At 71.0% G+C, this 229,745-nt stretch carries 202 protein-coding genes, 1 tRNA gene, 1 other RNA gene and 1 pseudogene (1 of these 205 running past the window's edge); 113 read left to right on the top strand and 92 right to left on the bottom strand.

Translation table 11 applies throughout. From position 1 onward, the window contains the following. Positions 1-38 precede the first annotated feature (38 nt). Positions 39-1,265 carry an MFS transporter gene (locus DFJ67_RS05735; RefSeq protein ID WP_239097582.1) on the top strand — a complete coding sequence of 409 codons (1,227 nt, stop codon included), beginning with the start codon at positions 39-41 and terminating at the stop codon, positions 1,263-1,265. Positions 1,266-1,282: 17 nt separating this feature from the next. After that, a complete protein-coding gene (locus DFJ67_RS05730; RefSeq protein ID WP_116066932.1) occupies positions 1,283-1,900 on the top strand; it encodes an RraA family protein in 618 nt (205 codons plus the stop codon). Between the two features lie 6 nt (positions 1,901-1,906). Here the strand turns inward: DFJ67_RS05730 and DFJ67_RS05725 are convergent, their stop codons facing one another. The 7 genes from DFJ67_RS05725 to DFJ67_RS05695 form a co-directional block, all read right to left on the bottom strand. Further along, entirely contained in the window at positions 1,907-2,470 is a 564-nt protein-coding gene (locus DFJ67_RS05725; RefSeq protein WP_147315426.1) for a DUF1444 domain-containing protein, read from the bottom strand. Positions 2,471-2,723: 253 nt separating this feature from the next. Beyond that, on the bottom strand, positions 2,724-3,803 hold the full coding sequence (locus DFJ67_RS05720; RefSeq protein WP_116066930.1) for a hypothetical protein: 1,080 nt from the start codon (positions 3,801-3,803) through the stop codon (positions 2,724-2,726). Then, positions 3,800-4,324 (bottom strand): sigma-70 family RNA polymerase sigma factor, encoded by a 525-nt coding sequence (locus DFJ67_RS05715; RefSeq protein ID WP_116066929.1) that lies wholly within the window; start codon positions 4,322-4,324, stop codon positions 3,800-3,802. Before DFJ67_RS05715 ends, DFJ67_RS05720 begins: the two co-directional genes overlap by 4 nt. A gap of 68 nt (positions 4,325-4,392) precedes the next feature. Further along, entirely contained in the window at positions 4,393-5,766 is a 1,374-nt protein-coding gene (locus DFJ67_RS05710) for a hypothetical protein (protein WP_116066928.1), read from the bottom strand. Continuing rightward, complete coding sequence (locus DFJ67_RS05705; protein WP_203784358.1) at positions 5,763-6,572, bottom strand: alpha/beta fold hydrolase; 810 nt, start codon at positions 6,570-6,572, stop codon at positions 5,763-5,765. The genes DFJ67_RS05710 and DFJ67_RS05705 overlap by 4 nt, the downstream gene beginning before the upstream one ends. A gap of 32 nt (positions 6,573-6,604) precedes the next feature. After that, complete coding sequence (locus DFJ67_RS05700; protein ID WP_116066926.1) at positions 6,605-7,522, bottom strand: glycosyltransferase family 2 protein; 918 nt, start codon at positions 7,520-7,522, stop codon at positions 6,605-6,607. Further along, positions 7,519-8,466, bottom strand: a complete 948-nt coding sequence (locus DFJ67_RS05695) for a sulfotransferase (RefSeq protein WP_116066925.1) — start codon at positions 8,464-8,466, stop codon at positions 7,519-7,521. Before DFJ67_RS05695 ends, DFJ67_RS05700 begins: the two co-directional genes overlap by 4 nt. 104 nt (positions 8,467-8,570) lie before the next feature. Here DFJ67_RS05695 and DFJ67_RS05690 point away from each other — a divergent pair, with 104 nt between their 5' ends. Continuing rightward, positions 8,571-9,287 (top strand): WecB/TagA/CpsF family glycosyltransferase, encoded by a 717-nt coding sequence (locus DFJ67_RS05690; RefSeq protein ID WP_116066924.1) that lies wholly within the window; start codon positions 8,571-8,573, stop codon positions 9,285-9,287. A 94-nt stretch (positions 9,288-9,381) separates the two neighbouring features. Here the strand turns inward: DFJ67_RS05690 and DFJ67_RS05685 are convergent, their stop codons facing one another. Together DFJ67_RS05685 and DFJ67_RS05680 are read right to left on the bottom strand one after the other, a co-directional pair. Further along, the gene (locus DFJ67_RS05685; protein ID WP_116066923.1) at positions 9,382-10,422 is read right to left on the bottom strand and encodes a TolB family protein; all 1,041 of its coding nucleotides are present in this window, start codon (positions 10,420-10,422) and stop codon (positions 9,382-9,384) included. Between the two features lie 16 nt (positions 10,423-10,438). Further along, positions 10,439-11,209 carry a hypothetical protein gene (locus DFJ67_RS05680; protein WP_147315425.1) on the bottom strand — a complete coding sequence of 257 codons (771 nt, stop codon included), beginning with the start codon at positions 11,207-11,209 and terminating at the stop codon, positions 10,439-10,441. Between the two features lie 94 nt (positions 11,210-11,303). Between DFJ67_RS05680 and DFJ67_RS05675 the strand changes: the two genes are divergently transcribed. Both DFJ67_RS05675 and DFJ67_RS05670 read left to right on the top strand, forming a co-directional pair. Continuing rightward, positions 11,304-11,867 (top strand): RNA polymerase sigma factor, encoded by a 564-nt coding sequence (locus DFJ67_RS05675; protein WP_116066921.1) that lies wholly within the window; start codon positions 11,304-11,306, stop codon positions 11,865-11,867. Next, complete coding sequence (locus DFJ67_RS05670; protein ID WP_116066920.1) at positions 11,857-12,492, top strand: hypothetical protein; 636 nt, start codon at positions 11,857-11,859, stop codon at positions 12,490-12,492. Before DFJ67_RS05675 ends, DFJ67_RS05670 begins: the two co-directional genes overlap by 11 nt. Positions 12,493-12,500: 8 nt before the next feature. Here the strand turns inward: DFJ67_RS05670 and DFJ67_RS05665 are convergent, their stop codons facing one another. After that, a complete protein-coding gene (locus DFJ67_RS05665) occupies positions 12,501-12,959 on the bottom strand; it encodes a hypothetical protein (protein WP_116066919.1) in 459 nt (152 codons plus the stop codon). 45 nt (positions 12,960-13,004) lie between these two features. On the opposite strand from DFJ67_RS05665, the gene DFJ67_RS05660 reads away from it, so the two are divergent. Next, complete coding sequence (locus tag DFJ67_RS05660; protein WP_116066918.1) at positions 13,005-13,940, top strand: helix-turn-helix transcriptional regulator; 936 nt, start codon at positions 13,005-13,007, stop codon at positions 13,938-13,940. On the opposite strand, the gene DFJ67_RS05655 is transcribed toward DFJ67_RS05660, so the two are convergent. The 6 genes from DFJ67_RS05655 to DFJ67_RS05630 all read right to left on the bottom strand — a co-directional run bounded on the left by DFJ67_RS05655 (position 13,920) and on the right by DFJ67_RS05630 (position 21,883). Beyond that, positions 13,920-14,894, bottom strand: coding sequence for a glycosyl hydrolase (locus tag DFJ67_RS05655; RefSeq protein WP_239097583.1), 975 nt, complete (start codon positions 14,892-14,894; stop codon positions 13,920-13,922). The two genes, DFJ67_RS05660 and DFJ67_RS05655, sit on opposite strands and share 21 nt — an antisense overlap. 70 nt (positions 14,895-14,964) lie before the next feature. After that, positions 14,965-16,539: a lipopolysaccharide biosynthesis protein gene (locus tag DFJ67_RS05650; protein WP_116075686.1), complete on the bottom strand. Its 1,575-nt coding sequence runs from the start codon at positions 16,537-16,539 to the stop codon at positions 14,965-14,967. Next, positions 16,536-17,408 carry a sulfotransferase domain-containing protein gene (locus tag DFJ67_RS05645; RefSeq protein WP_116066917.1) on the bottom strand — a complete coding sequence of 291 codons (873 nt, stop codon included), beginning with the start codon at positions 17,406-17,408 and terminating at the stop codon, positions 16,536-16,538. Before DFJ67_RS05645 ends, DFJ67_RS05650 begins: the two co-directional genes overlap by 4 nt. Next, entirely contained in the window at positions 17,405-18,664 is a 1,260-nt protein-coding gene (locus DFJ67_RS05640) for a phosphotransferase (RefSeq protein ID WP_116066916.1), read from the bottom strand. Before DFJ67_RS05640 ends, DFJ67_RS05645 begins: the two co-directional genes overlap by 4 nt. Then, positions 18,661-20,064 carry an O-antigen ligase family protein gene (locus tag DFJ67_RS05635; protein ID WP_116066915.1) on the bottom strand — a complete coding sequence of 468 codons (1,404 nt, stop codon included), beginning with the start codon at positions 20,062-20,064 and terminating at the stop codon, positions 18,661-18,663. Before DFJ67_RS05635 ends, DFJ67_RS05640 begins: the two co-directional genes overlap by 4 nt. Continuing rightward, entirely contained in the window at positions 20,042-21,883 is a 1,842-nt protein-coding gene (locus tag DFJ67_RS05630) for a GNVR domain-containing protein (protein ID WP_203784359.1), read from the bottom strand. Before DFJ67_RS05630 ends, DFJ67_RS05635 begins: the two co-directional genes overlap by 23 nt. 187 nt (positions 21,884-22,070) lie before the next feature. Between DFJ67_RS05630 and DFJ67_RS43670 the strand changes: the two genes are divergently transcribed. Continuing rightward, a complete protein-coding gene (locus tag DFJ67_RS43670; protein WP_244940426.1) occupies positions 22,071-24,251 on the top strand; it encodes a CBM96 family carbohydrate-binding protein in 2,181 nt (726 codons plus the stop codon). A gap of 46 nt (positions 24,252-24,297) precedes the next feature. On the opposite strand, the gene DFJ67_RS05615 is transcribed toward DFJ67_RS43670, so the two are convergent. Both DFJ67_RS05615 and DFJ67_RS05610 read right to left on the bottom strand, forming a co-directional pair. Further along, positions 24,298-24,762: an SRPBCC family protein gene (locus tag DFJ67_RS05615; RefSeq protein ID WP_116066914.1), complete on the bottom strand. Its 465-nt coding sequence runs from the start codon at positions 24,760-24,762 to the stop codon at positions 24,298-24,300. Position 24,763: 1 nt separating this feature from the next. Next, a complete protein-coding gene (locus DFJ67_RS05610) occupies positions 24,764-25,105 on the bottom strand; it encodes an ArsR/SmtB family transcription factor (protein WP_239097628.1) in 342 nt (113 codons plus the stop codon). A gap of 30 nt (positions 25,106-25,135) precedes the next feature. On the opposite strand from DFJ67_RS05610, the gene DFJ67_RS05605 reads away from it, so the two are divergent. Next, entirely contained in the window at positions 25,136-25,648 is a 513-nt protein-coding gene (locus DFJ67_RS05605) for a hypothetical protein (RefSeq protein ID WP_116066912.1), read from the top strand. A gap of 6 nt (positions 25,649-25,654) precedes the next feature. On the opposite strand, the gene DFJ67_RS05600 is transcribed toward DFJ67_RS05605, so the two are convergent. Next, positions 25,655-26,680, bottom strand: a complete 1,026-nt coding sequence (locus DFJ67_RS05600; RefSeq protein WP_116066911.1) for a S66 family peptidase — start codon at positions 26,678-26,680, stop codon at positions 25,655-25,657. A 143-nt stretch (positions 26,681-26,823) separates the two neighbouring features. On the opposite strand from DFJ67_RS05600, the gene ppc reads away from it, so the two are divergent. Beyond that, entirely contained in the window at positions 26,824-29,616 is a 2,793-nt protein-coding gene (gene ppc, locus DFJ67_RS05595) for a phosphoenolpyruvate carboxylase (protein WP_116066910.1), read from the top strand. Positions 29,617-29,653: 37 nt separating this feature from the next. Further along, positions 29,654-30,391: a hypothetical protein gene (locus DFJ67_RS05590; protein WP_147315424.1), complete on the top strand. Its 738-nt coding sequence runs from the start codon at positions 29,654-29,656 to the stop codon at positions 30,389-30,391. A gap of 3 nt (positions 30,392-30,394) precedes the next feature. Here the strand turns inward: DFJ67_RS05590 and DFJ67_RS05585 are convergent, their stop codons facing one another. From DFJ67_RS05585 to DFJ67_RS05570, 4 genes are read right to left on the bottom strand one after another with little or no spacing between them, the layout of a single operon-like run. After that, the gene (locus DFJ67_RS05585) at positions 30,395-31,105 is read right to left on the bottom strand and encodes an ABC transporter permease subunit (protein WP_116066908.1); all 711 of its coding nucleotides are present in this window, start codon (positions 31,103-31,105) and stop codon (positions 30,395-30,397) included. Next, a complete protein-coding gene (locus DFJ67_RS05580) occupies positions 31,105-32,058 on the bottom strand; it encodes an ABC transporter ATP-binding protein (protein ID WP_239097629.1) in 954 nt (317 codons plus the stop codon). Before DFJ67_RS05580 ends, DFJ67_RS05585 begins: the two co-directional genes overlap by 1 nt. Continuing rightward, positions 32,010-32,879, bottom strand: a complete 870-nt coding sequence (locus DFJ67_RS05575) for an ABC transporter permease (RefSeq protein WP_116066907.1) — start codon at positions 32,877-32,879, stop codon at positions 32,010-32,012. The genes DFJ67_RS05580 and DFJ67_RS05575 overlap by 49 nt, the downstream gene beginning before the upstream one ends. Then, positions 32,872-33,786: an ABC transporter ATP-binding protein gene (locus DFJ67_RS05570; protein WP_116066906.1), complete on the bottom strand. Its 915-nt coding sequence runs from the start codon at positions 33,784-33,786 to the stop codon at positions 32,872-32,874. The genes DFJ67_RS05575 and DFJ67_RS05570 overlap by 8 nt, the downstream gene beginning before the upstream one ends. Positions 33,787-33,952: 166 nt before the next feature. Between DFJ67_RS05570 and cysC the strand changes: the two genes are divergently transcribed. Both cysC and DFJ67_RS05560 read left to right on the top strand, forming a co-directional pair. Then, the gene (gene cysC, locus DFJ67_RS05565) at positions 33,953-35,455 is read left to right on the top strand and encodes an adenylyl-sulfate kinase (RefSeq protein WP_116066905.1); all 1,503 of its coding nucleotides are present in this window, start codon (positions 33,953-33,955) and stop codon (positions 35,453-35,455) included. Positions 35,456-35,591: 136 nt separating this feature from the next. Next, complete coding sequence (locus DFJ67_RS05560; protein WP_239097630.1) at positions 35,592-35,909, top strand: hypothetical protein; 318 nt, start codon at positions 35,592-35,594, stop codon at positions 35,907-35,909. On the opposite strand, the gene DFJ67_RS05555 is transcribed toward DFJ67_RS05560, so the two are convergent. After that, a complete protein-coding gene (locus tag DFJ67_RS05555) occupies positions 35,906-36,652 on the bottom strand; it encodes a DUF6082 family protein (protein WP_147315423.1) in 747 nt (248 codons plus the stop codon). The two genes, DFJ67_RS05560 and DFJ67_RS05555, sit on opposite strands and share 4 nt — an antisense overlap. Positions 36,653-37,086: 434 nt before the next feature. On the opposite strand from DFJ67_RS05555, the gene mfd reads away from it, so the two are divergent. From mfd to DFJ67_RS05540, 3 genes are read left to right on the top strand one after another with little or no spacing between them, the layout of a single operon-like run. After that, a complete protein-coding gene (mfd, locus tag DFJ67_RS05550) occupies positions 37,087-40,665 on the top strand; it encodes a transcription-repair coupling factor (protein WP_116066902.1) in 3,579 nt (1,192 codons plus the stop codon). Between the two features lie 45 nt (positions 40,666-40,710). Continuing rightward, a complete protein-coding gene (locus tag DFJ67_RS05545; protein ID WP_147315422.1) occupies positions 40,711-41,442 on the top strand; it encodes a hypothetical protein in 732 nt (243 codons plus the stop codon). A 4-nt stretch (positions 41,443-41,446) separates the two neighbouring features. Next, a complete protein-coding gene (locus DFJ67_RS05540) occupies positions 41,447-42,391 on the top strand; it encodes a nucleoside triphosphate pyrophosphohydrolase (RefSeq protein WP_116066900.1) in 945 nt (314 codons plus the stop codon). A gap of 815 nt (positions 42,392-43,206) precedes the next feature. On the opposite strand, the gene DFJ67_RS05535 is transcribed toward DFJ67_RS05540, so the two are convergent. Further along, positions 43,207-44,199 (bottom strand): EamA family transporter, encoded by a 993-nt coding sequence (locus DFJ67_RS05535; RefSeq protein WP_116066899.1) that lies wholly within the window; start codon positions 44,197-44,199, stop codon positions 43,207-43,209. Positions 44,200-44,266: 67 nt separating this feature from the next. On the opposite strand from DFJ67_RS05535, the gene pdxR reads away from it, so the two are divergent. The 3 genes from pdxR to DFJ67_RS05520 are packed head-to-tail and all read left to right on the top strand — an operon-like array spanning position 44,267 to position 47,765. Next, entirely contained in the window at positions 44,267-45,718 is a 1,452-nt protein-coding gene (pdxR, locus tag DFJ67_RS05530; RefSeq protein ID WP_116066898.1) for a MocR-like pyridoxine biosynthesis transcription factor PdxR, read from the top strand. 23 nt (positions 45,719-45,741) lie between these two features. Beyond that, positions 45,742-47,364, top strand: coding sequence for a DUF885 domain-containing protein (locus tag DFJ67_RS05525; RefSeq protein ID WP_116066897.1), 1,623 nt, complete (start codon positions 45,742-45,744; stop codon positions 47,362-47,364). Beyond that, on the top strand, positions 47,364-47,765 hold the full coding sequence (locus tag DFJ67_RS05520) for an ASCH domain-containing protein (protein ID WP_203784400.1): 402 nt from the start codon (positions 47,364-47,366) through the stop codon (positions 47,763-47,765). Before DFJ67_RS05525 ends, DFJ67_RS05520 begins: the two co-directional genes overlap by 1 nt. Here DFJ67_RS05520 and nudC read toward each other — a convergent pair. Beyond that, positions 47,762-48,562: an NAD(+) diphosphatase gene (nudC, locus tag DFJ67_RS05515; protein WP_239097600.1), complete on the bottom strand. Its 801-nt coding sequence runs from the start codon at positions 48,560-48,562 to the stop codon at positions 47,762-47,764. The two genes, DFJ67_RS05520 and nudC, sit on opposite strands and share 4 nt — an antisense overlap. Before the next feature lie 89 nt (positions 48,563-48,651). Here nudC and eno point away from each other — a divergent pair, with 89 nt between their 5' ends. From eno to DFJ67_RS05490, 5 genes are all read left to right on the top strand, one after another. Beyond that, a complete protein-coding gene (gene eno / locus DFJ67_RS05510) occupies positions 48,652-49,938 on the top strand; it encodes a phosphopyruvate hydratase (RefSeq protein WP_116066895.1) in 1,287 nt (428 codons plus the stop codon). A gap of 69 nt (positions 49,939-50,007) precedes the next feature. Next, positions 50,008-50,607 carry an FtsB family cell division protein gene (locus DFJ67_RS05505; RefSeq protein WP_116066894.1) on the top strand — a complete coding sequence of 200 codons (600 nt, stop codon included), beginning with the start codon at positions 50,008-50,010 and terminating at the stop codon, positions 50,605-50,607. Continuing rightward, entirely contained in the window at positions 50,604-51,119 is a 516-nt protein-coding gene (locus DFJ67_RS05500; protein WP_116066893.1) for a DUF501 domain-containing protein, read from the top strand. The genes DFJ67_RS05505 and DFJ67_RS05500 overlap by 4 nt, the downstream gene beginning before the upstream one ends. 3 nt (positions 51,120-51,122) lie before the next feature. Continuing rightward, on the top strand, positions 51,123-51,626 hold the full coding sequence (locus DFJ67_RS05495; protein ID WP_116066892.1) for an amino-acid N-acetyltransferase: 504 nt from the start codon (positions 51,123-51,125) through the stop codon (positions 51,624-51,626). Positions 51,627-51,636: 10 nt separating this feature from the next. Then, positions 51,637-52,554 (top strand): Ppx/GppA phosphatase family protein, encoded by a 918-nt coding sequence (locus DFJ67_RS05490; RefSeq protein ID WP_239097601.1) that lies wholly within the window; start codon positions 51,637-51,639, stop codon positions 52,552-52,554. A 46-nt stretch (positions 52,555-52,600) separates the two neighbouring features. Here DFJ67_RS05490 and DFJ67_RS05485 read toward each other — a convergent pair whose 3' ends face one another. The 10 genes from DFJ67_RS05485 to DFJ67_RS05440 all read right to left on the bottom strand — a co-directional run bounded on the left by DFJ67_RS05485 (position 52,601) and on the right by DFJ67_RS05440 (position 61,317). Continuing rightward, complete coding sequence (locus DFJ67_RS05485) at positions 52,601-53,974, bottom strand: NAD(P)/FAD-dependent oxidoreductase (protein ID WP_116066890.1); 1,374 nt, start codon at positions 53,972-53,974, stop codon at positions 52,601-52,603. 87 nt (positions 53,975-54,061) lie between these two features. Further along, positions 54,062-54,628 (bottom strand): hypothetical protein, encoded by a 567-nt coding sequence (locus DFJ67_RS05480; RefSeq protein WP_116066889.1) that lies wholly within the window; start codon positions 54,626-54,628, stop codon positions 54,062-54,064. Then, entirely contained in the window at positions 54,625-55,980 is a 1,356-nt protein-coding gene (locus DFJ67_RS05475) for a DUF58 domain-containing protein (RefSeq protein WP_116066888.1), read from the bottom strand. The genes DFJ67_RS05480 and DFJ67_RS05475 overlap by 4 nt, the downstream gene beginning before the upstream one ends. Continuing rightward, positions 55,977-57,023, bottom strand: coding sequence for an AAA family ATPase (locus DFJ67_RS05470; protein WP_116066887.1), 1,047 nt, complete (start codon positions 57,021-57,023; stop codon positions 55,977-55,979). The genes DFJ67_RS05475 and DFJ67_RS05470 overlap by 4 nt, the downstream gene beginning before the upstream one ends. Then, on the bottom strand, positions 57,020-57,652 hold the full coding sequence (locus DFJ67_RS05465) for a hypothetical protein (protein ID WP_116066886.1): 633 nt from the start codon (positions 57,650-57,652) through the stop codon (positions 57,020-57,022). The genes DFJ67_RS05470 and DFJ67_RS05465 overlap by 4 nt, the downstream gene beginning before the upstream one ends. Next, entirely contained in the window at positions 57,649-58,356 is a 708-nt protein-coding gene (locus DFJ67_RS05460; protein ID WP_116066885.1) for a DUF4129 domain-containing protein, read from the bottom strand. The genes DFJ67_RS05465 and DFJ67_RS05460 overlap by 4 nt, the downstream gene beginning before the upstream one ends. A gap of 2 nt (positions 58,357-58,358) precedes the next feature. Further along, positions 58,359-59,099 (bottom strand): uracil-DNA glycosylase, encoded by a 741-nt coding sequence (locus tag DFJ67_RS05455; RefSeq protein ID WP_203784398.1) that lies wholly within the window; start codon positions 59,097-59,099, stop codon positions 58,359-58,361. A 9-nt stretch (positions 59,100-59,108) separates the two neighbouring features. Then, complete coding sequence (locus tag DFJ67_RS05450) at positions 59,109-59,807, bottom strand: dienelactone hydrolase family protein (RefSeq protein WP_116066884.1); 699 nt, start codon at positions 59,805-59,807, stop codon at positions 59,109-59,111. A 176-nt stretch (positions 59,808-59,983) separates the two neighbouring features. Next, positions 59,984-60,988 carry an HAAS signaling domain-containing protein gene (locus DFJ67_RS05445; protein ID WP_116066883.1) on the bottom strand — a complete coding sequence of 335 codons (1,005 nt, stop codon included), beginning with the start codon at positions 60,986-60,988 and terminating at the stop codon, positions 59,984-59,986. Further along, the gene (locus DFJ67_RS05440) at positions 60,985-61,317 is read right to left on the bottom strand and encodes a PadR family transcriptional regulator (protein WP_116066882.1); all 333 of its coding nucleotides are present in this window, start codon (positions 61,315-61,317) and stop codon (positions 60,985-60,987) included. The genes DFJ67_RS05445 and DFJ67_RS05440 overlap by 4 nt, the downstream gene beginning before the upstream one ends. Before the next feature lie 89 nt (positions 61,318-61,406). Here DFJ67_RS05440 and DFJ67_RS05435 point away from each other — a divergent pair, with 89 nt between their 5' ends. After that, a complete protein-coding gene (locus tag DFJ67_RS05435; protein ID WP_116066881.1) occupies positions 61,407-62,240 on the top strand; it encodes an alpha/beta fold hydrolase in 834 nt (277 codons plus the stop codon). Here DFJ67_RS05435 and DFJ67_RS05430 read toward each other — a convergent pair. The 3 genes from DFJ67_RS05430 to DFJ67_RS05420 all read right to left on the bottom strand — a co-directional run bounded on the left by DFJ67_RS05430 (position 62,237) and on the right by DFJ67_RS05420 (position 64,235). After that, positions 62,237-62,557: a hypothetical protein gene (locus DFJ67_RS05430; RefSeq protein WP_116066880.1), complete on the bottom strand. Its 321-nt coding sequence runs from the start codon at positions 62,555-62,557 to the stop codon at positions 62,237-62,239. The two genes, DFJ67_RS05435 and DFJ67_RS05430, sit on opposite strands and share 4 nt — an antisense overlap. 9 nt (positions 62,558-62,566) lie before the next feature. Then, on the bottom strand, positions 62,567-63,328 hold the full coding sequence (locus DFJ67_RS05425; protein ID WP_116066879.1) for a Bax inhibitor-1/YccA family protein: 762 nt from the start codon (positions 63,326-63,328) through the stop codon (positions 62,567-62,569). A gap of 106 nt (positions 63,329-63,434) precedes the next feature. After that, on the bottom strand, positions 63,435-64,235 hold the full coding sequence (locus tag DFJ67_RS05420; protein ID WP_116066878.1) for a Bax inhibitor-1/YccA family protein: 801 nt from the start codon (positions 64,233-64,235) through the stop codon (positions 63,435-63,437). Positions 64,236-64,339: 104 nt separating this feature from the next. Between DFJ67_RS05420 and DFJ67_RS05415 the strand changes: the two genes are divergently transcribed. The 3 genes from DFJ67_RS05415 (at position 64,340) to DFJ67_RS05405 (ending at position 67,296) form a co-directional block, all read left to right on the top strand. Further along, positions 64,340-65,284, top strand: a complete 945-nt coding sequence (locus tag DFJ67_RS05415) for an RNA polymerase sigma factor (protein WP_116066877.1) — start codon at positions 64,340-64,342, stop codon at positions 65,282-65,284. 61 nt (positions 65,285-65,345) lie between these two features. After that, complete coding sequence (locus DFJ67_RS05410; RefSeq protein WP_239097605.1) at positions 65,346-66,167, top strand: GNAT family N-acetyltransferase; 822 nt, start codon at positions 65,346-65,348, stop codon at positions 66,165-66,167. Next, positions 66,160-67,296: an acyl-CoA dehydrogenase family protein gene (locus DFJ67_RS05405; protein ID WP_170215748.1), complete on the top strand. Its 1,137-nt coding sequence runs from the start codon at positions 66,160-66,162 to the stop codon at positions 67,294-67,296. Before DFJ67_RS05410 ends, DFJ67_RS05405 begins: the two co-directional genes overlap by 8 nt. 2 nt (positions 67,297-67,298) lie before the next feature. Here the strand turns inward: DFJ67_RS05405 and DFJ67_RS05400 are convergent. Beyond that, positions 67,299-67,379 (bottom strand) — tRNA-Leu (locus DFJ67_RS05400). 84 nt (positions 67,380-67,463) lie between these two features. Between DFJ67_RS05400 and DFJ67_RS05395 the strand changes: the two genes are divergently transcribed. The 3 genes from DFJ67_RS05395 (at position 67,464) to DFJ67_RS43665 (ending at position 70,933) form a co-directional block, all read left to right on the top strand. After that, a complete protein-coding gene (locus tag DFJ67_RS05395) occupies positions 67,464-69,302 on the top strand; it encodes a hypothetical protein (protein ID WP_116066875.1) in 1,839 nt (612 codons plus the stop codon). Between the two features lies 1 nt (position 69,303). Continuing rightward, entirely contained in the window at positions 69,304-70,182 is an 879-nt protein-coding gene (locus DFJ67_RS05390) for an ABC transporter substrate-binding protein (protein WP_116066874.1), read from the top strand. Positions 70,183-70,774: 592 nt separating this feature from the next. Then, positions 70,775-70,933 carry a hypothetical protein gene (locus tag DFJ67_RS43665; RefSeq protein ID WP_239097603.1) on the top strand — a complete coding sequence of 53 codons (159 nt, stop codon included), beginning with the start codon at positions 70,775-70,777 and terminating at the stop codon, positions 70,931-70,933. Between the two features lie 1,008 nt (positions 70,934-71,941). Here the strand turns inward: DFJ67_RS43665 and DFJ67_RS05385 are convergent. From DFJ67_RS05385 to DFJ67_RS05375, 3 genes are all read right to left on the bottom strand, one after another. Continuing rightward, complete coding sequence (locus DFJ67_RS05385) at positions 71,942-73,204, bottom strand: acetyl-CoA C-acetyltransferase (protein ID WP_116066873.1); 1,263 nt, start codon at positions 73,202-73,204, stop codon at positions 71,942-71,944. A 63-nt stretch (positions 73,205-73,267) separates the two neighbouring features. Continuing rightward, positions 73,268-74,062: an SGNH/GDSL hydrolase family protein gene (locus DFJ67_RS05380; protein ID WP_116066872.1), complete on the bottom strand. Its 795-nt coding sequence runs from the start codon at positions 74,060-74,062 to the stop codon at positions 73,268-73,270. Beyond that, complete coding sequence (locus DFJ67_RS05375; protein WP_116066871.1) at positions 74,059-75,162, bottom strand: SGNH/GDSL hydrolase family protein; 1,104 nt, start codon at positions 75,160-75,162, stop codon at positions 74,059-74,061. Before DFJ67_RS05375 ends, DFJ67_RS05380 begins: the two co-directional genes overlap by 4 nt. Before the next feature lie 157 nt (positions 75,163-75,319). On the opposite strand from DFJ67_RS05375, the gene DFJ67_RS05370 reads away from it, so the two are divergent. The 3 genes from DFJ67_RS05370 (at position 75,320) to DFJ67_RS05360 (ending at position 78,887) form a co-directional block, all read left to right on the top strand. Further along, complete coding sequence (locus DFJ67_RS05370) at positions 75,320-75,676, top strand: YkvA family protein (protein ID WP_116066870.1); 357 nt, start codon at positions 75,320-75,322, stop codon at positions 75,674-75,676. Positions 75,677-75,741: 65 nt separating this feature from the next. Beyond that, the gene (locus tag DFJ67_RS05365) at positions 75,742-77,112 is read left to right on the top strand and encodes a cystathionine beta-synthase (RefSeq protein ID WP_116066869.1); all 1,371 of its coding nucleotides are present in this window, start codon (positions 75,742-75,744) and stop codon (positions 77,110-77,112) included. A gap of 92 nt (positions 77,113-77,204) precedes the next feature. After that, positions 77,205-78,887 (top strand): choice-of-anchor A family protein, encoded by a 1,683-nt coding sequence (locus DFJ67_RS05360; protein WP_116066868.1) that lies wholly within the window; start codon positions 77,205-77,207, stop codon positions 78,885-78,887. A 134-nt stretch (positions 78,888-79,021) separates the two neighbouring features. Here the strand turns inward: DFJ67_RS05360 and DFJ67_RS05355 are convergent, their stop codons facing one another. Both DFJ67_RS05355 and DFJ67_RS05350 read right to left on the bottom strand, forming a co-directional pair. Further along, positions 79,022-79,978 (bottom strand): S1C family serine protease, encoded by a 957-nt coding sequence (locus tag DFJ67_RS05355; protein ID WP_116075660.1) that lies wholly within the window; start codon positions 79,976-79,978, stop codon positions 79,022-79,024. Between the two features lie 54 nt (positions 79,979-80,032). After that, the gene (locus tag DFJ67_RS05350; protein ID WP_239097592.1) at positions 80,033-81,784 is read right to left on the bottom strand and encodes an aminotransferase class V-fold PLP-dependent enzyme; all 1,752 of its coding nucleotides are present in this window, start codon (positions 81,782-81,784) and stop codon (positions 80,033-80,035) included. Positions 81,785-81,970: 186 nt separating this feature from the next. On the opposite strand from DFJ67_RS05350, the gene DFJ67_RS05345 reads away from it, so the two are divergent. Next, positions 81,971-82,270 (top strand): hypothetical protein, encoded by a 300-nt coding sequence (locus tag DFJ67_RS05345; protein ID WP_116066866.1) that lies wholly within the window; start codon positions 81,971-81,973, stop codon positions 82,268-82,270. A gap of 190 nt (positions 82,271-82,460) precedes the next feature. Here the strand turns inward: DFJ67_RS05345 and DFJ67_RS05340 are convergent, their stop codons facing one another. After that, entirely contained in the window at positions 82,461-82,985 is a 525-nt protein-coding gene (locus DFJ67_RS05340; RefSeq protein WP_116066865.1) for a GNAT family N-acetyltransferase, read from the bottom strand. Between the two features lie 470 nt (positions 82,986-83,455). Here DFJ67_RS05340 and DFJ67_RS05335 point away from each other — a divergent pair, with 470 nt between their 5' ends. The 3 genes from DFJ67_RS05335 (at position 83,456) to msrA (ending at position 87,309) form a co-directional block, all read left to right on the top strand. Continuing rightward, on the top strand, positions 83,456-85,132 hold the full coding sequence (locus DFJ67_RS05335; protein WP_116066864.1) for a substrate-binding domain-containing protein: 1,677 nt from the start codon (positions 83,456-83,458) through the stop codon (positions 85,130-85,132). A gap of 141 nt (positions 85,133-85,273) precedes the next feature. After that, complete coding sequence (locus DFJ67_RS05330) at positions 85,274-86,518, top strand: glycoside hydrolase family 16 protein (RefSeq protein WP_203784379.1); 1,245 nt, start codon at positions 85,274-85,276, stop codon at positions 86,516-86,518. A gap of 131 nt (positions 86,519-86,649) precedes the next feature. After that, the gene (gene msrA, locus DFJ67_RS05325; RefSeq protein ID WP_116066863.1) at positions 86,650-87,309 is read left to right on the top strand and encodes a peptide-methionine (S)-S-oxide reductase MsrA; all 660 of its coding nucleotides are present in this window, start codon (positions 86,650-86,652) and stop codon (positions 87,307-87,309) included. 66 nt (positions 87,310-87,375) lie between these two features. Here the strand turns inward: msrA and DFJ67_RS05320 are convergent, their stop codons facing one another. Beyond that, positions 87,376-87,732 (bottom strand): nuclear transport factor 2 family protein, encoded by a 357-nt coding sequence (locus DFJ67_RS05320; RefSeq protein WP_116066862.1) that lies wholly within the window; start codon positions 87,730-87,732, stop codon positions 87,376-87,378. A gap of 217 nt (positions 87,733-87,949) precedes the next feature. On the opposite strand from DFJ67_RS05320, the gene DFJ67_RS05315 reads away from it, so the two are divergent. Beyond that, complete coding sequence (locus DFJ67_RS05315) at positions 87,950-88,705, top strand: DUF899 family protein (RefSeq protein WP_116066861.1); 756 nt, start codon at positions 87,950-87,952, stop codon at positions 88,703-88,705. Here DFJ67_RS05315 and DFJ67_RS05310 read toward each other — a convergent pair whose 3' ends face one another. The 3 genes from DFJ67_RS05310 to DFJ67_RS05300 are packed head-to-tail and all read right to left on the bottom strand — an operon-like array spanning position 88,706 to position 90,440. After that, entirely contained in the window at positions 88,706-89,161 is a 456-nt protein-coding gene (locus DFJ67_RS05310) for a hypothetical protein (protein ID WP_116066860.1), read from the bottom strand. A gap of 5 nt (positions 89,162-89,166) precedes the next feature. Beyond that, on the bottom strand, positions 89,167-90,018 hold the full coding sequence (locus tag DFJ67_RS05305; RefSeq protein WP_116066859.1) for an NAD-dependent epimerase/dehydratase family protein: 852 nt from the start codon (positions 90,016-90,018) through the stop codon (positions 89,167-89,169). An 11-nt stretch (positions 90,019-90,029) separates the two neighbouring features. Then, complete coding sequence (locus DFJ67_RS05300; RefSeq protein ID WP_116066858.1) at positions 90,030-90,440, bottom strand: HIT family protein; 411 nt, start codon at positions 90,438-90,440, stop codon at positions 90,030-90,032. 23 nt (positions 90,441-90,463) lie between these two features. On the opposite strand from DFJ67_RS05300, the gene DFJ67_RS05295 reads away from it, so the two are divergent. From DFJ67_RS05295 to ilvA, 4 genes are all read left to right on the top strand, one after another. Further along, positions 90,464-91,606: a cystathionine gamma-synthase gene (locus DFJ67_RS05295; RefSeq protein ID WP_116066857.1), complete on the top strand. Its 1,143-nt coding sequence runs from the start codon at positions 90,464-90,466 to the stop codon at positions 91,604-91,606. Positions 91,607-91,652: 46 nt separating this feature from the next. Beyond that, positions 91,653-93,053, top strand: coding sequence for an amidase (locus DFJ67_RS05290; RefSeq protein WP_116066856.1), 1,401 nt, complete (start codon positions 91,653-91,655; stop codon positions 93,051-93,053). Positions 93,054-93,147: 94 nt separating this feature from the next. Further along, positions 93,148-93,882 (top strand): DUF4328 domain-containing protein, encoded by a 735-nt coding sequence (locus DFJ67_RS05285; RefSeq protein ID WP_116066855.1) that lies wholly within the window; start codon positions 93,148-93,150, stop codon positions 93,880-93,882. A 58-nt stretch (positions 93,883-93,940) separates the two neighbouring features. Continuing rightward, positions 93,941-95,152 (top strand): threonine ammonia-lyase, encoded by a 1,212-nt coding sequence (ilvA, locus tag DFJ67_RS05280; protein WP_116066854.1) that lies wholly within the window; start codon positions 93,941-93,943, stop codon positions 95,150-95,152. Here ilvA and greA read toward each other — a convergent pair. Next, positions 95,149-95,649: a transcription elongation factor GreA gene (greA, locus tag DFJ67_RS05275; protein WP_116066853.1), complete on the bottom strand. Its 501-nt coding sequence runs from the start codon at positions 95,647-95,649 to the stop codon at positions 95,149-95,151. The two genes, ilvA and greA, sit on opposite strands and share 4 nt — an antisense overlap. A gap of 87 nt (positions 95,650-95,736) precedes the next feature. Next, on the bottom strand, positions 95,737-96,171 hold the full coding sequence (locus DFJ67_RS05270) for a DUF4307 domain-containing protein (RefSeq protein ID WP_116075653.1): 435 nt from the start codon (positions 96,169-96,171) through the stop codon (positions 95,737-95,739). 122 nt (positions 96,172-96,293) lie between these two features. On the opposite strand from DFJ67_RS05270, the gene mca reads away from it, so the two are divergent. From mca to DFJ67_RS05255, 3 genes are all read left to right on the top strand, one after another. After that, entirely contained in the window at positions 96,294-97,175 is an 882-nt protein-coding gene (gene mca / locus DFJ67_RS05265) for a mycothiol conjugate amidase Mca (protein WP_116066852.1), read from the top strand. A gap of 47 nt (positions 97,176-97,222) precedes the next feature. Further along, positions 97,223-97,471, top strand: a complete 249-nt coding sequence (locus DFJ67_RS05260) for a hypothetical protein (protein WP_116066851.1) — start codon at positions 97,223-97,225, stop codon at positions 97,469-97,471. A gap of 269 nt (positions 97,472-97,740) precedes the next feature. Then, positions 97,741-100,257 (top strand): putative bifunctional diguanylate cyclase/phosphodiesterase, encoded by a 2,517-nt coding sequence (locus tag DFJ67_RS05255; RefSeq protein ID WP_409362992.1) that lies wholly within the window; start codon positions 97,741-97,743, stop codon positions 100,255-100,257. Positions 100,258-101,892: 1,635 nt separating this feature from the next. Here DFJ67_RS05255 and DFJ67_RS05250 read toward each other — a convergent pair. After that, complete coding sequence (locus tag DFJ67_RS05250) at positions 101,893-102,459, bottom strand: TetR/AcrR family transcriptional regulator (RefSeq protein WP_116066850.1); 567 nt, start codon at positions 102,457-102,459, stop codon at positions 101,893-101,895. Positions 102,460-102,551: 92 nt separating this feature from the next. Here DFJ67_RS05250 and DFJ67_RS05245 point away from each other — a divergent pair, with 92 nt between their 5' ends. Genes DFJ67_RS05245 through DFJ67_RS05220 form a run of 6 tightly spaced genes read left to right on the top strand, consistent with a single transcriptional unit; the run spans position 102,552 to position 108,559 of the window. Further along, a complete protein-coding gene (locus DFJ67_RS05245) occupies positions 102,552-103,409 on the top strand; it encodes an oxidoreductase (RefSeq protein WP_116066849.1) in 858 nt (285 codons plus the stop codon). 41 nt (positions 103,410-103,450) lie between these two features. Further along, positions 103,451-104,431: a phosphotransferase family protein gene (locus tag DFJ67_RS05240; RefSeq protein WP_116075646.1), complete on the top strand. Its 981-nt coding sequence runs from the start codon at positions 103,451-103,453 to the stop codon at positions 104,429-104,431. 12 nt (positions 104,432-104,443) lie between these two features. Then, on the top strand, positions 104,444-106,441 hold the full coding sequence (locus DFJ67_RS05235; protein WP_116066848.1) for a thioredoxin domain-containing protein: 1,998 nt from the start codon (positions 104,444-104,446) through the stop codon (positions 106,439-106,441). A 23-nt stretch (positions 106,442-106,464) separates the two neighbouring features. Continuing rightward, positions 106,465-107,616: a 5-(carboxyamino)imidazole ribonucleotide synthase gene (locus DFJ67_RS05230; protein WP_116066847.1), complete on the top strand. Its 1,152-nt coding sequence runs from the start codon at positions 106,465-106,467 to the stop codon at positions 107,614-107,616. Further along, positions 107,613-108,113 carry a 5-(carboxyamino)imidazole ribonucleotide mutase gene (gene purE, locus DFJ67_RS05225; RefSeq protein WP_203784382.1) on the top strand — a complete coding sequence of 167 codons (501 nt, stop codon included), beginning with the start codon at positions 107,613-107,615 and terminating at the stop codon, positions 108,111-108,113. Before DFJ67_RS05230 ends, purE begins: the two co-directional genes overlap by 4 nt. Next, positions 108,110-108,559, top strand: a complete 450-nt coding sequence (locus tag DFJ67_RS05220; RefSeq protein ID WP_116066846.1) for a GNAT family N-acetyltransferase — start codon at positions 108,110-108,112, stop codon at positions 108,557-108,559. The genes purE and DFJ67_RS05220 overlap by 4 nt, the downstream gene beginning before the upstream one ends. 50 nt (positions 108,560-108,609) lie before the next feature. Here DFJ67_RS05220 and DFJ67_RS05215 read toward each other — a convergent pair whose 3' ends face one another. After that, entirely contained in the window at positions 108,610-114,183 is a 5,574-nt protein-coding gene (locus tag DFJ67_RS05215) for an SCO7613 C-terminal domain-containing membrane protein (RefSeq protein WP_147315420.1), read from the bottom strand. A gap of 180 nt (positions 114,184-114,363) precedes the next feature. Then, positions 114,364-115,791, bottom strand: coding sequence for a UDP-glucose dehydrogenase family protein (locus DFJ67_RS05210; protein ID WP_116066844.1), 1,428 nt, complete (start codon positions 115,789-115,791; stop codon positions 114,364-114,366). A gap of 276 nt (positions 115,792-116,067) precedes the next feature. On the opposite strand from DFJ67_RS05210, the gene DFJ67_RS05205 reads away from it, so the two are divergent. Continuing rightward, on the top strand, positions 116,068-117,234 hold the full coding sequence (locus DFJ67_RS05205; protein WP_116066843.1) for an acyl-CoA dehydrogenase family protein: 1,167 nt from the start codon (positions 116,068-116,070) through the stop codon (positions 117,232-117,234). 27 nt (positions 117,235-117,261) lie between these two features. On the opposite strand, the gene DFJ67_RS05200 is transcribed toward DFJ67_RS05205, so the two are convergent. Both DFJ67_RS05200 and DFJ67_RS05195 read right to left on the bottom strand, forming a co-directional pair. After that, the gene (locus tag DFJ67_RS05200; protein WP_116066842.1) at positions 117,262-118,689 is read right to left on the bottom strand and encodes a hypothetical protein; all 1,428 of its coding nucleotides are present in this window, start codon (positions 118,687-118,689) and stop codon (positions 117,262-117,264) included. 62 nt (positions 118,690-118,751) lie between these two features. Then, positions 118,752-119,402, bottom strand: coding sequence for a hypothetical protein (locus tag DFJ67_RS05195; protein WP_116066841.1), 651 nt, complete (start codon positions 119,400-119,402; stop codon positions 118,752-118,754). A gap of 88 nt (positions 119,403-119,490) precedes the next feature. Between DFJ67_RS05195 and DFJ67_RS05190 the strand changes: the two genes are divergently transcribed. Then, complete coding sequence (locus DFJ67_RS05190) at positions 119,491-121,446, top strand: acetoacetate--CoA ligase (protein WP_116066840.1); 1,956 nt, start codon at positions 119,491-119,493, stop codon at positions 121,444-121,446. Here the strand turns inward: DFJ67_RS05190 and DFJ67_RS05185 are convergent. After that, positions 121,439-122,128 (bottom strand): TIGR03089 family protein, encoded by a 690-nt coding sequence (locus DFJ67_RS05185; protein ID WP_116066839.1) that lies wholly within the window; start codon positions 122,126-122,128, stop codon positions 121,439-121,441. The two genes, DFJ67_RS05190 and DFJ67_RS05185, sit on opposite strands and share 8 nt — an antisense overlap. A 136-nt stretch (positions 122,129-122,264) precedes the next feature. Between DFJ67_RS05185 and DFJ67_RS05180 the strand changes: the two genes are divergently transcribed. The 3 genes from DFJ67_RS05180 to DFJ67_RS05170 are packed head-to-tail and all read left to right on the top strand — an operon-like array spanning position 122,265 to position 125,611. Further along, entirely contained in the window at positions 122,265-123,407 is a 1,143-nt protein-coding gene (locus DFJ67_RS05180) for a glycosyltransferase family 4 protein (RefSeq protein WP_116066838.1), read from the top strand. A gap of 35 nt (positions 123,408-123,442) precedes the next feature. Then, positions 123,443-124,546: a mannose-1-phosphate guanylyltransferase gene (locus tag DFJ67_RS05175; RefSeq protein ID WP_116075639.1), complete on the top strand. Its 1,104-nt coding sequence runs from the start codon at positions 123,443-123,445 to the stop codon at positions 124,544-124,546. A 27-nt stretch (positions 124,547-124,573) separates the two neighbouring features. Further along, the gene (locus DFJ67_RS05170) at positions 124,574-125,611 is read left to right on the top strand and encodes a hypothetical protein (protein ID WP_116066837.1); all 1,038 of its coding nucleotides are present in this window, start codon (positions 124,574-124,576) and stop codon (positions 125,609-125,611) included. On the opposite strand, the gene DFJ67_RS05165 is transcribed toward DFJ67_RS05170, so the two are convergent. After that, positions 125,612-126,595: an ArsR/SmtB family transcription factor gene (locus DFJ67_RS05165; protein ID WP_116066836.1), complete on the bottom strand. Its 984-nt coding sequence runs from the start codon at positions 126,593-126,595 to the stop codon at positions 125,612-125,614. It lies immediately after the preceding gene. A 996-nt stretch (positions 126,596-127,591) separates the two neighbouring features. After that, on the bottom strand, positions 127,592-128,707 hold the full coding sequence (locus tag DFJ67_RS05160) for a hypothetical protein (RefSeq protein WP_116066835.1): 1,116 nt from the start codon (positions 128,705-128,707) through the stop codon (positions 127,592-127,594). Positions 128,708-128,797: 90 nt separating this feature from the next. Here DFJ67_RS05160 and cofD point away from each other — a divergent pair. The 3 genes and pseudogenes from cofD (at position 128,798) to DFJ67_RS05145 (ending at position 133,678) form a co-directional block, all read left to right on the top strand. Next, positions 128,798-129,743: pseudogene (gene cofD / locus DFJ67_RS05155) on the top strand (2-phospho-L-lactate transferase). Between the two features lie 56 nt (positions 129,744-129,799). Continuing rightward, complete coding sequence (locus DFJ67_RS05150; protein ID WP_116066834.1) at positions 129,800-130,999, top strand: coenzyme F420-0:L-glutamate ligase; 1,200 nt, start codon at positions 129,800-129,802, stop codon at positions 130,997-130,999. 147 nt (positions 131,000-131,146) lie between these two features. Beyond that, complete coding sequence (locus DFJ67_RS05145) at positions 131,147-133,678, top strand: bifunctional FO biosynthesis protein CofGH (RefSeq protein ID WP_116075637.1); 2,532 nt, start codon at positions 131,147-131,149, stop codon at positions 133,676-133,678. A gap of 136 nt (positions 133,679-133,814) precedes the next feature. Here the strand turns inward: DFJ67_RS05145 and DFJ67_RS05140 are convergent, their stop codons facing one another. Beyond that, positions 133,815-134,318 carry an NUDIX hydrolase gene (locus DFJ67_RS05140; RefSeq protein WP_116066833.1) on the bottom strand — a complete coding sequence of 168 codons (504 nt, stop codon included), beginning with the start codon at positions 134,316-134,318 and terminating at the stop codon, positions 133,815-133,817. Positions 134,319-134,777: 459 nt separating this feature from the next. On the opposite strand from DFJ67_RS05140, the gene DFJ67_RS05135 reads away from it, so the two are divergent. Then, positions 134,778-135,038, top strand: coding sequence for a WhiB family transcriptional regulator (locus DFJ67_RS05135; protein WP_116066832.1), 261 nt, complete (start codon positions 134,778-134,780; stop codon positions 135,036-135,038). Between the two features lie 121 nt (positions 135,039-135,159). Here DFJ67_RS05135 and DFJ67_RS05130 read toward each other — a convergent pair whose 3' ends face one another. Then, positions 135,160-135,603, bottom strand: coding sequence for a metallopeptidase family protein (locus tag DFJ67_RS05130; protein WP_116066831.1), 444 nt, complete (start codon positions 135,601-135,603; stop codon positions 135,160-135,162). A 100-nt stretch (positions 135,604-135,703) separates the two neighbouring features. Between DFJ67_RS05130 and DFJ67_RS05125 the strand changes: the two genes are divergently transcribed. Then, positions 135,704-136,066, top strand: coding sequence for a DUF3499 domain-containing protein (locus DFJ67_RS05125; protein WP_116066830.1), 363 nt, complete (start codon positions 135,704-135,706; stop codon positions 136,064-136,066). Between the two features lie 1,798 nt (positions 136,067-137,864). On the opposite strand, the gene DFJ67_RS05120 is transcribed toward DFJ67_RS05125, so the two are convergent. From DFJ67_RS05120 to DFJ67_RS05110, 3 genes are all read right to left on the bottom strand, one after another. Then, positions 137,865-139,199: an NAD(P)/FAD-dependent oxidoreductase gene (locus DFJ67_RS05120; protein ID WP_116075634.1), complete on the bottom strand. Its 1,335-nt coding sequence runs from the start codon at positions 139,197-139,199 to the stop codon at positions 137,865-137,867. 11 nt (positions 139,200-139,210) lie between these two features. Beyond that, entirely contained in the window at positions 139,211-140,557 is a 1,347-nt protein-coding gene (locus tag DFJ67_RS05115; RefSeq protein ID WP_116075632.1) for an aspartate aminotransferase family protein, read from the bottom strand. A gap of 130 nt (positions 140,558-140,687) precedes the next feature. Next, positions 140,688-141,212 (bottom strand): Lrp/AsnC family transcriptional regulator, encoded by a 525-nt coding sequence (locus DFJ67_RS05110; RefSeq protein WP_116066829.1) that lies wholly within the window; start codon positions 141,210-141,212, stop codon positions 140,688-140,690. Between the two features lie 171 nt (positions 141,213-141,383). Between DFJ67_RS05110 and DFJ67_RS05105 the strand changes: the two genes are divergently transcribed. From DFJ67_RS05105 to DFJ67_RS05075, 7 genes are all read left to right on the top strand, one after another. Further along, positions 141,384-142,616, top strand: coding sequence for a polyamine ABC transporter substrate-binding protein (locus tag DFJ67_RS05105; RefSeq protein ID WP_116066828.1), 1,233 nt, complete (start codon positions 141,384-141,386; stop codon positions 142,614-142,616). A gap of 1 nt (position 142,617) precedes the next feature. Continuing rightward, positions 142,618-143,781: an ABC transporter ATP-binding protein gene (locus DFJ67_RS05100; RefSeq protein ID WP_116066827.1), complete on the top strand. Its 1,164-nt coding sequence runs from the start codon at positions 142,618-142,620 to the stop codon at positions 143,779-143,781. A gap of 73 nt (positions 143,782-143,854) precedes the next feature. Next, a complete protein-coding gene (locus DFJ67_RS05095; protein WP_239097215.1) occupies positions 143,855-144,769 on the top strand; it encodes an ABC transporter permease in 915 nt (304 codons plus the stop codon). A gap of 57 nt (positions 144,770-144,826) precedes the next feature. Continuing rightward, positions 144,827-145,630 (top strand): ABC transporter permease, encoded by an 804-nt coding sequence (locus DFJ67_RS05090; RefSeq protein WP_116066826.1) that lies wholly within the window; start codon positions 144,827-144,829, stop codon positions 145,628-145,630. Beyond that, the gene (locus DFJ67_RS05085) at positions 145,627-147,021 is read left to right on the top strand and encodes an NAD(P)/FAD-dependent oxidoreductase (RefSeq protein WP_116066825.1); all 1,395 of its coding nucleotides are present in this window, start codon (positions 145,627-145,629) and stop codon (positions 147,019-147,021) included. The genes DFJ67_RS05090 and DFJ67_RS05085 overlap by 4 nt, the downstream gene beginning before the upstream one ends. Then, complete coding sequence (locus tag DFJ67_RS05080) at positions 147,021-148,214, top strand: saccharopine dehydrogenase family protein (RefSeq protein WP_116066824.1); 1,194 nt, start codon at positions 147,021-147,023, stop codon at positions 148,212-148,214. Before DFJ67_RS05085 ends, DFJ67_RS05080 begins: the two co-directional genes overlap by 1 nt. Before the next feature lie 492 nt (positions 148,215-148,706). Then, positions 148,707-149,282 carry an ATP-binding transcription factor AbmR gene (locus tag DFJ67_RS05075; RefSeq protein ID WP_116066823.1) on the top strand — a complete coding sequence of 192 codons (576 nt, stop codon included), beginning with the start codon at positions 148,707-148,709 and terminating at the stop codon, positions 149,280-149,282. A 688-nt stretch (positions 149,283-149,970) separates the two neighbouring features. Here DFJ67_RS05075 and DFJ67_RS05070 read toward each other — a convergent pair. Next, positions 149,971-151,410, bottom strand: a complete 1,440-nt coding sequence (locus DFJ67_RS05070; protein ID WP_116066822.1) for an aldehyde dehydrogenase family protein — start codon at positions 151,408-151,410, stop codon at positions 149,971-149,973. Positions 151,411-151,563: 153 nt separating this feature from the next. Between DFJ67_RS05070 and DFJ67_RS05065 the strand changes: the two genes are divergently transcribed. Both DFJ67_RS05065 and gabT read left to right on the top strand, forming a co-directional pair. Next, the gene (locus DFJ67_RS05065) at positions 151,564-153,000 is read left to right on the top strand and encodes a gamma-aminobutyraldehyde dehydrogenase (protein ID WP_116066821.1); all 1,437 of its coding nucleotides are present in this window, start codon (positions 151,564-151,566) and stop codon (positions 152,998-153,000) included. Then, positions 152,997-154,274 (top strand): 4-aminobutyrate--2-oxoglutarate transaminase, encoded by a 1,278-nt coding sequence (gene gabT, locus DFJ67_RS05060; RefSeq protein WP_116066820.1) that lies wholly within the window; start codon positions 152,997-152,999, stop codon positions 154,272-154,274. Before DFJ67_RS05065 ends, gabT begins: the two co-directional genes overlap by 4 nt. A 99-nt stretch (positions 154,275-154,373) precedes the next feature. Here the strand turns inward: gabT and DFJ67_RS05055 are convergent, their stop codons facing one another. From DFJ67_RS05055 to DFJ67_RS05045, 3 genes are read right to left on the bottom strand one after another with little or no spacing between them, the layout of a single operon-like run. After that, the gene (locus DFJ67_RS05055) at positions 154,374-155,147 is read right to left on the bottom strand and encodes a bestrophin-like domain (protein ID WP_116066819.1); all 774 of its coding nucleotides are present in this window, start codon (positions 155,145-155,147) and stop codon (positions 154,374-154,376) included. Then, positions 155,144-156,646: a DUF6923 family protein gene (locus DFJ67_RS05050; protein WP_170215746.1), complete on the bottom strand. Its 1,503-nt coding sequence runs from the start codon at positions 156,644-156,646 to the stop codon at positions 155,144-155,146. Before DFJ67_RS05050 ends, DFJ67_RS05055 begins: the two co-directional genes overlap by 4 nt. A gap of 8 nt (positions 156,647-156,654) precedes the next feature. After that, the gene (locus DFJ67_RS05045) at positions 156,655-157,746 is read right to left on the bottom strand and encodes a polyprenyl synthetase family protein (RefSeq protein ID WP_116066817.1); all 1,092 of its coding nucleotides are present in this window, start codon (positions 157,744-157,746) and stop codon (positions 156,655-156,657) included. Between the two features lie 277 nt (positions 157,747-158,023). On the opposite strand from DFJ67_RS05045, the gene DFJ67_RS05040 reads away from it, so the two are divergent. The 11 genes from DFJ67_RS05040 (at position 158,024) to ahcY (ending at position 170,718) form a co-directional block, all read left to right on the top strand. Continuing rightward, positions 158,024-158,416 (top strand): YbaB/EbfC family nucleoid-associated protein, encoded by a 393-nt coding sequence (locus DFJ67_RS05040; protein WP_116066816.1) that lies wholly within the window; start codon positions 158,024-158,026, stop codon positions 158,414-158,416. Continuing rightward, positions 158,409-158,708 carry a hypothetical protein gene (locus DFJ67_RS05035; protein WP_116066815.1) on the top strand — a complete coding sequence of 100 codons (300 nt, stop codon included), beginning with the start codon at positions 158,409-158,411 and terminating at the stop codon, positions 158,706-158,708. Before DFJ67_RS05040 ends, DFJ67_RS05035 begins: the two co-directional genes overlap by 8 nt. Beyond that, positions 158,705-161,830 carry a WXG100-like domain-containing protein gene (locus DFJ67_RS42215; protein ID WP_147315419.1) on the top strand — a complete coding sequence of 1,042 codons (3,126 nt, stop codon included), beginning with the start codon at positions 158,705-158,707 and terminating at the stop codon, positions 161,828-161,830. The genes DFJ67_RS05035 and DFJ67_RS42215 overlap by 4 nt, the downstream gene beginning before the upstream one ends. Next, positions 161,830-162,132 (top strand): hypothetical protein, encoded by a 303-nt coding sequence (locus tag DFJ67_RS05015; protein ID WP_116066811.1) that lies wholly within the window; start codon positions 161,830-161,832, stop codon positions 162,130-162,132. Before DFJ67_RS42215 ends, DFJ67_RS05015 begins: the two co-directional genes overlap by 1 nt. Positions 162,133-162,303: 171 nt before the next feature. After that, positions 162,304-163,227, top strand: coding sequence for a hypothetical protein (locus tag DFJ67_RS05010; RefSeq protein ID WP_116066810.1), 924 nt, complete (start codon positions 162,304-162,306; stop codon positions 163,225-163,227). Between the two features lie 121 nt (positions 163,228-163,348). Beyond that, positions 163,349-164,731: a phosphomannomutase/phosphoglucomutase gene (locus tag DFJ67_RS05005; protein WP_116066809.1), complete on the top strand. Its 1,383-nt coding sequence runs from the start codon at positions 163,349-163,351 to the stop codon at positions 164,729-164,731. Positions 164,732-164,778: 47 nt separating this feature from the next. Then, positions 164,779-164,979 (top strand): Trm112 family protein, encoded by a 201-nt coding sequence (locus DFJ67_RS05000; protein WP_116066808.1) that lies wholly within the window; start codon positions 164,779-164,781, stop codon positions 164,977-164,979. Then, positions 164,979-166,193: an SIS domain-containing protein gene (locus tag DFJ67_RS04995; RefSeq protein WP_116066807.1), complete on the top strand. Its 1,215-nt coding sequence runs from the start codon at positions 164,979-164,981 to the stop codon at positions 166,191-166,193. Before DFJ67_RS05000 ends, DFJ67_RS04995 begins: the two co-directional genes overlap by 1 nt. A gap of 10 nt (positions 166,194-166,203) precedes the next feature. Continuing rightward, on the top strand, positions 166,204-167,178 hold the full coding sequence (locus DFJ67_RS04990) for a cation diffusion facilitator family transporter (RefSeq protein ID WP_116066806.1): 975 nt from the start codon (positions 166,204-166,206) through the stop codon (positions 167,176-167,178). A 308-nt stretch (positions 167,179-167,486) separates the two neighbouring features. Further along, positions 167,487-168,773 (top strand): mannose-6-phosphate isomerase, class I, encoded by a 1,287-nt coding sequence (gene manA, locus DFJ67_RS04985; RefSeq protein ID WP_116066805.1) that lies wholly within the window; start codon positions 167,487-167,489, stop codon positions 168,771-168,773. 451 nt (positions 168,774-169,224) lie between these two features. Next, positions 169,225-170,718 carry an adenosylhomocysteinase gene (gene ahcY, locus DFJ67_RS04980; RefSeq protein WP_116066804.1) on the top strand — a complete coding sequence of 498 codons (1,494 nt, stop codon included), beginning with the start codon at positions 169,225-169,227 and terminating at the stop codon, positions 170,716-170,718. A gap of 475 nt (positions 170,719-171,193) precedes the next feature. Here ahcY and DFJ67_RS42540 read toward each other — a convergent pair whose 3' ends face one another. Then, positions 171,194-171,352, bottom strand: a complete 159-nt coding sequence (locus DFJ67_RS42540; protein WP_170215745.1) for a hypothetical protein — start codon at positions 171,350-171,352, stop codon at positions 171,194-171,196. A 110-nt stretch (positions 171,353-171,462) separates the two neighbouring features. Between DFJ67_RS42540 and efeU the strand changes: the two genes are divergently transcribed. The 3 genes from efeU to efeB are packed head-to-tail and all read left to right on the top strand — an operon-like array spanning position 171,463 to position 174,763. Next, the gene (gene efeU / locus DFJ67_RS04975; RefSeq protein WP_116075625.1) at positions 171,463-172,335 is read left to right on the top strand and encodes an iron uptake transporter permease EfeU; all 873 of its coding nucleotides are present in this window, start codon (positions 171,463-171,465) and stop codon (positions 172,333-172,335) included. 14 nt (positions 172,336-172,349) lie between these two features. Beyond that, positions 172,350-173,486 carry an iron uptake system protein EfeO gene (gene efeO / locus DFJ67_RS04970; RefSeq protein ID WP_116066803.1) on the top strand — a complete coding sequence of 379 codons (1,137 nt, stop codon included), beginning with the start codon at positions 172,350-172,352 and terminating at the stop codon, positions 173,484-173,486. Between the two features lie 8 nt (positions 173,487-173,494). After that, the gene (gene efeB / locus DFJ67_RS04965) at positions 173,495-174,763 is read left to right on the top strand and encodes an iron uptake transporter deferrochelatase/peroxidase subunit (RefSeq protein ID WP_116066802.1); all 1,269 of its coding nucleotides are present in this window, start codon (positions 173,495-173,497) and stop codon (positions 174,761-174,763) included. Here the strand turns inward: efeB and DFJ67_RS04960 are convergent. Continuing rightward, on the bottom strand, positions 174,760-175,428 hold the full coding sequence (locus DFJ67_RS04960; RefSeq protein ID WP_116066801.1) for a hypothetical protein: 669 nt from the start codon (positions 175,426-175,428) through the stop codon (positions 174,760-174,762). The two genes, efeB and DFJ67_RS04960, sit on opposite strands and share 4 nt — an antisense overlap. A gap of 191 nt (positions 175,429-175,619) precedes the next feature. Between DFJ67_RS04960 and DFJ67_RS04955 the strand changes: the two genes are divergently transcribed. Then, positions 175,620-176,837 carry an RCC1 domain-containing protein gene (locus tag DFJ67_RS04955; RefSeq protein ID WP_170215744.1) on the top strand — a complete coding sequence of 406 codons (1,218 nt, stop codon included), beginning with the start codon at positions 175,620-175,622 and terminating at the stop codon, positions 176,835-176,837. Positions 176,838-176,854: 17 nt separating this feature from the next. Here DFJ67_RS04955 and DFJ67_RS04950 read toward each other — a convergent pair whose 3' ends face one another. Continuing rightward, complete coding sequence (locus tag DFJ67_RS04950; protein WP_116066799.1) at positions 176,855-177,976, bottom strand: stage II sporulation protein M; 1,122 nt, start codon at positions 177,974-177,976, stop codon at positions 176,855-176,857. A gap of 24 nt (positions 177,977-178,000) precedes the next feature. On the opposite strand from DFJ67_RS04950, the gene DFJ67_RS04945 reads away from it, so the two are divergent. Then, positions 178,001-178,978 (top strand): RDD family protein, encoded by a 978-nt coding sequence (locus tag DFJ67_RS04945; protein ID WP_116075621.1) that lies wholly within the window; start codon positions 178,001-178,003, stop codon positions 178,976-178,978. Here DFJ67_RS04945 and DFJ67_RS04940 read toward each other — a convergent pair. Genes DFJ67_RS04940 through DFJ67_RS04920 form a run of 5 tightly spaced genes read right to left on the bottom strand, consistent with a single transcriptional unit; the run spans position 178,950 to position 183,976 of the window. Next, on the bottom strand, positions 178,950-180,254 hold the full coding sequence (locus DFJ67_RS04940; RefSeq protein WP_116066798.1) for a DUF58 domain-containing protein: 1,305 nt from the start codon (positions 180,252-180,254) through the stop codon (positions 178,950-178,952). The two genes, DFJ67_RS04945 and DFJ67_RS04940, sit on opposite strands and share 29 nt — an antisense overlap. Positions 180,255-180,256: 2 nt before the next feature. Then, a complete protein-coding gene (locus tag DFJ67_RS04935; protein WP_116066797.1) occupies positions 180,257-181,234 on the bottom strand; it encodes an AAA family ATPase in 978 nt (325 codons plus the stop codon). Then, entirely contained in the window at positions 181,231-182,586 is a 1,356-nt protein-coding gene (locus DFJ67_RS04930) for a DUF4350 domain-containing protein (RefSeq protein ID WP_116066796.1), read from the bottom strand. The genes DFJ67_RS04935 and DFJ67_RS04930 overlap by 4 nt, the downstream gene beginning before the upstream one ends. Beyond that, positions 182,583-183,188, bottom strand: a complete 606-nt coding sequence (locus DFJ67_RS04925; protein ID WP_170215743.1) for a DUF4129 domain-containing protein — start codon at positions 183,186-183,188, stop codon at positions 182,583-182,585. Before DFJ67_RS04925 ends, DFJ67_RS04930 begins: the two co-directional genes overlap by 4 nt. After that, on the bottom strand, positions 183,185-183,976 hold the full coding sequence (locus DFJ67_RS04920; protein WP_239097214.1) for a hypothetical protein: 792 nt from the start codon (positions 183,974-183,976) through the stop codon (positions 183,185-183,187). The genes DFJ67_RS04925 and DFJ67_RS04920 overlap by 4 nt, the downstream gene beginning before the upstream one ends. A gap of 241 nt (positions 183,977-184,217) precedes the next feature. Here DFJ67_RS04920 and mtrA point away from each other — a divergent pair, with 241 nt between their 5' ends. The 5 genes from mtrA to hpf all read left to right on the top strand — a co-directional run bounded on the left by mtrA (position 184,218) and on the right by hpf (position 190,012). Beyond that, positions 184,218-184,907: an MtrAB system response regulator MtrA gene (mtrA, locus tag DFJ67_RS04915; protein WP_116066793.1), complete on the top strand. Its 690-nt coding sequence runs from the start codon at positions 184,218-184,220 to the stop codon at positions 184,905-184,907. A gap of 105 nt (positions 184,908-185,012) precedes the next feature. Then, positions 185,013-186,617, top strand: coding sequence for an MtrAB system histidine kinase MtrB (gene mtrB, locus DFJ67_RS04910; protein WP_239097217.1), 1,605 nt, complete (start codon positions 185,013-185,015; stop codon positions 186,615-186,617). Further along, positions 186,614-188,407 (top strand): LpqB family beta-propeller domain-containing protein, encoded by a 1,794-nt coding sequence (locus tag DFJ67_RS04905; RefSeq protein WP_116066791.1) that lies wholly within the window; start codon positions 186,614-186,616, stop codon positions 188,405-188,407. Before mtrB ends, DFJ67_RS04905 begins: the two co-directional genes overlap by 4 nt. A 2-nt stretch (positions 188,408-188,409) precedes the next feature. Then, entirely contained in the window at positions 188,410-189,114 is a 705-nt protein-coding gene (locus DFJ67_RS04900) for a ComF family protein (RefSeq protein ID WP_409362922.1), read from the top strand. 253 nt (positions 189,115-189,367) lie between these two features. Next, the gene (hpf, locus tag DFJ67_RS04895) at positions 189,368-190,012 is read left to right on the top strand and encodes a ribosome hibernation-promoting factor, HPF/YfiA family (protein WP_116066789.1); all 645 of its coding nucleotides are present in this window, start codon (positions 189,368-189,370) and stop codon (positions 190,010-190,012) included. Here hpf and DFJ67_RS04890 read toward each other — a convergent pair. The 4 genes from DFJ67_RS04890 to DFJ67_RS04875 form a co-directional block, all read right to left on the bottom strand. Further along, positions 190,001-191,401: a glutathionylspermidine synthase family protein gene (locus DFJ67_RS04890; RefSeq protein WP_239097213.1), complete on the bottom strand. Its 1,401-nt coding sequence runs from the start codon at positions 191,399-191,401 to the stop codon at positions 190,001-190,003. The genes hpf and DFJ67_RS04890 overlap by 12 nt on opposite strands. Before the next feature lie 22 nt (positions 191,402-191,423). Further along, positions 191,424-191,825 (bottom strand): hypothetical protein, encoded by a 402-nt coding sequence (locus tag DFJ67_RS04885; RefSeq protein WP_116066787.1) that lies wholly within the window; start codon positions 191,823-191,825, stop codon positions 191,424-191,426. A 69-nt stretch (positions 191,826-191,894) separates the two neighbouring features. Then, a complete protein-coding gene (locus tag DFJ67_RS04880; RefSeq protein WP_116066786.1) occupies positions 191,895-193,013 on the bottom strand; it encodes a GNAT family N-acetyltransferase in 1,119 nt (372 codons plus the stop codon). After that, positions 193,010-194,182, bottom strand: coding sequence for a GNAT family N-acetyltransferase (locus tag DFJ67_RS04875; protein WP_116066785.1), 1,173 nt, complete (start codon positions 194,180-194,182; stop codon positions 193,010-193,012). The genes DFJ67_RS04880 and DFJ67_RS04875 overlap by 4 nt, the downstream gene beginning before the upstream one ends. Before the next feature lie 162 nt (positions 194,183-194,344). Between DFJ67_RS04875 and secA the strand changes: the two genes are divergently transcribed. Beyond that, on the top strand, positions 194,345-197,251 hold the full coding sequence (gene secA / locus DFJ67_RS04870; RefSeq protein WP_116066784.1) for a preprotein translocase subunit SecA: 2,907 nt from the start codon (positions 194,345-194,347) through the stop codon (positions 197,249-197,251). A gap of 1,586 nt (positions 197,252-198,837) precedes the next feature. Here the strand turns inward: secA and DFJ67_RS04865 are convergent. From DFJ67_RS04865 to DFJ67_RS04855, 3 genes are all read right to left on the bottom strand, one after another. Next, positions 198,838-199,545 (bottom strand): Rv3235 family protein, encoded by a 708-nt coding sequence (locus tag DFJ67_RS04865; RefSeq protein WP_239097212.1) that lies wholly within the window; start codon positions 199,543-199,545, stop codon positions 198,838-198,840. A gap of 162 nt (positions 199,546-199,707) precedes the next feature. Continuing rightward, entirely contained in the window at positions 199,708-199,926 is a 219-nt protein-coding gene (locus DFJ67_RS04860; protein ID WP_116066783.1) for a helix-turn-helix transcriptional regulator, read from the bottom strand. A 61-nt stretch (positions 199,927-199,987) separates the two neighbouring features. Then, positions 199,988-200,476 (bottom strand): Lrp/AsnC family transcriptional regulator, encoded by a 489-nt coding sequence (locus DFJ67_RS04855; protein ID WP_116066782.1) that lies wholly within the window; start codon positions 200,474-200,476, stop codon positions 199,988-199,990. A 94-nt stretch (positions 200,477-200,570) separates the two neighbouring features. On the opposite strand from DFJ67_RS04855, the gene DFJ67_RS04850 reads away from it, so the two are divergent. Both DFJ67_RS04850 and DFJ67_RS04845 read left to right on the top strand, forming a co-directional pair. Continuing rightward, positions 200,571-200,993: a rhodanese-like domain-containing protein gene (locus DFJ67_RS04850; RefSeq protein WP_116066781.1), complete on the top strand. Its 423-nt coding sequence runs from the start codon at positions 200,571-200,573 to the stop codon at positions 200,991-200,993. A gap of 52 nt (positions 200,994-201,045) precedes the next feature. After that, positions 201,046-201,498, top strand: a complete 453-nt coding sequence (locus DFJ67_RS04845; protein ID WP_409362923.1) for a DUF6912 family protein — start codon at positions 201,046-201,048, stop codon at positions 201,496-201,498. Here the strand turns inward: DFJ67_RS04845 and DFJ67_RS04840 are convergent. Continuing rightward, positions 201,481-202,569, bottom strand: a complete 1,089-nt coding sequence (locus DFJ67_RS04840) for a hypothetical protein (RefSeq protein WP_116066779.1) — start codon at positions 202,567-202,569, stop codon at positions 201,481-201,483. The two genes, DFJ67_RS04845 and DFJ67_RS04840, sit on opposite strands and share 18 nt — an antisense overlap. Before the next feature lie 308 nt (positions 202,570-202,877). Here DFJ67_RS04840 and pruA point away from each other — a divergent pair, with 308 nt between their 5' ends. Then, complete coding sequence (pruA, locus tag DFJ67_RS04835) at positions 202,878-204,506, top strand: L-glutamate gamma-semialdehyde dehydrogenase (protein WP_116066778.1); 1,629 nt, start codon at positions 202,878-202,880, stop codon at positions 204,504-204,506. Here the strand turns inward: pruA and DFJ67_RS04830 are convergent. Continuing rightward, complete coding sequence (locus tag DFJ67_RS04830) at positions 204,503-206,932, bottom strand: helicase-associated domain-containing protein (RefSeq protein WP_116066777.1); 2,430 nt, start codon at positions 206,930-206,932, stop codon at positions 204,503-204,505. The two genes, pruA and DFJ67_RS04830, sit on opposite strands and share 4 nt — an antisense overlap. 62 nt (positions 206,933-206,994) lie before the next feature. Between DFJ67_RS04830 and DFJ67_RS04825 the strand changes: the two genes are divergently transcribed. The 9 genes from DFJ67_RS04825 (at position 206,995) to ssrA (ending at position 215,288) form a co-directional block, all read left to right on the top strand. Further along, positions 206,995-207,795: a tryptophan 2,3-dioxygenase gene (locus DFJ67_RS04825; protein WP_116066776.1), complete on the top strand. Its 801-nt coding sequence runs from the start codon at positions 206,995-206,997 to the stop codon at positions 207,793-207,795. A gap of 83 nt (positions 207,796-207,878) precedes the next feature. Continuing rightward, entirely contained in the window at positions 207,879-209,192 is a 1,314-nt protein-coding gene (locus DFJ67_RS04820; protein WP_116066775.1) for a serine/threonine-protein kinase, read from the top strand. Between the two features lie 144 nt (positions 209,193-209,336). Next, positions 209,337-209,852: a PadR family transcriptional regulator gene (locus DFJ67_RS04815; RefSeq protein ID WP_116066774.1), complete on the top strand. Its 516-nt coding sequence runs from the start codon at positions 209,337-209,339 to the stop codon at positions 209,850-209,852. Positions 209,853-209,928: 76 nt separating this feature from the next. After that, positions 209,929-211,050: a peptide chain release factor 2 gene (gene prfB, locus DFJ67_RS04810; protein ID WP_116066773.1), complete on the top strand. Its 1,122-nt coding sequence runs from the start codon at positions 209,929-209,931 to the stop codon at positions 211,048-211,050. Positions 211,051-211,184: 134 nt separating this feature from the next. Then, positions 211,185-211,865, top strand: coding sequence for a cell division ATP-binding protein FtsE (gene ftsE / locus DFJ67_RS04805; protein WP_116066772.1), 681 nt, complete (start codon positions 211,185-211,187; stop codon positions 211,863-211,865). A gap of 79 nt (positions 211,866-211,944) precedes the next feature. Next, complete coding sequence (gene ftsX / locus DFJ67_RS04800; protein WP_116066771.1) at positions 211,945-212,820, top strand: permease-like cell division protein FtsX; 876 nt, start codon at positions 211,945-211,947, stop codon at positions 212,818-212,820. Between the two features lie 182 nt (positions 212,821-213,002). After that, complete coding sequence (locus tag DFJ67_RS04795; RefSeq protein WP_239097211.1) at positions 213,003-214,223, top strand: M23 family metallopeptidase; 1,221 nt, start codon at positions 213,003-213,005, stop codon at positions 214,221-214,223. Between the two features lie 122 nt (positions 214,224-214,345). Beyond that, complete coding sequence (smpB, locus tag DFJ67_RS04790; protein ID WP_116066769.1) at positions 214,346-214,822, top strand: SsrA-binding protein SmpB; 477 nt, start codon at positions 214,346-214,348, stop codon at positions 214,820-214,822. A gap of 88 nt (positions 214,823-214,910) precedes the next feature. Next, positions 214,911-215,288: a transfer-messenger RNA gene (gene ssrA, locus DFJ67_RS04785) on the top strand. Positions 215,289-215,394: 106 nt separating this feature from the next. Here the strand turns inward: ssrA and DFJ67_RS04780 are convergent. After that, complete coding sequence (locus tag DFJ67_RS04780) at positions 215,395-216,459, bottom strand: lytic polysaccharide monooxygenase (protein ID WP_116066768.1); 1,065 nt, start codon at positions 216,457-216,459, stop codon at positions 215,395-215,397. Positions 216,460-216,690: 231 nt separating this feature from the next. Between DFJ67_RS04780 and DFJ67_RS04775 the strand changes: the two genes are divergently transcribed. From DFJ67_RS04775 to DFJ67_RS04765, 3 genes are all read left to right on the top strand, one after another. Continuing rightward, positions 216,691-217,776 (top strand): YibE/F family protein, encoded by a 1,086-nt coding sequence (locus tag DFJ67_RS04775; protein WP_239097210.1) that lies wholly within the window; start codon positions 216,691-216,693, stop codon positions 217,774-217,776. A 95-nt stretch (positions 217,777-217,871) separates the two neighbouring features. Beyond that, positions 217,872-219,104, top strand: a complete 1,233-nt coding sequence (locus DFJ67_RS04770) for a molybdopterin-dependent oxidoreductase (RefSeq protein ID WP_308442529.1) — start codon at positions 217,872-217,874, stop codon at positions 219,102-219,104. Beyond that, positions 219,097-219,546: a hypothetical protein gene (locus DFJ67_RS04765; protein ID WP_116066766.1), complete on the top strand. Its 450-nt coding sequence runs from the start codon at positions 219,097-219,099 to the stop codon at positions 219,544-219,546. Before DFJ67_RS04770 ends, DFJ67_RS04765 begins: the two co-directional genes overlap by 8 nt. On the opposite strand, the gene DFJ67_RS04760 is transcribed toward DFJ67_RS04765, so the two are convergent. Further along, positions 219,503-220,117: a TetR/AcrR family transcriptional regulator gene (locus tag DFJ67_RS04760; protein ID WP_116066765.1), complete on the bottom strand. Its 615-nt coding sequence runs from the start codon at positions 220,115-220,117 to the stop codon at positions 219,503-219,505. The two genes, DFJ67_RS04765 and DFJ67_RS04760, sit on opposite strands and share 44 nt — an antisense overlap. A gap of 62 nt (positions 220,118-220,179) precedes the next feature. Here DFJ67_RS04760 and DFJ67_RS04755 point away from each other — a divergent pair, with 62 nt between their 5' ends. Next, positions 220,180-220,638, top strand: coding sequence for a nitroreductase/quinone reductase family protein (locus DFJ67_RS04755; protein ID WP_116066764.1), 459 nt, complete (start codon positions 220,180-220,182; stop codon positions 220,636-220,638). On the opposite strand, the gene DFJ67_RS04750 is transcribed toward DFJ67_RS04755, so the two are convergent. From DFJ67_RS04750 to DFJ67_RS04735, 4 genes are all read right to left on the bottom strand, one after another. Next, positions 220,619-223,114, bottom strand: coding sequence for a hypothetical protein (locus DFJ67_RS04750; RefSeq protein WP_116066763.1), 2,496 nt, complete (start codon positions 223,112-223,114; stop codon positions 220,619-220,621). The two genes, DFJ67_RS04755 and DFJ67_RS04750, sit on opposite strands and share 20 nt — an antisense overlap. Positions 223,115-223,207: 93 nt before the next feature. Next, complete coding sequence (locus DFJ67_RS04745; protein WP_116066762.1) at positions 223,208-223,645, bottom strand: MarR family winged helix-turn-helix transcriptional regulator; 438 nt, start codon at positions 223,643-223,645, stop codon at positions 223,208-223,210. After that, positions 223,642-224,172 carry a maleylpyruvate isomerase family mycothiol-dependent enzyme gene (locus DFJ67_RS04740; protein ID WP_116066761.1) on the bottom strand — a complete coding sequence of 177 codons (531 nt, stop codon included), beginning with the start codon at positions 224,170-224,172 and terminating at the stop codon, positions 223,642-223,644. Before DFJ67_RS04740 ends, DFJ67_RS04745 begins: the two co-directional genes overlap by 4 nt. 65 nt (positions 224,173-224,237) lie before the next feature. Continuing rightward, positions 224,238-224,711 (bottom strand): carboxymuconolactone decarboxylase family protein, encoded by a 474-nt coding sequence (locus DFJ67_RS04735; protein WP_116066760.1) that lies wholly within the window; start codon positions 224,709-224,711, stop codon positions 224,238-224,240. 187 nt (positions 224,712-224,898) lie between these two features. Here DFJ67_RS04735 and DFJ67_RS04730 point away from each other — a divergent pair, with 187 nt between their 5' ends. From DFJ67_RS04730 to dhaK, 5 genes are all read left to right on the top strand, one after another. Beyond that, a complete protein-coding gene (locus DFJ67_RS04730; protein ID WP_116066759.1) occupies positions 224,899-226,647 on the top strand; it encodes a GAF domain-containing protein in 1,749 nt (582 codons plus the stop codon). 71 nt (positions 226,648-226,718) lie between these two features. After that, on the top strand, positions 226,719-227,579 hold the full coding sequence (locus DFJ67_RS04725; RefSeq protein ID WP_116066758.1) for a class II fructose-bisphosphate aldolase: 861 nt from the start codon (positions 226,719-226,721) through the stop codon (positions 227,577-227,579). Next, the gene (locus DFJ67_RS04720) at positions 227,576-228,358 is read left to right on the top strand and encodes an HAD-IA family hydrolase (RefSeq protein ID WP_116066757.1); all 783 of its coding nucleotides are present in this window, start codon (positions 227,576-227,578) and stop codon (positions 228,356-228,358) included. Before DFJ67_RS04725 ends, DFJ67_RS04720 begins: the two co-directional genes overlap by 4 nt. Further along, positions 228,355-228,996 carry a dihydroxyacetone kinase subunit DhaL gene (dhaL, locus tag DFJ67_RS04715; RefSeq protein ID WP_116066756.1) on the top strand — a complete coding sequence of 214 codons (642 nt, stop codon included), beginning with the start codon at positions 228,355-228,357 and terminating at the stop codon, positions 228,994-228,996. The genes DFJ67_RS04720 and dhaL overlap by 4 nt, the downstream gene beginning before the upstream one ends. 12 nt (positions 228,997-229,008) lie before the next feature. Continuing rightward, a protein-coding gene (gene dhaK, locus DFJ67_RS04710; RefSeq protein WP_116066755.1) for a dihydroxyacetone kinase subunit DhaK crosses the window boundary here: on the top strand, positions 229,009-229,745 show its 5' portion. 259 nt of this gene lie beyond the right edge of the window; only the first 737 of its 996 coding nucleotides appear in the window; its start codon is at positions 229,009-229,011; the stop codon falls past the right edge of the window.

Raw genomic sequence — 229,745 nt, 5'->3', positions numbered from 1 at the left:
GGTTGCAAACCGTACGTACGTATTGTTAGATCAGGGGCGTGATCCTTCCTGCCCCGGGCACGCCGCGCGTGCTGATGTTCGCGACCCTGGTGAACACCCTGGGCAACGGCGCCTACCTGGCGACCAGCGCGCTCTTCCTCACCCGCTCGGTCGGCCTGACCCCGGGCCAGGTCGCGGCCGGCCTCAGCCTCGCGGCGCTCGCCGGGATCGTGCTGACCACGCCGATGGGCGCGGTCGCCGACCGGCGCGGCCCGAAGCAGGTGCAGATCGTGGCGCTGCTGGTGCTGGCGGCCTGCTTCGCCGGGTTGACCCAGGTGCACCACCTCTGGTCGTACGCCGTGGTCGCGTCCGTCATCGCGGTCGCCAACGCGACGGTGAAGGCCTCGACCGGCGCGATGATCGCGGGCGCGGTGCCGCCGGCGGAGCGGGTACGCACCCGGGCGTTCATCCGTTCGACCAACAACGCTGGCCTGGGGCTCGGCACCGCGCTGGGCGCCGTGCCTCTGCTGCTCGACAGCCGCGCCGGCTACCTGGCCGTGCTGCTCGCCAACACGGCGACGTTCCTGGTCGCGGCCGCCGTGGTGGGCCGGGCCGACGCGGTCGATCGGGTGGCGCGCCCGGCCGGCGTCTCCCGGCTGGCCGTCCTCCGAGACCGCCCGTTCGTGGCTTTCGTGCTGGTCGACGGCCTGGTCGCGTCGCTCTACAACGCGTTGCTGAGCCTGGCGCTGCCGCTGTTCCTGCTGGCCTACACGCACGCGCCGGCCTATCTCGTCTCGGCGGCCCTGCTGGTCAACACCATCGGCTGCGTCACCCTTCAGGTGTGGATCTCGCGTGGCACGCACACGGCCGTCGACGCCGTCCCGGTCAGCCGGCGCGGCGCCCTGCTGGTCGGCGCGTCCTGCGTCCTCTTCGGACTGACGGCCGGCCGCTCGGCCCGCCTGGTCGGCGCGCTGGTGCTGGCGGCCGCGGTGGTGCACGTGATCGGCGAGCTGTGGCTGTCGGCCGGGACGTTCGCGGTGGTCTTCGACCTGGCCCCGGACTGGGCCCAGGGCCAGTATCAGGGCGCGCTCCAGACCGGCCGGCAGCTCGGCGACATGGTGGCTCCGCCGCTGCTCACGGCCCTGGTAATAGGCTTGGGCGAGCCCGGCTGGCTGGCCCTGGCATCGATCTTCGCTGGCGCCGGGCTGGTCTATCCGTCGATCGTCCGCTGGGCGTTGCGCCGCCGCCCGGCACTTGTTGAAACGCCCCCGCTGGTAGCCGCTTGAACATCGGAGGATCCGCGTTGACCGACTTCGCCGCCATCCCGACGACCACGCTCGCTGACCTGCTGAGCCGCGAACAGGTGCTCGACATCGGCATCCGGCCACTATGGACGTCGATGCCGCAGCTCGCCGGGCCGGCGTTCACGGTGCGCTGCCCGGCGGGCGACAACTTGATGCTGCACGCCGCGATCTATCGGGCGGCGCCCGGCTCGGTCGTCGTGGTCGAGGCGGGCGACGTCGACTACGCGGTGGCGGGCGGCAACGTCTGCGCCGTGGCCCAGCGGCGCGGCATCGCGGGCTTCGTCATCGACGGCGTGATCCGCGACGTGGCCGAGGTTCGTGAGATGGGCTTTCCGGTCTTCGCCCGCGGCGTGATCCCGATCCCGGGCACGAAGGCGGCGGTGGCTCCGCTGAACACCGCCGTCCGGTGCGGCGGCGCCCTCGTTCACCCTGGCGACACGGTGGTCGCGGATGAGGAAGGCGTCGTGGTCGTGCCGCAAGCCCGACGAGAGCAGATCCTCCGCGACGCCAAAGCGAGGCTGGCCAAGGAGGCGGCCGAGTCACTCGACGACTGGGAGCGGTCGCACCACGCCCGCATCGAGGCCATCCTCCTTGACGGCGGCTTCATCGAGGCATAGACCTCGCTACGCCTCGTCTAGCTGCCATGCTCCGTCGACCCGGCGGTAGAAATCGCGGGTGAGCAGGTGATCCCCGCCGGGCCAGATCCGGTCGACGAGCTCGCCGAGTTGTTTGCGGCCCTCGTCGCTGCTGGCAGGGCAGAAGGCGAGGATGTCGCGGGCCGGCGCGACGGCGAGGATCTCGGGCTCGCCGAAGCGCTCTTCGAACGACGTCCACAGCTCGTCGAAGAGCATGAAGCTCACCTCGAGATTGCCGTCGAATATGACGGGCGTGATCGCGTGGAACTTCGGCGTCCGGAGCTCCTGCTGGGCGACCAGGGCCGCGAGGTTCGCGATTGCCCGCTGGTGGAGCTGGTCGACGGTCCGTCCCGCTTCGGCGGCGTCGGCCTCGGTGACAAACCGGAAGCGACTTTCCTCGTCCAGCACATACGTAGTGAGCAATGACCCCACGAACGGGCGGGTGACCGGCGTAGCGGATGGTTCGGCGATGCCTGAACCGTCGGAGACGTCAAGCGTCGCCTTCAGGTAAGGCAGAACCGAGTCGAGGCCACGTTTACGTTTGCGCCACACATGATCATGATGCCTTCACCGGAACGGCGCTCCTCACCGGGTGGGACCTACGATGAGTGCGTGCTGCTGGCCCAGGTCAACGTCGCGGGGTGCATGGCGGCGGTCGAGTGGTTCCTGCCAACGCCGCAGCCGAGTACCGCACTCTGGTCGCCGAGGGCGTTCTCGCTCCCGCGTCGATTCGAGCCCGATGGGTCACCTACTCGCCGGCGCTGATGCGGGGCCGGGGCCGGTGGTCCGGCCCCGGCCAAAGCGGTCAGGGCTGCACCGGGAACCAGCTCTCCGGGCGGTCGATCGTTGCGAACTCGAGGCCGTCGGCGATCGCGCGGAGTTCGGCGGTCGGGAGGGTGCCCGAGCTGTCGTGCACCTGCGCGTAGTAGTGGTCGTTGATTCGGACATCGCAGATGTGTTGGCCGGCCGGGCAGGGTGGCGTGACCGGGTGTGCGTGGGGCCCTTCCGTCTGCACCGGGGCGACCCGCACCACCAGCGATCCCTCCAGATCGACCGGCTCGGCGAGGGAGTCGAAGCGGGCGCCGCCGCGTACCCAGTGGGCCGTCGACAGGTCGTCGTCGCCGGTTACCAGGGCGCTTCCCGCGCTCGCCAGCGTCCAGCCGGCCGGGACATAGCGGGCCCGGAACGCCGTCGTCGCCGGCCGGGGCGACGCCGCCGGGGCGAACGCCTCGGCCAGTTGGCGCAGCGCGTCGGCCGGGACGCCCCGGGCGCCGACATCCTCCGATTCGAGCGTCGCCCAGGACCCGGTGGCGTATTGCCAGGCCACCGCGGGCAGCGGGAGCACCTCGGTCCTCGTTGACCGGCGGTTGCTGCCCGGCTCGCCGACGATGAAGCGGCGGTCGAGCGTGGTCGCGTAGCCGGGCCGGCCACCGACCACGATCGCCGTGCCGTCGTCGTAGCGGTCCGGGCGGAAGACGCCCGGCGCGTAGACGGTCAGGGTTCCCGCGTCCAACGTGGTGCGCGAGCCGCCGCCGAGGTCGACGTTGGCCCGCTTGATGACCGAGCGCTGATAGCCGGGCGTGATCTGGGCCGGGTCGGCCACCCGGAAGTCGCCGACCTGGTAGCCGGCGAACGTCACGGTGAAGCCGGTCGGGGCGACAATGGGGGGCGCGGCAGGCGGGGCCGGTGGGCTTCCCGCAAGCGACGAGGTCGCGATGGTCAGAGCGGTCACGGCCGCGCCGATGCCGAGGGCGGCGCCGGCGAGTTTGCCCGACCGTGATCGGCGGAGCCGCTTGCGGCCCGCCCGCACGATGTCGTCGACGGTGACCGCCGACGGCGGTGCGTCGGTCCTGGCTTCTTCGAGAAGCTGGCGAATGTTGTTCATTGCTCTCCCTGAGCGGACGCCGTGAGGCGTAGGTCCGATTCGTCGCCGAGGGCGGCGCGCAGCGCGGCCAAACCGCGCGCGGTCTGGCTCTTGACCGTGCCCTGACTGCGACCGAGCGCCTCGGCCGTCTCCTCGACGCTGAGCTGTTCGTAGAAACGCAGCACCAGCACCGCGCGCTGCCCCGGCGGGACCTGCGCGAGTGCGGCCCGCACGTGCAGTTGGTCGTCGATGGCGCCGAGCCGGTCTGGCTCCGGTCGCTCCGGCATGAAGTCGCTGGCGGATCGCTCCCGCCGTCGCCACGGCCGGCGGGTCTCGTCGATGGCGGCGAGCACGACCATGCGCCGGGCGTAGGGGTAGGGCGCCGCGACCCGCTTCCAGCGCACGTAGAGCTTGCTCAGTGCCGCGGCGACGGCGTCGTCGGCCATCGCCCAGCTTCCGCAGGTCAGATAGGCGAGACCGCGCAACGTGTCGCGGGCGTTGGTGACGAACTCACGAAACTCCTCCTCATCAAGTGGCTGCACGCCGCTCTGCTCCTTCCGTCGGGAGCAAGACGGTCGCTACGGCCGACGAGGTTGCACGGCCCGACGCGTCAATCGGCGACGAGCCGCCAGGAGGTGCCGTCGGGGGAGTCGCGGAGTTCGACGCCGGCCGCCGCCAGCCGGTCGCGCACCGTGTCGGATGTCGGGTAGTCGCGGTTGAGCCGGGCTCGCCCGCGCAGCTCGACCAGAGCGTCGACGAATGGCCCGACCGTTTCCGCCGGATCGGTCGCGCCGCGTCGGGCCAACTCGCCCAGCCGGACCACCATGCCGCGCAGGATTGACCGCGGGTAGTCGGCACCGTCGTTGGTTTCCGTGTCGCCGGACCAGTCGACGATGGCCTGTTCCATCTCGAGCAGCGCCGCGACGCACGCGTCCACGTCGCGCGCCGCCAGCGCGGTCGCGAACCGGGCGTCGAGGTCGTCGGCCACCCCCCGCAACGACGGCTGGGACACCGGCGGCGCGCCGGCCACCCAGCCCGGCCGGCCGGACTCCGCCAGGCCAGCGCCGGAACCCGCAGGCAGGCCCGCGCCCGTCGGCACGCCCGCGGCCGGACCCATCGCCGGACCCGCGCCCGTCGACCGGCCCGCGCCCGTCGCCCGGCCCGCGCCCGTCGCCCGGCCCGCGCCCGTCGCCAGGCCCGCGGCCGGCCCCGCCGCGAGATCAGCGAAGGACAACACGCTCCCGGCCGGGAACGCCGTGCTTACGCCGGCCCGGCGCAGCGTCAACAACCCGTTGCCGGACACCGTCGCCGTCTTGGCGTCGAGGTCGAAGACCACGGCGGTGTGCTCGTCGACCCCGATGATCAGGCGGTCCGGCGGGAGCTCGGCCTCCAACAGCGACAGCCGCGCCTCGCCCAGATAGCAGAATCGCGTGTCGTGATTGCCGCCCTCGGCATTGTCGTAGTGCGGGATGAGCACCGCCGGAAAGCCCAGCGCCGCCTCGAGCAGGTTGAGGCCCTGCGCCCAATGTGGCTCGATGCCGGCCTTGTAGATCTCGTAGACCGGCACCGTGTGGCTGCCCAGCGTCAACGCCGCCGCGCTGGCGAACAGGACCACCCCGTCGCGGCTCAGTTTGTCGGCCAGCAGATCAGGGATCGCCGTCTCCCGCCACGCGCGCAGCGTGTAGGTCGGGCTGCCCGGCCCCGCGAAGACCCAACCGGCACCACGCAGCGCGGCCAGGCAGCGTTCCCGCGCGACCGGGTCAGCCGGCGCCTGCCGCCACGAGACCACGTCGACCGCGCGGCCGACGCTCTGGTCGAAATAGCGCACCGCCCGCGCCGAGATGTCGTCGGCGTTGGACTGGAAGCCGTAGGGCGTGTCGAGCAGCACCGCCGGGCCGGTCACCCGTTCGAACACCGCCCGGTGTGGCTTGACCATCGTCGGCGCCGTCTCGCCCGAGCCCATCACCACCAGCAGCCGGGTCATGGCACACCCACCAGCGAGAGCAGGTCGGCGGCCACCGCGGCGGGCGACTGCGCGTGCAGGTCGTGGTCGCCGCCCGGGTATTCGTGGACGGTCGCCGACGGCATGTCGGCCGCGGCGGCCCGAGCACGCGCAACCGACCGCCCGGCCGGCATCAGCAACACCGGCATGGTCAACGCGGAGAAGAAGCGCCCCGGCGGATGGTCATACATGCTCCGCACGATCTCCATATGCCGGTCGACCGGCAACCGCCGAGACAACCGCCCGTCGGCGTCAACCCGCAGGTTGGCCAGCGTCGCCTCGACGGCGGCGGAAGACCAGTCGGGATGCCCGGCCCGCAGCCGCGCCAGCAGGTCGTCGGCGCGCATCCCGTCGAGATCGGGCGGTCGCAGCGCCGCCTCGCACGCCGACCACGAGCCGAACTGGGCCGGCAGGTCGATCCAGCCGCCGTCGACCAGGGCCAGCGCTCGCACCAGCGACGGATGCCGGGCGGCCAACTCCACCACCACGTTGCCGCCCCACGACTGACCCGCGACCACCACAGGAGGCAGGCCCAGCGACGAGATCACCTCGGCCAGGTCAGCGGCGGCGGCCGCCGTGGAGAACCCCGACGAGGGCAGGTCGGACTCGCCGTGGCCACGCAGGTCGACCGCATAGCTCGGGTGACCCGCCGCCGAAAGGAAACCAGCCACGAGATCCCACAGCCGGGCGTTGGACGCCAGGCCGTGCACGAGCAGAAACGCGGGCGCCGACGAACCCGCCGTGTGCCGCACGTTGAGCGCCACGCCGTCGGCGACAGTCACCTTCACGCCGACGAATGTAACGACACCCCCCGACAAAATCAGATGCCGCGGCCGTGCCGATGCAGCGTCGACAACACGTTCTCCACCTTTACCGCGCCGGTCAGGGCGGCCACCGCGATCGCCGTGCGGGGTTCGCGCCAGTTGGCCCGCACCGCCTGCCGGGTCCACTTCCACGCCGCGGCCCGGTTGCCGGTCGCCGCCTCCCAGCACGCGAGCTGCCCATACACCCGGGCGGCACCGGGCGGGCAGCCACGGATCTCCGGATGCCGCTCCATCATCCAGCGCAGCGACGAGATCTTCGTCTGGTACTCGTACGCGTAAAGCGAACTTCGCCCCCAGAGCACCTGCACCAGCGGCTCGTCGACGTGCACGATCGGATGCCGGCGCGCGGCCCGCAACAGCAGGTCCCAGTCTTCGTTCTGCGAACCGGGCGCGTCCTCGGCGACTAGCCCGATCCGGTCCGACTCGACCAGTGCGGTCCGCGACATCAGAAACGTCGACGAGTGCAGCATCGCCATCCGCGACCGCGCCAACTCGGCCACCCCGACCGACGCCATCCCGGCCAGCCGCGGTGTCACCCGGCCCTGGAACGACACCGCGATCGCGCAGGTCGCGAACTCGGCCGACGAGGCCATCAGCGCCGGCACCTGGACGCGCAGCTTGTCGGGCGCCCACTCGTCGTCGTCATCGCAGAACGCGACCAGGTCGGTGTCCAGGGCGAGGATTCCGCTGTTGCGGGTGCCGGCCAACCCGGGGGTGCGCCAATTCGAAATGACCATCACGGGTACGCCGTCCGTGGTCGCCAGGAGCAGGTCCGGCTCTGACTGGTCGAACGCCACCACCACCCGCAACTGACCGGGATAGTCCTGCCGGCGTACGGCCGCCAGCGCGGCGCGGAGCAACTCCGGCCGGTTCCGGGTCGGGATCACCACGCCGACCGACGGCCACTCGTTCATCGGGTACCCCCGCGGGCGACCATGACCGGATATCCGTAGGCGCGCAGCAGCGGCGCGCAGACCGCACCGACCAGGCGGCGGTCGGTGGCCGGCAGGCCGCGCAGCCAGCCGTCGTCGCGGCGCAGTGGTATCCGCCCGACCGAGAAGCGCATCGGGTTGCCGGCCGCGCTGTGCCCGACGGTCAGGTCGGCGTGCGACTCGGTGAGGAAGTCCAGATCGGACGCTCCCAGGCTGAGCCCGGCGAAGCCGGCGAGCGCGCCCAGCCCGGCCCGCGGGTCGGCGACGAACTGCTCGTAGCGCACCCGCAGCAGCGGCACGCCCCGGCGCGCGAGCAGACCGAACGCGGCGTTGTGCGCGTTCCACAGCAGCGCCGAGCGGCCAGGGGAGTAGCGGGTCATCTCGCTCTCGCCGTCGGTCTCCGGCCGGGCGACCACCTTGGTCCAACTGTGCGCGACGCCGCGCGGGTCGCGCACCACGTGCGCCACCCGCAGGTCGAGGTCGGGGGCCCAGCGCAGGCAGTGCGCCAGCGCGCTGTGCTTCGACGAGTCCACGAGCACGGAGGCGCCGGTCACCTCGGCCGCCGCACGGTAGACGGCCGCGTAGTAACCGGCGTACTCCTGGACCTGCTCGCGGTAGTCGTCGGGGAGCCGGGGTGAGGCGAGCCGCGGGATGTGCCGGGTCCGTTCGACCGCGGCCTGCAGCGCGAGCACCCGGTAGACGTCGACGTTGTCCCAACCGCCGAAGGCGAGCTGACCGACCCGCTCCCAGAACGCGCACGCCGAGAACCGGGTGCCGCAGCCGCAGCGTTCGTCGGAGCGGATGTCGCGTTGCCAGAGGTGCACGACCTCCCCGAGCGCGCAGACCCCGGGCAGCTCACCGAGCAGCCGTTCGACCAGCGTGGTGCCGCTGCGGCCCAGCCCGCCGACGAAGAGTAGCCGTGCCACTTTTACCCACCTTCGCTCGTTTCACACACATAACGAGCGGGAGAGCCGAAGTGTCGCTTCATTACGGATTTGCCCGAGTTCACCTGGATGGCTCGCGGGTCCACATGATCACCGAGCGCCGGGTGGTCACGGTCGTGCGGCAGGCGCTGGCGCGTGGGCACGGCGGCCGGATCCTCACGCCCAACGTCGACATCGTGCGCCAAGCCAGAGTAAACCCCGAGGTCCGCGCGTTCCTGGACGACGCGACGCTGGTCGTCGCCGACGGGATGCCGCTGGTCTGGGCCAGCCGGCTGGCCAACAATCCGTTGCCCGAGCGGGTCACCGGTTCGAGTCTGATCTGGTCGCTCTCCTCCGGGCTGGCCGCCGACGCCCGCTCGGTCTTCGTGCTCGGCGGCGACTCGCCGGAACTCGCCGAGCAGGCCGCAGACCGGCTCACCACCCGCTTTCCCGGCCTGGCGATCGCCGGCCACCTGTCGCCGCCGTTCGGCTTCGACCAGGACCCCGACGCGGTCGACGCCGCCGTCGACACGGTCGTCAAGGCCGCGCCGGACCTGGTCTTCGTCGGCCTCGGCTTCCCGCGCCAGGAGCGGCTGATCGACCGGCTGCGCGCCGACCTGCCGGACTCCTGGTTCCTCGGCTGCGGGATGGCCGTCAACTTCGTCGCCGGCCGCCAGCACCGGGCGCCCGTGTGGATGCAGCGCGCCGGGCTGGAATGGGCACACCGGCTCAAGACCGAACCGAGAAGGCTCGCCCGCCGCTACCTCCGCCACGACGCTCCTTATGCGTTGCGCCTCCTCGCGGCAACAGCTGCCCGCCGTTAGGGCGTGTCTCGTGGATCAAGGCGGCACTCCGCCGGGCCCAGACGACGACCGACCGCACCTCGCCGGAGCACCACCTTGATCCACGAGACACGCCCTAGCCCCAGTCCGGGGCGCTTTCCCATCGGGAGGTGCGGGTTATCTGTTGAACGTGGGTGCCGTCGAGGTCGGCCGTGAAGATGTCCGGCTCTTGGGCCACGCCGGTCTGTGCGTAGACGATCTTTGTGCCGTCGGGCGAGAAGGAGCTGGAAAGGAGCATCGTGTCGGGGCTGACGGTGGTCAGTTGGCGCAGGCGGCGTCCGTCCGGATGGACAAGGTAGAGCTGGGAGTTGAGGAACCCTCCGTCCACGTTGGACCGGAACAGGATTCGGCGCCCGTCGGGCGACCAGTCAGGATGGTCACCCGCTCGCAGCGACCAGGGAGTGACGCGCCGCGGGTGGGTGCCGTCGCTGCCGATGACGAAGACAGCGATTCCACCGGGTGGTTCGGTCAGTGGCGAGTTCATCCTTTGGAAGGCGATCTGCCGGCCGTCGGGCGAGACGACTGCCTCGGTGCTTTCGGTGGCGAACGGCCGGGAGCGCAAGACCACCCGCGTGTTCCTGCCCGTGAGATCGCGGATCACGAGGTCCGAGTGCTCGATCCAGCCCTCTCCGTTGGGGAACTCGCGTATCGTGCCGCTGGCGCGAGTGAAGACGACGCGGCGGCCGTCAGGCATGAACGCGACTTCCGACTCGTCGGCGCACATGGTTTCGAGGTCCGGCGGCGTCGCATGGCAGGGCGGGCTGAGCCTGTGCAACCTTGTTCCGTCGGGCCGGACGGTGTAGATCGCGCACACCGTGTCGGGCACGCAGCGTCTGAAAGCGATCAGGGATCCGTCCGGAGCCCAGTCGGGCTGGTCGTCGACGGTGCCGGGTGCGGGCCAGGTGACCTGGCGCACGGATGTGCCATCGGGCCGGATCGTGAAGATCGCCCCGGTCGACCTGTCCGCATCGAGGTATCCCTTGAAAGCGATCCGGCCGTTGACTCCGGGCGTCGTAGCTGTCGCGGGTGTGGCCACGCCCGCCACGAACGCAAGGCCGAGTGCCGCGATCGCGGCCACCGCGCGGGAAGGTCGCCACAGTTGATCGGTCATCGTCATCGGAGATCCTCCCTTTTCACGGCGCGAAGCGAAGCGACTCGACGACTGGGGCGGCGATTTTCAGGTAATCGTCGAACGCCACGCCGCCGGGGATGTCGAGCACAAGGATCAACAGGTTCTTTCCGTCGGGGCGGTCCAGGACGTACGCCCGTTGCGACAAACCCTTCACCGCGATCGTGCGGGTCAGGTGGAACTGCGCCGGGTCACCGCTGATCGTCAGGGGGAGCACCGGCTCGTCGGCGAACGGGCACGACCGCTTCCAGGTGTCGGCGAGCGTGAGGTCCACCGTGAATCCGCTCCATCCACCGATCGAAGTCGAGCGCGGCGTCGTGGACTTCAGCCCAGGCAGCCCGGCAAGCCATCGGGTGATCTCTTGGGCGGTTCGGCCGACGGCGGGCTCGGCCGCCTCCGCGCAGTCTTGCGCCGCCGGCGCGACATCGGCCATGAGGTTGATGCCGTTGGAGCCGTAGAAGTTCTCGTCCGGGTCGACCGTCCGGGACAGCAGGAAGTTGCCCGGCAGGTCCAGCCCATTGATCCAGCCATCCGGCACCGTGTAGGTGATCGCTGGGCGGAAGGTCGTCGTGGTGTAGGTCCCGGCAGCGAGGTCGCCACGGCACGTGCCGCCCTGAGGAGCACAGCCAGCGGCGGGAGAGGCGGATTCCGCCGCTTGTGGCGGCGGCTGCGCGGTGGGAATCGGAGCGCCCTGTCCCGAATCACAGGCCGCGAGCAGAATGATGGCGGCAGTGCAGAAAGCGGCCATTGACGCGGGCCGCGATGTCGTCCTCATACCGGGAGACAGCCACCGCCGACCGAGAAGGTTACGCCTCGGCGGTAACCCGGCATGGGCCCTCGGCCTGTATCTAGGCAGGGGGTGATCGGGCATGGCCGAATACGTTGCCGTCGGCGCCGTCCTTCCTGGCCGGCTGAGCCGTCGGGAGGGGGTGTCGGTGACGGCCGACCGCCAGCCGGACTACGCGGCGTTCTACGTCGCGCAGTTCCGGCCGGTCGTCCGGACGGCCTACTTGATCCTCTACGACCGTGAGCAGGCCGAAGACGTCACCCAGGACGCTTTCGTCCAGCTCTACCTGCACTGGTCCAAAGTCTCCCGATACGACGCACCCCACGCATGGGTACGCCGGATCGCCATCCGCATGGCGGTCCGGGCAGCCGAGCGGGAACGGCGGCGGCAGGTCCTGTCCCGGCTCGTCATCGAACCGTTGGCAGCCGGCCCCGAGCCGATCGATCTCGACCTGCTCCGCGCCACCGCCGCACTGCCGCCGCAGCAGCGCGCTGCGATCGTCCTCTACTACTACGAAGACCGACCGACCGCCGAGGTCGCGGCCCTGCTCGACTGCTCGATCTCCGCGGCGAAGGTGCTGCTCCACCGGGCTCGTCGCACACTTGCAGCGGTACTCGGGGACGAAGAGGTGGACGATGTCCGGTGATCCGGGCCTGGAGGGCCGGCTGCGCTCCGCACTGACCCGCGCCGCCGACGCCGTCGATCCTCCTGTCGCGGAACTGCTGCCGCGGGCGACCGCACGCGGGCGGCGGCGCCGCCGACTCCAGCGGGCCGCGTTGCTGACCGCGGTGCTGGCGGCACTCGCCTCGGTCGGCGTCCTCGTGCTGCCGGCTGGGCGGCAGACCCCGGCGACCCTGTCGTCGGACGCACTGACCGGCAGTTGGGAGACCCGGTCTCTGCCGGCAACTGATTGGGCGGCCAGCTATCGGCGGGCCGGGGGAAGCGACGCTGCCGCGCGGGCGTTCCTCGGCCCACCCATGGGCGGACCAGCACAGGAACACCGGATCATCCTCCGCATCACCACCACCCAATGGGCTTCGTTCGTCCGCGCGGACAGCGCTGCGCCCGAGCCGGGCTTCCAGGGGACCTACACGATCGAAGAATCGACGGTACGGGTACGCGAAGCGAGCCACCAGTGCGATGTGGTCTTCGACATCGCCGCCTCGACCACCACGCTGCGGATACATGTCGTCGATGACGACTGCGGCGAGTCCGACCTGCTCGCCCAGCGGACCATCTACGAAACCGCTGACTTCCACCGGTCCACGTGACACATGCGCTAGCCGGCCCGGCGGGTCATCTCCATCACCCAGTTGGTCTCCCAGGTCTGCTCGCCGTCCGTCGAGAACGCCTGCTCCCACCGGGCCCGGTCAGCACCCTCCCGGGTCCAGGTGAAGCGGCAGCGGACCGGCAGGTCACCGTCGACGTCGTCGCCGTAGAACAGGCCGACGCCGTCGGTCCAGCGGCCGACCACCGGTGGGGTGAGCTGCCCGTCCCGGCTGCTGATCCACCAGATCGACCACTCCTCCTTGGCCGGGTCGAACGCACGCACCGTCGCGCCGGCGGTGCCCAGCGTCGGAAAGGTGATCTCGTCGAAGCTGCCGTTCCCGCCGAAGAACGAGTGCGCCACCGTCACGCCCGGAAACTCGTCCCACTTATCGCTGCCGGTGTGCCGCTCCAGGAGCCGACGGTTGACGACATCCCAGGTACCGCCGACGAGAAATTCGAAGTCATTCATGATCGAGACGGTAGACCCCGACCACTGACACGTAGTGTCAGTGAAGTGCGCGCCAGTCGACTCGTCTCCCTCCTCCTTCTTCTGCAGAACCGTGGCCGGCTGACCGCCGGCCAGCTCGCCGCCGAGCTCGAGGTCTCCACCCGCACCGTCTACCGCGACGTCGACGCGCTGCACGCCGCCGGCATCCCGCTCTACGGCGAGGCGGGCCACGCCGGCGGCTATCAGCTCCTCGACGGCTATCGCACCCGGCTGACCGGCCTGACCGGGCCCGAAGCCGAAGCGCTCGCCCTGCACGGCCTGCCCGGCCCGGCCGCGGAGCTCGGCCTGACCGCGCTGGTCGAGGCGACCAGGCTCAAGCTCGAAGCGTCGCTGCCGGCGGCGCTCCGCGAACGCGCCCAGTCGGCCGCCCAACGGTTCCACCTCGACGCCTCCAACTGGTATGCCGACGGCGACCAGTCGCCACACCTGGCCGCCGTCGCCGCGGCGGTCTGGGAGCAGCGCCGGGTCACCATCCACTATCGAGGGTGGGAACGCGAGGTCGAGCGCACCGTAGAGCCCTACGGCCTCGTGCTCAAGGGCGGCCGGTGGTATGTCATCGCGGTCCGCGCCGGCGGCACGCGCCCGGCCACCTACCGGGTCAACCAGATCATGGCGCTGGCCGAGACGGGCGAGACGTTCCGCAGACCGGAAAGCTTCGATCTCGCGAAACACTGGCAGGGCCAGGTGACCGAGTTCCGGGCCCGGCTGGTGACCGGCGAGGCGACGATCCGGCTCTCGCCCGCAGGCCGCGAGCGCTGGCGGGTCGAAAAGGCCACGCCGGGCGACGACGGCTGGGTCACCGCCATCATCCCGATCGAGTCGATCGACCACGCGTGCGGCGAGCTGCTCCGCCTCGGCGCGGAGGTCGAGGTGCTCGACCCACCGGAACTGCGTGACCGGCTGGCCGACACCGCCAAGAAGCTAGCCGCGCTTTACGCCTGACAACTCGTCGTCGAGATCCCGGAACGCGTCGAACGCGGGCTTGTCGTCAGAGATCTTGAATTGCATCGCCGTCGTCCGGTCGTCGGGATCCGAGTCGAAATAGGCGACCGCCCGGATCTGCGGGTTGGCCTTGATCACGCCGGCCGCGTCGCGGATCCAGGCCGCGCGCTGCTCCGACGACCACGCCTTGGACACCCCGAACTCGCCAACGATGATGGGCTTCGGTCGCTCGGCGGCCCATTTCAGGAACGTACCCATGAGCTGGTCGAGCAGCACATACTCGCTGGTCGCGTAGACGTCGACGCAGGTCCAGTCGACCTGGTCGTCGCCCGGGTAGAAATCGGGCGCCTCGCCCCGGTCGAACCCCTCCTCGGTCGGGCACCAGACCCACGAGGCGTTGGTCGCGCCCTCCTCCTTGAAGATCTTCCGGGTGTATTTCCACGCCGCGATGTAGTCCTCCGGGGACCACATCGTCGGCCGCAGGTTGGGCCGGTCCATCTCCCAGCGGAACCGCATCATCACCGGCTTCTTCGCCTTGGCCACCTTGCGCGCCTGTTCCCGGATCAGGTCGTCGTGCACACCGTCCAACATCGACCGCGTGTCGCCGGAGGCCCAGCTGATCATCACGATGCTGCCGCGCTTCACGTACTCCTTGTCGGTGTCGGTCCAGAATTTCTCGTCGAAGGTCCGGTAGGTGTTGATCACGTCGAACCGGCGGTCGAGCTTCTTCTCGACCTCGCTGACCGCGTCCCGCCGCCCCTCCTGCCCCCACACGTCGGGCTTGACCCACGCGCCGACCCAGACCCGGTCCGCCGGCGCCTTCACCGGCCCGCTCTGGAACGGTCCGGTGTTCGTCGCGACGCCGGCCGGCCGGCGGCCGAGATCGGCCGCCGGCGCCGGCTCGGGGGTGGTCGCGGTGCAGGCAGCCAGCACGGCCACCAGAGCGACAGACACAACGGCAGCAGGGATACGCACGACCACGTTCTCCTCTTTCGTCGGACGGACCGTAACCCGGCGCGGCCGGTCACCGGCGCCGCGGGCGTAACGCCTTCAACGCGTCCAACGCGAGTGGCCCGCGCAGGAGGCGCACTCCGGCCAGATACGTGGCGACCGCGACACCGAGCGCGGTCACGGTGGCGGCACCGCCGCCCCCCAGCAGGGAGCCGACCAGCCACGGCGCGAGGCCGAAGCTGAGCAGCGTGACCCCGGCGGCCGACAGCCAACCGGCGCCGAACGGATGCAGCCGCAGCCCCAGGCCGACCTGGGCGAGCGGCAGCACGTTGTTGGCCACCACGGCCGCGGCCAGGCCGATCGCGGCGCCCAGCGCGCCGATGCGCGGGATCAGCGTGAGGTCGAGGGCGATCGTCAGGCCGAGCGCGACCAGCACGTTGCCGAGGTTCCAGGCGGTGCGGCCGGCCATCGACAGCACGATGTCGACCATCCCGCAGCCGGTGGCGACCAGCATCGCGCCGGCCAGCACCAGCACGATCGGCGCGGCGTCGCGGTAGGCGGAGCCGAAGATGCTCAGGTAGGCCGGCGCGTAGGTCATCACCAGCAGGTAGAGCGGCCAGGTCAGCAGCACCAGCCAGCCGGTCGCGGTCTGGTAGAGCGCGTTGGCGGCGGTGCGGTCCTTGACGGCGAGCGCCTCGGCCAGCCGCGGCTGCACGGCCTGCGAGATGCCCTGGTTGGCGAACTGCCCCAACACCACGAACCGGCCGGCGACCGCGTAGAGCCCGGCGGCGCCGAGCCCGGCAAGCGCGGCCACCAGCAGCACGTCGACCCGCTGCAACGCGAGTTGGGCAACCGACGCGACCGAGCGCGGGCCGGTGAACCGCCAGAACGCCCGCCGCATGCTGGCCCGGTGCGAGCGCTTCACCCGGGTCGGCACGATGTCGGCCATGGTCTGGGTGTGTGCCCGGTGCAGCGCGTAGCCGGCGAAAACGGCCGTCGGCACGTAGGGCAGCGCCCAGGCGAGCGCGAACAGGCTCGGCCCGGCCGAACCGCTGACCGCGACCGCCGCGACGCCGACCGTCTGTAGCCCCGGCCGGACCAGCTTGTCGAGCAGCACGGTCGGCCGGATCAGCCGGTAGCCGCGGGTCGCCGCGAGCAGCGTGTCGGACAGCACCGCCAGCGGCACGAACGCGGCCAGCAGCCGGATCTGGGTGACCAACTCGGCGCGTACGGCGGGCGACGCGTCGCCGGCGGTCAACCGCGCCAGTGCCGGCGCGTCGACGAACAGCAGCACGCCGACACCGAGAGCCGCGCAGACCACCGGCGCGAACGCGGTGCGCAGGCAGGCACCGAGTAGGAAACCGTGGCCGCGCGCGCGCAACCGGGCCGGCCAGTAGACCAGCCCGGTCTGCGTGCCCAACTTCGCCAGCGTCGAGGTGAGCACGAACGCGGCCGTGGCGGCGAAGAACGCGCCCGCGTGCTCCGGGCCGAGCCGGTGCGCGACCAGCCAGGTGACCGCGAGCCCGGCCAACCCGGCCACGCCCGCGCCGACGATCCCCGCGGCACCACCCCGCGCGACGTTGCCGATCGCCTTCTTCGTCGCGGCGGCGGCATCGTCCTTGGCAAGGTCCGCGAGGTTCGTGGTCATCGGCGCCAGACCGGGTCGCGCCCGAGCCACTCGGTGAGGCGGTCGTCGTGCGCCGCGAAGTGTGCGGTCAGGTCGCGCCGGGTCTGCTCGTCCATCGCGGACTCGCGCGGCCGGGCGTTGTGCCGTTCGAAGGGCGGGTAGCCGAGGTCGGGCAGGCCGAGGAACTCGAGCACCTCGTCGTATACCTCTTCCGGCGTGGTGAAGAACCGCTCGCTCTCCACGACCAGGATCCGGTCCCGGCCGATCCGGCCGGCCATCGCCGACAGGTAGGTCGCGTACTCGCCGCGGGCCCGGTAGGCGTGGTGCTGGTGTCCGAAGCTGTAGTAGGTCGGGTCGTCGGCGAGCCGTTCCTCCTGGCCGTGCAGCCGGCCCGGCTCGAGCGCGAGTGCGCGGGCGAACGACGGTTCCGACTCGAAACCACGGGCCAACTCGTGCGCGTGCTGCGAGTAGGCCCGTTCGACCGGGTCGCGGACCAGCGTGACCAGCTTGACGTCGGGCAGGTCGCGGGCGATCCGGGCGACCGCGTGCGGGTGATACATGTAGTAGGGGCTCGACTCGAACGTCTGCGCCGGCACCCCGAACTGCTCGACCACCTTGGCCGCGGTGCGTTGCAGCGGGAAGTGCCCGCGATACCAGGCCATGCCGTGGTGGTAGGAAGTGTCGAAATAGTGCACCCCCTTGTGCAGCACGGCCTTGAGCACGGCCGGGTGCGCGGCCAGGGCGCGGTAGAGCGAGGTGGTGCCGCACCGCTGGCCGCCGCAGATCAGGAACGACGGCAGCATCCGGGCCGGCGCGGTGATCCGGCCGTAGGAGCGCGATCCGAAGTGGACGACCCGTTTGACCGGGCTGGGAACATGCGACGACTTCACCGGAAGGCCTCCACGCGACGGACGAGTACGGGCAGCAGCCAGGTGCCGAGCACGCCGAGCCGGGCACCGGCCTCGGCCTGCCGGTCGGCGAGATACCGGGCGGCCAGGTCGATCAGGTAGAGCAGGGCCGTCAGTTCGGCCGCGGCGCGCGGCACCTCGAACGGGGCGAGCAGCAGCGGCGCCCGGGTGACCATGCGTTCCACCGCGGCTGCCGCGTCGGGGTCGGTCTGGATCCGGCGCTGCAACTCGTAGTGCAGCGCGTCGAAGCCGAGCGGGACGCCGAGGGTGAACCGTTCCCAGTCCCAGACCAGCAGCGAGTTCGCCAGCGACGCCATGTTCCACGGCGCCCAGTCGCCGTGCCAGGCCCCGTAACGCAGGTCGGTGTCGCCGGCCCGCGCGGCCAGGTCGCGGGCGGCGTTGGCCAGCGCGGCACCGTCCGGCCGGTCGGTCACCGTCGACAGCCGCTCCCGCAACTCGGTCCAGTAGGGGCTGGTCGACAGCCAGCCCTTCGAGGTGCCGCAACACAGGGCGACCGCGCGCATCGCCGCGCCCAGCCGCTCGGCGGCCAGCGGCGCCCGGGGTTGCCAGACCGGCAGCGCGCTCTGCACCAGCACCTGGTTGCCCCGCCACTCGCCGCTGTGCAGCACGCGGGGAATGGTGACGTCGTCGACAACGGCGTGCGCGAGCGCGTTGAGCGCCGAGGTCTCGGCCCGCACCAGCCGGCGGGTCAGCGGCCCCGTGCCCAGCTTGCCGAACCCGACCGTGCGGCCGTCGCGGGCGATGAGCTGGAGCACCGGCTTGCGGTTGGCCCGCGCCGGTCCGATGTGGATGCTCAGCGCCACCTCGGCACCGAGCACCCGCCGCAGATAGCCGTCGATGGTCTCGGCGGCCGGGCCATACACCCGGACCCGGTCGCGCAGCAGCAGCCCGCTCGCCCCGCTGCGCAGCGCGGTGACCACCGCGTCGCGCTTGAGCCGGGCGAGCCGGCCCTGCGGCTCGGCATACCGGCGCACGGCGGCGGCCGCGATCCGCCGCGACCGCGCCGGCACCAGCAGCCGCGGCCGGCGCAGGTCGGGCACCACCAGATAGTCCGCCACCGGTGCCCCGACGACCCGGCCGTCGGTGTCGTCACCGGGCGCCCCGTCGGTGAAACAGGGGGGTGGATACAGCAGGTCGAGCACCTCGCGCAGGTAGGCCGCGCGTAGCTGGGCGTCCCGCACCCGCAGGTGTGCCGGCGCCGTGGCAACGGGACTCAATGTGTCACTCCACTTCGCGTGATGGTGGATTCCGCGGCATTGGCCGCGTTGCGCCAGAGCAACGCGTAGCCGAGAAACATGAACGCCAGCGGCGTGACCAGCGTGTTGTACCAGAACATCGACACGAACGAGCCGATCAGCGCGCAGCCGCCGGCGATGCCGATCGCGCTGCGGTCGCGCCGGAACCGCCACAGCCCGTAGCCGAAGAAGCCCAGGTAGGCCAGCGTGCCCAGGGCGCCGTGCGCGAAGATCAACTGCCAGAACTGGCCGTTGCCGCCGATCGTGAAGTTGCCGCACCGTTCGCAGTCGTGGCTCTCGCCGACGGTGATCGAGTTGCGGCCGCCGATCGTGGTCCGGGTCGAGCCGAAGCCGATCAGCGGCGACTCGACCCACCCGGTCACCGCCCGCTCGACCAGGTAGGACCGCACGCCGTTGGACTTGCCGTTGTCGAGCCGGGCCGCCACCACGTCGCCAAGCGGCGTCACGACCAGCGCCGCGCCGATCGCTGCTAGGGCCGCGACCAGCACGCCGATCACCCAGACCCGGCCGGCGAACGCCAGCCGGACGGCGGCGTAGAGCGCCGCGACGCCGAGGCCGATCCACAGGCCCCGGTTCAGCGAGATGACCACGGGGATGACCGAGACGGCCAGGCACAGGACCGCCAGCACCCGGGCTCGGCGGCTGGCCGCGGCGCCGAACAGCGCCGCGCAGAACCAGACCATCAGCAGCAGGAAGTTGTTGCCCCAGGTGTTGGTGTAGCCCCAGGGCGCTGCCGGGCGGGGCCGGTCGTCGCCGAGGATGTCGTGGATCTGGGCCGCGTACGGGTGCACCAGGCTCCGGATGAAGCCCTTGTCCCGGACGTGCTCGGGCAGCAGCAACTCGATCGGCGAGGTGAACTCGAACGTGCCCGCGAACACGCCGAGCAGCCCGCCGGCCACGGTGATCGCGAAGAGCCAGCCGAGCTGCCGGACCAGCCGGGCCTTGGGCAGCTCCCGCTCGGTCAGGTTGCCGGCGTAGAGCAGCAGCACGGTCAGCGCGGCATACTCGCCGAGCCGGAACAGCACCCCCGGGATCCGGGCCAGGCCACGCTCGGGCACCGTGCCGACGGGGTCGGCGCCGAGCACGGCCACCCCGACGACCAGCACCACCAGGAAGACAAGCCAAAACGCGAAACCCGGTGGCAGGCGTACGCTGCGCCCCGCGTATTGGGCCTTGACGAGGAACCAGGCCATCGGCACCGCGGCCAGCGGGAAGATCAGCACCCCCAGGCCGAGCGCCCACCACACCGGATACAGCACCAGCAGCCCGGCGAGCGGCCAGGCCGGCAGCCAGATGTCAGGGCGCGACGGTCGCCACGACTTCGCGTGGCGGCCGCGTTCACGAAGCGGTGTGCTGACCATTGTTGGCGGCGCGATCCATGTCGCGCAGCGTCTCGGAGTCGAGCCGGCGCAGCACCGCGGTGTCGGGGTCGGTTTCCGACTTGGCGCGGGCGGGGCGGCGGTTGCTCGGCTGCCTGTTGCGCAGCCCGCCCGGCAGGGTGACGCCGGCAACGGTCAGGTCGCCGGAGTTCTCGTCGGCGGTCGCCGGCGGCCGGGACCGCGGCACCTCGCGCAACACGTCGCCGGAGGCGTCGAGGTCGCGCAGGTCGTCGAAGTCCGGGGTGTCCTCGTCGTGGCTGAACTCGGTGTCGTTGTCGGACTGGCTCTCGGCGCTCGGTGCCAGCCGCGGGATCACCACCGTGCCGAGCAGCGGGGTGCCGACCCGGGTGAGCTGGGCGACCGCGTCGACCACCTCCGGGCGGCGGGTGCGGCGCAACTCGACGGTGAGGATCGCGGCGTCGGCCATCCGGGCCAGGCTCTGCGCGTCGGCGCTGCTGGCGGTCGACGGCGCCTCGATCACGACATACCAGTCGCGGCGGCGGAGCTGGGCCAGCACCTGACGCAGCGCCTGCGACTGGAGCAGCCCGCCGGCGCTGGCCGTGCCGCCGGTGGTGATCACCCGCAGCGAGGGCACCCGGGGCGCCCGCTGCACCGCGGCGCGCAGCCCGACCTTGCCGGTCAGCACGTCACCGAGGCCGGGAGTGGCGCCGACGCCGAACAGTCGGGCCAGCGGCGCGGCGTCGACCAGGCTGTCCGGCAGGTGGGCGCCGACCAGCACCACCTCGCTGCCGCTGCGCGCCATGGCCGCGGCCAGGTTGGCGGCGACCAGGGTGGACGCGACGCCCCGGCTCGCACCGGCGACGACCACCACCCGGTCCTCGGCGCGCAGGCTGGCCAGCACCTCGTTGCGCAGGCGGTTGAAGGTCCGGCCGCCTGTCGCGTACGGCTGGAAGATCTCGTCAAGCTGTGGCCCGGTGGCTTCGGTGAGCTCCGCGAGCACCGGCACCCGGGCGACCCGCTCGACGTCGGCGGCGCCGCGCACTCGGCGGTCGAGGCGCTCCCGGACCACCGCGACAGACAGGCCGAGCAGCAGCCCGAGCATCGCGCCGGTGGCCAGGTTGAGCTTGCGATTCGGCTTGCTCGGCTCGCTCGGCAGTTGCGCGTCGCTAATGATCTTGCCGGCGCTGACCGTCTCGGTGGTCAGGTCGTTGAGCTTGCCGCTGATCGAGTTGAGCTGGCTCTGGTTGGTGCTGCGCTGGCTCTCCAGGCTGGGCCGCGAGGCGGCGTCCTGGGTCAGCGCGGCCAGCTTGGTGTTGATGTTGGCCAGGTTCGCGTTGAGCTGTTTCACCTTGTTGGTCAGCGCGGAGATCTGGGCGTCGATCCCGGCCTGCGCGCTGGCCTCGCGGTTGCGCAGGTAGGCCTCGGCGAACGCGTGCGAGCCGGCCTGGGCCCGGGCGGGGTCGGCGGCCTTGTAGGCGATCTCCAGCACCGCGGTGTTCGGCGGCACGGTGACCGAGACGCCCTTGGCCAGGATGTCGGGTGCGTCGCCGGAGCGGAGCAGGTCGGCGGCGCCGACCGCGATCTGGGTCGAGCCGACGAGTTGCGCCTCGGTGTCGAGGTTGATGTCGCCCTTGGTCCGGCCGCCCGCCACGTTCGTGTCCTGGCCGGCCGGTTGCACGAGCACCGAGGTGACCGACTCGTAGGTCTTCGCCATCACCTGGTTGGCGCCGAATCCGCCGCCGACGCCGAGCACGCACCCCAGCACCACCAGCCACCACTGCCGGCGGAGCAGGCCGAGGTAGTCGGAAAGATCGGGCGCGGTAGGGCCGGTGGTTTCCACGGGGGGTTCAACGGGCGGGCCGGGTCTCGCGTAACTCGCCCGTGGGGGGACGAAATGGTACATACGACTGACGAGACCGTTACCCAGAAAAACGGCTAATGCTCCTAACTACCCGATTTTGGATAAAGTCGGTCATGAGCACCATCAGCCACGCCGGTAGACAGGCGTCACGATGGAGGGAAACCTGATGGCCAGACCACTCGGAGTCCGCACCGCGGTAGCAGCCGGTCTCACCGGCTTCGCCGTCCTGCTGGGTGTCGTCGGTGGCGCCCTCGGGTCCAATCCCGACCTCCAACTGGCGGTCAGCGCGGATGGCTACGCCACCACGACCGGCGACGGCTTCTCGGGCAACCGGATCGAACTCGTCGCCGGCGGCCTCGACGGCGGTGCGGCGATCACCTATTTGAAGTTCGACGTGAACAGCAGGCGGGCGGCCCGCACGCCGACCAGTGCGTCGGTGACCTTGACCCGCCGGGCCGGCGCGCTGCCACCGCTGCTCGAGCTCAGCAAGGTGCCCGGCACCTCGTGGCGGGAAGACAAACTCGACCGGCGGACGGCGCCGCGGCTGGGCTCGGTGATCGCTTCGGCGCGCCCCGGGCGGTCCGACAAGTCGGTCCGGTTCGACGTCTCAAAAGCGATCAAGGGGCGCGGGACGTACGCGTTCGCGGTGACCGCGCCCGGCGGCGGCCTGGCCGACTTCTTCGACGCTGACGGGGTACGGCCGGCGCAGGGCAAGATCGAGCCGACGCTGAAGGTGTCGTGGCAGGACGCGGTGCGGCCCTACGTCGGGAACGTGCCCGGGCTGCCGCAGATCGGCAACGACCGGCCGAGCCGGCCCCGGCCGCCGAAGCTGCCCAACCTGCCTGATCTTCCGGGTCGCCCGAACCTCCCGAACCTGCCGAACCTCCCTGACCTGCCGGATCTTCCGGGTGGGCCGGACCTGCCGGGTCTGCCTGGGCTACCGGGTGTTCCGGGCCTGCCGGGGTTGCCGAGTGTTCCGGATCTGCCTGACCTGCCCGATCTTCCGGGTGGGCCGGGCCTGCCGGACCTCCCGGACCTGCCGGATCTTCCCGATCTGCCGGACCTCCCGACGCCGACGACCACGCCGACCGACGACCCGACGCCGACCGCGAGCCCGACTCCATCCGCTACTCCGACGGCCAACCCGACGTCGACTCCGACGGCGGGACCGACTTCGACGCCGACGGCGGGACCGACTTCGACGCCGACGGCGGGACCGACTTCGACGCCGACGGCGGGACCGACTTCGACGCCGACGGCGGGACCGACTTCGACGCCGACGGCGGGACCGACTTCGACGCCGACGGCGGGACCGACTTCGGGGCCGACCCCGACCACCGGGCCGACGTCGCCGACGCCGACCACCAGCCCGACCCAGCCGCCCGGTGACGGGCGCTGCACGCTGGGCGCGAAGCTCGTACCCACGTGTGGGGTGCTCTGGGGTGTTGCTCCTGGCGCGCACACCGACCAGTCACGCGACCAGGCGCTGGCGCAGTTCGAGTCGGACACGGGCCGAACCCAGGCGATCTACCACGCCTATCACCGCGGCACGGAGATCTTCCCGACCGCGCAGGAGATGAGCATCGCCCGCGACCCGGCGAAGCCCCGCCTGCTGTTCCTCAACTGGAAACCGACGGGCGCGAGCTGGGCCCAGATCGCCCGCGGTGACGAGGCCACCGACAACTACCTGGACCGGCTGGCCGAGCACATCCGGGACACGTTCACCGAGCCGTTCTTCTTCACCGTGCACCACGAGCCGGAAAACGACGTGAAGCCGGCGAGCGGCTCCGGCTACACGGCCACGGACTTCCGCAACATGTACCGCTACGTGATCAACCGCCTCCGCGCCGAGGGCGTGTCCAACCTGGTCTCGGTGATGGTGCACATGGCCTACATCCCGTGGCTCACCCAGTCGTGGTGGGAGCAGCTCTACCCCGGCGACGACGTGGTCGACTGGCTGGGCTGGGACGTCTACGCACACAGCGACCCGGGCCAATACGGTTACGGCGACTTCGCTGAGCTGATGAACCGCAAATCCAGCAGCGCCCCGGCGTGGCAGGGCTTCTACAACTACGCGGCGGCGAAACACCCGGACAAGCCGTTCATGCTGGGCGAGTGGGGCGTCTGGTATTCGTCTCGCGACCCGGGCCACATGGCCGACTTCTTCGACTCGGTGGCCAAGCAGATCTCGATGTTCCCGCGCCTGAAGGCGATGGTCTACTTCGACACCCCGTCGGACCAGTCGGGCAAGGACTCCCGCGTCACCCGGACATCGTCCGGCCTGGCCGCCTACCGCCGCCTGGGCCTGGACCCGACCTTCCAGGTGGACCTGACGTCAAGGGGATGAGGGCGTGGCGGCCTCCATCGGGAGGCCGCCACGGTTCTCGCTCAGCTCAGTTCAGCTTGGCCAGGTAGCTGGCCAGGGCGTCGTAGGACTGCCCGGCGCCCTCGGACATGCCGGAGGCGATCATCCCGTCGCGCTGTTCCTTGGTGTCGAAGCGGGTGACGCTGGTGACGGTCGTCTTGCCGCTCTCTTCGGTCAGCTCCAGCGTCTCCACGCAGATCTGCCCGGGCATCCCTTCGAACTCGAAGGTCTGCACGATCCGCTCCGGCTCCTCGATCTCGCGGTATTCACCCCGGAACGCCCACTCGCCGTCGGGCGCGTGCTCGACGAACCGGTAACCGCCGCCCGGGCGGAAGTCCATCTCGCAGTCGAGCGGGTTGCCCCGGCCCCACCAGTGCTTGACGTGCTCACAGCTCGAGTGCGCCGCGAAGACCAACGCCCGGGGCGCGTCGAACACGCGAACCATCTTGATCTCCAGGTCGGACGGGGTGGTCACGGTCAGGTTCTCGGCCATCTCAGTTCTCCTTCTGGATTCGTTTCAGGTATTCGCCCAGCTCGTCGTAGCGCTCCTCCCAGAAGCGCCGGTATTCCGTCACCCACACGGCAACCTCACGCAACGGCGCCGCGTCGAGCCGGCAGGGCCGCCACTGCGCGTCGCGGCCGCGGGTGATCAGGCCGGCTCGCTCCAGCACCTTCAGATGCTTGGAGATCGCCTGAAGGCTGATCGGGAACGGCTCGGCGATCTGGTTCACGGTCGCCTCGCCCTCCGCCAGCCGAGCCAGGATCGCCCGCCGCGTCGGATCGGCGAGCGCACTGAAAACCTCACTCAACCGATCCACCACGGCCGCCTTCCTCAACCTGCCAGTTAATTAACCGCTAGGTTGAATATGCTCCTCACGGCCGCGCGTGTCAAGGTGTGCGCGACCGAGGAGGTGTTCGCGCTGTTGGAGCGGTTGAATCTGGCCGAGACGATGATTCGCGCCGGCGCCAGGCACGACCCCTCGGTCAACGATCGGCGACTCCTCGCAAAGGAGTCCCAGCGGCTGTCGCCGCGGGCGGCTTCCCGCCGCGTCGCGAGGCTCGCCTATCCGTCGATGTTCCTGCTCGTGCCGGCATCCGTGCTTGCCGGAATCGTGGTGTCGTGGACCGTGACCCACCTCGGCGGACCCAACTGGCTTCAAGCGATCTTGGGGTACGGGATCGCGTTCGTGCCGCCGGCCGTGTTCTTGTCGCTGAACGCGTTCCTCTGGACTCTGCGCCTCCGACGGCACAACGCGGTGAAACTCATCCTGCTGGGCAACGCGAGCCGCAGCCTGTGGTCGGCGACCATCGTTGGCTACTGCATCGCGGTTGGCGCCACCGCGCTCGCCTACGCGAGATGGCCTGACGCCTTCATCTGACGGCGCTCAGTAACGCACCGAGATGCGGCGGGCCTGCGCGTCGACGCGGGCCTCGCCGCCGTAGGGGAGGACCTGCTGCGGGTCGGTGTGGCCGATGTCGAGGTCGAGCACGAGCACCGCGTCCGGGGCGTATTCGGCCGCCGCGCGCAGGACCGCCGCCCGCTGGTCGTCGGCGTACGCCTGCTTGGCCGCCGGCGACAGGGGGTTGGTGCGCTCCCAGCACTTGGGGCGGCCCATCAGGATGGCCGGGACATCCGCCAGCCAGCCGCGTTCGCCGAGGTTGCGGAGCATGTAATAGACCTCGGTCGCCGGCGGCATGTCTTCGGAGGTCTCGGCGAAGAAGATCGCACCGGGTGGCGGCGCGGCGACCTTGTCGGCGGCCAGCAGCCAGGTCAGCACCTCGATGTTGCCGCCCCACAGCGGGCCGGTCACCGCGGCCACGGCGCCGTGCCACGTCCACCCGGAAGACGGAAACATCCGCTCCGAGGCCGACGGGTAGTCGGGCGTGAGCCAGTCGACCGGCTCGTCGGTGTAGTCGGCTGACGGCGTCAGCTCGAACCAGTCCGACCCGAACAGCGCGGCGTTCAGCGACTCGCGGGTCAGCGGGTGGAGGTCGCCGGCCCGGCCGAGTTGGACCATGACCGAGCCGCCGTGATAGCCGACGATGCCGAGGCCGTAGAGGTAGTTGAGCAGGGTGGTGTTGTCGGAGTAGCCGAAGAACGGCTTCGGGTTGGCGCTCAGCACCGCCGGGTCGAGGTGGCGCAGGATCCGGAGCTGGTCGTCGCCGCCAATGGAGGACAGCACCGCGTCGATCGTCGGGTCGGCGAAGGCCGCCATGACGTCGCGGGCTCGGTCGGCCGGTGGGGCATTCATGATGCGAGTCGTCGGGTATTCGACCGGCTCCAGCTTGAACTCCTCGCGGAGGCGGCGCAGGCCCAGCTCGTAGGGCGCGGGGTGGATGGCTGGCAGGCCGGCGGACGGGGAGATCACCGCGACGCGCGATCCAGGCCGCGGCTTGGTTGGGTAGCGCATGGTGCCAAGCTAGCCACCGCCGCAAACGGGATTAACAGCACATTTCACAGGGGCTGGTCCACCCGCGTGCCCAGCCGGCGCAGGTAGCATCATCATGCACGGGACAGCGCTGTCCGCCCTGCACCGCCGTAAGGAGCGCACCCGTGTCCGACCCCACCGGTCCGACCAACCCAGACGACCCCGACGCCGCACTGCGGGCCGATATCCGCCGGCTCGGCACGCTGCTCGGGCACACGCTGGCCCGCCAGGAAGGCCGGCCGCTGCTCGACCTCGTCGAGGAGATCCGGGCCCTGGTCCGCAGCGACGCCGAGGCGGCCGCCACCCGCCTCTCGGCCATGGACGTCACCACCGGCACCAAGCTGGCCCGCGCCTTCTCGACTTATTTCCACCTGGCCAACATCACCGAGCAGGTGCACCGCGCCCGGGAGTTGCGGCGGCTGCGGGCGACCACCGGTGGCTGGCTCGACCAGGCCGCCAAGCGGATCGCCGAGCGCGGGGTGCCGGCCGAGGAGATCGCCGCCGCCGGCCGCCGGCTCGCGGTGCGGCCCGTCTTCACCGCCCACCCGACCGAGGCCGCCCGCCGGTCGATCCTGTCGAAGCTGCGTGCCGTCGCCGACGAGCTCGACGCCGAAGCCGCCGAGAGCGTGCTCTACGGCGCGCCGCCGCACGCCGACGACCGTCGCCTCGCCGAGCTGCTCGACCTGCTCTGGCAGACCGACGAGCTGCGCCTCGACCGGCCCGACCCGACCGACGAGGCCCGCAACGCGATCTACTACCTGCGCGACCTCTACGCCGACGCCGCGCCGCAGGTGCTCGACGACCTCGCCGACACGCTGCGCGGGCTGGGCATCGAGACCTCACCGACGTCGCGCCCGCTGACCTTCGGCACCTGGATCGGCGGCGACCGCGACGGCAACCCGTTCGTCACCCCGAGGGTGACCCGCGACGTGCTGTTGATCCAATACGAGCACGGCATCCAGGCCACGGAGCAGGCGCTCGACGACCTCATAAACGAGGTCTCGGTGTCCCGCCGGCTGCGCGGTGTCTCCCTCGACCTGTCCGCCAGCCTGGCCCGCGACCTCGACAACCTGCCCGAGGTCGCCGAGCGGTTCCGCCGGGTCAACGCCGAGGAGCCCTACCGGCTCAAGGCCCGCTGTGTGAAGGCCAAGCTGGCCAACACCCGGCTGCGGCTCGCCCGGGGCACCGCGCACGTGGCGGGTCGCGACTACCGCGGCTCGGCCGAGCTGCTCGCCGACCTCGAGCTGATGCGGGCCTCGCTGGCCCGCAACGCCGGCCAGCTCACGGCCGTCGGCAAGCTGGCCAGTGCGATCCGCACGATGTCGGCGTTCGGCCTGCACCTGGCGACGATGGACATCCGCGAGCACGCCGAGGCACACCACGCGGTGCTGGCCCAGCTCTACGGCCACGTCGGCGAGGTCTCCGACTATCGCAACCTGCCCCGCGACGAGCGCACCAAGCTCCTGGCCACCGAGCTGGCCGGGCGCCGCCCGCTGGCCGGGGTGGGCACCGCCCTGACCGACGCGGCGCGCAAGACGTTCGACGTGTTCACCGCGATCCGCGAGGCGCAGGACCGGTTCGGCCCGGAGGTCATCGAGTCCTACATCATCTCGATGACGCTCGGCGTCGACGACGTGCTGGCCGCGGCCGTGCTGGCCCGCGAGGCCGGCCTGGTCGACGTGCACGGCAACCGCGCCGACGTCGGCTTCGTGCCGCTGCTGGAGACGCCGGCTGAGCTCACCGCCGGCGGCGAGATCCTCGACGAGCTGCTGTCGCTGCCGGCCTACCGCGCGCTGGTGCGGGCCCGCGGTGACGTGCAGGAGGTCATGCTCGGCTACTCCGACTCCAACAAGGAAGCCGGCATCACGACGAGCCAGTGGTCGATCCACCGGGCCCAGCGCGCGCTGCGCGATGTCGCCGCCCGCCACGGCGTACGCCTGACGCTGTTCCATGGTCGTGGCGGCACCGTCGGTCGCGGTGGCGGCCCGACCCACGAGGCGATCCTGGCCCAGCCCTACGGCACGCTCGACGGGTCGATCAAGGTCACCGAGCAGGGCGAGGTCATCTCCGACAAATACACGCTGCCCGCGCTGGCCCGGGAAAACCTCGAGCTGACCGTGGCGGCCGTGCTCCAGGCGACGCTGCTGCACACCGAGCCGCGCCAGCCGCTGGAGATGCTCTCCAAGTGGGACGACGCGATGGACGTCGTGTCCGGTGCGGCCTTCTCCGCGTACCGTGGCCTGGTCGAAGATCCTGATCTGCCCGATTATTTCTGGGCGTCGACGCCGACCGAGCTGCTCGGCGCGCTCAACATCGGCTCCCGTCCGGCCAAGCGCCCCAACGCCAACGCCGGTCTCGGCGGGCTGCGGGCTATCCCGTGGGTGTTCGGCTGGACCCAGTCGCGGCAGATCGTGCCCGGCTGGTTCGGCGTCGGCTCGGGCCTGCAAGCGGCCCGCGCGGCCGGCCTCGCGCCGGTGCTCGAGGAGATGCACGGCGACTGGCACTTCTTCCGCACGTTCCTGTCCAACGTGGAGATGATGCTGACCAAGACCGACCTGTCGATCTCGCGCCGTTATGTGGAGACGCTGGTGCCGGGCCCGCTGCAGCGGATCTTCGAGATCATCGAGCAGGAGTACGAGCTGACGAAGCGCGAAGTCCTCGCGATCACCGGCTCGCCCGCGCTGCTGGAGAACAACGCCGTGCTCCAGCGCACGCTGGCCGTGCGCGACAGCTACCTGGAGCCGCTGCACCACCTCCAGGTCGCGCTGTTGCGGCAATACCGCGACTCGGGTGCGGCCGGTCGCACAGTGGCGACGGCGCCGGGCGGGCGGCGCGCTCCCGGTGACGGAGCGGCGCTCGAGCGGGCGCTGCTGACCACCGTCAACGGCATCGCGGCGGGAATGCGCAACACCGGCTGATTGCCCGGGGTCGCCCCCGCCTGCCACCATCAACGCCATGGCGGGGGTCGATGCGTTGCCCGGGGCCGGAGCCCGGTCCCGGGTGTTCCCGGTGCTGCGGCTGGTGCTGCTCGGGCTCTGGGTGGCCTGGGCGCTCACGGCTTGGTGGACGGCACCGCGGACCGCCACCATCGACCAGGCCCGCGCTGACGCGGCGGCGGGCCGGGTCGTGGCCTTCGAGTTTGCCTCGTCGTTCGACGACGCGGACACCGTCTCTATCTGGTTCACGCCGGTCGAGGTCACCTCGACCAGCCAGATGGCCGACAGCGTGCTCGTCTGGCGTACCGGCTTCGGCCGCGTGCACTACACGCAGGTGACCTCGATCGACCCCTCGGGAACCGGCGGGTGGACCGAGTTCGAAATGCTGCTGCCGTCGTTCCCGGCGAATGCCGAGGGCACTTCGATTCCACCGCTCGCGCCGGTGCTGGCCACGATCATCGCCCTGATCAGCCTGCTGATCCTGGTCTGGGGACCGGCGCCGGGGCTCGGCACCCGGTGGTTCTGGTTTTGGCTGGGCGGGATCCCGTTCGGGCTCGGGGTGCTGCTGTGGTTGCGCGCCGAACGCCCGTGGGCCGAACCCGAGCCGCCGGCCCCCGACAGGAAGACCGGCCAGCCCAAGCGTTACGACGGGCTGACCGGTCTGTTGCTCATGATCCTCTGCGGGATCGTGCTCTCGCTCCTGGTCGCGCTGCTGCGCGCTTTTCCGGAATGGCTGGTGCCGAGCGCGCTGCCGTAACGATCAGCTGGTTTCGCCGGTCACCGAGAACGACGAGAGCCGCCGGATCGCCAGCGCCGTGAACAGGACGGTCACCACGATGCTCATCACCACCGCGACCGGGAACGAGACGTTGGGGTGGAGCAGGTCGGAGCTCGCGGCCTTGTCGGAGATGGTCAGCACATACTGCTGCACCGACAGCACCCGGGTGCCGCTGACCAGGTTGGACAGCAGCCCCTCCCAGACGATCACGTAGACCAGGCCGAGCAGCACCGGCCGGCGGGAGATCAGGCTCAGCGCGACGAAGATCGCCGAGTAGAGCACCGCACCCGCGAACGCGCCGACCACCAGGCCCAGGCCCAGCCGCGGACCGTCGGCCAGCGCGCCGACGATGTAGAACGGCACGGCCGCGGTGGCACCGGTGACCGCGATCGAGACCAGCAGCTTCGGCAGGACGATCCGCCAGCGCGCGATCGGCTTCGACAGGATGTGGGTGATGGTGCCGTCGTCGATCTCAGCGCCGAGCACGCCGGTGCCGACGATCAACGAGACGATCGGCAGCAGGGTGGTGAAGCCGAGCGCGACGATCACCGGCTGGGCCCAGTCCGACGGGCTGATGCCGGAGAGCCGCGGGATGAGCGCGATGCCGACCATCAGCAGCGGCAGCGGCAGGAGCAGCAGGAACCGCCGGCGGCCGAGCAGGCCGCGGGTGGTGATCCAGGCGACCGTGGACATCAGGCCTCCACCAGGTAAGAGAAGACGCTTTCCAGCGACTCGTCGGAGGGCAGCAACCGGCGGACCCGGATGCCTTCCTTGAGTGCGATCCGGGGCAGCGCCCGGGTGAAGCTGCCGTAGTCGCCGGCGCGCACGGTCAGCCCTTCGCGGCCCAGGTCGACGCCGTTGACCGAGGGCTGGTGCATCAGCGCGACCGCGAGCCGCCGGTCGTCGGTCGACTGCACGGCGAACACGTGCGGCCGGTTGGTCATCAGCCGGCGGATCGTGCGGAAGTCACCGGACGCCGCGAGCCGGCCGGAGACCATCACCTGGACGGTCCCGGAGAGCTGCTCGACCTCTTCGAGGATGTGCGAGCTGAACAGGATCGTCCGGCCGGCGGCGCCGAGCCGGTGCAGCAGGTCCATCATGTGCATCCGCTGCCGCGGGTCCATGCCGTTGAACGGCTCGTCGAGCAGCAGCACGTCGGGCTCGTGCACGAGCGCCGCGGCGACCCGGGTGCGCTGCCGCATGCCCTTGGAGTAGGTGCCGATCCGGCGGTCCTTGAACTCGCCCATCTCGACCAGGTCGAGGGCCCGGGCGGTCGCGGCGGCCGGGTCGGGCAGGCCGTGCAGCTTCGCGCTGACCAGCACGAACTCGTAGGCCGTGAGGTAGGCGTGCACCGACTCGCGCTCGCTGACCAGGCCGAGCTTGCGGTAGACGGCCGGGTTGCGCCAGGCAGGCTCCCCGTCGACGGTCAGCGTGCCGCGCGACGCCGGCAGGAACCCGGCCATCATGTGCAGCAGCGTGGTCTTGCCCGCGCCGTTGGGCCCGAGCAGCCCGGTCACGCCGGGGCCGAGCGTCATGGTGACGTCGTTGACGGCCACCACGTTGCCGTACCAGCGGGAAACCCCGTCAATCTCGACAGTCACGACTTCGACACCTTCCGGTAGCGGCCGATCAACAGCGTCACGCACAGCGCGACCAGGAGGACGGTGACCAGCGCGTAGAGCGGGCCGAACGGGCCGATGCCCAATTCTTCCGAGGAACTGGTCGGCTCGAAGAGCCAGTCACCGACGCCGCCGACCAGGCTGACCGGGTTGACGATCTGGGCCAGCTGGTGTGCCCGCTCCGACGGCAGGGTGGCGAGCACCGCCACGATCGGCGCGGTGACGATGAACGTGCCGACGATCGCGGCGGCCGCCACCGCCCGCCGCTTCAGCAGCGAGGCGACCAGCACGGCCATGCTGCCGAAGACGAGCCCGTAGAGCGCCGTGTAGATCAACGCGAGGCCGACGTCGCCCAGCTCGTTCATCACGTTGCTGAAGCCCTTCACCGAGAACGCCGCGCCGATGAAGATCAGCAGCTGGCCACCGCCGAAGACCAGCATCACGCCGCTGACCAGCGCGGCCAGCTTCGCGAGCGCGTAGTCGCCGGGCCGCAACGGCCGGGAGAAGTAGAGCGGCAGCACCCCGCTGTGCAGGTCGCGGGAGACCAGCTCGGGCGCGGCGATCGCCACGAACAGGATCATCAGCAGGCCGAGCACCTGCGGATAATCGGCGTACTTGATGACGACCTCGCCGGTCTGGGCCCGGATGGCCATGACGACGATCGCCACGATCGCGGCCACGCCGACCACGAACCACGGGAAGATCTTGGCCTTGAAGCTGCGGCCCAGCCCGAACACGGTGCGCAGGCTCTGCGTGTAGAGCGCCAGCACCACGTCGCGGCGGCCGAGCCGCGCACCGGCGTACCGCTGATATCCAATGTCGTGAATGACACCCGCGGGGCTAGACATGCGCGGCCTCCCGGTCGGCGAAGAGCTCAGCCACCCGGTGGCGGCGCTGGTCGAGACGATGCAGCGGCAGGTCGAGATCGGCCACCGCGGTCAGGATCCGGTCATAGGTCTGATCATCTTCCAGGGGTACGAGCAGCGCGTGCCCGTCCTTGGTCACCGGCAGCCGCATCTCCAGCAGCCGCCGCTCCAACTCGTCGCCGCCCTCGCTGACCTCGACCACGAGCACGTCGGTCGAGGTGGTCATCGCGGACACGTTGTCGGAACGCAGCAGCTTGCCGCCGTCGATCGCGATCAGGTGGTCGCAGATCCGCTCGACCTCGCCGAGCAGGTGCGAGCAGACCACGACCGAGATGCCGAACTCGGTGCCGATCCGCTGGACCAGGGCGAGCATCGCGTCGCGGCCGGCCGGATCGAGACCGTTGGTCGGCTCGTCGAGAAGCAACAGATCTGGATCGTGTACGAGCGCCTGCGCCAGCTTGACCCGCTGCTTCATGCCGGTCGAGTAACCGCCGACCTGCCGGTAGCGCTCCTCGTAGAGGCCCACGTGGCGGAGCGCCTCGGACGCGCGCTCCCGGGCACTGGTCTTCGGCAGCCCGCTGATGCGACCGAGGTGCGTCACCAGCTCGGCGGCGCTGAGATCGGGTGGGAGGCTGTCGTGCTCGGGCATGTAGCCGACCCGGGCCCGGACGCCCATCGGGTCGACGGTCGGATCCAGCCCCAGCACCTGGACCCGCCCCGAAGTGGGTGGCAGCAGCCCGAGCAGGATCTTGATCAGCGTCGACTTGCCCGCGCCGTTGGCGCCGACCAGCCCGATGATCCCCGGCTCGACGCTGACCGTAAGGTCGGACAGCGCGGTTACCCGGCCGCCGTACGTCTTGGTGAGCGACTCGGTCGCGATGAGTGTCACGGGGCACAGCGTATGACCCAGCGTCACCGTCGTGGATCCGGCGCACCCCGGATCTAGCCATTAAGGGTCGCGTTGCGTGGGTCCCGCTCGACCCTGACGGTCGCGGACTGAGACACTTGGGCGCGAATAGACCGAGGGGGTTGGTTTGAGCGAGCGCGGGTGGCTGATGCCCGACGAGTTGCTGCGCGACGCGCCGGCATACAGCCCGCGTGCGGGCGAGCTCGCCGACCTGGAGCTGCTGCTCACCGGCGCCTACGCGCCACTGACCGGTTTCCTCGGCCGCGCCGACCTGACCGCGCTCCAGAGGCGCGGCCGGCTCGCCGACGGGACGCCGTGGCCGCTGCCGGTGACCCTGGAGGTCCCCGAGCCGCTGGCCCTGGGTCTCGATCTCGACGACCCGGCGCTGCGATCGATCGTGCTCACCGACCAGGAGGGCGCCCCGATCGCCGCGGTCGAGGTCAACGACACCTGGCCGAGCCGCGACGGCCGCTACGGCGTCGGCGGCACGGTCCGGCAGATCGGCGACGGCCGGCACGGCCCGTTCCAGCGGCTGCGCCGCACTCCCGCCGAGGTCCGCGAGCTGCTGCCACCGGGCCGGGTGCTCGGCGTGGTCGCCGACCGCCCGCTGCACCGCCCGCAACTGGCGCAGATCGCACACGCGGCGCGTACCCTCGCCGCTCATCTCCTGGTGTTGATCCCGGTCGGCGAGGCCGGCCCCGGCGGCCTGTCACCCGAGGTGCTGGTCCGCACGGTGTTCGCGGCGCGCGACCGGATGCCCCCGGCGACGCTGGTCGCGGTGCCCCTGGTCCGGCGCGGCGACGAGATCCGCGACGCGCTGCTGCGCGCCAAGGTGGCGGCCGCTTACGGGGTGACGCATCTGCTGTCCACCGGCGAGATGCTCTCCGGGGGTGGACCGCGGGTGCTGGTGCCGCGGGAGTTGGCCTACGACAACCGTGACGGTCAGTGGCGGTGGCGCGACGACATCCCGCCACGGAACCGCCGGCTGGCGCTGCGCACCGACGAGATCGACGATCTCCTTGATCGGGGCTTCCCGCTGCCGGAGTGGCACACACCGCCGGCGGTGGCGAAGGAGTTGGCCCGAGCACGGCCACCCCGCCGCCAGCGCGGCCTGGTGGTGTTCCTGACGGGGTTGTCCGGTTCGGGGAAGTCGACGGTCGCGCGCGGGGTGGCTGATCATCTCCGCGAGACCGGCGATCGCACGGTGACGCTGCTCGATGGTGACGTGGTGCGGCGGGAGCTGTCCGCGGGGCTGGGCTTCAGCAAGGAAGATCGCGACCTCAATATCCGCCGGATTGGCTGGGTCGCCGCCGAGGTGGCTCGGCATCGGGGGATGGCGATCTGCTGCCCGATCGCGCCTTACGCCGCTGCGCGGCGCACCGCGCGCGAGATGGCGACGCTGGCGGGGGCGGGGTTCGTGCTGGTCCACGTCGCTACGCCGCTCGAGGTGTGCGAGCGGCGTGATCGCAAGGGGTTGTATGCGAAGGCTCGGGCCGGCCTGATCAAGGGCATGACCGGGATCGACGACCCGTATGAGGCGCCGCTCGACGCGGAGCTGACGCTCGACACGAGCGAGCTGAGCGTCGACGAGGCAGTGGGCGCGGTTCTGCACCACCTGACCGAGACGGGCTGGGTCGAACCCAAGCGCTGAGGGTCGCCCATCGGTCCATCGGCTGACCCGATTAGAGGGTCTTGCCGCCCCTCCCGAACATGGTTACCATCGTCAACTATTCGCGGGACACGCAGCGATCTGCGATGCGCGGAGCGCGGGTCGTGAGATCATCGGCTTGTCCGAAATGGTCGTTATGGGGCAGATGGGGCGTGAGGTTCGTGGCGGGGGAACTGCGGGTGGACCGTTGAAGATCCTCCGTCGGCACGGTTCGGCGCCGCGCGAACGCTGCAACACCAACGTGACGTGTCCCGACATCTTTGAGCTGACCGACGGTCGCTTCGCGGTCGTGGGCCTCGATGCGACGGTCGAACTCGACGGCCAACTTGCCGAGGTTCAGGCCGGGCGCGCTGCGGAGGAGCGCATCGTCGTTCTGCCGCGCGAGGTCATGTTGGCCGCTCTGCGGGACGTGAAACAGCTCAACGCCGGCGACTAGGCCGCTTCGGCGACCTCTGCGGTCCCGTTCCAGGCGGGCGTGGCCGGGTCGGGACGATGCGTCCGCAGCAGGTGCTCATACTCCGAGCAGACCTCGTCGGCCACCGCTGTCATGCGGTGTTCGAAAGAGTCTGTCACCAAGATCCGCTGCCGGAACTCCTTGGTTGTGGTCCAGTATTCCCTGATGATCGGGCTCGAAAAAAGGTAACGCAGCATGCTTTGAAGCTCGGCTTCGGTGTAGTCACTGATCTTCAGCTGAAGCCAGCTGTGCTGAATTATCAAGTTCGCATACTGATACTGCCGGTGTCGCGCTGGAGAGCCAACCACCTGCGGCCAGACCTGGGCAAGTTCGGGATCGGCGATCGACAATTGCACGAGATCGAAATGTAGGTGGCGCAGGTCTGCCTCGGCGCTTCGGTGTAGTTCGGCCTTGGTCTGGATCAATGAATCGCGCTGGAGGGCGAGTTCAGCCCGTTGTGACCGTAGTTCAGTGAATTGCATCCAGAAGGTCACGACCACGGCCGCGAGCGCCAGCCCAGAGAAGATGGCATTGAGAACTCCGAACGTCTCACCGACATTCGCCCGGACCGCCCACGTCTCATCAGGGGCCGTGCCGGCGATCATCCCGGAGGCGGCGAGGCCGGCAAGAAGCGCGACGGAGACACCGGCGAGGAGAAGAATGGTCCACGACAGTAGTCGCCGTGCCCGACTGAACGCCCTTTCGCCGATCATTGGTTCGCTCATGGTCGCCGCCTGACAGGGTAGGTGAGCGCGATCAGAACGAACCCTTACGGCTTCCTCAGGATCGCCATACCTAGATGTTGGCATTGCAACGCGAGCAGCGCTAGAGCATGAACACCCGCGCCCGTGAGTGAATGACCAATTGACGGGTCGCCAAAAGGTGTGAAGCAGGTCGCTGTCCCGCTATCTGCCATCTGGCACAACGCAATTGCGGAACCTGCCGTGGGCGCGCTCCGAACAATCTATACCGGGAATTGCCGTATGGCTATTCGCGATATCGCGCCGGTCCAACCCGGTCGGCGCCGTCGTCGGCCCCGCGGCCGGCGACATAACGCGCAGGCGGGTTGTCGTACGCCCGGCGTAGTCTGGAATCCGCACGTCGCACCCCCCCGTCCTTGCCGGCGGGGGGCCGTCCTGCGTGCCCGAAAGGATCATCCATGCTTCAAGGTCTGCTTGCCGCGGCCCTGGGTGACGCGGGGTTGGCCCGTGCGCGCGACCTCGCCCGCGCAGGTTTCCCCGACGCTGACGGGCTCGATCTCACCGCGCCCGCCGCCCTGCGTCCCTTCGTCGTTGCCGCCGTCGCTGCCGAGAGTGACGGTGCCGGGCGGCCGGTGCTTGCCGTCACCGCCACCAGCCGTGAAGCCGACGATCTCACCGCGGCGCTGGCCAGCCTGCTGCCCGAAGATCAAATCGTCAGCTACCCCGCCTGGGAGACGCTGCCCCACGAGCGGCTTTCGCCACGTTCCGACACCGTCGGGCGGCGGCTTGCCGTCCTTCGGCGGCTGGCCCACCCCGGTGACCACCCTGTCCGGGTCGTTGTCGCCCCCGTGCGGAGCATGCTTCAGCCGCAGCTCAAGCGGCTTGGCGACCTCGAGCCCGTCGAGTTGCGGGCCGGGGAAGACGCCGATCTCGACGAGGTCGCGCACCGGCTCAACGACATGGCCTACGCCCGCGTCGACCTGGTCACCAAGCGCGGCGAGTTCGCCGTACGCGGCGGGATTCTCGATGTCTTCCCACCCACCGACGAGCATCCGTCGCGGGTCGAGTTCTGGGGCGACCAGGTCGAGGAGATCCGCACCTTCGCCGTCGCCGACCAGCGGACCATCGACAAGGTCGACACGATGTTCGCGCCGCCGTGTCGCGAACTGTTGCTCACCGACGACGTCAGGGCCAAGGCCAGGGCGCTCAGCGAGACGCATCCCGAGCTGTTGGAGATCCTCGACAAGCTGGCCGAGGGCATCCCGGTCGAGGGGATGGAGTCGCTGGCTCCGGCGTTGGTCGGCGCCGACAAGCTCGAGTTGCTGGTGCACTGCATGCCCGCGGGCACCCACGTGCTGCTCTGCGACCCCGAGCGCATCCGCACCCGGGCGCACGACCTCGTGCGCACCAGTGAGGAGTTCCTTCAGGCTTCTTGGGCCGCGGCCGCGGTCGGTGGGCAGGCGCCGATCGACCTCGGTGCCGCCGCCTTCAAGACCCTGGGCGAGGTTCGGCACGCCGCGCAGGAGTTGCGCCAGCCCTGGTGGTCGGTGTCGCCGTTCGGGCTGGTCGAGAGCGCCGTCGAGGCCGAGCCGCAGCCCTGGGAAGACCCGGTCGACGCGGTCACCGTCACTCCCGACACGGGTGACGCGATCGCGCTCAGCGCCCAGCCGACCACGCTCTACCACGGCGAGACGGCCCGGGTGATCAAAGACGTCGAGCAGTGGCGCAGCGACGGCTGGGCGGTCGCCCTGGTCTTCGAGGGGCACGGGCCCGCGCAGCGGGCGGTCGAGGTGCTGCGTGACGCCGGCCTCGGCGCGGTGCTCACCGAGCGCATCGACACGCCACCGGCAAGAGGCGACGTGCTGGTCACCTGCGGCGGGCTCAACCACGGGTTCGTCGACGAGGCGTCCAAGCTGGTCGTGCTGACCGGCAACGACGTGACCGGCGGGCGCGGCGCGACCACCCGTGACATGCGCAAGATGCCCAGCCGGCGGCGCAACACGATCGACCCGCTCGAGTTGCGCAACGGCGACTTCGTCGTGCACGAGCAGCACGGCATCGGCAAATACGTCGAGCTGGTGCAGCGGGTGGTCAACGGCGCGAGCCGGGAATACCTGGTCATCGAATACGCCGCCTCCAAGCGCGGCCAGCCCGGCGACCGGCTCTACGTGCCGACCGACCAGCTCGACCAGTTGTCCCGCTACGTCGGTGGCGAGACGCCGGCCCTGCACAAGATGGGCGGTTCCGAGTGGCAGAAGGCCAAGACCCGCGCGCGCAAGGCCGTCCGCGAGATCGCCGCCCAATTGATCCAGTTGTACGCCGCCCGCAAGGCGTCCAAGGGCCACTCCTTCGGCCCTGACACGCCCTGGCAGCGCGAGCTCGAAGACGCGTTCCCGTGGACCGAGACGCCCGACCAGCTCTCGGCGATCGACGAGGTCAAGCACGACATGGAACAGGCGATCCCGATGGACCGGCTGATCTGTGGCGACGTGGGCTACGGCAAGACCGAGATCGCCGTCCGCGCCGCGTTCAAGGCCGTGCAAGACGGCAAGCAGGTCGCGGTGCTGGTGCCGACCACGCTGCTCGCGCAGCAGCACTACAACACGTTCTCCGAGCGGATGAACCAGTTCCCGGTGGAGATCCGGCAGCTGTCCCGGTTCCAGACGCCGAAGGAGGCCGAGCAGACGCTCGACATGGCCGCCGCCGGCACGGCCGACATCGTGATCGGCACGCACCGGCTGCTCCAGTCGGCGACCCGGTTCAAGAACCTCGGCATGATCGTGGTCGACGAGGAGCAGCGCTTCGGTGTCGAGCACAAGGAGCGGCTCAAGTCGCTGCGCACCTCGGTCGATGTGCTGACGATGTCGGCGACGCCGATTCCTCGTACCCTCGAAATGGCCATCACCGGAATCCGCGAGATGTCGACGATCGCGACCCCGCCCGAAGAGCGGCATCCGGTGTTGACCTTCGTCGGCGCGCAAGACGACCGGCAGGTCGCCGCGACCATCCACCGCGAGCTGCTTCGCGACGGCCAGGTCTTCTACCTGCACAACCGGGTCGAGTCGATCGACCGGGCGGCGCGCCGGCTGCGTGAGCTGGTGCCCGAGGCACGGATCGCGGTCGCACACGGCCAGATGGGCGAAGACGCCCTCGAGAAGGTCATGGTCGGCTTCTGGGAGAAGGAATACGACGTTCTGGTCTGCACCACGATCGTCGAGTCCGGCATCGACATCCCCAACGCCAACACGCTGATCGTCGAGCGGGCCGACCTGCTCGGGCTGGCACAGCTCCACCAGATCCGTGGCCGGGTGGGCCGGGGCCGGGAGCGGGCCTACGCCTACTTCCTCTACCCGCCCGACAAGCCGCTGACCGAGCACGCGCACGAGCGGCTGGCGACCATCGCCCAGCACACCGAGCTCGGCGCCGGCATGTATGTCGCGATGAAGGACCTGGAGATCCGCGGCGCCGGCAACCTGCTCGGCGGCGAGCAGTCCGGCCACATCGAGGGGGTCGGTTTCGACCTCTACGTGCGGATGGTCGGCGAGGCCGTGTCGGCGTTCAAGGGCGAGAAGCCCGAGGAGGAGTTCGACTTCAAGATCGACCTCCCGATCGACGCCAACCTGCCACACGACTACATCGCGGTCGAGCGGCTGCGCCTGGAGATGTACCGCAAGCTGGCCGAGGCCCGCTCCACCGAGAAGCTCGACGAGATCGTCGCCGAGCTGACCGACCGCTACGGCGAGCCGCCGGAGCCGGTCCGCAACCTGGTGGCGATCGCCCGGTTCCGGCTGGTGATGCGCTCCCACGGGATCACCGACGTCTCGGTGCAGGGCAAACACCTGCGGTTCTCGCCGATGCCGCTGCCCGATTCCAAGCAGTTGCGGCTCAAGCGCTACCACCCGGACGCGGTCTACAAGTCGGCGACCGACCAGGTCAGCGTGCCCCGGCCGACCACCCGCCGGGTCGGCGGCGATCCACTGCGCGACCAGGCCCTGCTGGAGTGGTGCGAGCAGTTGGTGAAGGACATCCTCGGGTAAGGGGTCGTGGGAGGCGGCGCGCGCGGGCGTGAGAGAGTGTCGACCATGCTTCGTGCCCGCCGTCTCGCGTCGATTGTCGTCGTCGCCGCCCTCGGTCTCGGCGGCCTGGCCGCCTGCCGGTCCGAGCCCACGGTCGCCGCCTACCTGGGCGACCGGAAGGTGACCGACGCCCAGGTCACGCAGATCTTCGACGGCGCCAAGACCACCGCGACGCCGGCCGCCGACCCGGCCTCCCCGCCCGCGAGCGGGGCCCCGGTCCCGGGCCCGGCCGTGAGCCGTCAGCAGGTCGTCGACCTAGAGGTCAGCCTCGACCTCGGCCGCCAGGTCGCCAAGGAACAGGGCGTGCAGCAGATCAACGCGGTGACGGTCGACCAGGTCGCCTCCGAGCTCGGCGTGCCGGTGGACAGCACCTACGCCAAGGACTACACCGAGTGGGTCAACCTCTCGCAGGGCATCTTCGCCAAGATCAGTGCCAACCCCGGCAAGGCCACCGACGATCAACTGCGCAGCGTGTACGACGCCCTGGTCAAGGTCAAGGCCATCGAACCGGGCTTCGACCTCGCGCAGATCAAGCAGGCCTTCGGCGACGGCGAGTTCGTGGCGGCGGCCTTCCAGCTGACCGCGCTGCTCGACAAGGCGGCGTCGGCCAGCAACACCTCGGTCAACCCGCGCTACCTGCCCCTGTCGGCGCCGATGGTGGTGTCCTCCCAGAGCGGCGCGGTCTTCTACGACCTGCCCTACCTCGAAGGCAGCGACACGGTTTCCGACCGCGCCTGAGTCCGTGCCTCGCATCCTGCTGCTGGTCACCTCGCCCCGGCTGCCGGCCGGCCTGCTGACCGCCGCCGCGTGGGACGCCGTGCGTGCCCAGCCGGTCCTGACCGCCGCCGAGACCCCGCTGACCGCTGCGGTGCGGGAGGCGGGCGGCACGGTGACCGTGGTCGCACCGAGGGTCGACACCCTGTTGGAACATGCCCGCGCCGGCGACGTGGTCTGGCTGGCCGGCCCGACCGGCGACCCGGATTTGGCCCGCGAGTTGGGCCTGCGGCTGGCTCGCGAGCCGGGCCTGGCCGAGCTCGAGGTGACCTACGGATCATGGGACCCGGCCGGCGCCCGCCTACTGGACGCGGTCGCGGTGATGGACCGCCTCTACTCACCCGGCGGCGACCCGTGGAAGCGGGCCCAGACCCACCAGTCGCTGGCCCAGTTCCTGCTGGAAGAGGCGTACGAGGCCTACGACGCGATCGAGGCCGAAGACCTGACGGGCTTGCGCGAAGAGCTGGGCGACGTGCTGCTCCAGGTGGTGCTGCACGCCCGGTTGGCCGAGGACCTGCCCGAGGGCCAGCGCTGGTCGGTCGACGACGTGGCGGCGGGCCTGGTGGACAAGATGATCCGCCGCAACCCACACGTATTCGCGGGCACCGAGGTCGGCTCGATCGACGAGATCATCCAAAACTGGGAGCAGATCAAGAAGGCGGAGAAGTCCCGCGATTCGGTCCTGGACGGGGTCGCATTGGCCCAGCCGGCGCTCGCGCTGGCGGCCAAGTTCCTGCAGCGGGTGGAGCGGGCTGGGCTCTCGGTCGAGCTTCCGGGCGGGGACGACCTTGGGGCTCGGCTGCTGCGGCTGGTCGCGGCCGCCCGCGCGGCCGGCGAGGATCCGGAGGCGGCGCTTAGGTCGGCCGCCCTCCGCTACGCCGACGCGGTCAGGGCGGCTGAGCGCCAGTCCTGAGCTTGCCGGTCCTTGGCCCGGCTTCGCCGGTGCCCGTGGCGGCTCTTGGCCGCGCTCCGGGCGGGCCGGCCTCCGACTGGTTTAGGCGGGTCGGCCTCCGACCGGTTTGCGCGGACCAGTTCAGGGCGGGCTGGCCTCCGCGCCGGTTTGGGTGGGCTGGCCTCCGGGCCGGTTTTGGGCGGCTGGCCTCCGGGCCCGTTTTGGATGGGCTGGCCTCCGCGCCGGTTTGGGTGGGCTGGCCTCCGCGCCGGTTTTGGGCGGCTGGCCTCCGGGCCCGTTTTGGATGGGCTGGCCTCCGGGCCGGTTTGGGTGGGCTGGCCTCCGGGCCGGTTTTGGGCGGCTGGCCTCCGGGCCCGTTTTGGATGGGCTGGCCTCCGCGCCGGTTTGGGTGGGCTGGCCTCCGCGCCGGTTTTGGGCGGCTGGCCTCCGGGCCCGTTTTGGATGGGCTGGCCTCCGGGCCGGTTTGGGTGGGCTGGCCTCCGGGCCGGTTTTGGGCGGCTGGCCTCCGGGCCCGTTTTGGATGGGCTGGCCTCCGCGCCGGTTTGGGTGGGCTGGCCTCCGGAACAGTTTGGGCGAGTTGGCCTCCGGGCCGGGTTTGGGTGGGCTGGCCTCCGCGCCGGTTTGGGCGGGCTGGCCTCCGGAACAGTTTGGGCGGGCTGGCCTCCGGGCCGGTTTGGGGCGGGCTGGCCTCTGGGCCGGTTTGGGTGGGCTGGCCTCTGGGCCGGTTTGGGTGGGCTGGCCTCCGGAACAGTTTGGGCAGGCCGGCCCTCGGCCGGTTTGGGCGAGCCAGGCCGGGCCCCGGGCACGCGTTCCGGTCAGGCCGACGCGGGTGTCGGCTCCGCGATCGTTTCTGGGCTGACCAGCCCCAGCGGGCCGGGCTCCGGGTGAGCCGATGCCGCGCCGGGTTCCTGTCGGATCGGTGTCGGGCCGGTGAGGCCGAACGCCAGCCCCGCCGCCACCGTCAGCACACCAACCGCCGGGCCGACCCCCGGCAACGCCGTGGCCATTACCGCCGCGGTGGCCAGCGTCGCGACCGGCATCAGGCCGACCAGCATGCCGGCGCGCTCGACGCCGAGGCGCTCCAGCCCGATGAACCACACCACGAACGCCGCGACCGTCATCAGCCCGGCGAGATAGGCCAGGGCGCCGGCCTCGGTCGCCGTCGGCAGCCGCCAGGCCGCCGGTTCCCCGGCCACGAGCGCACCCACCACCAGCAGGGGTACGGCCAGCGCACAGCTATAGGCCGCCACCCGCACCGCACCGAGCCGGGGCAGCACGACCGCGGCGAGTAGCGAGAAAAGGATTTCGCCGACCAGCGCGCCCGCGGTGCCGAGCAGACCGACCGGCGTCGCCCGCCCGGTGCCCTCGACCAGCGCGGTGCCGGCCACGACGACCGCGGCCGCGGCCACGATCCGCACGCTCGGCCGCGCGCGCCGGCCGGCGACCAGCGGCCCGAGCAGTGCCAGCCCGAGCGGCGCCGCCCCGATGACGGTGCCGACCACGGCCGGCTCGGTGTCGTGGTGCAGCGCCAGCATGATGCAGGCGTTGAAGCCCGCCATTCCGGTCGCCGCCAGGATCAGCAGGATGCCCAGCTCGCGGCGGGTCGGCCTGATCCCGGGCCGAGCGCCACCGAGCCGTGGAAACCGCCGCGCGATCAGGAACAGCACGGCGGCGGCAGCGGCGTAGCGGACCGCCTGCGCGGTGAGGGTCGGATAGTCGAGCAGGAGCTGGCTGACCGCGACCGAGCTGCCCACCAACGTCATGCCGAGCACGCAGAACGCCACGGCGGTGCCCTTGGAGATGACCATAGGCCGACGCTAAGAGCACAATGGTCCGGTCAACAGGTCCACTCGCAGCTCGGTTGAGGAGACCAAGATGGAGGCGCTGCTCGACCTCGACCGTTCCCGGCCCGGGCTCGGCGACCAACTGACGTCGGCACTGCGGGCCGCGATCGCCGACGGCCGCCTGGCACCCGGCACCCGCCTGCCGTCGAGCCGCCAACTCGCGACCGACCTACGCGTCTCCCGGGGCGTCGTAGTCGGCGCCTACGAGCAACTGGTCGCCGAAGGCCGCCTCCTGTCACAGCGCGGCGCCGGCACGTCGGTCGCCCCCACGCCGGCGTTTCCCCCCAACACGCCGTCGTTTCCTTGCTCTGCACCCGTATACGCAGCAACCAAGCGCTCGGTTGCTGCGTATACGGGTGCAGAGCAAAGTCTCCAGAACAGCGCCCACACCGGGGCTTTCGGCGGCAACCTTCCCGCCGACCTTCGCCCCGGCCAACCGGATCTGACCGCCTTCCCCCGCGCGGCCTGGCGCCGGGCCTACGAGCAGGTGCTGGCCGCCGCCACGCCCAAAGACCTTGGCTACTCCGACGCCACCGGGGCTCCCCGCCTGCGCCAGACCCTTGCCGACTACCTCGGCCGGGTTCGCGCCGCCCGGCTCACCGCCGACGACGTCGTCGTCACGACCGGCGCCGCCCAGGCGTTCTCGCTGATCGCCCACCACCTCAGAAGCACCGGCGCGGATCGGATCGGGATCGAGGAGCCCGGCAGCCCGGGCATCCGTGTCCACCTCGAAGCGCAGGGCCTGCGGCTGGTGCCGATCCCCGTCGACGACGACGGCCTCGACGTCAAAACCCTCCAAGAAAGCGACGTGCCGGCCGTGCTGGTCACGCCCGCCCACCAGTACCCGACGGGAGTCGTCCTCGCGCCACAAAGACGGGCCGCGCTGATCGCCTGGGCCCGCGCGACCGGCAAACTGATCATCGAGGATGACTACGACGCCGAGTTTCGCTATGACCGGGAACCCGTCGGCTGTCTGCAAGGGCTCGCGCCGGATGTGGTCGCGCACCTCGGCTCGGCGAGCAAGGCGCTCGCGCCGGCGCTCCGGCTCGGCTGGCTCTGCCCGCCCAAGGACCGCGCCGCGTCGGTGCGGGCGGCCAAGGCCGCGGCCGACTACGGCGGGCCGACGCTGGAGCAACTCGCCTTCGCCCAACTGCTGGCCAGCGGCGGCTACGACCGCCACCTGCGGCAGGCCCGCCGCGCGCACCGGCTCCGCCGGGACGCGCTGGTCGCCGCGCTGGCAACCAACCTTCCGGGCTGCCGGGTGCATGGGGTCGCAGCCGGTCTCCACCTGGTCGTGGAGTTGCCGCCGGGCACCGACGACGCCGCGGTCGCCGCGAAGGCGTACACCAAAGGCCTTGGACCTGTGCCCCTCAGCGCGACCAGACTCACGCCGGGCGGCCCACCAGGGCTGGTCATCGGGTACGCCGGCCAGACGCCCGACCGGATCGCGGCGAGCATCCGGCGGCTGAGCGAGCTGATCTGAGCGGATCGTCTAGGTTGGACCCCATGCCCGAGTTCGTGCCCCTCGCTGAGCGGATCGTTGACGCGCTGCTCGACAACGACCCGCACCTCGCCGCGTCGGCCGGTGACCACCGCCTCGACGGCGAGTTGCCCGACCTGTCGCCCGACGGGGTCATGGCCCGGTTCGCGATGTTGCGCGACGCCAGCGGCGCGCTGGCCGAGGTGGACAGCGACGCGCTCGACCCGCAGGAGCAGGTCGACCACGCGATCCTCAACGCCCGGGTCGAGCGGGGCATGTTCGAGCTGTCCGAAGTGCGCGAGCACACCTGGAACCCGCTCGCGCACAACCCGGGCGACCTGATCCACGAGCTGATCGCGCGGCCGTTCGCGCCCGTCGACGTGCGCCTGGAAAGCCTCACCCAGCGGTTGGAAGCCGTGCCCGACGCGCTGGCCATCGCGCGCAGCACGCTGCGGGACATGCCGCGGATCCACATCGAGACCGCGATCGGGCAGTTCGCCGGCACCGCCGCGCTGGTGCGTGACGAGGTGCCGGCGATGTTGGAGCAGGCGCCGCCGATGCGGGGCACCGTGCAGCCGGCCGCCGACGCCGCGGTCGCCGCCCTCGACGAGTTCGCCGGCTGGCTGCGCGAGCAGTTGCCCACGGCCGAGCGTGACCCGCGGCTGGGTCGGCGGCTCTGGGAGGCGCGGCTCTGGCACACCCTCGACACCGAGTTGACCGCCGGCCAGGTGCTCGCCAAGGCCCGGGAGAACCTCGACCGGATCGGCGAGGACCTGCGCCGCGCGGCGGCCGAGATGACCGGCGGCCCGGCGACCGACGACACCGTGCGGGACGCGCTGGGCCGGCTGGGCGCCGAGCACCCCGCCAACGACACTATCGTCGACCTGGCCAAGCAGACGCTGGTCGAGACCACTGACTTCGTACGCGAGCATGATCTGGTCTCGTTGGTCGACGACCCGTGCGTGATCCAGGAGATGCCCGAGTTCGCCCGGGGCGTGGCCGTGGCCTACTGCGACTCTCCCGGCCAGCTCGAGACCGCGGAGCTGCCGACGTTCTACTGCATCTCGCCGACGCCGGCCGACTGGTCGCCGGCGCGGGTGGAGTCGTTCTACCGCGAATACAACAACCACATGATCCGCAACCTGACCGTGCACGAGGCGATGCCCGGCCACTACCTCCAGCTCGCCCACTCGCGCCGGTTCCAGGGCACGACCCGGGTGCGCAAGCTCGGCGTCTCGGGCCCGTTCGCCGAGGGCTGGGCCGTCTACGCGGAAGAGGTGATGGCCGGGCTGCGTTTCGGCGGCCTGCCGATCCGCCTCCAGCAGCTCAAGATGCAGCTCCGGATGACCATCAACGCGATCCTCGACCAGGCCGTGCACTGCGACGGCATGACCGAGGAAGAGGCGATGGCGCTGATGACCGGACCCGGCTTCCAGGAGGAGGGCGAGGCGGCCGGCAAGTGGCGGCGGGCGCTGCTCACCTCGACGCAACTCTCGACCTACTTCGTCGGCTACACCGAGATCCTCGACACCGCGCTGCGTCGCCCGGCCGGCAGCTCAACCCGGGCCTGGCACGACGCGATGATCGGCCACGGCTCGCCACCGCCCCGCCACCTGCCCCTCCTGCTTGGTTTGGAGCCACGACCGTGATCCTCGAAGAACTCCCATTGACCCTGTTCGGCTTTCCTGGCCCGCTGCGCGACAAGCTCGTCGCCGCGATTCTCTCCCGCGCAAAGACCTCGACGACGGCGCTGGAGGCCCTTTACATCGACGAGCCGCTGCCGGTTGTCGGCGAGGTCTCGGCGGTGGTCGACTCGGACGACCGCCGGGTCGCCGCGATCGAGATCACCGAGGTGCGCGTCCTGCGCCTCGCCGATGTCGACCTCCAGCACGCGATCGACGAGGGTGAGGGCGACCGCACCGTGGCCCAATGGCGGGCCGGCCACGAGGAATTCTGGAACAGCCCCGAGGTGCGGGCGGAACTCGGCGACGAGTTCGTCATCGACGACGACACCCAGGTCGTCGCCCAACGGTTCCGCCTCCTGAGCTAGGTCAACTCGGCCACCGTCGCGTCGATCAACCAACGGGAGATGGAGTACGCCGGCGGCAGGGCATCGGGCAGGTCGCGCAGCGGCCACCAGCGGGCCTCGGCCAGCTCCTTGCCGTCGACCACCGGCTCGGCGTCGGGCGCGGCGCTGGACAGGAAGCCGGTCAGCACCACGCCGGGGCCCGACATCGCCCACGGTTGGCTGCCGAAATAGCGCAGGCCGCTGACCGTGAGGCCGACCTCCTCGGCGACCTCGCGGTGCACCGCTTCCTCCAGCGACTCGCCGGCCTCGACGAAGCCGGCGACCAGCGCCCACAGCTCGGTCGGGCCGTAGGTGTGTCGGACCAGCAGGATCTCGTCACCGCGGCGGATCGCCGTCAGCACGGCCGGGGAGAGCTGCATCGGGACGTAGAGGTCGCAACCGGGGCAGCGGCGGGCGTGTTCGCCCGGCACGTCGGCGAGTTCGGTCGCGCAGGCGCCGCAATAGCGATGGCTGCGCCGCCAGGTGACTATCTGTAGCGCCCGACCGGCAAGGGCGGCCAGCGGCTCGTCGAGGGCCGCCGCGACCGACGGCCAGCCCTGCCAGTCACCCAGCGTGTCGATCCGCTCGGGTAGACCGGCGGCCCAGACCCGGACACCGTCCAGCGCTCCGAGCGGCACCCACGCGTGGTCGTCGACCACGCCGTCAAGGTCGCCACGGCGGGGGAAGGGCGTCAACAAACGGCGCCCGGCGACCAGCACGCAGTGGTCAGCGGGGCCGGGCGGGGTGGTGGCGACCGCGTCGGGCACGAACCGGCTCACAGAGGCCACCGTAGCCCCCGATAGGCTCTTCCGGGACGCAGCGTCGCGGCCGCGAGACCACGACATCAACACACTGAGGAGTCGGAACAGTGGCCACCATTGAGGGAATCGTCGCCCGGGAGATCCTGGACTCGCGCGGCAACCCCACCGTCGAGGTCGAGGTCGGGCTCGACGACGGCACGATCGCGCGGGCCGCGGTGCCGTCGGGTGCGTCGACCGGGGCGTTCGAGGCGATCGAACTGCGCGACGGAGACAAGGGCCGTTACGGCGGCAAGGGCGTCGAGAAGGCCGTCGCCAACATCGAAGACCGGATCGTCGACCAGCTCGTCGGCTTCGAAGCCAGCGAGCAGCGGCTGATCGACCAGAAGATGCTCGACATCGACGGCACCCCTGACAAGTCGCAGCTCGGCGCCAACGCCATCCTGGGCGTCTCGCTGGCCGTGGCCAAGGCCGCCGCCGGGGCGTCGGAGCTGAGCCTGTTCCGCTACCTGGGTGGCCCCAACGCCCACCTGCTGCCGGTGCCGATGATGAACATCCTCAACGGTGGCGCGCACGCCGACTCCAATGTCGACGTGCAGGAGTTCATGATCGCTCCGATCGGCGCGCCGACGTTCCGCGAGGCGCTCCGCAGTGGCGCCGAGGTCTACCACGCCCTCAAGGCCGTGCTGAAGACCAAGGGCCTGTCCACCGGCCTCGGCGACGAGGGCGGCTTCGCGCCCAACCTGCCGACCAACGCCGCCGCGCTCGACCTGATCGCGGAGGCGGTCGAGAAGACCGGCTACCGGCTGGGCACCGACATCGTGCTCGCGCTCGACGTGGCCGCGACCGAGTTCTTCGCCGACGGCGTCTACACGTTCGAGGGCGAGAAGCGCAGCTCCGACGAGATGAGCGCCTACTACGAGAAGCTCGTCGCCGACTACCCGATCGTGTCGATCGAAGACCCGCTGGCCGAAGACGACTGGGCCGGCTGGGCCGCGTTCACCGCGAGCGTCGGCGACCGGGTGCAGATCGTCGGCGACGACCTGTTCGTCACCAACCCGCAGCGGATCGCCCGCGGCATCGCCGAGCGGTCGGCCAACGCGGTGCTGGTCAAGGTCAACCAGATCGGCTCGCTGACCGAGACGTTCGACGCGGTCGACCTGGCTCACCGCGCCGGCTTCTCGACGATGATGAGCCACCGTTCCGGCGAGACCGAGGACACCACGATCGCCGACCTGGCCGTCGCGGTCGGCTCCGGCCAGATCAAGACCGGTGCGCCGGCCCGATCCGACCGGGTCGCCAAATACAACCAGCTCCTCCGGATCGAAGAGGAGCTCGCGGACGCGGCGCGCTACGCCGGCGCGGGCGCGTTCCCGAGGTACCGTTCGGCTAGCTGACCCCGCGTGTGCCGGGGCCTCCGTGGAGGCTCCGGCGCGCCGGGACCTCGGGGGAGGGGGTGTCGGGTTGTGACGCAGCGCCGCATGCCCAGCGGGCAAGGGCCCTCCCGTCGCTCCAGCAGCAACGCCGGCCGCGCTTCCGGCCGGTCGGCGGTCGCCCGGTCCAGCGCGCGGGAGGCCGTCGTCGCGACCACGCCGCGGTCGGCCAACCGGCCGGCCGCCGCCCGTCGCACGGGTGCGGGCGCGACCGCTGCTGCCCGCCGCACCGCGGCACCACAGCCGCGCCGGCTCACCGGCCGGGCGACGGTGCTGGTGGCGGTGCTGATCGCGCTCGCGCTGGCCTACACCTACCCGATCCGGGTCTACCTCAACCAGCAGTCCGACATCGCGGAGATGGAGTCGGCACAGGCCGTGCAGCGCGAGAAAATCAAAGAGCTGCAGGACCAGGCGGCGCTCTGGAAAGACCCCAACTACATCAAGACCCAGGCGAGGAGCCGCTTCTTCATGGTCCTCCCCGGCGAAGAGCTGTTGATCCTGCTCTCCGACCCGGACGGTGCCGCCCGCGACGCGGGCCTGCCGCCGCCGGGCGCGACGCCACCCGAGCCCGACCCCTGGTATGACACGCTCTGGTCGAGCATCGGTGCCGCCAACGCGGGAGCGGCCAAATGATCCCGCCCCCGGTGCGCGAGCAGGCGTCCGAGCACGACCGGGCCGCCGTCGCCGAGCAGCTCGGCCGGCCGCCACGGGCGATCCGCGCGGTCGCACACCGCTGCCCGTGCGGGCTGCCCGACGTGGTGGAGACGACGCCGCGGCTCGCCGACGGCACCCCGTTTCCGACCCTGTTCTACCTGACCTGCCAGCGGGCCACGGCGGCGTGCAGCCGGCTGGAGTCGGCCGGGCTGATGAAGGAGATGGCCGCGCGCCTCGCGGAAGACCCCGAGCTGGCGGCGCACTACCGGGCCGCACACGAGGATTACCTGAGCCGGCGCGAGTCGATCGAGCACGTCGAGGAGATCGACGGCATCTCGGCCGGCGGCATGCCCGGCCGGGTCAAGTGCCTGCACGTGCTGGTCGGCCACGCCCTCGCGGTCGGCGAAGGGGTCAACCCGCTGGGCGACGAGGCGCTCGCCGAGATCGGGCCCTGGTGGGAAGCCGGCCCCTGCGTCGAGGTGGCCGACTAGCCCATGGCCGAGATCGTCATCCGCCGCGCCCGCACCGGCGACGTGCGGGCCATCCGCCGCCTGATCGACACGTTCAGCACCGGCGGCCGGCTGCTCAGCAAGGCGACCGTCACGCTATACGAAGACGTGCTCGAGTTCTGGGTCGCCGTCGACGGCGAGACCGTCGTCGGCTGCGGCGCACTGCACGTCATGTGGGAAGACCTGGCCGAGATCCGCACGGTCGCGGTCGACGCCGGACACCAGGGCCGCAAAATTGGGTACGAGCTAGTGACCGCCCTGATCGCCGCCGCGCGCGACGTCGGCGTCCGCCGGGTGTTCGTGCTCACATTCGAGACCGAGTTCTTCGGCCGCTTCGGTTTCCGCGAGATCGACGGGGCCCCGGTGCCACCAACGGTGTATGAGCAGCTCCTGCGCTCGTACGACGAAGGTGTCGCGGAGTTCCTCGACCTCGAACGCGTCAAGCCGAACACCCTGGGCAACACCCGGATGCTGCTCCACCTCTCGTAGTGTCGACCTTGTGACCCGGGTAGCTGCCATCGACTGTGGGACCAACTCCATCCGCCTGCTCGTCGCCGACGTGGGCCCCGACGGGCACCTGGTCGACGTGACCCGCCGGATGGAGATCGTCCGGCTCGGCCAGGGCGTCGACCAGACCGGCCGGCTGGCACCGGAGGCGATCGAGCGGACCCGGGTCGCGCTGGCCGACTACACCGCGCAACTGAGGGCGCTGGGCGCCTCGCGGGTGCGGATGTGCGCGACCTCGGCGTCGCGCGACGCGGCCAACGCGGTCGACTTCACCGACATGGTGCTGACCACGCTCGGCGTGGCCCCCGAGGTGGTCACCGGCGACGAGGAGGCCCGGCTGTCCTACACGGGCGCGGTGCGCGGCCTGGTCGAGCCGACCCCGTTCCTGATCGTCGACATCGGCGGCGGCTCGACCGAGTTCGTCACCGGCTCGTCCGACGCCGGCCCCGACGCGGCGATCTCGGTCGACATCGGCTGCGTCCGGATGACCGAGCGGCACCTGCACAGCACCCCACCCACGGCGGCCGAGGTGGCGGCGGCGGAGGCCGATATCGCGGCGGCCGTCGACCGGGCGCTGGCGGCGGTGCCGGGCCGCGACGCGGCGACGCTGGTCGGCCTGGCCGGCTCGGTCACCACGGTGGTGGGCATCGCGCTGGACCTGCCGGGCTACGACCCGGGGCGGATCCACCACGCCCGGGTCAGCTACGACGACGTGGCCAAGGTGACCGCCGACCTGCTCTCGAAGACCCCGGCCGAACGCCTGGAAAACCCGATCATGCACCCGGGCCGGGCGGACGTGATCGGCGCCGGCGCCCTGGTCCTGCGGATCATCATGGAACGCGCCGGCATGTCCTCGGTGATCGCCTCAGAACACGACATCCTCGACGGCATCGCCTACAGCCTGGCCTAGCGCAAACAAAAACGGGGCGTCCCCTCGTGAGGGACGCCCCGTAGCTTTATCTGCGACCGGCGCCGACCGGCACCCGCTCGGGCACCACCGCCGGCGGCGGATCGATGTGCGGAGTCACGTCGGTGAACTCCTCCTTGGGCGCGTGCAACTGGCCGAGCGAGACCACCTCGCGGCGCAGGAACAGCGCCAGGGTCCAGTCGACCAGAACCCGGGCCTTGCGGTTCGTCGACGGGATCCGGCTCAGGTGGTAGGCGCGGTGCATCAGCCAGGCCACGATGCCGGTCAGCTTGATGCCGTAGACCTGGGCCACGCCCTTGTGCAGGCCCAGGCTGGCCACGCTGCCGACGTGCTTGTGCTTGTAGTCGACCGGCTGGTGGCCGCGGATCACCCGGCGGATGTTGTCGGCTAGCTGCTTGGCCTGGCGCACCGCGTGCTGGGCGCTCGGCGAGCAGAGCGCGCCCGGCGCACCCGTGAGGTCGGGGACGGCGGCGCAGTCGCCGGCCGTCCAGGCGCCCTCGACGACCTGGTCGCCGTCGACGACCTGGAGCGACGCGTTGGCGGTCAGCCGGCCGCGCTCGTCGCGGGGCAGGTCGACCCCGTCGAGCATCGGCGACGGCTTCACGCCGGCGGTCCAGACGATCGTGTCGGCCGGCATGCTGTCGCCGTCGGAGAGCTTGACCACGCCGTCGACGCACGACTCCAGGCGGGTGCCGAGGCGGATGTCGAGCTTGCGCTTGAGCAGCACCTGCACGGTGTAGGCGCCCATGTCGCGGTCGACCTCGGGCAGCACCCGGTTGGTCGCCTCGACGAGCACCCAGTGCATCTCGTCGGTCGACAGCTCCGGGTAGTAGCGCCGCACCGCGTCGTGCGCCATGTCTTCCATCTCGGCCAGCGCCTCGATGCCGGCGTAGCCGCCGCCGACGAAGACGAAGGTCAGCGCCCGCTCACGGACCGCCGGGTCGGTGGTCGCGGCGGCCACGTCGAGCTGGTCGAGCACGTGGTTGCGCAGGTAGATGGCCTCGCCGATGGTCTTGAAGCCGATGCCGTGCTCGCGTAGGCCGGGGATCGGCAGCGTGCGGGAGACGGAGCCCGGCGCCACGATGATGTGGTCGTATTCGATCTCGCGCGGCGGCCCGACGATCGGCTGCACGGTGGCGACCTTGCGGTCGTGGGCGACGTTGGTGACGGTTCCCGCGACGACGGTGCAGTTCTTCAGCTCCCGGCGCAGCGGCACCACGGAGTGGCGCGGGGAGATGTTGCCCGCCGAGGCCTCCGGCAGGAACGGCTGGTAGGTCATGTGCGGCTGGGGATCGACGACGATTACCTCGGCCTCGCGGGAGCGCAGCTTCTTCTCCATGCGAAGAGCGGCGTACAGCCCGACGTGCCCGGCACCGACCACGAGAATCCGTTGACGTCTCACGACATCAACGATCCCCTTTCGGGCTCCGGATTTCGCATCCAAAGGGCCGTTTGTGATGGAGGACAACAACGTGACCTCCATTACTGTTCAGGTTCGACGCTTGACTAGCCACCCGAGCACTGCTGCGACCGTGACGGCCACCACAAGGCCGGCGAGCCCGGCCACCGTGAGCACCTGGCCGTCGCCGATCCCGGCGATCGAGAGCAGCAGCACGCCGCAGACCGCCGCGGCCAGCACCACCGCCGCCGCCCGGGCCACCCAGCGGGCCAGCACTTCGGGCGCGACCGCCGCGTCGCTCGGCAGCACCGCCGCCAGCGCGGCCAGCGTGTGACCCAGGTAGAGCGTCGTCGACAGGCCGAGCAGCCGCCAGAGCTGGATGCCGTCGGTCACCTGGGCGGTGACCACCACCCAGGCGACCACGATGGCGATGATCAGGAGCGTGGTGGTCACCCCGCGCGGCGCGAGGGCCGGGATGGCGGCCAGGATCACGAGAGCGGCGAGGGTACGCGCGAAGAAGACCGCCGGCGGGAAGGCGAAGCCCATCGCCGCCAGGAACGCCACGAACACGCCGCTGCGGACCAGCAGGGGGACCAGCGTGGCCCGGGTGACGGTGCGCTGCGCCGCGCGGAACCGGCCGGTGAGTGCCCCGATCATCGACCCACCGCCTTCGGGCCCGAGGCCAGCCGGGCGACGTCGCGCAGGACGGCGTCGAGGCTGCCGGCGCCGGCCCAGGACACCACCGGCACGCCGTGCTCGCGGAGCTGGCCGATCATGTTGTCGCGTTCGAGCCGCCAGATCCGGGTGGCGATCTCGGTCCACGGGCTCCGGACCGGCGGTGCGGCCTGGTCGGGCAGGGTGTCGACGGCCACCACGTAGCGGCCGGAGCGGGAGAGCTGGGCCAGCATCTCCGCCGAGCGGGTGTCGATCAGCGGGGTGAGCACCACGACCAGCGCGTTGTGCGAGAGCACCTGCGAGCCGAACACGGTGTCATAGGGCTGGAAGTCGGCCGGGTAGACCTTCACGTCGAGCAGCCACTCCAGCACCGTCAGGTATTGGCGGCGGCCGGTGGCCGGGCGGAGCCGGCGCGCGATCGGGCCGTATTCGAGCAGCGAGACCCGGTCGCCGCGGTGCAGGTAGTGCTCGGCGATCGCGGCGGCCGACCGGACCGTCGTGTCGATCACCGAGGCGGAGCCGTTGACCCCGCCGGAGCGGCCGGCCTCGTTGAGCACGTCGAGCAGCAGCACGACCTCGGCGTCACGGTCGGAGAGGGTGGCGGCGACGTGCAGCCGCTCGGTGCGCAGCGAGACCCGCCAGTCGATCCGGCGCAGCCGGTCGCCGGGGCCGAAGATCCGCACGCCGGCCAGCTCGCCGCCCTCGCCCGGCCGGCGGGAGCGGTGGCCACCGACCAGGCCGGCGGCTCTCGGCATCGCCTCGTCGGCGTCGAACGGCTCGGTCATCGGGTAGACCCGCACGTTGCGGGCGCCGCTGACCACCGGCCGGCCGGCGATCAGCCCGTCGCAGGCGGTGATCCGGGCCGAGGCCGGGCCGAGCGGGTGCCGGCCCCAGCGCTGCGCCTCGCCGTCGAGCTCGATCTCCTTGGATCCACCGCGGGCGACGGTGATCACGTGGGGCCGGTCGGCCTTCTCGACCTTGAGCCAGGGCGAGACGAGGGTACGCACGACGACCAGGTCGTAGCCGACGGTGTCGCGGTTGACCACCTGGACGCCGGCGGTCAGCGCGGCGCCCTCGACGTGGTGGTTGTCGTCGGTGCCGAGCCGGACCTTGGGCATCGCGCCCGGACGGCGCCGCATGGCGAAGGCGGTGCCGATCGCGAACGGCGCCGCGATCACCACCAGATCGACCCGGCCGAGCAGCACACCGGCGATCAGCAGCAGGCCGGTGAGCAGCACGGCCCGGCCGAGCGCGCGGGTCGGCACCCACTGCGGCTCGTCTGACGCCGCCTCCGCTGGAGCCGGCGCAGCCTCGACCTCCGCGAGCAGGCTCATTGCGAAGCGTGCCGGGACGGCGCCGGGACCTCGGCCAGGCGTACGCCGCCGTTGGTCGCGTTGTAGCTCGGCAGGGCGCCACTGGCCGGTGCCGGTGTCTGCTCCAGCACCTCGGCGACGACGAACGACGGGTCGACCCGGCGGAGCCACATCTCCGGCCGCAGCGTGATCCGGTGGGCGAGCGCCGGCAGCGCCACCTCCTTGACGTCTTCGGGCACCACGAAGTCGCGGCCGGCGAGCACCGCCTTGGCCCGGGCCAGCAGCAGCAGCGCCAGCGAGCCACGCGGCGAGGCGCCGACCAGCACCGACGCGTGCTCGCGGGTCGCGGCGGTCAGCTCGACGATGTAGCGGCCGATCGAGTCTTCGACCGCGACGTCTTCGATCGCCGCCTGCATGCCGCGCAGCGTGCCGGCGTCGACGACCGGCTGGAGCTCGGCCTCTTCCTGCCGGCGCGACATCCGGCGCTGTAGGACGATCCACTCCTCGTCGCGGTTGGGATAGCCGAACGAGACCCGCAGCAGGAACCGGTCGAGCTGGGCCTCGGGCAGCGGGTAGGTGCCCTCGTATTCGATCGGGTTGGCGGTCGCCAGCACGTGGAACGGCGGGTCGAGCCGGTAGGTCACGCCCTCGACCGAGACCTGCTTCTCCTGCATGGCCTCGAGCAGCGCCGACTGGGTCTTCGGCGGCGTCCGGTTGATCTCGTCGGCGAGCAGCAGGTTGGTGAACACCGGCCCGGCCCGGAAGCTGAAGTCGGCCCGCCGCTGGTCGTAGAGGAACGAGCCGGTCACGTCGGCGGGCAGCAGGTCGGGGGTGAACTGCAACCGGCGGAAGTCGAGCCCGAGCGCCTGCGCGAACGAGCGCGCGGTCAGCGTCTTGCCCAGACCCGGCAGGTCTTCGAGCAGCACGTGACCGCCGGCCAGGATGCCGGCCAGCACCAGCTCCAGCGAGTCACGCTTGCCCACCACCACGGTGCCGACCGAGTCGAGCACCGCCCGCGCCAGCCGGCCGACCTCGTAGACGGGCACGGGGACCAGGTCCTTCATAACCTCTCCAATGACTGGATGTACGCCGCCGCGTCGCGCGGCGCCAGGTTGCGGGTGGGCGGGGTGGCGAGGAACGCCCAGAGCTGTTCGCCGAGCAGCGTGCGGGCCCGCTCCGGGTCGCCGGCGCGGGTCAGCCCGTGCTTCTGCCGGAGCCGCTCGTCGACCAGGTCGGCGAGGGTGCGCTGGACTGCCCGGGCGGAGCCGTTGTCGGAGCCGGCCCGGTGCAGCAGCCGTTCCCAGCGGCCGACCACCGTGCGCAGCGCGTCGCGGTCGGTGAAGTTGTAGGTGCCGTCTTCGGCGCTCACGGCAGACCGCCGGCGGTTGCGGGTGAGCTGCGGCGGCACCAGCGAGGTGGTGACCCGGCGCAGCGCGATCAGCGCGACGATCACGCCGACCACCGCCGGCGCCGGCACGGTGTAGCCGAACAGCCGCAAGCCGAACACGGCGACCGCGGCCAGCGCGGCGGCCACGAACACGGCCTTGATCCACCAGCGCAGCCCGGTGCCGGAGCGGTCGGCCAGCGGGCCGGGCTCCTCGTCGGCCTCGAACGTGAAGAGGTCGTCGATCAGCGTCTCGTCGTCGACCCGGTCGAGATCGTCGTCGTAGTCGGCGGTGGCGGGGTGCGTCATACCGGCACCTCGGCGGTCAGCTCGGTGCGAATCCGCTGCAATGCCGAGCGGGCCTGGTTGCGCATCCGGTCGTCGACGGAGTGGGTGGCGTAGCGCGCCTCGCGGTAGACGTTGGCCAGTGCGGCCAGCACGTCGGCGCTGATCTGGTGTGCGCCCAGCAGCCGGGCGACCAGGTCGGTCGGGCTGTCGCCGACCTGCCGCGGTGTGCCGGCCGCGGCGGCCGCCTGCTCCAGCCGCAGCCAGCACGCGATCACCGCCCGGCGTGGATCACCGTCGGTGTCGGAGAGATCGGTCAGGCCCGCGTCGACGGCGGCGACCACCTGGTCGGCGTTGGGCGCGGGCTGTCTCTCCTCGGTGTAGCGGACCGGGCGGCGGCGCAACCGGCGCAGCCCGTCGCGGACCAGCAGCCAGACCACCAGCACGATGACGGCGAGCACGACCACGCCGCAGAGCACCGCGGCCGCCGGTGCGAGCCAGCCGGGCAGCTCGTCGGGCTCGGCCGCGGCGACCTCGTCGGGCGTCGGCTCGAACGTCGGCGTGACCGGGGTGCTGAAGTCTTCCTGCGCGGCGGGCGGCGGCGCGGCCGTGCCGGACTCGACCTGGCCGATCTGGAGCGACGAGTGGCCGGCGGACAGCGCGGCGAGGCCGAGCAGGCCGATCACCAGCGCGAGCGGCCACCAGCGGCGCAGGGACGCCAGATCCATGCCTATGCCCCCTCGGCCAACTCCTTGGCCCGAGCGAAGACCTCGTCGAGCATCGCGGGCGTCAGCCGACCGGTGAAGGTGTTCTGCTGGCTGACGTGATAACACCCGAGCAGGTGGGGATATCCACCGTCCGGGCTCGTCCAGTGTGCCCCATGACCGAACGCCGGGCGCGGACTGGGCGGTCTGCCGCCGTAGACCCTGCTCATGGCCGGCCACCATGCTGCCCACGCGAACGCGCCCAACGCGATCACAACGCGCACTGTCGGTTTTATCAGTTCGAGCTCGCGCCAGAGCCAGGGCGCGCACGTGTCGCGCTCGACCGGGGTGGGCTTGTTGTCGGGCGGCGCGCACCGAACCGACGCGAACACCCGCAGGTCGTGCAGGGCGAGGCCGTCGTCGGCGGACACGCTGGTCGGCTGATTGGCCAGGCCCGCGCGGTGCAGGGCGGCGAACAGCACGTCGCCGGAGCGGTCGCCGGTGAAGATCCGCCCGGTGCGGTTGCCGCCGTGCGCCGCCGGCGCGAGCCCGAGGATCGCGATCCGCGGGTCGGTGACGCCGAAGCCGGGCACCGGCCGTCCCCAGTAGACCTGGTCGCGGAACGACGCCCGCCGGGTCACGGCGACCTCTTCCCGCCAGGCGACCAGCCGTGGGCAGGCGAAACAGTCGACCTCGGCGGCGTCGAGCGCCGCCAGATCCGCGGATCCGGCAGCGCGCGCGACGACCTCGGCGGGAGTGTGCACCACCGTTTGTTCCTACACCACCGTGGGCGCGAGCCTCCGCACGGTCTCGATCGTGCGGGCCCACGCGGTCACCGCGTCGACCCGGTCGTAGCTGCCCGGACTGTCGTCGTTGAAGAACGAGTGCCGGCTGCCCGGGTAGTCGTAGAGCTTGACGGTGCCGCCGGCCGCTTCGATCGCGCCGGCCGCCGCGCGCACCGCGGCGGCGGTGGAGGTGCCGTCTTCCTCGCTGCAGTGGATGACCGCGTGCTTGCCGGCATAGCCGGACCAGTCGGGGTTGAGCGACTCCCAGGGCAGCGACGGGTAGAAGCCGACACCGGCGGTCACCCGTTCGGAGAGCGTCGGCGCCCAGAGCGCCAGGCTGCCACCGGTGCTGAACCCGACCGCGCCGATCTCGCCGGCCACCTCGGGTCGCCCGGCGAGGAACTCGGCGGCGCCGGCGATGTCGGCGGCGGCCTGCTCCAGCGGCAGGTCGGCGACAAGCTGGCGGGCGATCTCCCGCTCGGTCGTCGCGCGGCCGCGGAAGAGGTCGGGCGCGAGCGCGACGAAGCCGGCGTCAGCGAACCGGTCGGCGATCCCGGTGACGTGTGGCACCAGGCCCCACCACTCATGGAGCACGATCACACCGGGCGCGCCCCGGTCGGCACCATCCGGCACGGCGAGATAGCCGTCGGTGGTGCCCCCGGCACTCGGGTAGGTGACCTTGGTACCCATGGGCCGTCCTCCTGTCGGGTCAGACATCGTCGGCTGCCGCTTGCGGTCCGCGGGTAGCGGTGCCAAAACCTTGCCATGCCGTACGGGCGAACGAAAGACGACAACGACGTGGCATACACCTCGATTTTCGCGCTCGGTGCACGCCGCGTCGCTGTCGATGACGGTGAATACGATGATCAGTTCGTCGGAGTGGGCACCGGTGTGGTCAGAGCGGGCTCCGGTGTGCCGGTCGGCGCGAGCGACGGGTCGACCTCGGTCGGTGTCGGCGTGACCGCGACCGGCTCGCCGGGGTCGGGCGTCGACGCCACTCCGTTGCGCGGTGCGATCTGGTAGGGCGGCTGGTTCGGGCAGTAGGGATAGGCGGGATAGTCCGGCCCGGCGTTCACCTGGTAGGCGTAGGACGTGCCGCACCGGTAGGGGTCGCCCAACCGGATCGGGTTGCCGTCCTGGTCGAAGAGGCTGACGTCGGTCAGCGGGTTGCCGTTCTGGTCGTAGACGTAGACGTCCTGCACATAGCCGTAAGGGTCGTTCGAGACGCTCTGCGGCAGGTTGAGGTCCCAGCGGCCGTCCCAGCCGTCGGCCTTGTCGAAGCCGACCAGGCCGAAGAAGAACAGCAGCACGCCGGCGATGACGACCACGGCCTTGGGCACCGGCCGCAGGTTGCCCTCGCGCCGGCCGAGCCAGATCGACGCCAGCACGCAGACGATGAGCAGCAGCGCCGCGGCGAGCGTGCTGCCGCCGAGCCGGGGCAGCAGGCCGAAGCCGCCGCCCGTGGTGGCCACCGTGATCAGCATCGCGACCAGGTAGCCGCGGAGCACCCACCAGGCCGGCAGCAGCATCCGCAGGAATTCGCTGGCCCGCCCGTACCCGAAGAGCGGTCCGGCCTTGCGGTCGGCGGCGCCGAGCGTGCCGCGCACCCGGCGCACCGCCGTGGCGACCCGGTCGTCGAGCCCGCGGGCCGGCGAGGTCGGTTCGGCGATGCCGGCGGCGGCCCGCAGCTCGGCCGCGTAGGCCTCGGGCGGGCCGAGCCGCTCGACCAGCGGACCCTCGCCCTCGGCGGCCACCTCGGCGAGGTGCTCGGGCAGGTCCTCGAGCAACTCGTCGCGGGTCGTCGGGTCGAGGTCGCCCAGCGCCCGCCGGACCGCGTCGAGATAGGCCTCCTGCTCAGTCGCGACCGTCATGCCGCCACCCCCCGTTCGTCGAGCAGGCCGTCCATCGTGGACGCGAACGTGCGCCAGGTCTTGCCGGCGCGGTGGAGCTGGTCGCGGCCGGCGGCGTTGAGGCCGTAGTACTTGCGGTGCGGCCCCTCCTCGCTCGGCACGACATAGGTGGTCAGGAGCCCGGCCTGGAAGAGCCGGCGCAAGGTGCCGTAGACGGAGGCGTCGCCGACCTCGTCGAGGCCGGCTGTGCGCAGCCGGCGCAGGATGTCGTAGCCGTAACCGTCTTCGTCCTTGAGCACGGCCAGCACAGCGAGGTCGAGCACCCCCTTGAGCAGTTGGGTGGTGTCCACGGTGGAGGAAACTACTCCGCATTGCGAGGTAGTGTCAAGAACGGCATAGCCCGCTGGGCGACTGCGGCATATCCGCGTAAAGTCGATAAATGGCCAAAACCCAACAGATCACACCGCGGTTTAGGACCATCGACGGGCTCAACGTCCGGTATGCGGAGAGCGCGCCGCGCGACGCCGACGCCTTGCTGCTGAGTCCCTGGCCGGAGAGCGTCTACGCGTTCGACCAGATGTGGCCGCAGCTCAGTGCCGACACCCACCTCGTCGCCATCGACCTGCCTGGATTCGGGATGTCGCAGCGCCGCGACGAGATGATGTCGCCGCACGCGATGGGCGAGTTCATCGTGCACGTCGCCGACGAGTTCGGGCTCGACCAGCCGCACGTGGTCGGCCCCGACGTGGGCACCGGGACCGCGCTGTTCGCCGCGGCCGACCATCCGGGCCGGCTGCGCAGCCTGGTCGTCGGCAGCGGGGCGAGCAGCGTGCCGATCACCCTCGAAGGACCGCTACGCGACTGGGTGCTCAGCGAGAGCGTCGACGAATACCGCAAGGTCGACGGGCGCGAGATCGTCAGTGCGGCCCTCGGAACCATCCAGGGGTACGACCTACCCGGCGAGATCCGCGAGGACTACCTCTCGTCGTACGAGGGTGACCGGTTCGTCGAGTCGATGAGCTACGCGCGGGCGTACCCGGAAGATCTGCCGGTGTTGCGCGACAAGCTGCCTGGCCTGGCGACGCCCGTGGAGATCATCGCCGGCCGTGACGACAGCGCCGTGCCACCGTCGAATGCCGAGTTCCTGCACGACCGGCTGCCGCACAGCAAGCTCGACGTGATCGACGCGGCGCACTTCGCCTGGGAAGAGGCCCCGTCCACCTACGCCGACCTGGTCACCACCTGGTGGAACGGCGGCTATCGCAAGGTCTAGAGCAAGGTGCGCACGGCGGCCACGTCGGTCGCGGCGACCACCAGCAACTCCGGCGCGGGGTGGGCGGCGATCAGATCGGCGGCCATCACCCGAAGCTGGTCGGGGAGAGCCGTGTCGTTGGCGAGCCGCGGCACCTCCTGGCGGACCCGGCCCTCCACATCGGCGGCCAGGTCGGCGAGGCGCTGCACCAGGCGGTAGACGGCGTCGCCGCGGGTGCCCTCGCCGGCCGCCGCGGGCGCGGCCCAGCGCGGCGCTTCCCAGTGCGAAACCTGCCGGGTGAGCAGGTCGACGGTCCGCCCGAGATCCTCGTCAGTCACCCGGAGAATCTAGCGCCGGATGTAGCTGAGCAGGCGGAGGATCTGCCAGTAGAGGTAGATCAGGCCGACCAGCATGCCGAACGCGCAATACCAGGCGTAGCGGCGCGGCAGGCCGTAGCGGATGCCCTGCTCGACGGCGGCGAAGTCGAGGATGAAGGTCAGCGCGCCGACGCCGATGCAGACGATGGCGAACACATAGGGCACCCAGCTCACGTGGCCGGTCTGGGTGTAGACCTCGAGCCCCTGCCGGCCGCTGACCCAGAACACGATCAGGTTGGCGAAGCCGAGGACGACCACGCCGATCAACGCGCCGATCACGAAGCGGGTGAACCGCGGGGTGGCCCGGATGATCCGCAGCCGGTAGAGCACCGCCATGCCGAGGAACACCCCGAGCGTGCCGATCACCGCCTGGATCACGATGCCGGGATAGAGCTCCTCGAAACCGCGGCTGGCCACGCCGAGCAGCACGCCCTGGAGGATCGCGTAGAGGCTGATCACCCACGGATTGGTGATCCGCTTGAAGCTGATCACCAGCACGAGGACGAGGCCGCCGATCGAGCCGCCGATGATGCCGAAGCGCAGTGCCGCACCGCCGTGGATGGTGAACCAGGAGACGGCGGCAACGGCGGTGGTCAGCAGCAGCAGCGCGACCGTGCGGATGACCACGTCGTCGATGGTCATCGCCTGGTTGGCCGGTGCCTGGCCGAGCACCTGGCGCTCGGTCCGGGCGGTGTTGTCGAGCTGGGTGAGGACCGGGTTCGAACTTCGCATCGCGTACCCCCGGATCGACTTTAACCCGGGACCCTGCTAGCCCAAGACCAAAAGAGTGCGCCCCCGACGTCGTGAGACGCGGGGGCGCATTCCGGTCGATCTCGGATCAGTCGTCGCCCTGTAGGAAGCTGAGCAGGCGCAGCACCTCGAGGTAGAGCCAGATCAGGCTGACCAGGATGCCGAACGCGGCGACCCAGGAGTAGCGCTCGGGCAGGCCCATCCGGACGCCCTCTTCGACCTCGTGGAAGCTGAGCACGAAGCTCAGCGACGCGATCACGATGCAGACGAGGCTGAAGCCGATGCCCAGCGCGCCGTTGTCGCGCAGGCCGGTGTCGAAGCCGAACAGCGACAGCACCAGGTTGATCAGGATGACGGCGACGACGCCGGCCAGGGCCGCCACCATGAACCGGATGAACCGCGGCGTGGCCCGGATGACCTTGGTCTTGTAGAGGATCGCCATCAGGAAGAAGACGCCGAAGGTGGCGGTCACGGCCTGGAGGACGATGCCGTGGTAGCCGGCGATCACCTGGTAGGACTTGCTGATCAACCCGACGAAGACGCCTTCGACGAGCGCGTAGGTGACGATCAGGGCCGGGTTGGCCATCCGCATGAACGAGATGACCAGGCCGAGGACCAGGCCGACCAGCGCGGCGGCGATCGCGATGGGACGGGTGGAGGAAATCGGGACCACGTTCCACGCGACGGCGCCGGCGACGCCGACGATCGCGAGGAGAGCGACGGTCTTGATGACGACGTCATCGATCGACATCGGTCGCACCGCGGGCGGCGCGGCGGGATAGGCACCCGTGCCCACCGGGTACGGCTGGGCGTACCCCGGCTGGCCGGCTGCGCGTTCGCGCTCCGCCGCCTGGCCCAGCCCTGCGAGCACGGGGTTGGACGTCTTCACAGTTACGGCCTCCCTGAGGAAAAATTCGGTGCCCAAAGGGTACTGGTCAGGCGCCCCTAAGTGGAGAATGTCGGCGCCCCCGATAGCCGCGTATATTGGGGCAAATGGCAATCACCGACACCGATCTGGTACGCGCGGCCCAGGCCGGCGACGTCAGCTCCCTCGGTTCGCTGCTCACCCGGCACCGTCCCGGCCAGCTCGCGGTGGCCTACAGCATCCTCGGCTACGGGCCCGACGCCGAAGACGCCGTGCAGGAGGCGGCCGTGACGGCCCTGCGCCGCATCGGCGACCTGCGCGATCCGGAAGCCGTCGGGCCGTGGTTGCGGATGGTGGTTCGCAACGCCTGCCGGATGCGGTTGCGGGCTCCCGAAACCGCGCCTCTGGACGACTCGCTGGCGCAGCGGCTGCCGTCTTCCGAGCCCGACCCGGCTGCGCTGCTCGACCAGCACGCCGCCCGGGACTGGGTCTGGCACGCCCTCGACGACCTGTCGCCCTCGCTGCGGCTGGTCGTCATGCTGCGCCACTTCACCGGCATCACGGCCTATGCCGACATCGCGGCGGCCTTAGGCGTGCCGGTCGGCACGGTCCGCAGCCGGCTCAGCGAGGCCCGCCGCAAGCTGGCCGCCGCGCTGCTGGCCACGGCTGACGCGGCACACGACGACGCGGCGGCGCTGACCGCGGCGCGGCGGCGGGTCGCGGAGGAGACGCTGGCCGCCTCGGTACACGGCGACTTCGAGTCGGTGCTGGCCGCGCACTGGTCGCCGACCGTCGAGTCCGTCTGGCCGCAGGGCAACCGGACCACCGGCTGCGACACCCTGCTGCGGGGCATGGAGCGCGACCTGACCGCCGGCGTGCGGCAGCGGCTGACCAACGTGGTGGCCAGCCGCGACCTGACCCTCTGGGAGGTCGACCTGCTCAGCCCGCCGGACGACCCGGAGCACTGCCCGCCCGGCGCGGTCTGGGTGCAGCACCTGGCGGGCGATCGGGTGCAGCGGTTCCGGCTCGTGCACGCCCGCCGGCCGGCGCCGGCCATCGCGCTCGCCGCGTGACCGGCGACACAGCCGAGGTCCCGAACTTTCTCCCGCCGGGCGGCATCCTGCCGGTGTGACGATGGAGTTGACCGCCCTGGCCGAGTTGGCCGAGGCGGAATCGATGTTCGCTTACGAGACGCAGGCACCGCCGGCGCTGGGTGCGGCCGCGGCGCGGATCGGCGGCGGTGTCGCGCTGTCGGTGCGCAACGACCCGACCGGCTACTGGAGCAAGGCCCTTGGGTTCGGCTTCGACGAGCCGGTCACCCACCGGCTGGTGGGCCGGATCGTCGACTTCTACCGGTCCGCGGGCACGCCGGCCGCGACCATCCAGATCGCGCCGTCGGTGTTGCCGCCGGATTGGGACGAGATCTGCTCGGCGTACGGGCTGCGGGCGGGCCCGCCGTGGGTGAAGCTGGCCGTCCCGATCACGGACGTCCGCGCGTCCGCATCGTCGTCGTTGCGGATCGCCCCGATCTCGCCGGGTGACGCGGCGGCGTGGGCCGACGTGTTGCTCCGCGGTTTCGGGATGCCCACCGAAGGGCTCGGCGAGATGCTCGGTGCCGCGGTCTCCAACCCGGCCTTCCGGCCCTTTGGCGTCTGGGACGGCGCCGACCTGGTCGGCGGCGGAAATCTCTTCGTGCACGGCCCGGTCGCCGCGCTCAACGGCGCGGCGATCCTGCCCGGTCACCGCAACCGGGGCGCGCAGTCCGCATTGATCGCCGCCCGGGTCGAGGCGGCCCGGGCAGCCGGCTGCCGGTGGGTGGTCGCCGAGACCGGCGAACCGGCCGCGGGCAGCACCAACCCGTCCCTTGACAACCTCGAGCGCGCCGGCCTGCGGGTGCGATATGCCCGGCAGAACTGGCGCTGGCACCACGAATCCATGGGGGAACAAGATGTCTGACCTGACCGTCGACGACCTGCCGGAGGCGCTCCGGCCGGCGATCGAGAAATACCGCGACGAGGCCGCCGAGACCCGCCGGATCCCGGCGGAACTGCTCGACCAGTTGCGCTCGGCCGGCGCGTTCCGGCTCACCACACCGCGCGAGCTCGGCGGCTTCGAGCTGCCGCTCGCGTCCGTGCTCGACGTGCTCGACCGGCTCGGCCGGATCGACGGCCCGGTGGCGTGGGTCGTGTGGAACCTCAACTGGGGTTTCAGCGCGGCCATCCTGCCCGAATCCGGGATGCGGCGGATCGGGCCCGACGCCCTGATCGCCAACTCCGGCCAGCCCGGTCGGCTGGTGGCCGACGGTCCCGGCTATCGCCTGTCCGGGCGCTGGAAGATCGTCAGCGGCATCGAGTCGGCCGACTGGGTCGCGCTGCTGTCGATCGTCTTCGACGGTGACCAGCCCCGGATGACCCCGGCCGGGCCCGACGTCCGGATCTGCTGGGTGCCGCGCGCCGACGTGACGGTGCTCGACACCTGGCAGGTGACCGGCATGCGGGGCACCAACAGCAACACGGTCGTCGCCGAGGACGTACCGGTGCCCGCCGACCTGGTCGTGCCGTTCACCGTGACGCCGCACATCGATCGGCCGGCCTACCGCGTACCCCTGATTCATCTGGTTTTTCCGGGTTGTGCGGCGGTGCTGCTCGGAATGGCGCAGGCCGCGGTCGACGAGGTCGCGGCGCTCGCGGCGGGCAAGGTCGGGATGGACGGCGCGCCGCTGACCGGGCAACCGCGGCTCCAGGCGGCGGTGGGTCGGGCGACTGCGCAGGTCGGTGCGGCGCGGCTGCTCCTGCTCGACGCCGCACGCGAACTCGATCGCACGGCGACCGCCGGCCGGGAGGCCACCGACGCACAGCGCGGGTTGCTGCGCGGCGCGATCAGCTTCGCGGCGGAGAGCTCCAGAGAGGTGCTGCGGACGATGTACGAGGCCGGCAGCTCCGACCCGCTGTATGAGTCGAGCCGGCTCGGCCGGATCGTGCGGGACGGTCAGGCCGCGGCGCAGCATGCCAACTTGTCGGCGGCGCATTATGAGTTGGCCGGTCGCACCCGGCTCGGGCTGCCGCCCAACGCGCTCTTCGTCTGAGGTGCCCGGGGCGGGACTCGAACCCGCACGCCTTTCGGCAGCCGCTTTTAAGGCAGCCGTGTCTGCCGTTCCACCACCCGGGCATATTGCTGTCACGGTAACCGGTTATCCACAGCTACGGTGGAGGCGGCACCTACCACGCCGCCGCGCATACTAGGGTCTAGCGCGTGACCAGCACTGCCCGCGCCGCGCAGCAGGCCGACCCCGCCGACCCGACGCCGGTGCCGGCCCGGGCCTCGCGCTGGTCCGCCGCCCGGTTCCGGAGCCACTTGCCCGGCCTCGGCATCTGCCTCGCCTACCTGCTGCTGGCGCTGTGGATCATGCACGGGCTCTGGCCGTCGCCGACCAACCGGGCGCTGGGCCTCAACCCCGAAGACCAGACGCTCTACGAGTGGTTCCTGGCCGTCGACTCGCGGGTGCTGCACGGCGACTTCTCCCTGGTCACCGACCGGCTCAACGCGCCCGACGGGGTCAACCTGATGGCCAACACCACGGTCATCGCGCTGGGCGCCCTGTTCTCGCCGATCACCCTGCTCTTCGGCGCCCCGGTCACGTTCGCGCTGCTGGCCACCTTGACCCTGGGGCTCACCGCGGTCGCGTTCTACCTGCTGTTCCGCCGGGTGCTCGGCGCACACCGGCTGGCCGCGGGGCTCGGCGGCGGGTTCTGCGGCTTCGCGCCCGGCATGATCTCGCAAAACAACAGCCACCTGCACATGACCGCGCTCTGGCTGGTCCCGGTGCTGGTCTGGGCGGTGGTCAGCATCCTGCGCGCCGCCGACCCGCGACACCCGGCCAACGCCGACCGCCCCGGCGGCCGCAACTGGCGCCGCATCATCGGCTTCGGCGTGCTGCTCGCGATCACCGTCGCGATCCAGGTCTTCATCGGCGAAGAGGTGCTGTTCCTCAGTGCACTCACCCTGGTGATCATGACGCTGGTCTACCTGGGCGCCCGGCCACACTTCAGCCGCCGCGTGCTGGCCGGCGCGGCCGGCGGCCTGGCGGTGGCGTTCGCGATCTCCCTGGCAGTGCTGCTCTACCCGCTGTGGTTCCAGTTCAAGGGCCCGCAGAGCGTGCCCAACGGCGTGTTCAGCCCGCACTTCTTCTCCGCCGACCTGGCCAGCTTCACCACCATCTCGCCGCTGTCACTGCTCGGCAAAGACGAAAACGCCCGGTTGAGCACCGGCGCCGCCGAATACAACACGTTCCTCGGCTGGCCGCTGCTGCTGGTCGCCATCGCCTGCGCGATCTGGCTGATCCGCCGCCCGGTGGTGCTGGCATGCACCATCGCGGCGGTCGTGATGGCGGCGCTGTCGCTCGGCCCCGAGCTGGTCGTCAACGGCACCCGCACCGAGCTCTGGGGCCCCTACCGCCTGCTGCTCGGCCTGCCGGTCGTCGACGGCGCCCTGCCGATGCGCTTCGCGCTGGCCCTCATCCCGCTGATCGCGACCATCCTGGTCGTCGCGGTCGACACGGCGATCAAGATGAGCTGGCAGCCGGGCCGCCTGTTGGTCCCGGTCGTGGTCGCCCTCGCGTTGGTGCCGATCTTCCCCAAGCCGTTGCCGGTCATCGACCGCGCCCCGGTCCCCGAGTTCATCAGCAGCGGCCTCTGGCGCGAGTGCGTCTCCCCAGGCGGCGTGATGATCCCGGTCCCGGCGGCCAACCCACGCGAGCCGGGCCCGATGCGCTGGGCGGCCGCGGCCGACGCCGGCTTCGCGATCCCTGAGGGCTTCTTCATCGCTCCTTACGGCGCCGACGGCAAGGCGTCAATGGGCACCTTCAAGCAGCCCACATCGCAACTCTTCACCCAGGCCGCGACGGAGGGCATCGTCCCAGGCATCGGCGACTTCCAACGCGCCCAGGCCAGGGCCGACTTCGCGTTCTGGAAGGCCCAGTGCGTAGTCCTGGCCGACGGCACGTTCAACGAGGCCACCCTGCGCACCACGCTTGAGCAACTGCTCGGCCCAGGCAAACGCATCGCCGACGTGACCACCTGGAAGGTCGGCTAACCTGCGCCTCGTCTCACTGCTCCCGTCCGCGACGGAGATCGTCTACGCCTTGGGCCTAGGCGACAGCCTGGTCGGCGTGACCTTCGAATGCACGATCCGCCCCGGCTCTTCGCCGGCGGTGGTAGTCGGCGGCCGCGACACGCACAACCTGACACCGGGCGAGATCGACGCTTATGTCCGTGCGGCCGCCGCGAGCGGCACCGACCTCTACACACTGCACGCCGACGCCCTGGCCGGCCTGGACCCCGACCTGATCCTGACCCAGGACCTGTGCCGAGTCTGCGCCCTGCCGGCAGGCCGGGTAGCCGATGCCCTGAACCACCTGGGCTGCCAGGCCGACGTGCTAACCCTCGACCCACACACGCTGGAAGACGTCCTCGACTCAATCCTCGCGGTCGGCAACCAAGCCGGCGCGTCGGCGACCGCCGTCAACCTGGTGGCGTCCTTGCGCGCTCGTCTCTCGGCGGTCGCTGCGGCGGTCTCAGGCCGGCCCCGCCCCCGGGTAGCGGTGGTCGAGTGGGTCGACCCGCCCTTCGGCGCCGGCCACTGGATCCCGGACCTGATCACGGCCGCCGGCGGCACCCCGGTGGCCGCCCATCCGGGCGCGCGTTCATCGGCGACTACGTGGTCGGCCTTCCAGGCGGAGTCGCCGGATCTTGTGGTCGTGGCACCGTGCGGCTACGACCTGCCCGGCGCCATCGACCAAGCCCGCACGGTGCAGCCCCACTTCCCGTCACTCCCGGTCTGGGCAATCGACGCCGACTCCTTGATCGTCCGCCCGGGCCCCCGCCTAATCGATGGCGTCGAAGCCCTGGCCGCGATCCTGCACCCCGACACGACGCCACACCCGCCCACGAACCACGTCGCACGCGTCGCCTGACCCCCGCCGTCCTCAGTGCCGGGTGCCTCTCGCCGCTGAGGTCGTCCACGGCCGTCGCGGCAGCTTCCCGACCACTAGGGCCTAGACGCGTCTGCCCTTGCCTCCTTCTCGGAGGCTTTGCTCTGCACCCCTGTAGGCAGCACCCCACGGCTCGGGTGCTGCCTACAGGGGTGCAGAGCAAAGCGGAGGAAGACCGGGGGGCCCGCGGGGAGGACGGGTGCGAATGGGGTTAGGCCTGGGACGCGGCGTCGAGTGGGTCGACTCTGCCCTGGGCGAGTTCGTTGGGACAGGGTCAATCTGTCCGTCGGCAAGGCATGGGGGGGGTGAGCGCTTCCGCGCCGACGGCAGAGGCGGTGATCATGTGCGGCTGGTCGACACAGGCGAGGCCCGCCTGCTTGATCGTGTGCACCTCATCAACAACCAGCGCGGCGTGTCATGCAGACCCGACACACATGATCATGGTGGGGCCCTCGTTTCCTCCTGACCTGGTGCACACGATCATGGGACCGCCCGTCCCGGGGCACCTGTTCGCCCGGCCGATGCCGCCGCTCGGCGCATCGCGCGCTGCATCGTCCGCGCAGGCACGCCGCGAATGCCGCCCGCGGCGACCGCAGCGACCGCGCCGTCCGTGCTGGCCGCGCCGCCCGCGCTGGCCGCGCCGCCCGCGCTGGCCGCGCTGGCCGGGCTGACCGCGCCGCCCGCGCTGGCCGCGCTGACGCGCCGCCCGCGCTGGCCGCGCTGGCCGGGCTGACCGCTCCGCCCCGCGGCGACCGCGCTGACCGCGCTGGCCGCGCCGCCCCGCGGCGACCGCGCCGCCCGCGCAGGCCGCGCTGGCCGCGCTGGCCGCGCTGGCCGGGCTGACCGCTCCGCCCTGCGGCGACCGCTCCGCCCTGCGGCGACCGCGCCGCCCGCACTGGCCGCGCCGCCCGCACTGGCCGCGCTGGCCGCGCTGGCCGCGCTGGCCGGGCTGACCGCTCCGCCCTGCGGCGACCGCGCTGGCCGCGCTGACCGCGCTGGCCGCGCCGCCCCGCGGCGACCGCGCCGCCCGCGCTGGCCGCGCTGGCCGCGCTGGCCGGGCTGATCGCTCCGCCCTGCGGCTACCGCTCCGCCCTGCGGCGACCGCGCCGCCCGCACTGGCCGCGCCGCCCGCACTGGCCGCGCTGGCCGCGCTCGCCGGGCTGACCGCTCCGCCCTGCGGCGACCGCGCTGGCCGCGCTGACCGCGCTGGCCGCGCCGCCCCGCGGCGACCGCGCCGCCCGCGCTGGCCGCGCTGGCCGCGCCGCCCGCGCTGGCCGCGCCGCCCGCGCTGGCCGGGCTGATCGCTCCGCCCCGCGGCGACCGCGCTGCCCGCTCCGCCAGGGGTGACCGTGGCGACCGCGCTGACTGCGGCGACCGAGGACCCTAAGGCGAGTCGGCGCCCGACTGGTGTTCGCGTCCATCCAGGACGGCGGCGGTCGCTGCCCACCGGCTCGGACACCGCGGATCGGTGCGGATCTCCCTGCGGGGCTGAGCAGAACCACACCCCTCCCGCAGGAATGGGCGGATCTCCTCGTCGGGCGTAGCCCAACGACCAGGATCTCCGGATGGAGACAAGGTGGAGCGCCCTACTGGACGAACGACCTTGTCCCCATCCGGAGATCCTGGTGCCCTAAGCGAAGCCCGACGTGGAGATCCGCCCCCACGGGCTGGCATCTTCTTTGAGCGGCCAGGGCCGGGGCAGCGCCCCGGCGGGGTCCGGGGCAAAGGCCCCGAAACACCCTCAGCTAAGCCGCTCCAGGACCATCGCCATCCCCTGGCCACCGCCGACGCACATTGTCTCGAGGCCGATGGTCTTGTCGTTCCAGTCCAGGGAGTTGATCAGCGTGCCGGTGATGCGGGCGCCGGTCATGCCGAACGGGTGGCCGACCGCGATCGCTCCGCCCATCACGTTGAGCTTGTCGATCGGAACGCCTAGGTCCTGGTAGGACGGGATCACCTGAGCGGCGAACGCCTCGTTGATCTCGACCAGGTCGACGTCGTCGATGGTCATCCCGGCCCGCTTCAGCGCCTGCAACGACGCCCCGACCGGTCCGAGACCCATGATCTCCGGCGACAGCGCGGTAACACCCGTCGACACGATCCGGGCCAGCGGCGTGATGCCCAGATCGCGGGCCCGCCCCGCGCTCATCACGATCACGGCCGCCGCACCGTCGTTGAGCGGGCAGCAGTTGCCGGCCGTCACCCGGCCATCGGGGCGGAAGACCGGCTTGAGCCCCGCGACCCCTTCGAGGGTCACACCCGCACGCGGCCCGTCGTCCTGGGAGACCACGGCACCACTGGGCGTTGTCACCGGTGTGATCTCGCGGGCCCAGAAACCGTCGGCGATGGCTTTCTCGGCGAGGTTCTGGCTGCGTACGCCGAACTCGTCCATCTCTTCCCGGCTCACGCCCTTGACCTGGGCCAGGTTTTCCGCGGTCTGACCCATCGCCAGGTAGACATCCGGCAGCTCGCCGTCGGTGCGCGGGTCGTGCCACACCTCGCCGCCGCCTGCGGCGGCCTGCTTGGAGCGGGACCGCGCCGAAGAGAACCGGGGGTTGTCCCACGAGCCGCCGACGAGTTCCTGCGCCTCGCTGGGCAGCCCGTCGGACGAGCCGCGCGCGAAGCGGGACACGCACTCGACGCCCGCCGAGATGAAGACGTCGCCCTCGCCGGCCCGGATCGCGTGGAATGCCATGCGGGTGGTCTGGAGGGACGACGAGCAGTAGCGCGTGATCGTCGCGCCCGGCAGGCCGTCGAGGTCGAGCATCGTCGCGACCACGCGGGCCATGTTGAAGCCCTGCTCGCCGCCCGGGAGGCCGCAACCGAGGTAGAGGTCGTCGATCGTCGTGGGATCCAGCGCGGGGACCTTGTCCAAAGCGGCGCGCACGATGGTGGCGGTCAGGTCGTCGGCCCGCAGCTCCCGCAGCGACCCTTTGACAGCCCGACCGATGGGGGAACGAGCGGTAGCGACAATGACGGCGTCGCGGTCCGACTGGATGGCCATATCCCACGTTAACCCGCGACCCGCCGACCGCGAGGATGCGATTCCTCTCAATCCGAGAGGCAGCTAGGACGCGGGGGAACGGCCCAGTCCGGCCAGGGCCGAGACGGCGGGCAGCAGGGCATGCGCCCACACCCGGTAGCCGTCGGCCGACGGGTGGAAGCCGTCGAAACACAGCGTGCCGGCGTCGGCCCGGAAGACCGCGCCTGTCTCCGCCGCCAGGTCGACCACGGCGCCGCCGGCGGCGTGCACGGCCCGGCCCTGCGCGGCCGCCGTCTGCCGGCCCCACCAGCCGGCGATCTCGCGCAACGGCTGGTCGATGGCGCGCGCCGCACCGAGGTCGGGACAGGTGCCGACGACGACCTCGACACCGGCGTCGCGCAGCCGGCGCACCGCGGCCGCCAAATAGGCCGCGGACTCGCCTGGCCGGCGCAGCGCCGTCGCGTCGTTGGCGCCGATCAGGATCACCGCCAGGTCGGGGCGTTCGCCGAGCAGCGCGCGGGCGACCTGGGTGGCCAGGTCGGTCGAGCGGGAGCCGGAGACGCCGACCGACGAGAGGTGCACCCGCAGGCCGCCCTCCTCGGCGAGCAGGCGGGCGAGTTGGCCGCCGACCGTGTCGTTGACGTCGTCGACGCCCACGCCGAGCGAGGTGGAGTCGCCGAGCAGCACCAGGCGGACCTCGGGGGCGCCCTCGCGGCCGACGCTCGTGCGCAGGGCCAGGCCAAGTTGCGGCTGGGCGTAGCGGCGGTTGCGGGCGGCCATGAACTCGCCGGCCAGCAGGGCCGCACCACCGAGGGTGCCGGCGGCCAGGGTCATCGCGGCCGTTCGGCCAACCCAGCCGACCAGACCGCGTGACGTCATGCCAACTCCTCCACCGTGGACGGATGCGCGTCTTCGCGCTCCGGTTCCAAGGGTAACGTCGGCGCCGCTCCGCGCAGGTTCCCGAACAGGCGACGAGCGCCACCCGGGCCGGGGGTGAACCACGCGGTCGGGCGACGGCGCAGCGTGGCCCAGCGGCCCGCCGGGCCCCGGTCGCGGCCCGCGACCTGGGTGCCGCTGACCTCGGTGCCGGGCTGGCGGGCGGCTTCCTGCGCGGCCTGGGGCAGCGAGCGGACGCCCTCGCCGGCCGACAGCGCCACCGGCTCCTCGGGCGCGCCGAGCGCGGCCAGCACGGAGGGCAACATCGCCGCCGCGGCCAGTGCGTAGCCGTCGGCGGAGGGGTGGAAGCGGTCGAGGCTGAACATCCGGGCCGGCTCGGCCGCGAAGCGGGGGCCGAGCAGGTCGCCGAGGGAGACCGTCCAGGCGCCGGCCTCGACGCTGGCGACGGTCTGCGCGGCGGCGAGTTGGCGGCTCCAGCGGCCGGCGAGCCAGCGCAGCGGCGGCTGGATCGGCTGGATCGTGCCGAGGTCGGGGCAGGTGCCGACGATCACCCGGGCACCGGCGGCGCGGAACTTGCGGACCGCGTTGACCAGGTGGCGCACGGCGATGTGGGTGCTGGTGCGGTGGGTGACGTCGTTGCCGCCGATGATGATCACGGCGAGAGCGGGGTGTGGCGTGCGCTCGAGCGCGGCCTCGACCTGGTGTGGCAGGCCCGCGGACAGGGCGCCGACCACCGCGTGCCGGTGCAGCCGGACCGGGCGCTGGAGCCGGCGGGACACGCCGGTCGCGAGCAGCGCGCCGGGGGTCTCCCGAGGCTTGTGGACGCCGTAGCCGGCCGCCGACGAGTCGCCGACCACCACCATCTCGATCGGCTCGCCCGGGAACCGGGTGCCGTAGACGCCGTCACCGCGCGGCGGCGGCTCCTGTGCCTGCGGGATCCGCCGGCGGGCCTGCTCGGCCTGGCCGACGATGAGCGCGGCCCCCGCCACCGCTCCGAACGCTGTGACGCCCGCGCCGACCGCCGTGAACCGTGCGACCGTCCGGGCGGCGGTGCGCCAGGCCGCTGCCTCGGCTGCCCCCATTGGCTGTGCCCCCCATGCGTGATGTACGGCTACGAGGCTAACTCCGTTGGCGTCGAAAAGGTGCTTCACGCCGCCGTAGGTGTTCCGGGGAACAAACCTCGCGACGGTTCAGGGTGGCGCGTTCTGGGCATCATGGTGCCCAGGAGGTGGAAAGCCGATGGCGAGAACCTTGAAACGCACCGCGGCATTCGTCGCACTGGGCCGGGCGTTGACCGCCGGTGCCCGGGGCGGCCCGGGTCTCGGCGCGCGGCTGGGTGCCCTGCCTCGAATGATCAAGGCATCGGCCAGCGGTGAGTACGACGGTGGCATGCGACTGGCCCTGATGACCGCCGCGACGATCTACGTGGTTTCGCCGCTGGACTTCGTACCCGAAATGTTCCTGGCGGTCTTTGGGCTGGTCGACGACCTGGTGATGGTGACCTGGCTGGCCGGCAGCGTGCTGGCCGAAACCGACCGGTTCCTGGCCTGGGAGGCCAAGCGGAGGGCGACAATACCCGGCACCGTGCTGTCCTGACCTGCGCACGTAGGCTGGGATTCGACCCGCCGGCCCGGCGGGGCGGACCAGAAGGGCACAACGCCGTGCGCTACTACGACAACGTCGTCGACCTCATCGGTAACACGCCGCTCGTCCGGCTGCGCAACGTCGCCACCGGCATCGACGCGACGGTGCTGGCCAAGGTCGAATATTTCAACCCCGGTGGCTCGGTCAAGGACCGCATCGCGCTGCGGATGGTCGAGGCGGCCGAGAAGTCCGGCCTGCTTCAGGCCGGCGGCACGATCGTCGAGCCGACGAGCGGCAACACCGGGGTCGGGCTGGCGCTGGTGGCCCAGCTCAAGGGCTACCGCTGTGTCTTCATCTGCCCTGACAAGGTCAGCGAGGACAAGCGCAACGTGCTGCGTGCCTACGGCGCCGAGGTGGTGGTCTGCCCGACCGCCGTCGCGCCCGAGGACCCGCGTTCCTACTACAGCGTGTCGGACCGGCTCAGCCGCGAGATCCCCGGCGCCTGGAAGCCCAACCAGTACGCCAACCCGGAGAACCCGCGCTCGCACTACGAGACGACGGGCCCGGAGATCTGGGAGCAGACCGGCGGCCGGATCACCCACTTCGTCGCGGGCGTCGGCACCGGCGGCACGATCTCCGGCGTCGGCCGCTACCTCAAGGAGCAGTCCGGCGGCGGGGTCAAGGTGATCGGCGCCGACCCGGAGGGCTCCGTCTACTCCGGTGGCACCGGCCGGCCCTACCTGGTCGAGGGTGTCGGTGAAGACTTCTGGCCCGAGACCTACGACCGCGAGATCTGCGACGAGATCGTGGAGGTCTCCGACAAGACCTCGTTCGACATCACCCGGCGGCTGGCCCGCGAAGAGGGCCTGCTGGTCGGCGGATCGTGCGGGATGGCGGTCGCCGCCGCGCTCGAGGTGGCGCACCGCGCCGGCCCCGACGACGTGATCGTCGTGCTGCTGCCCGACGGCGGCCGCGGCTACCTGTCGAAGATCTTCAACGACGACTGGATGGCCCGCTACGGCTTCCTGTCGACCGGCGGCGAGGAGCCGACGGTGCGCGACGTGCTCGCCGGCAAGAGCGGTCAGATGCCCGAACTCGTCCACGTGCACCCGACCGATCCGGTCCGCGAGGCGATCGACCGGATGCGGGAGTACGGGGTGTCGCAGGTGCCCGTCCTCAAGGCGGAGCCGCCCGTGGTGACCGGCGAGGTCGCCGGCTCCATCGTGGAGAAGGAACTGCTCGACGCGCTGTTCACCGGTCAGGCACACCTGCACGACATGGTGGAGAAGCACATGCACTCGCCGTTGCCGATGATCGGCGGCGGCCAGCCGGTCAGCGAGGCGGTCGCGCTGCTCGAGAAGTCCGACGCGGCGCTGGTGCTGATCGACGGCAAGCCCAAGGGCGTGATCACCAGGCAAGACCTGCTGGCGCACCTCGGTTCGCGATGATCCGACCCACTTAACCTAAAACGCGAACTCTGTCCCATTCGCGGTGAATACTGCTCCTTGGAGGTTTATTCGCTTCGGGGGGCGGTTTTCGCATGGCCAGGAAAGCGAGATGGGCGGCCGCGGCGGCGGTGGGAGCCGTCGCCGCTGCCGCGTCGCTGTGGGTGTTGACGCCGGCGTCGGCGACCGGGCCGGTCAATCCGGTCGAGGGCGGGCTCGGCTTCCTCGTGCTCGTCGAGGGCAACGCGACGCTGACCGGCTCCGAGAGCGAAGGCCCGGTCGCGGTCGGCGGTGACCTGACCTTCGGTGGCGACTACCGGATCGCGGCCGAACGCGGCGTACGCCTCGGCGACGGCGAGAGCCCGCTGATCATCGGCGGCCGGGCGCTGCTCGGCGCACCTCCGGTGGTCGACGCCACGGTGCTCGACGCCGGCGAAACCGCGGCGGACGGCGACGGGGTCGGAGCCGCGGCCGGTGCGGACGGGGGACTGGGCGTGCTGCTCCGGGCCACCGATCCGCCGCGCGAATCCGGTGCCGGCGCCCGCAAGGCCAGCCTCGCCGAGCAGGACGCGCTCGACTTCGCCGGCGTGTTCGCCACCTTCCGCGAGCGGTCGCAGCAGTTCGGGACCTGCGGCGAGACGGCGACGTTGCGCAGCTCCGACGGCCGGGAGTTGGCCCGGCCCCTGCGGGAGGCCGGAACCAAGGCCTACGTCTCGCTGACGCCCAACCAGACCAACGTGCTCAACCTGAGCGGCGACGAGTTCAACAACCTGTCCGACCTGACCTTCAACACGCAGCCCGGCGCCGCGACGCCGCTGCTGGTCAACGTGCGGACCAGCGACTCCTACGAGTGGCGGACCGCCAACTTCGCCGGGATCAGCGACAACCAGGCGCCGTACATCCTGATGAACTTCCCGGACACCACCGCGATCACGCAGGTCGGTGCCGACACCGCCGAGGGCACGATCTACGCCCCGAACGCGGACTTCACCGACGTCAACACCGCCAACAACGAGGGGAACCTGGTCGTGAAGAGCTACACGCACGGCACCGCGGCCACCAACGGCGGTGAGACACACGACCTGCCGTTCAACACGACGATCCAATGTGGCGCGGCACCGGACAGCACCCCGGTCGCGGCGCCACCGGCGACCGGCACGACGACCGAGATCCCGGCCGTGACCGCGACCCTGGACGCCGCCACCGAGCCGGCGACGGCGACCGTGCGGCCCGACCTGGGCACGCCGGAGCCGACGACTACCGAGGTGCCCGGCGTGGTCGCACCCCCGATGTGGCCGACGACCGACCCGGCCCCGCTCGACTCCAACCTGCCCTGGGCCTGGATGACCGAGCAGCCGCCGTCGGCGCCGGCAACCGACCTACCGATCTTCGACCAGACCGACGCGCCGGGTGCTGATCCGACCAACGCGCCGGCCGTCGACCCGAGTGGCGCCGCGGTCGCGGAGGAGCCGCCGGCCGACGGGGATCCAGCGGCCGAACTGCCCGGCGACGACGACACGATCCAGTTCTGGCCCACGACACCGTCGGCGAGCCCGTCGGTGACGCTGTCGGCCGTCGCGTCGGCCAGCAGCGAGCCCGCGGTCGTCGCCAACTACGGCCCGCTGCCCGGCCAGGGTGGTGCCGGCCCCGGTGAGCTGGTCTCCAGCCGGCCGCCGACCTCCCGACTGCTGATCGCGGCGCTGTCCATCCTGGTCGTCAGCGGCACGTTGCTGCTGCTCGGCCGCCGGCGCCGCCGCCGCCACCTGGCCGCGCACTGAGCATCTACTGACCCGGCACCAAAAGGCCGAGCCGGCTCCCTTCGGCAGAGGGAGCCGGCTCGGCCACGTTCGCAGCCCGGGCGGCTCGTTCACGTTCGCAGGTCAGCCCGCTCGGCGCATCACGGCCCGCTCGGTCACGTTCGTAGCTCGGCCGGCACCGTGACCACGTCGACGTAGGCGCCGCGACGCAGCAGGGTCACCGACATGCGGGTGCCGATCGCCGGGCCGAGCATCAGGCGTTGCAGCGACTGCACGTTTTGCACCTGCTGCCCGCCCGCGGTCAGCAGGATGTCGCCGAGGTAGATGCCGGCGACCCCGGCTGGGCTGCCCGGCACGACCTCGACCACCCGCAGCCCGGAGCGCTGGCCGGCGCGTTCGGCGACCGGCGGCGGCAACGGCACCGGGACGCCGGCGACGCCGAGCCAGGCGCGGCGTACCCGGCCGTCCTTGATCAGGTCGCCGATGATCTGGCGGGTGTTGCGGTTGATCGGCACCGCGAGGCCGAGCCCGTAGCCGGCGACCGCGGTGTTGACCCCGATCACCTGGCCGGACGAGTCGACCAGGGCGCCGCCGGAGTTGCCCGGGTTGAGCGCCGCGTCGGTCTGGATCACGTCGTCGATCAACCGGAGGGCGCGCCCCTCGCGGGCCGGCAGCGACCGGCCGAGCCCGGAGACCACCCCGGCGGTGACCGAGCCGGCCAGCCCCATCGGGTTGCCGACCGCGACCACGAGTTGCCCGATCTTGAGTCGGTCGGCGTCGCCCAGCGGGGCCGGGCGGGCGCCGGCGTCGCGGACCCGCAGGACCGCCAGGTCAGAAAGGGCGTCGCGGCCGACCACGTCGAAGCCGGCCTCGGCGCCGTCGCCGAAGGTGGCCGTGCCACCCTGCGCGCCCTCGACCACGTGGGCGCTGGTGAGCAGAAAGCCGTCGTCGGTGAAGGTCACGGCGGAGCCCGCGCCGGCACCCCGGCCGGTGCGCACCGACACCGCGGCCACGCTGGGCAGGATCTGCGCGGCGACCGTCGTGACGATCCGCGAGTACGCGTCGAGCGCGGCGGTCTCGTCGCGCTCCGGTCGGGTCCGTTCGGTATCCACGTCACCCACAACACGCCGCCCCCGCCGGGAATGCCGGCCTTCGGCGGGGTTCGCTCAGAGCGGAAGCGGCTCCGCGGGACTCAGGCAGACAGCGGGCAGGTCGAACCAGCGGAGCCCCTCGAAACCGGGTGACAGCGCGTTGTCGCCGGTGGTCTCGGCGCAGCCGCTCCCGTCGTAGGCGTCGAAGATCGTTTGGGCCTCCGCCAGATAGCCCGGCAGCGCGGCCTCGGGCGCCCGGTCGGCCGGCACCGCCCCGGCCCAGCGCACCCCGCCGCTGTCGAAGGTGACCTCGGTCAGCCGCAGCGCCGGCTCAGCGAGGCCGCGGTGGTGCCGCCACAGCCCGGAATAGGGGTCGAAGCGATAGTCGGGCAGCAGTTTCCAGCCGTCGCGGGCGATCAGGTCGACGGCCTCGACGATGTAGCGGCAGACCGCCTCGGACAGGAAGTAGTTGAAGCTGACCCGGGCCCAGCCGGGCTTGATCCCGGCGCAGCCGGACATCACCTCCTGCTCGAACCGCAGGGAGTGATCGAGGTCGATGCCGAGTAAGCGGTGCCCATAGGGGCCGGCGCACGAGCAGCCGCCCCGGGACTGGATGCCGAAGAGGTCGTTGAGCAGCGCCACGACGAAGTTGTGGTGCAGGTAGCGGCCGTTCGGGCGGCGGACGACGAAGGACAGGATGGAGAGCCGGTCGGCGTGCGGGTTGCCGAGCACCTCGATCGCCGGGTTGGCGGCCCAGGTGTCCATCGCGATCCGGCGGAACCGCTCCTCGCGCTCGCCGATCACGGCGGTGCCGACGGCCTGCTTGAGGGCGAACACCAGGCCGGCGCGGATCGACTCGACGATCGCCGGCGTGCCGCCCTCCTCGCGGTGTGCGGGGTCGGTCATGTAGTGGTGCATGAAGCCGTTGACGTAGTCGACCGTGCCGCCGCCGGGCACCGTCGGGACCCGGTTGCGCAGCAGGTGGCGGCGGACCACCAGGACGCCGGGCGTGCCGGGGCCGCCGACGAACTTGTGCGGGGACAGGAAGATCGCGTCCTTGCCGGCCATGTCGATGTCGACGTAGGGGCCGGCCGCGGCGTAGTCCCAGCAGGCCAGCGCGCCGTGCTCGTGGAGCAGCGCGGAGATCGCCGCGGTGTCGGTGATGATCCCGGTGACGTTGGAGGCGGCCGAGAACGAGCCGATCTTGAGTGTCCGGTTGGCATAGCTGGCCAGCGCTGACGCCAGGGCCGCGCGGTCGACGTGGCCGTCGGCGTCTTCCGGCACGACCACGACGTCGGCGATCGTCTCGCGCCAGGGCAGCTCGTTGGAGTGGTGCTCGTAGGGACCGATGAAGACCACCGGGCGGTGCTCGAGCGGGATCAGTGAGCGCAGGTCGTAGCCGTCGTCGAGCTCGGCCGGGATGCGGATGCCGAGGATCCGGACCAGCTTGTCGATCGCGCCGGTGGCGCCGGAGCCCGCGAAGATCACCACGGTGTCGTCGTCGCCGCCGACCGCGTCCCGGATCACCGCGCGGGCGTCTTCGCGCAGCCGGGTGGTCTGCCGCCCGGTCCCGGACGACTCTGTGTGCGTGTTGGCGTAGCGGGGAAGCACCTCGTCGCGGATGAAGTCTTCGACGAAGCTCAGCGACCGGCCGGACGCGGTGTAGTCGGCGTAGGTCACCCGGCGGGGCCCGTAGGGACCCCACATCACCTGGTCATCGCCGATGACGCCCTCGCGGATCAGGCGCAGCAGCGGCGGCTCATCCCCGTCATCGGGTCTTGCGCCGACCGGAGGTCCCGGCGGCATAGGCGGCACTGCCCTGCTCATGGCTCATTATGCGAGCGCGGCACGGGTTTGCGGTTGGGATTGTCAGGGACCCGCCCCGGCGGCACCCCAGAGCCCAACAAACCGGATTAATCCGGGAAGTCGCACAGACTGTCCGATTGCGGGCGACCGAGAGACGGTTCCATATGCGTACGGCGGCCGGCGGGCCGCCGCGAACGAGGGGGACCGATGGTCAGCGTCGACCATACCGTGCGGGCCACATCGGGCCGCGAAACCGCGCCGGAAGACGTTGTCGACCGGCTCCTCTGGCAACACGCCCGGGAGATTCTCGGGCGACACGCACGACCCGGCCGCGACGGTGGCTGCGACTGGTGCGGTGGGGCCTGGCCCTGCCACTCCCGGCGCGCCGCCGAGCACGCCCTGGCGGCATCCCGTCGCCCCTGGCGTGAAGGCTGGACGGCCCGGCACGACCTCAACAGCGTGCGCGTGGTCGCTCGCGCCGACCGACGCCGGGTCGCCGTGAGCTAACTGAAGACAACCGCACCCGCGGTGACCGTCGCGTGCTCCGCCAGCACTGCGACATTCCCGCAAACACCCACCTGCGGTCCGGACCGGCTAGCCTCCGCCGGTCACGACGCCTCCGGCCAGGCGTTACCGGGCAGCGGTTGGGTACGGCGGGCGAGGGTGCGTGACCAATCGGTTCCCCCGCATATCTAGGTCACGCACTCTCGCCCAGCCAGCTTCGCGAATAGCGCAGCTGGCGGGTGGGCGCCGCACCCATGAGTTCCTCGCGCTCCCGGCCATCGGGAAGCCAGCCGCCCCGCTCGTAGAAGCGCCGGGCGTGCGCGTTGCCGTCGAGCACCCAGAGCACCGCCTGGCGCCAGCCCCTGCCGCTCATCGTGGCGAGCGCGTCGCGCATCAGCGCCCGGCCGATGCCCCGGCCCTGCGCCGCCGGGTCGAGGTGGATCGCGTAGAGCTGGCCCGTCGAAGGGGTGAACTCCTCCTCGGGACCGACGTAGCTGAAGCCCACCGCCGCCCCGTCGTCGACGGCGACGGTCAGCCGATGGGTGTCGGCCTCGTAGGCGAACCGTTCCCGCCACCAGGCACTGAGCGACTCCGGCGAGAGGGCGCTCAGCCCGGCCATCGGCACGAAATCGCGGTAGGCGGCAATGCGCGAGTCGTAATGGAGGCGACCAATGGCCTCGATGTCATCGGCAACTGCGGGTCGTAGTGAGAGCGTCACGGAAATGGCTCCAGAACGGCTGTCAGCCGATTGACTGATCGGATCGAAGTTGGTCGTACGTACGGATCACGTTAGATCTTCGTGATTATGCCCCGGAATAGCAGCGACCCCCGAGGCTTCCGTGCTTGCACGGACCGGCTGGACTGGGCCGGAACCTCGGGGGCCGGGTGGCTGCTTCGGTTTCGCCGCACCGCTGCCACACGGTCTCGACGATCGGAAACTGTCAAGGACAGCGGCTAGCGGGCAGCCACCTCACGAGTCCCAGTGCTATACAAAGCTGGACCACCTCCTTTCCCGTGTATGGCCACGCTATCCACGCAGCGAGGTGCCGAGCAACGGTTTTTTCTGGGTCATATGCCACTTTTGGCGCCAGCACAGAGATCGAATTTTGCTAGCAATCACGGGACTGCGGCCGATGTGACCGGTTTTGGGGGACGGTCGTGCCGCGTCGAGGGGGATAGGACGACGTGATGGGGAAGCACGCGGCCCGCATCGGGGTGGCTCGCTGGACCGTGCTCGCGCTTCTGCTGCTCGGGCTGCCGGCGCTGGTCGCCGCCGGCCTGATCGTGGTGCGCGGCGATGGGTGGTCGGCTCTGTCGCCGGGCAACTCGGCGTGCGACCGCAAGCTCAAGGTGGTCACCGCGTCGTCGTTCGCCCCGGTGCTGTCCGCCCTGTCGGCGCGGCTCGCCAAGACCGACAGCTGCGTCCGGATGGACATCGTGGTCGCCGACGGCCGGGCCGCACCCGACACCGTCCGGCAGACCGGCGCCGACCTCTGGATCCCCGACGACACCTCGTGGGTCGGCACCGCGCCCGACCTGGGCCTGGCCCGGCTCGGCCCCGACAACACGATCGGCACCGGCGGCGCCGGCACCGTGCTCGCGGACAGCCCGATCTACATGGTCACCGACGCACCGACCGCGGCGAAGTTGCGCACCGCCGGCGACTCCTGGCTCGCGCTGGCCACCCTTCTCGACAAGGATCCGACCGTACGGCTGGCCGTCCGCGAGCCCGGCACCTCGGGCGACGGCATGGTCGGCGCCGGGTCGATGGCCGAGACGATCTGGACCGGGCAGGGCATGGACGCCTCCGCGCAGGTGCTGTCCCGGGCGTTCAAGAAGACCCGCACGGTGCGCGGCGGCGACCTCGCGCTGCCCCGGCTGCCCGGCGAGGTCGGCCTGGTCGCCGAATACTCGCTGGTGCCACAGCTCACCAAGGTCGCCGCCGGCGGCGCGGTGCTCGCCGGCAAGGACTGGCGGGTGGCGCTGCGCTACACCTGGTTCCCGACCACCGCGGCCCTCGCCGACGACGACCGGGCCGCCGCGCTGGCCCGGCTGCTCGAGGCGCTGGGTTCGGCCGACGGCACCGAGGCGATCACCGCCGCCGGGCTGCGCGCGCCGCGTTCCGCCGAGCCCGACGAGCCGCCGCCGGGGGCCGAGGAACTCCCGACGCTGGCGAGCCGGCCGATGCCCTTCCTCGGCGCGCACCACGTCGACCACGTGCTGGCCACCTGGTATGCCGAGGACCGCCAGACCGACCTGCTCGTGGTGGTCGACGTGTCCGGCTCGATGGGTGACCCGGCACCGGGCTCGAAGCAACCGTTGATCAAGCTGGTCGCCGAGGGCTGCCAGTCGCTGGAGGGCCTGCTCCCCGACGACAGCCGGCTCGGCCTCTGGGAGTTCGGCACCCAACTCGACCCGCCGCGCGACTACCACGAGTTGCTGCCGGCGGAGTCGCTCACCCCGTCGCACCGGGACGCGACGCTCGAGGCGTGCAAGAAGCTCAACACCCATTCCAGCGGCACCGGTTTGTACGAGACGATCCTGGCCGCCTACAAGAGCGCGCAGGACAACGCCCGCAAGGACGTGCCCAACCGGGTGCTGCTGTTCACCGACGGCCGCAACGACGACAAGGGCTCGAAACTGACCCTCGACGGCCTGTCCGCCGCGCTGAAGTCGACCGCCGACGAGACGCGCCCGGTCAGCCTGAGCGTGGTCGTCTTCGGCGCGGGCGAGTCCACCAAGGAATCTTCGGCCAAGCTGGAGAAGGCCCTCGAGCCGGCGCAGGGCTACGTCGACACATTGTCGACGGCCGATGAGGTGTCGGCGGTCTTCATCCACGTCGCGGCCGGCGGCCTGCACGGCTGAGCCGTACCCCCGAAGCTCGGGTCTGGGTCCGAAATATTCTGGCAATCTCTGAGAGCGCTCTCTTGACACGACGTTCATCTATCTGACAGGTTTCCAGACAGTTACGTCTGTCTCTATCTATCGCCTGATGAGGTGATCGTCGTGCTCCGTCCCCGCACCTTGATCGCGGCCGCGGCGGCCGCCGCGTTAGTGGCAACGGCGTTGACCGTGCCACTCTTCGCCGGCCCCGCGAGCGCGGCACCAGCACCCGGGCCACTGGTCTGGTCCGACGAGTTCAACGGACCTTCCGGCAGCGCCGTCGACCAGTCGAAGTGGCGCTTCGACATCGGCGGCAGCGGGTGGGGCAACAACGAGCAGCAGTACTACACCAACAGCACCCGCAACGCCGCCATGGACGGTGCGGGCAACCTGGTGATCACCGCGCGCCGGGAGAACCCGGCCAACTACCAGTGCCACTACGGCACCTGCCAATACACGTCGGCCCGGCTGCTCACGGCGGCGACGTTCACCCGCACGTACGGCCGGTTCGAGGCACGCATGAAGATCCCCCGCGGCCAGGGCATCTGGCCGGCGTTCTGGATGCTGGGCACGCCGGTCAACTGGCCGACCAGCGGCGAGATCGACATCATGGAGAACATCGGCCGCGAGCCCAACCAGGTGCACGGCACCATCCACGGCCCCGGCTACTCGGGCGCGGAAGGCATCGGCGCCGGCTATTCCATCGGCCAGCCGTTCGCCGACGGCTTCCACACCTTCGCCGTCGACTGGTCGCCCAACCTGCTCATCTGGTATGTCGACGGCAATGAATACCAGCGCCGCACGCCCGCCGACCTCGGCGGCGACCGCTGGGTCTTCGACCACCCGTTCTTCATGATCATGAACGTGGCGGTCGGCGGCTACTGGCCGGGCTACCCCGACGGTTCGAGCACCTACCCGCAGACGATGACGGTCGACTACGTCCGCGCGTACGCCCAGCCCGGCGGCACCACCCCGCCACCGACCGGCGGCGGTGGCCGGATCACCGGCATCGGCGGCAAGTGCGTCGACGTCGCCGGCGCGAACCCGGCAAACGGCACCGCGGTGCAGCTCTGGGACTGCAACGGCACGACCGCGCAGCAGTGGACCTGGGCCGGCGACGGCTCGGTGCGGGCGCTCGGCAAGTGCCTGGACGTGCCGTCCGGTTCGACCGCCAACGGCGCCAAGCTCCAGTTGTGGGACTGCAACGGCAGTGGTGCGCAGCGGTGGACGTTCAGCGGGGCCAACGACATCGTCAACCCGCAGTCCAACAAGTGCATGGACGCCACCGGCAACAGCTCAGCGAACGGCACCCGACTGCAGATCTGGGACTGCGGCGGCGGTGCCAACCAGAAGTGGTCGCGCAGCTAGACGCTGCCCGCCCGACCGCTTCTGACGAAGGGGCCCATTTCCGTCCTGGGTGGGCCCCTTCGTTCTGCCCCCGTGCGGTAAGGGTTGTCGTTCCGTCGGTGTTACATCTGGCAGAACGAGAGGAGTTCCACGTGTTCCTGCGTCGAATGAAGTCCGATCTGCCCGCCCCGGGGCAGGCCCTGCCGGGCCGCCCGCTGGGGATGCCCGTCGCCGACCGGCACGTCGTGCTCGGCACGCCGATGGTCGGCCCGTGGCCGGAGGGTGCGCAGGTCGCCGTCTTCGGCATGGGCTGTTTCTGGGGTGCTGAGCGCCTGTTCTGGACGCTGCCCGGCGTGATCTCGACGGCGGTCGGCTACGCGGGCGGTCAGACCGCGAACCCGACCTACGAGGAGGTCTGCTCCGGCCGCACGGGCCACACCGAGGCCGTCCAGGTGGTCTACGACCCGAGCAAGATCGCGTACGAGGATTTGTTGAAGGTCTTCTGGGAGAACCACGACCCGACCCAGGGCATGCGCCAGGGCAACGACGTGGGCACCCAGTACCGCTCGACGATCTACGTGACCACCGACGAGCAGTTGGCGGTGGCGGAGTCGTCCCGCGAGGCGTTCGCCCCGATCGTGAAGGCCGCCGGCCACCGCGACATCACCACGGAGATCGGCAAGCTGGACACCTTCTACTACGCCGAGGACTACCACCAGCAGTACCTGTCGGATTCGAAGAACCCCTACGGCTACTGCAACCACGGCCCCAACGGCATGACCTGCCCGGTGGGCGTGGCGAAGACGGCCTGACCCTCGAGACAGCGCTGGCGCGGGTCCCCGGGATCCGTGCCAGGGCGTTCGTCTGCCGCGCAGCGGTTACGGCTGCTCGGCGGCGTAGAAGGCGCGAACGCGGGCGGCCTCGCCACGATCGTCCAGCTCGACGACGTCGAGCACGCGGTTGCCGTTCTCCCGCCGGTAGAGCAGGGCGTAGCCGCCCGGCGAGGTCAGCAGCGTCTCCTCGTCGAACCGCAGCCCCGGCGCCAGGGCGAGGCCACGGGAGAAGTGTTCGCGGAGCTCGGCCCGGCCCGCCAGCCGGCCGTCCGGCCGCCCCCACCGGCGGACCACCGTCGGGGCCGCGAAATCCACGTCCTCCGCGTAGCAGGCGATGATGGCGTCCAGGTCATGCGCGTTCCAGGCGGCGAGCCACCGGTCCGCGTGCCTACGCGCGTCCACAACCCGGTCCTCAGGCCACGAGCGGCGCGGCGTCCGGACCTAACGTCTTGATCACCACACCAGTCTTGCCAGGCCGGTCCGGCCCGTCAATCGCCCACGGCGGACGTACCGATCACACCCCGGCGGCCTTGGCGTTTGACCGCGGCGGCCCGAGATCGGCGGATGACCTCGCCGTGGCGCTGGCGTGGGTCCACGGATCCGCGCCAGACTGGACGGTATGAGCAGCGACGCGCGCCCGCCCATCGTCGACCTGGCCACCTGGCAGGCCGCTCGCGACGAGCTGCTGGTCCGGGAGAAGGCGCACACCCGCGAAGGCGACGCCCTCGCCGCGGCGCGTCGCCGGCTGCCGATGGTCGAGTTCGACGGCACGGTCGAGGTGGTCGGGCCCGACGGTCCGGTGCCGTTCCTGAGCCTGTTCCAGGGCCACGACGAGCTCGTCGTCTACAAGCACATGTGGTATGACGACACACCCCACCAGGGCCAGTGCGAGGGCTGCACCTTCACGGCGTGGAACCTGAAGGACGCTTCCTACCTCAACGCCCGCGGGGTCTCGTTCGCCTTCCTGACCACCGGCGTGTGGCCGGAGGTGGCCGACTTCGTCGGCTTCATGGGCTACACCCTGCCCTGGTATTCGGTGCGCGACGTCCCGGAGCCGATCGGTGGCGAGATGGGCTACCTCACCAGCTACTTGCGCGACGGCGACCGCGCGTTTCTGACCTACCGCACCACAGGCCGCGGCAACGAGCCGATCAACGGGTCCTTCGGCCTGCTGGATCGGACCGTCTACGGCCGCGGCGAAGCCTGGGAAGACAACCCGGAGGGCTGGCCCGAGGGCCAGCACGCCTGTTGGTATTGGCGCACCGACGCCGACGGCAACTCGACCTGGGGTGAAACCGGTCGCCCGACGGCCGAGTGGACCCGCCCGGGCGCGGGCCCGGTGACGACCCTCGGGCGGCACGGGCCCCACCACTGATCACGGGGTTTCCGTGGCCTTGGCGGCACGCTCCAGCCGGAAATAGCCGGCGGAGTGGACCATCATCGCCGCGAAGCCGCTGACCAGCATCGCGGCCCCGGCGATCCACATGATGTGCCAGAAGCCGGCGACCACGCCGACGAACGCGAGCAGCAGTGCGATCGACTGGCTCACCCGCACCACCCGGGAGTCCGTCGCCCGCCGACGGAAGCTCTCCTGGCTGTTGACCAGAAGCAGGGCTGCCAGCAGCGGGATCGCCACCGAGAAGGCGAGCACACAGACCCTCGCCGACCAGTCAAGGGTCGCTTCTGAAAGGAACGGCTGCACGAACACCAAGGCGATCGCGGTCAGGCCGCCGTAGATCAGGTTGTTCTGCCGGATCCACTCCCGCTGCTGCTCCGGCTCCGTTGCTGCCCGCTCGAGCCATTCACCCTGGGCCTCCTGCTCAACCGTCACGACGATCAGCGCCAGGTGTGTCGGGGTTCGTAGCCGAGCACCCGGCGGGCCTTTTCGATCGACAGGAACGTGCCGTGGTCGCCGACGTCGCGGGTGACCGGGATGTCGGGGAAGACCTCCGCCGCCAGGTCGGCCGACTTCTGCGGCATCACCGAGTCGGCGTTGGCGATGATGAAGATGTCCATGCCGGTCGCGTCGAGCTCAAGTGACAACCGCACCGCCTGGGCGCCGTCGCGGGCGTCGATGTAGGACCAGGCGTTCCAGCTTCTTAGCAGCGGGTCCGCCGCGTAGGACGGGAACGCCGCATAGTCCGCCGGCTCCATCACGTTGGAGAACCGCAGGCCGATCATCTTCAGCGCGGGGTTCCACCGGCAGAACTGCGCCGCCATCTGTTCTTCCAGATGCTTCGCCAGCGCGTAGGACGACTGCGGGCGCGCCGGGTATTCCTCGTCGACCGGCAGGTAGGGCGGCGGGACCTCGCCGAACGGCAGGCCCAGCAGTGTCTCGCTGCTCGCCCACACGACGTTGGTGATCCCGGCCGCCCGGGCCGCGGCGAAGACGTGGTGTGTCGCGGTGATGTTGTGGGTGAACGTCGCCGCGTTGGCGGTGAGGCCCGGGGCCGGGATCGCGCCCAGGTGGACGACCGCGTCGATCGACGCGTAGCGGTCTTCGATGCCGGCCAGCGCCTCGACGACCTGCCCGTAGTCGCCCAGGTCGATGCGGGTGAACGGGGCCACCGGATCAGGCGACGGCACCCGGTCGATGTTGTGCACCTCGTAGCCGTGCTCGATCAGTTCTCGCACGACGGCGCGGCCCAGTTTGCCGCTGCCGCCGGTGACGACGACGCGTGTTGTCATGTCCGCAGAACCTACAGCGCGGCACCGACACGTTTGGCGTAGTCCCGGGCCTCGTCGTCGGACGCGTATTTGGTCCGTGGCCAGAAGAAACCGCGCAAACCGTCACCCTTGGTACGCGGCACGACATGCGTGTGCAGGTGCGCCACCGACTGTGACACCCGGTTGTTGATCGCCACGAACGAGCCGCCGGCTTCGAGCGCGGACTGCACGGCGCGGTCGACGGCCTGCACGAATCCGAAATAACCCGGCAAAGCAGAAGCTGGCAAATCAGACAAAACCACTAAATGCTGACGGGGTATGACCAGCGTGTGGCCTTTGAACACCGGCCGGGTGTCGAGGAACGCTACGCAATCGTCGGTCGATCCGACCCCGAACGCGGGCACCTCACCCGCCACGATGCCACAGAACACGCAGTCCGCCACCGACGAAGACTAGCCTCCATCCAATGACCTACGGTTTCGAGACGCTCGCCATCCACGCCGGCCAGGATCCGGAGGCGCGCACCGGGTCGGTCGTGCCACCGATCTTCCAGACCAGCACGTATGCCCAGGACGGCGTCGGTGTGCCCCGCGAGGGCTATGAATACAGCCGCTCCAGCAACCCCACCCGCGACGCCCTCCAGGAGTGCCTGCGCGCGCTCGAGGGTGGCCGCCGCGGCCTGGCGTTCGCGAGCGGGCTCGCGGCCGAAGACACCCTGCTGCGCACCGTCTGCCAGCCGGGCGACCACGTGGTGATCCCGGACGACGCGTACGGCGGCACGTTCCGGCTCTTCTCGAAGGTGGCCGAGCGCTGGGGGCTGTCCTGGACCGCCGCGAGCATCCACCACATCGACACGATGCGGGCCGCGATCCGGCCGGGTCAGACGAAGGTCATCTGGATCGAGACGCCGTCGAACCCGCTGCTCGGCATCAACGACATCGCCGCCACCGCCGCGCTGGCCCGCGACGCCGGCGCGCTGCTGGTCGTCGACAACACGTTCGCGTCGCCCTACCTCCAGCAGCCGCTGAGCCTGGGCGCCGACGTGGTGGTTCATTCGACGACGAAATACATCGGCGGGCACTCCGATGTGGTCGGCGGCGCGCTGATCGTCTCCGACGACGAGCTCGGTGAGCGGCTCGCCTACAACCAGAATGCGATGGGTTCGGTCAACGGGCCGTTCGATGCCTGGCTGACGCTGCGGGGCATCCGGACGCTCGGCGTGCGGATGGATCGGCACTGCGACAACGCCGAGCGGGTGGTCGACTACCTGCGTCAGCACAAGGCGGTCGCCGAGGTGCTCTACCCGGGCATGGCCAGCCACCCGGGGCACGAGACGGCCGCCAAGCAGATGAAGCGGTTCGGCGGGATGGTCTCGTTCCGCGCCGCCGGCGGCGAAGAGGCGGCCGTACGCATCTGCGAGAGCACGAAGCTGTTCATCCTGGCCGAGTCGCTGGGCGGGGTCGAGTCCTTGATCGAGCACCCCGGCCGGATGACGCACCTCAGCGCGGCCGGGTCCCCGCTTGAAGTTCCAGCGGATCTTGTGCGACTGTCGGTCGGCATCGAAACCGCTGACGATCTGTTGGCCGACCTGGAGCGCGCGCTCGGCTGACCACTTGAGACGATGCGGTGCGTAGGCCCGATGGGGAGGGTGGCCCGTGCCAGAGACTGTGCCGAGCTGGGTCGGCGCGACCGCGCGCCAGATCGCGCGCGCCGTGCGTCGTGGTGACACCACCGCCACGCGCGTCGTCGCCGATCATCTCGACCACATCGCCGCCGCCGACCCGGTCGTGTCCGCGTTCCGGACCATCCGGGCCGGCGCGGCGATCGTCGAGGCCGAAGAGGTCGACGTCCTGGAAGACCTGTCCAGCCTCCCGCTGGCCGGCGTCCCGGTGGCGATCAAGGAGAACACCGCCATCGCCGGCGCGCCGATCTGGAACGGCTCGGCCGCCGCCCGGGCGCCGGTCGCGGCCGAAGACCACGAGGTGGTCCGCCGGCTGCGCGGTGCCGGTGCGGTCGCCGTCGGCATCACCCGGATGCCGGAGCTGGCGCTGTTCGCGATGACCGACGACGAGACCGCCGTGACCCGCAACCCGTGGCGCACCGACCGCACCCCGGGCGGCTCGTCGGGCGGTGCGGCAGCCGCGGTCGCCAGCGGCATGGTGCCCGTCGCGCACGGCACCGACGGCCTGGGCTCGGTGCGCATCCCGGCGGCGTGCTGCGGGTTGGTCGGGCTCAAGCCCGGCCGCGACGTGGTGCCCCGCGAGCTGGGCGCCGACGGCTGGTTCGGGCTCAGCGAGCACGGCGTGTTCGCCACCAGCGTGTCCGACGCCGCGCTGGTCTTCGCGGTGCTCGCCGGTCGCCGCCCGGAGAAGCTGGTCGAGCCGGCCCGGCTGCGGTTCGCGGTGTCGACCCGCTCCCCGGTGGCCGGCATCCGCCCCGACGCGCCCAACCGGGATGCGATCACTACGGCGTCGAAGCTGCTGGTCAACGCCGGGCATGACGTCGCCGGCATCGACCCGGTCTATCCGATGTCGCTGGGCCTCAAGGGGATGGCGCACTGGTTCGCCGCGGCCGCGAGCGACGCCGACTTCGACGCGCTCGACCGGGGCACGCTCCAGCCGCGCACGCGCCGGCACGCCGCGCTCGGTGACTGGGTCACCCGCCGCGGCTACGTGCGCCAGGATGACCGCGACGCCTGGCGCCAGCGCTCCGTCGACTTCTTCACCGACCACGGCGTCGACGTGCTGATCACCCCCGCGTTGGCGGCGGCACCGCCGGCGGCCGAGCGGTGGTCGGCGCGCTCCTGGCGGGCCAACGCGATGACCAGCCTGCGCTACGCGCCCTACGCCGCGCCGTGGAACCTGGCCGGCCTGCCCGCGCTGGTCGTGCCGGTCGGCATCCGCCCCGACGGCCTGCCGCTGGGCGTGCAGCTCGTCGGCCCGCCCGGCAGCGAGATGCTGCTGCTCGCCGTCGCCGGCCAGTTCGAAATTGCCGCGCCCTGGCCCCGGCACGCCACCTCCTGGCCGCGGGTCGGTGACCCCGCCGGCACCCCCTGATCGGCGTCGATATCGAGCCGCATGGTTGACCTCCCCGCTCGGGCGCGGACCGCAGAATCATCCGGTCCAAGATCAACCAAGCGGGGAGAGAGCCATGAGCCAGGCGGTCTACGAAGGGCATAAGACATATCGGGTACGCGGCGTCGGCATCGCCGCGGTCGCGATGGTCGCGCTGGCGGCGTTGGCCTACGTGGCCTTCGCCGCGTTGGTGTGGGCGATCCGGGCCAGCGTCGCGGCGGCGGCCGGCCTGAACGACCTCGACGACGCGATCGCCCTGGAAGACCTGACGCCGGCGTTTTCGTTCGTGGTGGCGGGCGTCCAGATCGGCGCGCTGGTGCTGACGATCATCTGGCTCTGGCGCGCCCGGAAGAACCTCGACGCCTTCCCGGACACCCAACCCGTGCTCAGCCCCGGCTGGGCCATCGGCGGCTGGTTCCTACCGTTCGCCAACGCCGTCATCCCCGGCAGGTTGATGGCCAACGTGGCGCGGCAGAGCAGCCGCGAGCGGTGGGTCAGCGCCCTCGCCGTCGTCTGGTGGATCGCGCTCCTGGCCGCCAACCTGGCCGACCAGTTGGCCGGCGTGCTGGTCGACAACCAGTCCGTGGCGACGGACCTCGACTCACTGGTCGACCACTACCAGAGCGTCGCCGTCACGCAGACCGTCTCCGCCGTCGCGGCCGTCCTGGCCGCGACCGCCTTCGCCCTGGTCGTGCCGCGGGTGTCGGCGGCGCAGGAGGAGCGGATGCACCGAGGCTGGTACGAGGCGCAGAACCGCGCCCTCGGCACGCCCCCGCCGCCCGTCGACCCGAGCCCGGTTATCGGCGGGTGACGCGGGTTACAACCCGGCCCGCCGCGCCAGGGGCTGCCAGGAGTGCGACGATCGGGGCATGACGGACCTGGTCGGCCTCGCCGACGTCGAGGCGGCGCGGCAACTCCTGGCCGGCGTCGTGCGCACCACCCCCCTCGAACCGTCCCGCCCGCTGAGCGCGCAGCTCGGCGGGCCGGGCTGGCTCAAGTGCGAAAACCTGCAACGCGCCGGCTCGTACAAAGTGCGGGGTGCCTATGTCCGGATCGCCCGGCTGACCGACGCCGAGCGCGCCCGCGGCGTGGTCGCGGCCAGCGCCGGCAACCACGCGCAGGGCGTCGCGCTGGCCGCCGAGATGCTCGGCACGAGCTCGACCGTCTTCATGCCCGAGGGCGCACCGCTGCCGAAGGTCGCCGCCACCAAGGGCTACGGCGCCGCGGTCGAGCTGGTCGGCGCCACGGTCGACGAGTCGCTGGTCGCGGCCAAGGAGTTCGCCGACCGCACGGGCGCCGTGTTCATCCACCCGTTCGACCACCCCGACGTGATCGCCGGCCAGGGCACTGTCGCGCTGGAGATCCTCGAGCAGTGCCCACAGGTGCGCACCATCGTGACCGCCGTCGGCGGCGGCGGGCTGGTCTCCGGGATCGCGGTGGCCGCCAAGGCGATCAACCCCCACCTGCGGGTGATCGGTGTGCAGGCCGCCAACGCCGCCGCTTTCCCGGCCTCGCTGGCCGCGGGCGAGCCGACCCGGTTGCCGAGCTTCTCGACGATCGCCGACGGCATCGCGGTCGGCTGCCCGGGCGAGATCACCTTCGCCCACGTCGAGAAGCTGGTCGACGAGATCGTCACGGTCACCGAGGAAGACATCTCCCGGGCGCTGCTGATGCTGCTCGAGCGCGGCAAGCTGGTGGTCGAGCCGGCCGGCGCGGCGGGCGTCGCGGCCCTGCTCGCCGGCGTGGTCGAGGCCGAGCCGCCGACGGTGGCGGTGCTCTCCGGCGGCAACATCGATCCGATGCTGCTGCGGCGGGTGATCGAGCACGGCCTCGCGGCGGCCGGCCGCTTCCTGCAGATCACGGTGCGTTGCACCGACCGGCCCGGCCAGCTCGCCAACCTGCTGGGGCAGATCGCCGACCAGCAGGCCAACGTGGTCGACGTGGTGCACCAGCGGCAGAACCCGCACCTGCGGCTCGGCGAAGTCGAGGTCGCGCTGTCGGTCGAGACCCGCGGCGCGGAGCACTCGGACCTGGTGGTCGGTGCGCTGCGGGCCAACGGTTATGTGGTGTCTTTCGCCTAGCCTTCGAACGGCGCGAACGTGACCACGGTGACCTTGATGTCGGCGCCGCTCGGGGCCGTGTAGGTCACGGTGTCGCCGTTGTGCGCGCCCAGGATGGCCTTGCCGAGCGCCGACTCGGGGCTGTAGACGGTCAGGTCGGTGGTCGCGGCGATCTCGCGCGAACCGAGCAGGAACGTCTCGGTGTCAGCGGCGTCGTCGTCGAAGTGGATGGTCACCACCGTGCCGGGCGCGACCGCGTCAGCGCTCGGCCGGTCGCCGACCTGCGCGGTGCGCAACAGCTCCTTGAGGTAGCTGATCCGGTGTTCTTGCTTGCCCTGCTCTTCACGGGCGGCGTGGTAGCCACCGTTTTCGCGCAGGTCGCCTTCCTCGCGGCGGGCATTGATCTCGGCGGCGATCACCGGCCGGGCCGCGATCAGCTCGTCGAGCTCCGCCTGGAGCCGGTCATGCGCGTCCTGGGACAACCATGTGACGGGAGCCCCGCGGTCGGTCGTGGACACAGACGATCTCCTTGGGTGGCGGGTGACAAGTACGAACTTCCAACTTACCAGCGATCGACGAACAGGTGTCGCGCCCGAAACACCCGTTTATTGAGCCGGTACGCAGCGCAGCACTTCGCCGATCATGGCCTTGCCGGTCGTCGTCATCCGCTCTGTGACCTGCGTGGTCCCGTCGCCGGGCTCGTCCCTGACCAGCACGTCCCGGGTGCCGACCGTGGCGCCATCGCGGGAGCGGGCCCGCAGCACGCAGGTCGCCTGCCCACCTTCTGGGACGGTCACCCGGAACACCAGCGTGAGGCCGGTGTCGTCGATGTCCGTATAGGTCACTACCTGTGCGTCGTACGCCGGGTCGCCGTAGTTTTTATATAGCCGGACCGCGACCAGCCCGCCGACGATCAGGGTGACCAGGGCAAGCCCGGCCACCAGCCACGGTCGGCGACGCTGCGGTCCACGCCGGCGGCCATATCGGCCGGGCGGGAACACCGGAGCGGCCGGCGTGGTTGCTGAATGCGTCTCGGTCAACGGGGGCACCCCTCAGGCTGGCCCGACGATTTCTTGTCGGTGCGATCGGCCAGAATGGCAGGGTTCCATCCTCGCAGCCGAGGATGACCAGGCCCACGGCAGGTATGAGGGGGAGCAGGTTCGTGGCTGAGCAGTTGCGTCTGATGGCGGTGCACGCACATCCCGACGACGAGTCGAGCAAGGGCGCGGCGGCGTCCGCGCGTTACGTGGCCGAGGGGGTCGACGTCCTGGTCGCGACCTGCACCGGCGGTGAGCGCGGCAGTGTCCTCAACCCCAAGCTCGACCGACCCGACGTCTGGGAGAACATCAGCGAGATCCGCCGGGCGGAGATGGACGCGGCCCGCGCGATCCTCGGTGTCAAGCAGGCCTGGCTAGGCTTCGTCGACTCGGGCCTGCCCGAGGGCGACCCGCTGCCGCCGTTGCCCGAGGGCTGTTTCGCCCTCCAGTCCGTCGAGGAGGCCGCGGCACCACTGGTGCGGCTGATTCGCGAGTTCCGGCCGCACGTCGTCACCACCTATGACGAAAACGGTGGCTACCCGCACCCCGACCACATCATGTGCCACAAGATCAGCGTGGCCGCGTTCGAGGCCGCCGGCGATCCGGAGCGCTACCCCGAGCTCGGCGAGCCCTGGCAGCCGCTCAAGCTCTACTACAACCTCGGTTTCAGCAAGTCCAAGGTGCTCGCGATGCACGAGGCGATGCTGGCGGCCGGGCTCGAGTCGCCCTACACCGACTGGCTCAAGGAGTGGGACACCCGCGAAGACAAGGGCGACCGGGTCACCACCCGGGTCGAGTGCGGCGAATACTTCGAGGTGCGCGACGACGCCCTGCGGGCGCACGCCACTCAGGTCGACCCCGACGGCTTCTGGTTCCGGGTTCCGCTCGAGATCCAGCGCAAGGTCTGGCCGACCGAAGACTTCGAGCTGGTCAAGTCGCTGGTCGACAGCCCGCTGCCCGAATCCGACCTGTTCGCGGGCATCCGGGAGGCGGTGCGCGCCGCCTGAGCGCGCGGGCGTAGCGTGGGGTTCCCCCCGTTCGAAGGAGTGTCGCCATGTTGTCGGTTGCCGGCGTGCTCGCGGTCAACAACTTCGGCGACACCAGGGAGGGCGGCCTGGCCGGTCCGACCGGGCTGTTCCTCATCATCCTGCTGGGCACCGCGACGGTCCTGTTGATCCGCAACATGAACAAGCGCCTCAAGCGGCTGCCGGAGCGGTTCCCCGGTCAGGATGACAGTGTCGTGGATCCGACCGTCGCGAAATCTGTCACGGCGAAACCCGCCGAGCCGATTGACCGTTCCTGACCAGCACTGGATTCGTTCCAGACTGGTCATTCCGGTGTTGACCAGGCACGACACCATTCATTGACGGTCAAACCAGACGTCTGCCCCCTGTTGCGCCCACTCCGTTTGGCTTAGCCTTCCGCCGTGGGGACCCACATGGGTTTCCGTGGCGTGCGCGGAAGGGGGCCGCCGATGACGATCGCCGGCCGCTCCCGGCGCGATCTGTCGTTTGGCGATCATTGCCGAGGTCCCGCCGACCGTCCCGTGGGCGGGAGTCGGCGGTGAGCGCGCTGCGTGCCGGTCTGGGGCGGGTGGCCCGAGGTTCCGGGGCCACCGAGGTGCCCGCGCGGGCACACGCCTACACCGGCATCCTGATCGTGCTCGCGGTCGTCGCCACGACCGCCGGCCTGTTGCTGCCCGCGACCGTCCCCAGCGACGACCAGGTGCCCGCCGTCGCCCGGTTTGGGATCGCCTGCGGCGTGATGGCCCTGGCCCAGCTCGCCAGCCTCCGACTACGCATCGGCTCCGGTCGACTCTCCGTCAACTGGGGCGAGGCCGCGCTGATCATCGGCCTCTACACCGCACCCTCGGGCTGGCTGCCCGCTGCGACCTTCGCCGGCGCCGGCGCCGCCTGGCTCCTGCTCTCCATCTTCGCGAAGCTCCGCACGCCGCTCGAGGTCGTCCACATCGCGGCGTGCCAGACGGTCGCGGTCGCCGCCGCGGTCACGGTCGCGTGCCGCCTGGCCGACCCGATCGGCTCGCCGCTCACCCCGCCGCTGGCCTTCGCACTGATCCTCGGCGCACTCACCTACCTGCTGGTCGGCGCGTTGCTCGCGGTCGTGACGCTGCGCCTCGTGCACGGCGTGCCGCTGTTCGCCACCCTGCTCCGCGCGCTCAACGACAAACTGCTGATGTTCGTCGGCAACGTGGTCGTGGGCCTGGCCGTGGTCGCGATGGTCCACCAGGACCCGCGCTGGCTGCTGCTCCTCCCGCCGGCGCTGTGGCTGCTCCAGCAGACCTACGGCCAGCGGCTGCGCGCCGCCGACGAACGCCGCGCCTGGGAAGAGTTCGCCGGCGCGACCAGCGCACTCAAGAAGCTCGACGAAGACGAGGTGGCCACGGCCGGCGTAGCGGGCGCGCTGCGCCTGCTGGTCGCCGAGCGCGTCGACCTCGACGTGGTGAGGATGGACGGCGGCTGGCGCCGCTACCACGGCGACGCCGACGGCGGTGAGGGCGTCGCCGACCTCGACGAGCGCCCGGCCACCGAGGGCGGCGAGTCGACCTTGGTCCGCGAGCTGACCGTGCGCGGCCAGTTGGTCGGCCAGATCCGCGTCGCGCTCCCGCGCCCGACGCTGCCATCGGCCCGCGACGAGTTCGCGCTGCGCTCCTTCGGCGACACCCTGGCGGTCGCCCTGCACGACGCCGTCACCCACCGCGCCTGGTCGCTGCTGCGCGAACGCTCGTCCTACGACGCGGTCCACGACGCACCCACCGGCCTGCTCAACCGGGCCGCGGTGATCACACAGGGCGACGCCGCGCTGCGCCGCCTCGGCCGCGACCACCCGGTCGCGCTGGTGGTCGTCGACATCAACCGCTTCCGCACGGTCAACGACACCCTGGGCCACGCGGCGGGCGACGAACTGCTGGCGGCGGCGGCGAGCAGGATGAACACGCTGACCGGCCCAGGCGAGCTACTCGGCCGCCTCGGCGTCGACCAGTTCGCGCTCCTGATCGCCGGGGTCGAGCGGATGAGCACCTCCCGCGCCCTGGACCGGGCGGCCGAGCTGGCCGACGCGGTGGCCGCACCGACCGAGGTCCAGGGCATCCAGGTGGCCGTCGACGCCTCGGCGGGCGTCGTGGTCTCGGCCGCGGGCAGCGCCAACGTGCCCGAGTTGCTCAGGCGCGCCGACATCGCGCTGCGCCAGGCCAAGGAGGGCGGCGGCGGCAACACCGCCTGCTACGACCCCAGCCGCGACGAGAGCAGCACCGACCAACTCACCCTGCTGGCCGAGTTGCGCGAGGCGTTGCTGGTCGACGACCAGCTCGTCCTGGCGCTGCAACCGGCGGTAGACCTGACGACCGGCGCACCGACCGGCGTCGAAGCCCTGATCCGCTGGAAGCACCCCCGGCGAGGCGTTTTGAAGCCCGGCGATTTCGTACGGGCCGCCGAGGAGAGCGACCTGCTGGGCGCCTTCACTCTGTATGTGATCGACAAGGCCCTGCAAGTCGCCGCCGACGTGGCCGCCCACGGCATGGACGTGCCGATCGCGGTCAACCTGTCCGCGCACAACCTGCTCGACCAGCACTTGCCCAACGCCGTCGCCGAGTTGCTCCGCCAGCACAACGTCACCCCCGACCGGCTGGTCATGGAGATCACCGAGACCGTCGTGATGAGCGAGCAGGACGTCATCGACGAGGTCCTGGCCGGGCTGCGGTCGATGGGCGTGCGGATCGCCCTGGACGACTTCGGCACCGGCTACTCGTCGCTGGCCTTCCTGGCCCGCGTGCCGGTCGACGAGGTCAAGGTCGACCGCTCCTTCGTGATGCGCATGGCCGAGTCTCCCCAGGCGGCCGCGATCGTGCGGTTCACGATCGGGCTGGGGCAAGAGCTTGGGCTGCGGGTCGTCGCCGAGGGCGTCGAGACGGCCGCGCAGCGGGCTGCTCTTGAGACTCTCGGGTGCGGGGCGGCGCAGGGTTATCACTTCTTCAAGCCGATGCCTGCCGACAAGATCGTGGCCGTGCTTAGTCAGCTCACTGACTCGGCTCGGGCTCAGGTCTTTCCTCTTCGGGCTGATGGGTCAGCCTGATCGGTTGATTTCCGGTCGTGGGTCGGTTGCGGTCTAGGGCGGGGGCGGGTGTGGTGTGCCCTGCCTAGTCGCAAAGAGCGCGCCTCTTACGGCAGGGCACACCACACCCGCCCCCGCCCTTCCCCAGCGCGGCGTTGGGTGACTTCCGTTCCGGCTCGTGGGTCACAGTCCAATGGTTGATCTCCCGCTGTTGGCCTTTGTGGGTGGCTGGGCTGGTGGGTCGGCGGCGGCTTTCAAGCGGCCGTCCCACGATCGGGCGCTCGTCGCTGATCAGGATGTCGCTTCGCACATTGGTTGCGGTCCGGGGCGGGGAGGATTTTGCGCGAGGGCCTAGTCGCAAAAAGCGCGCCTCTTATGGCTTTTCGCACAAAATCCTCCCCGCCCTGACCCAGCGCGGCGTCGATCGACTCCGATGCCAGGTCGCCGGGCCACAGTCCATTGGTTGATCTCCGCTGTGCGGTCGCAGTCTGCCTATGGGGGCGCGCTGCGGCTGGTCGGTCGGAGAACGGCTGTCGCCGTGGGCCGAGACCGAGTCGCCGGGGCTGATCGCCGGGCTGCGCTGCGCTGCGTGGGTGGGCCGGTTGACCATTGCTCGCCTGGGTTGGCCCGGGTTTCTGTGGTGCGTGCGTCCTGTCAGCGGCCCTCGGCCGCGGCGACGCGGGCCTGCCGGGTGTAGATCGATCTGTGAGCGGCTGCTCCTGGCTGGCACCGCACTTGCGCCGGCCAAATCCCTGCAAAACTGGCGAATCAAACCGCCGGCACCCGTGGCTGAGAGATCTAGGTAAACCGATGTAGCTATAGCGACATCCTTTTTCCTAGATCCGCCCGAGGCGCCTGCCCGCGCGGCCGCCGGACGCGGCTCGCCGCGTCGGCCGAATCTTGCCTGCCCTGCAGTAGGCCCGGCGATCTTCTCTTGCGGCAGTGGCAGCGCCCACTAGCCAACCGCAACCTAAGGGCGGATCTCCTCGTCGGGCGTAGCCCACAAACCAGGATCTCCGGATGGGGACAAGGTGGAGCGCCCTACTGGACGAACGACCTTGTCCCCATCCGGAGATCCTGGTGCCCTAAGCGAAGCCCGACGAGGAGATCCGCCCTTCCCGGCATCTTCTTCGAGCGGCCGGGGTCTGGGGCAGCGCCCCAGGGTCTTGGGTGAAGCCTGGCGCGGCGATTTGCTGTTCGCCCGGGGGTGGCCGGTGTGGGGCGGTGTCGCGGGTTCTTGGGTGAAGGCTGGCGGGTGATCTGCTGTTCGCCCGGGGGTGGCCGGTGTGGGGCGGTGTCGCGGGTTCTTGGGTGAAGGCTGGCGGGTGATCTGCTGTTCGCCCGGGGAGTGGCCGGTGTGGGGCGGTGTCGTGGGGTCTTGGGTGAAGGCTGGGCGAGGTGATCTGCTGTTCGCCCGGGGGAGGGCCGGTGTGGGGCGGTGTCGCGGGGTGCCGGGTCAGGCGTGACGCGGCGATTTGCTGGTCGCTGAAGAGGCGCCGGTGTTGGGCGGTTTCGTGGAGTGAAAGCTCGCGCGACGGCTTGCTGCGGAGCTGAGTCAAAGGCGACGAGGCGACCTGCTGGTCGCTGAGGAACTGGGCCGGGGCGCTCCAGGGTCTGGGTGAAGCGTGGCCGGCGATTGGGTCGGGGTGCGTGGGGCTAGGGCTTGACGAGGGTGGCTACTGCGGCGACGACCAGGGCTCGGCGGGTGGCTGGGTCTTGGGGCGCGGACAGGTGGGCCTCCGGGGACATGACTGTCCACATGTTCGCGATCGTTAGGATCAGCGCGAGGATCTCTGCCGCGGTGAAGCGGGTCGTTACCTGGCCGGCGGCTTGGGCTGCGGCTATGGCGTCGACTTTCGACTGGTTGGCGGTCAGGACCGTTTTCAGTGGGGGCTCGCTGTCGGCGCGTTCTAAGCGGTGCCAGGTGACCAGGCGGAGGACTTCCGGGTGGGCTTGGCCTGCGTCGAAGAGGCGGCCCGCGTAGTCCGGGAGGTTTGTCGCGTCCAGCGGCGCTGCCGCCAGCGTCTCGGCCACGATGCGGTTGAAGACGGCCTCGAACAAGCCTTCCTTGTTGCCGAAGTGGAAGTAGATCAGCGCCTTGTTGATGCCTGCCGTGGCCGCTACGCGGTCTACCCGGGCGCCGGCTATGCCATGCGCCGCGAATTCCTCGTGGGCGGCCTCGATCAGGCGGCGGCGGGTTTCCTGGGCGTCTCCGGGCGGCATGTGTTTCAGGCTACTTGACTAACCGGTTAGTTGACGACCCAGCAGAACCGGAGTTAACTATCTAGTTAGTCAACCAGAACGGAGGCCCCGTCATGGAGATCGCGATCGTTACCGGGGGCAGTGGCGGGATCGGCTACCAAACGGCAGAAGCACTGGCCGGCACCGGGCGGCACGTGATCATCACTGGACGGCGAGCCGCCGCGCTCGACGACGCCGCCAGAAGGATTCGGGCCGCACGGCCGGGCTGCAGCGTTTCGACCCGAGAGTTAGATCTTGCTGAGCTGGGCTCGGTGCGGGACTTCGCCGAAAGGATCAAGGGCGAACACCCCCGGGTTGATCTGCTGATCAACAACGCCGGGGTGATGGCTGTGCCGGAGCGGCGGTTGACCGTCGATGGGTTCGAGGTGACCTTTGGCACCAATCATCTCGGGCATTTCGCGCTCACCGGGCTGCTGCTGCCGGCGCTGCTCGCCGCCGACGCGCCCCCGGTGGTCACCGTCAGCGCCGCCATCGCCAGGCGTGGCCGCCTCGAGTTCGACAACCTCGACCAGCACCGCGACTACCGGCCGATGCGGGCCTACAGCGCCGCCAAGCTGGCCAACGTCGCCTTCGCCATCGAGTTGGCGGCGCGCTACGAGCAGGTGCGCAGCGTCGCCGTGCACCCGGGCACCGCCACCACCGGGATTCAGCGGCACGTCACTCCGGTGGTCCGGTTCTTCGCCGAGCGGCTCATCGGGCTCATCGGGCAGTCGGTCGAGGACGCCGCGCGGCCATCGCTCTACGCGGCCACCGACGCAGACGTCCAGAGCGGCGGCTACTACGCCCCCACCGGGCCCTTCGAAGGCCGCGGCCTGCCTGGACCAGCCAAAGTCCCCGCCGCCGCGCTCGACCCCGCCGTGCGGAAACGCCTTTGGGACGGCTCCGAGGAGCTGACCAAGGTCAGCTACTAACTCGTTTGCGGGCACAGCCGCACCGGCGAAGCATGGCGCGCGTGGTGCGGACCTTTCTGCAAGCTGACGACCTGCGTTATTTCGTGGCCGAAAAGTTCGGGAGCGAAAGACGGCTCACGACGCTCCAAAGGCTGACCGGCGGCACCAAGAAGGGCGTCTACCGGCTCGGGCTCGACGACGGCACCACCGTCATCGGCTACGTCTGGGCAGAGACCGAAAACTACTGGCCGCCAGCGGCCACCGTGCCGGACGACCCGTTCACCGACGCCACCGGCGCCGACCTCTTCGCCGTCAACCATGCCGCGCTCACCGCCGCCGGCGTACGCGTGCCGGAGTTGATCCTCCTCGACCGCAGCCGGCAGCACCTCGACGCCGACGTGGCCCTGGTCGAAGACGCCGGCGAGACCAAGCTGGAAGACCTGCTCGACAGCGACCACCCACCCCTGGCCGAGCTCGGCGACGCCCTGCGCAGGATGCACACCACCGAAAGCCCGCACTACGGCAAGCTGGCCGCCAAAGCCACCGAACCAGCGATCCAGACCCGCCGCACCGAGGACATCATCCGTGACCGCGCCCTGGCCGACCTCGACGCGGCCGCTGAGCGCGACCCCAGGCTGGCCAGGGCGAGAGACCAGATCGTCACCCACGTCGACCGCCTCTGGGCGGCGATAAAACCACGGCAGACCTACGCGCTGGTGCACGGCGAACTCGGCCCCGACCACGTGCTCGTGACGAAGGACAACGAGCCCGTGATGATCGACTTCGAGGGCCTGGCCTACTTCGACATCGAGTGGGACCACGCCTGGCTCGAGATGCGCTTCGGCGAGCAGCACTACCAGCGGCTCAACCCCGTCGAGTGCGACCAAGACCGGCTCGAGTTCTACCGCTACGCCCAGGTGCTCTCACTGATCGAGGGGCCGCTGCGGATCGCAACCACCGACTTTCCCGATCGGCAATGGATGCTCGACCTGGCCGAGTGGAACATCGCCAAGGCGTTCGCGGCCGTGGGCGCACGCGTGTGAAAGGCTGGCAGGGTGAACCGGCTCGGCGACGCCACCTCGCCCTACCTGCTGCAACACGCCAACAACCCGGTTGATTGGTGGCAGTGGAGCAGCGCCGCCTTCGACGAGGCCAAACGCCGTGACGTGCCGGTGTTGATCTCGGTGGGCTATGCGGCCTGTCACTGGTGTCACGTGATGGCGCACGAGTCTTTCGAAGATGCCGGTGTGGCGCGGCTGATGAACGACAACTTCGTCAGCATCAAGGTCGACCGTGAGGAACGGCCCGACGTCGACGCCGTCTACATGACCGCGACGCAGGCGATGACCGGGCAGGGCGGCTGGCCGATGACGGTGTTCGCCGCGCCCGACGGCACGCCGTTCTTCTGCGGCACCTACTTCCCGAAGGCCAACTTCACCCGCCTGTTGCAGTCGGTCACCACGGCCTGGGCCGAGCAGCGCGACGGCGTGTTGCGGCAGGGCGCCGCCGTCGTCGAGGCGATCGGTGGGGCACAGGCCCTCGGCGGGGTCAGCGCACCGCTCACCGCGGAGTTGCTCGACGCCGCCGCCGCACAATTGGCAACCGACTACGACGGCGAGAACGGCGGCTTCGGTGGCGCGCCCAAGTTTCCGCCACAGATGAACCTGCTCTTCCTGCTCCGCCAATATCAGCGCACCGGCAACCCGCAGGCGCTGGAGATCGTGCGGCACACCTGCGAGGCGATGGCCCGCGGCGGCATCTACGACCAGCTCGCCGGCGGCTTCGCGCGCTACTCGGTCGACGCGCGCTGGATCGTGCCGCATTTCGAGAAGATGTTGTACGACAACGGCCTGCTCCTGCGCGTCTATACCCACCTGTGGCGGCTGACCGGTGACCCGCTGGCCCGCCGGATCGCCGACGAGACCGCGCAGTTCATCGTCCGCGACCTCGGCACGCCGGAGGGCGGCTTCGCGTCCGCATTGGACGCTGACACCGACGGGGTCGAGGGGCTGACCTACTCGTGGACGCCGGCCCAACTCGTCGACGCCCTCGGCCAGGAAGACGGCGCCTACGCCGCCGGCGTGTTCGAGGTGACCGCGGCCGGCACGTTCGAGAAGGGCGCGAGCGTCCTGCGGCTGGCCCGCGACATCGACGACGCCAACCCGCCGGTCGTCGACCGCTGGTCCGACGTGCGCGATCGGCTGCTCACCAAGCGAAACGAGCGGCCCCAGCCGGCCCGCGACGACAAGGTGGTCGCCTCCTGGAACGGGCTGGCGATCACCGGGCTGGTCGAGCACTACTTCGCCACCGGCGGCGCCGAGTCGCTCGACGCGGCCGTGCGGGCGGCGACGCTGCTGGCCGACCTGCACGTGGTCGACGGGCGGTTGCGCCGGGTGTCCCGCGACGGCGTGGTCGGCGACCCGGCCGGGGTGCTCGACGACTACGGCGCGGTGGCGGAGGCGTTCTGCGCCGTGCACCAGGCCACCCTCGACGGGCGCTGGCTCGACCTCGCCGGCACCCTGCTCGACGCGGCCCTGGCGCACTTCCCGACCGGCAGCGGCGGCTACTACGACACCGCCGACGACGCCGAGCGGCTGGTCACCCGGCCGGCCGACCCGACCGACAACGCGACGCCGAGCGGGCTCTCCGCGCTGGCGGCGGCGCTGACCAGCTACACCGCGCTGCGTGGCGAGCCCCGCTATCGCGAGGCGGCGGAGGCGGCGCTCGGCACGGTCGGCCCGATCGTCGGTCAACACCCGAGATTCAGCGGGTACGCGGCCGCGACCGGCGAGGCCCTGCTCTCCGGCCCCTACGAGATCGTGATCGCCACGCAGACCGACCCGACCGGCGACCCGCTGGTCTCGACCGCCTACGAGTTGGCCCCGCCCGGCGCCGTCGTGCTGGTCGGTGCGCCGGACGCGCCGGGCGTACCCCTGCTGGCTGATCGCCCGTTGCTCGACGGCGCGCCCACGGCGTACGTCTGCCGCGGTTTCGTCTGTGATCGTCCGACGACGGCGGTGGCAGACCTCACCGCGCAGCTCACCCGCCGATGAGGCCGGGATAGGCTTTTCGCGCCATGGATTCCCGGACCGGACTGCCTGTCGTCGGCATGGTGGGCGCTGGCCAGTTGGCCCGCATGACCCACCAGGCCGCCATCGCCCTCGGCCAGTCGCTGCACGTGCTCGCGGCCCATCCCGACGACGGCGCGGCCATGGTCGCCGCCGACGTGCAGATCGGCGAGCACACTGACCTGACCGCGTTGCGCACCTTCGCCAAGGGCTGCGACGTGGTCACCTTCGACCACGAACACGTGCCGCAGGAACACATCCGCGCGCTGGCCGCCGAGGGCGTGAAGGTCTTCCCGTCCGCCGACGCGCTGGTCTTCGCGCAGGACAAGCGGCGCATGCGGGAACGTCTCACTGAGCTCGGCGCGCCCGTGCCGCGCTGGCAGCCGGTGGCCTCGGCCGACGAGCTGGCCGCGTTCGGCGAGCGGGTCGGCTGGCCGCTGGTGCTCAAGGCGACCCGCGGCGGCTACGACGGGCGCGGCGTCTGGGTCGTCGACTCGCCCGAGGCGGCCGCCGAGGTGCTGGCCAGCGGCACGGAGCTGATCGGCGAGGAGCTGGTCGAGCTGCGCCGCGAGCTGGCCGTGCAGGTGGCGCGCTCGCCGTTCGGCCAGGTCGCGGTCTACCCCGTCGTCGAGACCGTGCAGCGCGACGGCATCAACGTCGAGGTGCTGGCGCCGGCGCCGCTGCTGCCCGAGGATTTCGCGGTCGAGGCGCAGAAGCTGGCGATCGACCTGGCCACCGCGCTCGACGTGGTCGGCCTGCTCGCCGTCGAGCTGTTCGAGACGCCCGGCGGCCTGGTCGTCAACGAGCTCGCGATGCGCCCGCACAACTCGGGGCACTGGACCATCGAGGGCGCCCGCACGTCGCAGTTCGAGCAGCACCTGCGAGCCGTGCTCGACTATCCGCTCGGCGACACGGCGCTGGCCGCGCCGGTGGTGGTGATGGCCAACGTGCTCGGTGGCCCGGCCGGCGGCATGTCCACCGACGAGCGCCTGCACCACCTCTTCGCCGAGGATCCGGGCGCGCGGGTGCATCTCTATGGCAAGCAGTCCCGGCCCGGCCGCAAGATCGGGCATGTGACGGTGTTGGGTGACGACCTGGTTTCCGTCCGCGCCCGTGCGGCGCGCGCGGCCTGGTGGCTCCGCGAAGGGACACATCCGTGACGGCCGTCGGCGTGATCATGGGCAGCGACTCCGACTGGGCGACGATGCGCGCCGCGGCGGAGGCCCTCGACGAGTTCGGCGTCGGCTATGAGGTCGGTGTCGTCTCCGCACACCGCACACCCGACAAGATGATCGCGTACGCCCGGACCGCCGCCGAGCGCGGCCTCCAGGTGATTATCGCTGGGGCGGGCGGCGCCGCCCACCTGCCCGGCATGGTCGCGTCGGCCACCCCGCTGCCGGTGATCGGGGTGCCGGTTCCGCTCAAATACCTCGACGGCATGGACTCGTTGCTCTCGATCGTGCAGATGCCGGCCGGCGTGCCGGTGGCGACGGTGTCGATCGGCGGCGCGCGCAACGCCGGCCTGCTCGCGGTGCGCATCCTGGCCGCCGCGGATCCGGCCTTGCGGCAAAAGATGATCGAGTTTCAGGCCGGCCTCGAAGTGCTGGTCGCCGAGAAGGAAGCCGCCCTCAAAGCGTCGCTGCGCCCGGCTCCGTGATCCGGTTCCGGCAGGCGGCCGACCTCGACGGCTGCGTCGCGGCGCTGCGGGCGGTGCACGAGGCTGATGCGTACCCGCTGAACTGGCCCTCCGATCCTGGCTCCTGGCTGAATCCGGCGGGGCTGTTGGCGGCCTGGGTCCACGTGGACTCCGATGGCGCGATCGCCGGTCATCTCGCGGTCCAGCAGCCCGGGGAGTTGTGCCGGTTGTTCGTGACGCCTGCGGCTCGGCGCCGGTCGGTCGGCCGGGACCTGGTTGCCGAAGCGACCGCGTGGGCCGCCGCGCGCGACCTCCCGCTGACGCTCAACGTCACCGACGAGAAGCGGTCGGCCGCTGTCGCCTTCTACGAGGCCACCGGGTGGCGGCACACGCACACCGAGCCGGCCGACTGGACCGGGCCTGATGGCGGGCCGGTCACCCTGCGCCACTACCGGCTCGGCGGCTGACGCGCGTCGGTCCCGGGTGCGTCCTCCTCCGGCGTTGCCGGCCGGGCCGGCTAGCGCATGCCGCGCAGGCTGCGGATGCGTTCCTGGGCGCGGCGGCGGTTTTCGTTGTTGGCGCCGAGGACGATCAGGATGAGGCCGATCGGCAGCACCACGTAGTAGGGGCCGACCCGGGTCACCGTGAAGTGGATCGCGGAGATGCCGGTGACCACCGCGCCCACGATGACCGGCGCCTGCTGCTTGACCATCGCGCCGAAGATGAGCGTCGCGGCCGCGCCGACCAGCAGCAGCAACTCGCGGGTGTCGGTGGTGTCGCGGGTGAGCACCAGCACGGTGGTCGGCAGGAACGCCGCCACCAGCGCCGGGCCGTAGGCCAGCCAACTGCCCAGCGACGGCCGCTGCCGCAGCTCGATCATGCCGGCCAGCAGCGCCACCGCCGCGAACGGCAGCGTGTAGGCCTCCAACAGCCGCACGTCGACCAGGTTCATCAGCAGCCACCAGGCGACGACCTCGCAGCTCAGCGCCGTGTAGAAGATGACCCGGCGGCGCGACGCGCGGCGGCCCGGGCGGCCGGCGGCGATGCCGAGCACCGCGCCCCAGGCGGCGAGCAGGCCGGCCAGGTGCGGCAGCGAGTCGAAGGCGAGAGCGAACGCGATCAGGCCGGCGGCGTAGCCACTCCACTCCACTGTGGTCGCTTCTTGCAGCGCCTCGGGGCGGCGCAGCCGGGGCACCAGCGCGGCGCCGACCAGCAGGGCCGCGCCGACCGCCAGCACGCCGAACGCCGACGTGGTGCGGGGCAGGCCGGCGACCAGGCCGACGGTCAGCACGAACGCCTGCGCCATGATCGCGGCGAACAGCCAGCCGAGGATGCGGGCGCGCTGGGTCCGCCCGTACAACGCGGCGACCGCGCCGACCAGGACCGCGCTGCCGAGCGTCAGCAGCGTCATCGGCCGGGTGGCGAGGCTGCCGGACAGCCCGGCGTTGCCGGCGGCCAGGCCGATCACGAACGTCGCGATCCGGGCCGACCGCAGCGACTGCGCGAGCTCCGACTCCGGCGGCGGCGGGGTCAGCGCGAGGCCGATCATGGCGACCGCGAACACCGCGAGCGCCGCCCGGATGCTGTTGGGCCAGCCGAAGCCGAGCGACACCGGCGTGATCAGGATGGTCACCGCGATGCCGGGCAGCACGACCGGGATCGCCCGCAGCGGCCGGCCGCGGGAGAACGCCAGCGCCGCGAGGCCGGCCGCGCTGGTCAGCAGCAGCGCGGAGAGCACATTGGACGGCTCGACCGCGTCGGGTGGCGGCGAGAGCAGCGCCTCCGGCGGGCCGGCCCAGATGTGGTTGACCACTTGGAGCGGCGCGAACAACGCTTCGACCAGGGCCGGACCAAGGGCATAGAGCGCGAAGAGCGTCCCGGGTACGGCGACCAGCAGCGCGCCCATCGCCGGCTCGACCGACCACCGCCGGCCGGACAGCCCCGGGCTCCGGCGCCACGGCGTGCCGCCGAACGTGCTCCACCGGCGGACCCGCTCGGCCTCGCCGCCCGGGGAGACGGTGGCCCGGAGCAACTCGGCGAGGATGCCGAGCATGGCGGCCGCGGCCGCGTACACACCGGGTGAGACTCCGGTGGCCAGCGCGGTGCCGGCGGTCACCGTGGCACCGCCGGCGAGGCCGACGGTGGCATAGGGCAGGAAGGGCGCCATCCGGGTACGCGCCAGCGCGAGCACCGCCATCCCCAGGCTCGAGCCGGCCAGGGCGGCGGTCAGCACCACCGGTGCCGAACTGCCCACGGAGGCGGAGAAGCCGGCCAGCGCGCCCGGCAGGGCGAGAAGTGCGCCGCCGAGGGCGAGCCCGCCAATCGTGCTGAGGTGTGGCGGCGCGGCCACGTCGGCCAACGACTCGACCGGCGCGGTCACCCGGGTCACCCGCGGCCGGGTCATCGTCGCGGTGGCGGTGCCGCCGCCGGTCGGCGCACCGACGTCGGCCTGTTCTCCGCTTGGTGCTTCTCTCGGAGGCTCGCCGTCGGTGCGCGGGGAGAGCGGGTTGCGCCAGCCCGCGGTCGCGGGCCCGCCGTCGGGGCCGGCCACGATCGTCGAGGCGAGCGCGGCGACCACGGCGCCGATCAGCACGATGATGCCGAGTGCCGCCGCCGTGGTCCACGGGCGGACCACGCTCGCGCCGACCGCGTGCAGGGCGACGGCGGCCGCCACCCAGATCCGGGCCAGGCCGGCCCGCGGGTCGGCGGCCATCACCGCGGCGACGCCGTAGATCGTGGCCACCGCGCCGCCGACCACGATCGGGGAGTACCAGGGCAGGCCGAGGGCCGCCGGCGCGCCGATCGTGGCCAGGCCGACGAACACCCCGGCGACGTCGTAGGACCAGGGTCGGGGCAACACGATCGCGGCCGCGCCGGCGAGCAGCACGAGTGCGACCGGTGCCTGCCAGGAACTGCCCGCGTCGACGCTGCCCGGCCAGCGGGTCAGGTCGGCGTCCCACAGGGCGCCCGGCGTCGCGAGGATCTTCAGGCCGCCGGCGAGCGACTGGTAGCCGGCGATCGCGGCGATGACCCCGCCGCCCACCGCGATGCCCAGCGCCGGACCGCGCCGCCAGTCTTCGGGGAGCGCGCGTACGCCGATCGCGACCACCAGGATCAGCGCGGCCACCGTGGCGATCTCGCCGCCCGGCGCGAGGATCGCGGCGATCCGGGCCAGCGCGCCGATCAGTGCGGTGGTGGCCGCCGCCGACGCGTAGTCGGCGCCGTCGAGCACCCGGTCGGCCCGGCGGCCGTGGTCGATCGACGGAGCCAGGAACAGCAGCACGGCCGCGACCAGCATCAGCGCGCCGACCAGCTTGTCGGCGACGGTCGCCTGCCCGGCGGCGAACGCGGCGGCGGACACGCCCATCGTGCCCAGCACCGTGCCCACGGTCAGCGGGACGCTCAGGTGGCGCTCGGCGACCCGGTTGAGCGCGGCGAAGCTGAGCGTCGCGCAGACCGCGAGGAAGGCGGTGGCGAGGATCGGCACGGTCGCGGTGGCGCTCGGCACCGTCGCGGCCACGAAGCTGGCCACCGCGCCCGGGAAGGCGAACGCGGCACCGCCGGCCGCCCACTCGCCGACCGGCTCCGCGCCGGCGTTGGCGCGCAGGGTGGTGGTGCGGGCGGCGCCCGCGATCAGCGCACCGCTCGCGGCGATCACGAACAGCACCGCGGCGCTGAGCGAGGGCCGGGCGGCGGAGGCCCCGGCGGCGGCCAACCCGACCAGGGCGGCGCCGACCGCGTGCGCGATGCCGGCCCGCGGGGTGCGGGCCCACAGCCCGGCGACGGCGATGGCGATGGCGGCGATGGCGGCGGGCCACGGCGCGGCGGCCCAGTTGAGGTCGAAGGAGGCGGGTGCGGCCAGGGCGGTCAGCGCCGCGCCGGCAACCGCGAGCTCGCGCCGGATCTCGTGCGGCGCGGCCAGCACGGCCCCGATGGTCAGCAGGGCGGCGGCGACGGCGAGTTGCCACTGCGCGCTGCCGATGGCGGCGTCGAGGCGGGCCTCGTACCCGGTGAGATCCGCCCGCCACATCGGCAGCGCGGCGTCGATCGGCGCCAGCGCCGCGCGCAGCGTGTTGCCGGCGATCACCATGCCGATCACCAGCAGCGCCGCCGTGGAGGCGAGCTGCGGCCCGCGGCGCGAGTCGTCGGGCAGCGCCCGGACCGCCAGGCCGATCAGCGCGATGATCGTGGCGACCACGACCAGCGCGTGCCCGGGCAGCGCGACCGAGGCGACCCGACCGGCGGCACCGATGATGGCCAGCGTCATGATCCCGCCGGCGACGTCGGGCAACGGCCGGCGACGCAGCGACAGCGAACCGATCAGGCCAACGGCGGCGGCGACCACCAGGCCGAGACCGGCGACGGTCGCGGTCGGCACGGTACGCGCGTCGACCAGCCCGGCGACGGCGTAGATGAGCGCGGCACCGATGGCGATGCCGAACAGCACCCACGACATCTCGCGGAGCCAGCGGGCGGTGACGGCAGTCTGCGGCGGGGGGCCGGAGACGGGGGCGTCGGCCGGCCCGGAGTCGAGCAGCACTTCCGCTTCCTCGGCCGCGGCCTCGGGGCGGGGGCTCGGGCCCGGGTCGTCGTCGGTGCGCTGGTGTGGCGGGATCGGCGTCGAGACGATCCGGGCGACCTTCGGTCCGCCGCTGGCCGGCACCGCACCCGAGCGCGAGCCCACGCCGAAGCCGCTCTCGTCGGTGTCCGTCGCAATGGCCTCGGACTCGTCGTCTCCTTGCGCTGCCGTGCCGCCCGCCGCTCGGCCACCGGCGGCTGTCGGGCTGCCGGACCCCGCCGGGTCGCCGGCGCCCTCAGATCCTCCGGAAGCGGCTGTGCCGGCCGACCCTGCCGTCCCGCCGGGCCCTGCTGCGCCGCTCGGCCCGGCCGCGCCGCCGGGCGCGTCAGTGCCACGCGGGCCTGCGGCCCCGCCGGCGCCGGCCGCGCGGTCGGAAGCGGCCGCATCGCGCGGCCCTGCCATGCCGCCAGACCTGCTTGAGGTGGCTGACCGGTTGAACAGCCCAGGCCGGTTGAACGCGCCCGGCCGGTCGGTGGGTGGGTCGTCGGCGAGCGGCGGTGTCACCAGGCGGCCCGACCAGGCCGGCGGGACCAGGGCGCCGAAGGCCGCGTATTGCCGCGCCAGCCAGACGTCGAGGGCGGCCACGGCCGCGAGCGAGAATGCCCACCCCGTCGACCCGGTGATCCAGCCGTGGGTGAGCAGCGGTATCACCGGTTGGAGCGCCAGCACCGTGGCGTAGCGGGGCACGCTGAGCCCGGTGGCGCCGGCGTAGACCGCGGCGACCGCGGCCGTCGCCGCGAACACGATGCCGGCGAACACCTCGCCGGGCACCGGGCCGTGGCGCACGTCGGGCACCAGGTAGAACGCGTAGCCGATCAGCGGCACCAGCATGAGGCCGACCGCGGAGATGGTCTCGGCGGTGGAGCTCAGCCGGCGGGCGCCGATGAACGGTGCGACGCCCAGCATCAGGCCGGTGGCGCCGATCAGGATCGCGAGCCGGCTGATCGCGCCCTCGGTGACGCCCGCGAAGACGACGGCCGCGGCGCCGAGGAGGAGGGCGCCGAGGCCGAGGTAGACGTTCTGGATCTCGCGCGTGGACGCCTCTGGGGGCGGCCCGTCGTCGTCGAGGTCCATCACCCGGGGTGGCGGGGGCGGCTCCGGCGGCGCGGCCGCGCCGGCCTGCTGCCGCGGGATGCGCGAACCGCCCGGGCCGCCCGGGCCGCGTGGGCCGCGCGGTGCGGCGGTGGGCGGGACGCCGGTCTCGGCACCAGCGGTGGGTGGCCGGCGGAAAACCCGGCGGCGTAGCACCCGGCGCGGCTTGCCGATTTGTTGCTTGAGCCGTTCCTGGTTGGCGGCGTTGAGGATGTCGCGCTGGAACTGTGCGGCCTGCATGCGCTGCGCGAGCAGCCGCTGCTCGCGGGCGACCTGGATGTCCTGCTTGCGGATCTCGGCGATCTCGCGCTCGATGCGGGCCACCTCGTCGGCCCATCTGCCCTGCTCAGCGTTGCAGTAGGGGCAGCGGGGCGCGGGATCTATCTCCCGGCCGCAGGAGGGACACGGATACCTTTCCATCGCACCTCTCCGCGGCAGGACAGTGACGCCTATACCGAAGCATGCCCATAGCGGACGTCGATTGAACAGTCCCTTTGGGCGTGTCCGGACGCGACACCCGAAATCGGTGACGTCCCTCCAATGTGAAAGGGCGCCCCGGGGAATGGAACCCCCGGAGCGCCCTTCGGCAGAAAAGACGCCTTACGGGCGACCCATCCCGCGGTAGACCCAGCCGGCCTGGCTCCACAGGGTGGCGTCGAGGCAGTTGCGGCCGTCGATGACCTTCTTGCCGGCGACCAGCTCGCCGAGGGCGACCGGGTCGGCGTTGCGGAAGTCGGCCCACTCGGTCAGCACGCAGACCAGGTCGGCGCCGGTGACGGCGTCGTTGAGGCTCGGCTCGTAGGTCAGGTCGGGCGACGCCTTCTTCGCGTTGTCCATGCCCTCCGGGTCGTAGACCCGCACGTCGGCGCCGGCCTTCTGGAGCAGCCCGGCGACGGCCAGCGACGGCGCGTCGCGGATGTCGTCGGAGTTGGGCTTGAAGGTCGCGCCCAGCACCGCGATCTTGGCGCCGGACAGGTCGGGGCCGGCCGGGCCGGAGCGGCGGCCGAGCAGGTCGGCGGCCAGGGTCAGCACCCGGGTGCGGCGGCGCAGGTTGATCAGGTCGACCTCGTGCAGGAAGCGCAGCGCCTCGCCGGCGCCCAGCTCCTGGGCCCGGGCCTGGAAGGCGCGGATGTCCTTGGGCAGGCAGCCGCCGCCGAAGCCGACACCGGCCTGGAGGAACCGGTTGCCGATCCGCGGGTCGTAGCCGATCGCCCGGGCGAGCTGGGTGACGTCGCCGCCGGCGACCTCGCAGACCTCGGCCATCGCGTTGATGAACGAGATCTTGGTGGCCAGGAACGCGTTGGCGGCGACCTTGACGAGCTCAGCGGTCGCGAAGTCGGTGATCACCAGCGGGACCTCGCGGTCCTCGGTGGCGGCGAGGTCGAAAACGCCCTTGTGCGCGGCGTACAACAGGCCGTTTGACCAATCGCTCTTCACACCGACGACGATGCGGTTGGGGCGCAGCACGTCTTCGACGGCGAACCCCTCCTGCAGGAACTCGGGGCTCCAGGCGACCTCGACACCCAACTCCGGCGCGACGTGCTTGCCGACGAGCTGCTCGATCCACTCGGCGGTGCCCACCGGCACGGTCGACTTGCCCACGATCAGCGCCTTGCGGCTCAGGTGCTGGGCCAGGCCGACGACCGAGGTCTCGACGTAGGTCAGGTCGGCGCCCATGCCGTCGGCCCGCTGCGGGGTGCCGACGCAGATGAAGTGGACGTCGCCGAAGTCGGCGGCTTCCTTGTAGTCGGTGGAGAAGCGCAGCCGACCGGCGGCGATGTTGCGCCGGAGCAGCTCGTCGAGGCCGGGCTCGTGGAACGGGACGACGCCGGCGGACAGGCCGGCGATCTTCGCCTCGTCGACGTCGAAGCCGAGCACCTCGTAGCCGAGCTCCGCGTAGCAGATGGCGTACGTCGCACCCAGGTAACCGGTGCCGAGGAAGGTCAGCCGCGGGCGGGCGGCTCCGGACGGGGGCGTCACCGCCGCGATCGCCGGCATGGGCTGGGTGTTCGGGTACGGGATCGTCACGCCTTGGTTCTCCGCTCACGCTCGGCGGCGCTACTGTGCGCCACGTCGTTGTCGGGGCTGGTCGCGCCAGCGTGGCGCGTCAGTTAGGACATCTGTTCTTGTCGCCCGCCGGAGCGGGCTCGCCTGCATGCGCAGGCGAGGATAGTGCGTGAGCCTACCCACCGTGCATCCGAGCCAAGGTTACCGGCCGGTATTCTCAAGGCTGGGCCGGATAGTCACATGCCCGACGCACGCTACCGGTGGCGCTCACCGCCGGCCAAGGGGAGGGCCGCAATCATGACAGACACTTCGTTCGATGTTTACCAAATACCCGAAGAGCACGGGATCATCCGGGCAGCGGTACGCGAAGTGTGCGACGCCAAGGTGGCGCCCAACGCGGCTGACGCGGACGAAACCGGCGAGTTTCCCAAAGCGTCCTACGAAGCGTTGCGCGCCGCCGACTTCCACGCGCCGCACATTCCGGTCGAATACGGCGGTGCCGGCGCCGACGCCCTCGCCACCGCGATCGTCATCGAGGAGGTGGCCCGCGCCTGCGCGGCGTCATCGCTGATCCCCGCGGTCAACAAGCTGGGCACGATGCCGTTGCTGCTGGCCGGTTCCGACGCGGTCAAGGCCGAGTTCCTGCCGCCGGTCGCCCGCGGCGAGGCGATGTTCTCCTACTGCCTTTCCGAGCCCGAGGCGGGCAGCGACGCCGCGTCGATGACAACCCGGGCCGAACGCACGGCGACCGGCTGGGTGCTCAACGGCGTCAAGCGCTGGATCACCAACGCCGGCGTGTCGGAGTTCTACACGGTCTTCGCGGTCACCGAACCGACCGCGCGCTCCCGCGGCATCTCCGCCTTCGTGGTGTCCAAGTCGGATGCCGGCGTCTCGTTCGGCGCGCCGGAAAAGAAGCTCGGAATCAAGGGCTCCCCGACTCGCGAAGTTTACTTCGACAATGTGCATATTCCGGATTCGCGCCTTATTGGCGAGCCGGGCACGGGCTTCGCCACCGCGATGCGCACCCTCGACCACACCCGCGTCACCATCGCCGCCCAGGCCGTCGGCATCGCGCAGGGTGCTCTCGACTACGCCCTCGGTTACGTCAAGGAGCGCCACCAGTTCGGCCAGCCGATCGCCGACTTCCAGGGCGTGCAGTTCATGCTCGCCGACATGGGCATGAAGCTGACCGCGGCGCGCGAGCTCACCTACGCCGCCGCCGGTCGCTCGGAGCGCGGTGACGCCGACCTGACCTACTTCGGTGCCGCGGCCAAGTGCTTCGCCTCCGACGCCGCCATGGCGATCACCACCGACGCGGTCCAACTCCTGGGCGGTTACGGCTACACCCGCGACTACCCGCTAGAGCGGATGATGCGCGACGCCAAAATCACCCAGATCTACGAGGGTACGAACCAGGTGCAGCGCATCGTCCTGGCGCGCCAACTCCTCAAGGGCGTCATCTAGCCGCGATCTGGCCGCGTCCCGCCGGCGCTACAGCCGGCGGGTCGCGTCGGGGTCGGTGGGCGGCGTGGTCGGCGTGCTGTGCCCGGGTGGCGGGTAGGCCGCCGGTGGTGGCGGCGAGCCCCTCAGCGACCGGGTCGCGCCGTCGTTGTCGTCGGATCGGTCGCGCAGCACGGTGGTCTCCTCGTCGCCTTCGTCCTCGCGCGGGCTCAGCAGCGTGGTCTCCTCGTCGCCGGCAGTCAGCCGCGTAGTCTCGTCGCCGGTCGGGGCCGGCGCCGCGGTCGGCTCCGGCGGTGGCGACGCGAGCCGGGTGGTCTCGTCGCCGGCCGCGGCCGCGGTCGGTTTCGGCGGCGGTGGCGCGAGCCGGGTGGTCTCGTCGCCGGTCGCGGTCGGTTTCGGCGGTGGTGGCGCGAGCCGGGTCGTCTCGTCGGTCGCCGGCGCTGGCGAGAGCCGGGTCGTGGCGTCGGCCGCCTCGCTGGCGTCCGGCTGGCGCGGCACGTGCGGGGTGAACTGCGGCGGAGGCGGAGGCGTACCAGGCGCGCCCGCGCGGGGCGGTGGCACCGGTGGACTGGACAGGCTCATCCCGGGCTGCGGTGCGGACGCCGGTCCAGGCGGAGGCCCGGTCTGCGCGGTGGGCGGCGGCGTGAACGGCGCGTTGGGCGGCGGCTCGCTCTGCGCGATGGGCGGCGGGGTGAACGCCGGGCCTGGCGGCGGCCAGGTCTGCCCGACCGGCGGCGGCGTGAACGGCGCGTTGGGCGGTGACCCGCTCTGCGCGATCGGCGCCGGCGGCCCCGGATGGGCGATGGGCGGCGAGGCCGGCATCCCCGACGTGGGCGCTGCGGGCATCCCTGACGTCGGCGCTGCTGGCGTCCCGGACGTGGGCGCGACCGGCGACCCGTACCCCTGCCCATAAAGCCCGGGCGGCGCGAACGGCGCCGCCGGCGAGCCCGGCGCCGCGCCGAAGCCGGGTGAGGTCGGATAGGCGGAATGCGCCGGCTGATATGCCGCCGGCGGCCCGACCGGAGCACCCGGATAAACCACCTGATGTGGCACCGGCACCGGCGTGGGATATCGCCGCCACCGCCGTGGACTGGTCACCGTCAGCAGCAGCAGCGTGCCGACCACCGGCCCGACCGCGAGGATCGGGTTGACCAGCCCGGCCGAGCGGTCGAAGACGTTGACCCCGAGCAGGTCGGCGAACAAGCCCTGGTCGAGCGCCGCCCACACGCTGAGGCCGATGAAGGCCAGCCCGGCGACGCCCGGCCCGACCGGCGACAGCCGGGTCAGCACGAGCAGGGTGAGCAGCACGCCGGCGGCGGCCAGCGCCGCGAACCCGCCGAGCAGCCGCAGGCCGACATCGCCGACGCCGCGGCCGACCTCGCTCGTCCCGTAGCCGGACAGGACCCAGATGGCCGGTGCGAGGACGAGCGACAGGACCAGTGATCCGAGATGACGCATCGGGCCTCCCTACGGGGTAGGTGATCCGCACCGTACCCCGGGAGAGTTCCGAACTCTGTCGCCTATTCGGCCGTACCGTCCGGCCGGTAGGGAGCCGGCGGTGACGACCACGGTGACTGTCCGGCGGTCGGCACGTCACCAGGGCGTGGACTGCCGAAGGATGCCGGCGGTTCGGCGGGCGGGTAGGCCAGCGTCGGCGGCCGGGTGTCGGGGTCGGCCGGCAGCCCGGTGAACAGGTCGGGGTCGGTGTCGTCCAAACCGGACCCGCCGCGCGTGCCGGCGAACGCGACCGGCCAGCGCCGCCAGCGTTGCAGGCTGAACGCCGCCATCGCGAGCAGCAGGCCGAGGAAGAACAGCGTGCCGTTGTCGAGCGGCAGGCGCAGCGGCAGCGGGTCGCCGAACAGCCGCCAGCCACCCGGCACCGCCGACCGGACCCGCAGCGGTGCGATGAACATGCCGACGTAGGGCGCCATCAGCAGCAGCCCGGCGACCAGTGGCCCGAGCGGCGACCAGCGCAGGGTGGCGAGCACGCCGAGGGCGATGCCGGCGGCACCGAGGTAGACCGCGGGCTCGATGAGCCGGGCCGTGTTGAACGTGGACGTATCCGCCCACGTGGTGATCGTCGAGGTCGATCCGTCCTGGCCGAGCGCGAGCAGGATCCAGACCAGCGGTGCGGCGACGATGCCGGCGAGCAGGCTCCAGAGATGACGCACGCGAGCACCGTACCGGAGGGGGTTGCGGACCGTGAATGTGTGCGCGGCACCCACATGCCCGCCGCCCCGGATGGGGGAGGATGGCGGGATGAGCAACGAGGTTTTGTGGACGCCGCCGTCCGACGTACGCGAGACCAGCCGGATCGGTCACTACCTGCGCTGGCTCGAACGCGAGCGCGGGCTGACCTTCGCCGACTACGAGGCGCTCCGGCAGTGGTCGGTCCGGGATCTGCCCGCTTTCTGGGGTTCGATCTGGGACTACTTCGAGGTGGTCAGCCACACCCCGCCGACCGCCACGCTCACCGAACGTAAGATGCCCGGCACCCGCTGGTTCCCCGGCGCCACGCTCAACTACGCCGAGAACGTGCTGCGGATGCCCGGCCGGGCCGGCGACGACCCCGCGGTGATCGCGCACGGCCAGACGCGTGCGCCACAGACCCTGACCAAAGATCAACTTCGTGACGCTGTACGCCGCTGCGCCGCGGGACTGCGCCGGCTCGGTGTCGGGCAGGGTGACCGGGTCGCGGCATACGCGCCGAACATCCCCGAGACCTACGTGCTGATGCTGGCCACCGCCAGCCTGGGTGCCGTGTTCTCGTCGTGCGCGCCGGAGTTCGGCACTCGCAGCGTGTGCGACCGCTGGCAGCAGATCGAGCCCAAGGTCCTGGTCGCGGTCGACGGTTATCGCTACGGCGACAAGCCGGTCGACCGCCGCGCCGAGGTCAAGGCGATCCGCGACGCGCTGCCGTCGGTCGAGCACCTGGTGCTGATCGACTATCTGGAGCCGGGCAGCGAGTCGGGCTGGGCCGACCTCACCGCGCCCACCGACGAGCCGCTGACCTTCGCGGCGCTGCCGTTCGACCACCCGCTCTACGTGCTCTACTCGTCGGGCACCACCGGCCTGCCCAAGCCGATCGTGCACGGGCACGGCGGCATCCTGCTCGAGCACCTCAAGATGCTGGCGCTGCACCACGACCTCGGCCCGGCCGACCGGTTCTTCTGGTTCACCACGACCGGCTGGATGATGTGGAACTTCCTCGTCTCGGGCCCGGCGGTGGGCGCGACGATCGTGCTGTTCGACGGCAACCCGGCGGCACCGAGCCTCGACACGCTGTGGGCGCTCGCGGAAGACACCCGAATGACGTATTTCGGCACTTCTGCGCCGTTCCTGCTGGCTTGTCGCAACGGCGGCCTGCTGCCCCGCGCCGACCACGACCTGAGCGCCCTGCGCGGGCTCGGCTCGACCGGTGCGCCACTGCCACCAGAGGGCTTCGCCTGGGTGTACGCGGCCGTCAGCGACACCCTGCAACTCCAGTCACTGTCCGGTGGCACCGACGTCTGCACCGGCTTCGTGGGCGGCGTTCCGCTGCTCCCGGTGCGCTCCGGTGAGATCGCCTGCCGGGCGCTCGGCGCGGCGGTCGAATCCTTCGGTCCCGAAGGAATCCCGGTGGTCAACCAACTCGGCGAGTTGGTGATCACCGAGCCGATGCCGAGCATGCCGGTCAGCTTCTGGAACGACCCCGACGGCAGCCGCTATCGCGAGGCCTACTTCGACGTTTACCCGGGCGTCTGGCGACACGGCGACTGGATCACCATCAACGGCCACGGCGGCTGCGTGATCACCGGGCGCTCCGACGCGACGCTCAACCGCGGTGGCGTACGCCTGGGAACGTCCGAATTCTATTCGGTTGTCGAGTCGCTGCCGGAGATCGCCGACTCGCTGGTCGTCCACCTCGAAGATTCTGAAGGCGGCGCCGGTGAGCTGCTGCTCTTCGTGGTCACCACCGACGGGCGCGATCTCGACGGCGACCTGACGGCCAAGATCGCCAAGGAGCTGCGCACCGCCCTGTCGCCGCGGCACGTGCCCGACTCCGTCTACCGCGTCCCGGGCGTGCCGCGCACGCTCAGCGGCAAGAAGCTCGAGGTGCCGGTCAAGAAGATCCTGACCGGTTCAGCCGTCGACGACGCCGCCGCCAGGGGCGCGCTAGCCAACCCGGAAACGCTGGCCGCGTTCGAGAAGCTGGCCCGCGAGGGTGTCAGCTGAGGTCGCGGGTGACCTGCTCGCTCTCGATCCGGCCGGGCAGCTTCGCCCGGTCGAGGTTGCCGCACAGCACGATGCTGGCGCCGGCGGCCAGCGGGGCGAGCAGCCACTCGCGCGGGTCGGGCCGGGTGGCGGTGTCGATCAGCACCCGGTCGCCGGGCTTGAGGTCAAAAGGGTCTTCGACGGTCTCGTTGGCGGCACCTCTTGGATACCCGCCGAAGACGTCGCCGAACGCGCGGACCGCGATCACGTAGTCCTGCCAACCGGGCGGCACGTTACGCAGCGGCAGGGCGAGCGGGGCCAGCCCCAGCGCGTAGCGGTCGCCGGCCGGCCAGCCTTCCGCCTCGGCGACCCGGCCCGTCGCGGCGAACAGCACGTCGACCGGCTCCGGCGAGGTGGCCACCTCGACGCCGGCCGCCCAGCAGCCGAGCAGCACGGCGGCGCTCTGCCAATGTGGCGGGAGTAGCACCCCGGCCCGGTCGCCCTCGCCCAGTCCGGAGCCGTCGACCAGCAGGTTGGCGGTCTTTTCGACCCAGTTGTTCAGCGTGGTGCCGGACAGCTCGGTGCGGTCACCGGACGCGTCGTCGTACCAGGTCAAAAGCGGTCTTGTCGGATCTCGCCGGACAGCGGCGGCGAACATCCTGGCGATCTCGCCCCCGCTGGGCACCGCATTTTCCTCTGGCATTGTTCGCACCTTACCCACTAGCCATCGATCGTTTGCCGTGTCGTGACGGTGTCACCGGCTCCGGGCCGTCGCAGGCCCAGCGTAGGCTTGCGCCATAGTGGCCTGGCACACACCGCACCCTTGAGGAGCCCGCACCGTGACTTCCGGTCCGCCCCGCGTACTCGTCGACGCCACCAGCGTGCCCGCCGACCGCGGCGGAGTAGGCCGCTACGTCGACGGACTGCTAGGAGCGCTCGGCAAGGTCATCGGCACCGAGGTGGAGCTGGCCGTCGTGGGCCTACGGACGGATGCGGAGCGTTACACCCGGATGCTGCCGGCGGCCGAGGTGGTCGCCGCGCCGGCCGCCGTCGCGCACCGGCCCGCCCGCCTCGCCTGGGAGCAGACCGGCCTGCCGCTGCTGGCCCAGCAGGTCGGCGCCGACGTGCTGCACTCGCCGTTCTACACCTGCCCGCTGCGGGCCGGCTGCCCGGTGACGGTGACCGTCCACGACGCCACGTTCTTCACCGAGCCCGAGCACTACGACAAGTCGCGCCGCACGTTCTTCCGCAGTGCGATCAAGACCTCGCTGCGCCGCGCCCACCGGGTGATCGTGCCGAGCAAGGCCACCCGCGACGAGCTGATCCGCCTGCTCGACGCCGACCCGACCCGCGTCGACGTGGCCTACCACGGCGTCGACCCGATCGCGTTCCACCCGCCGACGCCCGACGAGAAGGCCCGGGTGGCAGCCCGGCTGGGCCTCGCCGGCACCAACTACATCGCCTTCCTCGGCGCCAAGGAGCCGCGCAAAAATGTGCCGAGCCTGATCCGCGGCTGGGTCAAGGCGGTGCACGACCGGCCCAACCCGCCCGCGCTGGTGATCGCCGGCGGCCAGGGCCACGACGACGACATCGACCGCGCGGTCGCCGACGTGCCGGGCCACCTGCGCCTGCTGCGCCCGGGCTACCTGCGCTACGCCGACCTGCCCGGCTTCCTCGGCGGCGCGCTGGTGGCCGCCTACCCGTCCTTCGGCGAGGGCTTCGGCCTGCCGATCCTCGAGGCGATGGCGTGCGCGGTGCCGGTGCTCACCACGCCGCGGCTGTCGCTGCCCGAGGTGGGTGGCGACGCGGTCGCCTACACCAGCGAAGACCCCGACCAGATCGCGATCGACCTCGCCGCACTCCTCGATGACGAGCCCCGCCGCGAGGCGTTGGCCAAGGCCGGCTTCGACCGGGCGAAGGAGTTCACCTGGGAGTCGAGTGCCGAGGTGCACATCGCGGCCTGGCAGCGGGCCCGGGCATGACCGAGGCCTCACCCGACGTCCGGCATGATGTCGCGATGCGCGCCGTCATCCTGGCCGGCGGCAGCGGCACCCGACTGTGGCCGTTGTCCCGGCTCCACCAGCCGAAGTTCCTCCATCCGCTGTCCGGCAGCCCGTTGTCGCTGCTCCAGGCGACGGTCGAGCGGGTCGCGCCACTGGCCGGCCCCGAGCACACGATGGTGGTGACCGGCGCCGCCCACGCGGCCGCCGTGGCCCGGCAACTGACCGCGCTGCCCGAGGAAAACATCCTGGTCGAGCCCTCGGCCCGCGACTCGTGCGCGGCGATCGGCTTGGCGGCGGCCCTGATCGCCCGGCACGACCCGACAGCGATCATGGGCGCCTTCGCGGCCGATCACCTGATCACCAACCCGGCGCGCTTCGTCGACGTGGTGCGCTCAGCGGTTGCCGGTGCGTCGCAGGGGCTCCTGATGACCATCGCGATCACGCCGACCCGGCCGGAGACCGGCTACGGCTACCTCCGCTGCGGCGACTCGGTTGGTCCCGGCCCGGTGCGGATGGTCGAGGCGTTCGCCGAGAAGCCGGCCTACGAGTTGGCCAAGCAGTATGTGGAGTCCGGCGACTACCTGTGGAACGCCGGCATGTTCGTCTGGCGGGTCGACGCGTTCCTCGCCGAGCTCTCGCGTCAGCAGCCCGCATTGCACGAGGGCCTGTGCCGGGTCGCCGCCGCGTGGGATTCTCCGTCCCGCGACGAGGTCCTGACGGTCACCTGGCCGACGCTGACCAAGATCTCGGTCGACTACGCGGTGATGGAAGGCGCGGCCGCGGCCGGCCGGGTCGGCACCGTCCCTGGCGACTTCGGCTGGACCGACGTCGGCGACTTCCAGACCCTGGGCGAGGTGCTGCCCGGCGACGCGCGCGGCAACGTGGTGCTCGGCGGCAACGACGACCACCCCGGCGAGAAGCCCGGCGTGCTGCTCCGCGACACCGACCGCCTGGTCGTCGTGCCCAACTCGGGCCGCCTGGTGGCCGCGCTCGGCGTCAGCGACCTGGTGATCGTCGACACGCCCGACGTGGTGCTGGTCTGCTCCCGCGAACGCTCCCAAGAGGTCAAAGCGCTGGTAGACGACCTCAAGGCCCGTGGCGACGAAGGCTTCTGCTGACTGGAGCGTTGTCCCTAGGCTGATCGCATGACCGCACCGCTGCGCCATGTGGAGCTGACCGTCGCCGGCAACGAGGCGAGCGACCTGCTGCCCGTCCTCTCGCCCGACCTGCTGGCGGCGCACGGCGCCCGGCGTGGGTTGTGGACGGTGCTCGACGAGGGCCCGGTCGAGGCCTGCGTGGCGCTGCTCGTGCAGTTGAACGACGGCAGTTGGGCGGCGCACCACCAGGGCTTCGACGCCGGCCACGAGGCCGGCCGGACCGAAGACGGCGAGGCGCTCGCACACCGCGACGGCTGGGTCTACGTGATCGGCTCCCACTTCGGCTCCAAAGGGGGCCCGCTGCGCCCCAAGCGCGCGTTCTTCGCCCGATTCCGCGAGGCCGACGCCGCCCACGGCGTGGTCAAGCTCAACGTGGTGCGCAACCAGTTCCGGCTGCACCGGGCGATCAACGACGCGCTGGCGGCGGCCGACATCGACCCGCTGCCGCCGGGCGAGCGGGTGCACCAGCGCTTCATCCTGGAAACCCAGACCCGCGGCACGGAGAAGGCGAAGGGCTGGGTTTCCCGTCTCCTAGCCGGTGACCTGCCGCTCAACGTCGAGGCCGCGGCATTCACGCCCGCTGGGACGCTGCTGCTCGGCCTGCGCTTCCCGGTGACCACGGCCGGCGAGCCGATCATGGTCGAGATCGAGGGCGTCGAGGGCATGTTCGACGCCGACCCGCGAACCTGGCCGTCGGTCGTCCGCGCGTACGCCCTGACCGGCGTCACCCCGCCCGGCTCGCTCACTGGCTTCCGCGCGCTGACCGCAACCCCGTCCGGTTTCGAGGCGGTCGTGGGGTCCATCGACGCGCTAGGCAAGGGCTCGGTGCTGCTCGACGACCACCCGACCGGCGGCGAGGTCACCTGCACCCACGTGCGCTTCACGCTGGGCCCCGATGCGGCGGTCGCCGGCGAGGTCGTCGACGACCTGGCGCCGTTCCACAACGTCGAGGGCCTCGCGGTGGTGGATGGCGAACGCACCTACGTGACTGACGAGGACCACCGCATCGCCCTGTGGCACGACTAGCTATTCGAGCATTGCCCGGCCTAGCGGCGTGAGGGTGTGCAGCATGGTGTTGCCGTCGCGGCGGCTGGCCAGCAGGTTGGCGTCGCGGAGCACGGCGGTGTGCTGGCTGGCGGCGGCGAGGGAGATGTCGAGCCGGCGGGCGATCTCGCTGGTCGAGCAGCCGTCGCCGACCACTTCCAGCACGCGGGCCCGGGTGCGGCCGAGCAGTGCGGCTAGCGCCCGCTGGCGGCCGGGTTCGGGCGGCTGGTCGAGCCCACCGAGCCGCTCGACGGGATAGACCAGAACCGGAGGAAGATCCGGATCGACGAGCGTCACCGGGGTACGCGCACAGAAGAACGCCGGCACCAGCAGCAGCCCGCGCCCGTCGAGGTGCAGTTCCCGGCTGACCGGGTAGTGGCGTACCTCCAGCACGCGCCCGTCCCACCGCATGGCCGGCCGCAAACTGGCCAGCAACCCGTCGGCGCCGTCGGCGAGCATGGCCCGGGCCCGCAGGCCACGGTCGGCTTCGACCGCACTCTCGATCCGGCTCCAATAGGGAGCGATCGCCAGCGAGCGGTAGGTCTCCATCGAGTCGGTGAGATGACGCAGCGCGGCGGTCTCTCCCCGGGCCAGCCCCGAGACACTGGCCGGCAGCCGGTTGCCGGCCGAGAGCAGCGTCAGGTCGCGCCGCAGATGGCTGGCCGGCGTCGACCGAATGGCGTCGAGGCCGGCGCCAAGCCCCGCCCGGCTGGCGAACGGCGTGAGGAAGTCGGGGAAATAGCCCTTAGGCGGGTTGAGCGCGAAGAGCGTCCGAAGGTATTCGGCCCGCTCCCGGTCGCGCAGCTCGCTCGCCACGTCGCGCCGCCAACCGCCCAGCATCGGATCGCGGTCACGCCTTCGGGCCTGGATGAATTGCAGGCTGAGAACCGTTTCCCACACCGGATCGGCCCCCGACGCGACCCGCGTGCGCGCGACATCATCACGGGAGAAGAAGATCCGCAGCACGGTCTCGAGGACTCCGTGGGTAGCAGCTGGCGGTCGGGGGCCCTCAGCCTACCGGCTGACCTCCATGTTTCAGCCCAGCCTGAAACTCCTCGCGCTCGACGTGCGGCTTGGCCATGCTCGTGTTAGCGCCCACATCCCGTTGGGCGGCATTGCCGTCCGGCCAGCCATCAACGAGGGCCCGCGACCACGCGTCGTGGAGGTGGCGGCCGGACGTTCTTGCGCGATTGCCTCTCCCCAGGCGGTCGCTTTCCGGCACCACCCGCCGCGACGTGGGGGCACGGCGGGTGGTGCCGGTCCCGTTGCCCACCTGCCGTGTCCAAACTGATCGGGGGCAGCGGTCCGGCTTTACGCCAGGACTGCTGCCCCCGATCGGTTTGTGCGGCTCGCGGCGGCGGTCGGGTTTACGCGCCGCTGTGCTGGAGGGCTGGCCTTGGGGCAGCGCTGCGGCTTGCACGCACCAGGGCCGCCGCCCTCGATCATTTCTGGGGCTCGGTGTCTCAGTCGGGTTTGCGCGCTGCCGTGTTTGAAAGGTGGCCTGGCTTCAGCGGCGCGGCTTGGGCCACGGCGGCTGCCCTCGATCATCTCCGAGGCCTGGGTGTTTCGGTCGGTTTGCGCGCTGCCGTGTTTGAAAGGTGGCCTGGCGGCAGCGGTGCGGCTTGGACCACTGCGGCTGCCCTCGATCATCTCCGAGGCCTGGGTGTTTCGGTCGGTTTGCGCGCTGCCGTGTTTGAAAGGTGGCCCGGAGGCAGCGATGCGGCTTGCGCTACGGCGCCTGCCCTCGATCATTTCTGCGGTTCGGTGTAACGGTCGTGCGCCGCCGCACGTTGATCGGTTCTGCGGCGTATCCAAAACGAGGTCGGGGGCAGCGGTCCGGCTTGCGCCAGGACTGCTGCCCCCGATCAGTTTTGCGGCTTCGCCGGTCATCGCCGACTTGGCGGTCTCTGCGGTGCCACCTCTACCTTCGGTGGGGATGGACGCCGTGCGATCCCGCTGGTGTCAGTGCATGTCGGGCCGGGTGGGCTCGTTGTCAGCCGAGGCTGGCGGCGGGGCTGAGCCGGCACTCGGCTGCTGGCTGGCCGGGTTGATCACCTGGGTGCGCTCGCCGTCGGCCGTCGGGATCGGCGCCGTCGGCGGGTCGGGGATCGGCCGTGCGGGAGCCGGAGCGCCCGTAGCCGGAGCGGTGATCGTCTGAGTGGCCTGCGCCGCGGCCGGCTCGGACGCGCCAGGGCCTGGGACCGGCGGCCAGGTGGCCGGCTCGGCCGTGGGCGCCGGTGCGGCCGGAGCCGGGGGTGTCGACGCTGTCGGGGCCGGGGGTGTCGATGCTGCCGGCCCGGATGCCGTCGGGGTCGAGCCGCCGGGCGGCGGGTAGGCGCCAGGCTGACCCGGTGCGCCGGTGGCACCCGGCGAGGTCTGGCTGGCCGGACCGCCAAAGGTCGGCGGAGCGGACTGAGTCGAACCCGGGTAGGCCGGCGGCGGCGGGTAGCCGGGCTGGCCGTAAGCGGTCGGTGCGCCGTACCCAGGCTGACCCGGGCCCTGCTGTCCCTGGCCCATCGGGCCGGGACCGGCCGGCGGGTAGCCGCCGGGAGCGCCCGGAGTGCCATACATGCCGGGCTGCGCCTTCGGCCGCGGCACGTAGTAGAGCGTCCGCCAGATCTTGTAGATCAGGAAGCTGGCGGCAGCGAAGATGCCCGCGTAGGCGATGCGGACCAGCAGCCCCGTGAAGGCGGCGCGGACCTCGCCGTCGACCAGCGAGCCGAACAGCCACGCCAGCAGCGCGATCACGCCGAAGACCGCGGAGACGGCGTATTCGGCGAGCGCGACCTGGGTCACCAGCTTCGCCCGCGGCACCGCAGGCTTGAGGTGTGTGGCCAAGAGCACAGCGAGCAGCGGCAGAACGATCGCCTCGATGCCCACGAAGTCGAAGAAGCTTCCGCCGGCCCGGCTGGAGAACCCGACATTCGCTGAATAGGGCACTAGCAGGTCTATCAGGCCCACGAAGAGCAGGACGGCGTTGGCGCCGACCAGGACCAGCGCGATCAGCTCGCGCCAAGGCTTGGTGATCTGATTGGCCGAGGTCTGTTCGTTTGGCCCGGCCTCGGGTTGGGTGGTCACGGCTCCCCCTGGGGCGATGACGGAAGATGGCTTTCGTGAGCGTAGTCGCCCGAGCGCCGCAAAGCCGGCAGTGTAGGTAAGGATTGCGATATGCACATCGTCGTTTTGGCTGGAGGTATCGGCGGGGCGCGGTTTTTAACCGGCGTCCGGGCCTATGCCCGCGACATCGGCGCCGAGGTGACCGCTGTGGTCAACGTCGGCGATGACGTGACCATGCACGGCCTGCGGATTTGTCCGGACCTCGACAGCGTCATGTATACCCTGAGTGGCGCCGCAGACCCAGAACGCGGTTGGGGCCGGGTCGGTGAGACCTGGGCGGTGAAGGCTGAACTCGCCGCCTACGCCGCCGAGCCGACCTGGTTCGGTCTGGGCGACAAGGACATCGCCACCCATCTGGTGCGCAGTCAGATGCTCAATGCCGGCTATCCCCTCTCGGCCGTGACCGAAGCGCTGTGCCAACGCTGGCAACCCGGTGTGCGTTTGCTGCCAGCCACCGACGACCGGGTCGAAACCCACGTCGTGGTCGATCTCGACGGCGAAAAAAGCGATCCACTTCCAGGAATGGTGGGTACGCCACCGCGGCGACGTGCCAACCCGCCGCTTCGTCTTCGTCGGCGCCGAGACCGCCAAGCCGGCCGCCGGCGTGCTGGAAGCCCTCGCCACCGCCGACGTCGTGCTGGTCGCGCCGAGCAACCCGGTGGTCAGCATCGGCCCGATCCTCGGCGTGCCCGGCCTGCGCGACGCCCTGGCCGGGGGCACCGCACCCGTGATCGGCGTGTCACCGATCATCGGCGGCAGCCCGGTACGCGGCATGGCCGACAAGTGCCTCGCCGTGCTGGGCGTCCCCTGCACCGCCGCTGCGGTCGGCGACATCTACGGCGCCCGAGGCGCCAATGGCATCCTCGACGGCTGGCTGGTCGACACCACCGACGCGGGCGCCGAGGTGCCCGGCGTGACGGTCAAGGCGGTTCCACTCTGGATGACCAACGAACAGACAACGGCGGAGATGGTCCGCGCCGCCGTCGACCTGGTATGACTGCCGAAACTGATATGACGGCGGCGAACGCGGCAGCGGCTGGCGGGGGAGTGGGTATGCGGCTCGAGGTGTTGCCGGTCGAGGGCATCGGCGACGTGCGACCCGGCGACGACCTGGCGGAGGCGATCACCGCCGCCGCCCCGTGGCTGCGCGCGGGTGACGTGCTGGTCGTCACCAGCAAGATCGTGTCAAAGGCGGAAGGCAGCCTGGTCGACGTCCCGGTCGACGGCGACGAGCGCACCGTGGCCCGCGAAGAGGTGCTCCGCGCGGAGACCGCCCGCCCGGTAGCCCGCCGCGGCCAGACCCGGATCGTGCAGACCCACCACGGCTTCGTGATGGCGTCGGCCGGCATCGACGCGTCCAACGTCGATCGCGCCCATCTTGTGCTCCTCCCCAAGGATCCGGACGCCTCCGCCCGCGCCCTCCGCGCGACGCTGCGCGAACGGCACGGGCTCGACGTCGCCGTAGTGATCTCCGACACGATGGGCCGCCCATGGCGCAACGGCCTGACCGACGTCGCCCTCGGTTCCGCCGGCGTTCCGGCGATCCGCGACCACCGCGGCGAGGTCGACCCGTATGGCAACGAGCTCTCCATCACCCAGATGGCCGTGATCGACGAACTGGCCGCGGCCGGCGAGCTGGTCAAGGGCAAGTGCGCCCAGGTGCCGGTAGCGGTCGTCCGCGGCTATCTCGACGCGCCCCTACCGATCGCCGACGGTGACGGCGCCGCCGTCCTGGTCCGCGGCGCCGACCAGGACCTCTTCTCCCTCGGCACAGCCGAGGCCCGCGCCGAGGGCCTCCGCGCAGCGGCTCGGCTCGCGGACAACGGCCAAGCGCCATTCGCCCAGCTCGAGGAGACGGACCTGGCCAGGTCTGTCCACCGCGCACTGGCCACGATCGCCGGCACCGCCGCGACGACCTTCGAGGTCGTCGCCGCACGCGCACGGCCCGACGTCGACGACACCGAGGAGCCAGGCGAGGCCGCGCAAGCCCTGACGACCGCCGCGCCCGCGGGCGCGACTGCCTCGGCCGCCACGGGCGGCACCGCCGCGCAGGCCGCAGCCGGTGGCGTCGCGGCCAACGGCTATCGCGTCTGCTGTCGCCCGGCGGCAACACCGGGCGGACCGGCCGCCCTCGTCTCCCTGGGCTCCGACGTGCACCGGCTGCGTGCGGCGCTTGCCGCCGAAGGACTTGGCTCCACGATGGAGGTCGCGGAGGACGGCAATGCTCCATATGTCGTGGTGACTGTCGGCTGAGGCGCCGGCTGCGTTCCGCTCATACCTCTTCATCGGATCGGCGCCGTCGGCCGGTTCACGGCGGGCCAAGATTTATCGACGCGATCCAAGTGACAGTCACCACGGAAAGCTGTCGGTGCCACGGCCTACGCTTCAACGGTGGCTGATCTGATCCCGACCTCGCCTCCGCCGCCCACTGCCGCGAGCATTCGGCGGGCGCTGGCCCGTGCCGCCGACGGCAAGGCGCTCGATCCGGGCGAGGCGGCCGACCTGATGGCCGCGCGCGGCGAGCCACTCGACGACCTGCTCCGCATCGCCGGCGGCATCCGCGACGCGGGCCTGCGGGAGGCGGGCCGGCCGGGCGTCGTGACGTACTCCCGCAAGGTCTTCATTCCGTTGACCCGCCTCTGCCGTGACCGCTGTCATTACTGCACCTTCGCCACCGTGCCCCACCGGCTGCCGGCAGCGTTCCTCGATCGCGACGAGGTCGTCGCCATCGCCCGCGAGGGTGCCGCGCAGGGCTGCAAGGAGGCGCTGTTCACGCTCGGCGACCGGCCCGAGGAGCGCTGGCCGGCGGCGCGGGAATGGCTCGACGCGCGCGGCTATGACTCGACGCTCGACTACGTGCGGGCCAGCGCGATCGCCGTGCTCGAAGAGACCGGCCTGCTGCCGCACCTCAACCCGGGAGTGCTGAGCTGGGCCGAGTTGCAGCGGCTCAAGCCGGTCGCGCCGAGCATGGGCATGATGCTGGAGACCACCGCCACGCGCCTGTGGTCCGACAAGACCGGGCCGCATTTCGGCTCGCCCGACAAGGAGCCCGCGGTCCGGCTCCGGGTGCTCGAAGACGCCGGCCGGGTCGGCGTGCCGTTCACCACCGGCATCCTGATCGGCATCGGTGAAAACCTGGTCGAGCGGGCCGACGCGCTGTTCGCGATCCGCCGAACGGCCCGCGAATACGGCCACATCCAGGAAACGATCATCCAGAACTTCCGCGCCAAGCCCGACACGGCCATGCGCGGCATGCCCGACGCGGAGCTGCTCGACCTCGCCGCGACGATGGCCGTCGGCCGGATCATCCTCGGTCCGGGCGCCCGCATCCAGGCGCCGCCCAACCTGATCGAGGGCGAATACGACCTGTTGCTGCGCGCCGGCATCGACGACTGGGGCGGCGTCTCGCCGGTCACCCCCGACCACGTCAACCCCGAGCGGCCCTGGCCGATGATCGACGAGCTCGCCGCCCGCTCGGCCGCGTCCGGTTTCACCCTGCGGGAGCGACTGACCATCTATCCGGAATACGTCCGGCGCGGCGACCCGTGGCTCGACCCGCGGCTGTCCGCGCACGTCGGAGCACTCGCCGACCCCGACACGGGTCTGGCCGTCGAGGGTGCGCTGCCGGTCGGCCGCGCCTGGCAGGAGCCCGACGAGGCGTTCGTCCCCGGCGGCCGCACCGACCTGCACGCCACGATCGACACCACCGGCCGCACGGGCGACCGGCGTGGCGACTTCGACTCGGTCTACGGCGACTGGTCCGAGATCGCCGGCCGCATCTCACCCGAGGCGGTCCAGCTGGGCACGGCCGGGAGCGTCGAGCGCGCCCCGTCCGACGTGTTGGCCGGCCTGCGGCTCGCCGCGGCCGACCCCGCGGCGCTGCTCGAAGAGCGACACGAGGCGGCGACGATGGCGCTGTTCAACGCCGACGGCACCGCGCTCGACGAGCTGTGCCGGATCGCCGACGACGTCCGCCGCGACACGGTGGGCGACGACGTGACCTACGTGGTCAACCGCAACATCAACTTCTCCAACGTCTGCTACGTCGGCTGCCGGTTCTGCGCCTTCGCACAGCGTGAGCGCGACGCCGACGCCTACCGCCTGTCCGTCGAGCAGGTCGCCGACCGCGCCGAGGAGGCCTGGGCCGCCGGCGCCACCGAGGTCTGCATGCAGGGCGGAATCGACCCGAAACTGCCGGTCACGGCCTACGCCGAAATGGTCCGCGCGATCAAGCAGCGGGTGCCCGGCATGCACGTCCACGCGTTCTCCCCGATGGAGATCGTGACCGGCGCGGCGAAGGGCGGCATGTCGGTCCGCGACTGGCTGGAGAGCCTCCGCGACGCCGGCCTCGACACCATCCCGGGCACCGCCGCGGAGATCCTCGACGACGACGTCCGATGGGTGCTGACCAAGGGCAAACTGCCGGCCGCCACCTGGGTCGAGGTCGTCTCGACCGCCCATGAGCTGGGCATCCGATCAAGTTCCACGATGATGTACGGCCATGTCGACCACCCCCGCCAGTGGCTCGGCCACTTCCGCGTCCTGGCGTCGGTGCAGGACCGCACGGGCGGCTTCACCGAGTTCGTGGCCCTGCCGTTCGTGCACACCAACGCGCCGATCTACCTGGCCGGCATCGCCCGGCCGGGCCCGACCTGGCGGGAAAACCGGGTCGTCCACGCGATGGCCCGCCTGCTCCTGCACGGCCGCATCGACAACATCCAGTGCTCCTGGGTCAAACTCGGCGACGAGGGCACGGTCGCGATGCTCAACGGCGGCTGCAACGACCTCGGCGGCACCCTGATGGAGGAGACCATCTCCCGGATGGCCGGCTCCGCCAACGGCTCGGCCCGCACGGTCGAGCAGCTCAAGGCCATCGCCACGGCGGCCGGCCGGCCGGCACGCGAACGCACCACGGCCTACGGCCTGCACTAGCCGCTCGAGCGAATTGCGGCCGGTGCCGGCCCGCCCGGCATCTGACCGGGCGGTCCGGCTCTGGCCGCGCGGCCAAGCTCTGGCCGCGCGGGCGGTCCGGCGCTGCCCGGATTGCCCGGCTCCGGCCGGGCAGCGGTCAGGCTCTGGCCGGGAGCCAGTCATAGTCCTGCCCCGGCACGGCAAACCACGCCGGCCCCGCGTCATCGAGAGCAGTCTCGATGCGCAGCCGGTCGACCGAGTCAAGCTCCGGCAACGCCGACACCGAAAACCAGTCCACAGCCGTCGACTCCTCATCGTTGACGACGGCCCGCCCCCCGACCGGCCGGCACCGGAACCACACAGTGAGGTACTGGCACACATCCCCATTCGGATACGTCACCCCGCGAAGTGCGACTCCAGCCAGCCGCTCAACGGCGACCCGCACCCCGGTCTCTTCGAACACCTCACGGACCGCCGCCTCGGCCGGCTGCTCACCAGGATCGATGGCACCGGCAGGCAGCGACCACGTGCCGGTGTCGGCCCGCCGCTCCAACAGCACCCGTCCCCGATCATCGACGACCACAGCGCAGGCGCTCGGCAGCATCAACATCTCCGTGCCAACCAGACGCCGCAGGCCGGCCACATAATCCGAGATCGCCATGCGCGGCAGCGTATGTGCGGTTTGCCAGCGAACCCACCGCGGGTACACAGCCTCCACCTTGCCGTCAAGGTCCACTCTGGTGTCAGCGACGGGGCCCCCGACCGGGGGACTAGCGGAGGCCGGGTGGATCAAGGTAGGGGTGTCATGGTTTGATTCGTTATGTGCGGTTGCGGGGATCGGGCCTGGTGGGAATCTCGGTGATCGAGCGTTACCCGGCTGGGGGCTGGATCGGTAGGGAGCCAAAGGGCCACGGTGCCATCCCGCGAGTCGTACACGGCACGCCGGTGAGTGGGCCTATTTATCAGGTTCCGCTTGACGACGCACGCATTACACGCGTGTAATTTCACTGGGGTCGTTCGAACGGGACATGACAAATAGGACCGTACGGGCGAAAAAGTAGGGCCTTCCGCGAGGGGGTTACGTCGGCCGCGGGCCGGCGTGCGAAAGGAGGCAAACGTAATGGATGGCCGTGTCGAGGGCGCCGACCTGCTCGGCAACGCGCCGGAGTGGCAGGAGCGGGCGCTGTGCTCGCAGACCGACCCGGAAGCGTTCTTTCCCGAGAAGGGCGGTTCGACCCGCGAGGCCAAGCGCATCTGCTCGCGCTGCGACGTCAAGGCCGAGTGCCTCGAATACGCACTCGGTCACGATGAGCGGTTCGGCATCTGGGGTGGCCTGTCCGAGCGGGAGCGCCGCAAGCTGAAGCGCCGCGTCGTAGCCTGACCCACCGCGCCGCACCGGGGCGGAGGGGGAACCCGCGAGGAGCGGCAACACACAAGACCAATATCGGGACCGAGGGCCACCATCACATCGATGCGGGCCCTCGACCGCATCCGGGCCAGGTTCAGCTCAGCTCGTCAGGATCCAACCCCAGCAGGTTGGCAACCTGCTCGATGATCACGTCGTGCACCAGATCGGCCAGGTCATCGTGGTCCATGGCCCGAAACTCCAACGGCCGACGGTAAAGAACGATCCGCGGCGCCATGTCGGCCCGGCCCGGGCGCCCAGGCAGCAGCCGTGCCAGCGGAACCTCACCGTCTTCGAGCACGTCGGTGTCATAGACATTCAGGTCCGGCGGCACGTCTTCGACCGCGAACTCCACCCCGGCGAGCTCCTTGGCAAACCGATGCTCAAGGCTCTCGACCGTATCCAGGACAAGATCATCAAAGATCTCCGCCTTGGTGCGGGCCAGGGGCACCGTCGCGGGGACCAGTCGCCCCCGCAGCCCGCGACCATGGCGATCGCGGCGCCGGCCGGATGGCGGGCGGCGGTTGGCCGGGCTGGTCATGGCGCACCTCCTGGGGAAAGCAGCATCAGCCTAGCCCTGCGATCGGCGTGTCGCGGCGCAAGGCAGCGCAACGCCGGGGCGGGAGAGATAACGTGCGGCCGTGAGGTCTCCACGGCGTTGCTCCAGAAACGGCTGCCCCCGGCCGGCTGTCGCCACGCTGACCTACGTTTACCACGAGTCCACCGCCGTGGTCGGGCCGCTCGCCCAATTCGCCGAGCCGCACACTTACGACCTCTGCGAGACCCACGCCCGCTCCCTGACCGCCCCCCGCGGCTGGGAAGTGGTCCGCCACGAAGGCGCCTTCGACCCACCCCCACCGACGACGGACGACCTGGTAGCCCTAGCCGACGCGGTCCGCGAAGCCGCCCGCCCGGGTCGCTACGACGACTTCGACGACATGCCCCACGCAGGCCACCAACAAGGCCGCCGCGGCCACCTCCGCGTCATCCCACCCAGCCAATAGACACCCTCCACCCCGCGATCCGGACATTTAGTTCCAAGATCTGTTCCCGGGTCCGTCGGGGGCGCGACCGTCGCTCCCGCCGGGGATCGCTCCGCCTTCGCTGCGCTTGCCAGGTCCGCGGTTGGGTTTGGGGCTCTGCCCCTTTCGGGGCTTTGCCCCGGACCCCACCGGGGCGCTGCCCCGGCCCCGGCCGCTCTAAAGAGATGCCAGCGGTCGTGGGGCGGATCTCCTCGTCGGGCTTCGCTTAGGGCACCAGGATCTCCGGTTGGGGACAAGGTCGTTCGTCCAGTCGGGCGCTCCACCTTGTCCCCATCCGGAGATCCTGGTCGTTGGGCTACGCCCGACGAGGAGATCCGCCCTAGGTTGCGGTTGGGGGTGGGTATCCGTTGACGTTGCTTGCCGTGAGCGCGGCCCGCATTGGCCCGGCGCTGAGGGCGCAGACCGAGGGGCGTGGGCTCCGAGCGGCGCGGGCTCCGAAGGGCGTGGGCCGCCGTGCGGCCTGGGCTCCGAGCGGCGCGGGCCGCCGAACGGCGCGGCCCCCGAGCGGCGAGGCCCCGAACGGTGCCGGATTCCGAGCGGCGCGCCCGCGTGCGGCGCGGCCCCCGAGCGGCGCGCCCGCGTGCGGCGCGGCCCCCGAGCGGCGCGCCCGCGTGCGGGGCGGCCCCCGAGCGGCGCGCCCGCGTGCGGCGAGGCCCCCGAGCGGGGCGGCCCCCGAGCGACGCGGCCCGCGTGCGGCGCGCCCGCGTGCGGCGCGGCCCCCGAGCGGCGCGGCCCCCGAGCGGCGCGGCCCCCGAGCGGTGAGGCTCCGAACGGTGCCGGATTCCGAGCGGCGCGCCCGCGTGCGGCGAGGCCCCCGAGCGGGGCGGCCCCCGAGCGGCGAGGCCCGTGAGCGACGCGGCCCGTGAGCGGCGCGGCCCCGAGCGGCGGGGCCCCCGAGCGGCGGGGCCCCCGAGCGGCGAGGCCCGCGAGCGGCGAGGCCCGCGAGCGGCGCGGCCCGTGAGCGACGCGGCCCGTGAGCGGCGCGGCCCCCGAGCGGCGCGGCCCCCGAGCGGCGCGGCCCCCGAGCGGCGCGCCCGCGTGCGGCGCCGCCCCCGAGCGGCGCGGCCCCCGAGCGGCGAGGCTCCGAACGGTGCCGGATTCCGAGCGGCGAGGCCCGTGAGCGGCGAGGCCCGTGAGCGGCGCGGCCCTGAGCAGCGCGGCCCCCGAGCGCGGCCCCCGAGCGCGGCCCCCGAGCGGCGCGGCCCCGGGCGGCGTAGGCCCCGAACGGCGCCGGACTCCGAGCGGCGCGGGCCCCGGAGTGGCGCGGGAGCCCGGCGTGTTGACGCCGCCACGCCGGTCGGGACCGACCCGTAGGGCGATCTAGGAAAGAAATTGCTGCTATAGCTACATTTATTCACCTAGATCTGCTACCTCGTCAGATGGCGGTACCGCAAAGGCCGCGCCGGCCGGGCCTGGGCTTCGGATTCGTGATCGTTTGCAGTGGATCTGCGTGATTTCCGCTCTGCGGCGTGATCATGTGTGCCGGGTCTGCACGACACGCCGGGCTGGGTCTTGATGAGCCGCACATGATCAAGCACGCCTGGCCTGCGGGTGTCGACCAGCTGCAAACGATCATCGACCCACCGTCGACCTGATCGCGCATGCTCGCGCTTCAACGGCGACGAACAGGCCTCCAGCCACGAGTCCTGGACAAGCCCCGAACTACCGCACAGCAAGCTGAGACAGCGATTGGCAAAGGCCACACCGGCGGGCAAGCCCCGCGGATCACAGTAGCCACGGGGGCGCGGGCGCGAGGCCGTCAGTGGCCGATAAGGCGGTCGATCACGGCGGCCCGGCGGGACGCGCGGCCGGTGCGGGCCTCGGCGGCGTCGGCCGACGCGGTCGCCCGCAGGGCCGCGTTGATGCCCAGCCAGCGCAACGGCTCCGGCTCCCAGCGGGGCGACCGATGCCCCACCCACGGCAGCGAAACCAACTCCGACGGCCGCTCCAAGATCAGGTCAGCAAGGGTGCGGCCAGCCAGGTTGCTCGTTCCGACGCCGTCGCCGACGTAGCCGCCGGCCCAGGCCAAACCCGTCGACCGGTCAAGGCCCACCGACGCCGTCCAGTCGCGGGTCACGCCCAGTGGGCCGCCCCAGGCGTGCGAGATCTCCGCATCGGGCCCCAGCACCGGGAACAGCGCCCCTAACGTCTGGCGCAACCCCGCGAAGACCGACGGTTCCTGGTCGAACGACGGGGACACCGAGGAGCGGAAATGGTACGGCGCCCCGCGCCCACCGAACGCCAACCGCCCGTCTGCCGTCCGCTGGCCATAGATGATCAGGTGCCGGAAGTCGCTGAACGTCTCCCGGTCGGCCAGGCCGATGGTGTCCCACACAACCGCCGGCAGCGGCGGTGTCGCCACCATCAGCGAGTAGAGCGGCGCCACCGAACGCCCATACCCGGGCAGCCCAGCCGTATATCCCTCCGTCGCCCGCACCACCACCGGCGCGCGCACCGTCCCGAACGGCGTTGACACCACGCCCGGCCGCAGCGCCGTAACCGGCGTCCCCTCATACACCGCGACACCGCGCGCCTCGACCACCGACGCCAGCCCCCGCACCAGCTTCGCCGGCTGGATGGCCGCGCAATGCGGCGTGAACACCCCGCCCAGCACCGACGTCGCACCGAGACGGGCCGACGCCAATGAAGCGGACAGCATGGTCACCTCGGGAAACCCGAACGACGCAGCCGTCGAGACCTCGGCCTCCGCGCGCGCCAGTTGTGCCGGCGACCGTGCCACGGTCACCGTCCCGCCCTTGTGGAAGTCGCAGGAGATCCCCTCGACCACGCACACCCGACCGACCTCGTCGACTGTCGAATTCATAACGCGTTGCAGCGCCACCGCCGCAGCCCGACCATGGCGGCGGGCCAGCGACGGCAACGACGACGGCAGCAGCGCCGAGCACCAGCCGCCGTTGCGACCGGACGCGCCGAACCCGGCGTAGGACTGTTCCAGCACCGCCACCCGCAACGACGGGTCCGCCGTGATCAGGTAGTAGGCCGTCCACAAACCGGTATAACCGGCACCCACGATGGCGACGTCGACCGACGAAGAACCCGGCAGCGACGGGCGCAACGCCGGCGTCTCGCCCATCCAGAACGAGATCACAAGCGCTGCCACGCCTCCGTCAGCACCGCGCGCAGGATCTGCTCCATCTCGTCGAACTGCTGCTGCTCGCAGATCAGTGGCGGCGCCAACTGCACCACCGGGTCGCCGCGGTCGTCGGCTCGGCAGTAGAGGCCCGCCTGGAACAGTGCCGTGGAGAGGAAGCCGCGCAGCAGCCGCTCCGACTCGTCCTCGTTGAACGTCTCCCGCGTCGTCTTGTCCTTGACCAGCTCGATCCCGTAGAAGAAACCGTCGCCGCGGACGTCACCCACGATCGGCAGGTCCAGCAAGCGCTCCAAAGTGGACCTGAACGCGCCCTCCAGCGAGCGCACGTGCCCGGTCAGGTCTTCCCGCGCGAACACGTCGAGGTTGGCCAGCGCCACCGCGCACGACACCGGGTGCCCACCGAAGGTCACACCGTGCGCGAACATCGATGAGTCGGACAGGAACGGCTCCATCAGCTTGTCGCTCGCGATCATCGCGCCCAGTGGCGCGTACCCCGAGGTCAGGCCCTTCGCCGTGGTGATGATGTCCGGTTGGTAGCCGTATCGTTCGGCGCCGAAGTAATAACCGAGCCGGCCCCAGGCGCAGATCACTTCATCAGAAACCAGCAACACGTCGTACGCGTCGCAGATCTCCCGCACCCGCTCGAAGTAGCCGGGCGGCGGCGGGAAGCACCCGCCCGAGTTCTGCACCGGCTCCAGGAACACCGCCGCGACCGTCTCCGGACCCTCGCGCTCGATCGCCCGCCCGATCTCCTCGGCCGCCCAGCGCCCGAAGTCGAGCAGCGAGTCGCCGTGCTCCGGCGCCCGGTAGAAGTTGGTGTTGGGCACCTTGATCCCGCCCGGCACGAGCGGCTCGAAGTCGGCCTTGATGCCGGGCAGGCCGGTGATCGACAGGGCGCCCATCGACGTGCCGTGGTAGGCGATGTGCCGGCTGACCACCTTGTGCTTGTTGGGCTTGCCGACCCGCTTGTAGTAGGCCCGGGCCAGCTTCCACGCCGCCTCGACCGCCTCGGAACCGCCGGTCGTGAAGAACACCCGGTTGAGATCGCCGGGCGCCAGCGACGCGATCCGCGACGCCAACTCGACCGCGGTCGGGTGGGCGTAGGACCACAGCGGGAAGTAGGCCAGCTCCGCGGCCTGCTTGGCGGCGGCCTCGGCCAACTCGGTGCGCCCGTGGCCCGCGTTGACCACGAACAGGCCGGCGAGGCCGTCGAGGTAGCGGCGGCCCTGGGAGTCCCACACGTAGGCACCGTCGCCGCGGACGATCGTGGGCACCTCCCCGTCGCGATAGCTGGACATCCGGGTGAAGTGCATCCACAGGTGGTCGGTGGCGTTGGCCATCGGATTCCCCATCGCGTCGTCGTGCGGACCTTGGTGGGCCCGCAGCACCTACGACGGTTATCGCACGAGATCCCGCGTACTCGCAAGGGTTTTCATCAGTCGACACCGCGAGATGCGACGAAATCCGAAGCTAGGCCGTACCCCAGGTGTAGGTCTGTTTGCGCAGTTTGAGGTAGACGAACGCTTCGGTCGAGACGACGCCCTCGACCGCGCGGAGGCGTTTGAGGATCTCCAGCAGGTGGTCGTCGTCGCGGCAGACCACCTCGCAGAGCAGGTCGAACGAGCCCGCGGTGATCACCACGTAGTCGACCTCGTGCAACTCGGCCAGCCGGTCGGCGACCTGCTCCAGGTCGCCGGAGATGCGCAGCCCGATCATGGCCTGGCGCGGGAAGCCCAGTTGGAGGGGGTCGGTGACGGCGACGATCTGCATCACCCCGGCGTCGAGCAGTCGCTGCACCCGCTGCCGGACGGCCGCCTCGGAGAGCCCGACCGCCTTGCCGATCGTCGCGTACGGACGCCGCCCGTCTTCCTGTAGTTGCTCGATGATCTGTTTGGCGACATCGTCGAGCAGCGCGTGGCTGGCCCCGTCGCGAACCACCGCGCGACGCACCCCCGAAGCCGAAGCCGAACCGGGACCGGCCCCGTTGCCCGACATGCCCATCTACGGTCCTCCTCATTAATGGCTCAGCGTTACGGCCGCAAGTCTTCCGTATTTCGTCGTCAACTACGAGAGCCACAACGGAATCCCTTGTGACAAGGGTAATCGCATGTCAGGATCGGTCGTCGTCTAGCTATCCCCCCGACTAGACCGAACCGGGAGCCCCCGATGCGCAACCGCTCGCGCCCGCCGCTGTCGCCCGAGGCAGCGGCATTGCTTTCGTTCACGCGCTCCTCCCTTTCCCGTCGCACCCTGATGCGCGGCGCGTTCGCTGCCGGCAGCCTGGCCGTGACCGGTGGCGCCCTCGCCGCCTGCGGCACAAAAGGCGCACAGCAGACCGAGGCGAGCTGCGTCAGCGACGACAGTTCCGCCACGGACAAGACGCTGATCGTCTCGAACTGGCCGCAATATATCGACGTCGATGAGAAAGACGAATCGAAGCGCCCGACGCTGGTCGCATTCGAAGCGAAGACCGGCATCTCGGTCAGCTACACGGAAGACATCAACGACAACAACGAGTTCTTCGGCAAGGTGCAGAACCAGCTGACCGCATGCCAGCCGACCGACCGCGACGTCATCGTGCTCACCGACTGGATGACCGCGCGGATGATCCGGCTGGGCTGGATGCAGAAGCTCGACACCGCGAAGATGCCCAACTTCACCAAGAACCTGCTGCCCTCGCTCAAGGGCCGACCATTCGACAAGAACAACGAGTACGCCGTTCCCTGGCAGTCGGGCCTGGCCGGCCTCGCGTTCAACGGCAAGGTCACCAAGCCGGTGCGTACGGTCGACGAGTTGCTCACCCGCCCCGACCTCAAGGGCAAGGTGACCGCGCTGACCGAGATGCGCGACACCATGGGCCTGATCCTGGCATCCAACGGCCACGACCCGTCCGACTTCACCAAGGCGCAGTTCGACGACGCGATCAACAAGCTCCAGAAGGCGGTCGACGCCGGGCAGATCCGCCGGTTCACCGGCAACGACTACGCGCCGGAGCTGGCCAAGGGCGACATCGCCGCGTGCATCGGCTGGTCCGGCGACATCATCCAGCTCGGCCTCGAAGACCCCAAGGTCGAGTTCGTCGCGCCCGACGCCGGCGTGATGCTCTACTCCGACAACTCCTCGGTGCCCAACAAGGCCGCGCACAAGGCCAACGCCGAGCAGTTCCTCGACTACTACTACGACCCGACAGTGGCGGCTCAGGTCGCGGCCTACGTCAACTACATCTGCCCGGTCAGCGGCGCCAAGGAAGCCATGGAGAAGATCGACCCCGATCTGGCAGCAAACCCGCTGATCTTCCCCGACGACGCACTGCTGAAGAAGGCGAAGGTCTTCAAGGCACTGACCGAAGCCGAGGAGCGCGAGTACGAGTCCGCGTTCCAGAAGGTCATCGGAGCCTGACATGGCGACCCCGTCCGAGGCCGGCGACCTGCGCATCACCAACGTCACCAAGCGGTTCGGCCCGTTCACCGCGGTCGACGACCTGAGCCTGACCGTGCCACAGGGCTCGTTCTTCGCGCTGCTCGGCGCTTCCGGCTGCGGCAAGACCACCACGCTGCGAATGGTGGCCGGGCTGGAGGAGCCGACCGCAGGCGAGGTGCGGCTCGGCGAGCGCGACATCACCCGGCTGCGGCCCTACCAGCGCCCGGTCAACACGGTGTTCCAGAGCTACGCGCTCTTCCCGCACCTCGACGTCTTCGAGAACGTGGCCTTCGGGCTGCGCCGGCGCAAGGTGCGCGAGATCGCCGGGCAGGTCGAGCAGATGCTCTCGCTCGTCCAGCTCGAGGGCTTCACCAAGCGCCGCCCGGCCGAGCTGTCCGGCGGCCAGCAGCAGCGGGTCGCGCTGGCCCGGGCCCTGATCAACCACCCGCAGGTGCTGCTGCTCGACGAGCCGCTCGGCGCCCTCGACCTGAAGCTGCGGCGGCAGATGCAGATCGAGCTCAAGCGGATCCAGACCGAGGTCGGCATCACCTTCGTGCACGTCACCCACGACCAGGAGGAGGCCATGACGATGGCCGACACGGTCGCGGTGATGAACGCCGGGCGGATCGAGCAGCTCGGCCGGCCGGCGGAGATCTACGAATACCCGGCGACCGCGTTCGTCGCCAACTTCCTCGGCCAGTCCAACCTGCTCGCCGGTGACGCCGAGGGCCAGTCGGGCGGCGACGTCCTGGTCGAGGCCTACGGGCAGCGGTTCGCCGTGCCGGCCGTGCGCGCCCGCGCCGAACGTGGGCCGGTCTTCCTCGGCGTACGCCCGGAGAAGTTGGCTCTGGTCGTTTCGAATGGCGAAGTTCCCGCCGGCCACCAGTCGGTCACCGGCGTGATCACCGACTCGTCCTATGTGGGCGTCAGCACGCAATACCTGGTGCGCACCGGCTGGGGCACCGAGCTGGCCGTGTTCGCGCCCAACGGCGGTTCGGCCGCGGCCGCACCGTTGCCGGTCGGCGGCCAGGTGATCGCGCACTGGAGCCCGGAGCACGCGTTCCTGCTGCACCGCGAGCCGGGCGAGGGGGACCGCACCACGCCGGAGCTCGACACGCCCGACGCGGTCGGAGCCGTCTCGTGAGCGAGCGCAGCGAGCGAACCAGTCGGCTCAGTAGCCCGGGCGAACGCCCGACCGCCCGAAGCGTGGTCGAGTCGTGAGCCTGCTGACGGGGGTCGGCGCCCGCCCGGTCGAAACGCCGACGGCCACCCCCGAGCCGTCGCGTGGCCGCCGGCGTTGGCTGCCCTACCTCCTGCTGCTCCCCGGCTTCGCCTGGCTCGTGCTGTTCTTCGTCGTGCCGACCCTGCAACTCGGCGCGACCAGCCTCTACGACCCCTCCGGCTCGGTGACCGCCGGCTACGCGATGACGTGGGAGTTCGGCAACTACCCCGACGCGCTCGCGTACGCCTGGCCGCAGGTTGTGCGGTCCTTCGCCTATGCCGGCATCGCCACGGTGATCGGGATCGTGATCGGCTACCCGCTGGCCTACGCCATCGCGCAGAAGGCCGGCCGCTGGAAGAACCTGCTGCTCGTCTGCGTGGTCGCGCCGATGTTCACCAGCTTCCTGGTGCGCACGCTGGCCTGGAAGACGATCCTGTCGGACAACGGCTGGCTCGTGCACGTGCTGCGCGAGGTCGGCCTGCTCGGCGCCGACGGGCGGTTGCTGGCCACGCCGGTCGCCGTGGTGCTCGGCCTGACCTACAACTTCCTGCCGTTCCTGGTGCTGCCGCTCTACGCCAGCCTGGAGCGGCTCGACACCCGGCTGCTGGAGGCGTCCGGCGACCTCTACGCCAGCCCGGCCCGCACCTTCGTCAAGGTGACCCTGCCGCTGTCGATGCCCGGCCTGGTCGCCGGCACGCTGCTGTTCTTCATCCCCGCGGTCGGCGACTACATCAACGCCGCGCTGCTCGGCAACACCAACACCGCGATGGTCGGCAACGTGGTCAACTCGGCGTTCCTGTCGCGCCAGCAGCCACCCCAGGGCGCCGCGCTCTCGTTCCTGCTGATGGCACTGATCCTGGCGATCGTCTTCACCTACGTACGCCGCGCCGGCACTGACGAGGTGGTTTGAATGACCGGACGAAGCGGGGCCGCGCCAGCGGCCCGGGTTCGGAGGACCCAAGCCAGCATGGCTTACCGAGTCGGGCGCTGGATCGCCGACCACTGGGTGCTGACCGTCGGCCTGATGGTGCTGCTCTACCTGTTCCTGCCGATCGCCGTCGTCGCCGGGCTGTCCTTCAACCGCCCGTCGAGCCGGCTCTCCTACGACTTCAACGCCTTCACCACCGACAACTGGACCAACCTGTGCGGCCCGCCCGACCTGTGCGACGCGCTGCAACGGTCGGCCTGGATCGGCCTGCTGGCGACGGTCGGCTCGACCCTGCTCGGCACGCTGATGGCGTTCGCGTTGGCCCGCCACCAGTTCCGCGGCCGGGGCACGACCAACCTGCTGATCTTCCTGCCGATGGCGACGCCCGAGCTGGTGATGGGCACCTCGCTGCTGGCGCTGTTCACGGCCGGCGGGATCCAGCTCGGCTTCTGGACGATCCTGATCGCGCACATCATGTTCTGCGTCTCGTTCGTGGTGGTCACGGTCAAGGCGCGGCTCGCCGGCATGGACTCCCGGTTGGAAGAGGCGGCGATGGACCTCTACGCCACGCCGTTCCAGACCTTCCGGCGGGTCACCCTGCCACTCGTGCTGCCCGGAATCGTCGCCGCGGCGCTGCTCGCGTTCTCGCTGTCCTTCGACGACTTCATCATCACGAACTTCAACTCCGGCAACACGGTGACCTTCCCGATGTACGTTTGGGGAGCCAACCAGCGCGGCATCCCGCCGCAGGTCAACGTCGTCGGCACGGCGATGTTCGCGATAGCACTGCTGCTGGTGCTGGCGACCAACGTGCGACGGCGGCGGGGAGCGCGGGTGGCATGAACGTCGGTCGGGCGCTCGCGGACGCGCAGCCCCGGGTCTTCTGGCTCGACCGTCCCGAGCGCCCTGACCCGCTGCCACCACTTTCCGCCGACATCTCGGCCGACCTGCTCGTGGTCGGCGGCGGCTATTCGGGACTCTGGGCCGCGCTCCAGGCCAAGCAGGACGATCCCGGCCGCGACGTGGTGCTGCTCGAGGCCGGCACCTGCGGCTGGGCGGCGTCGGGTCGCAACGGCGGTTTCTGTGCGGCCTCACTGACCCACGGCCTGGCCAACGGAGCGGCCCGGTTCCCGGCCGAGATAGCCACGCTGGAGACCCTCGGCCAGGCCAACCTCGAGGCGCTGCTGGCCACGATCGCGCTGTTCGACATCCGCTGCGACGTCGAACGTACGGGTGAGATCGAGCTGGCCACCGCGCCGCATCATGTCGCCGACCTCGCTTCGGGTGCCGCGTTGGCCCGCAGCCACGGTCACGACGTGCTGGTGCTCGGCCGCGACGAGGTGCGGGCCGAGGTCGACTCGCCCACTTACCTGGGCGGCGTCTGGCACCGCGACCGCACGGTCATGCTCGACCCGGCCCGGTTGGCCTGGGGGTTGCGGGATGCCTGCCTGTCATTGGGGGTACGGATCTTCGAGCACACCCGGGTCACCGGGCTGGCGCGGGCCGGGGCCGGGGTGCTGGCGTGGTCCCCGGTTGGCTCGGTGCGGGCCGGCGGCGTCGTGCTCGCCGCCAACGCGTTCCCGCCGCTGCTGCGCCGGCTGCGCGCCTATGTTGTTCCCGTCTACGACTATGCACTGGTCACCCGCCCGCTGTCGGAGGGCGAGCTGGCATCGATCGGCTGGCGGCACCGGCAGGGCCTGGCCGACTCGGGCAACCAGTTCCACTACTACCGGTTGACCGCCGACAACCGGATCCTGTTCGGCGGCTACGACGCGGTCTACCACTTCGGCAACCGGATGGCGCCGTCGCTCTCACGCGAGGCGCCGACCTACGCGACTCTCGCCCGACATTTCTTCGAGACGTTCCCGCAGTTGTCCGATGTCACGTTCACCCACCGCTGGGGCGGCGTGGTTGACACCTGTGCCCGCTTCTGCGCCTTCTTCGGCACCGCGTTCGGTGGCCGGCTGGCCTACGCGACCGGCTTCACCGGTCTGGGCGTCGGTGCCAGCCGGTTCGGCGCGCGGGTTGCGCTCGACCTGCTTTCCGGGGCTGACACCCCATTGACCACATTAGACTTTGTACGCAGCCGCCCGATCCCGTTCCCGCCGGAACCGTTGCGCGCCCTGGTCATCAACGCGACGCGCTGGTCGATGGCGCACGCTGATTCCCATCAGGGCCGGCGCAACCTGTGGCTGCGTACCCTCGACAGATTCGGTTTGGGGTTCGATTCCTGATGCGTGTCCTGCAAATCGGAGCCGGCGGCGTCGGCGCCGCGGCCGCCGCCATCGCCGCCCGCCGGGGCTTCTTCGAATCCTGGACGGTGGCCGACTATTCGCTTTCGCGGGCCTCACGGGTGGTCGCGGCGGTTGACGACCCCCGCTTCGTGGCCGCCCAGGTCGACGCGTCGTCGGCGACGGAGGTGCGCGACCTGGCCGCCGGCGCGACCCATGTTTTCAATGCGGTCGACCCGCGGTTCGTGATGTCCATTTTCGACGGTGCGTTCGCGGCCGGGGCTGATTACCTGGACATGGCGATGTCGCTGTCGGAGCCGCATCCGACGTCGCCCTATTCGTCGACGGGGGTGGTGCTCGGGGCGGCGCAGTTCGCGACCGAATCGCTGTGGCAGGAGGCCGGGCGGCTGGCCCTGGTCGGCATCGGGGTCGAGCCGGGCCTGTCGGACATTTTCGCGCGCTATGCGGCCGACGAGTTGTTCAGCTCGATCTCCGAGATCGGCGTGCGCGACGGCGCCAACCTGGAGGTCGACGGCTACGCGTTCGCACCGTCGTTCTCGATCTGGACGACGATCGAGGAGTGCCTCAACCCGCCGGTGATCTACGAGAAGTCGCGCGGCTGGTACACCACGGAGCCGTTCTCCGAGCCGGAGGTCTTCGACTTCCCGGAGGGCATCGGCCCGGTCGAGTGCGTCAACGTCGAGCACGAAGAGGTGCTGCTGATCCCGCGCTGGGTCGACGCGGGGCGGGTCACATTCAAATACGGCCTGGGCGCGGAGTTCATCTCGGTGCTGCGCACCCTGCACGTCCTGGGCCTCGACTCGGCCGCACCGGTCCGCGTCGGTGACGTCTCGGTAGCACCCCGCGACGTGGTGGCGGCCTGCCTGCCGGACCCGGCGTCACTGGGCCCACGGATGCGCGGCAAAACCTGCGCGGGCACCTGGGTGCGCGGGATCGGCATCGACGGGTCGCCGCGCGAGGTCTACCTCTACCACGTGGTCGACAACGAGTGGTCGATGCGCGAATACGGCCACCAGGCGGTCGTATGGCAGACGGCGGTCAACCCGGTGGTGGCACTGGAACTCCTGTCAGCCGGCGCCTGGTCGGGTGCCGGCGTCCTGGGCCCGGAGGCCTTCCCGCCGCGCCCGTTCCTGGATCTGCTGGTGGCCTACGGCTCCCCGTGGGCGATGCGCTGACCTGGTTCACATCGTCGTCCCTTTCGGCACTGGCCCCAATCCCTCGACCAAGGAGGAGCCAGTTGAAACTGGACCTGGCACGACGATTGAGCGCGGCATCCGTGAGCCTGTTGACCGTGCTGGCCGGTCTCGCCGTCAACTCCACGGCGGCGCAAGCCATCCCGCCTGTCGAACCAGGCCGCGGCCCGCCCTGCTCGTGGGTGCGCACGGGCGACAAGTCCCTATGCGACGGTTGGGTGCCCAGCTATCAGGGCCAATACAACAGCGTCTGCCGGAACACCACGCCCACGCAGACCGTCGCAGTGGCGAAGACCTGGGCGGGGAGTGGGATGGGAACTACAGCCCGGTGCTCCACAGACCGCCAACTACTAGCCGTCGGCTGCGCCCGCCCGCCGCGAGGGTTTCCGCTCAGAGCGAACCGCTGGCCACTGTCCGCGCACCTGCAACGGTGTAATGCTGTAATCAAGTAAGCAGCAACGCGGGAGGTGCGCCATGAGGGGTTTTCGGGGCCCATGGGAACAAGGACAGCGCGGCGGGCGGGCGGAGCCGCCACCGGCCGAGGGACTGGCCGCCTGGATCACCGGCGCGGTGCCGGACGGCTGGTTCACCGAGCCGCCGAAGGTCACCATCGACCGTGACGAGGTCATGATCATTGGTCGGTTGCCGGAGCCGCAGCTCGGCGCCGACGCGACCGACGCCGACCGCGGGTCGGCAGAGCAGGGCCGCATCGCCCAGCACCGGGAAGACACCCGGGAGCAGCGCATCAAGATCGCTCAGCAGGTCGAACACCGCTGGCGCCGCAAGGTCAGCTGGGGCGCCGCCACCGGCGGCACCGAGGCGCTCTTCACCACGTTCTCGGCGCCGGTGATGACTCGGCTACGGCTCAACGACCGCCAGGTCCTCGACACCCTGATCGACGCGGGCGTGGCGCGGAGCCGCTCCGAGGCGTTGGCCTGGTGCGTCCGCCTGGTTGGCGAACACGCCGACCAGTGGCTGACCGAACTCCGCGACGCGATGGGTGCGGTAGACGAGCTGCGCCGCCGCGGCCCGGAGGTCGGCGAAGCCTGACCCCGACGTTCGCGGGGCAATCCAGGTTGGGAATTGCGGCTGTTGCCGCGGTTCCCAACCTGGATTCACGCGAGGCCAACCCCCTACGGCCGAGCCAGCCTGGGCTGGCCGCGTTGTGCGCGGCAGCGCCCGTTGTGTTTGCGATCCGTGCAGGCCCGGCCGCTTTGCGTGCGAATCTTGGATGCTGCCTGGAGATCTAGGTAAATAGATGTAGCTATAGCTACATCTATTTACCTAGATCTCGTGCGAGATCCACGGATGCGGTCCGCGCGGGGCCGCGCGGGTGCGGACGGCGGCGGGCGCGGTCTGCGGAGCGACCCCGAGGGCGACCTGCGACGGCGGTCCGCGGGGGTGCGGACGGTGGCGGGCGTGGTCTACGTATTCGGTCCACGGATGCGGCCACGGCGGCGGTCCACGAGCCGGCGGTCCGCGGGTGCGATCCACGGACGCGATTCGACCGGCGATTCGCGATCGCTATTCACCCTGGCGCGAGGACGATCCGCGATCGGCCGGCGCGATGCGCTGCGATCCGAAGGCGCCCGCCGGCGGGCGCCTGCGCGGGACGGCGGTAGGCACTGGCTTGACCGACCGCGGGCCTGGCAGGGACGGGCCCGCCAGGGACCGGCCCGTTGCGCGCGGGAGCGAACGGTCGCGCCCACCGCGAACCCGCGCAACCGATCGAACGCCCTTAAAGATCCAACCCCGTCAACACCATCACCCGCGGCTCGGTGTAGTCGTCGATGGCGCTTCGCAACCCCTCGCGCCCGACGCCCGATCCCTTGACCCCGCCGTAAGGCATCTGGTCGGCCCGGTAGGACGGGACATCGCCGACGATCACGCCGCCGACCTGGAGGGTGCGGTGGGCCGCGAACGCCGTCTGCAGGTTGCGGGTGAACACGCCCGCCTGTAGCCCAAACGCCGAATCGTTGATCGCCGCGAAGCCGGCCTCGTCGTCGGTGACCGGCGAGACCACCAGCACCGGCCCGAAGACCTCTTCCTGGCTGACCTTCGCGGATTTCGGCGCCCGCGACAGCACCGTAGGCGGATAGGTCGCACCCGCCCGCAGCCCGCCGACCTCCAGGGTCGCCCCCGCCGCGACCGCCTCGTCCACCCACGACTCCACCCGCTCAGCCGCCGCCTCGGTGATCAGCGGACCAACATCGGTGGCGTCGGAGAACGGGTCGCCGGTCTGCAGAGCGGAAACCGCGGCCACGAGCCGGGGCAGAAAACCGTCATAAATCCACTCGTGTACGAATACCCGCTGCACCGCGATGCAACTCTGCCCTGCCTGGTAGTTGGAGAACGTCGCGATCCGCGAAGCCGCCCAGGTCAAGTCGGCGTCGGCTGTCCAGTCGGCGCACAGCAGCACCGCCGCGTTGCCGCCCAGTTCCAGCGTCACGTGCTTGCCAGGCACCGAACGGCGGATCGACGCGCCGACCGGGCCCGAGCCCGTGAAGCTGACCACCGGCAGGCGGGGGTCCGAGACCAGGCCGGCCGCGCGGTCGTTGGGCAGCGGCAGCACCGAGAACATGCCCTCCGGGAGGTCGGTCTCGGCCAGGATCTCGCCGAGCAGCAGCGCGCTCAGCGGCGTGGCCGGCGCCGGCTTGACCACGATCGGCGCGCCGGCCGCGATCGCCGGGGCGACCTTGTGGGCGACCAGGTTGAGCGGGAAGTTGAACGGCGAGATGCCGAGGACCGGACCGCGCGGGAAGCGGCGTACGACCGCCAGCCGTCCCGTCGCCGCCGGGTCCGTGTCGAGGCGTTGCAGGTCGCCGGCGAAGCGGCGGGCCTCCTCGGCCGCCCAGCGGAACGTCGACACCGCCCGGGCCGCCTCGGCCCGCGCCCACTTGAGCGGCTTGCCGTTCTCGGCGGTGATCAGTTGGGCGATCTCGTCGGCGCGTTCGGCCAGGCGCCGGGAAACGTGATCGAGAGCGGCCGCGCGGGCGTGTGCGGGGAGCGCGGCGGCTTCCGCCGAGACGGAGTGCGCCGCGGCGATCGCGCGTTCGACCTGTTCAGGGGTGGCGTTGGTGGTCGCACCGACCGCATGGCCGTCGTAGGGATGCCGGACGGTCACCGGGTCGGCTCCGTGCTCAGGGCGGCCGGCGACGTAGAACGCGACTGGGTCCACGGCGGCAGCCTAGCTCAGCAGGTCAGGTTCGCGGAAACGGTGGCGACAGGCCTTGTCAGCAACGGATTCAGTCGCGAGGATGGCATGTGGGTTGCGAATACGACATGATCGGCAGCCCTTCCGATGGCCCGCTTCCAGCCTGGAGACGCCACGATGAGCGACAAGCAACAGTTGCGCAATTTCGTCAACGGTGACTACGTCGACCCGGTCGACGGCAACTTCAGCGACCTTGTCGACCCGTGCACCGGCGAGGTCTTCGCGCAGGCGCCGGTCTCCGGCCCAGCCGATGTGGATCGGGCGATGACCGCGGCCGCGACGGCGTTCGAGAGCTGGCGCGACGTGACCCCGGCGCAACGGCAGCTCGCGCTGCTCAAGTTCGCCGACGCGGTCGAGTCGCGGGCCGCCGAGCTGGTCGACGCCGAGGTGCGCAACACCGGCAAGCCCCGCCAGCTCACCACCGACGAGGAGCTGCCGCCGGCCGTCGACGAGCTGCGCTTCTTCGCCGGCGCCGCGCGGATGCTCGAAGGGCGGTCGGCGGGCGAATACCTGGCGGGCCACACCTCTTACGTACGCCGCGAGCCGCTCGGTGTCGTCGGCCAGGTGACGCCGTGGAACTACCCGCTGATGATGGCCATCTGGAAGATTGCCCCCGCGCTCGCGGCCGGCAACTGCGTGGTGCTCAAGCCGAGCGACACCACGCCGGTCAGCACGCTGATGCTCGCCGAGATCGCGTCCGAGTTCTTCCCGGCCGGCGTCTTCAACGTCGTCACCGGCGATCGCGACACCGGCCGCGCGGTCGTGTCCCACCCGGTGCCCCAACTCGTCTCGATCACCGGTTCGACCCGCGCCGGCCGCGAGGTCGCCGCGGCGGCCGCGCCCGACCTCAAGCGCACCCACCTCGAATTGGGCGGCAAGGCGCCGGTCGTGCTGTTCGACGACGCCGACGTTGCCGCGGCGGCCGAGGCGATCGCGGTCGGTGGCTACTTCAACGCGGGCCAGGACTGCACCGCCGCGACCCGGGTACTCGCCGGCCCCCGCATCCACGACGAGTTCCTCGCCGCGCTGGTCGAGCAGGCCCGCGGCACCAAGACCGGCGGGCCCGACGAGGAAGACGTGCTCTACGGCCCGCTCAACAACGCCAACCAGCTCGGCCGGGTCGCCGGCTTCGTCGACCGGCTGCCCGACCACGCCGCGCTCGAGGTCGGTGGCGCGCGGGTCGGCGAGCGCGGCTTCTTCTACGCGCCGACCGTGGTCTCCGGCGTCCGGCAGCAGGACGAGATCATCCAGGACGAGGTCTTCGGCCCGGTGATCACGGTGCAGCGGTTCACCGACGAAGACGAGGCGGTCCGCTGGGCCAACGGCGTCGAATACGGCCTGTCCGCCTCGGTCTGGACCCGTGACCACGGCCGGGCGATGCGGATGACCCGGCGGCTCGACTTCGGCTGCGTCTGGGTCAACACGCACATCCCGTTCGTGTCGGAGATGCCACACGGCGGGTTCAAGCACTCGGGTCACGGCAAGGACCTGTCGGTCTACAGCCTCGAGGACTACACCCGGGTGAAGCACGTGATGCACAACCTGGGGTCCTGATGACGTCGCTCGACCTGCACAAGCGCCGGGGTGCCGCGGTGGCGCGCGGCGTCAGCTCGGTCATCGACTCCTATGTGGACCACGCCGGCGGCGGCACGCTGACCGACGTCGACGGCAACGAGTGGATCGACTTCGCTTCGGGGATCGCGGTGACCTCGGTCGGCAACGCGGCGCCCAAGGTGGTCGCCGCCGTGCGCGCGCAGGTCGAGCGGTTCACCCACACCTGCTTCATGGTGACGCCCTACGAGCAGTACGTCGCCGTCTGCGAGATGCTCAACGCGCTGACCCCGGGCGACTTCGACAAGCGCTCGATGCTGGTCAACTCCGGCGCCGAGGCGGTGGAAAACGCGGTGAAGATCGCCCGGCACGCGACCGGTCGCACGGCGGTCGTGGTGTTCGACCACGCCTACCACGGCCGCACCAACCTGACGATGGCGCTGACCGCGAAGAACATGCCCTACAAGCACCGCTTCGGCCCGTTCGCCGGCGAGGTCTACCGGGTGCCTATGTCCTACCCGCTGCGCGACGGCGGCCTGTCCGGCGCCGAGGCCGCCGCCCGCGCGCTCGACATCGTCTCGTCGCAGATCGGCGCGACCAACGTAGCGGCGATCCTGGTCGAGCCGATCCAGGGCGAGGGCGGCTTCGTCGTGCCGGCGCCCGGCTTCCTGCCGGCTCTGTCCGCGTGGGCCAGCGAGGCCGGCGCGGTCTTCATCGCCGACGAGATCCAAACCGGCTTCTGCCGCACGGGCGACTGGTTCGCCTCATCCCACGAGGGCGTCGTGCCCGACCTGATGACCCTGGCCAAGGGCATCGCCGGCGGGCTGCCACTGGGCGCGGTGACCGGTCGCGCCGACATCATGGACGCGGTGCACCCGGGCGGTCTCGGCGGCACCTACGGCGGCAACCCACTGGCCTGCGCGGCGGCTCTGGCCTCGGTCGAAACGATGCGCGAACTCGACCTGGTCACGGCGGCGCGGCGGATCGACCTGACGATGGGCGGCCGGCTCCGCGACCTGGCGGCGGCAGATCCACGAATCGCGGAGGTACGCGGCCGCGGCGCGATGCTGGCCGTCGAAATCACGCAGCCGGGGACGCTCACCCCGGATCCCGCGACCACCAGCGCGGTGTCGGCCGAGTGCCATCGGCGCGGGCTGTTGACGCTGACATGCGGGACCTATGGCAATGTGTTGCGCTTCCTGCCGCCGCTGGTGATTGACGACCGCACGCTCGAGCGGGGATTGGACACGCTGGTGGCCGCTTTCGCCGCTGTCTAGGCCGATCCGCGCGGGGCCGGCGTCAAGCCCGGCGGCGTGTCGCCGTCGAGGCCGACCCGCGCGGGGCCGCGCCAACCAGGCTGCGCACTCGCCGGGCCGCTACAGGCCTTCCGTGCCGCGTAGCGTTTCCAGCGCGGCACGGAGTGAGCCCGGATCGACCGCGAAACCGCGGCTGTAGGGCAGCTCCACCTGATAGAGCACGAAGAGCATCAGCGCCACCATTCCCCCGAGCGCGGCGAACATAAGTCCATTGGGGACTGTCCGACGGAGCCCGAAGAGATAGAGGAAGCCGACGCTGACCATGGCGCCGCCGAGCAGGATCGGCCACAGCGGCGCCGGCATCCGCGAGTCGGCGTCGCCGATCCGGGCCCGCCGGGCCGTCGCCGCGGTGCTCACCTGGCCGACCAGCATCTGGTGCGCGGCCTGCTCGGCGTCGGCCTCGGGGCGGATCGCGTCCACCCGCTCGCGTAGCTCGGTCGACAGGTCCTCGCCCGTCATCGTGCCGGAGTGCGCCGTGCGCAGGTGCTCCCACTCGGAGCCGCCGGCAACCTGGAGATAGGTGACGATCAGCCGCTGCACGTCGTCTTTGTCGGCACCCGACAGCCGATTGGCCGACCAGTAGGCCTCGACCAGGCTGCTCGCCTCCGCCTCGGTGTTGCTGGCGACGTCGGCGCGCGGTTCCCACACCGCGATGGCGGCGATCGCGATCAGGATCGCGTACACCATGCCTATTGTCGAATACACAGTGCCTGCTGCATCACCGTCGGCGACCCGCCAGCGGCGCGGCACATAGCGGGACACCATGGCGAACCCGACCATCGACGCGAGCGCGGCGGCGAGCACCACGGCGATGCCGGCGAGCAGGACGTTCATCGAGTTCCTCTCTTGGCCGCCGCCCGCGCGGCGACGGAGGCGGCGGGCACGAGCAGCCCGAGGAAAACCGACCAGGTCAGCGGGATGCCGTCAGGTTCGCGCGGCGCGGTGGTCGCGACGACGTGCCGGCGCCGGCTCTCCGGCGGCAGCGGCGACGGCGGGCTGCCAGGATCCGGAACCACAAGACCGGCATCGGGTACGGTCGGTCCGGCGAGATTCTTGATGTCCAGCGGTGCTTTGCCCGGTGCGGGAGCCGGCACCGTGATCGGGTGATCCTCGATCTCGCCGCTGTCCGCGGGGCCAACGGGTTTCGGGGCCGGTGAGTCATAGCCGCGCGGGCCGCCGAAGAGGCGGAGGCGCAACGTCGACCGGGTGGTTTTGATGCGCGGCTTCGCCCAGGTCAGCGTGGCGGAGCGGGCGCCGGGCCTGACGGTCGCGGTGGCCAGGTCGCGCTCGTCGAACCGGCCGTTGCCGTCGAGGTCGTGCCAGCCGGCGAGCAGGCCGTTGCGCCCCGTCGTGTTGCGCACGGTGATTTCGACGGTGAGGCGGTCGCCGCGCTTGGTGATCCTGGGGCGGGCGTCGTCCTTGTCGGCCGTGCGGGCGTCCGGCTCGGCGTCGACGGTGGTGCCGAGGGTGAGCCCGTCGGTGACCCGGTGCCGTGGGCCGTCGGCGGTGCGGCGGGTCGGATAGGGCGCCGGCGCGTCGCCGTAGTCCCATCCCTCGGGGCAACCGGCGGCGTCCGAGCGGGTCCGGGTCGACGGGCCGGTGTCTACGGCGGTGGCTTTGGCCGGCTGCCGGAGGTCCACGTCGAAGAGGCGACCGGTCGGATCGTGCAGCGCGCGCAGCGTCCCTTGTGGATCGACGGTCAGCGCACCGAAACTGCCGGTCGCCGGAAGGCCGCGGGGCGTGGCGATCGGGGTCGCCGTACCAGTGTGCGGATCGATCCGGAGCAGTTGGGCCGGCGGACCGGACACGATCGTGTAAAGGCGCCCGTCGGCCGAGTTGAGATCCCAGTCGGCGATCCGGGGTCGCAGGAGGATGTCGGCACCGGGGCCGTTCAAGGCGTGCCGTTCGAGCTCCTTGAGCGCTGGCACGCGATAGGTGACGACCTCGCGGCCCGTGCGCACGATCCAGCGGTCGCCGGTGCCGGCCCCGGCGCTGGTGCTGCCACTGGCCACCGCGATCGGGTCGGTGGCGCGGAGCGCGTCGGGCAACGCGGCCCGCCGGGTGACCCGCCCGGTCACGTCGAAGCTCACCACCTCGTCACCGCTGACCGCCCAGAACGCCCCGCTTGCGGGCACGTAGGCGACCGCGTCGAGCGGCGCGTCGAACCGGGCGACCGGTGTCGCCGCGCGGTCGTCGAACCGCAGCAGGTTGCCGTCCTGGACCAGATAGCTGCCGTTGAAGCAGGCCGGTGTTGGGGCGCTCGCGGCGGCGGGCGGGGTGGCGCCGAGAAAGGCCGCGGCAGCGCAGGCCGCGGCGGCGACGAACCGTTGCACGCGCTGGCTCACCGGTCCCGGTCGCCGACCAGCCGGGCGATCGCGCGCAGGTCGTGCCGCCACTCCGCGGGGATGCCGGGATCGAGCTGGTCGAGGGCCGCGCGCAGGTGCCGGTCGGATTCCGTGCCGCACCAGTCGCGCCAGCCGTCCGCTTCGAGCGCGGCGGCCAACTCACTGGTGTCTACATCGGACAACTTGGCGGTCGCTCCATATGCCTCGGCGACTCGTTCTGCGCTCGGGGAATCCGCCGCCAGCGCTGCGACCACCGGCAGCGAACGCCGGCGGCGCCGCAGGTCCGAGTGTGCCGTTTCGGCGCCGCCCCAGATCCGGAGCCGGTCGTCGGTGAGCTGGGCTGCGAGGCCGAGCTCGGCTCCGAAGCCGCGCAGGGCCGCGATCTGGGCGGGTGTGCCGCCGCCGAACAGGCCGCCCAGCCCCGCGCTGCATTCCAGCAGCGCGCCGGTCCTGCGGTGGGCAATCCGGAAGCAATCATCCAGGTGTACGTCCGCGCGGCGCTCATCGGCCTGCCCCTCGACGAGCTGGGCGACCGTGGCGCCGAGCATCCGGGCGGCAGTGGCGGCGCCCGGGTGGGCGGTGGCGCCGGGGTGGGCGGTGGCGGCGGCTGGGTGAGCGGTCGCGGCGAGCACGTCGAAGGCCAGTGCGAGCAGGGCGTCGCCGGCGAGAATGGCTGCGCTGGTGCCGAACTCGATAGACGCCGACCGCTGGCTCCGGCGCATCCCGTCGCCGTCGAGCGCGTCGTCGTGCAGCAACGAGAAGTTGTGCACCAGTTCGACCGCGACGGCGGCGGGGATCGCGGCGGGCACCGCCGAGACGGCCGCCATGCCGACCGGGGTGCCGCCGACCGCCTCGGCCGCCACGAGCACGAGGGCGGGGCGGAGCGCTTTTCCGGGCGTACCGTGGCGATCATTGCCTTTGCTGTCCCACCACCCGAAGTGGTAGCCGACGACACGCCGGGTGCTCGGCGGCAGACTGTCGACGGCAGCGCGCAGGGCCGGCTCGGTGACCGTGCGGGCGCGCTCGAAGACACCCGACCCACGGCGCGGTGCCGGGATCGCGGACCGGTTGCCCAGGGTGACAGTCATGGCATGCACCGTCCAATCTGCACAGGTTCGGCGCCGGCGGCCGGATGGGCACATAAGATCAGTGCGCACATGGGCACGCCAAGACCCCGTACGCGGGCTTGACCTGGGCTTTCACCCATCAGCGTGTGCTGGCCTCTTCCTCAACGCGTGTCGGTGGCCCCGGGACATGGCCGACCGCCGGAAAGTTCGTGTCTACGGGGTCACATCGATCTATGTCTCCCGGTATCGTCGGCGTGACTTACGGTGATCTCTGCCTGCGGGGTTGGGAGAATCGGCAATGCAGGAGCGCGCGGACCGCGCCGTCAACAACGCCCTCCGCGGGCGAGTCGACGAGGTCCTCGGCCAATACGAACGCATCCGGGCCGGCATGGCTGAGCTGCAGGAACGCTTGGCCGCGTTCTCGACGACAGCGTCATCATCCGACGGCCTGGTGATCGCGACGGTCGACGCCCGGGGGCAACTCGTCCGGCTGGTGTTCGACCCGCGTGCCTACCACGCACACCGCCCGGAGCAACTAGCCGCGGTGGCGACGACAACGGTCCGATCGGCCGTGTCGTCGGCGGCCGCGGCGGTCCACGAGCTGGTGGCGGGCTATCTGCCGCCGGGTTCCGGAGTGGCCGACTATGTGCGGTCCGGGCAGCTCGACGCGCTGCTGCGCCGCCATGGCTGAGGTGTTCCTCGATCCTGCCGCGGTGGCCCGGGCGGCCCGCGACCTGTCCGCGGTCGGCGCGTCGGTGTCTTCTTCGGCCCAGGCCGGTGTGCCGGATGGGCAGCCGTGGGGTTCAGACGAGGCTGGTGCGGCGTTCTCCCGGGTCTACGAGCCGCTTTCCGCCGCGGCGCTCGCGGCATGGTCCTCGGTAGGCGTGGCGCTGTCCCGTCTCGGGGGCGACGTGTGGATAGCCGCATCGTCCATTTCGGACGCCGACGACGGCTCGGCCCGTCGCTTCGGCCGCCCGTCGTGACGGTGCTGCCGAGCCCGATCCCGCATCCGCTCGAGGCGCTGCCGTGGGACGTGCCGGGATGGGCCTACGAGTGCCTCGAATGGGTGATCGGCATCGAGTGGCCGGCGGGCGACGAGCGCGCGGTCTGGGACCTGGCCGACGCGTGGTTCGCCGCCGGATCGGGCTTGGCCGGCACGCGTTCGGAGGCTGTCGTCGCGGCCCAGACGGTGACGGCCGGATACGCGGGTCCGGCGTCTGACGCGTTCGCCGAGGCGTGGCAGGCCTTCGACGCCGACGCGTTGGGTGCGCTGCCGGCGGGCTTCGCCGAGCTGGGCTCTTTGGTCTCGTCGTGCGCTGCCGAGATCGAGGCGGCGAAGATCGAGGTCTGGATCGAGGTCGGCCTGCTCGTCATCGAACTGCTGGCTTTGGTGGTGGCAATGGCGCTGTCAGCCGGAGCCGCAACCCCGGCGGCAACGGCGGCGGCCGGCGCCACCCGCGTGGCGATCCAACGCATCTTCGGCCGCCTGGTCGTGAAGCTCGCTCAACAGGCCGACGCGACGCTGCTTCAACGGATCACCCGCCGGGCCCTGGTGGCTGGGTCGGCGGAGGCGGCGCAGGAGGTTGGCGCTGATGCCGGCACGCAGTCCTATCAGGTGTTGAGCGATCACCGGTCGGGCTTCGACTTCCGATCGCTGGGGATGTCGGCGGTCGGTGGATTCGCCGGGGGTGTCGCCGGGTCGGCCATCGTGCCTGGCTTGTCGTCAGGGGTGGTCTCTCATTCGGTCCGCTCGGCGGCGTCGGACGTTCTGGCCGAGACGGCGGCGAGCCTGGCGACTGGTCAGGGCATACCAGGCCTCGACGACGCGGCCCGTTCGGCGACCTCCGGTGGCGTTGATGGCTTTCTGGATCGGGGCCATTCGAACGCGGCCGGTCACCATCACGGTGGTGGTTGGGCCGCTGTCGCGGCCGCGGCAGGTGCTCTTGGGCATGGGTCAGGTCGTCCGGGCGATGTCCCGACCGGCGCGTCGTCGGAACCGGTCGCGGCCGCCGGCTATGGCGCCGGTCTGGAAGGAGCGGACTCACCGCGTGGTGGAGCTGTTGTCGACGCCCCGACAGAGCGCGTCGAAGGTGGCGATAATCCGGGCCGGTCCGATGGTGCTTCACCCGGGCGGCTTGAAGGTCTGGACAGTGCCGGCCGCAGGGACCCGCAGCACGGTGATGCCGGAGTGGGCGGCGCTTCCCGTGCCTCACCAGAGCGTGTCGAGGGCAGCGAGAGTCCAGTCCGCGCGGACTCGCTGCACGGCGATGCCGCTGTGGGCGCTTCACCTCGGCGGGTCGACGGCGGCGACGGACATCTGCGTGTTCTTGGTGCCTCGACAGATGGAACCGGAGGCCGCGATGGTCTAGGTCGCGCTGACGTCGCACCTGGTCGTGAGGTCGCCGAACCGACAGCGGCTCACTTTCGGCCTGCGCCCTTGACCGCGCCGACTGTTGCCGACCCCACCGGTGGAGTCGGCGTCGCCCCATCGGGCATCGAACCGGTCGGTCGCGAGGGAGCTCCCCGACACCCGGCAGCGGATGCGATGCGGCTGAGCGATGTCGCCGCGGCGAGCGTCGTCGGCGGTCACGCGCCGCTGGCGGTGGCCACCCCGGTCGTCGGTGAGACGCGGGGACCGCGGCCTGGCGGCGGTCGCTCACCCGTTGCCAGCGAGATGCTGCACGACCCGACTCCGGAGGAGTTGCGGTCGGTCGGCGTCGGCAGGGCGACCTATGCGGACCTCGGACTTGACCCGAGCGCCCTGAGCGCGGCGGAACGAGCCCGCTATGACCGGGTGCTGCCGCTGGTCGCCATGCTGCCGCTGGGCCAGCTCCGCTTCACTCAACGCAGCGTCAGCCCAACCACCCGCGACGGGACGCGGCTGGACGACCTCGCCGCCCAGCTGCACGACAACGGCTGGCGCGGCGGCCCAATCGACTGCGTCCGCTGGGCCGACGGCAGTTACGCCACCCTCGACAACCGCCGCCCGCGATCGGCCGGCGAGGCAGGACTCGAACGGGTGCCCTCCCTGATCCACACCCCATCCGAACGGCTATCTGATTGGCCCGACGAGTGGCCTCCGGACCGAATCGCTCGCAACGCGCTGACCGACCAGATCCGCGAACTCCCCGACGGCACGTGGAAGGTGGGCGGCGACGAAGGCACCATCCGCTATGACCGCGGCACCCTCCCGCAGACCTTCGCCGAAGCGGCCCTGTTCCGCGCCGCCCACCAACGCAGCCTTCTGCCGGTCGACCTCTTCGGGACAACCGCTACCCCGGTCGTCATGAAGCTGCCCGATCAGGTTGTGAGAAGCCCCAGCACAGAACATCTGGAAGAGCTGGAGGCGGCCCGTCGAACGATCGAGGTCGTGGCGGACGCGGTGCAGGCGGACATCGAGGATGCCGCTCGAGCAGTGTCCGCCGATCTTGAGTTCGGTCATCGCCTGGAGCTGAAGGGTCTGACCCATCGGCTCAAAACCCTCGACTCCCTGGCTCGCAAGTACGCCGATGAAGGCCGTGCGAACCAGATGTCCGTGGCCGAGTTCCTGGCGGATACCAAAGACGTCTTACGTTTCTCACTCCTGATGCCCGACGGTGACGCCTACGCGGCGACGGTGGGGAGCGTCTTGGCGCAGCTTGAGAACCGCGGCTACCGGATCGGGCGCACCAAGAACTACTGGCGGCAGGCAAATCGCTTCTACGGCCTCAATGTGGAGTTGACCTCACCAGACGATCAGAAGTTCGAAATCCAGTTTCCGACTAACCTGTCATGGCGCGCGGGCAGGCTCACCCACGATCTCTACAGCGTTGTCCGTCACGATGGGTCCACCGGTGTGATCGAGCCGCCGGTTCGCCGGGTGCACGCATTCTTGCGGATGCTCGTGATCAACAAGGAAGTCGGCGTCGACGCGAGCGCTCCGGCTGGCAGCGACGTGTTGGCGCCGGCGCACGATGCGAGCTTCAGCAAGTGGGTCAGACAGAAGCCTGAGGTGTGGGTTGAATATCAAGCTTGGCTCGCTGCCAACGGCATGACCTTCGCCCAGGTCGTGGCTGAATTCGAACTCGATGGCCGCGACCTCGCTGACAGTGACGGGACTGCTTGATGTACCACTATTACGCGACATATAAGACTGCTGCCCGGGGCACGCCTGCCGGGATCTTCGTCATGGATGTCGCTGGCGGCCACGCCATGCTCTGGGATCACTGGGCGCGGGCATGGGTCTATGACCCCGGCCTGGTCGTCCGATTCCTCGACGACATTCGCAACGAAGACCGCCAGGAGACGATCGATCGCGACACGGCGGAACGGATCACGCCGGGCATTACTGGCGGTGAGCGGTTGCCTGATGAAGACACGATTGCCTGGGTATTTCGGTGGGAGGGGCGGCCGCCGCAGGGTGACTGAGAGTGGCGTCAGGAAGATGACAGTGCAGGTTGTTGCCGTTCCACTACGTACAGTCGATCTCGAAGGCTTCTCGGGTCTTGCTGTCAAGGGGCAACAGGTAGCGTGTCGCCCGAGCGACGGAACTAGGCGCGGGAGATGGTGATGATGGCGGGTCGGCGCGGTGGGCGTCGCATGGCGGCGTGGTTGGCGATCGGTGTGGGTCTGGTCAGCGCGATCGGCGTCGGCATCGTTGTCTCCGCCGGCACCGCCAGCGCCGCTGACGACCGGTTTGACCTGCGGACCGCGCGCACCTTCTCGGCAGGCGGCGGGGCGGGCAACGCGTCCGTCAGCGTCACCCGGCGCGATCGGGGCTGCATCTCGGTGCGCACCGGGCTGGGCATTCGCCTCGCCAACGGGATGAGCGCCAACCAGGTGCGCGTCGAGACGCTCAGTCACGGTCAGTGGCGGCCACTCATCGTGTCCGACGCCGGTGGCGGCGCGGTGGCGACGGAGCGGACCGCACCCGACCGGGCGCAGATCTGCGAGCGGCAGACCGCGACCGCGCGTTATCGGATCGCCTTCGCATCGGGTACGCCGAGCGGCAGCATCACGATCATCGGTGAAGCGTTCAACGGCCGGGGCGAGCCGATCGGAAATGAGTCGGCCGCGGCGCGGGTCAACGGTGTCAAGGTCGCGCCGACCAAGTCGCCCACCAAGCCGCCCAAGCGCGCCACGCCCACCCCGGCGCAGCCGACGGAGGAGCCGCCGACGGTCGAGCCGTTCGACGATCCCGCCAAGACCCAGGCCGCGGTCGCCGTGCCGATTCCGCCGAAAGATCCCGGCGAGGGTGGCTTCCTCGGGATGAGCGGGCTGGTCATGACCGGCGGTCTGGTGCTGGTCCTGGTGGGTGTCGGGCTGATCGTCTTCCTGGTGCGCTCGCTGCGCGCCGACCGGGCCGGCAACCGGCTCGCGCCGGACGGCGGTCGGCACTCCGGCGGGGACGGCCGCACGGCGCCGCTGCCCGAGTCGGGGACCATTTTCCTTCCGCCGATGCGCCGGGCGGCTGGGCCTGGGGGAGACCAGCCGACGGTGATCTTCCCGCGTATCGAAGACTGACAGCGGGGTTATCCACAGCCTCGCCGTTATCCACAGCCCCGCGAGAGCCTTCCCGGCCCCAACCGGAGCGCTCCGTTACGCTCAGCGGCGATACGCTGGCATCGTCCAAGGAGCGAGTGCGTTGTCCGACCTGTCCCAGATCGTGAAGGCCTACGACATCCGTGGTGTCGTCCCGGACCAATGGGACGAGCGGGCCGCAGCCGCGCTCGGTGCCGGCTTCGCACAGTTCCTCAGGTCCAACCACCCGGGCAGCACGAGCGTGGTCATCGCCCACGACATGCGCGCCTCGTCGCCGGGGCTGGCCTCGGCGTTCGCGCGCGGCGTGCTCAGCGAGGGGTTGGGCGTGGTCGAGGCGGGTCTCGGCTCGACCGACATGCTCTATTTCGCGGCGGGCTCGCTGGGCTTGCCGGGTGCGATGTTCACCGCGAGTCACAATCCGGCCAAATACAACGGCATCAAGCTGTGCCTCGCGGGCGCCAAGCCGGTCGGTCAGGAGTCCGGCCTGCGGGAGATCCGCGACAACGCGCAGCGCATCCTCGACGCGGGCGGCACGATCCCGGCTCCGACCGGCGCGCGGCCGGAGCAACACGATGTGCTGGCCGATTACGCGCGCTACCTGCGCGATCTCGTCGACCTCTCGCAGATCCGGCCGCTCAAGGTGGTCGTCGACGCCGGCAACGGCATGGGTGGCTACACGGTTCCGGCGGTGCTCGGTGAGCAGGTCCTCGGCGCGCTGCCGCTGACGATCGTGCCGCTCTATTTCGAGCTCGATGGGTCGTTCCCCAACCACGAGGCCAACCCGCTCGAGCCCAAGAACCTGATCGACCTCCAGCACGCCGTCGTGCAGCACGGCGCCGACCTCGGGCTGGCGTTCGACGGCGACGCCGACCGGTGCTTCGTGATCGACGAGCGCGGCGAGCCGGTCAGCCCGAGCGCGATCACCGCGCTGGTCGCCGCCCGTGAGCTCGCCAAGCACCCCGGCGACACCGTTATCCACAACCTGATCACGTCGAGCGCCGTACCCGAGATCATCAAGGAAAACGGGGGCACTCCGGTGCGCGCCCGGGTCGGGCACTCGTTCATCAAGGCGGAGATGGCGCGCACCAACGCGGTCTTCGGCGGTGAGCACTCGGCGCACTATTACTTCCGCGAGTTCTGGTTCGCCGACACCGGCATGCTCGCCGCCATGCACGTGCTCGCCGCCCTCGGCGGCCAGCCGGAGCCGCTGTCGGTTCTGGGCGGCGCCTTCGAGCGCTACGTCGCGTCCGGCGAGATCAACTCGACGGTGCACGACCAGAAGGCCAAGCAGCAGGACGTACGCGCCGCTTATGCCGACGCCGAGGTCGACGAGCTCGACGGGCTGACGCTGACCTTCCCCGACGGCGCCTGGCTCAACCTCCGCGCCTCCAACACCGAGCCGTTGCTCCGACTCAACGTCGAGGCACACACCGCTACGCGCATGGCAGAACTGCGCGACGAAGTGCTCGGTCTCATCCGCAGTTAAGATCGTCGCCGGACGGCCCGCCGCCCACGTCTGGAAGGAGCCGCACGATGGCCCTGGATCAGCAGTTGCTGGACATACTCGCGTGTCCGGACACGCACCACGCACCGCTCACCTACGACGCGGGTGCGCAGACCCTGACCTGCACCGAGTGCGGTCGGATCTTCGAGGTGCGCGACGACATCCCGATCCTCCTGCTCGACGAGGCCCGCCAGGCCCCGCCGGCGCAGGGGAGTGGGCAGGCCAGCTGATGGACACTCCGGTAGGCGGCGCTGCCGGCCTGCGGGGCCAGCGGGTCGCTGATGAGGCCCTGCTGGACAACCAGGACGCGATGGCGGAAAACGACCCGGGCGGCATGCTGCGGATGACGGCTTCGGCCGGCGCGCAGGTCCGGGAGTCCGCGGCCCTGGCCGCCGAGTCCAACCTCAGCGCGCTCGAAGACGACGGCCTGCCCCGCGCCGTGGTGATCGCCGGCGCCGGCACCGCGGCCCGCACCGGCGAGATCCTGTCGATGGTCGCCGGCCCGCGGTCCCGCGCTCCTGTCATCGTCCACCGCAGCGCCGGCGTGCCCGGCTGGGTCGGCGCGGCCGACGTAGTGATCGCGATCAGCGCGTCGGGCCACAGCCCCGAGGCGCTCGCGGCCGCCGACGCCGCGGCCCGTCGCGGTGCCCGCCTGGTCGGCATCGGCGCGCCCGACTCCGAGCTCCAGTCGGTCGTCGAGCGGGCCCGTGCCCCGTTCATCGCGGTTCCGCGCCGTGCGCCGGCCCGCGCCAGCCTGTGGGCGCTGACGGTCCCGGTGCTGCTCGCCGCCCGCACCCTGGGGCTGGTGAAGGTCAACGAGGCCGACTTCGCGGAGACGGCGACCCGGCTCGACGCTGACGCCGAGCGGTGCCGGCCGAGCGCCGAGTCGTTCGTCAACCCGGCGAAGTCGCTGGCCCTCGGCCTGGCCGGCTCGGTGCCGATCGTCTGGGGTTCGTCGCCGCTCGCGACGGCCGCGGCCCGGCGGTTCGCCGACACGCTGTCGGCCAACGCGCGCTACCCGGTGGTGGCCGGCGCACTCGGCGAGGCCGGGCGTGGCCGGGTCGGCCTGCTCGACGGTGTCTTCGGCGGCCTGGTCGAGTCCGACCGCGACATCTTCGCCGACCCGTTCGGCGACGACGAAGACGGCCAGCAGTCCAGCCGGCTGCGTGTGGTCCTGCTGCGCGACGGCGGCCTCAACGCCGACGACGACACCGACGAGCCGTTCGCGGTCGAAGAACGGCGCGCCGACGCGATCCAGACGCTGGCCGAGCGGCGGGGCGTGCGCTGCGACGTGCTCACCGCCGAGGGCGGGTCGTCGCTGGAGCGGTTGGCATCCCTGGTTGCCGTACCCGACTTCGCTTCGGTTTATCTTGCTCTCGCACACGGTCTCGACCCGATGGCGGTCCCGGCCGTTTCCGAGATGAAGGAGCTTTCCAACCCATGAGCGCAGTGCTATGAGTGCTGGCGGCGGCACCCGGGCGATCATCGCGGCGCTTGCGGCCAACCTCGGCATCGCGGTCACCAAGTTCGTGGCATTTGTGCTAACCGGCTCGTCGTCGATGCTCGCGGAGGCGATCCACTCGGTCGCCGACTCGGGCAACCAGGCACTGCTGCTCCTCGGCGGCCGGCGCTCGACCCGCAAGGCAACACCCGAACACCCCTTCGGGTACGGGCGAGAGCGCTACATCTACGCCTTCATCGTCTCGATCATCCTGTTCAGCGTCGGTGGCCTGTTCGCCCTCTACGAGGCCTGGCACAAATGGCAGGACCCGCACGGCTTCGACTCGTGGCAGTGGGTCCCGATCCTCGTGCTGATCGTCGCGATCTGCCTCGAGTCCTACTCGTTGCGCACCGCGGTGAAGGAGTCCAACCACGTCCGCGGCAAGGCGTCGTGGGTCGCGTTCGTCCGCCGGGCTAAGGCCCCAGAGTTGCCGGTCGTGCTCCTCGAAGACGTCGGCGCGCTGTTCGGTCTGGTCTTCGCCCTGTTCGGCGTCTCGATGACGCTGGCCACCCACAACGGCAAGTGGGACGCCGCCGGCACCGCGATGATCGGCCTGCTCCTCGTCGCCATCGCGATCGTGCTGGCGATCGAGACCAAGAGCCTTCTGCTCGGCGAGGGCGCCAGCCCGGAAAACCTCCAGGCGATCGAGAAAGCGCTGGTCGGCGGTCCCGGGATCGAGCGGATCATCCACATGAAGACCCTGCACCTGGGTCCGGAAGAGCTACTGGTCGCCGCGAAGATCGCGGTGACACCCAACGAGACGGCCGAAGACCTGGCCAGAGCGATCAACGCCGCCGAAGCGCGCATCCGCGAAGCGGTGCCGATCGCCCGGGTGATCTACCTGGAGCCAGACATCTTCAGCAACCGGGCGGCCAAGGCCGGCGACGGCGCCGCCGCCGAAACCGCCGAAGGCATCACCACCCACTGAGCCCAAGCGGGTAAATCACGGCAACGAGTCGGCCCCTCCTGGGCTGGTCTCGCGACCAGCTCTTCCCGGGCTGGTCGCCGCGCAAGTCGGCGTCGGGCTGGCTACAGCACAGGCCGGATCCGCCCGCCGAACGGGATCGAGGGGGTGTCGCGTGAGTCACCGGAGCACTCCGCCGCGGGCGGAAGCCGCCCGGCCGCGCGCGATGATCGCTGGGCTGCCACCGCGGCCTCCGGCCGACCTCCGCGTGCGCCCGGACGCTGAGCAGCAGCACGATCCGCGCGACACCGCACACCGAGGGACCGGCCACAGTGGAATCACTCGATAGCCCAATCCGCGACTACGCGTGGGGTTCGCGCACCGTGCTTGCCCGGCTACAGGGCCGCCCGGCGCCCAGTGCCGGCCCGGAAGCCGAGCTCTGGATCGGCGCCCACCCCGGCGCACCGTCAACATTAGACGGCGAAGACGGCCCGGTCAGCCTGGCCGACGCCATCGCGGCCGCGCCGACGGGCTGGCTCGGCGCGGAAACGGTGACCCGCTTCGGGCCCCGCCTGCCGTTCCTGATGAAGGTGCTCGCGGCCGACGCCCCGCTGTCGTTGCAGGCCCATCCCGACCTCGAGCACGCCCGGGAGCGGTTCGCGGCCGGCGACCCTAACTACGTCGACGCCAACCACAAGCCCGAACTCCTCGTCGCGATCGAGCCCTTCGACGCGCTGTGCGGTTTCCGCGACCCGCACCGCTCCGCCGACGCGCTGGAAGCCCTGGGCGGCGCGACCCTCGCCCCGGTGGTCGCCCACCTACGCCGTGGCGAACTCGCCGACGCGGTCGAGCTACTGCTGACCTGGCCCGGCAACCGCGCCGACCTGGTCGCCCTGGTGACCGCGGGCGGGGAGCAAGCGCCTGCGGACGACATCGCCTCTGCGACCGCGGGTCAGGACCAGGCGCCAGCGGACGATCCTGCCCCGGGTGGGGGACAAGCGCAGGCAGACGACCCTGCCCCGGCGACCGCGGGTGCGCCCGCCGACGACCTTGCCCCGGGGACCGCGGGTGGCGGGCAGGCGACCGACGACGACCTTGCCCTCGTGCGGCGACTGGCGAGTCACTACCCAAGCGACCCCGGCGTCCTCGTGGCCCTGCTGCTCAACCCCGTCCACCTGGAGCCTGGTGACGCGGTCTGGATGCCGGCCGGCAATCTGCACTCCTACCTCGGCGGCGCCGGGGTCGAGATCATGGCGGCCAGCGACAACGTCCTCCGTGGCGGCCTGACCCCCAAGCGCGTCGACGTAGGCGAGTTGCTCCAGGTCCTCCGCTTCGACGTGCTCCGCGACCCGGTGGTCAAGCCGGTCGAGATCGCCGACGGCGTGGTCACCTGGCCCGTCCCGATCGACGACTTCTCCCTCCACCGTGTCACCCGTCCCACCGAGTTGCGGCTCAACGGCCCTGTCCTGGCGCTCTGCACGGCGGGCGAGGTGACGATCGGAGACGCTACGGGTGTGGTCTCGCTCACTCCAGGGCGTGCCGCGGTCGGCCCGGCCGGCGCCGGCCCGCTCATGATCGCCGGTGCGGGTGAGGTCTACGTAGCCTCGCTGGGTCGTTGAGTCACTAGGAAGCCGTCCAACGCGGCATGGAGTGCCCGAAGCCGACCAAACGCCACCCGCCGCGACCAGGAAAAACTCCCGACGGAACAGATCAGGAAATATCCGGATTCTCTTGACGGAGAAGACTGCGCCGTGTGACTCTATAACCACGCAGCGTTATCGCGACGAAGGTCCGAGTCACGCGCGGGGGAACCAAACCGGGGGGATGCACGGGGCGGTGTGGGGTTGAGCGGTTTATCCGCCGACCACCCACCGCCCCGTGCGCTATGTGCGGACGGGGGCTCCCGGCTTGACCCCGCGAAGAGACGAGGACCGGCCAATCCAGCCAGCGGGCCAACCGAGGGACTGTGGCGGCACGGGGTAACGCTGCTTCGCATGTGCCGTCCGCGTAAGCTCGATGGTCGCGATCAGGCGCAGAGCACAGCACAGACGCGACCGATTAGGAGCCTTCATGACCAGCACCCTTCCGGCGCACGACGCGTCGACCGGTGACCGTCCGCGCACCCTTGCCGAGGGCGACTTCAAGGTGGCCGACCTTTCGCTGCACGCGTTCGGTCGCAAGGAGATCCAGCTCGCCGAGCACGAGATGCCCGGTCTGATGTCGCTTCGGCGCGAGTTCGCCGCGGCGCAGCCGCTGAAGGGCGCCCGCATCACCGGGTCGCTGCACATGACCATCCAGACCGCGGTGCTCATCGAGACCCTGACCTCGCTCGGCGCGCAGGTCCGCTGGGCGTCCTGCAACATCTTCTCGACCCAGGACCACGCCGCGGCCGCGATCGTCGTCGGCCCGGCCGGCACGCCCGAGGCGCCCGCTGGTGTCCCGGTCTACGCCTGGAAGGGCGAGACCCTCGAGGAATACTGGTGGTGCACCGAGCAGGTGCTGCTGTGGCCCGACGGCCAGGGCCCCAACATGATCCTCGACGACGGTGGCGACGCCACTCTGCTCGTACACAAGGGCGCTGAATTCGAAGGTCTTGGCGCCGTGCCGGGTGTCGACAGCGCCGACTCGGAGGAATACGCGGTCATCCTCGGCGTGCTCAACCGCTCGCTCCAGGAGGACAACCGCCGCTGGACCCGGGTCGCCGCCGGCATCAAGGGCGTCACCGAGGAGACCACCACCGGCGTGCACCGCCTCTACGAGATGCAGCAGACGGGCAGCCTGCTCTTCCCGGCGATCAACGTCAACGACTCGGTCACCAAGTCGAAGTTCGACAACAAATACGGCTGCCGCCACTCGCTGATCGACGGCATCAACCGGGCGACCGACGTGCTGATCGGCGGCAAGGTCGCGGTCGTGGCCGGCTACGGCGACGTCGGCAAGGGCTGCGCCGAGAGCCTCCGCGGCCAGGGCGCCCGGGTCATCGTGACCGAGATCGACCCGATCTGCGCGCTCCAGGCGGCGATGGACGGCTACCAGGTCGCCACCCTCGAAGACGTCGTCGAGACCGCCGACATCTTCGTGACCGCGACCGGCTGCTTCAACGTGATCACCAACGAGCACATGGCGCGGATGAAGCACCAGGCGATCGTCGGCAACATCGGCCACTTCGACAACGAGATCGACATGGCCGGCCTGACCAAGCGCGCCGACACCACGCGGATCAACATCAAGCCGCAGGTCGACGAGTGGCGCTTCGACGACGGCCACTCGGTCATCGTGCTGTCCGAGGGCCGCCTGCTCAACCTGGGCAACGCGACCGGCCACCCGAGCTTCGTGATGTCCAACAGCTTCAGCAACCAGACGATCGCCCAGATCGAGCTGTTCACCAAGCTCGACCAATACCCGGTCGGCGTCTACACCCTGCCGAAGCACCTCGACGAGAAGGTCGCGCGGCTCCACCTCGACGCGCTCGGCGTGCACCTGACCGAGCTGAGCAAGGAGCAGGCCGGCTACCTCGGCATCGCGGTCGAGGGCCCCTACAAGCCGGAGCACTACCGCTACTAAAACCCAAACGGATCCGATCCCGGGTTCGTCGTTGGCACGACCGTTGCTCCCGCCGGGGACCGGGCGAGGGCCAAGAGCGGGCCCTCGCCCTGCCACGTCCGCGGGTGTCCAGCACTACCGAACAATCAAAATCAAGGACGATGGCCCTTCGCCGGTGTGCCCGGCGGGGGGCCTTCGCCAATCTCGGAGCACGCGCTCACCGCCGCCACGTTCACCCTCGGCGACACCTTCTTCGTGAAGGTGGCCCGGGCACGAGAGGCGGCCGCCGAGGCCGCGCGGCCGCGCGGTGGCCCGATCTGTAACTCTCGACCGATCACGCCGATGTCGCGTTCGAGCAGGACGGCTGCGCGACGGCGAGCACGTTCGGGAGTGGATGACCGGTCGGTTCCGGGCCGTGCTGGGCCGCGCGCCGGTGCCGGTGGTCGAACTCACTGGGCCGCACCAGCGACGAATGGCGCCAGCTGTCGAATCCGCTCTAGTTGGTGGTGTTTTGGCGGCGTTTTGGGCGCACCCAGGTCCACACGCAATAGACGAGCCAGCCCACCGCGAGCGCTGTGGCGACCGGCCGTAGGTGCACCAGGTTGAGCACGTAGACCAGCGCGAGCACGGTCAGCCATGGCACGAACGCCTTCACATGCCGAGACGTTACACACCTAACTTGACTTCGCGCTCAACCGGAGAGAAGGTATGGCTGCCCTAAGTAAGGGCGGCCTATTACCGAGCGTGACCGGAGTCCTCACCGACATGTTCGCCACCTACCTGATCGGCCTGCGCGAAGGCCTGGAAGCGACCCTCGTGGTCAGCATCCTCGTTGCCTTCCTCGTCAAGTCGCAGCGCAAGGACCGGCTGGTCCAGGTCTGGGCCGGCGTCGCGCTCGCGGTCGTCCTGTCCGTCCTCTTCGGCTGGATGCTCACCTACACGAGCACCACGCTGCTTGCCGACTACAAAGACCGCGAGCTGTTCGAGGCGATCACCTCGCTCGCCGCGGTCGTGTTCGTCACCTGGATGATTTTCTGGATGCGCAAAGCCGCCCGCTCGATCGCCGGCGAGTTGCGCACCAGGCTCACCGACGCGCTCGCGGTCGGCTCGATCGCTGTCGCGGTGATGGCCTTTCTCGCCGTCGTGCGCGAAGGGCTGGAGACCGCGCTCATCTTCTACTCCGCGGTCCAGGGCGTGCGGACCGACGGCGGCCCGCTCTACTCGCTGATCGGCGGTGTCGCGTCCGCCATCGTGATCGGCATCCTGCTCTACGGCACGGCGGTGCGGATCAACCTCGGCAAGTTCTTCACCTGGACCGGCGCGCTGCTGATCCTGGTCGCCGCCGGCATCCTCAAATACGCCGTGCACGACTTCCAGGAATCCGGCGTGCTGCCGGGCCTCAACACGCTCGCGTTCGACATCAGCGGCACGCTCGACCCCAGTTCCTGGTACGGCAGCGTGCTCGCCGGAATGTTCAACATCACCCCGGCGCCGACGGTGCTGGAAACGATCGCCTGGGTCGCGTACGGCATCCCGGTCCTGGCGATTTTCCTTCGCCCGGCCAAGCGCAAGCCGGCGCCCGCCGCGGCACCCGTTGAAACAACCACCACCCCTGCGTCCACCACGCAGAAGTCCTGATCGGGAGTTCTTGAATGCGCAGCAGATACCTCGCGACCGTCGCGGTCGCCCTGTTGGCTGGTGGCCTCGCCGCCTGCTCCAGCAGCGACGACTCCGCCGGCTCGGGCGCTGACGCCGCGGGCGGGCCGATCACGGTCAACGCCAGCGACACCGCCTGCGAGGTCGGGGTCACCGACGTCGACGCCGGCACTCTGCAATTCAAGGTCACCAACAAGGGTGGCAAGGTCACCGAGTTTTACGTGTACGCCGCCGGCGACCGCGTGATGGGCGAGGTCGAGAACATCGCGCCGGGGCTGAGCCGGGAGCTGCACGTCGAGCTGGCCGCCGGCACCTACGAGACGGCCTGCAAGCCCGGCATGATCGGCAAGGGCATCCGCAACCCGCTCAAGGTCAACGGCTCGGCCGCGCCGCTCACCGAGGACGCCGCCCTCAAGGACGCCACCGACAGCTACTCGCGCTACGTCAAGAGCCAGACCGACGCGCTGCTGACCAAGACCCAGGAGTTCGTCGACGCGGTCAAGGCCGGCGACATCGCGAAGTCCAAGGCGCTGTTCCCGGTCGCCCGCACCTACTGGGAGCGGATCGAGCCGGTGGCCGAGATCTTCGGTGACCTCGACCCGAAGATCGACGGTCGCGAAGAGGTCGTCGAAGAGGGCATGAAGTTCACCGGGTTCCACGCGATCGAGCGCGATCTGTGGAAGACCGGCGACATCTCCAAGTCGGGCCCGATGGCCGACGAGCTGATGGTCAACGTCAAGGAGATCGTCGCCAAGTCGCAGGCCGAGCAGCTCTCGCCGCTCCAGCTCGCCAACGGCGCCAAGGAGCTCCTCGACGAGGTCGCCACCGGCAAGATCACCGGTGAGGAAGACCGCTACTCGCACACCGACCTGTGGGACTTCAACGCCAACGTCGAAGGCTCCAAAGCCGCGATCGCCGCGCTCCGGCCGGCGCTCGAGCAGCGCAACGGCGACCTGGTCAAGCAGCTCGACACCGAGTTCGCCAACGTCGACGCGGAGCTGGCGAAGCACCGCAACGGCGACGGCTGGAAATTCCACAACGAACTGTCGCAGGCCGACCTGAAGGGGCTCTCCGACGTGATCAACGCGCTGGCCGAGCCGATCAGCAAGGTCGCCGCGGTGGTGGCGGGGTAGGTAAACAGATGGCAATCACCCGTCGTCAGGCGATGACGCTCGCAGGTGTCGGCGTGGCCGGCATCGCGGGCGCCGCCGCCGGCGCGACGGCCGTGCTGGCCGCTGACTCGGAGCCCGCGGCTCCGTCGTCGGCGGCCAGTGGCGCTGTCCCGTTCTACGGCGACCACCAGGCAGGCATCATCACCTCGGCACAGGACCGGCTGCACTTCGTCGCGTTCGACGTCATCACCAAAGACCGCGACCGCTTGGTCACGATGTTGCAAGACTGGTCGGCGGCCGCGGCCCGGATGACCAACGGCCAGGACGCCGGCACGATCGGCGCGGTCAACGGCATCCCGGAGGCGCCGCCCGACGACACCGGCGAGGCGCTCGACCTGCCGCCGGCCGGCTTGACGCTGACCGTCGGCTTCGGCCCGACGCTGTTCCGCGACGCGACCGGCGTCGACCGCTTCGGCCTGGCCGCCAAGCGGCCGGCCGCACTGGCCGACCTCCCGAAGTTCCCCGGCGACGCGCTCCAGCCCGAGATCTCCGGCGGCGACCTGTGCGTGCAGGCGTGCGCCAACGACCCGCAGGTGGCTGTGCACGCGATCCGCAACCTGGCCCGGATCGGCATGGGCGTGGTCAGCGTGCGCTGGTCGCAACTCGGCTTCGGCCGCACTTCGTCGACGTCGCGCGACCAGGCCACGCCGCGCAACCTCTTCGGTTTCAAGGACGGCACGGCCAACCTGAAGGCCGAAGACACCGCGCTGCTCGATGACTATCTCTGGTCCCGCGGCGCCGACGGTCAGTCCTGGATGGACGGTGGTTCCTACCTGGTCGCCCGGAAGATCCGGATGATCATCGAGACCTGGGACCGCACCTCGCTCGGCGAGCAGGAGGAGATCGTCGGCCGGGCCAAGGGCAGTGGCGCGCCGCTCGGCCACCAGAACGAGTTCGACGAGTTGGACTTCGCCATCAAGGGCCCCGACGGCAAGCCCGCGATCGCCGACGTCGCCCACGTGAAGCTGGCACACCACAGCCAGAACGGTGGCGTACGCATCCTGCGCCGCGGCTACAACTTCGTCGACGGTTCCGACGGCTTGGGCCGGCTCAACGCGGGCCTGTTCTTCATCTCGTTCCAGCGCGACCCGCACAAGCAGTTCGTGCCGATCCAACTCCAGCTGGCACGCCACGACGTGATGAACGAATACATCCGGCACGTCTCCAGCGCCCTGTTCGCCTGCCCGCCGGGCGTCAAGGACGGCGGCGACTTCTGGGGCCAGGCGCTGTTCGCCTAGCTCGACGGTGTCGCCCGACCCAGCAGGACGTATCCGAGAGCGAACACGGCGGCGCCGGCGACCTCGAAGATCTGGATGAGCGGGAAGCCCGGCCCCGACGTGAAGATGAACAGCCCGCCGATGGTGTAGACGAGCGAGCCGATGCTGAGCAGCAGTGCCACCAGCTTCATGCCGGCGCGGTTGAGCACCAGGGCGAGCACCGCGTAGCCGGCCGGGAAGATGAGCAGCGCCGGGAAGACGATGAGTGCCGAGCCCGCGTCGACATCGCTCGGGGTGTGCACCAGGCTCGGTTCATAGTGCGCCCGGACCGGATTGTGCGCGCCGTCGAAGACGATCAGGGCGAACCAGAGCAGGGTGCCGACCAGGCTGGCGTACCACCCGGGTAGATCCCGGCGGGACCGGACGCCCACGCCGAGCGCGAGCATGCTGGCGAGGCTGACCACCAGCAACAACAGGCCCGCGGCCTGGATGTCGTGCGTGAGTCCGTAGCGCTCGCCGACCTTGGCCATGCCCCAGCCGTCGCGAGCCGGATGCAGGATCGTTCCGATCAGGAACAGCGGGCCTCCGACATAGGCCGCCCATTTGGCGACGGTACGCAAGCGCCGGCGGATGCCATTCGCGCCAGCATCGCGGTGCCCGACCGCGGCGGCTTCTTGAACGTCCATTTTGTCGTCTTCCCCCTTGACGAGCGGCAACTCCGAACTAACTCGCTAAAGTTCTACGCTAGTGCTCGACTCTAGTCAACGGGCGATGAGTTTCATGAGTCGGGAGGTGCCTGAGTGCGTAATGTGACGCAGGGCGGCTGACCTGCGCTTTCACGCGGGCAGCCGGCGTTCGGATGCGCGGGGGGATCCACATGCGAGCAAGGTTCATCCGGCGGCGACAACTTGCCGTCGTCGTGGTCGGGGCGCTGATCGCCCTGCCGAGTGTGTTCGGCACGCCATCGATGGCAGCATCAACCAAGAGCAGTGCTGGTCAGCCCACCAGCCAGGCCGAAGCCTGGGGAACCAACGCTGTGGGACAGCTCGGCATCGGGACGCTCGGGGAAACGGCGACGTGGCCGACGGCCGTGACGGTGGCGGCCCCGCATACCGTGCGTTCGGTCTCAGCAGGTTTCAGCCATGGCCTGGCACTGCTGTCCAACGGCACGGTCAAAGCGTGGGGATCCAACGAGTATGGACAGCTCGGCGACGGCACCGAAACCTCGCGGCCGATCCCTGGCAGCGTGGCAGGACTGAGCGACGTCAAAGCAGTCGCCGCCGGCGGCGATTTCAGCGTCGCTCTGCTGCACGACGGCACGCTCCGAGCGTGGGGCTTCAATTTCTCCGGCGAGCTGGGCGACGGAACCACAGCGAACCGGAGCCTTCCGGTTCGGGTGGAGGGGCTGCCCGGCCGGGTGACTGCGATCGCCGCCGGAGCGAACTTCGTTCTCGCGTTGCTGGCCAACGGCACCGTCGTGGCCTGGGGCGACAATTTTGATGGACAGCTCGGCCAGGGCCAAGCCGATAGCCAGCCGCACCCGGTCCCGCTCGCGGTGCGCCTGCCGCAGCGACCGACGAGCATCGGCGCGGGCGCGTTCCACAGCTTGGCGGTGTTGGCGGATGGTTCCGTCCGTGGTTGGGGCTTGAACGTTTCGGGTCAGTTGGGAATCGGTGACAGGGTCAGCCCGCAGCCCAGCCCGGTCGCCGTGGTCGGCCTGACCGGCGTACGCGTCAAGTCCGTAGACGGCGGATTCGGCCACACCCTGGCTCTGCTGACCAACGGCCGGGTCAAGGCTTGGGGCAGCAACGAGGCTGGCCAGCTGGGCGACGGCACGAACACGCGGCAGTTGGTCCCGGTTGACGTGCTCGGTCTGAGCGGGGTGACAGCTGTCTCCGCAGGTGAAGACGGCTCCGCCGCCAGCGGGCACAGCCTCGCGATCACCCGTGGCAACGTGATGGCGTGGGGCCAGAACAACAGGGGGCAACTCGGCATCGGGGGATCCGGGTCGGTCAACCGGGCTCAGGCGGTAACCACTGGCCTCCAACCGACGCGCTCGATCTCCGGCGGCCTCGCATTCAGCCTGGCCTCCTGACCACACCACAGAGGGCCTCAGTTCGGGCTTGCCGCCGCGGACGTGGCAGTGACGGGCCCCCTCGGGCCCGGCACGGTCTCTGGCGGGAGCATCGGTCGTGCCCCCGACGGACCCGAGTCGATCGTGCTCCCGAAATGGTCCGGACCCGCCAGCGCCACCGCCCGCGCCGCCTCCGCCTCAGCCGCCGCCCGCGCCTTGGCCGCCTGGTGCGCGGCCGAGCCGAACACCACCACATAGGCCAGGAACCCCAGCCAAGCAACCGCCCCAATGACAATCTTCAGGGCTGGCGGCAGCGGCGACGGTGTCACGAACGCCTCGATCACGCCCGAGACCGCGAACAGGAAGACGAGGCCGACGGCCACGAGCAGACCCTCGCGCCCCGCGGCGGCGACCGAACGCGTCCGGGTCAGGTGGCGCGGCGGACGGATCCAGGCCCCGGCGATGCGCAGGCCCACCCCGGCCGCCACGTAGACGCCCATCAGCTCCAGGAGACCGTGCGGGGTGATCAGGCTGAAGAACTGCTCGGCCTCGCCGTATTGGATCATCACGCCGCCGCTCAGGCCGACGTTGAGCGCGTTGTTCCACAGTAGCCAGAGAACGGGCACGATCAGCACACCCGACGCCAGGCATTGCACGGAGAGCCAGGCGTTGTGTGTCCACAGTGAGAACGCGAACGTGTGCGGCGAGTATTCGGAGTAGTAGGCCGCGAATTCCGTGTCGACCAGCCGCTGAGCCGCGGCGTCGCCGATCAGGGTGCGGGCCACTTCCGGGTGTTCGGCTGTGTAGAACATCAGGAAGAAACTGAGCACCGTGAAGACCGTCGACACCGCGCACCACCATGGCCAGGCGCGATAGGCCGCCAGCGGGAAGCCGGTGGTGAAGAAGCGGCCGATGTCGGCCAGCCCCATCCGGCGGCCCGGGGAGATCGCCGCGCGGCTGGCCAGCACCAGCCGGGACAGGCGGGCGATCAATGCGGGGTCGGGGGTGCGGCTGCGAACCACCGACAGGTGCGTCGCCGATCGCTGGTAGAGCGTGACGAGCTCGTCGACCTCTGATGCGGCGAGGCGACGTTTGCTCGACAGGTGTTCCAGCCGACGCCACTCGGCGTCGTGTTCGGCGACGTACGCGTCGAGATCCACGCGTTCATAGTGTTCACTGTGCGGGTGAGCGCGCAACCTCTCCCCTCCGACCGGGTCGTCACCGGCGAAGCCGTCGAGCTTGAGGTGCGCGCGGCCCGGGCCGGTTCGCGGGTCACCGCGCTGCTGCTCGACCTGATCGTGATCGTCGTCATCGCGCTGGTCGTGTTCGCGATCGCCTCGATCATCGTCAGCACCGTCTCGGTGCACTTCGACGACGCCACCTGGCAGGGCATCACGGTAGTCATGACCGTGTTGTTGCTGGTCGGCTACCCGGTGAGCTGCGAGACCCTCTTCCGCGGCCGCACGCTCGGCAAGGCGGCGCTCGGCCTGCGGGTGGTCCGCGACGACGGCGGCCCGGTGCGGCTGCGGCACGCGTTGACCCGCAGTCTGGTCGGCGTGGCCACCGAATGGCCCGGCGTGCTGTTGCCGCCGGTCACCTGGATCGCCGCGCTGGCCACGATGTTGGGCAACCCGCGCGGCAAGCGCCTCGGCGACCTGGTCGCCGGCACCATGGTGATCCATGAGCGGACGCCGGCGAGCTGGGGCTGGGTGCCCGGCATGCCGCCGCGGCTCGCGGGATGGGCGGTGACCCTTGACCTGACCGGCGTTTCCGATGATCTGGCGCTCGCGGTGCGGCACTTCCTGGCCCGCGGGCGCGATCTGCGCGAGCCGGCTCGCAGCAACCTCGGCCGGGCGCTGGCCGCCGAGCTCGCGGCCGTCACCACCCCGCCGGCGCCGCCCGACGTGCCGGGCTGGGCCTACCTGGCCGCGGTGGTCGCCGAGCGGCACCGGCGCGCCCGGGTCCGCCTCGCGCGGGCCCGCGCGGTGTCGGCGGCGATCTGGCCGGAGTTGGTCGCCAAGCCGGCCGCCGAGCCCACCCGGATCGAGCCCGCGTCGGCACCGGTGCTGGTGCGGCCCGGCGCGCCCTACTCCGAGGAGGTGACGCCGCCGCTCGCGTGGCCGATCACCGGGACTAGAGGCGGGCCAGCGCCTTCAGCGTGAGGTAGGCATCGGCCACCGCGCCGGCGAACTCGGTTGCCGGCGCGTCGACCACCTCGACGCCGCCGCGGCGCAGGGCCGAGGCGACCCGGTCGCGTTCGGCCAGGGCGCGGTGGCCGGCCGCGGCCGCGTAGACGTCGGCGGCGGTCTGCGGCTTGCGGGTGGTCAGGTCGCGCAGGACGGGGTCGTGGGTCGCCGCGACCACGACCTTGTGGCGGGCGACCAGCCGGGGGAGCACCGGCAGCAGGCCCTCGCCCAGCGCGCCCGGCTCCAGCGCGGTGAACAGCACGATCAGCGCCCGCTTGCGTTCGCGGCGGAGCACCTCGCCGACGACGAGCTCGAAGTCGGTTTCGACCAGGGCCGGTTGCAGCGGCGCGAGCGCGTTGACCAGCCGGGCCAGCAGCACCTGGCGGCCGGCGCCGGAGACCGAGGCGCGGACGGCGGTGTCGACGGCCAGCAGGTCGACCTGGTCGCCGGCCCGTGCCGCCAATGTGGCCAGCAACAGGGCGGCGTCCATCGCGGCGTCCAGGCGGGGCTCGTCGCCGATCCGGACCGCCGAGGTGCGGCCGGTGTCGAGCACGCAGACCACCCGGCGGTCGCGTTCCGGCCGCCAGGTGCGCACCATGACGTCGGAGCGGCGGGCGCTGGCCCGCCAGTCGATCGAGCGGACGTCGTCGCCGATCACGTACTCGCGCAGGGCGTCGAACTCCGTGCCCTGGCCGCGGCCGCGGGTGACGATCGTGCCGTCGAGGACCCGCAGCCGCGCCGTCTTTTCGGGCAGCAACTGGCGGGACGCGAAGCGGGGCAGCACCCGGACCCGCCACGGCGGCGTCGCGGGGCGGCCGGACCGCTGCCGGAACGCCAGGCCCAGCGGGCCGTGCGAGCGCACCGTCACGCGTAGGGCCGGGCGGTCGCCCCGCCGGGTCGGGGTGAGGGTCGCCTCCAGCGTGACGGTCGTGCCCGGCGGGACGATGACCCGGCCCGACGGTGTGACCGCGCCCGCCGAGGGCACCCACGCGTCGCGGATCTCGCCGTGCAGCGTGCGCCGGCCACCATTGTGGACCCGCAGCCGCACCGTCGCCGTCTGGCCGAGCCGGACCGAGGAGTCGCCGCGCCGGGACAGCGCCAGGTCGCGCAGCGGTGCGGCCAGAGCGAAATCCACAATGGACGCCACGAGTACGGCGAGCCCGAGCGCCGCCGCGGCCCACCAGGGAGACGGAAACAGGGGCAGGGTGAGCGCCGCGATGCCGAGCAGCAGGGCGGCCCGCCAGGTGACCACGGTCAGCGCGGGGTCGGGACGGTGCCGAGCACCGCGTCGAGGATCTGGTCGACGGTCACGCCCTCGAGCTCGGCCTCCGGGCGCAGCCGCACCCGGTGGCGCAGGGTCGCCCGGGCCACGGCCTTGACGTCGTCGGGTGTCACGTATTCGCGGCCCGACATCCACGCCCAGGCCTTCGACGCGCCGAGCAGGGCGGTGGCGCCGCGGGGGGAGGCGCCCAGCTCCAGCGACGGCGAGATGCGGGTCGCGCGGCAGACGTCGACGACGTAGCCCATCACCATGTCGACCACGCCGATCCGGCCGACCGCCTCGCGCCCGGCGGCCAGGTCGGCCGCGGTGGCCACCGGCCGGATCCCGGCGCCGGCCAGGTCGCGCGGGTTGAAGCCCTGGTGGTGTGCGCGCAGCACGCCGAGTTCCTCGTCGCGGGAGGGCAGCGGGACGGCGAGCTTGAGCAGGAAACGGTCGAGTTGGGCCTCGGGCAGCGGGTAGGTGCCCTCGTATTCGATGGGGTTCTGGGTCGCGATCACCAGGAACGGCTCGGGCAATGGGCGCGGCAGCCCCTCGACCGACACCTGGCGCTCCTCCATCACCTCGAGCAGCGCCGACTGGGTCTTCGGCGGCGTCCGGTTGATCTCGTCGGCGAGCAGCAGGTTGGTGAAGACCGGGCCCTGGCGGAACGTGAAGGCCGCGCCGTGCGGGTCGTAGACCAGCGAGCCGGTCACGTCGCCGGGCATCAGGTCGGGGGTGAACTGGAGGCGTTTCATGTCGAGGTCGAGCGCCGCGGCGAAGGCCCGCACCAGCAGCGTCTTGGCCACCCCGGGCACGCCTTCGAGCAGCACGTGGCCGCGGCAGAGCAGACCGATCAGCAACCCGGTGACGGTCGCGTCCTGGCCGACCACCGCCTTGGCGACCTCGGCCCGCAGCCGGTGCAGGGCCACCCGGGGATCGGTCTCGGCGGTGGGTTCGGCGGCGAGGGTCACCGTGGTTCTCCTTGGTCGGGCCCGGTGGTGCCGGGCGGGGTGTCGGCGCGGGGTGCGCCCGCGGTGATCTCGTCGGCCAGGGTGTCGAGGCCGCGGGCGAGGTCGAGCAGCTCGTCGTCGTGCGCCGGCTCAGGACCGAAGAGCAGACCATCGATGTCGTACGGGCGGCGCCCGGTGCGCACCGCGACGGCGTCGACCACCTCGGCCGGGGTACGCGTGGGTTCGAGGCCGAGCGCCGGCTCGATCCGCCGCAGGGCCGCCCGGCGCAGCACCTCGGCGACCGGGCCGCGCGCCTTGGCCCGCCGGTAGAGCCGGCCACGGCCGAGCACGGTCTCGCCGGAGCGCACCTCGACCGGCAGTGGCTCGCTGACCGCTGGACCGAGTCGCCGCCCGGCCCACAGGATCAGCAGCAGCAGGGCGGCGCCGAGGGTGGCGAGCATCGCCCAGAGCCAGGGCGGGAACGCCTGACCCAGCGGGTTTTCCCGGTCGCCGGGCCCGTCGGCCCGACCGGGGCCCGGCTGGCCGCCGTCACCGGGTTCCTCGACGGGCGGGCTCGTCTCGTCGGGCGGCGGAAGGTAGCTCTCGTCCTGCTCGGGGTCGAGCGTGTAGGTCGGCCGGGGCGCCGCCGGCGGCTCGTAACGCTCGTGCAGGTCGAGCCAGACCAGCTTGGGCCGGGCCGACAGCAGGCCGGCGGCGAACGCGCTGTTGTCGTGCTCGTCGAGGCGGTCGTTGCGGAACGGGTCGGCGGCACCGACCACGACGAGGTCGTTGGGGTGGCCGAGGTGCACCACGCCACCGCCGTAGCAACGGTCGTGCGGACCGGCGACCTGGTAGCTCTGCCGCCGGGCCGCTGCCCGGCCGGCGGTGTCGACGCCGGCGATGGCGCAGTCGCCGGCCGATTCGACCGCGGTCGCCCAGCGCCGCTGGCCGCGCTGCACCGGCGCCCGGAGGGTCTCCAGCGTGCGGGCCGGCGGGTCGACCAGCACGACCCGGGTGCTGCGCGGTAACGACGCGAGCTGGCTGGTGGTCAGCGGGTCGAGGAACTCGGCCGCCGGGACGAACAGCGTGCCGCCGGCACCCACGTCGGCGAGCGCGGCGTGCGGGTCGGTCTGCCGGGTCACGGTGATTCCCCGTTGGCGCAGCGCGTCGGCGAGTCGGGCCGAGCCGATCGGCGCGCTGCTGGTCGGGGAGAGGAAGTCGGCGTCGTCGGTGTCGGGGGTGTCGACGGCGTGGGTGACCAGCGAGCCGACCAGCAGCAGGACGACCACACCGAACGGGATGATCGTGCGCTTGCCGGCGCGCCAGCCCTGGCGCAGCGCGGCCCGCCGGTTGCCGGTCGCGGTCGTCGTCACGGCTCCGCCCGCCGGCTCGCCGGCACCCGGGCGCCGGTCACCGCTTGGTCCACATCGGACGCCAGCTGCTTCATCTCCGCGTCGTCGTCGGAGGTGGCCGGCTTCTCGCCGTACCAGATGTCGGAGAAGATGGTGCCCGCGGCGCCGAGCGGCCGGTCGGTGGCCGGCGCGCTGCGGCCGGCGGCCGACGCCAGCTCGGTGACAGTCCACCCTGGATGGTGTTCGATCACCCGGCGGTCGACCAGCTGCCGGACCACCGCGCGCAGCCGCTCGCGCACCGCCTCGGCCCACCGGCCCTCCGCCGCGAAGCGGTCGGCCCGGGAAACGAAGGTGGCGGCCGGCAGGTCGGGCAGCGCGTCGGGCTCGAGCGCGTCGACCTCTTGATCGTCGGGCTCGGCCGGCTTGGCGACGGGCTTGCGCCGCCGCCAGCTCAGGCTGAACCCGGGCCAGCGCCAGCGGACCCGGCGCAACCGGGCCCAGTTGGACCACAGGACCGCCACCGTGGCGGCGAGCAGCAGCAGGATGAGCACGACCCAGTGCAGCGCGAGGTGGTCGCCGATCGCCGCCACCGCCTCGGTCCACCAGCGTGCGAAGCCCGTCACCGGCGCACCGCCAGCGGGTCGGCGCCGGCGACGTGGCCCCGGCCGAGCGCGATGTCCAGCCCCTCGGTGCGGAACCGGGTCTCCAGGTGCAGGGTCGCGGCCAGGCAGGCGAGGGACGCGTAGGCCAGCGTGTTGACCGCCGCCCGCATCCCGGTGAGCAGCACGGCCGCCGAGTCGCGGTCGATCGGCACGAGTTGGGCCAACAGCAAGCCGCCGGCGGTGCCGACCAGCATCCGGATCAGCCACCAGGTGAGATAGCCGAGCAGCAGGATCCACAGCCCGCGGCCACCGGAGCGGCTGGCCAGCCCGAAGCCCCGGCCGATCGCCCGCAGCGGGTTGACCCGGTCGACGATCAGGGCCGGCACGGCCAGGGCGGAGAAGCCGAAGCCCACCGCCCAGAACGGGCCGGCGAACGACCCGGCCGTTACGAACACCCCGGCGAAGAGCGCGAGCGCGACCGTCGCCACCGGGCGCAGCCCGCGCGGGGCGAGCACGGCCCGGTTGCTCAGCCGGCGGTCGAGGAGCAGCGCGCCGGCCGCCCGGGAAGCCGGCGCGGCCAGCAGCGCGATGATCACCGCTTCGCAGCCGGCGCCGACGCAGAGCACCACCCAGATCCGGTCGAACTCTTCCTCGAATGCCCGGACGGGGTCGTTGAGCAGCACCTCGGACCAGTCGAGCAGCGGGGCCAGCACAAGCTGCTCGGTGACCGCCAGCGCGCCCGCCACCGGGAGCAGCGCCGCCGCGTGGACGCGCAGCAGCAGGAGGGCGGCGTCAAGCAGCTCGCCCACCGTGAGGGGGCGCCGGGGTAGTGCTGACGTGTCCAGGGTCGGCTCCGGAGGCTGCGTGGGATAGCGGTCATCGTGGCATGGCGCACGTCACCCTCGGGGACCGGAGTGGGGGAGATTGCGCACCAGCCGGCCCGGATCAACGCTGAAAGACCGAATTGTGGAGACCGTCCGCCGGGTCGTTGTCAAGATTCCGCCGGCCGGCCGGTCACACCGCGATGAACGCGGATGGAATATTGGTCCCATGAGAGCCCGGGTTCTGGTGGTGGACGACGATCCCGCGTTGGCGGAGATGCTCGGCATCGTGCTGCGCAGCGAGGGGTTCCTGCCCTCGTTCGTGGCCGACGGCGAGCGTGCCCTGTCGGCGTTCCGTGACAACCGGCCCGACATCGTCCTGCTTGATCTGATGCTGCCCGGCATGAGCGGCATCGATGTGGCCCGGTCGATCCGGTCGGAGTCCGGCGTCCCGATCGTCATGCTGACCGCCAAGAGCGACACCGTCGACGTGGTGCTCGGGCTCGAGTCCGGCGCCGACGACTACGTGGTCAAGCCGTTCAAGCCCAAGGAGCTGGTCGCCCGGATGCGGGCCCGGCTGCGCCGGGGCGAAGACGCGGCGCCGGAGATGTTGACCATCGGGCCGCCCGGCAACCAGATCACCATCGACGTGCCGGCGCACACGGTCACCCGCGACGGCGAGGAGGTCAAGCTCACCCCGCTCGAGTTCGACCTGCTGGTCGCCCTGGCTCGCAAGCCCCGCCAGGTGTTCACCCGCGAGGTGCTGCTCGAGCAGGTCTGGGGCTACCGGCACGCGGCCGACACCCGCCTGGTCAACGTGCACGTCCAGCGCTTGCGCGCCAAGATCGAGCCAGATCCGGAACGGCCGGAGATCATCCTCACTGTGCGTGGTGTCGGCTACAAGGCCGGCACTGGATAATCTGGCGTCATCGTGAGCGGAGCGTCACTAGACGAAGTCCTCAAAACGGCCTGGGCGCGCGCCCGGGCCGTCTGGGGTCGCGCCTTCCGACAGCTCAAGCTCTTTTTGGCCACGGCCGAACACACCTGGCGGCGCTCGCTCCAGGTCCGGGTGGTCACCCTGACCCTGGTCGTGTCGAGCCTGCTGGTCGCCGTCTTCGCCTACGTGGTCGCCTACCGCAGCTCGACGATCCTGCTCAACCGGGCCAAAGACAGCGTCTCCGCCCAGCTCGACTACGGCCGGTCCTACACCGAACTACAGCTCAAGATCTTCGGCAAGCCCTTCGAGCCCAACGTCCAGGGCACCCTCCAGGACATCGTCTTCTACCTCGGCGGTGGCGACTCGCAGGACCCGAGCGCGGGGCTGGTCGTGGTCCGGGCCGACAACGTCAACGAGCTCAGCGCCGTGCCGTCCCGCAAGGGCGACATCACCGGCCTGCTCACGACCGACATCACCGGTGTGGTCAGCCACGGGCAGAAGGCGACCGCGATCCGGTCCGCCGACCTCGACCGCACCGGCATGGTCAAATACCTGGTCGAGGGCACCCCGGTGAAGACCAATTTCGGCCAGATCGAGCTCTACTACATCGAGCCGCTGACCACCCAGGATTCGGCGGCGACCCAGATCCGCACCACCGTGCTCGCGACCGGCGCCACCCTGGTGCTTCTCCTGGGACTGCTGTCGGCGCTGGTCACCCGGTTGGTGGTGCGCCCGGTCCGGGTCGCGGCACGCACCGCGCAGCGGCTGTCGGCCGGCCTGCTCGACCAGCGGATGGCGGTGACCGGCGAAGATGATCTCGCCCTGCTTGCCGCGTCGTTCAACCAGATGGCCGCCAACCTGCAAAGACAGATCGTCCGGCTGGAAGACATGTCGCGGTTGCAGCGGCGGTTCACCTCCGACGTGTCACACGAGCTGCGCACGCCGCTCACCACGGTCCGGATGGCCGCCGACCTGATCTTCGCCGAGCGCGAGCGGTTCCCCGCCGACGTCACCCGCACAGCGGAGATCCTGCAAACCGAGCTCGACCGTTTCGAGAGCCTGCTCACCGACCTGCTGGAGATCAGCCGCTACGACGCCGGCTTCGCCATGCTCGACGCCGAGCCCACTGACCTCGTGCCGATCGTGCACCGCGCCGTCGAGCCGCTGCGCGGCCTGGCCGAGCGCTGCGGCGTGCCGCTCGAGGTCGACGTGCCGGCCGACCCGGTGATCGTCGAGGCCGACCCGCGCCGGGTCGAGCGGATCCTGCGCAACCTGGTCGGCAACGCCGTCGAGCACGCGGAGGGCAAGCCGGTGGTGATCCGCCTCGTGTCCGACGGAGTGGCGGCGGCCGTGGCCGTCCGCGATCACGGCCTCGGGCTCAAGCCCGGCGAGGAGAAGCTGGTCTTCAACCGGTTCTGGCGGGCCGACCCGTCGCGGGCCCGGCAGACCGGCGGCACCGGGCTCGGTCTGTCGATCAGCCTCGAAGACGCCCGGCTGCACGGCGGCTGGCTGGAAGCGTGGGGCGCGCCCGGTCAGGGCGCCCAGTTCCGGCTGACCCTGCCCGTGCGGGCCGGAGACCGGCTCAGCGGGTCGCCGCTGCGGTTGGTGCCCGAAGACATCGAGTTGGCCGCGGTGACCCCGCCCGTGCAGCCACGCGCGATCACCCAGACGCCGGCGGAGTTGCCGCTATGAGGCGCCGGCTCGCCGCGGCGGCGCTCGCGGTCGGCCTGAGCGCCGGTCTGATGGCCGGTTGCGGCATCCCCGACCACACCGAGGTCGAGGTCGAAGGAGTGGGCCCGCAGTCCGGCTCCGGCCCGCAGCCCAACATCGCGCCGCAGCCCAAGAAGCCAATCGACGCGACCAACACCAAGGAGTTCGTCACCAACTTTCTCGCCGCCGCCGCCGGTGAGTTCGACGTGAAGGAGACCACCGACCGCCTCGAGGCCTACGTGGCCGGCGGCGCGTTGGGCGCCGACCCGCTCAAGGACGGCGTCACGGTGGTGAAGGTGGAAAGCCTCGACACCAAGAACGACCGCGACTTCACGCTCCGCGTCATGAAGCTCGGTGTGCTCAACAACGAAGGCGAGATCCTCACCCTGCCCGAGGGCGCCCCCAAGAGCGCGACTTACCGGCTGACGGTCGTGCCCGACTCGGCCGGCATCGGCTGGCACCTGGCCGAGGTGCCGCCGGGAATGCCGTTGCTCGACGTCGAGGCGTTGAAGACCTACTACCGCGAGCGCCCGGTCTACTTCTGGAACAAGGAGAAGACCGCGATGGTGCCCGACCTGCGTTGGCTGCCGTCCGAGGTGGGCACCTCCCGGGTGCCCACCGAGCTGCTGAAGATGATCGCGGCCGGCCCGTCGGCGATCGCCGACGTGGCAATGGCAGTGCCCGGCAGCAGCAAGTTGTTGGGCAACGCGCTCATCGACGACGAAGTGCTCACCATGAACTGGTCGTCAGACGCCACCAAGGACGACTATCAGGAGCTTTTGGCAAAGCAGGTGGCGTGGACCGTGCGCGGCACCGATCTCACACCGGACAAGCTGATCCTCAAGATCAATGGTCAGATCGTCAGCGAGTACGACGTCGAGAGCGACCTGTTGGAAAAGACGTCCTACCCGATCGGCGCCGAGGTGCACCCCTACGCGATCCTCGACGGCAAGGTGCGGGCGATCGGCAGCCCGGCCGGCACGCCGGGACCCGACCCGTTGACCGGCGCCGCCGACCAGAATCTGCGCTGGGCGGCGTTCGACCGCAGCGGTGATGCCCTCGCCGCGGCGACCGTCGCCAGAGACGACAAGGCGTTGCTGCGGGTGGGCACGACCGCCCCCGGCAGCGCGGTCAGCACGGTGGTCGCGGTGCAAGGAATCCAGCCGACCTCGGCGCCCGTCTGGCTGCCCCGCTCGGGCCTCGGCCTGGCCGTCACTGACAGCGGGCTCTGGCAGTTCGACGCCACCGGCAAGCGCAGAAAAATCGACTCTGGTGAGATCCCGGGCAAGCTCACCGCGGTGGCGACCGCGCCCGACGGCCAGCGGCTCGCCGTCCTCGCCGGCGGGCAGGTCTACTTCGTGCCGGTCTCGGTCGTCAATGGTGTCGTGACCTTGTATGGGTCGCGACCGCTGTTCACGGGCCTGACCAGCTTGACGGCGGTTGCCTGGACCGCCGAGACCCGGCTTTCCGTCGGCGGCACCGATCCCGAGACCGCCAAGCATTCGATCGTCGACGTGACTGTCGACGGCGGCAGCCAGACCCCGCGCATCAACAACGTCGAAGCCGAGATCGCGATGATCGCCGTCTACCCGGAGAACTTCCCGCTCGGTCGCGACAGCGTGGTGCTCTACCAGGCCGACAATCGGTCGTGGATGGCCCGCGGCGGGTTGCCGACCGAACTGGGCCGCTCGTCCCTCCCCGGTGAGCCGACGAACGCGTCGCCGCCGCCCGACGAGCAGAGCCAACCCGTTTCCCCCTTCTTCGTCTACTGACCGTGCTGCTCGCCGCGCTCGCCGACCTGGTGCTGCCGGCCGAGTGCGCCGGCTGCCGCACCCCGCATGTGCCCCTCCGCCATGGCGCCTGCGCCGACTGCGCCGCTGCCCTGACCGCCCTGCGCCCCGCATCGGTCCGTCCGCGGCCCGCACCGCCCGGCCTCCCACCCTGCGTCGCCGTCGGGGAGTACGCCGGCCCACTGCGCGAGTCGCTCCTGGCCTACAAGGAGCGCGGCCGCGTCTCGCTCGCCACCCCGCTCGGCGTGCTGCTCGCCGAAGCGGTGGCCGCTGCCGCCGGCGGCGTACCACGGCCGGTTTTGCTGCTTCCGGTTCCTTCGACCGCCAAAGCGGTGCGCGAACGGCACGGCGACCACGTTCGCCGCCTCGCCGACCGGGCCGCCAAGACGTTGCGGCGCGCGGGTTGGCCGACCGAGGTGGCGCAACCGCTGCGGGCGCTGCCGAAGCCCGACGCGACCCACCTCGACAGTGCGCAACGGGCAATTGCCGCCGCGGCAGCGTTCCGGCCCCGCGCGAAAGCCATGGACCGCGCCCGGCGGGCCGCGAACGGTCGCGCGGTGGTCGTCGTCGACGACATCGTGACGACCGGCGCCACCCTCGCCGCGTTGACCGCGCTGCTGATTCGGGCCGAGGTTCCCGTCGATTCGGCCGCCATACTCGCAGCGACACGCAAACGTCACCCTCAGTAGATCCGTTTTCACCCGATCGCGCCCACTGGGCGAAACTTCTCCGAACCCTCGGGTTGACAGGGGGTGACTGCGGCGCCAACCGGCGTTAGCGTGAAGTTCACCGGGGTAGGACTGTGGTCCAAGCCCCGAGGGGACCCGCATCCGAAAGGAGGCGCACCGTCCGGTCGGTCGACGCCCTGGGTCAGATCATGCGGCGTAGCCGGCCTTCCATCATCACCACCGCATCAGCACAGATCGTTGTGGGAGGTAACGCGTGGACATCGTCGTCAAGGGCCGAAACGTTGAGGTGCCCGAGCATTTCCGGATTCACGTCGCCGACAAACTGGCGAAGGTCGAACGTTACGACCAGAAGTTGATCCGGGTCGACGTCGAGTTATTCCACGAGCGCAACCCGCGCCAGTCCGACCACTGTCAGCGCGTGGAGATCACCTGCGCGTCCCGTGGGCCGGTCGTCCGCGCCGAGGCTTGCGCCTCCGACTTCTATGCCGCCCTGGACGCGGCGATCACCCGGCTCGACAGCAGGCTGCGTCGTGCGGCCGACCGGCGGCGGGTGAGCCGTGGGCGTACCCCCGTTTCGGTGGCCGAGCACACGGCCGGCCTACAGGCGGCGGAGCCGGTGGTTCCGGCGGCGCGGCGGGCCAAGAACACCGCGACCGCGGTGCTCGACGACCCGGCCGACCGTTACGCCGTGGCCGAAGACGAGCAAGACGACCAGCCGTGGCATGTCGCGCGGGTCAAGGAGCACCCGGGCGAGCCGATGACCGTCGACGACGCGCTCTTCCAGATGGAGCTCGTCGGACACGACTTCTATCTGTTCAACGACAAGGAAAGCGGCCAGCCGAGCGTGGTCTACCGCCGCAAGGGATACGACTACGGGATCATCTCGCTACAGGTGTGAGTTGATCGTGTGCGGGACGAAGTGGGCGTCGTTGCGGGTGATCAGCCCGTCGACGCCCACTCCTTCCCGGATGCCCAGACCGGCCGGCTCGCCGTCGATCATCCACACGCCGAGCACCGGGTGGCAGACCCCCTCCAGACCGGTGAACGACGGCAGCTCGCGCAACTCCTGGTAGACGAAGCCCTCGGCGCCATAGTCGCCCTGGCGGTTGGCGACCAACGGCACGTTGTCGCGGACAAGCTCGATGTTGGCACCCTCACGGGACCAGATGGGCTTCTTCGCGTACGACGTCATGGTCGCCGGTCGGTCCGTGGCGAAGTAGGCCGGTAGCAACAGCTCGCCCTCGGGCTTGTCACCGAACAGCTCCCAGAGCACGGGCAGCAGCCCCTTGTTGGACCACAGCGCGGCGGTCCACGGCGGCTCGATCCAGACCGTGCCGCGCTTGGTGGGGTCGGCCATGTTGCGGAAGATCGGCCGGCCGCCCTCCTCGTGCCAGAGCCATTCCCACGGGTAGAGAATGAAGATCACGTCGATCTGCGGGCCGACGTCGAACTGGTTGCGCTGGAACCGGACACTGCCGTCGGCCTCGTCGACACCGATCTGGCTCATCGCGATCAGCTCGGTCGGGAAACCCGCCTGTGTCGCGGTTTCCATCAGGTAGGCCACGTTCATCCGGTCTTCGCCCGAGGTCTCGCTGGTCTCGTAGGCGAAGTAGATCGTCGGCCGCTCGGGCAGCCACGGGCGCGCCGCGCGCAACTCCGCCATGTTGCGCCGCCACGCCTCGACCAGCCGCTCGTGCAACGCGTTCCACTGCCGCTCGGGGTCGTTGGTCTGGCCGGTCTGCTCCAGCCAGGCCCACTGGATCACCGCGCTCTCCAGCAGGGCGGTCGGCGTCTGCGCGTTGAACTCCAGCAGCTTGGGCGTGCTGCCCTTGCCGGCATACCAGAGGTCGAACCGGCCGTAGACGCTCGGCGAGTAGTCGGGGCCCTGCGGCGCGTGCGTGTGCGCGCCGAACAGGTCCTTGTCGGCGTGGGTCCAGGCGTCCTTGTCACCGTCGAACCAGGTGCGGATCACCTGCTCGTGCACGTATTCCGGGATGCCGATCTTCGACATCAGGCACGTGTCGGGCCAGCACTCGGCGGACAGGTAGGCCTCCCGGCGCACCGCGCGGTCGCGCCGCGGGCAACGGGAAACGATATGGTCGCCCGCCTCCACACACATCCGGTGCAGGGTGCTCGCCGCCTGCTCGAGCGCCAGCACCTCGTCGAGGTCGAAGTCGTAGAACGGGCCCTCGCGCCAGTAGGAGACGACCCGCCCGTCGGGCAGCGGAGTGTCGTTGTAGGTCAGCCCGAGGGCGGCGTTGGCCCGCTCCCAAGCCTCTCGTTGCACACCGTGTGCGACCCGACGCACCTCAGCCGCCGGACGACTTGCTGCTGCCGCCTCCGCTGCTGCCGCCCTTGCCGACCACGCTCGACTTGACCGTGCCGTTGCTGACCCGGCCGGTCGCCGGGAGGCCCCAGGCGGTGCGCTGGGCGGCATCGTTGTAGGCGAACTTCGACCCGCCCGAGGGCAGCTTGGCGCCGGCCTTGAGGCCCTTCTTGTAGCGCGGCGAGTGTGCCCAGAAGAAGAAGCCGCCGTGCCCGTTGCCGTCGTCGTCGCAGTCGTCTTCGTTGACGATCGTGTCGTTCTGGTCGACGCAGTAGAAGGTGTGGTCGTCATCGGCCGAGTCGCAGGCCGCCACCCCACCAGCCGCCAGGCCGAGGAACGCGGCGCCCAGAACGACGCGCGCAGTGCTGCGCCGCCGAACAGTCATCTCATCTCCCAGGTCCCGCTGCAAGTGGGCTCACCTTAATCGACGAGCGCAACCACGGGCGATGACCGTTCAGGTCGTCTCGCGGAGATCACCGGGCAGCACGGCCCAGAGGATGTCGTCGATGCGGCCGCCGGCCAGACCGGGCAGCCGGCTGCGCTGGTAGCCCTCGCGGAGGAAGCCGGCCGCCTCGAGCACCTTCTGCGAGCCGGCGTTGCTCGGGTTGGTGCCGGCGATCAGCCGGCCGATGCCGGTGTTGGCGAACACCCACCGGCCCAGCAGCACGCTTGCCCGGGTCGCGAAGCGCCGGCCGCGGAACGCCGGGTGCACGCAGTAGCCGATCATCGCCTGCCCGGTCATCGGCTCCTGGTAGTAGAGGCCGATGTCACCGGCCGGGGCACCCGTCGCGGCGTCGACCATCACGAGGTCGGCGCGCTCACCCAGCAGCCAGCGGGTTTGCGCCCGCTCGCAGCGGAGCTGGATCTCCTCGCGGTCGGGTGCGACCGGCGGCACGTGCGACGCGATGATGTCGGGAGTGCTGAGCAGGTCGAAGTAGAAGTCGGCGTCAGCCGGCGCGACCGGCCGCAGGGTCAGCACGCCGTCGGTGAGCTGGCCGCCGGGCAGGTCGGGCAGCAGCCGTTTGACCGGCTCGCCGGGGTCACCGACCAGCCGGGCGAAGACCGCGACCTCGCGCCGCGTGCCGTCGGCGTTACGCGCCGCGCCGCGGCGGGCGCCCTCGGACTGGAAACCGGCCGCCAGCGCGACCCGGACGCTCTTCGCGTTTTCCCAGGCGGTCAGCAGCTCGAGCCGGTCGAAACCCTCGGCGAACGCGTGCGCGGCGAGGGCCTTGGTCGCCGTCGTCGCGACCCGCTTCCCGCGGGCCCACGGCGCCACCCAGTAGCCGATCTCGCCCTGCGCGCGGTCATTGTCGACGTGGTGCACGCCGATCGTGCCGAGCAACCGGTCGGTGGCCGGGTCGGCGATCGCGTAGATGCCGCCACCGGTCGCCCACGCCTCGGTGGCGCCGTCGCGGACGAACCGCTGCGCGTCGTCGCGGGTATAGGGCTGGGGCAGGCTCGGCAGGAACCGGCGGACGTCGCCGTCGTTGCAAGCGGTCTCGATGTCGGCCGCGTCGTTGTCGCGAACCAGGCGCAGCCGTACACCCGGCGCCTCGATGGTTTCGGGCTTCATGCCTGTGCCCTCCCGTTGAACGGCTCATCGGACGCTAACAGCGCCCCCGCCCACCCGTCGACCCGCTCGCCGCGGTGCTCGAGGTAGCCGCGGTTGGTGCCCTCGAACGTGAAGCCGGCCTTGTCGGCGACCCGCCGCGACGCCTCGTTGCCGGCGTTGGCCCACCAACCGATCCGCTCGACGCCGAGCGCGGTGAAACCCCAGGCGCAGACCGCCGACAGGGCCGCCGGCGCGAAACCGCGACCGCGCGCCTGCGGCGGGACCACGAAACCGACGTCGGCGAGCGCCGGGCGGGTGGGGTGCAGGCGCAGTTCCATGATCCCGGCGTAGGCGTCAGTTTCCGGATCGCTGATGCCGAACACCGCTCCCGTGCCGCGGAGCCAGACCCCGGCGCAGTAGTCGCGGACGAAGAACTCGCCGTGCTCGCGGCGGTAGGGGTGCGGGATCGTGGTCCAGCGAACTGTTTCCGGGTCGTTCGAGCTTTCGGTGATGGCGTCGATGTCGCGCTCCTCCAGCGGGCGCAGCTTGAGCTCCCCGCCGCGGGTTGCCGCGAAGAGGTCGGGCTGCGGCCGGCTGAACGCGACCGCGCGGCGTGCCTCGGGCGAGCCCGGCCCGGCGACGTCGGGGTCGGTCGGGTCGCCGGGCAGCAGGGAGCCGACCCAGGCGTCGCGCCGCTCGCCACTGCGGTCCTCGAGGTCGTGCCGGGCGATGCCCTCCATCGTGAAGCCGGCCCGCAGCGCGACCAGGCGGGACAGGTGGTTGCCGACCTCGGCGCGCCAGACGAGCCGCCGTACCCCAAGATCAATTGCCCACTGCGCAACCGCGCGGGCGGCGGCGGTGGCGGCGCCCCGACCGCGTGCCCACGGCGCGGTCCAGTAACCGATCTCACCAACGGTGCGGTCGGCGCTCAGCGAGATCAGCCCGGAGGAGCCGAGCAACTCGCCGGTGGCCTCGTCGAAGACCCCGAGGGGGGCGCCGGTGCCGGCATGCCAGGCTGTGGGGGAGAGTTGGCCGACGAAATAGTCGGCGTGCTCGCGGCGGTAGGGAACCGGGACGGAGGTCCAGCGCTGAATGTCCGGATCCTGGCAGGCCCGCTCGACCGACGCCGCGTCATCCGCACGCCACGCGCGTATGACCAAACCATCTTTGATGATCTTCGGGGGCTCCACGCGGTCATCCTGCCGGACGGTTCCCCCGGGGCATAACCGGATTTCTCCCGGCGTTAGCTTCATTATGTCCGTTATAACCTGCTCGTCGGGAACCGCCCCTGACAGTCACCCCGTAGGAGCGCCTACCATAGTTCGGCAGACCGTCTAGGGGAGCGTTGATCCGTGTCGATTCTGGAAAAGTTCCTTCGTGCGGGCGAAGGACGCATGTTGCGCCGGCTCAAGGCCATCGCAGCTGCGATCAACTCGATCGAGGACGACTACGTCAACCTCACCGACGAAGAACTCCGTGATTTAACTTTCCAATACCGGGAGCGGCTGGCCGAGGGTGAGACCCTCGACGACCTGCTGCCGGAAGCGTTCGCGACCGCCCGCGAGGCGGCCGCCCGGGTGCTTGGCCAGCGGGCCTACGACGTGCAGCTCATGGGCGGCGCGGCGTTGCACTTCGGCAACATCTCGGAGATGAAGACCGGTGAGGGCAAGACCCTGACCGGTGTCTTCCCCGCCTATCTCAACGGCCTCTCGGGCAAGGGCGTGCACGTCATCACCGTCAACGACTACCTGGCGCAACGTGACGCCGAGTGGGTCGGGCGGGTGCACCAGTTCCTCGGGCTCACCGTCGGTGTCGTGCTGCCCAACCGGCCGGCGGTCGAGCACCGCGCCGCCTACGAGTGCGACATCACCTACGGCACCAACAACGAGTTCGGCTTCGACTACCTGCGCGACAACATGGCGTGGTCGAAGGACGAGTTGGTGCAGCGCGGTCACAACTTCGCGATCGTCGACGAGGTCGACTCGATCCTCATCGACGAGGCGCGCACCCCGCTGATCATCTCCGGCCCGGCCGAGCACTCAGCCCGGTGGTATACGGAGTTCTCCGGCGTCGTCGCCCGGCTCCAGGTCGGCAAGGACGGCGAGGGCGACTACGAGGTCGACTACGCCAAGCGCACGATCGCGATCACCGAGCGCGGTGTCGCCAAGGTCGAAGACCGGCTCGGCATCGACAACCTCTACGAGTCGGTCAACACGCCGCTCGTCGGCTACCTCAACAACGCGATCAAGGCCAAAGAGCTCTACAAGCGCGACAAGGACTACATCGTCAACGACGGTGAGGTGCTGATCGTCGACGAGTTCACCGGCCGCATCCTGCACGGCCGCCGCTACAACGAGGGCATGCACCAGGCGATCGAGGCCAAGGAAGGCGTCGAGATCAAGCAGGAGAACCAGACTCTTGCGACGATCACACTGCAGAACTACTTCCGCTTGTACGAGAAGCTGGCCGGCATGACCGGCACGGCGCAGACCGAGGCCGGCGAGTTCAACAAGGTCTACAACGTCGGCGTGGTCTCGATCCCGACCCACCGCCCGATGGTCCGCATCGACCGCCCCGACGTCATCTACAAGACCGAGAAGGCCAAGTTCAACGCGGTCATCGAAGACATCGCCGAGCGGCACGCCCTGGGCCAGCCGATCCTGGTCGGCACGGTCTCGGTGCAAAACTCCGAGATCCTCTCCCAGTTGCTGCGCCGCCGCGGCATCACGCACTCGGTCCTCAACGCGAAATACCACGCCCAGGAGGCGGAGATCATCGCGCAGGCCGGCCGGCGTGGCGCGGTGACCGTCGCGACCAACATGGCCGGTCGAGGCACCGACATCCTGCTCGGCGGCAGCGCCGACAACCTGGCGGCGGCCGAGCTGCACCAGCGCGGTCTCGACCCGGTCGAGCACGAAGACGACTACGCCAAGGCGTTCGAGGAGATCCTGCCCCGCTGGAAGCAGCACTGCGAGGCCGAGGCCGACGAGGTCATCGAGGCCGGCGGTCTCTACGTGCTGGGCACCGAGCGACACGAGTCCCGCCGGATCGACAACCAGCTCCGCGGCCGTTCCGGCCGGCAGGGCGACCCGGGCGAGTCCCGGTTCTACCTGTCGCTCCAGGACGAGCTGATGCGCCGCTTCCGCGCGGGTGCGGTCGAGGCCGTCATGGAGCGGTTCAACATCCCCGAGGATGTGCCGATCGAGTCCAAGATGGTGACCCGGCAGATCCGCAGCGCCCAGGCCCAGATCGAGGGCCAAAACGCCGAGATCCGCAAGAACGTTCTGAAATACGACGAGGTGCTCAACCGCCAGCGCCAGGTCATCTACGCCGAGCGCAAGCGCGTGCTCGACGGCGAAGACCTGCACGACCAGGTGCGCCACATGATCGACGACACGGTCGAGGCCTACGTGCAGGGCGCCACCGCCGACGGCTACGCCGAAGACTGGGATCTCGACCAGCTCTGGTCGAGCCTGAAGCAGCTCTACCCGGTCGGCGTGACCGTCGAAGACGTTGAAGACGAAGCAGGTGGCGAGCGCAACAGCATCGACGCCGACTTCCTGCTCGCCCGGATGAAGGACGACGCCCACAACGCCTACGACACCCGCGAGGAAGAACTCGGCGTCGAGGCGACCCGCCAACTCGAGCGCATGGTGCTGCTCCAGGTCATCGACCGCAAGTGGCGCGAGCACCTCTACGAGATGGACTACCTGCAGGAAGGCATCAGCCTGCGGGCCTACGCCCAGCGCGACCCGGTGGTCGAATACCAGCGCGAGGGCTTCGAGATGTTCGCCACGATGATGGACGGCATCAAGGAGGAGACGGTCGGCTTCCTCTACAACCTGGAAGTCCAGGTCGAGGAAACCCCAACCCCCGAGGCGGCGGCCGAACCGGCAGCCCGCGGCGGCCTCCCAATGCCCGACGACGCGACCATCGAGATCAAGGCCAAGGGCCTGGGCCGCTCCTCGCGCCCCCAGGGCCTGCAATACTCAGCGCCCACCATCGACGGCGCCGCCGGCGGCGGCGGGGTCGCAGTGCAGCAGGTCCAGCCCCAGCCGCCGATGCAGCACGCACCGGCCCTGGGCGTGGGTGGCCCGGCCCCTGCCGGCGACGGCGATCGCCCGCGCCCGACGCCGGGCCGCCGCCCGTCGCCCGGCAAGGCCGCCGCGCCGAGCAACGGCCCGTCCCGCAACGCGCCCTGCCCGTGCGGTTCAGGCAAGAAATACAAGCGCTGCCACGGATCCCCGACGGGGAACTGACACGCCTTAGGAAAAGCCCGCCTCCGCGCTGGAGGCGGGCTTTTCCGTTTCCCGGGGCGGGCCGCCGGCTCTCCTTTCAGGCTGGCATTCCCCATCGCTGCCCGCCCCGTCCGCACCCACCCACCGCGGTCCCTGCGGCGCTTGCGGTGGCTGCGGCGTCATTGATCGGCTTGGTCGTCGCGGTCGCGGCGGCGCCCGCGGTGGCCTGGGCCGGACGCGCCCGCGGTCGCGGTGGTCTGGGCCGGTGGCGCCCGCGGTGGCTTGGGCTGACGGCGTGGCCCGAGGCGACGCTGACAGCCGCGGCCTGGCTCGGCGGCGGTCGCGGTGGCCGGTCCCAGCGACGGCCGCCGCGGCCCCGGCCGCCGCGTCAGCCGGCTTTGCTCTGCACCCTTGTGGGAAGCGCAGGCCCTCGTGGGTGCTGCCTACAGGGGTGCAGAGCAAAGGGGTCAGGAGACTTTGCTCTGCTGCCAGATACGCCCCGGCACCCTGAGCGGTGGGGCCTAGATGGCAGCAGAGCAAAGCGTCGGTGGGATCGCCGGGCTCCGGCGTCGGTCTTCGATCTGATCTGGGGTGGCTGGCGAGCGGGAAACGCCGAGCCAACCCCATATCAAACGCCCCAGATCAGGTCGCGCCGGCGCCGATCCGCCCCCCGGGCGGCTGGCCGCCGTCGCCCGCTGCGTCCGTTGGCCGGGCTGAGCCCGCTGTGGCCGCGGTGGGGGGTGCCCGCGGCCACAGCGGTGTCTGCACCTGCCGGTATCGGTCCCGGCGGTGCCTGCTGCGACCGGACCGGCAGGGCTACGACACGGCGGCCTTAGCCCGCCGGTGCCGAGGTCCCGGCCGTGCCCGCTGGGCGGCAGCGGGCTGAGCCCGCGGTGGCCGCGGTGGGGGGTGCCCGCGGCCACCGCGGTGTCTTGCGCCTGCCGGTACCGGTCCGGCAGTGCCCGTTGCGGCTGCGGTGCTTTGAGACCGCGGCGGTCGCGGTTCCAGCGGTGACCGCAGGCGCCGCTGTGCGTTGAGCCCGCGGCGGTCGCGGTTCCAGCGGTGACCGCAGGCGCCGCTGTGCGTTGAGCCCGCGGCGGTCGCGGTTCCAGCGGTGACTGCAAGCGCCGCTGTGCGTTGAGCCCGCGGCGGTCGCGGTTCCAGCGGTGACCGCAAGCGCCGCTGTGCGTTGAGCCCGCGGCGGTCGCGGTCCCAGCGCTGCTGGCGCCCACTGCGGTGCGTTGAGGCCGCGGCGGTCGCGGTTCCAGCGGTGACCGCGGCCGCCGTAGGGCCTTGAGCCTGCGGCGGTCGCGGCCCCAGCACTGCTGGCGCCCACTGCGGTGCGTTGAGGCCGCGGCGATCGCGGTTCCAGCGGTGACTGCAGCCGCCGTAGGGCCTTGAGCCTGTGGTGGTGCTGTCCCAGCGGTGACCGCGGCCGCCGCGGTGTCTTGACCCCGCGGTGGTCGCGGTCCCTGCGGCACCTGCGGCCACTGCGGCGTCCAGAGGACTCGGCCTACTTCGGGCGAAGCTGTGGGCTGCAGGGGGCTATGGACGGATGGAGCCCAGAGCGCCCACCGGCGTGCCCGGGCCAGTGGGCGCTCCGGGGGTCAGATGACCTGGAGGACGGTGCCTAGCCAGGCGGTGCTCTTGTGTTCCAGACGGAAGGCCATTGCCCAGGTGCGGCTGTCGGTGCCTAACGCCGCAGCCGCCTCCACCACGCCTGGCATCGGCTCGCTGACTCGCAGGCGGCGGAGCTTCACCAACTCCGGCTGGGCGGCGCGGCGGGACGCGGCTGGCGGGCCCGGCATTCGGCGTAGGGCGTCGACCAGTTGGTCGATCAGGGTGTGTGCGGTGCTCGGTTGGGCTAGTGAGCGGACGTGCGCCGCCGGCCGGTAGCCGTTGAGGATCTCCAGGCACGCCCGGGTGAAGCGGCGCGCCGCCGATTGGGCCTCGAGGGAAGCCGAGACGATCGGCGGCGGTGCGGTTGGCGCAGGAACGACGGGTAGAGCTGGCTCGCGTTGGCGGAACAACGACGCGAAGTCGAAGGCCAGCTGGCCGGCGGCCTCGCGGTACCAGTCGTTGGCGCCGGGCTCGTCGACATAGGGCGGCTCGAACGTGGGTGCGGGACGGACCGGGATCGGTGGCCAGTAGCCGCGGGTCACCGTGCGCTTCTGATGTGGTGATCGGCGGATCAGCGACGCGCCGCCGTCGTGGGCGACCCGGTAGGGCGCCGGTGTGGGGCGCCGGCTGATCGAGCCGCGCGGGGCCGGGTGGGGTTCCGGTCGCACGGGTGTGGCTTGGGTGGCGATGGACATCGGGCAGCCTCCCCGGGTGGCTGGTCGAAACAAAGAATCTTGCGTTTGCCTTCGTTTGCCTCCGACTGCCTCATTCTGGCCGCAGACCTTGGCCACCGTCAATGTCGTGCCACGAAAACGGGGTGTCCGCCTCAGCGGACACCCCGATAACCAGGAAACGGGCTACTTGTCGACCAGCGGGTTGCCCTGCACCCACTCCGCGGTCTCGGTGTATTTACGGGCTATGTATTCCTCGAGCTTGACCCGCTCGACCCGCCACTGGCCGCGGCCGCCGATTTTGATTGCGGGGAGTTCGCCGCTGCGGACCATGTGGTAGACCTGCGAGTCCGAGACGGCCAGTTCCTCGGCCACCTCGGACAGTTGCAGGAACCTCGACTCCACCGTGTCACCCCAATGTTTGCTCGGTTGGCTCAGTTTGCCACCGACTGCCTCGCGGCAGCACCTATGCCTCGGCCCCGGGGCCAGCCGGCAGCGCGGCACCCGCGGACACCTCCCGGCCGGGTAGCGGGCTGGAGTAGACCACGCTCGTCGTGACCGAGCCCAGGCCCGCGATCCGGCCGGCCACCGTCTCCAGGTGGCGCATCGAGCGGGCCATCACCTTGAGCACGAAGCAGTCTTCGCCAGTGACGTGGTGTGCCTCGATGATCTCGGGCGTGGTGTCGAGCAGCGCGTAGAACGGCTTGTAGTTGCCGGTCGGATAGCGCAACCGGACGAACGCCATGATGCCCAGGCCGACGGCAGACGGCGCCACGACCGCGCGGTAGCCGGCCAGCACCCCGGCCTCCTCCAGCCGGCGCACCCGCTCGGTCACCGCGCTCGGCGACATCGCCACCGACCGGGCCAACTCGGCGAACGACGCCCGCCCGTCCTGCTGGAGCGCCGACAACAGCTTCCAGTCCGTCGCATCGAGAAGAGGGGAATCAGCGGCCACGAGAGCAAACTACCGGCGAATCACCGGCAGAACCAGCCAAGCACCGGGAATCGCCACTTCAGCCACGAACGAAACGCCAATAGCGTCAACAACCATGAACGCCGAGGAGTTCTTCGCCGCCAAGCTGGCCTTTCAGACCGACGTCTCAGATGTACGCGCCGCGGGCGACGACCCGCCCTTCACCCTCGTCGACACCCGTGACCTGGCCTCCTGGCGCCAGGGGCACATCCCGTACGCCATCCATCTGCCCCGAAAGACGATCCCCCTGCACGCCAGCAGGAAGCTGCCGGACAAGACGAAGCCCGTCGTCGTCTACTGCTGGGGCCCGGGGTGCGACGGCGCCACCAAGGCCGCCCACGAGCTGGCGCGCCGCGGTTATCAGGTGCGGGAGATGATCGGCGGCATCGAATACTGGATCCGCGAGGGTTTCCCGGTCAGCACCGCCGACGGGCTGGTCACCCGACCGGCAGACCCGTTGACCGCGCCGCTGGCGGCCACACCCGCGGGCAGTGTATGAACGTGCGGTGCCAGACGCTCTGATCCGGGTCTACCTGCCGGCGACGCTGCCCATGCTCGCCGCCCTCCGCAACGAGGGCCTGACCGCCGCCGCCGCGCACGCGGTGACCGCCGACCTACGCGAGTGGTACGCGGAAGGCGACGAGGAAGAGCTCGAATACGTCGCCTTCACCCGCGCCGCACAGAGCGCCCTGCGCCTGCTCCGCCGCGATCCCGACGCACCGCGCCGGCGGGTCGTGGTCTCCGCCGACCTGGCCCGCACGGCCGTCCAGCGGGTCGACGCCGAGCTCGGGTCGAGCATGGTCAAGCTGACCGGGCCGGTGCCGGTGCAGTCGGTCGCCGCCATCCACGTGGACAGCGCTGATGCGGCGCAAGACGTCGCCGCGGCCGCCGATCAGGTCGAAGAGGCCCTGGCCGGCGACCCCGACGCGCAGTTCACCGTCGACAGCGCCGAAGACCACGAGCTGGAGTGGTTTGACGTGTCGGAGCTAGACACGCTTCTTTGACGGCAGCGTGCGGCCGAACGCGATCGTGGCCGCCAGCGCGCCGACGAACAGCACGATCAGCGCGTAGACCAGGCGCTTGCCGTCGACCTCGGCGCGGTAGGCGCGGTCGAGGTCGCTCAGCGACGCCACCGCGTCGAGCACCTGCGCGCCACCGACCCGGGTGACCACCTCGGTGATTAGCAGGGCGACGCCGACACCGGCACCGGTCAGCATGTAGAACGGCCAGCGCAGCGCGCCGCCCTCGGTGGTCTCCCGCCGGGTCACCCGGCGCAGGTAGAAGAACGGAACCAGGCCCGCGACCACGCCGGCCACGATCGCGGCCAGGTTGCTGGAGCCGGAGATCGAGTCGGCGCCGAGGTAGTTGAGCACGAACTGCACCGCGAACACCGCGAGCGCTCCGGACAGCACCGCCGCCACCACCGAGGTCGGGCGCAGGCCGGCGAGCGCGCCGCCGACCACCGCAGCCGCCGCGACCGTCGCGGCGAGGACCCGGCTGCCGGGCCCGTCGTAGCCGACGATCACGCCGAGCGCGCCCAACAGACCGACGGCGATGCTGGTGACCAGCGCGCCCGCCCACCGGGTCGATGCCGCCGGCGTCCAGCCCGCGCGGGCGATCAGGTTGACCGCGACCAGGGCCGACGCGGCGCCCGCGACCAGGCTCGCCGAGACGACCGTCGGCAGCGAGATGGCCGCCGAGGCGATCGCCACCGCGTCGGTCACCGAGGTCGAGATCTCCCGCTGGAGCACCCACAGCGTGGTGCCGAACCAGGCCAACGCGAGCAGAGCCAAGATCCCGGCGCCAGGACCAGGAACCATTCCGGGGGTACGGCCGGTCGGCCGCGACGAGATCCGCACCGGAGCGCTGTCACCGGCTCCATCGGCCGGCTCAGGGTCGGCCGGCTCAGGGTCGGCCGGCTCAGCGTCGGCGACCGGCTCAGCGTCGCCGACCGGCTCAGGGTCGGGGACCGTCTCGGTGTCGGCGACCGTGTCAGTTTCGGCGACCAGATCGGCGCTCTCGGCGGCCTCGACAGCGGCGGGTGCCGGGTCGCCCGCCCGCGTCCGCTGCTCCACCACAACCGGAGCTCCGTCAGGTGGCGAGTCGGGTTCGGTGCCCACAGCCCCGGTGCGCTCGCTCATCGTCTCCCCTTCGGTCCGTATGACCCCGGTCCGCTCGACGCCCCAGCGTACGCGGGCCCTCTGACACCGCCCGGGCGCGGGCGCAGACCCGTACCCGTGCGGTCGGACGTGCGAATATGGCTTGAGGTCCCACCGCCGTGGCGCCGGCACCCGCCGGTCACCGCGGCCGCGCGCCCGGTTGACCGCCCGGCGCCGGCGGGCCGGATGTCGCCAAAGCCGTCGAGATCGGTCAGGAGCCGTAGATGGACGCCGTGTTCACCACCCCCGAGCCGCGCAACGAGCCGGTGCGCGACTACGCGCCCGGCAGCGCCGAGCGTGACAGCCTCCAGCGCCGCCTCGCCGAACTGGCGGGCGAGCGGGCCGAGCTGACCATGACGATCGACGGCGAGCAGCGCATGGGCGCCGGCGACGCCATCGACGTCGTCCAGCCACACCATCACCGGCATGTGCTGGGGGTCACCCACAACGCGTCCAACGCTGACGCGCAGGCGGCGGTGACGGCCGCGAAGGCGGCGGCACCCATGTGGCGGAGCCTTTCCTACGAGGACCGGTCGGCCATCTTCCTCCGGGCAGCCGATCTGCTGGCCGGCCCCTGGCGCGACACGCTCAACGCGGCGACCATGCTCGGCCAGTCGAAGACCGCCTACCAGGCGGAGATCGACGCGGCCTGTGAGCTGATCGACTTCCTTCGCTTCAACGTAAAGTTCGGCCACGACCTCTTGGCCGACCAGCCGCGGTCGGCCAACGGCGTGTGGAACCGGTTCGACCACCGCCCGCTGGAGGGCTTCGTCTACGCGATCACGCCGTTCAACTTCACCGCGATCGCCGGCAACCTGCCCAGCGCACCGGCGCTGATGGGCAACACGGTGATCTGGAAGCCGTCGCCGACCCAGCAGTTCGCGGCGCACTTCACGATGCGCCTGTTCGAGGCCGCCGGCCTGCCGCCCGGCGTGATCAACATGGTGACCGGCGACGGCCTGGCCGTCTCCGAGGTCGCGCTGACCGACCCCGACCTGGCCGGCATCCACTTCACCGGTTCGACTCCGACCTTCCGGCACCTCTGGCACGAGGTGGGCACCAACCTCGACCGCTACCGGGGCTACCCGCGGCTGGTCGGCGAGACCGGTGGCAAGGACTTCGTCGTCGCGCACGGAAGCGCCGACGTCGATGCGCTGCACACCGCCCTGATCCGGGGTGCCTTCGAATATCAGGGCCAGAAGTGCTCGGCGGCGTCCCGCGCCTACATCCCGCGGTCGATCTGGGAAGGCGGCCTGCGCGACCGGCTGGCCGCGACCGCCGACAGCCTGACCTACGGCGACGTGAGCGACTTCCGCAACTTCGGCGGCGCGGTGATCGACGCCCGGGCGTTCGCCAAGCACGCCGGCGCGCTCGACCGGATCAAGAACTCGGCGACCAGCACCGTGCTCGCCGGTGGCACCGCCGACGACAGCGAGGGCTGGTTCGTGCGGCCGACCGTGGTCGAGTGCTCCGACCCGACCAACGAGGTGTTCACCACCGAATACTTCGGGCCGATCCTCGGCGTGCACGTCTTCGACGACGCCCGCTTCGACGAGGTGGTGCGACAGGCGGAGAGCGCCGCACCCTACGCGTTGACGGGCTCGATCTTCGCCAATGACCGCCGGGTCGTCGACCAGGTCGGCGAGGTGCTCCGCTACGCGGCCGGCAACTTCTACATCAACGACAAGCCGACCGGCGCCGTGGTCGGCCAGCAGCCGTTCGGTGGCGCGCGGGCCAGCGGCACCAACGACAAGGCCGGCTCCTGGCACAACCTGATCCGGTGGACCAGCCCCCGCACGATCAAGGAGACCTTCGTGCCGCCGACGGATCACCGCTACCCGCACATGGGCTAAGCGGGTCGCACCCGCTCGATGCGGTTGAGGCCGAAGACGCGTTCGTCTTCGCGCAGATGGCACCAGGCGACCATCCGCTTGCCGTCGAGTTCCAAGGGCTCGACGACCCGGCTGGAGAAGTCGCCGCCGGCCGTGCGGTAGTCGATCGTGATGGCCTGGCCGCCGACCGCGATCGCATAGACCAGCAGGTCGCGCTCGCGCTGGTCGAGTTGTGGGGTGTGCCGCCGGACAACGGCGGCCACCTCGGCGGTGGGATCGTCGTCGGGCTCGTCGCCGACCTCGGGCACCAGCCAGAGCATCGGCCGTTCGCTGGGCTTGTCGGCCGGCGCCGGATCGTCGGCGGCGGCCACCAGGGCGAGCACGGCCGGCGCCGGGCCGGCCTCGAGCAACCGCTCGGCGAGTTCGACCAGATCCCCGGTGGGCACCGACCGCGCTGCCGGGACGTGCCCGCCCCGTCGCCGGGGTGTGGCACGGATCCGAGGCGACCGGCGTACGGTCGGCGCTCCGGTCGCGTCCTCACCCGCGGGGGAGTAGCCCGCGCCGCGCAACAGGTCGAGCGTCTCGTCGGCGGCCCGCGGGCTGGTCAGGATCGTCGGCGCGAGCGCGGCCAGCCCGAGCCCGCGCAACGGCCGGGCGCTGAGCAACTCGGCGGCCAGCCCGGCCGACTCGGTGTGCAGCACGCAGCCGACCGCGCGCACCCGCACCTGGCCGTGCTGCCGGCCGGCGTCGTCGATCAGGTATTCCAGCACCTGCGGCAGCGCGCCGTCGGCGGCGACGATGCGCAGCGCCTCGAGCAGCGTCGCGCCGGTGAACCCGGCGTCCAGGGCGGCCCGCACCGACCGGGCCGTGAACCGCCAGCGGAACCCGTCGCGCTCGGCGGCCGCGTCGAGCAGGGTCGCCAGCGGCGCCGCCGGTAGGCCGGGCACCAGCGCGGTCAGGTCGGCCTCGAAGATCGCCTCGGCAACCGCGTCGGGCAGCAACTCACCGGACACCGCCGCGAGCGTGCCCGGCGCGTCGACCAGCGCCCGGCCGAGCGTGGTGAGGGCTCCGTGCGCGACCAGGCCGAGCAGCCGGGCCTCCCGCAGCGTGCCGTCGAGCAGCGCGTCGGCCGACTCCAGCAGCGGCAGCCGCCAGTGCAGCGCGTCGAGGATCGCGTCGGCGTCGGCGAGGGTGCTGTCGGCGGCCGCCGCGCCCCGGCCGGGTGGCAGCTCGCCGAGCAACCGCAGCAGGCCCGGGCGGGCGTCGAGCACCGGCGCCCAGGCCAGGTCGGGCAGCAGGGTGGGTAGTGGCGGCCCGCCGCCGGGCCGCGCGGTCGCGGTGGGCACGTTCGGCAGCGTCCACCAGGCACTCGCCAGGGTCGCCAGCCGTTCGCCGGGGGTGGTGCCGCGCCACTCGTCGTACGCCGGGGTCGGCGCCACCGTCTCGTCGACCAGCCCGAGCAGCCCCGCCGCGTAGGCCACCTCGAGCCAGAGCCGGGCCTCGGTCTCGTCGGCCTCGATCAGCTTCGCCACCCGGCGCAGTTCGCGGGCGCCCACCCCGCCGGACTTGAGGAACGCGAAGGGAGTGCGCTCGGCGGTGTCGAGCAGCGCGCCGACCAGTCGCACCGCGACCGTGCCGGCGGCAACGGCCTCGCGGTCGACCGCCGCGGCCGGCGCGAGTTGGACCGCGAGCACCGGCGGGCGCGGGTCGAACGGCGCACGCCAGCCGGCACCGCGCAGCGCCGACACGACCTCGCCGGGCATCGTCGCGCGCCGCCAGCCGTCGGCGATCAGCAGACCGCGGTCGAGGGCCCAGCCCACCGCCGGATCGGGCCGCACCGTCACCAGTTCCACCGCGGGGCCGTGCAGCGCCAGCTCGGCGAGCAGTGCGCGGGCCTCCTCGGGCCCGGCGTCGACCGTCGCGCGGACCCGCTCCGGGTCGGCGAGCAGCGCCGCGATCGCCGGCCGCGGCCGGTCGAGGCGCAACCCCCAGGCAGCCGCGATGCCGGCCAGCTTTTCCCGGTCGACCGCCTCCAGCAGGGTGGCGGCCGGCGGCCCGAGACCGAGTGGGAACTCCGTGTAGGTCCAGAGCGGCGTGGCCATCCGCAGCGTTCCGGTGTCGTCCGGCCAGACCAGGGCCAGCTCGGCGAGATCGGCCAGCGCGTCGGCCAGGTCGGGATCGTGCGGGTCGCGGCTGAGCACGCGCGCGAGCCGGTCGAGCCCGACGCCGGGCCCGCCGAGGCCGGCCAGCGCCTCGACCACCTGCGCCCGGGGAAGCGGCACAGTGGACAGGGCGGCGGCCACCGAGCCGTCGCGCTCCAGCCGGGCCGCGAGCGTATCGAGGTCGCTCAGTGGCGTGCCGGCGACCGTGTCGCGCCGCCGGGACATGATCGCGGCGAGCTCCTCGGGCGAGCGGAGACCCAGCCAGCTCAGCAACGCGGACGCCACGGCCAGCAGCCTGCTCCACCCGCCGGTGCAGGTCAAACACGCAGGGGTTTAACGTGCGGAGGGTGACCGAAGAGATCCTTCACGACGCCCATTTCGGTGAGCAGGGTGGCCGCCTCACCTATGGCGCTTACCTGCGACTGCCCGACCTGCTCGACCAGCAGGTGCCGGAGTCGTCACCGCCGGCCCATGACGAACTGCTTTTCATCACCATTCATCAGGTGTACGAGCTGTGGTTCAAGCTGCTGCTCGCCGAGTTGACCGATGCCCGCGACCGGATGCTGGCCGGGGAGAGCTACCTGCCCCGGGTGCGGCTGGAGCGCTGCCTGGTGGTGGAGCGGGTGCTGGTGAACCAGGTGGACGTGATCGACACGATGACACCGCAGGATTTCCTCGCGTTCCGCAACAAGCTGGCCCCGGCCTCGGGCTTCCAGTCGGCGCAGTTCCGCGAGATCGAGTTCCTCTCCGGCGCCAAGGACCCGGGCTACCTGCGGCGGTTCAAGGGGCTGGCCGACGACGACCGGGCCCGGCTCCAGGCGCGGCTCGACGAGCCGAGCCTGTGGGACGGCTTCCTCGCGGTGCTGGCCAAGGCCGGCTTCGACGTGTCCGACGACGACGCGCGGTTCGCGGCGTACGTCCGGATCGCCAGCGACCGCGAGCGCTTCGGCGCGCTCTGGGACCTGGCCGAGGCGCTCGTCGCGCACGACCAGGCGTTCTCGCTGTGGCGGGCCCGGCACGTGCTGATGGCCGAGCGGCAGATCGGCACCAAGCCCGGCACCGGCGGCTCGGCCGGCGGCGCCTACCTGCGCTCCCGCATCGAAATGCGTTTCTATCCCGAGCTCTGGGAGATGCGTTCGCGGCTCTAGTCGCGAGTTCGTGCCATCACCCGATCGGGTCGGCCCGAGGCCGGTCCCGCGCGCCTAATTTCGGCGGCGGGGAGGTCGGGGTGATGGACCGGTACGAGTGCGGCGACGAGATCGCCCGCGGCGCGGTTGGGACCGTGTGGCGGGCGGTCGACCGGGAGCGCGGCGAGCAGGTGGCGATCAAGGTGCTGCGGCCGGAGGCGGCCGCGGAGCCCGATCTCGTCGCCGGCTTCGCGGCCGAGGCGGAGATCCTTTCCGGGCTCGACCATCCCGGCATCGTCGGCCTGCGCGACGTGACCACGGTCGACGGTGCCCGGGCGCTCGTGCTCGACCTGGTCGAGGGCGCCGACCTGCGCCGCCGGGTGCGGCGCGACGGCCCGGTGCCGCCGGCGATCGCCGCGCACATCGCGGCACAGGTGGCCGACGCACTGGCCTATCTGCACGGGCGGGGCGTCGTGCACGGCGACATCAAACCGGCCAACCTGCTCGTGCCCGCCGACGGGGGGCGGGTGCGGGTGACCGACTTCGGCGTCGCCCGCCGGGTCGCGCAGGGCCAGCCGGAGGTCATCCACGCCACACCGGAGTACGTCGCGCCCGAAGTGGTCGCCGGCGAACCGGCCGGACCGGCGGCCGACGTCTACGCCCTCGGCATCGTCCTCTACGAACTGCTCACCGGTCGCAGCCCCTACCGTGGTGGCCAGCCGACCCAGGTGCTGGCCCGGCACACGACCTGCACACCCGTCCCACCGCCAGGGCTGCCGGCCGTCGTCTGGCCGGTGATCGAGGACTGCCTCGCGGCCGAGCCCGAGCGGCGCCCGCCGGCCCGGCTGCTCGCCGCCCGCCTGCGCGGGCTGGAGTCCGCACTCGACGGCGCGCCCACGCTCGCGCGGCTCGGCGGCGAACAGGTCACCTGGTGGCCCCGACCGGGCCGGCCGACGGTGGCGCGGGCGCCGGTCGCGTGGGTGCCGCTGCGCGCCGCGCCGGTCTCGCCCGCGTCGGCGTACGCCGGTGGGATGGTCGCCATTCCGCTTGCCGGACTCCCCGCCGCGGGACCGGCCCCTGTGGAGTCGCACACGTTCGTGGCCCACAAGCCCCATCCGGGCAGGCATCGGCGTGTCGCTTTGTTCGGTGGTGGCGTGGCGGCGGTCACCCTCGCGGCGGCGGCCACGGCGGTGCTGTTGAGCGGTTCCGGCCCCGCCGGACCGGGTAAGGGGCCGGGAGGACAACCCGAAGCGGGCTCGCCAACCACTGTGGCGCGAACCACGGTCCCCAGTGGCCCCAGCGCTCCCACCAGCAACGGAACCTCGCCGTCGGGCATCGGCGACGCGGTCGTCCCCACCGACCTGGGGCCTCTGCCCGGTATCGGGGAACTCATGCCTTCCATGCCTCCGACGACATGATCAAGGCTTTTGCTGCCGATACCGCCCGCCTGGCTTCATTGTCCTTAGCAGACAGTCTGTGCCAGACAGTGCATTGTGGAGACGCCCAGTATTTGATCAGTCGAAATCCTGGACGACGGGCCGTCGAGGTGCGACCTTTGAGTTATGGCGGAAACTGACATCAACCCAACGGCGGCCGCACTGCTCGGTCTGCTCCACGAAGGACCGATGACCGGCGGGCAGCTGATGGCGTCCGCCGAGCGTCGGCTCGGCCCTTACTGGTCGATGACCCGCAGCCAGGTCTACCGCGAGCTGCCGGCGCTGGCCGAGCAGGGCTACGTACGTCTCGGCAAGCCGGGTCCCCGGTCCAGCCAGCCCTACGCGATCACCGCGTCGGGCAAGCGGGCATTCTCCCGCTGGCTCAGCGAGACGCCCGGCCGCGACGCCGTGCGCAACCCGACGGCCCTTCGCGTGGCGTTCGGCCAGCAGCACTCCGGCGGCCAGCTCAAGGAGCTCTACGCCAACGCCAACGCCTACCACAGCGAGGCGCTGGCGTCGGCCCGCGAGCAGGCCAAGGAGGCCAAGCGCGAGGGCGATTCCTACGGTGCCGCGGCGCTCGACTTCGCGATCAACTACCACAAGGCGGCCCTGAGCTGGCTCAAGGCAGCCCCGGCCAAGTAACACAAGATCAGCACCGGGACGCCGGGCAGCCGAGCGAAATGCTGACTGCCCAGCGTCCCGGTTACTCTTTACTGTTGTGACCGCTGCCGATTACTCCGACCAGCTCAAAACCCTCGACGCCACCTTGCGCAACATCGAGGCCGTCCTCGACGTCGATAAGCTGCGCCGGGACAAGGCCGCCCTGGAAGAGCAGGCTTCGGCCCCCGACCTGTGGGACGACCAGGCCCGGGCGCAGGTGGTCACCTCCAAGCTCTCTCACGTCAACTCCGAGATCGAGCGGCTCGGTGCCCTGCGCGCCCGGCTCGACGACGCCAACGTGCTGCTCGAGCTCGCCGAGGGCGAGTCCGACCCGGGCACCCTGGCCGAGGTCGGCTCGGAGATCACCGCCCTGCACAAGGCGATCGAGGAGATGGAGGTCCGCACCCTCCTCGCCGGTGAATACGACTCGCGGGAGGCGCTGGTCGCGATCCGCGCCGGCGCGGGTGGGGTCGACGCGGCCGACTTCGCCGAGATGCTGCTGCGGATGTATCTGCGCTGGGCCGAGCGGCACAACTACGCGACCGAGGTCTACGACACCTCGTACGCGGAAGAAGCGGGTTTGAAGTCAGCGACCTTCGCGGTGAAGGCGCCTTATGCCTACGGCACGCTCAGTGTCGAGTCGGGCACTCACCGGCTGGTCCGGATCAGCCCGTTCGACAACCAGGGGCGGCGGCAGACCAGTTTCGCCGGCGTCGAGGTGCTGCCGGTGACCGAGCAGACCGACCACATCGACATCCCGGAGAACGACATCCGGGTCGACGTCTACCGGTCGTCGGGCCCGGGTGGCCAGAGCGTCAACACGACCGACTCCGCCGTCCGGATCACCCACATCCCGACCGGCATCGTGGTCACTTGCCAGAACGAGAAGTCGCAGCTCCAGAACAAGGCCTCGGCGCTTCGGGTGCTCCAGAGCCGGCTGCTCGAGCGCAAGCGCCAGGAGGAGCAGACCAAGCTCGACGGCCTCAAGACCGACGCCGCCGGCTCGTGGGGCGACCAGATGCGCTCCTATGTGCTCCACCCTTATCAGATGGTGAAAGACCTACGAACTGAGGAGGAGACGGGCAACCCCTCGGCGGTGTTCGACGGCGAGATCGACGAGTTCATCGAGGCCGGGATCCGTTGGCGCAAGCAGCGTGAGGTCGAAGTAGACCCTGCATAGCCCGTTATTCTCAGTGACTCTGCGTGCACGCCTCTACCGATTGTGTGGAATAAATTTCGGCCTTTCCGGCAATACGGTCACGATGGATGCCGGGAGGCTTGGAGTTTTCGTTACACCGCGTAGACTCACGACCCGTGATTCAGCTCGAGCACGTGACCAAGACTTACCCGAAGGCGTCGCGGCCCTCGCTTGACGAGGTCAACGTCGGGATCGAGAAGGGCGAGTTCGTCTTCTTCATCGGCCCGTCCGGATCCGGCAAGTCGACGATCATCAAGCTGCTGCTGCACGAGGTCACCCCCAACCGCGGCAAGGTGCACGTCAACGGACGCGACGTGACGGCGATGCGGTCGTGGAAGATCCCGGCCTTCCGTCGGCAGATCGGCTGCGTGTTCCAGGACTTCCGCCTGCTACCCAACCGCACCGCCTACGAGAACGTGGCGTTCGCCCTCGAGGTGATCGGCAAGACCAAGGCCGTCGCCCGGCGGGTGGTCCCCGAGGTTCTCGAGTTGGTGGGCCTGGGCGGCAAGGAGCACCGCTACCCCCACGAGCTATCCGGTGGTGAGCAGCAGCGGGTCGCCGTGGCGCGCGCGTTCGTCAACCGGCCGCTCATCCTGCTGGCCGACGAGCCGACCGGAAACCTCGACCCCGACACGTCGATCGAGATCATGCGGTTGCTCGACCGGATCAACCGGACCGGCACCACGGTCGTGATGGTCACCCACGACTCCAACATCGTCAACCAGATGCGCCGGCGCGTCGTCGAGATCGAGAGTGGTCGCATCGTTCGCGACCAGGCTCGCGGCGTCTACGGCTGAGGTGCGGTTCCCCCACCGCGCATATCTCGCCACCCGGCAATTCGGTTAGTCCAGCGGAGCTCCGGAAGGAATCCCCCCGATGCGGTTGAAGTACGTTATGTCCGAGGTGATGGTCGGACTCTGGCGCAACGTGACGATGACCATCGCCATGGTCATCACGATGGCAGTTTCGTTGTTGATGCTGGGCGCCAGTGGCCTGATCTACACGCAGGTCAAGGACATGAAGGCGTACTACTACGACAAGATCGAAGTCGCCATCTTCCTGAAGCCCGACATCAGCGACGACCAGCGGGCCAGTCTCGAAGGCGCGCTGAAGGCCGACCCCCTGGTTCGTGAGGTCATCTACGAGTCCAAGGACGAGGCGTTCAAGAAGTTCCAGACGATGTTCTCGGACGTGCCCGCGGTCGTCGACGCGGTCAAGCCGGGCCAGTTGCCGGAGTCGTTCCGGGTCGGCCTGAAGAATCCCGAGCAATATCAACAGGTCCGCGAGGCCTATGTGGGCAAGGACGGGGTCGACCAGATCATCGACCAACGCAACCTGCTCGAAAAGATCTTCAATATCCTCGGCTCCGTGCAGACGGGGGCGCTGGTAGCAGCCAGCGTGATGGCCATCGCGGCCCTGTTGCTGGTCGGCAACACGATCCAGGTCGCGGCCTACAGCAAACGCCGAGAAGTCGCGGTGATGAAGCTCGTCGGCGCGTCCAACTGGTTCATACAGGCGCCCTTCGTGCTGGAGGCGGTGGTCGCCGGCTTGTTGGGTTCGATCATCGGCTTCGGCTTACTAGCGGTCGGCAAGATAGTCCTGCTCGACGGCTCGTTGCAGGAGCTGACCGACCTGCTGACACCGCTGTCCTGGAGCAAGGTGCTGATCATGCTGCCGCTGATGGCCCTGGCCGGAAGCTTGATCAGCTCGGTCACCGCCTGGGTCACCCTCCGCTTCTACCTGCGGGTCTAGCTCCCCGAGGCGCCGAGCACCGATGCGCCCGTCACGTCGCGAGAGCGGCGTGGCGGGCGCGGTCTATGTGCCGCTTGTTATTCCGTTTCGCCTTTGCGCCCTCTGCGCCGTAGGTAGCGTCAAGCTCACGTGCGGGTGAAGGGTGCGTGATGTACTCCTATCGCAGGAAAAGTCCGATACTAGTGGGGCTGCTGGCAGCCGTGGTCATGGTGACCGCGCTCCCGGCGGGGGCGGCACAGGCCGACCCGAGAGACGACAAGAAACGGATCGACGCCGAGGTCGCCCGGGCGTCATCGATCCTGGAGGGCGCCACGGAGCGCGCTCAGGAGGCGGCCCGCCAACTCATCTCGGCCAGCGGGAAGCTGCCCGCCGCCCAGGAGATGGTGATCGAGAGCAAGGGTCAGGTGGTCGCCGCCCAGGTGCGGGCGGAGACGGCGCAGCGCAAGGCCGAACTCGCCCAGGCCGAGGTCGCCGGCGCCCAGAAGCGGTTCGCGGCGGCCGACAAGGAACGCCGGGAAGGCCAGCAGCGGATCGGCGAGTTGGCCGCCGCGGCCTACAAGGGCAGCGGGATCGCCAACCTCAACATGCTCATGCAGGCGGACAGCCCGACCGAGGCGATCTACCGCTTCGGCTATGTCGACCGGGTCATGGCCGACCAGCAGCGGACCGTCACCAGCTACCTCGACGCGCTCGCCGTCGCCCGCCGCGAGGAGAACGACGCGACGCTGGCCCGGGCCAGGGCCGACGAGGCGGTGCTCACGGTCGACACGGCCGTCGACAACGCCTCAGTCGCCGAGGACCGGGCCGAAGACGCGGTGCGCGAGGTCGCCGAACTGGTCCGGCTGAAGGAGGAGGCCCTCACCGCCGCACAGGAGGAGCGGGCCGCGAGCCTCCAGAAATACAAGGACGCCAAGGAGGAGTCGGCCAGGATCACGGCGGCCCTGAAGGCCTGGGAAGCCAAGCAGAAGGCGGCGGCCGAGGCCAAGCTCTCCGCCGGCCGGTTGCTGACACCGGTGCACGGGGAGAAGTCGAGCGACTTCGGCAACCGGTTCGATCCCTACTACGGAGTCTGGCAGTTGCACGCCGGGGTGGACCTGGCGGCCGACGGCGGCACACCGATCCACGCCGCCGCCGCGGGCAAGGTGATCATGGCGGGCTGGAACGGTGGCTACGGCAACTACACCTGCATCAGCCACGGCAAATACCATGGCAAGTCGCTGTCGACCTGCTACGGGCACCAGTCCAAGATCCTGGTCCATGAGGGACAGCAGGTGAAGCGCGGTGAACTGATCGGCCGGGTCGGCACGACCGGCGCCTCGACCGGCGACCACCTGCACTTCGAGGTGCGCCTCGACGGTGAGCCGGTGCAACCGCTGACCTTCCTGGCACCCTGCCTCTGCTAGCTCTTTCCGCTAGTCGCGGCCCGCGCCCTGGTGGCGCGGGCCGCTCCGCGTGTAACCCGGATGTCGATCACGTGCGTGGCGGGTAACATTGCACAGTTGTCCGAGCGAAAGAGGTCGAAGTCGTGCCGCGGGAAAAAGGCCGCAAGGTCGTCACCTCCAACCGCAAGGCCTGGCATGACTACGCCATCCTCGACACCTACGAGGCCGGGATGGCGTTGACCGGCACCGAGGTCAAGTCACTGCGGATGGGCCGGGCGTCACTGGTCGACGCGTTCGCACAGGAGCGCGGCGGCGAGTTCTACCTCTACGGGATGCACATTCCCGAATACAGCCAGGGCACGTGGACCAACCACGAGCCGCGCCGCACCCGCAAGCTGCTGCTCAACAAGATCGAGATCGACCGCCTCCAGGGCAAGCTCAAGGAGAGCGGGCTGACGCTGGTGCCGCTGTCGGTCTACTTCAACGACGGCTGGGCCAAGGTCGAGATCGGGTTGGCGCGCGGCAAGAAGTCCTACGACAAGCGGCAAGACCTGGCCAAGCGCGACGCCGAGCGGGAGATCCAGAAGGTCGCCGGCCGGCGCAGCAAGGGCATGGAGTGATTCGTCCCCCGGTGGGCGGTTCCAGCCTCGGGAAGAAACGGGTGGCGGGGCACGTTAGGCTGTAGTGGCTGCGAGAGACGCAGCGCGAGGGGGTGACTGGTTTCGACTTCGTCCGTTGCGACAGGGGAAGCGAGCCGAGGAAGCCAACGTCGTCTCGAAAATCGGTCGTTGGAAACTAATAAGCGCCAAGCAGAATCGCGCTCAGTTCGCCCTCGCCGCCTGACGGCGGGTTAGCGAACTTGTCGGCCTGGGATTGCCTTCGACCCAGTTAGCCGGCATCAGCTAGGAGGCTGGCCAATCGGCCCCGGTCGCGGGGGCCGCGCGGCGAGATTAATCTGCGACTGGGCCCGTCTCACCAACTCGCTCGCGTGATTGGTGGGGCCGAGTAAGGACATAGCGAGCTGCGCTCGGAGAAGCCCTGACAAGACGCCGAAGGACCCGGGTTCGATTCCCGGCACCTCCACGGTTGGGTGGGCGGGTGTGTCCGCACAGAACGCGGACCCCGCCCACCCGTCATTCCGCTCCGGGGGCCGAGCCCCCGGACACCCCGCGGTGCGGTGGTTGCTCGCCGCTTATGTGGTTGCGCAGGTCACTGTGGGTGCGCTGTTTGTTCCTTGTGTTGAGCCCAGTAAGCCGAAGGTTGTGCTGGCTCCGGCTGCCAAGGCGCCGTTGTAGGTGGCGTTGCGGATTGTTGTTGTTGAGCCGCTGGTCGTTGCGGTGCCGTTCCAGACTTGGGCTACCTGTTGGCCGTTGGGGTAGGTCAGTGTTACCAGCCAGCCGGTGATTGGGCTTGAGCCTGCCGTCACCCTTACGTCTGCTTGGAAGCCGCCCGTCCAGTTGCCGACCAAGGCGTAGGACGCTGTGCATCCTCCCGGACCAGTCGGTGGGGTTGTCGGTGGTGTGGCTGGCGGACTCGTCGGTGGGTTCGTGGGCGGGTTGGTGGGCGGGTTAGTGGGGTTGCCGGTGCCGCCGAAATTTACGTCGCTGCAGAAGTAGTAGGACTGGTCCATGTGGCTGGCTTGCCAGATTGTGTAGAACATGGCCCTGCCCGTGCGGCCGGGCACTGAGACTGGGATGTCGATTTGGACGCCCTGGCTTGCTGGTTGCCACTGGGATGCTGGGGTGTAGCCGATTTGGTTTACCAGCTGTAGGTCTGACCAGCGCAGCGGTTGGGTTGTGGGGTCGTAGCCTGGCCTTGTTACGTAGACCCGGATGTAGTCGGCTCCGTGGCTTGCCTGGTCTTGTAGGCGTAAGGCGAACGATGTGCTTACCGTTGCTGGTTTCCAGTTGCCTACTGTGTCCATGGCGTTGTAGCGGCCGCCCTCGGCGTGGCCGCCGCTGCAGAGTTGGCCGTCGGGGATGTTGGCCTGGTGGTTTCCGGCCAGACCCTCGCGGTAGAGGCCGTTCCAGTTCCACATGGCGTTCGGGTTTGCCTGCCAGGCCTGCCAGCACATGGGGTCTTCCGTGGCCATTGCTGGGTCCTGGAAGCGGGAACCCCAGCGGTCCCAGCAGCCGTAGTTGCGGGATGCCGGGTTGACCACGCTGCCGTGTGCGGAGGCCGGCGTGGTGGGCAGGAGGACGACGATGACGGCGGCCAGTGCGATGAGCGGGGCCGCCAGGAGTCGGGCGAAACGCATGAGAGCTCCACGGGTTGGTGACGGAAGCCGCCCCTCGCTTCCGTTCGCTGCGTTGCTCCCGCGGCGGGCTCAGCGTGTCACGATGGATATATCCCCGTCAATGTCCTGCGCTCTGTGCTGGTAGCCGGATAGAGCGGACAGAGTGGACTGGGCGGCTCTAGCGTCGACGGCATGGCGCATGCGCACGGGCACGGGTCGGTGGGGCCGGCGCCGCGGCGTACCCGAGTGGTGATGGCTGCGATCTTGATTCCGCTCGCCTTGCTCACCGCTATCGGGCTTGCGGTGTTGTGGCCCTACAGCGGGCCGCAGCTGATCGCCACGGACCAGCCGCCGCGGCGCGAGGCGACCGTGACCGCGGTGCATCCGGAGCCGTGCACGCAGCGGGCGTCGCGGCAGTGCGGGTCGGTGACCGTGCGGCTGACCAGCGGGCCGCAGTCCGGGCAGACGGTGACCGCGACGATCCCGGAAGGGCCGGGGTCGCCCGTGGTGTCGACCGGCGACAAGATCATCGTGGCGGAGAGCCAAACGCCGGGCGGACCGACGCAGTACGCCGTGCTCGACCATCAGCGCGGGCTGCAACTGGCGGTGCTGGTCGGCCTGTTCGCGCTGGTGACCATCGCGTTCGGTCGCTGGCAGGGGCTCGCGGCCCTGGCGGGGCTGGCGGTCAGCTTCGCGATCCTCCTCGCGTTCATCCTGCCCGCGATCGCCGTCGGCAAGCCGCCGCTGCTGATCGCCATCGTCGGCGCGTCGGCGATCATGTTCGCGGTCCTCTACCTGACCCACGGCTTCAGCGTGCAGACGTCGGTGGCCGTGCTCGGCACGCTGGTCAGCCTGGCCCTGACCGGCGGGCTGGCGGTGGCCGCCACCTCGGCGCTGCACCTGACCGGCTTCGGCAGCGAGGACACGGGCCTGCTCGCCGTCTTCCTCGGCCAGGTCGACCCGCGCGGGCTGCTGCTGGCCGGGATCGTGATCGGCACGCTCGGCGTGCTCGACGACGTCACGGTCACCCAGGCCGCCACCGTCGGCGAACTGGCCGAGGCGAACCCGGCCATGGGCGCCCGCGCCCTCTACCGCTCCGCCACCCGGATCGGCCGGGCGCACATCGCGTCGACGGTCAACACCATTGTCCTGGCGTACGCCGGCGCGTCGCTCCCGTTGCTCCTGCTCGTGATCCTCGGCGGGCAGTCGGCGTCGACGGTGCTCACCAGCGAGTTCATCGTCGACGAGATCGTGCGCAGCGTGGTCGGCACGATCGGCCTGATCGCGGCGGTGCCGGTGACCACCTGGCTGGCCGCCCTGGTGACCGCCCCGCGCTAGCGCCGTACCCACAAATGCCGCAAATGCGGGTGTTGACGGCTATACACGTCTAGCCTGCCGCAGAGGAGCACGTGCGGAAGTCCAGGAGGCTGTCGGTGTCTGCCCGCAACGGACCGCCGGGTGTCGAGGCCGTCCGGCGGGCCTTCCGCAGCCCGCTGCGCGGTACCTGGCTCACCTCGGTCCTCGGCCTCGCGCTGCTGGTCACCCTTCCGCTGGTGATCGTCACCGGGCTGCTCGACTTCATCGCCTACGGGCCGCGGTTCGGTCAGGCCTTCCCGCTGCACGTGAGCTGGATGCGGCTGCCGCTCTTCGACTGGCCGACCCGGCCGCCCTGGCTGTTCCGGCTCACCCAGGGGCTGCACGTCGGCCTCGGGATCGTGCTGGTCCCGGTGGTGCTGGCCAAGCTCTGGTCGGTGATGCCCAAGCTGTTCGTCTGGCCGCCGGCCCGCTCGGTGGCCCAGGTGTTGGAGCGCCTGTCGCTGCTGCTGCTCGTGGGCGGCATCCTGTTCGAGATCGCGACGGGCCTGCTCGACATCCAGTACGCGTACCTCTTCGGCTTCGATTTCTACACCGCCCACTACTTCGGCGCGTGGGTGTTCATCGGCGCCTTTCTCGCACACGTCGCGCTGAAGCTGCCGACCGTGGTCTCGACCCTGCGGCGTCGGCCGCCTGTCCCGGATGACCTCGTCGCCGAGCGCCCGGGGCCGTCGACGATGAGCCGCCGCGCCGCGCTCGCGCTGATCGGTGGCGGCTCGCTGCTGCTGGCCGTGTTGACCTTCGGACAGACCATCGACGGCCCATTGCGCCGCACCGCCCTGCTGTTGCCGCGGGGCCGCAACCCTGGCAACGGCCCCAACGGCTTCCAGGTCAACCGCAGCGCCGCGGCGGCCGGCATCCAGCCGGCCGAGACCGGGTCCGCATGGCAGCTGACGCTGACCGGTGGCGGCCGCACCGTGCTGCTCGACCGGCCCGCGCTGCTGGCGATGGCTCAGCACACCGCGCGGCTGCCGATCGCGTGCGTCGAGGGGTGGTCGACGATGCAGACCTGGACGGGGGTACGCCTGGCCGACCTCGCGGCGCTCGCCGGTGTGCCCGACCCGGGCTCCGCCCACGTCACGTCGCTCGAGCGGGGCGGGCTGTTCCGGCAGGCCACGCTCCAGGCCAACCAGGTCGCCGACCGCGACTCGCTGCTCGCGCTGCGGGTCAACGGGGCCGACCTGTCAGCCGACCACGGCTTCCCGGCGCGCGTCATCGTGCCGGCCCTGCCCGGCGTGCACTGCACGAAGTGGGTCGCGACCATCGACTTCCGGACCGGCACCGATGGCTGAGCGGCGCCTGAGCTACGGCGCCGGCGCACCGCACGCGGTGCTCCTGCTGGGCTGCTTCACGATCGCCGGCTGGGCGGCGTTCTTCGCCTCCGGCCAGGCCAGCCTGTGGCGGATGGGGGTGTGGTTCGTCGGGTCGGCCGTGGCCCACGACTGGGTGCTCTTCCCGATCTACGCGGGCGTCGACCGGCTGTTGCGCCGCGCGACCCGGGCCGACCGCCCCGACCGGATCGCGGTGCTCAACCACATCCGGGTGCCGGCGTTGGGTGCGGCGCTGCTGTTCCTGGTCTTCCTGCCGGGCATCCTCGACCTCCGCGGCGGCACCTACGAGGCGGCCACGGGACAACACCGCGTCTCGTACGCCATCCGCTGGTTATGGGTCAGTGGGGCGCTCTTCCTGCTCAGCTTCGTGGTGCTGGCGATCCGCCGGGCCCGGCGCCGCTGACCTCCGCGTCCTCCGCTCGGTTCGCCTCCTCGGCTTCGACGTGGTGGATCAGTTCGCGGCGAACGGCGCGCAGCGCGGTGGGGTTGTGCGGCGGCAGGCAGGCGCCCTTGACCGTCATGATGATGAGCGAGGCGAGCGCCGCGGCGCGGGGTTTGGGCAGCGGGGCCAGCATCGCCTGGAGGTTGGTGCGCCAGCGGGCTTCCGAGGCGGCGACGACTTCCGCCACCACCGGGTCGCGTTCGCCCTGTAGGGCGAGTTCGGTCAGCACGTGGCCGAGCCGCGGGTCGCGTTCGAGCAACGTGAAGAGCCGGCGCAGGTGAGCGGCCACCCGGGTGCGCGGGTCGGTGCTGGGCGGCGGCGTGGCGTTGCGGGCGAACAGCTCGTGCGCCCGGTCAACCACCGCGCGGATCAGCTCCTCCTTGCTGGTCAGGTGGTAGTGCACGGTCGCGATGTTGACCCCGGCCGCCGCGGCCACGTCGCGCATCCGCAGGCCGGGTAGGCCCTTCTCGGCCACACAGCGGTAGGCGGCGTCGACGATCTCCGCCCGCCTCGCGTCGGTTCCGGCTCGCATCTTGCGACCGTACCCCTTCTTGGGCGTACTCTCCAATCAATCACTTGATTGGAGAAGTGCTTATGTCCAAGCGGACCCAGGCGGCGCTCAACGCCGTCATGCGCCTAGTGCTGGCGACACCGTTGCTGCACCGGGCGGTCAGCGGCCGGGTGCTGGTGATCGACGTCGTCGGCCGGCGAACCGGTCGCCGCTACCGGTTTCCGGTCGGCTACGTGCGGGGCGACGGCGAGCTGCTGGTCGGCACCGGCGGGCGCTGGCGGCGCAACCTGCGACCCGGCGAGCAGGTCAAGGTCACCGTGGCGCGGCGGCGCCGCACGATGACCGCCGAGGTGGTCACCGACGAGTCGGCCATCACGCCGCTCTACCGCACGATCCTGGCCGGGAATCCGGTGCACGGACGGTATGCGCAGATCCGGCACGAGCCCGACGGCACTCCTGACGCGGGCGATCTGCGGGCCGCGTTGGCGCGAGGTGTCGCGGTCGTGCGGCTGCGTCCCGCGATCAGCACCGCTTCCCGGTAGCGCTGATCTCCCGCTCGACGTTGTCCTTCAGAATGGCCTTGGCGCCGCCCTTGAGCGGCACGGCGACGACCGGATGCTTGCGCCGTTGCAACGTGAGCGTCTGGTAGTGCGTCCGGTCGGTGTCGTTGAGCAACAACCAACTCGTCGCGCACGACCGCGGCGCCGGCCGGTTGTTGTTGAAGACCTCGATCCGCACATCGACCGCGAACGAGACCTGCACGGTCCCGTCGACCAGCGGGACGAGTTCGGGCCGCACCTCGCCCGGCGTGACCGTGTAGGCCCGGTAGACGCTCGGGCCGCGCGCGCCGGCGAACTTGGTCGCGATGTCGGTGATGCCGTCGTCGCCGATGCCGTCGAGGGCCAGGACCTCGTCGGAGACGACCTTGCCGGCCTTAGCCGACCGGTTCACCCAGTCGGCGAACCGCTGCGCGCTGGTGGCCGGATCGAAGGCAAGGTCGGCGACCGGCGGCAACGGCGCGAGGTAGCCGTCGGACATCTTCGGCCGGACCGAGTAGGACTCCGCCGTGCTCATCCGGAAGTCCCGCATCGTCCACGGCGCCGTCGGGCCGTCGCGGGTCATCAGCGCGTAGATGAACCCGGTGCGGCCGTCACCCATCGCACTGCGCGCGGTCGCGACGAAGTAGGCGGGGTAGCCGTTCTGACCGCGCGGCAAACCGACCTCGAGGTTGGTGATCTCGTTGGTGCGCAGACCGCTGTAGCTTTCGAGCAGCCCGCTGACGAAGATCGTGGCGGGCTGCTCGAAACGATCGAAGCGGCCCGCCCGGCCCTCGCTCCAGACGCTGGTGAAGACGATGCGGGCGGCGGCCGGGTCGACGGTCTCCGCCTGGACCGCGGCGGCAGGTTGCCGCGGCCAGGCGACGGCGAACGCCGCCGCGAGCAACACGACGACGGCGACCACCGGGACGAATGCCCCGGCCCGCCGTTTGGACGCCGGCTCGCCGGCCGGCACGGGGACGACCAGCCCCGGTGCCGGGTAGGCGGCAGGCGGGTTGGTGGCTTGTGTTGGTGCGGCGTCCGCTGACGGCTGGGTTTCGGCCGGGCTGGCGGTTGGCGTTGCTATGAGGTCCGCTGACGCCAGGGCGTCGCGGGGGATGGCGGCTGGCGTCGGCGCCGCGTCCGCGGCAGGCGCGGCTTGGCGCGGGATCGTGGGCTCGGCTGGCGCAGCGCCCGCTGCCGGCAGCGCGTCACGCGGGATCGCGCCCTGCGCCGCGGCCGTCTGCGCTTCCGGCGCGGCGTTGGACGGTGTGCTCGCAGCTTGCGTGGCCGCCATCTCCGCTTCCAGGGCGGCATTAGAGGGGCTGGCGGCCTGCGCCGCCGTCTCCGGTTCGACAGCGGCGTTGGGGAATAGGTTCGCGCCCTGCGTCGCCGCTACCTCCGCTTCGAGTGCGGGGTTGGGCGGTGGGCTCGGGGGTTGCGTTGCCGCCGTGTCTGCTTCGAGCGCGGGGTTGGGCAACGGGCTCGCGGCTTGCGCCGCCGCCGTGTCTGCTTCGAGCGCGGGGTTGGGCAACGGGCTCGCGGCTTGCGCCGCCGCCGTGTCCGCTTCGCGCGCGGAGTTGGGCGGCCGGCTCGCGGCTTGCGTTGCCAAGGTCTCCGCCGCTGGCGGGGTTTCGCCCGGCATAGTCGCTTGCGTCGCCGCGGCGTCCGTAGACGGCAGGGCATCGAGCGGTCGCGTGACCGCCGCGGCCTCCGGTGCCGGCGCAGCCGCAGCCGGCCCGAGCGACGGAGCCGACACGGCCACCGACCGGCGTCCTTTCTGGACCAGGCCCAGCCACAGCATGGCCACCAAGAGCAGCACGAAGGACCCCACCGGCACAAACCAGATCCACCGGTCGAACGGGCTGGCGGCGCCGGACTCGTGTAGCAGCGCGGCCTCGCCGATCCCGGCGACCACCGCGAACGGCGCCGCGAGCAACCCCCGCCAGACGATTCGCACGCGGCGCCAGCGGAGCAGCAGCACCGCCCCGACGACGCCGATCAGCAGTGCCGCGCCGCCCAGGATGCCGGCGCCGGTTTGGTAGATCGGGCGGTCGGCGACCACCGTGAAGCGTGCCACGCAGGAGCCGATCCGGAGATCGACGCCGGCCTCGCGGGTCACCGTGCCGAACCCGCTGTCGGCGACCGCGTAAAGCGCGTCGCGGGTGCCGCCCGTGGTCATGTGTCGGGCCACGCCCGCGACCACGATGTCGGCGCGTGACCCGTCGCCGAGCGTGCCGCCGCGGATGACCACGACCGGCGTCTTGCCCCGGGGAATCAGCCAGGTCGCGCCGTGATGCAGCGGTGTGCCGGCCGGCGCGACCTCGGGGCGCTCCAGCGCCAGGGCCGCGGCGGCGTCTGGCGCTGGAGCGCTGTAGCCGGTGATCGCGCAGGCATCGGGCGCCGCGGCGGCGGGGGTGGGCGCGAACAGCAGGGCGCCGGCCACGACACCCAGCGGCACCGCCCAGAATCGACCGTTCATCTCGGCTGGCCCCCCGTGACGCGACGAGAATGGTGCCGGGAAAACTAGCAACGGCGACGATGACTGTCGATCGGCTTTGTGGACAGATGAGGCTCAGGTGGCGACGCGCTGAAGGGCCGCGGCCAGGGTCTTGAGGTCGATGCCGGCCAGGTGGTCGAGGAAATGCCGGCGCACGGCGCCCAGGTTGCTCGGCCAGGCTTCCTCCAGGCGGGCGAGGCCGGCGTCGGTGAGGACGGCGTGCCACCATCGACCGTCTTGCTCATATTGGACGCGCCGCACGAAGCCCGCCCGCTCGAGTTTGTGCACGATGCGGCTCACGCCGCTGAGTGACATCTCGCAGGCGGCCGCCAGCTCGCTCATCCGCAGTTGCCGGTCGGGGGCCTCGGAGAGGTGCATCAGGCACAGGTATTCGGAGATCGGCATGCCCTGCTCGCGGACCATGTCGGCGTCGATGGCCCGGGGCAGCACGTAGATCACCCGGTTGAGCGCCCGGACGACGGCCTCTTCGTCGGGGCTGAGCGGTGTCATCATCGCGCCGCCACCGGGTCGCGGCCGATGAAAGCGACCAGCTTCGCCACCGTGGGCGCGTCGGCGCTGACCTCGACCTCGTAGCCGAACGTCTTTCCCGGGCCTCGGTAGCCGGGCTGCAACATGCCGCGGGCCGCGTCGAGGGCCACCTGCGCCTCGGCGTCGGTGAAGGGGACCGGCTGGCCCGTTGCGACCGCCAGGTCCCAACCGTGGCCGATGTATTCGATCAGCATCACCCCGAGCAGCGGGCCGGCCTCGGCACCCAGCGCGGCGAGCGCCCGCCGGCCCGCGGCGGCGAACTCGGCGGCCGGATCGGCGCCCGACCGGTATTGGTTGGGGTCGGCCTGGTGCTCGACGCCCGCCGCCCGGTCGGCGAACATCCGCAGCCAGCCGACCAGATGGTCGGTGAGCGCCGCCACGTCAAGGTCGGGGCAGGGCGTCGGCAGCCCCCGTTGCTCCGGCGCGACCCCGGTGATGAGCGTCGTCGTCTTGTCGAGAACGGTGGACAGCGTGGCGACGTCAGCAGGCATACAACAAAGGCTAGGCCCCGGGTCCGACAAGAACCCGGAGCCAAACCCGGGGTCCAGCAAGAAGGTCAGCCGAACATGCCGGGCACGTAGTCGCCCGCCGGCTGCTGGGTCATGATGTTGATCCGGTTGAAGGCGTTGATCACGGCGATCGTGCCCACCAGGGCGGCGAGTTCGTCCTCGTCGTAGTGCTTGGCCGCGTTGGCCCACACCTCGTCCGGCACGCCACCGTTGCCGTCGGCGGTGCGGGTGCCCTGCTCCGCCAACTCCAGCGCGGCGCGCTCGGCCTCGGTGAAGACGGTGGCCTCCCGCCAGGCGGCGACCAGGTGCAGGCGCACCGCGGTCTCACCATGCTCGGCGGCGTCCTTCGTGTGCATGTCGACGCAGACGCTGCAACCGTTGATCTGGCTCGCGCGCAGCAGCACCAGTTCCCGCGTCGTGGCCGACAGCGTCGAGCTCTCGATCGCCTTGCCGGCCGAGATGACGTATTTCAGGAACTTGCCCGCGACCGGGTTCTCGAAGAGGTTGAGACGAGGATCCATGGTTCCACTCCTGTGCCGTTGGCGATGGTGACACCCACTCGACGGATGAGCGGGACCGCAGGGGACAGGGGCGGGCTGCGCTGTTTCGGTTGACCCGGCCGTGGTCCGGGAAGACGATCGAAGTGCGGGCCCGAATCCGCTGGAGGTAAGCCATGACCAGAGTGCCGATCGTTACTGGAGAGGCGTGATGGCCGGGCCGACCAGCGTCGACGGGCTGGCCGAAGACCTGGCGGGCGAGTTGCTGTTGCGGCCGTTGCTGGAGCGCATCCTGAGGTGTGGCACCGAATTGCTCGGCTGCGACGCGGGATCCATCTCGAGCGTCGACGAGGCGGCCGGCACCTATCGCAAGGAAGCCGAGATCGGCGTCAAATGCCAGTCCGGCCGGGAGTTTCCGCTGGCCGACGGGATGACCGGCGAGGTGGTGCGGCGGCGGGGGCCGGTCTGGTTCGACCGCTACGACGACGTGGTGGGTGGCCACCTCAGCGACGCCGACCGGGTGACCCTGCGCGCCGTCATCGGGGTGCCGATCGAATGGCGCGGCCGGATCATCGGCGCGTGTGTCGTGTTCAGCCGCGACGACGAGCGGGTCTTCACCGCCGACGATGCCGACCTGCTGCGGATGTTCGCTCGGCACGCGGCCGTGGCGCTGGTCAACGCCAACTCGCACGAGGCCGCCGAGGAGCGGGCCCGGCTCCAGGCCGCCGGTGCCGAACGCGAGCGCCTCCTCGTCGAGGTGCAGGGGCTGCTCGACAAGGGCCTGGTCGATCTGGTCGCCGAACTCGACCAGGCCGAGCGGTTCGCGCCGGCCACGGTCACCGGATATCTGCGGCGGGCCCGGGCGGAGGCGGAGAGCACGATGGCCGCTGTCCGCCAGTCGTTGGGCGCCGTCGGTCACTCGCCACTGGAGGACCGGTCGCTCGAAGACGCGTTGCGCGCCGAACTCGGGTGGGCGCAGCGGGCCCGGGGCGCCAACGTGCGCCTGGTGGTCGCCGGCGCGCCGGTGCCGCTGGGTCGGGCGCTGGCCGAACACGTGCTGAGCGTGGCGCAGGAGGCGGTATCCAACATCGTCCGGCACTCCGGCGCGTCGACGATCCGGCTGGGGCTGGTCTACAACTCGGCGGCGCTGGCCTTGCTCGTACAAGATGACGGTCAAGGTTTTGACCTCGACCCCGACGACCAGCGCGAAGGTGTCGGGCTGCGCCGGATGGTCGAGTTGACCAGCAGCGTCGGCGGCTCGGCCACCGTCGAGTCGGTTCCGGGCTGGGGCACGAGCGTGCGGGCCTGGTTCCCCTACCAGCGCGCGGCCGGCGCCGATCTGGAGCGCATCGACGTGCTGGTGGTAGCGGCCAACCCGCTGATGCGCGCCGGCATATCCCGCCTGCTGGCCTGGTCGGGCGAGACACCGCTGGCCGTGGTCGGCGAGTCCGAGAGCGGAGCCGACGCGCTCACCGCGACCGCCTCCGTCCGGCCGGCGGTCGTCGTGGTGGGTCCGGACCTGGCCGACCAGGCCGACCTGATCACCCGGATCATCGCGACCGGCGCGGAGGGCGGCACCGCCGTCGTGGCGATGTGCGTCGCCGGCGATCACCAGGCGGTCGCCGAGGCGTTGCTCGCCGGCACGCACGGGTGCGTCGAGACCACCGCTGACGGGCCGACGCTGGCCCGGGCGGTGGTGGCCGCCTCGCGGGGCGAGTCGCTGGTGCCGGATAGTGGGGTGTGGGCGGGGCGGCTCACCAGCGATGCCAACCCGGCCGGCCTGACCGCCCGCGAACTCGAGGTGCACGCGCTGGTCAGCCAGGGGCTGTCCGACAAGATGATCGCCGCCCGGCTGTCGATCGCGGTGAAGACCGTAGAGAAACACGTGGGCGCCGTGCTCCGGAAGACCGGATCCCGGGGCCGGGCCGAATTGATCGCCCGCAGCCGGCCCGCGCGGTAGGGACGTCACCCATGCCGTGCGGGTGTTTTCCCTGATGCCGCGCGCGTAGCGGCCCTCCTAGCGTTCGACCTATGGGTGTCGTGTCGCTCAAGGAGATCGTCGACCACGCCAAGCAGGACCGGTACGGCGTCGCCGCGATCAACATCGTCAACGACCTGACGCTGGAGAGCGTGCTGGCCGGCGCGGTCGAACGGCGCTCACCGATCATCGTGCAGACCTCGGTGAAGACGGTGAAGTCGATCGGGTCGGACGTGCTGATGGCGATGTGGCGGTCGATGACGGCCGGCATCGAGGTGCCGGTGAGCCTCCACCTCGACCATTGCCCGGAACGCGCGGTGATCACCGAGTGCCTCGACAAGGGCTGGAACTCGGTGCTGTTCGACGCCTCGACGATGCCGGTCGAGGAGAACCTCCGCCAGACCATCGAGGTCGTCGCCGAGGCCCGCAAGCACGGCGCGCACGTCGAGGGCGAGATCGAAGCGATCAAGGGTGTCGAGGACGACGTCGGCAGCGACGAGGCGTCCAAGCGCGAGTCGCTGGAGGTCTCGGTCAACTTCGTGGAGACCTCTGGTGTCGACGTGTTCGCACCGTCGATCGGCAACGCGCACGGCGTCTATTCGGCCACGCCGCATCTCGACGGCCAGCGGGTCAGCGACATCGTCGCGGCGACCGGCATCCCGATCGCGCTGCACGGCGGCACCGGCATGAGCGACGAGCAGTTCACCGACCTGATCGCGCGGGGCTGCGCGAAGGTCAACGTGTCGACCGCGCTCAAGGTCACCTTTATGCAGTCGAACCTGGCGTTCCTGCGCGAGACCGAAGAGCGCGGGACGTGGGACCCCCCTTCGCTGTTCAAGCATGTCGCGGCGGACGTCACCGCGATGGCGGCCGGCTACATCGACCGCTTCGGCAGCGCGGGGCGGGCCTGGTGACCGCGCTCATCTTCGACTGCGACGGCGTCCTGGCCGACACCGAACGCCACGGGCACCTGCCGGCGTTCAACCAGACGTTCGAGGAGTTCGGCCTGCCGGTGCGGTGGACCGAGGAGGAATACGGCCGCAAGCTCGCGATCGGTGGCGGCAAGGAGCGTATGCGGAGCCTGCTGACGCCCGACTTCGTCGCCGCCGCGGGACTGCCGACCGACCCCGAGGGACAGGCCGAAGCGCTGGCCGCCTGGCACCGCCGGAAGACCGAGATCTACACCTCGATGGTCGCCGCAGGCAAGCTGCCGGCCCGACCCGGAATTGCCAGGATCACCGAGGAGGCGTACGCCGCCGGCTGGCTGCTCGCCGTCGCCTCGACCTCGGCCGAACCGTCGGTGCGGGCGGTCCTGGAACACGCCGTCGGTGCCGACCGGGCGCGCGACTTCACCGTGCTGGCCGGCGACATCGTGCCGAAGAAGAAGCCGGCGCCCGACATCTACCTGCTCGCCCTCGACCGGCTCGACATCGCGCCGGGCGAGGCGGTCGTCGTCGAGGACTCGCACAACGGCCTGGTCGCGGCCCGCGCGGCCGAAATCGCCTGTGTCGTCACGGTCAACGGCTACACCGCCGACGAGGACTTCACCGGCGCCGCGTTCGTCGTCGACTCGCTCGGCGAGCCCGGCGCCGACCCGATCACGGTGCTCGCCAACGACAGCCCGGCGACACCCGGCAGCTTTGTCACGCTGGCCGACCTCGCGGCCGTCTTCGGCGAAAGGGACAGGCGATGACCGACAAACCAGTGCCCGCGGTCGAGTTCGTGGTGCGGACGATCGCGGAGACCGCCATCGCGAACGAGAAGTATTTCGGCGACCTCGACGCGGTCGTCGGCGACGGCGACTTCGGCTATTCGCTCGCCCGCGGTTTCGAACTCGTCATCCGCGACTGGGACAGCTTCGACCGCACCGACGCCGCCACCTTCCTGCGCAAGGTCGCGGTCGTCATCACCAGCCGGATCGGTGGCACCTCCGGACCGTTGTGGGGCACCGCGTTCCTGCGTGCCGCGACCGCGGCCACCGGAAAGTCCGAACTGGACGGTGCGACGGTCGTCGCCATGCTGCGCGCCGCGATCGAGGGCATCCAGGCCCGCGGCAACGCCAGCCTCGGCGACAAGACCCTGCTCGACGCGCTGGTCCCGGCCACCGACGAGATCGAGCGCCAGGTCGGCCTCGGCAGCGACGGGCCGACCACCGTCCGGGCCGCCGCGACCGTGGCCCGCGCCAGCGCCGACGAGACCGCCAAGCTCGAGGCCCGCCGCGGCCGCGCCGCCTACACCGGCGAGCGGAGCATCGGCAGCGTCGACCCGGGAGCCGTCGCCGTCGCAGTGAACCTTGAAGCCCTGGCCGACAAGTGGCCCGCCGCATCCTGAAAGGGAACCGCTATGAAGAAGTTCGTCAACGACCCGAACCAGTATGTCGCCGAGATGCTCACCGGCATCGCGTTGGCCAACCCGGACACCCTTCGCTACGTGCCCGACTACAACCTGATCATGCGGACCGACGCACCCAACGACAACAAGGTCTCGATCATCCAGGGCTCCGGCTCCGGCCACGAACCCGCCCACGTGATGAGCGTCGGCAAGGGCATGCTCGACGCCGCCTGTCCCGGCGACGTGTTCTCTGCGCCGCCGATGGACTACGTGCTGGAGTCGAGCAAGATGCTCGCCTCGCCGAAGGGCGTGCTGCACCTGATCAACAACTACACCGGTGACCGGATGGCCTTCGACATGGGCAAGGAGATGGCCGAGGCCGAAGGCGTACGGATCGAGACGGTCCTGGTCGACGACGATGTCGCGGTTTCCGATTCCACGTACACCGTGGGTCGTCGTGGTGTGGCGGGCAACTTCTTCGTCATGAAGGTCGTCGGCGCGGCCGCCGAGCAGGGCGCCGACATCGACGAGCTGGTGCGACTGGGCAACAAGGTCAATTCCGTCACCCGCACGATGGGCATGGCGCTCACGTCGTGCACGCCGCCCGCGAAGGGCTCGCCGCTGTTCGATCTCGGCGACGACGAGATGGAGATGGGCGTCGGCATCCACGGCGAGCCGGGTCGGCGCCGCGAGAAGCTGCACAACGCCAACGAGATCGTCGACGAGTTGCTCGACGCGGTCGTGCCCGA

Origin of the sequence: Asanoa ferruginea, assembly GCF_003387075.1 — a bacterium.
In the GTDB taxonomy this organism is placed as follows: Bacteria; Actinomycetota; Actinomycetes; order Mycobacteriales; family Micromonosporaceae; genus Asanoa; species Asanoa ferruginea.
Note: the sequence above shows the minus strand (reverse complement) of the source record. Positions and strands in the feature narration are given on the sequence as shown.

Bases quoted from the DNA above. Each gene is read 5' to 3' on its own strand.
- DFJ67_RS04955 (WP_170215744.1), top strand. From the start codon at position 175,620: ATGCGAGCAAGGTTCATCCGGCGGCGACAACTTGCCGTCGTCGTGGTC.
- DFJ67_RS05260 (WP_116066851.1), top strand. From the start codon at position 97,223: ATGTTGTCGGTTGCCGGCGTGCTCGCGGTCAACAACTTCGGCGACACC.
- DFJ67_RS05250 (WP_116066850.1), bottom strand. From the start codon at position 102,459: ATGCCGCCCGGAGACGCCCAGGAAACCCGCCGCCGCCTGATCGAGGCC.
- DFJ67_RS04745 (WP_116066762.1), bottom strand. From the start codon at position 223,645: ATGATGACACCGCTCAGCCCCGACGAAGAGGCCGTCGTCCGGGCGCTC.
- DFJ67_RS05345 (WP_116066866.1), top strand. From the start codon at position 81,971: ATGGTCAGCGTCGACCATACCGTGCGGGCCACATCGGGCCGCGAAACC.
- DFJ67_RS05185 (WP_116066839.1), bottom strand. From the start codon at position 122,128: ATGCCAGAGGAAAATGCGGTGCCCAGCGGGGGCGAGATCGCCAGGATG.
- DFJ67_RS05680 (WP_147315425.1), bottom strand. From the start codon at position 11,209: ATGAGGACGACATCGCGGCCCGCGTCAATGGCCGCTTTCTGCACTGCC.
- DFJ67_RS05380 (WP_116066872.1), bottom strand. From the start codon at position 74,062: ATGACGTCACGCGGTCTGGTCGGCTGGGTTGGCCGAACGGCCGCGATG.
- DFJ67_RS05590 (WP_147315424.1), top strand. From the start codon at position 29,654: ATGGCGGGGGTCGATGCGTTGCCCGGGGCCGGAGCCCGGTCCCGGGTG.
- DFJ67_RS05700 (WP_116066926.1), bottom strand. From the start codon at position 7,522: ATGAACGAGTGGCCGTCGGTCGGCGTGGTGATCCCGACCCGGAACCGG.
- DFJ67_RS05600 (WP_116066911.1), bottom strand. From the start codon at position 26,680: ATGCGCTACCCAACCAAGCCGCGGCCTGGATCGCGCGTCGCGGTGATC.
- DFJ67_RS05370 (WP_116066870.1), top strand. From the start codon at position 75,320: ATGGCGAGAACCTTGAAACGCACCGCGGCATTCGTCGCACTGGGCCGG.
- DFJ67_RS04865 (WP_239097212.1), bottom strand. From the start codon at position 199,545: ATGTCCATCGCCACCCAAGCCACACCCGTGCGACCGGAACCCCACCCG.
- DFJ67_RS05215 (WP_147315420.1), bottom strand. From the start codon at position 114,183: ATGGAAAGGTATCCGTGTCCCTCCTGCGGCCGGGAGATAGATCCCGCG.
- DFJ67_RS05090 (WP_116066826.1), top strand. From the start codon at position 144,827: ATGGCTTACCGAGTCGGGCGCTGGATCGCCGACCACTGGGTGCTGACC.
- DFJ67_RS05015 (WP_116066811.1), top strand. From the start codon at position 161,830: ATGTACCACTATTACGCGACATATAAGACTGCTGCCCGGGGCACGCCT.
- DFJ67_RS05605 (WP_116066912.1), top strand. From the start codon at position 25,136: ATGCTCCTCACGGCCGCGCGTGTCAAGGTGTGCGCGACCGAGGAGGTG.
- DFJ67_RS05295 (WP_116066857.1), top strand. From the start codon at position 90,464: ATGACCTACGGTTTCGAGACGCTCGCCATCCACGCCGGCCAGGATCCG.
- DFJ67_RS05065 (WP_116066821.1), top strand. From the start codon at position 151,564: ATGAGCGACAAGCAACAGTTGCGCAATTTCGTCAACGGTGACTACGTC.
- DFJ67_RS05475 (WP_116066888.1), bottom strand. From the start codon at position 55,980: ATGAGCCTGCTCGCGGAGGTCGAGGCTGCGCCGGCTCCAGCGGAGGCG.
- DFJ67_RS04845 (WP_409362923.1), top strand. From the start codon at position 201,046: ATGCTCGCCGCCCTCCGCAACGAGGGCCTGACCGCCGCCGCCGCGCAC.
- DFJ67_RS05075 (WP_116066823.1), top strand. From the start codon at position 148,707: ATGAGGGGTTTTCGGGGCCCATGGGAACAAGGACAGCGCGGCGGGCGG.
- DFJ67_RS05190 (WP_116066840.1), top strand. From the start codon at position 119,491: ATGAGCAACGAGGTTTTGTGGACGCCGCCGTCCGACGTACGCGAGACC.
- DFJ67_RS05315 (WP_116066861.1), top strand. From the start codon at position 87,950: ATGAGCAGCGACGCGCGCCCGCCCATCGTCGACCTGGCCACCTGGCAG.
- DFJ67_RS05245 (WP_116066849.1), top strand. From the start codon at position 102,552: ATGGAGATCGCGATCGTTACCGGGGGCAGTGGCGGGATCGGCTACCAA.
- DFJ67_RS05585 (WP_116066908.1), bottom strand. From the start codon at position 31,105: ATGTCCACGGTCGCCTGGATCACCACCCGCGGCCTGCTCGGCCGCCGG.
- DFJ67_RS05575 (WP_116066907.1), bottom strand. From the start codon at position 32,879: ATGTCTAGCCCCGCGGGTGTCATTCACGACATTGGATATCAGCGGTAC.
- DFJ67_RS05120 (WP_116075634.1), bottom strand. From the start codon at position 139,199: ATGGGCGAGACGCCGGCGTTGCGCCCGTCGCTGCCGGGTTCTTCGTCG.
- DFJ67_RS05445 (WP_116066883.1), bottom strand. From the start codon at position 60,988: ATGACGGTCGCGACTGAGCAGGAGGCCTATCTCGACGCGGTCCGGCGG.
- DFJ67_RS05385 (WP_116066873.1), bottom strand. From the start codon at position 73,204: ATGGCCATCCAGTCGGACCGCGACGCCGTCATTGTCGCTACCGCTCGT.
- DFJ67_RS05205 (WP_116066843.1), top strand. From the start codon at position 116,068: ATGACAGACACTTCGTTCGATGTTTACCAAATACCCGAAGAGCACGGG.
- DFJ67_RS05285 (WP_116066855.1), top strand. From the start codon at position 93,148: ATGAGCCAGGCGGTCTACGAAGGGCATAAGACATATCGGGTACGCGGC.
- DFJ67_RS05100 (WP_116066827.1), top strand. From the start codon at position 142,618: ATGGCGACCCCGTCCGAGGCCGGCGACCTGCGCATCACCAACGTCACC.
- DFJ67_RS04820 (WP_116066775.1), top strand. From the start codon at position 207,879: ATGGACCGGTACGAGTGCGGCGACGAGATCGCCCGCGGCGCGGTTGGG.
- DFJ67_RS05115 (WP_116075632.1), bottom strand. From the start codon at position 140,557: ATGGCCAACGCCACCGACCACCTGTGGATGCACTTCACCCGGATGTCC.
- DFJ67_RS05080 (WP_116066824.1), top strand. From the start codon at position 147,021: ATGCGTGTCCTGCAAATCGGAGCCGGCGGCGTCGGCGCCGCGGCCGCC.
- DFJ67_RS05130 (WP_116066831.1), bottom strand. From the start codon at position 135,603: ATGACCAGCCCGGCCAACCGCCGCCCGCCATCCGGCCGGCGCCGCGAT.
- DFJ67_RS05175 (WP_116075639.1), top strand. From the start codon at position 123,443: ATGCGCGCCGTCATCCTGGCCGGCGGCAGCGGCACCCGACTGTGGCCG.
- DFJ67_RS05170 (WP_116066837.1), top strand. From the start codon at position 124,574: ATGACCGCACCGCTGCGCCATGTGGAGCTGACCGTCGCCGGCAACGAG.
- DFJ67_RS05110 (WP_116066829.1), bottom strand. From the start codon at position 141,212: ATGTCGGGCAACGGGGCCGGTCCCGGTTCGGCTTCGGCTTCGGGGGTG.
- DFJ67_RS05360 (WP_116066868.1), top strand. From the start codon at position 77,205: ATGGCCAGGAAAGCGAGATGGGCGGCCGCGGCGGCGGTGGGAGCCGTC.
- DFJ67_RS05350 (WP_239097592.1), bottom strand. From the start codon at position 81,784: ATGAGCAGGGCAGTGCCGCCTATGCCGCCGGGACCTCCGGTCGGCGCA.
- DFJ67_RS05650 (WP_116075686.1), bottom strand. From the start codon at position 16,539: ATGACCACGAACCTCGCGGACCTTGCCAAGGACGATGCCGCCGCCGCG.
- DFJ67_RS04775 (WP_239097210.1), top strand. From the start codon at position 216,691: ATGGCTGCGATCTTGATTCCGCTCGCCTTGCTCACCGCTATCGGGCTT.
- DFJ67_RS05410 (WP_239097605.1), top strand. From the start codon at position 65,346: ATGGAGTTGACCGCCCTGGCCGAGTTGGCCGAGGCGGAATCGATGTTC.
- DFJ67_RS04760 (WP_116066765.1), bottom strand. From the start codon at position 220,117: ATGCGAGCCGGAACCGACGCGAGGCGGGCGGAGATCGTCGACGCCGCC.
- DFJ67_RS04850 (WP_116066781.1), top strand. From the start codon at position 200,571: ATGAACGCCGAGGAGTTCTTCGCCGCCAAGCTGGCCTTTCAGACCGAC.
- DFJ67_RS05470 (WP_116066887.1), bottom strand. From the start codon at position 57,023: ATGAAGGACCTGGTCCCCGTGCCCGTCTACGAGGTCGGCCGGCTGGCG.
- DFJ67_RS05000 (WP_116066808.1), top strand. From the start codon at position 164,779: ATGGCCCTGGATCAGCAGTTGCTGGACATACTCGCGTGTCCGGACACG.
- DFJ67_RS05335 (WP_116066864.1), top strand. From the start codon at position 83,456: ATGGGGAAGCACGCGGCCCGCATCGGGGTGGCTCGCTGGACCGTGCTC.
- DFJ67_RS05045 (WP_116066817.1), bottom strand. From the start codon at position 157,746: ATGACTGTCACCCTGGGCAACCGGTCCGCGATCCCGGCACCGCGCCGT.
- DFJ67_RS05720 (WP_116066930.1), bottom strand. From the start codon at position 3,803: ATGAACAACATTCGCCAGCTTCTCGAAGAAGCCAGGACCGACGCACCG.
- DFJ67_RS05710 (WP_116066928.1), bottom strand. From the start codon at position 5,766: ATGACCCGGCTGCTGGTGGTGATGGGCTCGGGCGAGACGGCGCCGACG.
- DFJ67_RS04780 (WP_116066768.1), bottom strand. From the start codon at position 216,459: ATGCGTTTCGCCCGACTCCTGGCGGCCCCGCTCATCGCACTGGCCGCC.
- DFJ67_RS05465 (WP_116066886.1), bottom strand. From the start codon at position 57,652: ATGACGCACCCCGCCACCGCCGACTACGACGACGATCTCGACCGGGTC.
- DFJ67_RS05685 (WP_116066923.1), bottom strand. From the start codon at position 10,422: ATGACGATGACCGATCAACTGTGGCGACCTTCCCGCGCGGTGGCCGCG.
- DFJ67_RS04905 (WP_116066791.1), top strand. From the start codon at position 186,614: ATGAGGCGCCGGCTCGCCGCGGCGGCGCTCGCGGTCGGCCTGAGCGCC.
- DFJ67_RS05665 (WP_116066919.1), bottom strand. From the start codon at position 12,959: ATGAATGACTTCGAATTTCTCGTCGGCGGTACCTGGGATGTCGTCAAC.
- DFJ67_RS05085 (WP_116066825.1), top strand. From the start codon at position 145,627: ATGAACGTCGGTCGGGCGCTCGCGGACGCGCAGCCCCGGGTCTTCTGG.
- DFJ67_RS04995 (WP_116066807.1), top strand. From the start codon at position 164,979: ATGGACACTCCGGTAGGCGGCGCTGCCGGCCTGCGGGGCCAGCGGGTC.
- DFJ67_RS05230 (WP_116066847.1), top strand. From the start codon at position 106,465: ATGGATTCCCGGACCGGACTGCCTGTCGTCGGCATGGTGGGCGCTGGC.
- DFJ67_RS05500 (WP_116066893.1), top strand. From the start codon at position 50,604: ATGATCCCGCCCCCGGTGCGCGAGCAGGCGTCCGAGCACGACCGGGCC.
- DFJ67_RS05150 (WP_116066834.1), top strand. From the start codon at position 129,800: ATGCGGCTCGAGGTGTTGCCGGTCGAGGGCATCGGCGACGTGCGACCC.
- DFJ67_RS05035 (WP_116066815.1), top strand. From the start codon at position 158,409: ATGGCTGAGGTGTTCCTCGATCCTGCCGCGGTGGCCCGGGCGGCCCGC.
- DFJ67_RS05435 (WP_116066881.1), top strand. From the start codon at position 61,407: ATGGCCAAAACCCAACAGATCACACCGCGGTTTAGGACCATCGACGGG.
- DFJ67_RS05670 (WP_116066920.1), top strand. From the start codon at position 11,857: ATGTCCGGTGATCCGGGCCTGGAGGGCCGGCTGCGCTCCGCACTGACC.
- DFJ67_RS05525 (WP_116066897.1), top strand. From the start codon at position 45,742: ATGCCCGAGTTCGTGCCCCTCGCTGAGCGGATCGTTGACGCGCTGCTC.
- DFJ67_RS04815 (WP_116066774.1), top strand. From the start codon at position 209,337: ATGGCGGAAACTGACATCAACCCAACGGCGGCCGCACTGCTCGGTCTG.
- DFJ67_RS04755 (WP_116066764.1), top strand. From the start codon at position 220,180: ATGTCCAAGCGGACCCAGGCGGCGCTCAACGCCGTCATGCGCCTAGTG.
- DFJ67_RS05135 (WP_116066832.1), top strand. From the start codon at position 134,778: ATGGATGGCCGTGTCGAGGGCGCCGACCTGCTCGGCAACGCGCCGGAG.
- DFJ67_RS05425 (WP_116066879.1), bottom strand. From the start codon at position 63,328: ATGCGAAGTTCGAACCCGGTCCTCACCCAGCTCGACAACACCGCCCGG.
- DFJ67_RS05555 (WP_147315423.1), bottom strand. From the start codon at position 36,652: ATGAGCGAACCAATGATCGGCGAAAGGGCGTTCAGTCGGGCACGGCGA.
- DFJ67_RS05105 (WP_116066828.1), top strand. From the start codon at position 141,384: ATGCGCAACCGCTCGCGCCCGCCGCTGTCGCCCGAGGCAGCGGCATTG.
- DFJ67_RS05415 (WP_116066877.1), top strand. From the start codon at position 64,340: ATGGCAATCACCGACACCGATCTGGTACGCGCGGCCCAGGCCGGCGAC.
- cysC (WP_116066905.1), top strand. From the start codon at position 33,953: ATGCCCGACGAGTTGCTGCGCGACGCGCCGGCATACAGCCCGCGTGCG.
- DFJ67_RS04880 (WP_116066786.1), bottom strand. From the start codon at position 193,013: ATGAAGCCCGAAACCATCGAGGCGCCGGGTGTACGGCTGCGCCTGGTT.
- DFJ67_RS05040 (WP_116066816.1), top strand. From the start codon at position 158,024: ATGCAGGAGCGCGCGGACCGCGCCGTCAACAACGCCCTCCGCGGGCGA.
- DFJ67_RS05305 (WP_116066859.1), bottom strand. From the start codon at position 90,018: ATGACAACACGCGTCGTCGTCACCGGCGGCAGCGGCAAACTGGGCCGC.
- DFJ67_RS05615 (WP_116066914.1), bottom strand. From the start codon at position 24,762: ATGGCCGAGAACCTGACCGTGACCACCCCGTCCGACCTGGAGATCAAG.
- DFJ67_RS04740 (WP_116066761.1), bottom strand. From the start codon at position 224,172: ATGCCTGCTGACGTCGCCACGCTGTCCACCGTTCTCGACAAGACGACG.
- pruA (WP_116066778.1), top strand. From the start codon at position 202,878: ATGGACGCCGTGTTCACCACCCCCGAGCCGCGCAACGAGCCGGTGCGC.
- DFJ67_RS05450 (WP_116066884.1), bottom strand. From the start codon at position 59,807: ATGGGTACCAAGGTCACCTACCCGAGTGCCGGGGGCACCACCGACGGC.
- DFJ67_RS43670 (WP_244940426.1), top strand. From the start codon at position 22,071: ATGGCCAGACCACTCGGAGTCCGCACCGCGGTAGCAGCCGGTCTCACC.
- DFJ67_RS05055 (WP_116066819.1), bottom strand. From the start codon at position 155,147: ATGAACGTCCTGCTCGCCGGCATCGCCGTGGTGCTCGCCGCCGCGCTC.
- efeU (WP_116075625.1), top strand. From the start codon at position 171,463: ATGTTCGCCACCTACCTGATCGGCCTGCGCGAAGGCCTGGAAGCGACC.
- DFJ67_RS04990 (WP_116066806.1), top strand. From the start codon at position 166,204: ATGAGTGCTGGCGGCGGCACCCGGGCGATCATCGCGGCGCTTGCGGCC.
- DFJ67_RS05200 (WP_116066842.1), bottom strand. From the start codon at position 118,689: ATGCGTCATCTCGGATCACTGGTCCTGTCGCTCGTCCTCGCACCGGCC.
- mtrA (WP_116066793.1), top strand. From the start codon at position 184,218: ATGAGAGCCCGGGTTCTGGTGGTGGACGACGATCCCGCGTTGGCGGAG.
- ftsX (WP_116066771.1), top strand. From the start codon at position 211,945: ATGCGGTTGAAGTACGTTATGTCCGAGGTGATGGTCGGACTCTGGCGC.
- DFJ67_RS05635 (WP_116066915.1), bottom strand. From the start codon at position 20,064: ATGGTCAGCACACCGCTTCGTGAACGCGGCCGCCACGCGAAGTCGTGG.
- DFJ67_RS04750 (WP_116066763.1), bottom strand. From the start codon at position 223,114: ATGAACGGTCGATTCTGGGCGGTGCCGCTGGGTGTCGTGGCCGGCGCC.
- DFJ67_RS05675 (WP_116066921.1), top strand. From the start codon at position 11,304: ATGGCCGAATACGTTGCCGTCGGCGCCGTCCTTCCTGGCCGGCTGAGC.
- ilvA (WP_116066854.1), top strand. From the start codon at position 93,941: ATGACGGACCTGGTCGGCCTCGCCGACGTCGAGGCGGCGCGGCAACTC.
- DFJ67_RS05690 (WP_116066924.1), top strand. From the start codon at position 8,571: ATGATCACCGAGCGCCGGGTGGTCACGGTCGTGCGGCAGGCGCTGGCG.
- DFJ67_RS05535 (WP_116066899.1), bottom strand. From the start codon at position 44,199: ATGGTCATCTCCAAGGGCACCGCCGTGGCGTTCTGCGTGCTCGGCATG.
- DFJ67_RS05375 (WP_116066871.1), bottom strand. From the start codon at position 75,162: ATGGGGGCAGCCGAGGCAGCGGCCTGGCGCACCGCCGCCCGGACGGTC.
- DFJ67_RS05495 (WP_116066892.1), top strand. From the start codon at position 51,123: ATGGCCGAGATCGTCATCCGCCGCGCCCGCACCGGCGACGTGCGGGCC.
- efeB (WP_116066802.1), top strand. From the start codon at position 173,495: ATGGCAATCACCCGTCGTCAGGCGATGACGCTCGCAGGTGTCGGCGTG.
- DFJ67_RS04885 (WP_116066787.1), bottom strand. From the start codon at position 191,825: ATGACTGTTCGGCGGCGCAGCACTGCGCGCGTCGTTCTGGGCGCCGCG.
- DFJ67_RS04735 (WP_116066760.1), bottom strand. From the start codon at position 224,711: ATGGATCCTCGTCTCAACCTCTTCGAGAACCCGGTCGCGGGCAAGTTC.
- DFJ67_RS04765 (WP_116066766.1), top strand. From the start codon at position 219,097: ATGGCTGAGCGGCGCCTGAGCTACGGCGCCGGCGCACCGCACGCGGTG.
- efeO (WP_116066803.1), top strand. From the start codon at position 172,350: ATGCGCAGCAGATACCTCGCGACCGTCGCGGTCGCCCTGTTGGCTGGT.
- mfd (WP_116066902.1), top strand. From the start codon at position 37,087: ATGCTTCAAGGTCTGCTTGCCGCGGCCCTGGGTGACGCGGGGTTGGCC.
- DFJ67_RS05405 (WP_170215748.1), top strand. From the start codon at position 66,160: ATGTCTGACCTGACCGTCGACGACCTGCCGGAGGCGCTCCGGCCGGCG.
- DFJ67_RS05140 (WP_116066833.1), bottom strand. From the start codon at position 134,318: ATGGCGATCTCGGATTATGTGGCCGGCCTGCGGCGTCTGGTTGGCACG.
- DFJ67_RS04730 (WP_116066759.1), top strand. From the start codon at position 224,899: ATGGCCGGGCCGACCAGCGTCGACGGGCTGGCCGAAGACCTGGCGGGC.
- DFJ67_RS04960 (WP_116066801.1), bottom strand. From the start codon at position 175,428: ATGGACGTTCAAGAAGCCGCCGCGGTCGGGCACCGCGATGCTGGCGCG.
- DFJ67_RS05460 (WP_116066885.1), bottom strand. From the start codon at position 58,356: ATGGATCTGGCGTCCCTGCGCCGCTGGTGGCCGCTCGCGCTGGTGATC.
- DFJ67_RS04725 (WP_116066758.1), top strand. From the start codon at position 226,719: ATGGGTGTCGTGTCGCTCAAGGAGATCGTCGACCACGCCAAGCAGGAC.
- pdxR (WP_116066898.1), top strand. From the start codon at position 44,267: ATGGAGGCGCTGCTCGACCTCGACCGTTCCCGGCCCGGGCTCGGCGAC.
- DFJ67_RS05010 (WP_116066810.1), top strand. From the start codon at position 162,304: ATGGCGGCGTGGTTGGCGATCGGTGTGGGTCTGGTCAGCGCGATCGGC.
- dhaL (WP_116066756.1), top strand. From the start codon at position 228,355: ATGACCGACAAACCAGTGCCCGCGGTCGAGTTCGTGGTGCGGACGATC.
- DFJ67_RS05480 (WP_116066889.1), bottom strand. From the start codon at position 54,628: ATGATCGGGGCACTCACCGGCCGGTTCCGCGCGGCGCAGCGCACCGTC.
- DFJ67_RS43665 (WP_239097603.1), top strand. From the start codon at position 70,775: ATGCCGCCCGCGGCGACCGCAGCGACCGCGCCGTCCGTGCTGGCCGCG.
- DFJ67_RS05545 (WP_147315422.1), top strand. From the start codon at position 40,711: ATGCTTCGTGCCCGCCGTCTCGCGTCGATTGTCGTCGTCGCCGCCCTC.
- ahcY (WP_116066804.1), top strand. From the start codon at position 169,225: ATGACCAGCACCCTTCCGGCGCACGACGCGTCGACCGGTGACCGTCCG.